The sequence below is a fragment of the Bradyrhizobium sp. YCK136 genome, assembly GCF_044570075.1.
GTDB classification, from domain to species: domain Bacteria; phylum Pseudomonadota; class Alphaproteobacteria; order Rhizobiales; family Xanthobacteraceae; genus Bradyrhizobium; species Bradyrhizobium diazoefficiens.
In genome coordinates this window covers 4,973,421-5,193,937 of record NZ_CP172424.1, presented here as the reverse complement: position 1 = coordinate 5,193,937, position 220,517 = coordinate 4,973,421, and the positions used below count along the sequence as shown (strand labels likewise).

The window sequence follows — 220,517 nt, the reverse complement described above, 5'->3', positions numbered from 1 at the left end:
TCCTATCACTTCGATTTCATGCTGGAGGCGATCCGCGAGGCGGCGGCCTCGATCGCGCAGGGCGGCCTGCCGATCGGCGCCGTGCTGACGCGCGACAACCAGATCATCGCCCGCGGTCACAACAACCGCGTGCAGGAGAACAACGTGATCCTGCACGGCGAGATGAGCTGCCTGCGCGAGGCCGGCGCGATCACATTCCACGACACCGTCATGTACACCACGCTGTCGCCATGCTCGATGTGTGCCGGCGCGCTCGCATTGTTCAAGGTGAAGCTGGTGGTGATCGGGGAATCCGTCACCTTTCCGGGCTCCAAGGACATCCTCGACAAGTTCGGCATCCCCTGGATCGACCTTGCCGACGACCGCTCCATCACCATGATGAAGAATTGGCGTTCTATCCCGGCCAATGAGCGCCTCTGGCAGGGCGACATCGGCAACTAAACCTGGTCTGTTCGTCTTCGCTGTCGGGGACGACGTTTTGAAAAGTTCTTCTTGAGGTCAGCATGCCCATCAACATCCTGATGCCCGCTCTCTCGCCGACGATGGAGAAGGGCAACCTCGCCAAGTGGCTGAAGAAGGAAGGCGACAAGGTCAAATCCGGCGATGTCATCGCCGAGATCGAGACCGACAAGGCGACCATGGAGGTCGAGGCCATCGACGAGGGCACGATCGCCAAGATCCTGGTGCCCGAAGGCACGCAGGACGTCCCGGTCAACGACGTCATCGCCGTGCTGGCCGGCGAGGGCGAGGATGTGAAGGCCGCTGGTGCCGCCAAGCCCAGCGCTTCCGCCGCGCCGCCGAAAGCCACGGATGCTCCCGCTGCTGCGCCAGCTCCCGCGCCAGCACCTGCTGCGCCCAAGGCTGCACCGCCGCCCGCCGCCGCACCCGCGCCGCAGGCTGCCGCACCGGCTGCTCAGAGCAACGGCCATGGCGGCCGCGTGTTCTCATCGCCGCTGGCGCGGCGTCTGGCCAAGGACGCCGGCATCGACGTGTCGATGGTGACAGGCACCGGCCCGCACGGCCGCGTCGTCGCCCGCGACGTCGAGCAGGCCAAGTCCGGCAAGGGCCTCAAGGCGCCCGCCGCGGCGCCGTCATCCGCGCCCTCGATCGCGCCGACCATGTCGGACAAGCAGATCCTGTCGCTGTTCGAGCCCGGCTCCTACGACATCGTCCCGCACGACGGCATGCGCCGCACGATCGCGCAGCGCCTGACTGCGTCGATCCAGAACGTCCCGCATTTCTACCTCACCATCGACTGCGACATCGGCAAGCTGCTCGCCGCGCGCGAGGAGATCAATGCGGCCGCTCCCAAGGACAAGGAGAAGAAGCCGCTCTACAAGATCTCGGTCAACGACTTCGTCATCAAGGCGATGGCGGTCGCGCTCCAGAAGATCCCGAACTGCAATGTGAGCTGGACCGAAAGCGGCATGGTCAAGCATCACCATTCCGACGTCGGCGTTGCCGTGGCGATGCCCGGCGGCCTGATCACGCCGATCATCCGGAAAGCGGAGACCAAGACGCTCTCCACCATCTCAAACGAGATGAAGGACTTTGCCGCGCGCGCCCGCTCGCGCAAGCTCAAGCCCGAGGAATACCAGGGCGGCACCACCGCCGTGTCCAACCTCGGCATGTACGGCATCAGCCACTTCACCGCCGTGATCAACCCGCCGCATGCCACCATCCTCGCGGTCGGCACCAGCGAAGAGCGGCCCGTGGTGCGGAATGGCAAGATCGAGATCGCGCACATGATGAGCGTGACCTTGTCGTGCGATCACCGCGCCATCGACGGCGCGCTCGGCGCCGAGCTGATCGGCGCGTTCAAGCAGCTCATCGAAAATCCGGTCATGATGATGGTCTGAGATGGCGCATGCGGACGCGCTGGCCCTGGATCTCAATGGTGATCTCGCTGGTGTTGACGCTCAGCCCGATCGGCCGCGACATCATTGAATCTGCCTTCTTTGCCGGAGAGAGACTGTCGCGCGACATCTGGAGACCCATTGCGCTGGTGATCATCGCCGTCATGGCGGCGGTCATCCTCGCGGAATGGCTGATCAGAACTTACATCCTCAATCGCCGCGCCCGCGGCGCAACGACCGCTTGAGTTGAACGGGAGCCGCCATGGCCGATACATCCTTCGACATCATCATCATCGGCTCCGGTCCCGGCGGCTATGTCACCGCGATCCGCGCCGCCCAGCTCGGCTTCAAGGTCGCGATCGTCGAAAAGTCCTACCTCGGCGGCATCTGCCTGAACTGGGGCTGCATCCCGACCAAGGCGCTGCTGCGCTCCGCCGAGATCTATCACTACATGCAGCACGCCAAGGATTACGGCCTGTCGGCCGAGAAGGTCTCGTTCGACCCGAAGGCTGTGGTGCAGCGTTCGCGTGGCGTCTCGAAGCGTCTGAATGACGGCGTCGGCTTCCTGATGAAGAAGAACAAGGTGAGCGTAATCTGGGGCGCTGCCTCGATCGACGCGCCCGGCAAGGTCACCGTGAAGAAGTCCGACGTCGAAGCGCCGAAGGGCGCGCTGGGCGAGGGGACCTACCAGGCCAAGCACATCATCGTCGCGACCGGCGCGCGGCCGCGCGTGCTGCCGGGGCTCGAGCCCGACAAGAAGCTGATCTGGACCTATTTCGAGGCGATGGTGCCGGAGCGGATGCCGAAGTCGCTGCTGGTCGTCGGCTCCGGCGCGATCGGCATCGAATTCGCCTCGTTCTTCCACACCATGGGCTCTGACGTCACCGTGGTCGAGGTGCTGCCGCAGATCCTGCCGGTCGAGGACGCCGAGATCGCCGGCCTTGCGCGCAAGCGTTTCGAAAAGCAGGGCATCAAGATCCTGTCCTCGACCAAGGTGACGAAGCTCGAGAAGAAGGCCGACAGCGTCGTCGCCACCATCGACGACGGCAAGGGCAAGCCTGTGACCACCGAGTTCGAGCGCGTGATCTCGGCGGTCGGCGTCGTTGGCAACATCGAGAGCCTCGGCCTCGAAAAGCTCGGTGTCAAAACCGATCGCGGCTGCATCGTGATCGACGGTTACGGCAAGACCAACGTCCCCGGCATCTACGCCATTGGCGACGTCGCGGGCCCCCCGATGCTGGCGCACAAGGCCGAGCATGAAGGCGTGATCTGCGTCGAGGCGATCAAGGGCCTGCATCCGCATCCCATGGACAAGAACCTGATCCCGGGCTGCACCTATTGCCAGCCGCAGGTCGCCTCGGTCGGCCTCACCGAAGCCAAGGCCAAGGAGAACGGCCGCGAGATCCGCGTCGGCCGCTTCCCCTTCGTCGGCAACGGCAAGGCGATTGCGCTGGGCGAGGACCAGGGCCTGGTCAAGGTGATCTTCGACAAGAAGACCGGTCAGCTCCTCGGCGCCCACATGGTCGGCGCGGAGGTCACCGAGCTGATCCAGGGCTATGTCGTCGCCATGAATCTGGAGACGACGGAAGAAGAGCTGATGCACACCGTGTTCCCGCATCCGACGCTGTCGGAGATGATGAAGGAAGCCGTGCTGGATGCTTATGGGCGAGTGTTGAATATTTGAGGGAAGGGGGACTGCGGCGTCGGGGGCGCTCTGAGCAGTCCCGTCATCCTGAGGTGTGAGGCCGGCGGTGCGGAGCACCGTTGGCCGAGCCTCGAAGGATGAGCGGCCGAGATGCAGCCGGTCTCGTCGCCCTTCGAGGCTCACCATACGGCGCGATGCGCCGCATGGCTCGCGCCTCAAGGTGACGGATCACGTAATGAACGGAACAGAACAAGAAGAGGGCCAACCCATGCACGACAACGACAACCTCACCATCGAACGCCCGACCTTCGTCACCCATCTCGAATGCGCGATGGAAGGCGATCACTACGCGGCCGACCAGGTCCACAACCTCTCGAAAGCCGGCAAGCCGCTGCTGGTGCGCTACGACCTCGCGGGCGTGAAGAAGGCGCTGACCAAGGATGCGCTCAAGGAACGCCCCGCTGACATGTGGCGCTATCGCGAGCTGCTGCCGGTGCGCAAATGCAAGGACATCGTCTCGCTCGGCGAGGTGACGACGCCGCTGATCCGGCTGCCGAAGCTCGGAAAAAAGCTGGGCGGCGGTGAGATCATCGTGAAGGATGAGGGACGCCTGCCGACCGGCTCGTTCAAGGCGCGCGGTCTGGTGATGGCGGTGTCGATGGGCAAGGCGCTCGGCATCAAGCACATGGCGATGCCGACCAACGGCAATGCCGGTGCGGCGCTCGCGGCTTACGCGACCTCCTGCGGCATCAAGACCACGATCTTCTGCCCGGCCGATACGCCGGAAGTGAACGTCAGCGAGATCGAGCTCCAGGGTGCGACCGTCTACCGCGTCAACGGCTATATCGACGATTGCGGCAAGATCGTCGGCGAGGGCAAGGCGAAGGTCGGCTGGTTCGACACCTCCACGCTGAAGGAGCCGTACCGCATCGAAGGCAAGAAGACGATGGGCCTCGAACTCGCCGAGCAGCTCGGCTGGGACGTGCCCGACGTGATCTTCTATCCGACTGGCGGCGGCACTGGCCTGATCGGCATGTGGAAGGCCTTTGACGAGCTCGAGAAGATCGGCTTCATCGGTTCGAAGCGCCCGCGCATGGTCGCGGTGCAAGCCTCCGGGTGCGCGCCGATGGTGCGCGCCTTCGATGCCGGCACCGAGCATGCGACGCGCTGGGAGGACGCCCACACCATCGCGTCCGGCATCCGCGTGCCGCAGGCGATCGGCGATTTCCTGATCCTGCGCGCGGTGCGCGAGAGCAAGGGCTTTGCCATCGCGGTCGACGACGACAAGATCTCGGCGGCGCTGAACGAGGTCGCGCGCGAGGAGGGGCTTTTGCTGTGCCCCGAGGGCGCCGCGACCTACGCCGCTTACAAGGAAAGCCTGGCCGACGGCCGCGTCAGCAAGACCGACCGCGTGATGTTGTTCAACTGCGCGACCGGCCTGAAATACCCGCTGCCGCCGGTCACCCGCACGCTCGATCGTCACAAGCCGATCGACTTCTCGCAGTTCTAGAAATCTCTCCCTCTCCCCGTTCTTACGGGGGCGCGACGAGCTTCGCTCGCGCTGGGAGGGTTGGGGTGAGAGGCCTGCTTCCGCGCGAACACGGTGGCAGATGGGCTCGCGGAGGCTCCCGCTGACCCATTTGCTTCGCAATTCGACCTCTCCCCGCAAGCGGGGCGAGGTAAAGAAAAACAACAATGACATTGCTGGGGAGAACACAATGACGAAGGCCGTCTGGGCCGGGCTGATCGGTATTCTCGCTCTCACCGGCGCTGCGCGCGCCGACGACTATCCCTCGCATCCTATCACCATCATCGTTCCCTTCGCGGCCGGCGGCCCGTCGGATGCGATGGCGCGCGTGCTCGCCGAACGGATGCGGACGACGCTCGGCCAGCCCCTGGTGATCGAGAACGTCACCGGCGCCGGCGGTTCGATCGGCGTCGGTCGCGCCGTGCATTCGCCGGCAGACGGCTACACCATCTCGTTTGGCCATCTCGGCACCCATGTGGCCAACGGCGCCGTCTACAAGCTCAACTACGATCTCGTCGCCGATCTCGAACCGGTGGTGTTGTTGCCGAGTAACCCCATGATCGTCGTCAGCAAGAACGCGGTCCCGGCGACGTCGCTGAAAGAGCTTTTGGACTGGCTCAAGTCGCGGCCGTCGGCGGCAACCGCCGGCACGGCCGGTGCGGGCTCCGGCAGCCACATCGCCGGGGTCTATTTCGAGAGTGTCAGCGGCATCAAGCTGCAATACGTGCCGTATCGCGGCACTGCGCCCGCGCTGAACGATCTCATCGCGGGCCAGATCGACGTCATCGTCGACCAGACCTCCAACTCCATCAACCAGGTCCGCGCCGGCACCATCCGTGCCTACGCCGTCACCGACGACAAGCGCCTGTCCTCGGCGCCGGACATCCCGACCGCGGAGGAGGCGGGCCTGAAAGGCTTCCACATGACGCTGTGGTCGGGGATGTGGGTGCCGAAGGGCACGCCGAAGGAGATCGTGACCAAGCTCAACGCCGCCGCCGTGGAGGCCCTGAACGATCCCGCCGTGAAGAAGCAGCTCGAAAGCCAGGGCCTGGAGATGACGCCGCAGGATCAGCTCACCCCTGAAGCCCTCGGCACCCGCCAGAAGGCGGAGATCGCAAAATGGTGGCCAATCATCAAGGCGGCGAATATCAAGGTGGATTAGAGCACCTTGCCGCTTCGTATGTCGCCACGACGACGAGTAGCCGCGGCCTGAGGGGCAGGCGCGGCCGCGTTACAACTTGGCTTCATCCGCCCCCGTCAGGGCCGCCTCCAGACATTGAAGCAGCTTCGGCGTGGAAAACGGCTTCGCGAGAAAGCAGGTCGCGCCGGCCTTCAGCGCGCGGTCGCGCACGGCCTCGTCGGGAAAAGCCGTCATGAAGATGAAGGGCGTGATGCGCCCGAGGCTGCGCATATGCGTCAACAGCTCGACACCGCTCATGGCCAACATCTGCACGTCGGCGATTACGCAGGAGGTCGTGTCCAGTTCGGCGGATTGAAGAAATTCGTGAGCGGAACCAAAGGTGTGGACCGTGTATCCGCGCGACGTCAGGAGGTTGTTCGTCGCAAGGCGAACGGAGGGATCATCATCAATGACGGAAATGATCGAGGGCACTGACAATATGATCGCTCCTGAACGGGGAGCCGCCGGGCACGGTTCAGCCGCTTACGGAAAGTGGGCCCCCGGAGCGGGATTGGAAAGCATACTTAGGTTTGCAGGTGACCCCTGTTGCGCGGGATTCCGAGCGCGTCGGTCATTCTGACGAGATCGGCCAATGACTTCGCCCCCATTTTCCGCATGATCTGCCCGCGATAGATCTTCACGGTGATCTCGGCCAATCCAAGTTCGGCGGCGACCTGTTTGTTCATCAGGCCGGATGCAACCAGGGCGAGCACGTCGCGCTCGCGCGCTGTCAGCCCCTCGAAACGGGATCGCACGCCCGAGATCGACTTCTCGGCATCGCGCCGCCTGCGATCCCGTTCGATCGCTGCCTGCACCGCATCCAGCATGTCCTGGTCGCGCACCGGCTTGGTCAGAAAATCGACGGCACCGCTCTTCATGGCTCTCACGGTCATGGGAATATCGCCATGACCGGTGATGAAGATAATGGGCGTGTGAATATTGGCCTTGGCGAGGTCCGCCTGGAGGTCGAGGCCGCTCGATCCTGGCAGACGGATGTCGAGCACGAGGCAACTGGGGACCGCAGGCGGTTGGGCTTCCATGATCTCCGCCGCCGAACTGAAGGCCTCGACCTTAAGGCCGACCGATTGAAAGAGATTGGTCAGCGCGCGGCGCATCGACGGATCATCATCGACGATCCGGACGATCGGGTCACCTGCGCTCGCCTGGGCCTGCTTGGCATTGTCGGTCACGACGTGTCCTTGTGCGGCAAGGGCAGGGCGATCTGGAATGTTGCACCGCTCCCCTCATTTTGAAAGGCCGAAAGCCGGCCCGCGTGAGCCTCGATGATCGATCGGCAGATCGAGAGTCCCATCCCCAGACCGCCCGACTTCGTCGTGAAGAAGGGGGTGAAGATGCGCTCCTTTACGTCTTTGCCGAGGCCGACACCGCGATCCGTCACGGTGAGGAGCAGGCGGTCGTCATCGTCGTCGTCGTTCGTCAGGCTCGAGCGGATCGCCAGTTCGCGCGGGTGGTCGACATTGGCTTGCATGGCTTCGATGCCGTTCATCACCAGGTTGATCAGCACCTGCTGGAGCTGGATCCGGTCGCCGCAAATCCTCGGCAGGTCGGACGCCAACTCCATCCGCACCGACACCCCATGGGTCGCGAGCTCGCGCCGAACGAGCGCCACCGCCTCCCGGACGACTTGGTTGATGTCGAGTGAAACCACTTCGATCTCGGTTTTCTTCGCGAGCGCCCTGATCCGGCGGATCACCTCGCTGGCCCGATTGGCGTCCTCGACAATCCATTCTGCGGAACGGCGCGCGGCCTTCAAGTCGGCGGGTTCGCGATCGAGCCAAGCGATGCAGGCGTCCGCATTGGAGATCACGGCGGCAAGAGGCTGGGTGATTTCGTGGGCAATCGAGGCGGTAAGTTCGCCAAGCGTCGTGACGCGCGTGACATGGGCGAGCTCGGCTTGAGCCTTGCGCAGCGCATCTTCAGCCTGCTCCGCGCGGATCGCCGCCGTTACATCGCTGCTGACGCCTCGATAGCCGAGAAAATGACCGTCCGCGTCATGCAAGGGCTTGCCGCTGGTGCGCACGTAAATTGGAGAGCCGTTGCGATCCCTGCCGCGGTAAACCAGATCGCGGAACGGGAGGTGGGCGTCGAGCGTCGCGCGATGCTGCTCCCACTTTCCGGGCTCGAGCTCGGCATCGGGCGGAATGTCCCACCGCGTCAGGCCGATCAAGGCCGTCGGCGCAGCACTGGCCGGATCGGAGTGTTCCGATATCTTCGTGATACGGTGATCCGGCCCGGTCTCCCAAAACCAGTCCGATGCGGTTTCAGCATAGTCGCGGAATCGCTGCTCGGATGCCTTGAGCTCGTCAAATGCCCTTTGAAGTGCTTCTTTTGCGGCGACCTGCTCGGTGACGTCCACGTGGGTACCGATAATTTCCGTCACTTCGCCGTCGCTGCCGACGACGGGATGTCCCTCGGTATGAACTCGTCGTATCGAGCCGTCCGGGCGCGCAATGCGAAAGTCAATTTCGAAGGGCTTCCTTCGCCGGAGGGCCTGACGTTCCACCTCGATGATCCGCTGGAAATCCTCGGGGAGGATGCGTTCCTGGAAAGCCCGTGCCGGTACATCGATCTGGTTCGGCTCAAATCCGAACAGGCGGTAGAGTTCAGCCGAACGGTATGCAAACTCCTGACGGCGCACATCCCAGGCCCAGCTGCTTGTATGGCTGAGCCGCTGGGCCTCGGCCAGATAGGCCTCGCTGCGACGCAGCCGCTGTTCGGCCTCCTTTGCAACCGTGACATCAGTGACGCCCCCGACAAGCTCGATGCACCCGGATCCGTGTCTCAGCGCGCGCGCCACGGAATGGAGATATTTGATTGATCCATCCGGCATCAGCAGGCGATACTCATGGTCGAAATCCTCTGCTCGTCGGGCGGCCCGATCGAGCGTCCTGCTGACCGCATCGCGATCTTCCGGATGGATGCGCTGGAAGACGAAATCCAAGGTCGGCTTCACCGCCGGGTCGCACTGGAAGATGCGAAAGGTTTGCCTTGACCAGACGATCGCGCCTGTCGCGACGTCCAGGCCGAAGCTGCCGGTGCGGCTCAATTCCTGCGCCTCTGCGAGGTAGGCTTCGCTCTGCCGCAGCGCATCCTCCGCTTCCTTGCGCTGGGTGATATTTTCGCAGGCGACCAGCACGATCGGCGTTCCGTCGCCGCGCAGCATCGCCTTGGCGTTCTCACGGACCCAAAGGACTGAGCCGTCCTTCCGGAACTTGCGAATCTCCCAGGTATGCGACTGGTCCAGGGTTTCCAGGCACAACGCTACGCATCGACGGACGGCGTCGTGGTCCTCCTCGAAGAAGACGTTGAGCACGGACTGGCCAATCAGCTCGGCCGGCGTGTAGCCCAGTTGTGCGGCGCCGAACGTATTGACGTTGAGCACTGTTCCGGCCGGATCGACCATGAAATACATGACCGGATTGTGCTCGAATACCTCACGCCACTGCTTCACGGCGTCGCGTAGATCGGCGGTGTCTTGCTGCGAGTCATCTGCGACCGCGGACGCGTCCTTCTCGCCGTTGCCGAACGATCGAAGCGCGGCAAGGCCGCCGAGCAGGAGTTGTGCTGCCGAATTCCCAAATTTCGCGATCTGGCCAGGCATCATCGCAGGCGTCCCGGCTCGCTGAGGCCAAGGCAAGTAGAGCACTTTGCAACAAGGGGAGCAATTCCTTCCGACTAAAGTGGAATCCGCCCACCGAAACTCGCGGTTGCCGTGCAGCCAGCTGGCTTTGCCTCGTCTAATTGAAGGGGAAGGGCCGGAAAACTACGGGACAAACCTACGTATAGCTCGCGCATTCCTAATCATAGCGCACATTTACCTCCGTACAATTGAGCGGTCCGTTGCGTGCGGACTAGTCTCACGACCAATCGAGGGGACGCGATGTGCAAGGCACAAGCCAGCGATTTGCGCGATGTGCTGCTCATAGAACCAAGCTCTGCGTCCGTTGCCCCGAGTTGCCGCATGATTGGCGGGTCGTGATTGAGAGGCCGCATTTTCAAAAAACGAGCGTGGATGGCCGTGCACCAGCGTACGAGCGCAGCCACGATCATGAGAGACAGGAGGAGAGCATGATGTGCGATAGGCCTGAACACTCCGAGCGCGGTCATGATGTAAAGGGCTGCGCTGTCTGCAACGGCAAGTTTGGCCTGATCCGATATTATTCCTGGCGAACGCCGCTGTGCTCCAGAAAGTGTCTCGATCGCTTCAGGGCGCGCCGCGAGCGCGACCGCCGATGGTTGTTTCGATTTCAGGCGGCGTGAATTCCGCAATTCTGAACGGGAGGCTGTGTGCTGAACCGTGCTTGCAAGCTCCTCTTGACGATCGCGCTGTCGCTTCCGTCGATGACCGGCGTGGAGGCCGAGGAGTTTGGACAGGGTGGTGCGCATCGTCATCATCCGCCCCAGGATCAGCTCCTGCACGAGAAGTTCTATTCGAACTGGCACATGTCCGACAATCCGGTGCTGAGTTGCTGCAACAGCGCGGATTGCTATCCGACAGAGGTACGGTACGTCGAAGGCAGGATCTACGCACGGCGCCGGGAAGACGGGAAGTACATCCTCATTCCGTCCCAGAAGGTGGAACGAAACAGGGATAATCCCGACGGCCGCAACCATCTTTGCGCCCCGCCGCCGTCCGCGTCGCTGGTCGACACGGTCTACTGCTTCGCGCTCGGAGGTGCCACGTGAGGTTCATACTGGTGAACGGCCGAACCCCTTTCCGCAAGACGTTCTGCCTATGGTGCTGCGAGGAGATCAGCGGCAGCTACTTGCGCGATGTCAGGACGCTGCTGCCCTACTGCGGCTACGAATGCTACGCGCTTCAGCATGAAAGGGCACCGTTGATCGAGGAACGTACGCGCGCGGCGTCTTGAGCAGACAGGCGAACGAGACGCATCGGCGGGTACGCCTGCCGGCAGGAGAGGACACGGCATTGCGATTCATGCTCGTCAATCAGGAACGTCCCTGCCACGGCGCCGTCTGCAGCGCGTGCGCCCGGCCGCTGGGTTCGAGCTACGTCCGGCACGTGTCCAAGCAAGAGCGTTATTGCGACCAGGATTGCTACCGTCGAGATCAGCAGACCGCCATGGAACTGCTGTGGCCCTACCGCAGCTCGCTCGAAGTGATCGCGGTGCTGGCGGCGATCTCGAGCTGGAGCTGGATGATGCAGATGGGCGCGCTCTCGCGCTCGCTGACCGAGGCATATCTGCGCGCCCACGACCTTCTGACCACGGAAGGAGGTGACGGCTAGCTGAACGACGCAGGCCGCGCAGAGTCGTCGGCCGCAGTCACCGCGTCAAGCCCCGCGCCGCGTCCAGCCCCGGCGGTCGCGAGGCTAGGGCGAGGGGGCTGCGGCCGATACCGTTGGTGCCGCGCTCACTTCCTGCGTCGTGACGCGCTGCTCGGATTTCGCGGCGACCATGCCGCTGCTCTCGAACCGCGCGCGGTAGACCAGCACGTTCTCGATCACACGCTGGACGTAATTGCGCGTCTCCGACAGCGGGATGCGCTCGACCCAGTCGACCGGATCGACCTTGGGATCCCTGGGGTCGCCGCGCGCCTGCACCCATTCGCGCACGCGGCCGCGGCCGGCATTGTAGCCGGCGAACGTCATGATCTGGTTGCCGCGATATTCCGACAGCAGCGCGCTGAGCTCGGCCGCCCCCATCTGCGTGTTGTAGACGGGATCGGAGACCATCCTGTCCCAGTCATAGGTCAGGCCGAAGCGCTTTGCGGTGTCGCGGCCCGCTTCCGGCGTTACCTGCATCAGCCCGACCGCGTTGGCAGCCGACCTGTCGCGCTGGTCGAACGAGCTTTCGGTGCGCGCCACCGAATAGATCACGCTGGTCTCGATCGCGGGTGCGACCTGCTTGTGCTCGGGAATGCCGATGGTCGGGAAGGCGTAATGGTCGAGCGCGAGCCCGCGCGCCAGCGCCGACTTGCCCACCTCCAGCATCACGCGGGCATCGTTGCGCTGTCCGGCCAGCTCGCCGAGGCCTTCGAGCGCGGCGACGTCGGTGCTCTCCTTGGCAAGATCCTCGGCGTAGTAGAACACCGTGTCGCGCTCGCCGATGCCATAGAGCATGTCGGCCGCGCGCACGCGCTCGTCCAGGGCTTGCGGGTCGGCTGCGGCCAGCACGGGCGAGGGCGGGCGCAGCTCGATGCGGTCGAGGCCGAGCTTGGCGCGGGCGAGCTGACCGTAATAGGCGGTCGGGTAGCGCGCCGCCGCTTGATAGCTCTGGCGCGCATCGGCCGGCGCCCCCATCGCTTCCGCGGCACGGCCGCGCCAGTAATGGGCGCGCGACAGCGCGAGTGGATTGGCCGAGCCTTCGTCGATCGCGGCGAAGTGCATCATCGCCGTCCTGGGATCGTCGAGATAGCGCAGCGCGATCCAGCCGCACATGAAGTGGTAGTCGACGCGGTAGACCTCCATCGCCGGCACGGCCGCCGCTCGCACCACGTCGTAAGCGGTCTTGAACTTGCCCTGGTCGAGCAGTTTTCGCGCGAGCAAACGGCGCTCGCGCCACCAGGCGTCGGTGTCCTGCGCCGCCATGGCGTCGGGTGCGGCGGCCAAAATCACCTCGGCCGCATCGTCGATGCGGTCCTTCTGGAGATGCCATTGCGCGCGGCACAGCACATAGCCGAGATCGCGGCGCGCCTCGGTCGAAACGTCATCGAGATAGTCCTTGGCCTTGTTGGCCTTGCCGGTGACGGCGGCGCAGGCCTTGACGATCGCGAGCGCATCCTCGCCGAGCCGTTTTGCCGCGCGCCTTGCGCCGGCATAGTCCTTGGCGCCGAGCCGCTTGTCCATGCGGGCGCGGTGGTCGTCCGCGGTGAGGAGATCGCGGAACGCCTCGTAGGAATCTTCCTCGCTGCGCTCCGACAATTCGTCCGTGCGCCAGGCCTCGCGGACGAGCCGCGCGGCCCTGTCGCTGTCGCCTTCAGTGAGCAGCACGCGGGCGAGCGCGAACTTGCCCTTGGCGCTGCTCGGGCGGTCCATGGTGAATTTGTGCACGGTGGCCGCGTCGGTCTTCTCCTGCCACAGCCGCGCCTCGGCGCGCCGGCGCAAAAGCGCGCTGCTCGGCCAGTCAGGATTGGCGGCGAGGAAGGCGGCATAGCGCTTGAAATTCGCGGTACTCTCGGAATGGCGCAGCATGAACCAGTCGGCGAGCTTCTGCCCGGCGGGATCAGCGATGCGGTCGCGCGCCGCGCTCGCGTCATCGGTCTTGCCCTTGCGCGCGAGATCGATCGCGTCCTTCAGCGCGGCGAGGTCGCCGGTCAGCGGCGGCGCTGCCGGCTTGTCTGACGGCTCGTCGTCCTGCTTCTTCGGCTTGCGCTTCGCCTCGGCGTGCTTGCCATGGCGCGATTTCGCCGCGGCGTGGCGCTGCTTGCCGGCTTTCGCCTCATGCGTCTTCTTCGACGCGGACGGTTTGTGACTGCTTTTCGCCGCCAGCTCCGTCGGAAGGAGAGCCAAGGCGGCCACGGCAACGACACACGCGAGCGAGCGTAGGCACTGGTTCATTCCGTGGTCCCCCCTGCGAAACCAGTACAAACCAAAGTCCGCGACGACATGCGGCTCGAGAATCAAAGTGACGCCGAAAACGATGCCACGGCATCGTTTCGCATTTGTCACGCTGTCGCAACAATGCGGCAAAATACGGATGGAAGGCGGGAACTCTTGCAACGGGGAATAGAATAGGCCCTTTAACCTTTGTTAACGAATAAGGCTCCGGCGACGGTTGCGCACGGTCCAGGGCGCCGTGAAGGGCCAGATTGCGCGTATTCCCGGGCTGAAATCCGGTGTATTGAGTTCCCTGACCCGTCCTTTCAGCCTTTGCCCCGCACCTATGCCGATTTTCAACCAGTCGATCCGACGCAAGATCGTCGGCATCGCCCTCGGATTGATCGTCCTGATGCTGGTCACCTCGATCCTGTCGATGGTGATGTCGAGCCAGGTCGGCGTCCTCCTGGACGAGCTGACCAACCGCTACATCCCGGCCTATGGCGATCTGGCGCGCGCCAATATCCGCTCGCTGGAGCGGTCGGTGGCGCTGCGGCGCATGGTCATGATGAAGATGCAGGCGTCCTCGGACGAGGAGGCCTATGCGGCGCGCCTGCGCGAGTTCGAGGAAGCGGACCGCAAGATCGAGGAGGAGGCCGAGGGCGCACGCAAGCTCATCAACGCGATCATCGACGACCCGAGGACGCCGTCCGACAATGCCGCGCTGGCGCGGATCGAGATCCGCATCGAGACTGCCGTCACCGAGCTGCGCCGCGACCTGAACGAGGACCACGCAAAGCTGCTCAAGCAGGTCGACGCCAAGCAGATGGCAGAAGCCCGCGGCACGCTGGAACATATCGACGCCATCCGCGACCAGTTCAATCGGAAGTTCGATGCGATCCGCGCCGACATGCTGACACAGGTCTTCGCTTCGACATCGCAGGTGATGAGCCACCAGCGCCAGGCCATCATCGTGTCGGGCATCGTGACCCTGCTCGCCGCGATCGTCGGATTTGCCTTCGCTCTGCTGGTGTCCGGCGGCATCACGCGGCCGGTGCGGTTGTTGCTGGCCGGCACCCGCGAGGTCGAGGCCGGGCGGTTCGACAAGACCATCGCCGTCTCGACCCAGGACGAGATCGGCGAGCTCGCGGCCGCCTTCAACCGCATGATCGAGCAGTTGCGCCACAACGAGCGCATCCGCGAGACGTTTGGCCGCTACATCGATCCCAAGGTGGTGCAGGGCCTGATCGAACGGCCCGAGGTCGCCATCGACGGCCAGCGCCGGGTGATGACCATCATGTTCTGCGACATGAGCGGCTTCACCTCGATGAGTGAGGGCATGACCCCGCGCGGCCTCGTCAAGGTGATGAACCACTATTTTACGGTGATGTCGGCCCCGATCAGGAGCAATCGCGGCGTCATCGACAAATATATCGGCGATGCCATCATGGCCTATTGGGGCCCGCCCTTCATCGAGGAGGATGAGCCGGCACTCCTTGCCGGCTGTGCCGCCATCGACATGGCCGACCAGGTGCCCGCGCTGCAGAAGCAATTGCCCGATCTGCTCGGCATCCGCGCCATGCCCGTGCCCTGCGACCTGCGCATCGGCATCGCCACCGGCGAGGTCCTCACCGGCAGCATCGGCTCCGAGCTGATGATGAGCTTCACCGTGATGGGCGATGCCGTGAACCTCGCTTCGCGGCTCGAGGCCGTCAACAAGGTCTACGGCACCCGTATCCTGATCTCGCAGGCGACGGCGGATGCGGTCGGTGAGCGCCTCGAATTGCGCGAGATCGATCGTCTCGCGGTCGCCGGCCAGAGCGCGCCCCAGGCGATCTTCGAGGTGATGGCGAGGGCCGGCGTGCTCACCGCCGCGCAGGACAGCTTGCGCACGCACTATGCCGAAGGTCTTGCCGCCTATCGCGCCCGCCGCTTCGACGAGGCCCGCGCCGCCTTCAACGCGGCGCTCGAAGCCGTCCCCGGCGACGGTCCCTCGCGCGCGCTGCTCGCCCGCATCGCGCAGTTCGAGGTCAATCCGCCGGACGAGAGGTGGGACGGTGCCTGGCGGCTGGAGCAGAAGTAAGCCGCCGCGGGAAAAATTGTTTCTACTCGATAACGATGTTCGCCGTGACCTATTTCCCAGGCTTAGGTTGATCGTCCTTGAGGCGTTTGATGGGGACACGCCGATGACAGAACTTGAGGACAGGCTGGAACGGTTCGAGACGCTCACGGCCGAATGCGAGCTGATCGCCAAGCTCGCCACCGACAGCACCAAGCGCGAATTCTATCTCAAGCTCGCCGAGCACTATTATCAGCTTGCGCGCGAGACGCGGGCTGCGGTCGCGACCAGCGCTGCGGCCTGAAGGCGGCTGCAATCCGTTCTTAACATTTGGCACGCATCCTTTGACGGGAGCGAGCGTCGCGATTCGCGATGGCTCGCAGTGGGAATGCCGGGACTCGCTGCAATGCAGCGTGTCTCGCTGATGTTGCTTTGCCGGTGCTTTTTCGGGGCAATCCCATGCGTCTGCTTGCGGTCCTCATCCTCGCGCTCATGACAGCGGCCTGCAACCAGGAACAGGACATCACCGGCTCGACCGCAGCCTGCCCGGTGCGGAACTACAGCTCCTACAACCCCCGCGACATGAACCAGTGCGTGGCCGCCTGCAAGGCGTGCGACCATGGCAACACGGTCACCTGCACCACGTCCTGCACGCTCAAGGGCGCGCACTGATCGGCCAGCGGTTTGCAAAAGCCTGAGGGCCGGATCGCCGGGCCCCTTGGGCATTGAGGGGTTGACGGTGTCGGGGCACCGGAACGATTCACCTGACATAATCATTGGTAGGAGCAGGCAGGACGCGGAGTCGGATGGAATGGGTATGCTCGATCCCGGCCGGTTTCTGGTGTCGTGCTCGCAGTGCGACGCGTGGCCGATGGCGGCCAACGTCAAACGCTCGAGCTGGTCGACGTCCCCGAGCGAGGTCCGCTTCGTGTGTCCGCGCTGTCGCCGCGAGGAGACCGCGATCATCTCCGCCTCGGGCGAATTGACGCCGATCCGGCGCATCGACATCCCGCCGCGCGACGTCACGGTGGCCTGGGCTCAGGCACAGCGCCAGAGAGGGCGGGCGTAGGCGGCCGCTCTATTGCGCGATCCCGTGTCGGAACCCGGGCGATCGTCGGACGTTTCCGCCCCAACATCACGTATCGAGGCCAGGCGAATGATCAGCGCGCATTTCGACACCCGTACACGGATCAACATGAAGCTGGCGCTGGATCGGATTTGCCGCAATCGGCCCAGGGGCGAGGATCATGGGTTCCGCAGGTCGGTCGCCGAGAACATCGTCCGCTGCGCGCTCGCGGGCCGAACCGGCATCGGCCAGCTTGTCGATGCCGGAGAGCGGGCGGTGGTCACGACGCGCGCGGTGCGGAAGCCTGACTGATTGTGTTTGCCTCGCGTTTGCAGCTCATCGTTCAACCGGTCGATTGACTCTCCGTACGGCCGCCTCGTAGATTGATCGGTGACGGTTCTCCGCACGGAGATCAAAAGGGAACGTGGTGCGAGATTGTCCCAACGCCGGGATTGTCCCAACGCCACGGCTGCCCCCGCAACTGTAAGCGGTGAATCTTTCGTCATATGCCACTGGGAATCTCGGTCCTGGGAAGGCGACGTAAGGTAACGACCCGCGAGCCAGGAGACCTGCCGTCAGCCGTGGTCACACGCGAAGATGTCGGTCGGGGAGTACAGGCATTAGCTTCACCGGAGCAATCGATTGCTCCGCCGTAAAGCCTCGTTCGCTGTGACGTGCCACTGACGTCATGCCGAGGTTACAACTGTGTCCCGTATTGTCTCTGCCGCCAGGCGCCTTCGCGCCGGTATCGTTGCTGCCGTTTTCCTCCATGCGATCGATCTCCCCGCAGCTTTCGCGCAGCAAGCCGCCGCCGAGCAGCTGCCGCCGGTCGAAGTGACCAGGCCCGACGATCAGAACCGCACGCGCGCCAGGGCGATCGGCGACGGCGACACGACGAGGCGGCGAGCCCCGAGTGGAGCGCCGGCAGGCAATGGCGCCGGCTCGTCCGGCTCCGGCGGCGAGGCGGTCGCCAGCAACGGAGGCATCGTCGGGGCCGCCACGACCGTCATCACGGCCGCGGATATCGCACATGCGCCCTCGCAGACGCTTGCCGAGATCATCGCGACGCAAGTCCCGGGTGCCCAGATCACGACGCTCTATGGCGGCCAGATCGGCGCGAAGACCAGCGTCGACCTGCGCGGCTTCGGCGCGTTTGCCACTGCCAATTCGCTGGTGCTGATCAACGGGCGGCGGCTGAACGACATCGACATCGCGCAGGTGGACCTCTCCACTGTCCCGCTCAATTCCATTGAGCGTATCGAGATCACGCGCGGCAATGCCGGCGCGGTGCTCTATGGGGACAATGCGGTCGGCGGCGTGATCAACATCGTCACCAGGAACGGCGTCGGCGGGCCGCCCGTTGCCGCGCGCATCGAGGCCGGCTTCGGCTCGTTCGACACCAGGCTTGGCAATGTCTCGACGTCGCTCAATTCCGGTCCGTGGTCGACCTCGTTCTACGGCAATGCCGTCAAGACAGACGGCTACCGCGACAACAATCGCCTTGTCCAGGAGAATGGCGTCGGCAACCTGAACTACACGACATCAGACCTGACTGCTTTCGTCACCGTTACCGGCGACAATCAGGAGCTGCGATTGCCGGGCGGCCGCACCGTCGATCCGTCCATCGGCGTCGACGAGCTCGCGACCAACCGACGGGGCACCAGCACACCCTTCAACTACGCCAACCAGCAGGGCTTCAGCGCGACAGCCGGCTTCACGAAGACCCTGGCCAACGGCATCGATCTGATCGTGGACGGCGGCGTGCGCGACAAGAAGCAGCAGGGCGCGTTCTTCTCCGGCCCGGCGCCGGTTCCCGCGTTGTTCACGTCCACCTATGTCGATGCCGATCTGACGACATGGTCGATCACGCCGCGGCTCAGCGTGAAGGGCTTGCTGCTGGGGATGCCGTCGCAACTGCTGACCGGCCTCGATTATTACGATGCGAGCTTTCAGCAGAACCGCGGCGCCGGCCAGGGGCTCGCGCCCTGGCACAATTACGATCTCAGGCAGCAGACGGTTGCGGGCTATTTTCAGCACGCATTGGGTGTGGCGCCGGCGACTGACGTCTCCTATGGCGTGCGGGCAGAGCGTCAGTCTCTCGGCGCGAGACAATTTTGACGTCGCCGCTCCGTTCAACACCGACATCGGCGCGCTCCCGCTCAGGAGCGACGAGACCCAATACGCGCTGCACCTCGGGGTCGAGCATCGCCTCAATGACATCGTCTCGCTGTTCGGCCGCGCTGCGCGCGCATTCCGCACGCCGGATGTCGATGAGCGTGTGTCGTCGGGCCCTTCATTCGACCCCTTCTTCAATCCGCTGCCGCAGACCTTCCGGCTCAAGACCCAGACCTCGCAGGATGTCGAGGGCGGGCTGCGCATCAAGGGAGGCGGGCTGCAATTGCAGAGCAGCCTCTATCTGATGGACCTCGCCAACGAGATCCACTTCAGTCCGATCCTGTTCTACAACACCAACCTCGATCCGACCCGCCGTTACGGCTCGGAGACCAGTCTGTCCTATCGCGTCAACGACTCTCTGCTCCTGCGCTCCGGCATGGCCTATACAAGGGCCGTGTTTCGCGAGGGCGTCTGGGCCGGCAACGACGTGCCGCTGGTGTCGCGCTACACCGCGAGTGCAGGCGTCACTTGGAACATCTGGCAGAACTATGTGGTGCTCGACGCCACCGCGCGCTTCTGGAGCGAGCGGCGCATGGACAATGACCAGGCGGGAACACAGCGGCCGATCCCAGCCAATGGCACGATCGACCTCAAGCTCAGCGGTCAGTACGAGCGCTACTTCTGGTCTTTGAGCGTCAACAACGTGCTGAACGCGCTCTACTACGACTATGCGATCGCAAGCACCTTCACGGACGGCCGCTTCAGTGCCTATCCGCTGCCGGGCCGCACCTATCTGCTCAAGGCCGGCGCCAAATTCTGATCAAGGCTCTGATCGCGACGGGGGCTGTCATAGGCTCCCGAATGGACTAGAATTCGAAAAGAAGGAGATTACTCATGGCTCTCAGCACCCTGCCGCCTCACGCCGACCGTTTCCGGCTCCATCCGGTCGCGCCGCGCCTTGCATCGATGTTCTGCTTTGCGCTGCTGGCGGTGTCATGCGCGCTCGCAAGTCTTGCGCTCGCCTGCGCAACGCCCTTTGCGGCCTTCGCGGTCGTCGCGGCCGCGATGTTGCCGCTGCGGCCGGCACTGCTCGTCGTCAGCGGCGCGTGGCTCGTGAACCAGAGCATCGGCTTCGGCGTGCTGCACTATCCCGTTGCCGGCAGCACGATCGCCTGGGGCTTTGTCATTGGCGCTGCTGCACTCGTCGCGACCGCGGCCTCGTCCGCCGCGCTCCGTGCGCTGGCGCATGGCCGCACGCCCCTGATGCTGGCGATCACATTCGTCCTCGCCTACGCGGCCTATGAGCTCGTGCTGCTCGCTGCGACGCCGGTCCTCGGCGGAGAGGGCGCCTTCACCGCGGCCATCGTGGCGCGGATTGGACTGACCGGCGCCGTCTGGCTCGCCGGCCTCGTCGCCGCCTGCGAGATCGTCCGCCTGGTCGATCCGTTCGGGCGCAGGGGCGCGATGTCGGCCTGAGCGGCCCTCTGAAAGCCCCGGATGGGAGCGCAGTGAAATCCGGGCTACGAGATCTTGCGTTGCCCGACGGGCAAAACACCCCCGCGGTCGGTCAATCCGCTTGCGCAAAAATATTCCACTTTGCCGAAATTCGGAAATGGCGTACGTCTCGCCCATCCCGGCTCATCCTTGAGGGGCGATCTTGTGTCGTCACGTTTCGCGAGCCGGGCTTGCGGTGGACGCGGCAGCGTCGGGCGCGAGAGTTAAGGGCAGGGCGGATTGCTCTCCGTGAGCCCAGGACTTCGTGCTGGATGAGCGACGCTGTCAGGTTCGTCTCGCCTGTAAGTTTCCGGCTCCGTCGACAGGGCTGGGAAAACTGCGGCGAAATGGCGGGCCGTGCGTACGGCAAAACCGTGTGGTCCTTTCCGCAAGGCCTTTTTCCGGCCTCTTGAAGGCGGTGAAAGTACCTGAAACTAAAGGCATATTTCGGTTGTTGCCCGGCTAACGAACGAGCCGACCGAACCTGCCGGGCCCTATTAGGCCCTAGTACCCATTTTTCTTGGAACGTGAGTCGTGATTCAAGGTCGGGATGATACCCGAAGCAAGAGAAGTCCACCTTTCGAGGAAAGATCGCAAGGTGCTTGAGGCGTGCTGTCGCTCACCGGTGACGTTGCAGCGCGATTTGAAGCGGGCGCGGATAGTTCTGTTGGCGGCGGATGGGCGCAGCACCCGGTCGATCGCCAAGGAAGTTGGGGTCCAGCCGCGGATTGTCAGCCTTTGGCGGCATCGCTATGCCGACCATGGCCTTGAAGGGCTGCAAGACAAGCCGCGGCCTGGCAAGCAGCCGATCTATACGAAGACGACCGACAAGCGGATTCTGAAGCTGCTGGATAAGCCGCCACCGCAAGGGTTTGCGCGCTGGACCGGCCCCCTGCTGGCCGAGGCGCTGGGCGATGTCGATGTCCAATATGTCTGGCGGTTCCTGCGCAGCCACAAGATTGACCTGGTGGCTCGCAAGTCCTGGTGCGAGAGCAACGACCCGAACTTTACGGCCAAAGCCGCCGATGTTGTCGGCCTCTATGTCGCGCCGCCGGCGAAGGCCATTGTGCTGTGCGTGGACGAGAAGCCCTCGATCCAGGCTTTGGAGCGAGCGCAGGGTTATCTGAAGTTGCCCAATGGCCGCGCCTTGACCGGCCAAAGCCACGATTACAAGCGGCATGGCACCACAACATTGTTTGCGGCGCTCGAAGTCGCCACCGGAAAGATCATCGCGACCCATTCAAAACGCCGGCGCCGCGTCGAGTTTCTCGATTTCATGAACAGCGTCACCGCGGCTTTTCCGAACCGCAAGCTTCACGTCATCCTCGACAACCTCAACACCCATAAAAAGAACGAGGACTGGCTCAAGGCCCACCCCAACGTGCAATTTCATTTCACGCCGACAAGTGCGTCATGGCTCAATCAGGTCGAAGTATGGTTTTCCATCTTGCAGGGGCAGTCGCTCAGCGGCACCTCCTTCACGAGCCTCAAGCAGCTTCAGGAACACATCGATGCCTACGTCAACGCATACAACGACAGAGCCGAGCCCTTCGTCTGGACCAAGAAAAAGGTCCGTCAACGCCGTTTCAAAGGCCGCCGTATCACTCAGCTCTGATTCCGGGTACTAGTTTCACACCTGTCCGCTGGCGCGGCCCTGCTGTTGCGGCGCGCTGTGCGGCCTTCCTGCGGGCTCGACGCTGTCGCCTGCCGGTCGCGATCTAATGGATGCGGTCAGCGATGATGCCGAGCATAACAACTACGGCTGCGAGCAGCCACATCACCCCTCTGATATCCTGCCGCGTATGTCGGATGTAGTCGTCGGTGCCGCCAGTGTCCTTGCGCTGCTCTCTGTTCGCGAGGAAGACCACTACGACTATCATGCCAATGCCGATCAGCGTGAACATGGTACTTCCTTCACTTGAGCCTGCCCGTCCAGGCGGCGAGCATCGAGCAGAGCCTTGCAGCGATGAGCAATAGACGGATGCGGTTATCCCCCGCCTTCGGGCCGTTCGGCGCGGCGGCTTCGGCCGGTTAGCTTGAAGCGGGCAACGCTCGTTGCTGCCCGCCCCAATCGCTTACTTGAAAACGCCGTTTGGCCAAATGGAGCCAACGAGGACGGCTAAGGCGATGAACAACTCGGATAGAGCATGCACCGAGGCGGGTTCGAGCGCGTGCATCGCGTTCACCCTTCATCAATGGATGATTGTTTTGCGATGCATGTTGGACGAGACATGCCCAGTGCGCTTGCGAGACACCGATTGCGACCGAAAACGCGCAAGCTCCTGAATGATAGCGCCTGAACCCCTAAAACTTCACTAAATCCGCGACGCCCGGCGATGTTTCGCGCAATTCGGTAGCGCGCGGTGAAGTGACCAGCCGCACGCCAAGCAGCGCGAGCGGCGAGATGTCGGCACGATGCTCGACCGGGGAGCAGACGTTGCTGCGCAGCCACACCAGTGCCGCCTCATCGCGCTCAACCCCCAGCAGATCGCCCTGCACCTCGGCTTCGCGCTGTTGCCGCGTTTCATGCGACAGCGCCGCCTCGTCATCGGCTTCGGTGTCTATTTCCGCAGCAAGCCGTTTGATGATGGCCTCGGAATGCAGCCACACGAGCAGAAGGGTCGCTGCGTCTATTTCTGCGAATGCAAGCGATGGCGCACCGGTGTTGTAGACCTGCGACTGCAAGCGCTGCATCGGCCCGACGATCTTGCGATCGTGCTCGATCAGGTCCGAGACATCCGGCGCGCCCTGCATCGCCGAGGGCCGCCGTGGGCCGGACAAACCCCAATCATCAGCACGGGTTCACAATCGTGCGCGCGCGCCTTCCTTTGCCCCGCCCCCGACGCGGATCGAATTCGTCAACCGCGTTCTGCCAAGCGATGATCTCGTCCTCAAACCAGACGCGCCGGTTCGGGCTGATGTAGGTTGATTTGGGGAAGCGGCCGGACTTCTCCATGCGGTAAAGCGTGGTGCGCCCGACCGGGATGATCTCCAAAACCTGCTTTTCGTTGAGCATGCGTCGAGGACCGAATCTTGTGGGTTCTTCCTCCTCCAATTGGGCTCCGTGTCGATTTCCTGCTACCATCCGAATCTCAGGTGTTCCCGCGGCATCGCGCCACTGCCTCGTCATGACAATGTCTGCGCTCACACGGAACCAAATGGAGCAACGGGCATTCGGGTGGAAGATTTAACTAGCCGAAATTGCACCCCTCAACCCAATGCCTCATGGTTCGGACTGGCCGACAGCAACAAGGATCACGGATGATCCAGAGCAAGCACGCGCTTATCTAGCGACTGTGCTGAAGGCATTCGGCCCAGTCGGGGCGATAGTCGATTACGTGGGGCCGGATTGGGGAACTGTGTCCGAACCTGATCTATTTGAGCGCCCGACACGCACCGACGAGGTGGCTCGCCACGTTGAGCACAAGCTCCGGGCGGCCGGGCGCCTATACTGGAGAGTGTCGCGGTTCCGTTCCGTTGCGGAGACTCGTGAGTTGCTTGACGATCTCCAGATGAAACTGAGCGTCGTCTACCGCCGGATGCAGCAGCTACCGAATGTCCGCAGAGCATTTAACGCTGGACGGGACAGGGATGTGCCCGACAGCGGATGGTACCAAGATCCGCCCGACAATCCATGGTATCCACATGTGTTCGACACCAGCGTTGCTGAAGAAGAAGTTCCCGAGCACGAAAAATGGGGGCGGCTCCTGCTGGCAATCGAGGACGGCTGGAGCAGAGTTGGGTACTTATTGAGGCCCGATGTGGATTTGGGTGAATTGTTGGAACAGCCGCCAACCAACCAAAAGAACCCGGAACGCGTGCTCTGGGAAGCGATCTTCGCGCTGCTGCGGGAGTGTGGCATTGAGCCGCTGGAGAGGTATCAGCCCCTGATATACACGCTCAGAGCTGCGCACCTGCTGTTCGGAATTGAGGAGCCGCCGAACCCTAACAGCGTCGGCTACGTGAAATTTGAATTCCTGAAGCAGCAGGCAAGCAGCGGCAAACAGCAAGGCATTGGGTGAGGGGGACTAATAATCCCTAGCTAAATATTCACGGCAGGACTGCCTTCCGGCTCAATGAGCCCCGCGGGTCACTTCAAATTCCTCCGGGTGTGGTCAGTCAAATTCCTCCACCCGCGAGGCAGGACAAGGGACTGTTAGTTTGAGTTTGTTTCCCGGGCAAGAGCTTCAGCGGCTTCTTTGAGCCGATAGCTGCGTCCGTCGAACTCAAGCAGATGGCAATGATGCATAAGGCGATCGAGGATCGTCGTGCTCATAGTGTTGTCCCCAAGGTATGCCCCCCAATCCTGCACGACGCGATTGGAGGTGACGATGACGCTGCGGCGCAGTTTGTAACGCTGATGGATCAGGGTCTGCAGCAAAGTGCCGGCGTCGTCGGGGATGGCGCGTGCGAGGAATAGATCGTCCAGCACGAGGAGATCGCAGTCGATGATGGTTCGCAGCCGGACCTCGCGTTGTGCCGGAGAGTTCAGGGCGTAGCGGTGAAAGAAGTCGTCGGTCTCAAGATACTGGACCTTGTGGCTTTGCAGGATCGCCTGATAGGCAATCGCCTTGGCGATGTGCGACTTCCCGGTGCCAGGTTTGCCAACAAGCAGAGCGTTCTCGCCAGCGGCAATGAACGCCAGGGTGTGGAGCTGGAAGCAGGTCTGACGTGGCAGTTTGGGATTGAAGGACCAGTCGAACTCGGCGAGCGTCAGCTTTTCGTCGAGCCCGGATTGCTGGTATCGCCGCTCGATAAGACGGGACTGACGACGGTCCAGTTCATCCTGCAGGATAAGGGAGAAGGTCTCGAGGAAGGGCTGGTTGGCGCCCTGCGCCTGGAGCACGCGCGTCTGCAGCGTGTCGCGGACACCCGACAGGCGCAGCTGTCGTAGGCAACGCTCAATTTCCGGCATGGTCATCATGTGGCTAGGTCTCCAGTTTAAGGTGAGAAGGTGCAGCGGGAGCGCTCGTGGCGCCGGAGTTGGCCGGGGTTGCGCAGGCGACACGAGCGCGGATTGCCGTGGCGTGATCGTCGTGAGCCTCGGCCTGCCGACCATTGTCGTCGGCGTCGCGCCGCACAGCGCGGCTGAAGAGGTCGCCGTATTCCGCGGGGGTACGGATCAGCGGATGATCCTGGGTGAGCGGCGATGCCGGCTGTGGCGTCACTCCAACCTGCTCGATCGCCTGTTCGAACAACCGCTCGACGGTCGCACGCACGTGCTTGTAGCGGTAGATGCGGTTGTCGATGGCGTGCGCGCAGGCCTGCTCGACCAGCCGCGCCGGATACTTCCGGCCCAGCCCGACAATGCCCCACATCGCGCGCTGTCCGGGGCGCCCTTCGGTGTCGAACACCTGCTGGCACAAGGCCCTGGTCTGCGGTCCGATGCGCTCGGCGCTCGCCAGCAGCACGGCGGTTTGCCGCGACGGGTTGAACGGCCGTTCGCTGGTCGGCAGGACGACAGAACCGGGGTGCGCCATCCGGGAATGAACACGCAGCAGCGCACGGGTGTGGCGATCACGGATCTCGATCGTGGTGGTGTAGATGCGCACGACGACCTGGCTGCCGATCGGCGCGGGCCGCGCGGCGTAATAGCTGTTGTCGACGCGTACGGTGGTGTCGTCGCAGACAGTCCGGACGACTTCGGTGAAGATGCGGAAGGGAGCGACAGGCAGCGGCCGCAGGTGCGGCTTCTCTTCCTGGAACATCGCCTCGACCTGACGGCGCGTGCTGCCGTGGATGCGTTTGGAAGCCCAGTTCTCCTCCCAGTGCCTCAAGAACTCGTTTTGCGCCTCCAGCGTCTCGAAGCGCCGTCCGGCCAGCGCAGTGCCCTGGGTATGTTGAATCGCATTCTCGACGCATCCTTTCCGATTTGGATCGGCCACGCGCGCGGGATCGGCGACCACGGCGTAATGAGCCAGCATCGCGCTGTAAATCGGGTTGAGCTGGGGCTCGTACAAATCCGGCTTGAGGACGCCTTCCTTCAGGTTGTCGAGCACGACATAGCTGGGGACCCCGCCAAAATACCGGAACGCCTCTTCGTGGAGCTGCGCCCAGACTTGTTGGCTGGACTTCCAGACTACCCGCCGGAAGCTGCGCCGCGAGTAGCGTAGCGTCATCACGAACAGGCGGGGACGACGGTACCGCCCGCTCTTCGGATCAACCGTCGGCGCGCCCTCGCCATAGTCGACCTGAGCTTCCTCGCCGGGGAGGAACTCAAGACGATCAAACTGCTCAGGATCAGCGTGCCGCAACCGGCGCACAAACCGCTTGACACTCTGGTAGCTGGACGGAAAGCCAAATTGATCAACCAGGTCCTGGTAAATCGCCTGCGCGTTCCGCTTCAGCCGGACCTGTTCTTCGATCCACGTCCGATGCGCTTCGCAAGCCGAACGGGCCAGGCTGCTGGTGACCGTCGCTTCCGATGTCCCAAAAGCCGGTGGTCGGGGTGGAGGAATTTGGCCGTCCGCGCTCACCGAGCCGGTGGTCACTTCCCCGGGGGAATTTGCCTCCGCACCGGCCCGCAGCGCCTGATAACGCCGGATCGTCTTGCGATCGACACCCGTCAGCCGGTGAATCTCGCGCTGGCTGGTGTTGCGATCAAGTAATGTAAGTACGGTGCTTTGCAGATGTCGCTTCAAGACGTTCAACTCCCCGGCCCCTTGCTGGCTAAAGGGGTCGAACATAAACGTCCTGCCTGACCGGCTACTGCTGTTCAGCGGCGCTGACGGCGATCATCAGGTGGGGGAGTTTCAAGTGACCATACCCGGGGGATTTTGACCGACCCACGGGGCAATGAGAAACCTCGTCGACTCAGCGCGGCGAGGTTTTTTCTATCTGAAACCGGGGTCGCATCCGGTCCTGACTTGGTCACCCGCGAGCGGTGATGATGCAGGGTTGACGACCCCCTAAGAGCCGAGGTCTCCATCTCATGGGTTTCACCGTCGTCCCGCGCGGCCGCAAGCCGAAGCCGCCGATCCCGTTGCATCGCTTCGTGCGCAGTGCCTGTCGCGACATTGAGCGCATCACCAGTATGGCGCTGACCTGTGCGCCGACGGACAGCTGGTCGCAAACATTCTTCACCAACCTCATCCGCGCGCTGCGTAATGCGGGGGATGTGCTGGAGCGTGCTGTCGAACTGCGCGTTGCCGAAGATCGCGCGGTTCACCAGGAGAAGCTCGCCGCGATCCGTGAACGCGAAACTGACGCGCGTTTGCACAAGTAGTCGCGGAGCGACAATGAGCACTCCTGACTCTGTTCCGCAGTCAGCTGACGACGTCACGCAAAGCGACGACGACGTCGCCGGTCAGACCAACTTGGCCGGCGCACAACTGACCTTGATCACGAAAATGGACGAACCGTCGCTGATGTCGAAGCGGCTGTCGTTGAATGACGACGGCTCGTTGAACAGCGACGGCTCGAAATGCTGGATGAGCAAGGGTATGGCTACGCGCGCATTCGCCGCCACCGCGGCTATGCTTGCGCGCATCATCGTCGCTTGTCGTCCCAATCAAGCGATTGCGCTCGGCTCGCTGGCGAAGAACATCGCCGATCCCGTCCACATCGTCACGAAAGACCGAGTCAACGAGAGCCCTGGTTGCATTGCCCGGACCCGCGACTTCATCGACTATCGGTCGGGCGTGCCCTCTTGGCTTTTGATTGATTTTGATACCAAGGGCATGCCTCCGGAAGTCAAAGCCAAGATCGCTTCCAACAGCGGTATGTGGGAGTGCCTGCTCACGGTGGCTCCCGACCTCGCGCGTGCCGCCCGCGTGAGCCGCGCCAGCACGAGCGCGGGGCTGTCTCGTGCGGACACCGGTGATTTGATCCCCGGCTCGGATGGTGAGCATCACTACTTGCTCGTCGCTGACGGCGGCGACATCGAGCGCTTCTTGCGCGATCTGCACGATAAATGCTGGCTGAATGGATACGGCTGGTACATGATCGGCCGCGCCGGCCAATTGCTCGAACGGAGCATCGTGGATCGCATGGTGGGCTTTGGCGAGCGCTTGTGCTTCGAGGGTACTCCCTTGCTCGTCCCGCCGCTGGTCCAGAACTCTTCGAAGCGAGAGCCTCGCGTCTTTGACGGCCAGGCGATTGACTCCAGCCGCGTCGTGCCGCCGCCGACCGAGTACGACCGGCACCGGATCAGCCTGGCCAAGGCTGACAGCAAGCGAGCTTTGAGCAAAGCCGCTGCCGAGGTCGCGAACAAGCGCGACCAAGATCTCGCCAAGGCCATCTCAGCTCGGTCAGGCACGCCGATCGCTACCGCGTTGCGTTTGATCAAAGCGCGGCACCAGGGCGTGCTCTATCCCGACATTGAGTTGGAGTTCGATCGCCTTGGTAGCGTCACCGTCGGCGCCGTGCTGGCGACGCCGGAGCGTTACGTGAATGAAACGCTTGCCGATCCGCTGGAGGGCGTGTCGTACGGTCGCGGCAAAGCCATGGTGTTGGGAGGAGGCGAGGGCGATCTCGTGATCCACTCATTTGCGCATGGTCGTTCGCTCTATTACCTGCGTTACGATCTGGCATCAGCAAAGGCGATCGTCACCGCCGGACCCGCCGCCGGCATGGTAGATCACGCGATGGCGATTCTTGCTCAAGCCAGGCTCGAGCTGGACGAGCTCGACGACTTTGCTGCGTCGGTAGCAAAGGCGGCTGGCGCGAGCGTGCGTACAATCAAGGCGCGAATGAAGAACGAGCTCGCTGCGCGAAAGAGCCAGGCGCGGGAAGTTTTTGCGGAGGCGACGACCGATGGCCGTATCGTTCGTCCGCTTCCGTATGCAAATGAGGAATTGCTGCCGACGGTCACCTTCATCGACGATGTTCTCGCAAAAGACGACAGCCCCGAGCCCCCGATGCGCAACGCAAACGGTGTTCCTGTTCGGATCGACGAAAAGGAGCCATGGGCTCTCCATCTTTTGACGTCCGGTTCGGCAAACGCGACCGCTCGCCCCGATGAGCTGATGAAGGCGCCGACCCAGCCGGTGATCACCGAGTTGACGGCGAGCAGCCTGCAGATGCTGATCGAGAAGTATCTCCGCTGGGAGAAGGTCTGCGAAGATGGACCTAACTATTTCGCGGCAACGCCATTGCCGTTCATCAAAGCGTTCTTTGACTATGCAGACAGCGAGATGCCCGTTGTTCGCGGGATCAATCAGGCGCCGCTCGTGACTGCAACCGGACGAGTGATCGACGGAAACGGCCTCGACCGGGCTCTCGGTGTTGTGCATCGCATCGATCCCGCCCTGCGAGCGTGCTTGCCTGCCGGCAAGCCGACGGACGACGAGGCTCGCGTGGCGCTGGAATTTCTGATGCGTGAATGGCTCGTTGATGTGGCTCTCGATGATGCCGGCAAATGTGTCGTCATTGTTCTCGCAATCACCCTGCTGCAGCGCGCGCTGCTTCCCGAGCGTCCGGCGTTCTTCGTCACGGCGGGCCAGCGCGGTGGCGGCAAAACGACGTTGATTCAGATGATCGTCGCGGCAATTCTTGGCCGACCTGCTGCGGCGGCGGCCTGGTCGGATAACGCGGAGGAGCGGAAAAAAGCGCTGTTTTCGTATCTGCGTCAAGCTGTCGGTGTGTTGATCTGGGATAACATCAGTCGTGGATCCACGATCAGCTGTCCCCATATCGAGGCCGCGCTCACTGCGCCCGAGATCTCAGATCGCGTGCTGGGCGTTTCCCTTTTCGAGACCGTGCCGGCGTCGACCATCCAGGTCTTCACCGGCAACTCGATCGCGCCTCGTGGCGACATGGCAAGCCGGTCATTCGTCCTGTCGTTGAACGTCGATCGGCCCGATCCTGAGAATCGCGATTTCAAGCACAGCGATCCCGTGGGCTGGACGCAGGCGAACCGCGCGCGTGTTCTTCGGGCGCTCTATTTGATTCTGGTTGCCGGCATTCAGAACCGGCCGAGTGATCAACAGGCGAAAACGCGCTTCAAGAGCTGGTGGAACTTGGCCGGGTGGCCGGTTGAATACGCGGCAGCTTTGGTCGGCATTGACTTCGATTGCGGCAAACTCCTCTTAGCCGGCGAGGCCCAGGACGAGGAAGCGAGCACGACGTCGCGCGTCCTGACCGCCCTTTGGACGCGGTTTGGTGAGGAGCAGTTCACCGCGCGGTCAGTGGCCTCGCTTTTGTCGGACTACAATCTGGCGACCGACGAGGATGCCGCTGAGCTTGCGGACGGTTTGGCGGAGTTGGCACAGAAAGCGGTCGATAAGGCGACGGCACAGGGCATCGGCAAGCTCTTCCAGAAGCATTTGACCGGCCGTCCAACATGAATCGAAGACCGCGTCGCGTTCCTGCGCCGCGTCCCTGGTCATCAGCAGAATCTATATCGGATCGAGATCCGGCGGGCGGCTGACGATCGGCGGTCGCCTGCGAAGTCCGGCGATTGTGACGATGATCCTTTTTCGGATCCGAACTGACGCGAGATGTCGAAGGGGAAAGAGGGGAAAGAGGGGAAAGAGGGGAAAGTTTACAGCCTCGTCGCAGGGAAATGCGCGAATTTTGGGAGTGAGTTCTCGCTGGTTCGAGAATTTTTCATAGCAGCGGGGCTCTAACATTCCCCACATTCCCCCTTTCCCCAAGCAAGCGTTTTCGGAACAGGTGCGGCGGATTCCCCGCTGCGCTCGGTATGACGATGGGACGCGTCATGGCCGCTCGACAGAGTCCCGATGAGAAGAGGGTCAAATGAACACGTACAACGTCGTCACAATGAAGGGCGATCGGCTGAAAATGCCGCCCGTCAAGAATTTTCACGTCTTGATGGAGTTTCCTTGGCTCCCCGACTTCGCGAAGTGGCTGCTGAAGGTAGTGGAGGCAGAGGAACTCTGGTTCGAGGTGCGTCAGGCTGAATTGTTTGCGCAGAACTTTCCTCACCTGGTAACGTTCCCGGATCCGCAGCTTCATGATTGCGCGCTGGCAGTCGTGAGCGCGCTTCAAGATCAAGAAATGATGGACGGTGAAGCAGACGATGCCTTCGTGTACGCCATCGACTTCAGCTTCTGCAAAGCCCGTGGCTTCGAAACGGAATTCATTCTCTTAAAAGAGCTGGGTTTCTTCACCGTCTTCGAGAATTTCTACCGGACGGCGATTCCGAAGTCGATCGATCGTTGCTTAGTGAAAATTGTCTTCCACCGCGTCGCCTATCATCACCTGGACGAGGAGGGCAAACTGTCAGCGAACTCACCGGGCATTCTCTACATGCCGAAAGCGGAGGCCGAGGCCAAGGCCGAGTGGTGGCGCGCACAATAAGTTACACACCAATCGTCTTCCCGGTCTGGAACTCCAGATCGGGACCTATCGAACGGCGCGGGTCCCTGTCGGACCCGGGCACATGCGGGTCGCACTTGCGCGCACGATATTTGTACTGTATGGTACAAAATTAGGGGTCAGTAGGAAAATGGCGACGATAGCTCAGGCGGCAGCTCATATTTGCTGCTCGCGCTCACAGTTTGATTCTTACCTCGCCGAGGGCGTGATCACCCGGCAGCCTTCCGGGAAGTATGATCTCGATCAGGTCCGTCGAGAGGTTTTGGCGCATCTGCGGTCCGTCGCCGCCGGTCGCGGCGGTGCTGCCGGTAGCAGGCTAACCGAGGAGCGCACGCGCCTTGTGGCCGCGAAACGTCGCCGCGAGGAACGCCAGGACGCTTTCGAAGCAGGCCAACTTGTGCAGCTTGAATCCGTCTGCCGTTGTCTGGAGCAAAGTCTCGTCGGCATGCGCAATCGACTGCTCAACTTACCTGGCGAGACCGCCTATTTGCTCGCTATGCGTCGGCAGGAAGAATGTTTCAAGGTTGTGGATGATGCTGTTCGCGCAGCCCTCGAAGAAATTGCCGATCCGGCCTGGACTGCTGCGCGTATGACGGCTGCGGGCCTTGTGAGCCAGATCGACGAAACCCATAAAGGCGATCATGATGACAAAGAAGACCCGGACGTCGCTTGAAAGTGAGTCGCGCGTTGGCTTTCGTATTCATTCGAATGGCGAAGTGGAAATGCTGACCGAGGCCGAGACCCTCGCGCTCATCTTGCGAGCCTTCCGCGAGGGCATGCGGCGCGCCGGCTGGTCACGGCTGGCACCAACCTTTCACTGAAATGACTTGCCACAGTTTGCGGGTGAGTGGCGCTTGTGTTGGAGATTGGGTAGGCGAGGCTGGCGGCGGGCAAGGTACCGGTGCTGCGAACGCGCTGACGTGGACGTCGCCTTCTACGCATGGGCCACTAGCACGATGTGCGGAATTTTGCTGAAATCGTGACCGCGATCCGTGGCGACCGCAACCACATTTCCCTCCAGCGAGCCATCGTGCGCTGGCGACATTAGGCCGCCCGGGCGAGCGAGCGCCGCTTCTGGCGGAGGTAGCGCGTGATCTCCGGAAGCGTCATCGCGTTCAGGACACGGTCGGCGGGAATGCCGCCCTTCCGGGCCATCTCGACGCCCCAGTGCATGTGGTCGAGCTCCGGGATCGAGTGCGCGTCCGGATTGATGCTGAGCATGCAGCCGAAGTCGAGGGCGGCCTGGTGCCAGCGCCAATCCAGATCGAGGCGCCATGGGTGGGCGTTGATGCTGCACCGCAGCGGTCTCGACGATTGCCGACCATCCGTATTTGATGTCAAATTGATCCTTGTTCTGGGTCGAGCTTTTTTGATGTCCATTTTCAGGGAGGAATTGCGATGCTGCGGGCCTGCTTCTCATGCCTCTTCGTTGCGATCGTTTCGCTGTCAGCAATGGCCGCTGACGGTGATCCGAAGCAGAAGGTCGAAGCGATCGCTTCGGAATATGCTGCAAGCTTCAACAAGCAGGACGGTGCGGGAATTGCCGCCCTGTTCGCGGCGGGCGGGATCCACGTCAATCCGGCCGGTCCGCGTTCCGACATCGCGGAATTCTACCAAGGCGCGTTCAAGGCTGGGTTCGACCACGAGGAGATCACGGTCGACCAGGCATGGCCGCTGGGGTCGGACATGGCGCTTGCCATAGGGGCGTACCGCCTCGCAGGCAAAAATCAGAACGGCGCGCCCATCGAGACGGGAGGTATCTGGACGGCGACCTACGTGACCGAGGGCGGCAAGCTCAAGATTCGTTTGCTGTCGGCGATGCCCAAGCCGCCGCCTCCGAAGTAGGAGGTCGCCTAATGTTCGACGCGCCTACCACAGCACTCTTGCGTGCGGTCCTCGATGAAGTCTGCAAGAGCATCTCGGGGTGCGAGATCGGGATGCGCGCGCACCTCGCTTCGAAGATTTTGGAAGCCGCAACGAAGGGCGAAATCTCCACGAACGATTGAGGCGAGCCGGGCGCAAAGCCCTGGGCGCCAACCATATGGCGCTGAGCGCAGGGGGCGGGGATGAATTTTCAGGTCACGGTCCTGAAAATCCTGGTGAGCTATCCGGACGGCTTCGCCGTCATGGCCGACCTCAAGCGCGACATGGCGATTCTGGCGACCAGCGGACGTGACTGGGCCGAACGCACCAAGCGGCTGGCTGCGCGCGTGCCCGAGCTGGACATCTTCTCGCAAGGTCTCGTCGAGAGGCTCGACGGCGGCTGGCGTATCACCGAGAAAGGCCGCGCCGTTCTCGAGATCATGGAGGCGCGGCCGGTTGCCGTGCCGGCTACCGAGCAGCCTCCCATCCGGGCGACCGATGCCTCGACGCCTGCGGCGACACCGGCGGCATCCCCCGTCGCGACGGGCCGACGCAAGCGGGACCAGAAGCGGCGTCGACGCGATCTGGTCGCAGCGCGGGCAAGGGCCAAGGCTTCGTAACGGAGCCCATCTCAGGCCAGCGTAAGAAGGCGTCGTCCGTCACCGATTTGCCGTCAGCTTCCCGCAACGCCCTCCCGGGCGACGGCCTCCGCCTCGCCCAGATTGGCATGGCCGTTCGCGGCCCGCAGGAGCGCTTGGACAACGTATTTGCGGGTTTCTTGATCGACGCCGCGGGGAGCTTCCGGCAAATGGTCTCCAGCGCCTCAAACCGTAGGAGCAACAGCTTATTCCAGCTCAATTTGCGTTTGAACGGACCTGACGACCCGTTCGAAGGCAGCTTTAGCCAGCCGATCATCAGTGAGCCATTCCATTGTCCAATTCGGTCGACCCTCCAGTTCCCTGAACGTGGCGACTTCGTAAGCGCCTCCGGTGCGCGACAGTGACGCCCCGAGCGTTGGATGGTCACGCACCAGGGACCAAACCCTTGCTTCGATGTCGCGTCGGCTCGCCCTAACCGGATGCAGTTCGTATTTAGCCTGCAGGTCACTGGCAATCTGGTCGAGGCGCGCATAACAGGCCACGGATACCTTGTTGTCCTTTCCGGCGATCCCAAAGCCCCAATTTGCATCGGGGCGCGGCGTAGGACCAAATATGAAAAGATCCTCCAACTCGCCGCACTCTTCGTGCTTGCGAGCGGCCGCCAGCATCATCTGGCGCAGTTCTTCTTCACTCTTGCGATCCTTGACCACCTACATCTCCCCCGAGTACTCATGCCGTACTGCTTTGAAAACCCGTCGCCGCGCCATTCGTTATCATTGATCGGCCGTGCGTCTCACGGGCACAGCTTTTGCTGGACCCACCTCGACGCTCGCGCTGCGAGCAGCGCCATTGCGTTCGAACCGAAGCTCGACGCGGCTACCGACTGGGGTAAGGCCAATCAAATTGCGAAGCTGGGACGCGCTCCGGATCGGCGTGCCATCGACAGCCTTCACGATGTCGCCCTTTTGCAGCCCCGCTTGCTCCGCCGGCGAACCACTGGCAATCTCCGCGATCAGCGCCCCTTGATAGCTCTCCTTGGCCGCAAGATCGACTCCAAGATCGCGGATGGATATGCCGATCTGGCCGCGACGAACTTCGCCGTATTGAACAAGCTGCTCCATGACGCGGCGGGCCATGTTGATCGGCACAGCGAATCCGATTCCGACGTTACCCCCGCCCGGAGAAATGATCGCCGTATTGATCCCGACAAGTTGTCCCCTCAGGTTAATCAGGGCGCCGCCCGAATTTCCGGGATTAATGGATGCGTCGGTCTGGATGAAGTCCTCATACCCTTGCTTGCCAAGGCCGGTTCGGCCGAGGGCGCTGACAATTCCCGAAGTTACGGTCTGACCCAAGCCGAAGGGGTTCCCGATCGCGATCACGAAATCACCGACCTCGATCCGATCGCTGTCACCCAACGGGATGGCCTTGAGGTTACCTCTTAGTCCTTGCAGTTGAAGAACGGCAACGTCGGTTGCAGGGTCACGCCCAACCAATTTTGCGTCGAACTTTCGTCCGTCTTTGGTCGTGACTTGGGCCTTAGAGATCTGCGCAACGACGTGATTGGCGGTGAGTACATAGCCGCGTTCGGCGTCGACGATTACGCCCGAGCCGGTTGCCTGGACTTCCTTTTCAAGCTGCTTGGGAAGATCAAAAAACTCTCGAAAGACGGGATCGCGGTAGAGCGGATTGTCCTCCTTGACCCGGGCGTGCACCGAAATGTTGACGACCGAAGGGGTGGTTTCCCTTACCACAGGCGCAAGGGTCGGGATTTGGCCGCCCCTGATGTCCGGAACCTGTGCGAGCACGGGCGACCACGCGATAGAGGCGCAAAGGAGCAAGACTGCGGCGAACCGTCGATCCTTTATTACTGATGAGTTCTTCGACATGGTGAGTAAACGAGTTTTGTAGAGGGGGAATTCCAACGTCCCGACGATCGCACGCCCGGACGTTGGAAAGTGTCAGCCATTGCGATTGATCGCGATGCGGCGGACATTTTTGGCTTCGGCGGATTTCGGCACGGTTATGGTCAGGACGCCGTTCTTGAACGCGGCCGAGACTTTGTCCTCGTCGATGCCCTCCAGCGGGATACGCCGTTCGAATCGGCCGTAGTATCGTTCGCTGAAACGACGTGCCTTGTCTTCCGATTCGGATTTTTTCTCGCCGGAGATCGAAAGAACTCCATTCGCGATTTCGAGACTGACGTCCTTCTCCTCCAGGCCGGGCAGCTCAGCGGTGATGCGCACCTCCTTGTCCGTTTCATCGATGTCGATCTGGGGCCAGCCGAGCCCGCTCAGTCCCCGGCTCGATCCGAACGGCGCAAGATCAAAGCCGCGGAATACCTCGTCGAACATCCGGTTCATCTCGCGATGCAATGTAAGAAACGGATTCACATCGGCTCCGCGGTGAATGCCGACCTCTCGTCCGCCGTTATTCCACGGAATGAGGTCCTTGATACCCATGGTGTGTTCTCCTCAATTCAGGCGACTTCCGCCGCGAATCGCCGCGGAAGTCTGTTCTTCGCTGATGTGCGCGTTGCGTGGCGGTCAGGCCGCCTTGCCGTCGATCTGCCGGACGTTCGAAGCGGACGAACCGCTGATCGAAATCCGGCGCGGCTTCATGGCCTCGGGGATCTCGCGCACCAGTTCGATCTGCAGCAAGCCGTTGTCGAACGAGGCTCCCTTGACCTGGACATAGTCCGCCAGATTGAACTGCCGCTTAAAGGGCCGAGACGAAATTCCCTGGTACAGGAACTCGCGCTGCTGTTTTTCCGACTTCCGGCCTTCGACCGTCAACACGCTTTGTTCTGCGGTGATCGCGATTTCATCGGCCGAGAAGCCAGCCACCGCCAGCGAAATCTGGTAGCGGTCTTCGCTCAGTCGCTCGACGTTGCATGGGGGATAGTTATCCTCCGTGCCGGCCTGTTGCGCGGCGTCCACAAGATCGAACAGACGGTCAAAGCCGATGGTCGACCGCCAAAGGGGAGCGAAATCGTAGGTGGTCCTCATAGCCAAATCCTCCACTGAGCAAGATGGGTACGAGCAGGCGTCGGACACCTCCGGCGCCCGTCTCCGCCGGGCCCCCGAAGGGCGCCCGGACCGCTTGTCGCGGCACGCTAAAAATTAGAAAAAGCCGATTCGATTTCAAGTGGGCGATCAACGATTTTCAGCGACCGGGGAATCCGCCGATATGGTTTTGCTCGCGGTCGCCCGGATTCTCGCGAAGAGCGATCACTTTCCGGCTCACCAAGTCATAACTACCGCGTGTCTGGCTTTCGACGTCCGCGAATTGGAGAGGATACGGGATCCGCCTCTCATGCTGCGCCCGCAATCCCACCTGTTGTCAAGACAAGTCGGTGTTGGCGATGCCGGCTCCCTCCACCGTCAACGCCGGCGAGCCGCACAACCTGTCTCGAACATCGCGGCCTGCAAGGCGACAACGACTGCTCCAGTCGCTGCGGCTGTGTTTGCCATCACGAGAAGAATGACCAACGGAGTAAACATGGCGATCGGTCCAGTGATCTTTTTGCGGGCTTAGGCCCGCGCCACCCCCTGCTTCATTTCTTTCGCGCGGGAAGACGGCGGGCCATTGGCCTCATGTCGACTTGTCAGCATCGCAGCCTTTACCTTTTGAAACGCTCGCTCCTCGATCTGGCGAACCCGTTCGCGGGATACTCCATATTCCGCGGCAAGTTCTTCAAGGGTCGTCGACTCCTCGTTCAGCCAGCGCGCGGTGAAGATGTTGCGTTCGCGAGCGTTGAGGTTGGCGAGGGCGTTAGCGAGGGCCAGACGACGCTGCTTGGCCTCCTGCTCCTCGGCCAACGTGATTTCACAAGTCGGCGCGGGATCGACAAGCCAATCCAACGTTTGTCCGCCCTCATCCTCGTCGTGGATCGGTACATTCAAGGAAGCGTCTCCACGCAGGCGGCGGTCCATGGCGACAACGTCTCGTTCAGCCACCTTGAGACGCTCAGCAATTAGCCTGACCTGCTCCGGACGCAAATCGCCGTCCTGTAGCGCAGAGATCGCGCTTTTGGCCCTCCGCAGTTTGAAGAAAAGCTTTTTCTGGCTGGCGCTCGCGGCGATCTTGACCAGCGACCAGGACCGCAGGATGTACTCCTGGATGGAGGCCCTGATCCACCACATCGCATAGGTGGCAAGGCGAACGCCCCGATCCGGATCAAACCGCCTCACAGCCTGCATCAAGCCAATGTTTCCTTCCGAGACAATTTCCGCGATCGGGAGGCCGTAACCGCGATAGCGCATCGCTATCTTGGCGACGAGCCTGAGATGACTGGTCACCAGGTGGTACGCTGCGTCGCGATCCCGGTGCTCGCGCCAGCGCCTTGCGTAGGCGAGCTCCTGCTCGGGCGTGAGCAAGGGAAACTTACGGATCTCGACTAGATATTTCGACAGCCCAGCGTCGACAGACGGGGCAGGTAGAGCGGCATTGTTAAACATCTTGCAAACCCCATTAGAGCTAAGGAATTGGACTCGTTTCATCGGGCCTCAATCGACCGGCTCGATCTCGCTTGATCGAGGGGCACGCGCACGGACACGCCGGCACAGGTGCGGCGGCCGGTAAGCGGCTCGGCCTTGTGGTGAGCCCGTCGAACAACCAAGCCGTCAGGCCGCTTCGCGCTCGATCTGCTGGACGTCGGATGCGGCCAGATTGTCAATCGGGATCCGGCGAGGCTTCATGGCGTCCGGAATCTCGCGAACCAACTCGATCTGCAGCAGGCCGTTGTCGAACCGTGCTCCCTCGACCCGGACGTGGGCAGCCAGACCGAACTGCCGCTTGAAAGGTCGCGACGAGATGCCTCGATAGACGAAGTCCCGCCGTCCTTTTTCGCCCTTGCGACCTTCGATGGTGAGCACGCTCTGTTCGGCCGTCACGGTGATTTCATCGGGGGAGAAACCGGCCAAAGCCAGCGAAATCCGATACCGGTCGTCAGACAGGCGTTCTACATTGCAGGGTGGGTAGTTGGCTTCGCCGGCGGTGTGCCGGGCCGCGTCGACCAGATCGAACACGCGGTCGAAGCCGATAGTTGATCGCCACAGGGGGCTGATGTTGTAAGTCCTCATAGCCAAATCCTCCAAGGAGCAAGATGGGTACGAGCAGGCGTCGGACACCTCCGGCGCCCGTCTCCGCCGGGCCCCTAGGGCGCCCGGACCGCTTGTCGCGGCGAGCAGAAAACTAGCAAATCGCCTTTCGGTTTCAAGTAGAGAGCGGAGAATTTTTGTCCGAAAACTAACCCAATGTTACCGAGCCACGGAGCACGTCTTCAAAATTAGGCAAAGCCATCGAGGGGTCTTCAGGGGCCTTACCAGACGCCCCTGCGTCGGTAAGCGATGCGGCAATATCGTACTGAGTTCGATCGTCAGGCGTGTAAACGCTGCAATTCCGCTTCGGCCAGTTCGACCAACCGGGTGAGCCTTTGGCGATGTTCTGCAGCGAGATCCTGTGCTTTGAGAAGTCGCCGCAATGCTCGATTGCTCTGCGTTGGCCCTCAACCACGAAGGATCGGACCCTGGCGGCCCGCTCAAATACGAGCGTCTCAGGCGGAAACCGGACGCTGGTCAGTACGTCCGACATGATCGAATAGCGAGGGGGGAGCCGGCCGGGGGATGCGATCAGCGCAATCGGTCGAGATCGCATCCCGGTGAGTGAATGAAACTAGCCGATCGCTGGTCTCTCCCTATTGCGGTCTTCCGGCATAAGCTTGATTCCCGATGGGTCCAGGATCGGTGAAAGGAGCATGTCGACCTTCAACGTGTTCACGCCGGCGCCCCACGTCAACCAGGGCATCGAATCCAGATACGGGATCGGCGGCAGCGCGATCGTCCCGAAAACCTGCCCCGACTCCGGCTTGCTGCGCGGGCCATCCACCCCCCAAGCCGCCAGCGACGGCAGGACCAGGACCGCTGTCATCGAGGCCGTGAGAATCCCGCGGACCACGCGCTGTCCGAAGGCTTGTTTGCGGTTCTCCGCATGAGCGGAGACAATGGCTTGATCTCTGATCATCTCATCCTCCAATCGGTCGAAAACTGATCCAGGCGATCGTGAGAAGGCTGAGGGCGAACATGAGCCAATGCATTACAGTCGCCCCGCTCTTGCGCGATCGAGATTGCATGCGTGTGCTCATCTGGGTCTCCTTGTGCTTTGCGTTCCTTTCTCTTTTGGTTAGTGGTTGAGCCCGGCCGGTGGCGGCCGGGCTCGATCTTGACTAGAAGTCCATCGGCGGCGCTGCGGGCGCCGGCTCGGACTTCTTCGGCTTCTCGGCGATCAGCGCTTCCGTCGTGATCAGCAGCGCGGCGACGGAAGCCGCATCCTGCAACGCGGTGCGAACGACCTTGGCGGGATCGATCACGCCTGCCTTCGCCAGGTCCTGGTATTCGCCGCTGGCGGCATTGAAGCCCCAATTGTAGCTGGAGTTCTCCAGCAGCTTACCGACCACCAGCGAGCCGTCTTCGCAGCGTTCTGCACAATCTGCCGCGCCGGCACCTGGATCGCGCGGCGCACGATGTCGACGCCGGCCTTCTGGTCGGCATTCACGGTCTTGATGGCATCGAGCGCCTTCAGGCCGCGCAGCAGCGCGACGCCGCCGCCGGGCAGGATGCCTTCCTCGACTGCCGCCCTGGTCGCGTGCATCGCGTCATCGACGCGATCCTTGCGTTCCTTGACCTCGACTTCGGTCGCGCCACCAACGCGGATCACCGCGACGCCGCCGGCGAGCTTCGCAAGCCGCTCCTGCAACTTCTCGCGATCGTAGTCGGAGGTAGTCTCCTCGATCTGCATCTTGATCTGGGTGACGCGGGCCTCGATGTCCTTCTTGGACCCCGCACCGTTGACGATGGTCGTGTTCTCCTTGTCGATGACGACCTTCTTGGCGCGGCCGAGCATCTTGAGCGTGACGTTCTCGAGCTTGATGCCGAGATCCTCCGAGATCGCCTGGCCACCCGTCAGGATCGCGATGTCCTCCAGCATGGCCTTGCGGCGATCGCCGAAGCCGGGCGCCTTCACGGCCGCGACCTTCAACCCGCCGCGCAGCCGGTTGACGACGAGGGTCGCGAGCGCTTCACCTTCGACATCCTCGGCAACGACGAGCAGCGGCTTGCCGGACTGCACGACGGCTTCGAGCAGCGGCAGCATGGACTGCAGGGTCGACAGCTTCTTCTCATGGATGAGGATGTAGGGGTCTTCGAACTCGACCCGCATCTTCTCGGCATTGGTGACGAAGTAGGGTGACGCATAGCCGCGATCGAACTGCATGCCTTCGACCACCTCGAGCTCGGTATCGAGGCTCTTGGCCTCCTCGACGGTGATGACCCCGTCGTTACCGACCTTCTGCATGGCGTCGGCGAGAAAGCGGCCGATCTCAATATCGCCATTGGCCGAGATGGTCGCGATCTGGGCGATCTCCTCGTTGGTGGTGACTTTTTTGGCGTGCGCCTTCAAATCATTGACGATGGCTTCTACGGCCAGATCGATGCCGCGCTTGAGGTCCATCGGGTTCATGCCGGCGGCGACGGATTTCGCGCCTTCCTTGACGATGGCCTGGGCCAGTACGGTCGCGGTGGTCGTCCCGTCGCCTGCGAGGTCACTCGTCTTGGAGGCGACCTCCCGCACCATCTGCGCGCCCATGTTCTCGAACTTGTCCTCCAGTTCGATCTCCTTGGCGACGGTCACGCCATCCTTGGTGATGCGCGGCGCACCGAAGGATTTCTCGATCACGACATTCCGCCCCTTGGGGCCGAGCGTGACCTTGACCGCATTCGCCAGCGTATCCACTCCCCGCAACACCCGGTCACGGGCGTCTGTGGAGAATTTCACTTCCTTGGCAGCCATGTTCGTTGCTCCTCTCTCCTCAATGACTGTCGGCTTCGCAAGTTGTGCTCAGGCGGCCTTCTTGACCGAGCCGGTCTTGTCGACCACGCCCAGAAGATCGCTCTCCTTCATGATCAAGTAGTCCTGGCCGTCGATCTTCACTTCAGTACCCGACCATTTGCCGAACAAAACGCGGTCTCCCGGCTTGACATCGATCGGGATCAACTGGCCTTGCTCGTTTCTGCCACCGGAGCCCGCGGCGATGATCTCGCCTTCCTGCGGCTTCTCCTTTGCGGTGTCGGGAATGATGATGCCGCCGGCGGTCTTTTCCTCGGCATCAATGCGGCGCACAAGCACGCGGTCGTGCAGCGGGCGGAAATGCATACACATCCTCCATGTCAGTTCAGCGATGTCCAAAAACCGGGTCCGGGCAACCGGCCCCCGGGCGAAAACGACCTAGTACCCGGAATCAGAGCTGAGTGATACGGCGGCCTTTGAAACGGCGTTGACGGACCTTTTTCTTGGTCCAGACGAAGGGCTCGGCTCTGTCGTTGTATGCGTTGACGTAGGCATCGATGTGTTCCTGAAGCTGCTTGAGGCTCGTGAAGGAGGTGCCGCTGAGCGACTGCCCCTGCAAGATGGAAAACCATACTTCGACCTGATTGAGCCATGACGCACTTGTCGGCGTGAAATGAAATTGCACGTTGGGGTGGGCCTTGAGCCAGTCCTCGTTCTTTTTATGGGTGTTGAGGTTGTCGAGGATGACGTGAAGCTTGCGGTTCGGAAAAGCCGCGGTGACGCTGTTCATGAAATCGAGAAACTCGACGCGGCGCCGGCGTTTTGAATGGGTCGCGATGATCTTTCCGGTGGCGACTTCGAGCGCCGCAAACAATGTTGTGGTGCCATGCCGCTTGTAATCGTGGCTTTGGCCGGTCAAGGCGCGGCCATTGGGCAACTTCAGATAACCCTGCGCTCGCTCCAAAGCCTGGATCGAGGGCTTCTCGTCCACGCACAGCACAATGGCCTTCGCCGGCGGCGCGACATAGAGGCCGACAACATCGGCGGCTTTGGCCGTAAAGTTCGGGTCGTTGCTCTCGCACCAGGACTTGCGAGCCACCAGGTCAATCTTGTGGCTGCGCAGGAACCGCCAGACATATTGGACATCGACATCGCCCAGCGCCTCGGCCAGCAGGGGGCCGGTCCAGCGCGCAAACCCTTGCGGTGGCGGCTTATCCAGCAGCTTCAGAATCCGCTTGTCGGTCGTCTTCGTATAGATCGGCTGCTTGCCAGGCCGCGGCTTGTCTTGCAGCCCTTCAAGGCCATGGTCGGCATAGCGATGCCGCCAAAGGCTGACAATCCGCGGCTGGACCCCAACTTCCTTGGCGATCGACCGGGTGCTGCGCCCATCCGCCGCCAACAGAACTATCCGCGCCCGCTTCAAATCGCGCTGCAACGTCACCGGTGAGCGACAGCACGCCTCAAGCACCTTGCGATCTTTCCTCGAAAGGTGGACTTCTCTTGCTTCGGGTATCATCCCGACCTTGAATCACGACTCACGTTCCAAGAAAAGTGGGTACTAGGATCCGAAAAACGGCCGTTCAAGAGGTCTTTTAAAAATTTTTGTCACTCCGGCCGTCTGACTGCCAACCGCGGTCTTGAACGGCGGATTTGGCTCGACCAGTTAATTGGAAAGAGATCTTCCATTCATCGCCCTCGCTCCGGAGCTGACTGCGGATTGAGGCGTCAGCGAATGTAGAACCCGCCAAGAACGACGAACATGGACGACTATCGCGACGTGGTGACTGCTGGTCTGGCGGTGCTGTGCGCAGGTCTCATGTTGGTCGCCGGCCTCCTGTACATTCTGGGTTCGTCCGACGGGTCAAAACCGGCGGAGATTGAGCCGCCAAGCCCGCAAGTCGCTGCATCGAGTCCTTTGGAGATGGCGCCGGCGAAGCACCATTCGATCGCCAATTTCAGATGAAGGCAAACTGAGGCGCGGTGCCAGAAGCACCGGCGAGGTGCACGCATGGCCAGACCAAGCTCCGCTTGGGCTGCGCTCTTCAGCGGTTCAGGACCCAATAGACCAGGCTGAGCACTGCGCTCAAAAGCAAACATGTCATCAAAGGGAAATAGAACGTCATACTCTCCCGTTCGATCACGACGTCGCCGGGCAACCGACCCAGACCGATCCGGCTGAGATAAGGCCACAGCAGGCCGGCCATTAGACTTACAATGCCGAGAGTAATCAGAAAGCGCGCCATTGTTGCCGATCCTGCGGCTTGAAGATCAAAGGCCAATTTCAGATGCCTGGGTCGTCGTCGCTTCTTTTCCTGCTTTCGCTTAGCCTTCAACACGTCCGCTTGAGTGCGATAGGCCTTTGCCAAGTTAGGCGCCCCGCCGTGAGCGGGCCGACCACCTGCGCTCGAAGTCAGCTTGCCTTTCTGTCGACATGCTCGAAGGATGCTTCCGTAATCTGCGGCTCCTCGAGATCGAGTAGCGCGTCGATCACCTCCTGGAGATGGGAAGGCGTCGCCAGCAAGTTGCCTTTCGAGTGCTCCGTCTCAATCTGAGAGGCATGAAGAGCCCAGCGCCGCAGGATGTCGCGCTTTCGCGTTGGCGACAGATTGCTGTCCAGCAGCACCTGGTGCGGATCCGCGTAGCTCTCGGCAGGTTCAGCCCCAGGCCCGAACCCGTGGCGGATCACCTCCCGCCCAAGGGTCCGCTCAATCCATTCCAGCCGCCGGCGGCGCTGCTGGCTGGCGGCTGGGCCCTCAACGTCGGGATTGTCCGAAATCAGGCGCGGCTTCGCCCCCTGCGCCGGCAAGCCCTCCACTGAGTATTGCAGACCTTGGCGGCGCGCATATGCGATGGCGGCTTCGGCGGACGGGAACGAAAGTTCGACCTGCGAGAGGGGATCGTCGTCGCCGGTCCAACCCATCAGGGGTTCGATGTACGGGGCCGAGCGGCGCTCGAAACGCAGCGTCCAGCGCTGGGCGCGCGCACGTCCCGAAGTCATCGGCGAGGGGGTAGGCTTGTAGATCACGGCCTGCGCATCCGCCGGAAATACCGACTTCGTCACCACCGGCTCCGGGACGGGCCGGCGCGCCGTAAAGTCCGAATGTGCCGATAAAGGCGTGACGTTCATGAACGCCTCCTTCGAGCCGGGCGGGCGGGAGCTGGGCTCCCGTCCGCTTCGTCTTACTTTCCGTTGATTGCGATCCTTTTCACCTTCCGCTGTTCCGTAGGCGACTTCGGCAGCGTGACGGTGAGGATCCCGTCCTTGAAGGACGCGGCGACTTTATCCTGGTCGACGTCGTCGACGGGAATGCGCCGCTCGAAACGTCCGTAGTAGCGCTCGCTGAAGCGACGCTCCTTGTCTTTCGTTTCGCTCTTCTTCTCGCCGCTGATCGTCAGCACGCCGTCGGCAAGTTCGACCTCGACGTCTTTCTGTTCGATGCCGGGAAGCTCGGCGATAACTTTCACTTCCTTGTCGGTCTCGTTGAACTCGACGCTCGGCCACCCCATTGTCGCCGGCGGGGCGAACTGGCCGATATCGACGCCGCGAAACACGTCGTCGAACAGCCGATTCATCTCGCGATGCAGCGAGAGAAACGGGTTGTCTACCTCGGTGCGTCGCGCAGGCAGATTGCGGGAGCCGTTGTTCCACGGAATGAGTTCGCGTAGTGCCATTGTGGTCCTCCTTTCTTGGGTTTGGTCGTCAGCAGTCCGCAGCGCGGACCTAGCCGCGCAGCGGTTCGATGGGCAGCAGCCAGTGTCAGGCCGCCTGCGTCCGATCGCTCCTCTGGTGGTCGTTGCCGGCAACGTCGATCGCGATTTGACGCGGCTTCAGCGCCTCCGGCATTTCCCGAGTCAGGGCAATCCTGAGCAGGCCGTCTTCGAACGTCGCGTCCTTGACCTGGACGTAGTCGGCCAGGTTGAATACGCGCCGGAAGGGCCGGACGGAGATTCCACGATACAGGTAGTCGCGTTCATCCTCGTCGGTCTTGCGGCCTTCGACCGTGAGCGTCGAGCGCTCTGCGGTGATCGCCACGTCGTCCGGGGTGAAGCCGACCAGCGCCAGCGAAATCCGGTACTGGTCCTCGCTGGTGCGCTCGATATCATACGGCGGGTAAGTGTCGCCGTTGTCTACCGTATCGTTCACCAGATTTAAGAGGCGGTCGAACCCGATGGTCGAACGCCAGAAGGGTGATAGATCGTAGGTTCTCATAACCACATCCTCCTCTGAGCAATATGGATAGGAGCAACATCGGATTCTGCCCGATGGCGTCTGCCGGACCCGAGAGGCATCCGGCGCCACGCTCCCGCGTGGCTGCACAAAAACTAGGATGGGGCGATTTTGTTTCAAGAGGAGTGTAGGACAGAGAAGCGACCGGCCGAACGACCGGTCATGCCACACGAAGGCTCCTGGAAAGTCGAACATCGCCGCGTCGGCCGACGACGGGCAAAGACTCGGAGCGGGCCTCATGTAGCCCCGCCCTGGTGGCACTGCGGAAGCCCGTTATCTAGACGGCCCCGGATGGCTGAAAATTTTCCGGCCCTCCCTTGAAACCAAACTCGGTTTCTCTAATTTTCGAGTCGCCGCCGCAGGGCGGCTCTCCGGGCGCCTGACGGGCTCGGCGAATCCAGAGACGGGCACCGGTCGTGTCCGGTGCCGCTCGTAACCATTTTGCTCCGTGGAGGATCTGGCTATGCGCAGTTACGACTTCTCACCGCTCTGGCGTTCGACCATCGGTTTCGACCGCCTTTTCGACCTCGCTGAATCCGCCCAGCGCGCGACCGAGGACAATTACCCGCCCTACAACATCGAACGGCTCGGCGACGATCGCTACCAGATTTCGCTCGCGGTGGCCGGCTTCTCTCCCGACGAAATCTCGGTGACGGCCGAGCAGAACGTCGTGACGATCGAGGGCAACAAGACGGACAAGACTGAACGCAAATTTATGTACCGCGGCATCTCGACCCGCGCGTTCAAGCGCCAGTTCAACCTGGCCGACTACGTTCAGGTCAAGAACGCGTCCTTCGACAACGGTCTGCTCAAGATCGAACTCGTCCGGGAGATTCCCGAGGCCATGAAGCCGCGACGGATCGCCATCAATGGAGCGACGCCGGACAACCTGCACAAGCTCGAATCCAGGGCGGCTTGAACCAGTACGTATTGCGGCGGCCCGGTCTACGGGCCGTCCATCCACTCGTCTTCGAAGGGAGGAAAACATGCGGCCGACGACCGCCACCGACAACGTCTTCGACTTCCAAGCGCTCCTGCACCCCGGCACCGTCTTCGAGCATCCCAAGGACGTGGTTAGGCATCCGTCGCTTTCGCTGGCCGAGAAGCGGGCGATCCTCGCCTCCTGGGCTTCCGACGCTTCGGCGATTGCGTCATGTCCGGGGCTTCGTGCGCCCCATGGACTGAAGGCGCCTGTCAGCATCGATGCCATCCTGGATGCATTATGCGATCTGGATGGCGGCCCACGCAATCCGCGAAATCCGCCCGGCGGAAAGCCAAAGCGACGGTTTTCCACGTCGCGGGTGCTGGCGGCGTGAGGAGGATCCCATGGAAGATATCCGTCTACCCCGTTACGTAATCGACCGTCTGGAGCAGCGCTGGACGAGCCGGTTGCAACAGGATGCGAAGACCTGGAGCATCGACAGAAAGAAGCCCGTGCAGGCGCGCCACGTCCAGACCGACGGCTCGCGGGTCATCCCCGCGCTCGGGGCCACTGAACTGGCGTCGGCCTTTAACGGGTGTGACTGGCTGTACGGGAGGAATGAATGAGGATCGCGCAGATTGCGCCGCTCTTCGAGAGCGTCCCGCCACGGCTGTATGGCGGAACGGAGCGGGTCGTTTCATATTTGACCGAGGAGCTGATCAGGCAAGGTCATCAGGTCACGCTTTTCGCCAGCGGCGATTCCATCACCTCCGCCGAACTCGTTCCGTGCGTGCCCCGGGCGTTGCGCCTCGATCCGGACGCCCGCGACCCGATCCCGCATCACGCGCTGATGCTCGACAAGGTGCGGGAGCGCGCTGACGATTTCGACATCCTGCACTTTCACGTCGACTACTTGCACTTTCCTCTGTTCCGATCGGAGTCCGGACGGACAGTGACGACGCTGCATGGCCGGCAGGACCTTGCCGATCACATGCCGTTCTATCGCTGGTTTTCGGAGATGCCGCTGATCTCCATCTCCAACGCGCAACGGGCGCCATTGCCCAGCGCGAAATTCGTCGGAACCGTATATCACGGCATCCCGGTCGATCTTCACAAGTCGACCTGGACGTCGGCGGGCGGCTACCTTGCGTTTCTTGGTCGCATCTCGCCCGAGAAACGGCCCGACCGCGCCATTGCCATTGCGCGGGCTGCGGGCGTGCCGCTTAAGATTGCGGCGAAGGTTGATAAGGTCGACGAGGCCTACTTCCAGCAGGTCATCGCGCCACTCTTGAACGGGACGGACGTCGAGTTCGTTGGCGAGATCAACGAGAGCGCCAAGACCGAGTTTCTCGGCCGGGCGGCCGGATTGCTTTTCCCCATCGATTGGCCCGAGCCGTTCGGGCTGGTCATGATCGAGGCCATGGCCTGCGGAACGCCGGTGCTTGCCTTCCGCTGCGGATCGGTCCCGGAGATCGTCGAGGACGGGCTGACCGGGCGCATCGTCTCAAGCCTCGATGAGGCGGTGCAGGCCATTCCAGAGCTGTTGGCGTTGGACCGGAAAGCGATCCGGATGCGCTTCGAGGAGCGGTTCTCCTCCCGTCGCATGGCATCGGACTACGTGAAAATTTACCACTCCATTCTCCGTAGCCACGCTGCGCGGCAGACCAAGATTTCGGCCGTTGCCGCCTTATCCGCGAAGGCCGCGCGTAGTTTGGAAGGGTCGCCCGCGATAGGTCGGCTGGATGCGCTTGAACAGGTCATCATGCGACCCGAAGAAGGTCGTCGGAAGGGCGCAGCGGGGGCGAAGCAAAAACGAACTTCAGGATGTGGCGCGAGCCTGGGGCTGGAGGCCTGAATTCCGTCGGCGTCCTTGTCCGGCGATCGCCATCACAGGGCGCTAAGATCCGCACTCCCCGTGGCTGGTCCTGAGGCGTGTGCGGCCTAGTGCCGTGCAAGCTCCGACGATGCCGCCCCAGCCTTGCCTCCGTTCCACCCTTTTGATCACCGGCCGATGCCCTTCAGGACCTGCTGCATCTGCCGATCTACGTTTACGCGGTAGCCGCCGCTCGGCCCGCGTCAGTGATCCGGTATTCGATATCGCCAGATGGAAGCGGCTCGGTTTCCACGAGACCCAGCTCCACCAGCCGTGCCACGATCTCATGGTCGAACATCGGCGGGCTGACCCAGGATTCGCCGAGCAGCTTCCTCAAAAATTCGCGCTCCAGCTCGGCCAGCTCCATCCTCGAACTCCGCTCATCCAGAACAAGGCCACCGACGCTTTCAGCCAGGAACGGGGCCATCGTCCTCCCGTTGACTCCAGAAGACAACATCCGGGAGGTCAACATGACCATGGAAGATCGCGAGACCTTCAGCCTGATCGGAAGCGACAAGGTCGAGGGCACGAATGTCTACGGGGTCGACGGCGAAAAGGTCGGCTACGTCGAGCGCGTCATGATCGACAAGATCAGCGGCAAGGTGTCGTACGCGGTGCTGAGCTTCGGCGGCCTGCTCGGCATCGGCGACGATCACTATCCGCTGCCCTGGCAGGCGCTGAAGTACGACACCAACCTCGGCGGCTATGTCACCGGCATCACCCAGTATGCCGACGAGAGCAGTTGGAATTGGAGCGACCCCGCCACCACGCGCTCCGTGAACGCCTACTACGGCGTGCCGGTGGCTTGAGGCGGCACGAGCTGTCCGATGCCGGGTCTGCCGCGAACGCGGCGCGCGGCCGTAAGGCGAGGGAAAGGAGATTTGGAAGTGGGCGATCCCGTTCGCGTGCTGGTCGTAGAGGATGAAGCTCCGATCTGCAGTTTCATCGAGGACGCCCTATCGGACGGCGGCTTCCAGGCCTGCATGGTCCATTCGGGAGAGGCGGCCCTGTCCACCTTTCGCGATGGCCGGGAGCGGTGTCGCGCGCTGCTGACCGACGTCAATCCGGGTGACGGCATCAGCGGATGGGAGCTGGCCCGGCAGATCAGGGAAATCACGCCTGACTTTCCCGTGGTCTACATGACGGGCGCCAACGCGCGAGAGTGGGAATCGCAGGGTGTTGCGGACAGCGTGCTGATCGAGAAGCCGTTCGTGCCGGCGCAATTGGCTGCCGCGGTGTGTCGCAGCTACTCGACACGCCTATCTGAACTGGGATCGTGCTAAGGCTCTCGAACCTTTTCGATCGGGCCTTCGGCAGTGGACGGCGGATCAGGGGAAGCTGCGCACGAGGTCGTCAGTTAGGGTGGCGATCCCTTCGCCGCGCGAGCGGCCGCTACCGCCATCCAATCTCGCAGCAGGCCTCTGTCCTCCTTCGAAAAAGACGCGCGCCGCTTGAGATCCTCCAGGGTCTCGCCTGGATGACATCGCTCGAAATCCTGGCGGATCAAGGACTCGAGGTAGGTCCGGTCCCAAGCGCCGCCTGAATCGAAATGCTGGCGTGAATCGGCCTTCATGATTGTCTCTCGGCGCACTCGGTCGAAGGCGCCCGGATGCGGACAACGGCAAGAGCGATTGTTTGGTTCACGACGGGTTTGCTCATGTCGACTATGATGAACGGCGTCAAGACCGCCGATCGGGCCAAGTGAGAGGCGCTCTAGCCGCCAAGGGCGGGGGGGGAGAGGTCCCTCAAGCCTCGCCCGATCCGGGTAGGGCCGTGGCCTGCGAGACGATGCGCAGCGGCGGCAACGGTGCTCGTCGGACCGGGACGCTGGAGAAGGCTTGCCGCCTTTGGCTTCGTATTGCTTCGCCAGCGCCAGCTCCCAACTCGCTCATGAAAGCAATGAGCGGAACGGCCCACGTCGCCGAAGCATGCCCCAGCAGAACCATCGTCACGACAGCCTGCGTGAGCATCATGCGGAGCTCCGCTGCGCGGCGGCCCAGGGCCGCCGCAGCCGCATCGGCACGCCCCCGGGGGGCGGCGGATCGTCCTCGCCGTCGAGCCGCCGCAGAGCCGCGAGGATGTCGGCGAGCCGGATTGTGTGGCCCATGCCGGGAATCTCGCGAAGCGCGGGACAGGATTCGACGGCGAACATGTCGGACGCCCAAGACGACAGGATGATCCGCTTCTCCGGCGCGGAGAGCTCGCTATCGTTCAGGACATCCTCCGGAGACGCATAGTGTGCGGCCGGATGGAAGAATGGATTGAGATTGCCGTTGTTCGTGTTGGTGTCGCTCATCGGTTGGTCTCCCTTTACGCTCCTTTCTTAGGGAAGGTGTCGCTCGTCTGACGGGCGGACGGCGGCGCGGCCGCCCCCGTCGTCGTTACTGCGCGTTGATCGCGATCCGCTTGACGCCGGCCCGCGGGTTCTCGGACTTCGGCAGCGAGATCGTCAGGACGCCGTTCTTGAACGAGGCCTGGGCCTTGTCCTCCGCGACGTCCTCGAGCGCGATCTGCCGCTGGAACGAGCCGTAGTAGCGCTCGGTGAAGTATCTGCCTTCGTCCTTGCGCTCGCTCTTCTTCTCGCCGCGGATGGTCAGCACCCCGTTCGCGATTTCGATCTGGACGTCCTTCTCCGTCATGCCGGGAAGCTCGGCCGAGATCGTCAGCGTCTTGTCGGTCTCGCTGAGCTCGATCTTGGGCCAGCCGAATTGCCCTTCCATGGGCGGCGACAGGGCCGCCCTGCCGAAGCCGCGGAAGACATCGTCGAACAGTCGGTTCATTTCGCGATGCAGCGTCATGAACGGATCGTGGCTGCCGCGCGCCGGCGCGAGCTCCTGGTTTCTGGACCAGGGAATGAGATCACGAACTGCCATGGTTTTTCTCCTTCGTTGCATGGGCCAGGGAGCGCGGCCGCGCTTGCGCGCGCCGCGTTCCGCTGTCGAACCTCGATCAGGCGTCAGGCTGCCTTCTTCTGCTCGATCTGCGAGGCGGGAGAGGCGCCGCTTCCGATCTGGACCCGGCGCGGCTTCATGGCTTCCGGCACCTCGCGGACGAGATCGATGATCAGCAGTCCGTCGCGGAAGGAGGCCTCCTTCACCTGAACGTAGTCGGCGAGGTTGAACACGCGCCGGAAAGGACGCGCGGCGATGCCCCGGTACAGGTATTCGCCGGCCGCTTCCTCGGGCTTCCTGCCCTCGATAGTGAGCGCATTCTGCTCGGCCGTCACGGCGATGTCGTCGGCTCCGAAGCCGGCGACGGCGACCGAGATCCGGTAGTGATCCTCGCTGGTGCGTTCGATGTTGTACGGGGGATAGTGGTCTTCGCTCGCCTGGCGGAGCGTGCTGTCGACGAGGTCGGCCAGGTGGTCGAAGCCGATAGTGGAGCGCCACAGGGGCGCGAAGTCAAAGGTGGTCCTCATAACCAAGTCCTCCAAAGAGCAAGATGGATACAAGGAGCGCAAGGCTGGAGTCAGAGCGGGTCTGGTACCCGGCCGGGCGCCCGTGCCGGACCCGTGAAGGCGCCCGGCACACCGCTGTCGCGGCGAAAAATCAATTAGAAAAACGAGAAGTGGTTTCAAGGGGCGGATCGAAAAAAATGATGTGGCGCTCGGTCGCGGTGCAGAGCCGCGGCCATTGCGGCACCGCAAACGCCGCTTGGTGATCTGGCCGAGGGTTTGGATGTTCGGCGACCGCCGGACACTTGACTCCGGTATCGCCCCGAATATTTTTGCGCCGGGAAATTCTCTTTCCCGGTTTTCTAAACACAGAAGGACCGTGACGACCGTCAGGAGTGACGACGATGCTCGACGAAGATCTGGCGCGCATTCGTGCGCACCGCAACAACATCCACCGCTATCGACGTCTGCTTCGGACTAGGCTATCGGAGCTGGAACGTCAGTTCATCGAACGGCGGCTCGCCGAGGAGCAGACCGCGCTCGATGCTCTGGCCGCCGAATTCCCCGTCGCTTTCACGCTTCCGGAAGGTCAGGATCCACAAGGATGGGGGTTGGGCGATGAGCGACGTCCATGAGCTCCTCATCCGCGGCAGCGAAAGGGGCATCGGACACTATCGCCTCCTGCTGGCGCGTGCCAAAACCGAAAGCGAGCGCCAACTCTATCGGAGCCGGATCGCGTTAGCAGCGGCTGCTGGACCAGCTCCACGGCGGTTCACCGGATCGGTTCGCAGCGTGAGCGGGATGTTCTTCTATTGGCCGGTGTGGGATGGCGTTCCGCTCTCGTCCGACGGTCCCTGAAGACGTGCCGTCACCGTGGCGGGGTTTTGCCTATGCTTCAGGCTGAGCGCATCACCACCCGATGGAGCTCAGCGGGGGTGGTTAGCCCACTTTCGAGCGCCTTGTCCGCCCATCGCCAAAAGCGGAAGGCATCCATCACAGGTCCTCCCGCAGTTCCTTTGAAGAAGGGGTTCCGGACCTTGCCCTCTGCCGACTTCGCCCGGTACTCGATCTCCGCCAGAAGCTTCGGCTCGACCCAGATACCTCTGGGATGCGTTTGGTGTAGGGTTGCGTCCTTCGGATGAGAGGCTTCAGTCGCTTCTGCAGGTCAGCGCCGGGACGCAGCGGAAGACTGCGTAGGAACGAGCCGTCGGGAGATCGGTTGCTCTGACACCATCATAGGAGGGCCGCATGGATATGAAAGAAATGTCGGCAATGACGGAAGCTTCCGGGCTGACGAATAATGACGGCGGCATAGAGCAGGCCTCCTTATCGAGGCCGAGCCGCCAAGCGGACGCGAGCCGTCGCCCGTCGCATTCGCAGGATCCCGCGATGCGCTGGGCCGAACAGTTGCGCGAGATGACTTTGAAGGCGCCGCTGCAATCCCTGTTTGTGGCGTTTCTGCTTGGGATCTGGGTCGCGCGTCGGCGCTAGGCGCCCCCTTCCTTGGGACCGGGAAACCTCGCGATGCCCCAAGCCGCCATCTTCGATCTCGACGGGACCTTACTGGACTCGGTCGACCTGCACGCGCTCGCCTGGCAGGAGGCGATGGTCGAATTCGGCCACGACGTCACGTTCGAGCAGGCGCGAAGCCAGATCGGGAAAGGCGGAGACAAGCTCATTCCTGTGTTTCTCTCTGAGGCCGCGCAACGGGACCATGGCAAGACACTCGATGAGTGGCGCGGCAAGCGCTTCAAGTCGGCGTATCTACCGCTCGTCCGTCCTTTCTCGGCTGTTCCGGACCTTTTGCGGCGCGCGCGAGGCGCAGGACTTCGCATCGCCATCGCTTCCTCCGCTAAGAAGGACGAGCTGGAGAAGTACCTTACCATTGCTGGAATCGTCGATCTGGTGGACGTCGCGACCTCGTCCGAAGACGTCGACGAGTCCAAGCCGGCACCGGACATCTTCGAAATCGTGCTGGAGAAGCTCGGCATCGAGGGCGGCGCAGCGGTCGCAATCGGCGACACGCCGTACGACTCCATCGCGGCTGGCAAGGCAGGTATCCCGACCATCGGCGTCCTCTGCGGCGGCTTTACGGAAAGCTCGCTGCGGGATGCCGGTTGCGTCGATGTGTACCCCGGGCCTGCCACCCTTTATGCACGCTTCGATGACACGCCGCTCGCGGATAAGACGACGGCGGGCTCCGTGGCTATTCCTGCAGCGGCGGCCCGTTGGAGGCGAGGCTCAGTAAGAAAAAAATTGTAAGCCAGAGCGTCAAGTATCGCCGAGCAGAGTGAGATCCAAGCCGAAGCCGAACGCCAGCGATGATAACCGGGATGACAAATAACAAGGACACATTCGGAATGGACACCACCTACCGTCACAGTCGTCGCCACGCGGTCATCGCAATTGAAGCAAGAGAGTGCATCCACTCCGATGCCATGGGATCGGCATTCGGCGTCTGAATGACGTACGACTGCAGTTTCGATTCAAAATCAACTACCGTTTCGACTCCCATTGGCACTTGAGTTTGCGTTTGCTCGAGCGGCTTGCAGCGACAGGGTTATGGATCGACGCCGACGGGCTGATGCTGACGGTCAGAGGGCGACCTGGTAGTGGTCGAGACGGGGCGCCACTCCTGAGCAACGGCCCGTGCGAAACATGATTCATCTCGCCGGAAGTCCGGCCGCGGACAGCGTGGCCCTTCCCGGCATTGAAAGAGTGTGGATCGTTGAGACTGCGGAAAAAGTGCTTTTCCGGATGCTGGCTGACCCGATGGAGGCGCGCAGTTCGGCGAAGGCCACACATCCATCGCCCGGTGCCCAAAAGGGCAAACTGAATTAGCGGATAGCGCACCAACCTCTCAGCAGGTTTGGTGCTGGCTTGGATCCATCACAAATCGGGGAACTCCGAACTGTCGGGCGAGTTACAGAACCGCCGAGGGGATGAAGGATGAGCGATCGTGTGCGCAGTAGCGCACGGCGTTTCTCTTGATCGCACTCGTCCTCCATTCGGCAGTACAAAATGGAGAGGCGACAATGAAAGCACCACTTCTTCTTGCTGGCGCATTAATCATCGGATGCGCCGCCCCAGCATTAGCAGATGAGTACTACGTCGTACAAGGTCCGAGCCATCAATGCACGATTACCACCACACGTCCGGCGGACAAGGAAGTCGTGACGCAGATCGGTCCGATGGCCTTCAAGACCCGCGTGGAAGCTGAAGACCGCATCAAGCAGACCAAAGTCTGCGAGGAAGGCACTGTTGGTAGCAGCAGCACGACCGTTATCAAAGAGAAGTAACCGACGGCCTTGGCGAATTCGAGAAGGGTCGCGCCTATTCCTCTCGGCGCGACTTTTTGTTTGCAGGCCACCTAGCTGGAGCAGCGGTTCTGAGGCTTGAGCCAACCGCTCCTGCGGCTGTGACGTATTGCGAATGTTGGTGACTGGCGGGCCACCTGTGCGCGGCGGTGGTGGCATTCCCTCGTGCATCAGCGTCATCTCGCTTCCGGCTTCCGTGTTTCGGATCATAGGCGCTGGATAGGGCATCGGCGGCGAGTTGTCGACGTAAGGGTTGACTACTTCGAAGAGCGCGAGGACACGTGCGGTCACTAGAAACCAAGATGCCCAGGGGGCAATTGCTTCGCTACGACCACAGGGAGGACGCGCATGGACATGAGGGAGCCTCTGCAATGACGGAAGCCTCTGTCCTCGTGAACGATCAGGGCGGTATTGAGCTCGGTTTCGAAGCGATGCGGCGAGAGGGATGTGGTAGGGACGCCAGGCCGACGCGAGCCGGATTCCCAACAGACAGCACTGCGGTTGTCCGACCGTTTGCGCAAGATGGCCGTGGAGGCGCCGCTGCAATCGCTCTTGCTGGCGTTCTTATTGGGAGTATTGGTAGCCCGTCGGCGTTAGCGGAGGGCGAATGATGGAGCTGCGCAGGGAGACGGGCGACCCGACGCGGTCGCCGTGGCCATGGCAAAGCCGGGCGTGGCCCTAAAGCGCTCCGCAGGATCGAGGTGCGCTTCGCCGAATAGTCTGACCTGCCGACTGACCTACGTCGGCGACAGGCGTTCGCGATGAAAATCTTCTTCTCTGGAAATAGCTTCGGCTGGATACTGGATCAGGTCCTTGGCCATCAGCATTCCGAGGAGGACGATCATGGCAATCCAGATCATGATGGACCGTACCGGCGACAGGTGAGGCGGTCTTCGGCGATCAGCACGTCGAGAGGGAGCGCGAGGGCAGCCAAGCTGTCCGGCGTAGACGTTCCTACACTGGAGCACGAAGCAATGCCGCAGGCAGAACCGAATACTGTTCACGTTGGTCCATAGTGCATTGGCGCGGCTTTTTGTCAGGACGCCACCGGATGATCGTGGTGCCGTGGCGAAATCGTCCGGCGGTGAAGTGGTCATAGGAAACTTCAACAACGAATTTCGGTTTCACCGACTGCCATTCCGTCGATCGTTTGGTCGACCACCGGCTGCGGCCGCCGGGCGCGTTTCCGGTGAAGCTGTGGTCGCTCACGATGGTCTCAAGCTGATCCGTCAAAGCCGCCTTCGCTGCAGACTTGAGCCCGGACGTGAACCCGACATGGTTCAATTGGCCCTTTTCATCATAGAGGCCCAACAAGAGAGAGCCTACGACTTTGCGCCCGGCAGTACGCCTCTCTCCGTAGCGAAAACCCCCAATCACGCAGTCCGCGGAGCGGATGCGTTTGATCTTTCGCATGCCTTCGCGATTGCCGGTCTGGTAGGGAAGATCGATGCGTTTGGCGATGACACCATCGCTACCACCACCGGCCCGAGCGAGCCACCGTTCGGCATCGGTATGATTTCGACTTGCCGGAGAGAGGACAAAGATCTCGCTGCGCTTGAAATGCCGTTTGGCGAACCGTTCCAGCGCAGGGCGCCGTTTCGTGAGCGGGAGCCCCGCAATGTCGTCGGTCCCGCAGCCAAGAAGATCAAACGCGAGAAATACGGCCGGCGTTTCCGTGGCAAGCCGTTTGACGCGGCTTGCCGCTGGGTGGATGCGCTGCAGCAGATCATCGAACGAAAAGCGCTTGCCGATTGGAATGACTAACTCGCCGTCCAGCGCAAATTGTGTTTCGGCAAGGTTCAGGGCCGCGACTGCCACTTCCGGAAAGTAACGAGCAAGCTCTCGCCCCGATTTGGACTGCATCCGAAGGCGCGATCCGCTTCGGATCAAAAGGCGGCGAAAGTCGTCCCACTTCGGCTCATATTGCCACTCGGCCCCCCTCGGCAGGCGATCAACCGACCGGGCCTCAAGCACACTTGAAGGTGGAGTAACCGGAACGGCGGCTTTCCGTTCCAGGAAAGTGAAGGATGCTCTTGCAAGAGATTCCTCGCTCGCATTCCGAGCGTGACCTCACGAAGACCAACTAGCCGTACCAAGCGCGTCGCCTTAGACGACCAAGCTTTCCGGTCATGGCAAAAGCGGATGTCGCGGTCGGATGTTCCATCGTCCGCAACACTGCGCCAGCTCCGGTGGAAGTAGCCCGCGCTTTGACTTTGGGGGTCGACGAGAACGTCTTCTGATCCTTGCGGTGGTTTGCTGGCTTGCTGTCGCGCGGCCGCATACATTTTCCAATGTGCCGGATTCTGGAGGATCCGGTAGGGCCGCTTCGTCAAGAAGGACGGCGAGGTGACCGCAGCACGATAATGCCAGCGCGTAGCGTCCGCCAATGACCCGCGCTCATCGCGAGCCCTCCTGCCGCCCCGCCAGGACAAAGACCGGCACCGAGGCAAGTTGAGCGACGATGGAGAATGCGATCAGCGCGGCCCGCGAGTTTTCGTACAGCAGACCCGCCACGATGCTGCCGACAAGCCAGCCTACGCCGTAGCCCGCATAGTACAGTCCGAATGCGAAATTGCGCTTTCCGTCCGGCAGCACTTCAGCGACGATCGCCTTGAGTAGCGTGTCTTGGATCGCGTAGCCGACGCCCCAGAGCAGCATGCCGAACAGCACAAGCCAGAAACCGCCGAGAAACACGAAGGGCGAGAACGCCGCCGAAACGCTCACTGCGGCGATCACGACCGGAAGCCCGATGCGATCGTAGGCCTTTCCGAAGGCCAGATTCGCCAGCACGCCGAAGCCGGTCGAGATCGCGAGCATCACCGGGATCCACTGCTCGGAAGTGATCTTCGCCTTGGTCAGGTGATAGGAGATCAGTTCGAAGCTCATCAGCCCAGCGGCGAACAAGGCGCCGGCCAGCATATACAGCCAATAGGCCTTGCCGAAGTCCTTGGCCGGCGCCGTATCGCCCTGCCCAAGGCGCGACGGCAATGGGAAGCTCACCCTGGCGACCACCAACGCCACGAGCGCCATCACGGCCGAGATCGTCAGGAAGGCGTACCCGGTCCGGAAGTCCCCCTTCAGCAGGAGCACCAGCGCGATGATGAGCGGACCCAGGGTCGCACCGATCTCGTCGAGCGAGGTGTTCAGCGCGTACACCCAACCCTTGCCGAGTTCGCCCGTCGTGTAGGAGAGCATCGCCTCCACCGTGGGCTTGCGCAGCGCGCGCCCTATCCGCTCGGCGAGGACAAGCGCGGCCGCGACCTGCCAGCTTCCAGCGAGCGCCATGGCCGGCACCGCGAAGAGGTTGATGACGTAGCCGATGAACGTGATTAGCCAGTAGCGCCCAGTCCGGTCCGCCGCGTAGCCGGCGGGCAAACGCAGAGCGTAGCCGAGAAACTCGCCGAGCCCCGCCGTGACTGACGATGGCGGCGCCGGCGCCTAGCGTCGCCATGAACGGTCCGTTGATGCTGGCGCCGCCTTAGTAGGTGATGTCGGCCGAACAGGTTGACGACGCCCGTGGTCATCACGAAGAGGAACGCCGGCGAGGTTAAGCTGCCTACCTTTCGGGATTGCGACATCCGCTATTCTCCGCTTGCCTGATGGAGGCACGGCGTTCTGCAGTTACCGCGGCGTAAATTGGTTCAGGTCGTGAATGCCCATCTGCTGTTCCAGTTGGGCTACGCGGGCTGCCATCTTCTCGAAGCCGTCCTCTCGCTCGCCGGCGGACGACCATGCCGCTCATTGAAGATCTGAAGGAATACGCAGAGCGCGCCACAGGACTACGACGTCCGGGTATGCGCTTCCATCAGGTCGCGTAGAAGACGCGCTGGCCATACGGCATGGATGCGCGACGAGCCTCGCTGCGGGAACACTTATCTAGCGCATCAGGCGAGGAGCTTGTCGAGCGTGATCGGGAAGCGGCGGATGCGCTTTCCGGTGGCATGATAGACGGCGTTCGCAATTGCTGCGGGAACGCCGACGATGCCGATTTCGCCGAGACCCTTGACGCCCAGCCGGTTGATGCGATCGTCGCGCTCTTGGACGAAGATCACATCGATGTCGTGAATGTCGGCATTCACGGGGAAGTGGTACTCGGCGATATTCGCGTTCATAATCCGGCCGAACCGGTGATCCATCACCGTCTCCTCGTGCAGGGCCATCCCGATTCCCCAGACCACGCCGCCCATGATCTGGCTGCGGCCGGTCTTGGTGTTGAGAATCCGCCCGGCTGCGACGGCGCTCACGACTCGCGTGACGCGGATGACGCCGAGCTGCTCGTCGATCTTCACCTCTGCGAATACGGCTGAATGCGTGTTGCGGGCGTGCGACTTGTCCTCCGCGAAGTGGTTGAGCTTGTGCTTCTCGATCCGTTCGAGCTTGCCGTAGCGCATCGCATCCGTGATCGGGACCGCACGGCTCTTCTCGCCGTTGCTGGCGATGGTGCCGTCGACGAGGATGACTTCGGCCGCATCGATACCGGCGAGGGGCGAAGAGGGCATTGCACTGGCGAGGCGCGCGAGCTCCTGGCGAATGTCTTCGGCTGCTCCCAGTACCGCATGCGCGCTCGATGCAGCCATCCAGGAACCGCCCTCGACGGGAGCTTGCGGCAGGGTCGAGTCGGCGAGCTTGACGCTAATGTTCTCGATCGGCAGCCCGAGTGCATCGGCCGCCACCTGCGCCACGATGGTGTAGGTGCCGGTGCCGATGTCGGACGCCGCGCAGGATACCTCGGCATGGCCATTGGCGCTCAGCACGATGCGGACCGCGACCGGCATCTGCAGCGCCTCCCACACGCCTGTCGCCATACCCCAGCCGACCAGCTCCTTGTCATCACGCATCGAGCGTGCGGCGGGATTGCGCTTGCTCCAGCCGAAGGCCTCCGCGCCGCGGGCGTAGCATTCGCGCAGCTGCTTGCTGGTGTAGGGCAGGTCTTCGCTCTGGTCGCGATCCGAGTAGCATTTCAGCCGCAGTTCGATGGGATCGAGGTTGAGCGCGAGGGCCAGCTCGTCCATGGCGCATTCGAGCGCGCAGACGCCCGAAGCTGCGCCGGGCGCGCGCATGTCGCAGGGGGTGGAGACGTCGAGGCGCGCGAGCTTGTGGGAATAGTGGCTGTTCCGGCTCTTGTAGAGCTGTTCCGCCCAGCCGCTGTCGTTGCGCGCGAAATCCTCGTACCGCGAGGTGATGGCCGTGGCCTCGTGCGTGACCGCCTCGAGCGTGCCGTCAGGCTTGGCGCCGATCCCGACGCGCTCGATCGTCGCCGGCCGGTGACCGAGCCCGTACATTTGCTGTCGCGTCAGCACCACGCGAACGGAGCGCTTCAGAGCGAGCGCGGCAAGCGTTGCCAGCACCACCTGATATTGCGGCCTCAAGCCGGAGCCGAAGGCCCCACCGACATAGGGCGAGAGCACGCGGATTTCATCGGGCTTTTTGCCGAATACGCTGCAGAGATATTTGTGGACGTTCAGGACGCCTTGCGTCTTGTCGTAGACCGTGAGCCTGCCGTTGCCGTCCCAGACGACCGTGGTTGCATAGAGCTCCATCGGATTGTGATGCTCGGTCGGAATGAAGTAGTCCGCCTCGTGCCGCACAGCCGATCCTGCGAGCGCGCCTGCGGCATCGCCCCGCGGCTCGTGCGGCTTTTTCACCTCAGTCGCCTTGTTGCGCCCGGCTTCGAGATCGGTCGCAAACGCCTGTTCCTGCTGATATTCGACACGCACCAGCGTCGCGGCGAATTTCGCGGTTTCCCACTCCTCCGCCACGACCAGCGCGATCGGCTGACCGTTGAATTTGATGCTGTCGTCGTAGAGCGGACGGAACGGCGAACCTTCGTCCGGCGCCACCTCGTCCTTCCAGGCCTCGTCCTTGTCGGCGAGCGGCGGGCGATGCGCATGGGTGAGCACGTCGAGGACGCCCGTGACCTTCAGCGCCTCGCTGGTGTCGAGGCGGGCAATGCGTCCGCGTGGAATTGTGGCCTCGACGACGAAACCGTGGACGAGTCCGTCGGCGGTGAATTCGCCGGCATATTTGGCGGCCCCGGTGACCTTGGCCCGACCGTCGACGCGAGACGTTGCTGTTCCGACATAGGCGTTCATCGGTCCCTCACGCGATCTTCTTGTGAGCTTGCGATTGCGGCGTGGCGCTTGCGGCCTGCATCAGCGTCCGCACGATGGCGCGGCGTGCCAGCTCGACCTTGAAGCCGTTATGGGCAGAGGCCCTCGCGCCCTGCAGCAGGAGATCGGCAGCGTGCGAGAAATGCTCCACTGTTGCCGCTTGGCCGCGTAGCGCCGCTTCGGCCTCAAAGCTGCGCCAGGGCTTGTGGGCCACGCCGCCGAGCGCCACGCGTGCCTCGCTGATCGGGTTGCCCTCGAGTTCGAGCGCGGCCGCGACCGAGACGAGGGCGAAGGCATAAGACAGGCGGTCGCGGACTTTCAGATAGCTGTAGTTATGGGCAAAGCCGCGTCGCGGCAGTTCGATTGCCGTGATGATCTCGGCGGTATCGAGATTGGTATCGATGTGAGGCGTGTCGCCAGGCAGCCGATGGAAATCGGTCAATGCCATCGTCCGCTCACCGGATGGGCCTGCGATGTGCACGAGCGCGCCGAGCGCAGCCAGCGCCACGCTCATGTCGGACGGATTGGTCGCGATACAGGCGGCGCTCGTGCCGAGGATCGCATGATTGCGGTTGAGGCCGTCGATCGCCGAGCAACCGCTGCCGGGAGTTCGCTTGTTGCAGGGCGTTGCCGTATCATAAAAATAGGCGCAACGCGTTCGCTGCATCAGATTACCGCCAACGGAGGCCATGTTGCGCAATTGCGCCGAAGCTCCGGCGAGGATGGCGCTGGCGACCAGCGGGTAGCGCTGCTCGATGAGCGGATGGTAGGCAAGATCGGAGTTCGGCAGCAAGGCGCCGATGCGCAGGCCTCCGTCAGCCGTTTCCTCGATCTTGCGGAGCGGCAGGCGAGAGATGTCGATCAGCCAGGACGGCTGCTCGACGTTCTTCTTCATCAGGTCGATCAAATTGGTGCCGCCGGCGATGAGCTTGGCACCGGGATGGGCGGTGAGCAGGAGGATCGCATCGGCGACGTCGGCGGCGCGGGAGTACTGGAAGTTGATCATGGCCGCCCCACTGCCTGCTGGATGGCGGCGACGATGTTGGGATAGGCGCCGCAGCGGCAGAGATTTCCGCTCATCAGCTCCCGGATCTCGTCAGGATCCCCGGCGCGACCTTCGGCGAGCAAACCGGCCGCCGAACAAATCTGTCCCGGCGTGCAATAGCCGCATTGGAAGGCGTCGTGGTCGATGAAGGCCTGCTGCAATGGATGCAGCGCGCCATCCCTGGCAAGACCTTCGATGGTCGTGATCTCCGCGCCGTCCGTCATGACGGCGAGCGTCAGGCAGGAATTGACCCGCCGACCATCGACCAGCACCGTACAGGCGCCGCATTGACCGTGATCGCAGCCTTTTTTGGTGCCGGTCAGCGCAAGATGGTCACGCAATGCGTCGAGCAGCGTGGTCCAGGGCACGAGGTCCAGCGTGCGCCTGACGCCATTGACGACGAGGTTGGTTGGGATGCGATTGGCAACTTGATTTGCGACATCAGCCATGTCGTTTTCCCTGCGGTGGAGGCCGAGCTGAGAAGTCAAACCTGCTGGCGCGAGTGCGCCAATTTCCGCTCGCCATTCGCGCCCAACGGTCGGCCAATCGCTTGGTTCCATGCGGCTGCTCGGAACGGAACCTGGGCCCTCACGATCTCATTCGAATCCCGGGTGGGGCAAGTGGTGCATCGACGAGGGACAGCGAGTCGGAAATCCCCGACATCCGGGATGCGGTTCACCTCTGCATTGACATGCAGAACATCTTCGCCCCTGGCGGCCTCTGGGAAACTCCCTGGATGGACCGGGTTTTACCTGCGATCGCGGACATAGCATCACGCTACCAGGTGCGAACCGTATTCTCTCGCTATTTCCGTTTTCGGCTGAACCTACGCTCGACGGGTGCCGAAAGCAGAATGTCGGGGCGGGGAAGCGGCTTCTGGCGCTAGGCGGCCATTGAGCAAGCGAACGGGCTAACGGGCGCGTTTGAGCGACGGCGAGCCAATCGATAAGCTGCCGAGAGCCTATTCGGCGACAGTCGCAGCAATGACGCACGGCAATCGCAGCGAATAGCGCTAGCGTGTTGCATGGCATCATTAGCATCCGACAGGAACCTTCCGAGCCAAGTGCAATTATCAGGCCGGAGCGGAACTGGAGGACTGAAATGAACCAGCTGATCTATCTGATCGGGCTGATCGTCGTGATAATGGCCATCCTTTCGTTCTTCGGTCTGCGCTGAGGACTTCGATCATGACCATCGAAGCTCCCACGCTCATCGAAGACGAAGCGCTGACAATTCCCGATCAGGGGCGACATTTGCGATGGACGTCCATCGTCGCAGGCGCGTTCGTCGCGACGGCATTTACCTTTATTCTGGTGACCTTTGGCGTCGCCATCGGTCTCGGTGTCAGCTCAACCTCACCAACCTGGCGAGACGCGTCTCCCGCGCTGTCGCTACTCTCTGGGCTCTATTTGATCTTGCAGGCGATCGTCAGTTTTGGTCTGGGCGGCTACATTGCAGGGCGAGTTCGCGGCGGCATCGATGCGACGAGCGGTGCCGAAAGGGAGATGCGCGACGGACTTCATGGGCTGGCGGCATGGGCGCTCGCGGTTCTACTTGGCGCTGTCCTGGCAGGCATTGTTGGCGCGGCCGCGGTCAATCGCGCGTCTTCATCGACGACATTGGCCAACAATACGGTTGCCGAGCCGCTCCTGAGCTACGAACTCGATCGGCTGTTGCGCTCCCCGCGTCGGCCTGCGAATGCCGAGATCAGCGCCGAACGCGCCGAGGCGGGCCGGATTCTCATGACCTCGTCGAGCCACAACGGTGTGAACGGAGATGACCGGACCTATCTGATCCAGCAGATCCAGGCACTGACGGGCCTTTCGGCCGGCGACTCCGAGCGGCGGGTCGATCAGGCCATAGCGAGCTCGAAAACAGCAATCGCTCATGTGCGTCGCAGCACGATCGTTCTCGCGTTCTCCTTGGCCGCGGCCACACTGCTCGGGGCTGTGAGCGCTTGGGCGGCGGCAGTTGCCGGCGGTCGGCACCGCGACGGCGCGCCGCTCCCGGAGTGGATCGCCTTTGCCGGATTAGAGCCAAAGAGAACGGCCGTGCCATAGGCTCCAGTCCGTGGGCAGACCGGCGTGCCAGCCCATTCGATCGTGGCGGTGCCGCCGGACGCCAGGGCAGCGATTGCGGCCTTTCGGGCCAGATAATCGTGCGGCACATCATCAGAGAATTCCGGATCAGAGAATTCCGGCGAAATGGCTGAAGACTCTATTCGCGTCCGCTTGCGATGCCGACCAGCTGTTGGCGTTGCAGCCGTCCGTATTGCGAGCGCGGCAGGCGCTGAAATTGCGATGATGAGCGCCGATTGCGGCGATCCTTTGCACCATCTCCACCGATATCCGGCTCGTGAGGGCGACGGCGCCAGCGCGTCCCGACACTCCCTCCGCCGCGAGGGCGCCGGCAAGCTTGTCGAGCGCATTGTGGCCGCCATCAAAGCAAGGTTTTTCTTGAACGGCTTCTTGCCTCGTCCGGGTGACTCGCCCGAGAAAACTATCCTGACTGCACTGTTGGACTTACCCCGTAGGGAACATGAAGCTTCCTCAGCCTGACCAGTTCCGTCTGGTGCTGCGGTCAGGAACGTTCCCAGTACCGTCTCGTTGTCCGAACAGAAAGTCGGATTGCACTTCGCGCCGCGTCGTAGCGCGCGATGGATTTCAAGTTTTGTGAATCCGAAAGTGCCGATCGAAGACACTGCGAGCAATGAATATTGGAGGAGATGCAGATGAGCATGAGAAAGAGTAGGTTCCTGTTGTCCACAGCAGTGCTGCTCGCTGGCGTCAGCCTGGCGGCGGCGCAAGGCATGCGTGAAGGTGGAGGCGGCGGAATGGGTGCCGGCGGCGCCGCGGAGCACGACAAGTCCGGAGGCGGAACGTCGCAAGGTCCGGGCGGTGCATCGCGCGGTGAAGGCATGACGCAGGGCCGGGCCGCGGAGCCACGCGGAGGCCGGGCGGAAAGCCCTGCGGGCGGTCAGTCACGCACCGAGCGTGGCGAAGGTATGAGAGAGGGCGGCCGCGTTACGGAGAGAGGCCAGGCCGGTAAGGATCAGCAGGGGCAAAAGGACCAAACCATCGGCCGGCGTCGTGGCGATCGCGACCAAACTCGTCAATCCGAGCAAAAGTCGCAAGACAAGGCTCAGTCCTCGGGCAAGCAAAACAGTCAGACCGTCGGACAGGGGCGCGGCGAGCGCGACCAGACGCGACAGTCCGAGCAAAAGGCGCCACAGGGCCAGAAGGACCAGAGCACGACAACCGGCGCCAACACCAGACCGAGCAATGCTCCTGCCCCGGGTCAGGCCACGCAGGGTCAGACGACGCAGGGTCAGATCTCGCAGCAGAACCAGGGCGCAGCGACCGGCACCCAAGCCACTGCGCCGGCGCAAAACCAGAGTACGACGACCCAGAGCATGTCGGGCCGCGTGTCGGTCAATGCGCAACAGCAGACAACGCTGCAGCAGTCGGTGCTCAGCTCGCGCAACGTGGCGCGGGTTAACGCCAGCTCGATCAACTTCCAGGTCAATACCGGCGTGGTGGTGCCGAGAAGCATCAACGTGGTGTCCGTCTCGGCCTTTCCGGCGCTGATCGATGTGTTCCCGGCCTTCCGCGACGACAGCTTCTTCGTCGTCGACGACGAGATCGTGGTCCTCGATCGCAGCCGCCGGATTGTAGATGTTGTTCCGGCCGGGCCGCGGACGCGGTTCAGCCACGCCGGCAGGATCGGCGGTGGAGGTGGCGGTGTCAGCGGCGGCAGCGCCGCTGCGCTTAATCTGAGCCCCGAGGAAATTCGTGTCGTGCAGCAGGTGCTGATCGAGCGCAGATTGCTGACCGGTGAGGCGGATGGCGTGCTCGGCCCGCGGACGCGCGAGGCGTTGATCACCTTCCAGCGGCAGCAAGGCATCCAGGCCAGCGGCTCGATCGATATCAGCACGGTCTCGGCGCTTGGCGTTTCCAACAAGATCAGTGCCACCCAGAGCCAGACCACGACTGGTCAGGGACAGACGAGCCAACAGCCGGCGCAACAGGGCACGACCGGACAGAACACCGGTCAGGCCAATGCTCCGGCGCAGCAGGACCAACCGACAACGGGCCAAGCGCAGCAGAACCCGCCCACGACAACCGGGCAGGCTCAGCAGAACCAACCGGCAACGACCGGACAGGCCCAGCAAAACCAGCCGGCAACGACGGGACAGAGCGGGACGCAACAGCCTTCCGGTCAGACGACCGGACAAGCGGCGCCTCCGCCCCAAGGCAACAATCCGCCGGCCGCCAACCAGAATATGCCGTCCGGGCAGCCCAACCAGAGCAATCCTCCGGCATCGAGCCAGCCGGCCGACAATTCTCAAGGCAAGAAGTATTGAGGACGTGATGCTGAGCCCCGCTTCGGCGGGGCTCTTTTTGTGCCGCGGTACCGCGGAGCGTTAATCGCGTCCGCACGATCCACTGCGGCCGCGGCCGAAGCTGTCCGTGGCGAGAAGGTCATTCGAGTGACAGTTCGCGTTCGACCGCCACGAGTTGCTTCCCGACAACGAATATGGAGGCTCATGAGGGCTTTGTACGCCAGTTGGCGGCAGCGCCAGGCGGGGATTGGACGCTTCTCGCGACTCTGATCTCTGATCGGCTCAGAAGAACCCGGAACCGGGCGTGCCACCTCCTATGTGCGCATCCTCTGACCGGCCTCGGACGCGAGAAGGCATTCTTCTTTCCGCAAATGCTAAAGCTGCACCATGACAGTCCATTCGGGCCTCGTCGGCACATATGGGCTCGAACGCGGAGGCCTCTGTTCAAAGGAACGGTTGCGCTTTGCCCTTCGTTTGTATTCCGGAGGACAAACGCCATGAACGTGCTGGATGAAGATACCAAGTCGCTTTGGATGGAGACGTTCATCCCGGCGGCTTCGCGCTTTTCGGGGCAGGCACGTGCCGACGTCGGCGTGATCGGCGCCGGCATCGCCGGTCTGTCGGTGGCCTATGAACTGGCCGCGCGCGGGCGCTCGGTCATCGTGCTCGACCGCGGCAGAATTGGCAGCGGAATGACGGCGCGCACCACCGCCCATTTGGCAACGGCCCTGGACGACGACTACAAGGAATTGATCAGGGTTCGGGGTGAGGATTGCGCCCGGTTGTACTACCAGAGCGTCGCCGCCGCGATCGACCGCGCGCAGGCGATCCAGTCTGCCGAGGGCATTGACTGCGATTTCCGCCGCGTCGGTGGCTATTGGGTGTTGGCGCCGGAGACGTTGCCATCGCATCTGGATGAGGAATTCGAAAGCTGCAGGAAGCTGGGAATCCCCGTCGAGCTTTGCAGCGATCCGACACCAATCCATCACGGCGGTTTTGCGCGCTCGCTTCGTTTTCCCCGACAAGCGCGCTTTCATCCGACCAAATACCTTGCCGGATTGGCGAAAGCGCTGCATCGGCGCGGCGCCAGGCTTTACGGTGACACCTGCGTCGAGACGATCGAGCACGGCCGCGGAGAAATCGTTCTGAGGACGTCAGGCGGCGAGGTGCGGGTCACGGACGTCGTCGTTGCGACGAACTCGCCCGTCAGTCTGCGCGTCGCGATCCATACCAAACAGGCGCCCTATCGCACCTATGTGATTGCGGCCAAAGTCCCGGCGGGCTCGCTGCTGGATGCACTGTATTGGGACACGCTCGATCCCTATCACTATGTCCGCCTGCAGCCGAGCTCGGCGGATGAGGACATCGTGATCGTCGGTGGTGAAGACCACAAGTCCGGCGAAGCCGACGATGGTCAGGCGCGCTTTTCCGCGCTCGAACAATGGACGCGCGCGCGGTTGCCGATGATCGGCAAGATCACCCATCGCTGGTCGGGCCAAGTGCTCGAACCCACGGACTTCACCGGCTTCGTCGGACGCAGCCCGGACGAAGAGCATGTGTTCCTCGTCAGCGGCGATTCCGGGCAAGGCATGACGAACGGCCTGGTGGCAGGTCTCTTGATTGCGGACCTGATTACAATCGGCGGCAATAACTGGGAGGCCGTCTATTTACCCGAGCGCAAGGTCTTCAAGAATATCACGACGTTCATCAGCGAGAACATCACGCCACTCAAGAACTTTGCCGAATATCTCAGCGCCGATGCACTCGCCTCGGTGGAGCGGCTCCGCCTGGGAGAGGGCCGGCTCGTTCGCAGCGGATTGAAGAAGATTGCCGCCTGCCGCGACCGCGATGGCAAATTGCACCTTTTGTCGGCGAGCTGCACCCATCTTGGTTGTGTCGTGCATTGGAATTCGCTGGAGCAGTGTTGGGATTGCCCCTGCCACGGTTCTCAATTCGCGCCGGACGGTACCGCGCTCAATGGGCCCGCCGTATCTCCGCTCGCGCCGGTGGAAAGTTCACCGAGTGTCCAGGCAGCGGAATAGCGACAGGTGACAGCCGCGGAGGAAGAGGCCTGCCACATCGTCTACTTCGGCGGACTCCCCATTCACGCGGCATGACATCGGCTCGCGTCCGACGGATCCTCGGGGAGTTCGATGTGATCTACCCGAAATGGGTAGCAAGGGCTGTTCCGAGCGTTCGCTTGCGTTGGGCGAGAATCATACGGCGGAAGGCTGATTGTCGATGACAAGCAGCGGAGCGCGATCAGAGGTCTTTATGGAGCGAAGTTGATCGCTTGAGCCATGTTCAAAATTGCTAGAGTTTCAGCAAGTCGCCTTAGAGGGCCAAGCTTTCCGGTCACTGTCCGGCCGACCAGAGCGGATGTCGTGGCCGCACGCTTCATCGCCCGTAACACTGCGCCGGCTCCAGAGATGGTAGCCCGCGCCCTGACTTGGGGCGCCGACGAGAAGGTCCTTCTGGTCCTCGCGGCGGCTGGTTGGCTTGCGTCGCGGGGGCGAGGCGAGCCGCTGCGGCGCGCCGGCAACCATGCTCTGCTGGTCACGGTCGCGGCGTCGCTGCTGCCCCATGGTTTGAAGCTTCTGTTCGACCAGACCCGACCGGACCGCAGGACAGTGATCGGACACCTCCACGGCGTCCCATTTTCCGGGAAAAGTGAGGACGCCTTTCCCTCCGGCCACGCACTGCACATGGGAGCCTTGGCATCGGCGGCCGGTGCGATGCCGGCCGGCCCCCGTCGGGCGATCCGCGCCATTGCGGTCGGCATCTCGCTGACGCGCTTAGTCGTCCTGGCGCACTGGGCGAGCGATGTCGTCGCAGGTTTCGCATTGGGAGCGGCTCTTGAACGGTTCCTGCGGCTGTGCACCGGCTACCCGCTCGATGCATCAACGGAGAACGATCATGCCGACCCTTGAGTCTCTAAAGCGGTATGCGGAACGCGCCACCGGTTTGCGGCGCCCCGGTAAGCGGAAAGCTATGGACTTCGCGCAAGCGCGAAACCCGCACACTGTCCGCTTCAAGGATGACGGTCTCATCCCCAATCATCCGCGATGGCCCCTAGTCATTTATCGCCGGGCAGTCAATCTCGATGAACGCTACGACCCCGCGGCGGAGATCGAAGACCTGTTCGAGGCGAACGGATGGGGCGATACTTGGCGCAACACCATCTACGACTACGTTCATTACCACTCCCGGATCCATGAGGTGCTCGGCATCGCGCGCGGCAAGGGGCGCGTTCGATTTGGCGGAAAAAAGAAGGGTAGAATATTCACGTTGAAGGCCGGCGATGTCGCCGTCCTGCCCGCCGGCACAGGGCACCAGTGCCTGGGGGCAGACGATGACTTCCTCGTCATCGGAGCCTACCCGCCGGCGGGGACTTACGACGAATGCACGACGGTGGAGGACCGTCCACGCGCCCTGAAGAGCATTCCGAAGGTGCCGCCGCCGCGCAAGGATCCGGTCTACGGGGCCGGCGGGCCGCTCGGGAGACTCTGGAAGACGACAAAATGACCGAATACATCGTCCGCTTTCTCGTTGGGGGCGCCGTTGTATCAGCTTTCGCGATGCTGGGAGATCTTCTACGTCCTAAGAGCTTCGCCGGTCTCTTCGCGGCCGCACCCTCGGTCGCGCTCGCAACGCTCGGGATTGCGGTACACCAGCACGGGGCGCACTATGCGACCCTGCAAGCTCAGGCGATGCTCGCGGGGTCGATCGCGCTCGCCGTCTACAGCGTCGTCGTTTGTCAAATCCTCGTTCGCGCCCGACTGCGAGCGTTGCCCGCCACTTTGCTATCTCTCGTCGTCTGGCTGATCGTAGCCTTCGGCGTGCTGACCCTTGCCGGGGGACAGACATGATGCCGATCCGCTTTTCGCCGTCATCTCTCAAGGAAGGCCGCTGGTACGAATACCTGATCCGATTCGCGCTCGGCGGCACCGCGACAGTCTTCGCCGGCCTCGTCAGCAGTCGCTATGGAGCCTCTATCGGCGGGCTTTTCCTCGCCCTTCCGGCGATCTTCTGCGCCAGCGCCACGCTGATCGAGAAGCATGAAATCCGCCGGAAGCGGGAGGCGGGCCTCGCCGGCGAGCGCCGCGGGCGAACGGCGGCCGCGGTCGACTCCGCTGGCGCCGCGCTCGGCGCGCTCGGCATGCTGGCCTTTGCGATGGTCTTTTCGTTGACGGCGGAAACCAGCATCGCAGCCGCCTTCATAGGTGCATCGCTTGCTTGGCTGGTCATCTCGATGGTGGCCTGGTACGTGCGGCGCAAGACGCGATCAGTGCGGAGAGGGCGGACGGAACAAAAAGGCGGCGGCTCCGCGATTGGGCGAAGCCGCTGAGGTCGATCCACGCTCGCGCTCGACGCCTTCCTGTTCACACCCTTGCGCAGCGCAACCGTATTGAGTTTGGTGTTCGCCGCCTTCTGACTAATGATTAGATCAACGTGATACTCTTTGGTGTCCGAAAAAACCGAAGTTAAGGCGTTCGATGTTTGGGCGTGCAGTCCGCTTCACAGTTGTCCCCGTGGAAGGGCCTGGCTAAGCTCGAGATTCGAACGGTGCATGAACCACCGGTTCTGCTCTTGCTTAGGTTCCGCGAAGGCCTGCTGTACTTCGTGCTCCATTGGTTGGATTGCCCAGCTACGCTCGGAAAGTGAACCATTCCAGCGCTCGCGACGTTTTCCACAACTGGAGGACGTGAGGACGTATAATGAGGGCCAGAAAGACATGCGGGTACTGATCGTCGACGACCATCCCGTTGTGGTAACGGGCTGCCGGGCTTTGTTCACGTCGGACCCTTCCGTCGAGATCCTGGAGGCCTTCAATGCAAAGGAGGGCCACCGCGCGTACCTGCAGAAGCATCCCGACGTCACGGTGGTTGACGTGAGGCTTCCGCAAAGCCAGGCGATCTGCCGATCGAATTTCCAACGTCGGTCTGGCTTGCAGCCAATACCCGCGCGGATAAATCGCTTGGTATCAGCCTTTCACCGAGCTTGCTCGCACGCGCGGATGAAGTGATCGAATAGATCATGCTATCCACCGTCAACGAAGCCAAGCGTTTCGTGAAAAGCAATCCGGCGCTGCTTGACATCGCGCAGAACCTGCGCAGCAGGTTGCAGAGTGCAAAAACATTCCAAACAACTTCTCTGGTTTTCTTACTTCAAACCTGCTGCAGTCAGTTGGGGCTTTAGCCAGGTCCGCGGCTGGTTGGCGGCGACGGTCCTTGCGAGACCAGCGACCCGGGCACCCGATCGAACGCTCCACTCTCAATCAAGTGAAACAGGAGGTGCAGGTGCGCGTCACCCATGGGGCGCTCTTCGGATTTTGCTGCCCTCGGCTTCCGACCTCCGGAATAGGTAATGCAAAAAACGTATCCCTTTCGCCACGCCTGCCATGGCAAGGCGTATCCAAATCACGATGAAGGGAAAGGGATCACTCCGTCTGAACCAGGCGAATTCCCGGGCGCCTTTGAGTGATCGCCACCAATCTCTGACCGAGAGCTGGCGGCCCAAGAGGTCGTGTACGCTGGCTAGGCAGTCATAGGGCTCGACCACAAATACTCGGCCATCGATCTGTGGCGATCGCCGCACGCACTGACCCGTGAGATCGCGATAAAGCGCTCTCGCAACGTCAATTCTGTCGCTATCCTCGAACAATCGAAACTGTGCGCCGATACGCGGGTTGAAGTCGAGGAGCTTGTATTGACCGTCTCGTTTATCGAACCGATAGTCGATGTCCATTATACCTGCATAGGAAACCGCTTTGACGAGAGCCTCGGCCTGTTGGAGGAGCGCGGGGTTGGTGACAGATCTGCCCAATGTTGCAGAACCGAAGCGGGACGGATAAGAGCGCAGCTTTCTGCCAGTGAAGCCGGCCAGGCACTTCGAGTCCGCGTCGCAATATCCATCAAAGAGCCAATCCTCGCCATCACGAATGTATTCCTGGATCAGCAGGTTATGAGGAACCTGTGCTTCCGATCGGCGGTAGAGATCTAGGAGTGCCCGAGGGGAGGAAACGATGGAGGGTTTGATCTTAGGATTGAGCCATGGCTTCGATGGCTTCACCACAACCGGGAAAGCTGCGGTCTCAATAAACTCGTAGACCTCTGAAATCGTGCCGGGTGATATTGCCTGAGGGCATGGTACCCCGAGTTGCTTGCACAGTGTGTGCAGCTGAGATTTGTCGGCTAAGCTCCGTGGAATGTCTGATCGCAGCTTCGGAAACAAGAACCACTGCCGCAATGTGACAGCCTCTTCGGCAATCAGGATCGCGCCGACGTCGTCCGTTGGAATGAGGATGGTCGGCAGTTTCAGCTGTCGTCCAATCCTTTTCAGTCCTTCGAGCAGCCGCGATCTTGGCAAGTCGCGGGTGTCCCAAACGAATTTTCCCGTCAGATATTTGGAAAGGCCGGCCGGTGCGAAGCGATCCTCGATGACTGTAAATACTGGAACATCGAGCATTCCCAAGGTTCGAATGATACCGAGGCCGCCATGATGCAGGGCATAGCGGCCCGTTTTCAGGATGAGAACCGGGAAGGGCGGCAAGCCTTCGTTCGCACTCGCCATTTGCTTCATCAAGCGGTTCGATTGCGTGTGGAAGCAATTTCGACAGAAACTGACGACGGAGAGCGACGTTGCTCACGGCCAATGGCGCTGGAGATGCGCTCGGCTGCATACTGAGTGCCGCATAAGAACCGCATCACCGGTCCGAAATTGTATGCACTGGCTATGCCGGTGAAATAAAGGCCCGGGATCGAGGACTCGAAACTGGGCGACAGCGACGGAGCATCTTGCACGCAGCGCAACTCGGATATCAGCCTCTGACTTAGGAATGGGAGTGATCCAACATTGAAGCGATAGCCGGTCGCGGCAATGACGTGGTCAGCGATCAGTTGGCGGGACGTCCCTTCTGGGCCATCGACGTGCAGAACCACTTTGCTGCCTTTCGCTTCGGCTTCTCGCACGCCCTGACCGAGCAGTATCGGGACACGGCCCACGACCCGCTCTTTAAGCCACCAGGAACCCGATGGGCCAAGCACCTCTAGAGACGTCCCGCGACGTTGCCCGTACGTCCGCACCACATCGACGCGTATTTGCTCGGGCAGATGATAGAACGCCAGCGGAGCGGCGGCGCAGAGCCATAATTTAAGCCCATTTCCCATCGGCGACTCGGGCCGGCGCAGCCGTTGCCATAACGATCGTGGCCCAGGTTTGGGGATATCATGCCACTCGATTGACGAACGCCGCACCAGCAGCGTTACCGTCGCTTGCGCCTCGTTCAAGAGAGCCGCCGTCTCGAGCGCGGATTGACCGCCGCCGATGACGACTACTTCGCGCCCCTTGAATTTGTCCAAATCGTGATGGTTGCTGCTGTGCGACAGCAACTCTGCAGGCAATTTCGCCAGTTTAGCGGGGATGTATTCGGCATGCGACAGACCAGTTGCGACAACCACCTTTTTGGCCCTTACTTCTTCACCCGTGGCCAGTCGCAATTGAAACCTGTTGGTCTGTCGATCCAGCATGGTGACTGATACATCTTCAACCATTGGAACGAGCCGCTGCTGAAACGCTACGGCGTATCGGGAAAATGTTTCACGTGATACGGGTATACCCTCGTAGGGCAGCGCTTCCTCTTCACAGAACTGCTGCAGAGTGCGACGGCCGGCCGGATCCGCGAGGTTGGAAGCGAATCCTTCAGACTTGAGGAGCATGCCCGCCGGCATTTGCGTCCGCCAGCGATGCATTGGTGAGCCAAATATACGGAACTCCACGCCGCGAGACCGCAAGTAAGCCGCGGTTGAGACGCCAAACGGCCCCGCACCGATGACAGCTACCGGAAGATCGACGTCGCTCATAACTTCCTCTCCTGTTACGGTCTTGGGACGTGCCGAAGTCACTTTGAGCAAGTTTACGCAAAAGGATTTGAGATAAGAACCGTCGATCGAGTCTCGTCGGAGACTGAGCGGCGGCAAATTGTGAGTACTCCGCAAGGTGATCCTGGAGACCGATTGCAACGTTTCATGCCCATCGGCGCTCTGTCGGTTGCACGCACATTTGAGCACGCTTGCTGATGAGGTAGAGCTGGCAATGAAGTCTAAGCAGGCTGGCTAAGGCCGCTCGACCGACGCGGCCTTATGTTTTGCCGCCTGGATTACAGGCGCAAGTCCGCTCTCTTGAGGAGAGGCTGGCCGAGCAGAGACTGGCACGCATCTAAGCGATTGGTTGACCTCGCCCGGGCTCCGGCCGGCCAAGCTAACGTGACCATTCGTCTGAAGCGACAGCGATCGTCCCATCCGAGATGGGCGATATGAAGTCTCTGTGCAGGCAAGTTGGTCTTCGCGCACCGTCGAACAGAACGATGAGGCCCGTGGTCCGGCGGCCCACTTCGACGACGATGCCACTCCGATCAGCCAGCCCCGGACATCGAGCGGCACCAAGCTTGCTCATTCTGAAACGCGTACCGACGGCAATCGGGTCGTTCTTAGCCTGCGTCTGTCCTGGCATCACGTGGCACCCAGCAGCGGCAGCGCGAGCTGCACGTCGAAGCGGGAAGTGGCGTTGGCGGCGATAAATTCCTGCAGCGCTGGCGGGATATCGACGTCGTTATCAGTTGCCCGCTGTGCCAGCGCGTCAGCGACATCGGAGGTGGCGTCCCGTGACCAGCCTTCGCCCGGATTGAAGCACGCAATCCGAACCGGATGGGCGTACTGGCCTGACAGGAGATGCCTGAGGATAGTCTCGAGATCAGTATCGGTTTCGTCGGTCTCGCGCCAGGCGCAGCCGGCGCGGACGCCGAAGTCCTGGATGACCAGATAGATGTCGCGGTCGAGGCGGTCGGCCGGCACGATCGAGGGCGAGGAACGCATACGCAAACTCCAACACAGACCGTGGCGGAGAGACGGCCCCGGCTTCAGGGGGGCGTTTGGGGTAGGCCGGGGCCGCTCCGCCAGCTCGGACAGCGAGCCGGCGAGATTCAAATACCGCGCGCCCGCGTGGTTCCTGCAAGGAATGTCAACCCGTAAATTTCCCACGCGATGGCAGCGCCTCCGGTGCGGCCTGCCGCTCCGGTCGGCGCGAACGCGGTGGGCCCTGCCATCAGCGCTTGAGCAGATCTTCGCCCTGCGGAAGCAACTTCACAAAGGTGCCGCTCTCATGCAGCTCGAGCCAGCCTTTCTCGACCGCGTAGCGAATGCCGGCGCCGAACTCCGCGCCGGTCGCCTTGCAGCCGTTCTTGGAGAGGAACCGCGCGTTGATCTTCTCGATGTGAATGCGGCCGTTGATTGGTTCGAAACCGGCGGCAAGCTCGAGGAGCTTGCGCGCGGCAACCTGCGGATCTGCGAAGGGGCGGGTCTCGATGTGCATGAAAGAGGCCGCCAATTGAGGCGGCAAAAAAGGCCCCAGCTCGCGGGGGGGGCGTTGGAGCTGGGGCCACTCAGGGTGCCCTTGGGGAAGGGCACCGGGAAAACTTGGCAGGCGCCTTGTCGTTCCTCAAAAACAAGGGCCGCCGACTTGCCGTCAGCGGCCCCGTCCGGGTTTCAATAGTTCCGAGATCAAATGGCCTAGCCAGCCCCGGATTGCCGATTTTTCCCGATCCTCAAGGTTCTCGCAACCACATATGTGAATCGCCTAGTTGATTTTTTCGCTGCCCCCTCTGTGCGGTTGCGGCCGCCGATGTAGCCGTCGCCGTCGGTCTTTGATTTAGCTCAATGACCCCGCTTGGTCCCGCCCGCTCGCTGGGGCCATGAACCAATCCGACAAGTCGGATTCAGCTAAGCCGCAACCTCCTCGACCGACGCGCTTGGATGAGGTGCGGCAGGCCGTTGAAGAGTACGCTGCTGAACTCCGGGAGATCATCAGGAAGCTCCGTCAGAGGCTGCTGCATTGAGGCCGCCTCAGTTGGCGGCTTCTTCATTGATCCCGCTTCAGCTTGCGTCGTCCCCAATGCGGTTCCTTGCCCTTGGGATTGAGCTCCGGGACGTAATGTCTGTTCAGCGCCCGCATAACCCCGATGGGGGCGAACATCGTCGGGCCACCTCGCTCGACCACCAGGAGCAAGGCTTCCATCGCCGCGCGCCACTCGGGCGCGTCATGCTCGGCAGCAGAGCGATGTACTCGCCGGCCTCGCGCAGCGTGGCTAGGCTGCGACCATCGACCTCGATCGGCTCCTCGAAAGGGCGCCCCCAGCCTTTGATCATTGCATGTTTCGGTACCCCATGATTGCAAACTGCGGGTTGCCCCGCTCGAAGTCCGGCCGAACGTCGGCACCGCGAGATCCGCAGCCCTGGCAGACAAATCGCGGCTCGAGATCCGATAGCCTTACATTGTCAGGCCAACGGTCGGCATCCCAGGCAACGTGATGGCCGCAATGGCAATAGACCAGGACGCCACGCAAGCCCATTTCGCGCATCTCGCCGAAGGTGATCTTGACGGGACGGCCGTCAACATGCGCGGGCGTGTGGAGTCGAACAGGACGAGGCATGCCGAGATCAAAGCGCCGTCGTGAGCACCTTGCAAATTATCGATTCCTAGCGGCTCGGGAAGCGCGCGAGCTACTGCCGGTCGTGGGTGTGGAAAACGCGCGCACCTCGAGTCGAAAAAGGAGGCTTTCGATATACCGAAATTCCGCTTGCTCTGTCGGGCAAAACAGTGGTTCATAAGGCGCTGGCTCTAACTGTCGTGATAGGAACCAGCGCCATGGCGACTGAAGTCGAGACTTCTTCCGAGCTGTCCAAGATTGCGAAGCTCAATGGAGACTTCAGGAAGAACTACGGCACATTGCTTGGCGCAGTCCTGTATCTAAGATCTATCAATGCAGTCCGTGGGCGTTCTTGGCTGTGGGCCGGCCTGTTTTCTCTCGTCTGCTCGGCCGTGTTAGGATGGCTGGGCAAACACGGCTTTTCATTGCTTTGGTGAGGACGAGCGGATTGCTATTCATGAGGCCGGTCACGCCGTGGCCGCTTGCTTGCTTGGCAAACCGCTCGGCGGAGCGACAATCAATCCTGATCCGACCGGCCAGTACGGCGGATTGGTGTGGGGGCCGCGTCACAGCGTCGCCTTCGGTAGCGATGACGACGGCGATGATGTGCCAGAGTTGTGCGACAATTTGCAGGATTTGATGCCGCAGGAGGGCGAAGATCGCAGCGATGCCGCAGACGTGTACTTGCGCGTGCTTGACCGCTGCATCGAACTGGCTGCGGCATCCGTCGCAGAGCGCATGCTTCTGCCAGGAGAGCCCGTGCCGTCTGTTAGTGACGTTGAGCAAGCGGTCGCGCTCGCGTCATTGGTCTGCAAGTCGGCGGAGGCGGTCGAGCGTTTCCTGGCATTCTGCGAGCAGCAAGCCCACGACCTCTTGCCGCCCCATGGTCCGATCATCATGGCCTTGAGCATTGTGCTGAAAATTCGTCGTACCTTGACGGGAGCGGAGATCGACGACGTGATCGCAACTACGGTCGCGGGTCTACAGTTGGCGGCCGAGCGCCGGCGGCGAGCCGAGTGGCGCAAGGCGGAGCTGGTCGCCGAGCGCTTTCGCGCCGCATGTGATCACGCTGATACCGCAGCCTTGCCACGGTCTGCGCCAGATCGCGTGCGGTAATCGACGACATCAAGGATCGTAAGGCACGGCGGATGTAACCGGCCTGATGATCCTGAAGGGCCCCGACGTGCAACATCGTTGGGGCCATTGCTTTGGGCGCATCCGTGCTGGATGCTAGCCCGTCCTATTCGTGAGAGTGCGGCTTTTGGGCCCGATTGATGCGGCCGCACATCTTGTCTGACGAGGCGCACAGGATTGCCTTCGGCTTTTCGCCGCCTGACGACCGGTACTTTGCAACGCGCTTGAGGGATGGGTTGGGCGAACGGGGGCGGACGCCCCGCCGGTCAAGGACCGAGCGGCAGCAGCGCGCCGGGCAAGCCGCAGATCAGGTCGGCTTCGGGACATGCCGCGGCAAACGCAAGGCGAATGCGGCTCGAGGTCTCGACCACACGGGCGGCGAGCTTCAAGAGCCGAAGACGCAGCGTCGCGAACTCGGCAGCGGCCAATTCCCGGACTTTGGGAATGGCCTCGCGCACGGTCAGCATCAGCCAATAAGCGGCCGTATGGAGCACGAGACGGACCTGGTTGGCGAGCGCCGAACGGCAGCTGGTGCGGTCGGAGGCGAGCTGTGTCTTATGCAGCTTGATCAGATTCTCTGCTTGGCCGCGCGCGCAATACAGGCTGTCGTAGATCCACTCGGCCGAGCCGACATCGAGGCTGGTGACGACGAAACGGATGTCGAGGCCGAGCATCGTCGCCTCAATACGGGCGACGGTGCGCCGTTCGCGATCCCAGGACTTTGCCTTGTGGCGCGTCTCGGTATAGCCACGCAGAACCGGCAGGTTCTCGATGGCGCGTCGGGTGCGGATGTCGTCGGCGACCTCGTCGACTTTTCTGGCGAGAGGCTTGGTGCCGGACAGACCGAAGATGTAGTCGATGCCGTTGGTCTCGCACCACGCCATGGCCTCCGGCCGGGCATAGTGCCCGTCGCCACGGAACGTAATTCGCGTGTTGTGCCACCGCGTCCGGATATGCCGTACCAGGCGGCGCAGAAGGGCACGCACCTCGACGCCGCCCGGCGTCTTGCCGGGCCTCAGCACGACCGCCACGGGACGGCTCTTCTCCGTGTCGTAGACGTGGATCGGCAGGAAGCAGCGTTCGTCATAATGAGCGTTGAACAGCGAGAGCTGCTGATGGCCGTGGACGACATCGCAGGCATCATCGATGTCGAGCGTGACGGATGCCGGCTCGCGCGGGTAGCTATCCATCCATGCGTCGACCAAAATGTAGGTCAGTCGGATCACGTCGCGCAGGCGCGGAGCATTCTCCAGCCGCGACAGCGTCGGTTGGGAACACAGATCGCGGCCCGTGTCCGGCAGCCGTCCGCAGGCCAGCTTGAATGCGGGATCGGACCGCAGATGATCGAGGTCGTCGGCGTCCTCGTAGCCGCAGCAGATCGCGAACATGCGCGCGCGGAACATATCGACAAGGCTGTGCACGACCCGCGTCGGATCGCGCCGATCCGGGAACACCCGGGCCAGATTGTCGGCCAAGCCGAGACGCCGCTCGGCCATCGCCAGAAGCATCACGCCCCCGTTCGAGGTTAGGCGCCCACCATCGAAGGCAGCTGTGACTTTCTTGGCGTGAATGGCTGGAAACGAGAAGGGCAGAATCGTATCATCGGTCATGGCGGGCGTGGCGTTCGCGGTTGAAGGTGATGGGGTGGCTTCGCAACCGAATCCTACGCCGCATCAGCGCTTTACACCACGCTCGCCAGCCCTCAGGCGCACTCTTACGAATAAGACGGGCTAGAACAGGCCGGTGCAACGCCTTCCATGCGTGTGCGCTCTTTGGTCGCGTTACAAGGACAACGGAAGGTCCTATGTTGGCTAGGACATGATCCACGTCCTCGACATCGACCCGCGCGTTGCGCGGCGTTGCTTGCATGCCGGACGGCTCCAAGCAGGAGCTTAGCCGGACGGCAGTTGGTGCCGTCCGGATTTACCCCCTTCCTTCATCAATCAGATTTGGTGTGTGGCTCTCCCGGGAGGGAAGCCAACAAGGAGGCATGTCGTGAACAACCCGCTTTTCCCGAACGTCACTCTTCCGGCGTCTGACCATCGCCGCTTGGAAAGGCTCGCGCACGTGGGAGCAAATCAAGGCCACGTGGACGCACGTTTTCTGTTGAGTGAGATCAACCGTGCGGAAGTCGTCCCTGATCGCGCAGCCAGATTGGATAGCGTCGTCACCATGGGTTCGTGGGTGACGTTCTGGATCAACTGGGGTTTCCCGCGTGAGACGAGGCAACTGGTGTATCCCGAAGACTACACGTCCGAGTGAACCCAAATCCCCGTGATGTCACCGTTGGGCGCAGCATTGGTGGGGCTGAAGGTCGGAAGTGAAATTCCCTTCTTTGCCTTCGGGCGCACCAACGTCGTCAGGATCGAACGCGTCAGTCGAGGTGATCCGAATGATGTTGTCGGGGTTCTGTTTAGCAATCACACGTTCCCGGACAGAACGCTTTTCGATGACGATGATCCGGGACCATCAGCCGCCTAAAGAAGGGAGAGAAGTGATGAGCAAGACTACTTACAAGGACAAGCCTGAAATCGTGTTGCCGCCCGTCACAGTGTTGGAGGATGAGGCCAGGCGTTTAAGCGCTCTGGCCAGTTCGAGCGCGGTACTCTTTCCGCGCGTGGCCCATTTCCTTGCGCGGGAGATAGAGCGTGCAAGCGTGGTGGCGAACAATTCCGAACTGCGAGGGGTGGTCCGCATGGGCTCGCAGGTCCGGTACTGCGATGAGAAGACCGGTGAAGTCCGGGACGTGGTGTTGGTGTATCCGCATGAAGCGGACATAACATTAAAACGCGTCTCGGTTCTTACGCCCGTCGGCGCTGCGTTGATCGGCCTGTCGGTTGGTCAAGCCATCGAGTTTCAAACGCCGGGCCACAACAAGCGCTCCTTGACGGTGCTAGGGGTGTCCAACTGACGGAGGCTTTGATATGCGCGACGTTTCAACCAATCAGGCCGCCTTGACAGCCATCGGTATCACCGTTGTTCTGGCTGTCGTGTTTTCTCTTGCGACCTTCTTCAAGGCTTAAGGGTTCCAAGGGTCACGGTATGATCCTAGGAAGGCCCCGGCGAGTGAAGCACGCCGGGGCCTTTCGCTTAACGCTGATGGCCTAGCCCAAGTCCAAGGCTGAGAGCCTTCTGACGCAACGAGCCCTCGGATCGTTTCATCAGCTTTGAGAGCTTCGCCACCGGGGTGCGGGCCTTGGAATGTGCCTTGAGCTGTTTGACGTCGTCCTTGGTGTACTCTTTGCGCTTGCTCTTAGTCTTTTTTGCCACTTGATCGTCTCCGGCGTGATTTGGGTTCTCGCCTTAAGGTCATCATGCGAATGCGTCAAGCACTCGCTCCATCGCCGGGTGACTACGGTTTCTCACTTTGACCCAATACTTGCTGCGCCCGGCCTGATACGGCCGGTCGCGGCGTTTCGATACTAATCCTTCAAGGCCGATCTTGCAGGCAGCGCGAAACAGTTCAGGCCCAAGCTCGCCCCGCTCAAACGGATTGACGAACACGCCTTCAGGACGCCGCGCCAGCAAGCGCTCCAAATTCGCCTTTCGCATCGACAGCGGAAGCATGCGGAGGTCGTCGCCACTTTCGGCGAGAATATCGAAGGCGCAAAACTGAACCTCATCATCGTGCTTGCGCGAGTGAAGCGCGTTGAAATCTGAGGTACCATCGACGCCCAGCACTACCGCTTCGCCATCGAGCACGAAGTGCTTCTGGCGGACCTTGCGCGCGGCCTCCGTGATCCAAGGATATCGGTCGGCCCAGTTGTAACCGCCGCGCGTGATCAGGCGCACGCGGTCGCCATCGCGCTCCAGACGGAGGCGATAGCCGTCGTACTTCACCTCATGGAGCCAATCGGGGCCGGCCGGGACCGAAATGCCCTTGCTCGGCAGGCAAAACTCAAATGAACGCATGTGGGAAAAATAGGCATTCGATGCCCGATTACGAGATGGAGCTTAAGGCGACCCGGTCAAGCGGCGCCACATTATTGCGGCCTGGGCGGCAGATCAGGAGCGATGTCGCTGCCCGTGCTCTCACCGATAGCCTGCTCCACTGCGGATGCGAGCACTGCAAGGTGTTCAGCCTGGCCGACCTTATGCCTGGCAGGCCTGGGGCCACCTTGAACACAGCGTCCGCACCGGCGAGAACGCCTTTCGGCACCTCAACGGTCAGAGCGTCTGGGAGTATCGTAGCACCCGTTCAGATGAGAACGCGATTTTCAACCGTGCCATGACGGCCAATTCTCGCGGCGCCATCGAGGCTACCATCGCCGCCTACGACTTCAGCCGCTTTCGTCACGTCGCGGACATCGGGGGTGGTCAAGGCCAACTGCTGGCGGGAATTCTCGCCGCAAACAAGAGCCTGCGCGGAACGCTGTTCGATCAGCCGCACGTAGTAGTCAAGGCGGCCGAAGTTCTGAAGCGACATGGTGTCGCCGACAGATGCGAAGTGGTTGATGGCAGTTTCTTTGAAACCATCCCGGAGGGTGCTGACGCCTACGTGATGCGGGCGGTCATCCACGATTGGGATGACGAGGAAGCAATTTCCATTCTGAAGACCTGCCGTCGTGCCATGACGGCTGATGCCAGATTGCTGCTCGTTGAACGTGTCGTGGAGCCGCCGAACGAGGGGCTAATCTCGAAATTCAGTGATCTCAATATGCTCGTCATGCTCGGTGCGCTAGAACGGACCTACGACGAGTATTCCGCGCTGTGTCGAATGGCCGGATTCGAAACGCGCAGCACGACTCGCGCGGGCTCGCACTTCAAGGTTATCGAGGCAGTTCCCACTTAGGCCGACCTGGTGTGGAAGGCTTTGCTTCGCGGCCGCAGGGGGCACGCCCTACGTTGATTGAGGTCTGGTTGTGGCCCATAGCGGACCGCCAAAATCGATGCCGTCAAATCAGCTGCTGGATCCTAAGCGGACATCCAGCTGGCCACAAAAAGACCCACAGTGTTTTCAACACTGCGGGCCTTTTAATGGGTTGGCTGGCTCATGCGCTGCCTAGCGTATTAAGCCACCTCGCGACTCCCAGTAACTAGGTGTCCCGTAGTACTGGTGGGTCCGCGTTTCCCAGTCTCGATCCTGCCACGAGTCATCACTGAACTCAGGCGCGTCCTTCAGCTGTTGTTCGGTGATATTGGTTCGAAAACCACTAAGCGACGTATCGTATGTTAGAGCTCCCCAAGGAATGGGGTAATGGCTGTGGCCCAACCCAACAAATCCGCCAAAGCTCATGACGGCATAGGCCACACGACCTGACACCTTGTCGATAATGAGGTGATCAATCTCACCGATGTTCTTTCCATCTGCTCCATAAACTTCGGTCCCTTGAATGTCTTCGCTTGAGATGCATTGATGATCCGGATGGGCTGTTGCGCGGGCCATGGCTTCGTCTCCCTCACAGGTAGGTTTTTGGCTTAACTTGGCCGCTCCAGGGGGGTTCCTAGCTTCGGAGAACATGTCGCACGTCAATCATCAATCTATCGTCGTCGACATCGATTCAAACAACCTCCAGCTCCGATCCCATGGCGAAAACCTGTATCGAAAGGCGAAGTGGGCAAAAGACGAGGATAATGAGGCCGCCAACTGAGCGGCCTTACTTTAGGTAGGCGATTTTACCCCGGTGAACTCAGCCACTCGCCAATGTTGGCTCTCTCGCGAGTCGGGAACGAAAGGCGCCATCCTTTTGTTCAATCGTCCAGAGAGTTTAAAGGAGAAGGGCTTATGATCGCTAACAGACTTATGATCTTAGGTGCGGTGCTCGCCTTCAGCGCCAACTCCGTTTATGCCGGTCCCTGCACCACGGTGAGCCGCGATGCAGGATCAGGGAATGTCCCGGGCTATACGGGACAAACCACTGGTTCCACAGCAACTGATTCCAGGCAGCAACCGCCGACATCTTCGATGAGCAAAGGCTCGGAGAATACCGCAACGTCGTCGGAAGATGCGCAGCGCCAGATGCAGAGCCAGCCCACCGCTGCCGAACAATCAAAGGCTACCCACCCCGCACCCTCTGCGCAGTCACCGGATCGGACGGCAGGCACCGTCGAGCAGACCCGTCCCGCGCCCACTGAACAATCAAAGAAGGCAACGGCAGGCACGGCCGAGCCTGCACCGTCCCAGAAAAAGGTTACGGCGGCCGACCAGGACTGCGAGTAAGCGCGCGGGTCAATGGCTTCAAGACCCAGGCTGGCGGGAAAGCGAGACAGTCTATGTTGCGGCTAAGGGCGTGCCGATTGTCGACGCTCGCGCACCTAGCCTACGTCGGCTTGTGATGCTGTGGACGGCTCCTCCACGGGCACGAGAGTGCCAAGGAGTGGGCGCCGTTTGAGGCTCCCACGATTCGGAGGAGCAAGCTATGCAGTCAATTTCGACAATCGGTCTGGATATCGCGAAGTCGGTCTTTCAAGTGCATGGCGTTGATACAGCCGGCCAGGTGGTCATACGCCGTCAGTTGAGGCGTCGGCACGTCCTGGCGTTCTTCCAGAAGCTGCCCCATGCCTCGTCGGGATCGAGGCTTGCGCGTCGTCACACTATTGGTCCCGCGAGCTGCAGGCGTTGGGGCATTCGGTGCGATTGATGCCTCCGGCTTATGTGAGACCCTACGTCAAGCGGCAGAAGAACGATGCCACGGACGCGGAAGCGATTTGTGAGGCGGTTACGAGACCCAACATGCGGTTCGTGCCGACCAAGACGGTCGAGCAACAGAGCTGTCTGATGCTTCACCGGGCGCGCCATCTCTTCATTCGCCAGCAGACAGCCGTGATCAACTCGATCCGCGCCTATCTTGCCGAGTTCGGGATCGTCGCCCCTGTCGGACGCAGGGGTGTCGAGCAGCTGCTGGAAGTCGTCGCCGATACAGCCGACCGCCGGCTTCCAGAGGTCGGCCGTGCATGTCTTGCTGCTCTCGGCAGTCAGTTGCGAGCACTGAAGGCTCAGATACTGGAGTTCGACAGACGCATCATCGCCTGGCATCGATCAAATGCGACGAGCAAGCGGCTGGATGCGATCCCCGGCGTCGGGCCGGCGCTGGCCACGGCCCTTGTCGCCAGCATTGCTGACCCAGAAGCCTTCCGATCAGGGAGGGATTTCTCGGCCTGGGTCGGGCTTGTGCCGAAGCAGAACTCGAGCGGGGGTAAGGACAAGCTTGGCAGTATCAGCAAGCAAGGCGATCGCTATTTGCGCAGCCTGTTCACGGCAGGCGCACTCGCCGTGATCCGCTATGCCAAGATCCACGGCACCCAGCATCGGCCCTGGCTCACCGCGCTGTTGGCGCGCCGACCAACCAAGGTCGCCGCAATTGCGCTCGCCAACAAACTCGCGAGGATGGCATGGGCGATGATGGCGAGGAATGAAGGCTACAAGGAACCCGCCGCTCTTGCGGCGTAAACGAAATCACACCGGACAGCCCAGTGTGACGTAACGGTTGGGAGGGCGAACAGCACGTAATGCAGTGCCGGTCGATCCGGCGATCAGGACAACCCACATGGGCCACAGCATCATCGAATGCGTGCTTTTGACCGGGATCTGATCCGCGGAGGGCATTATGGCCAGCGGTCATGGGTACCGCGCGAACAGGCCGAACACATGGCTGCTCCGACCAATGCTGCAAAGTGAAGATTCTCCTTGCCAACCCGGAGCCGTCCACACATGGCCCATCGCGTCAGTTAGTCCGATGCAGCGGCTTGTCTGGAGTTGGGGGCAAAGCTGACCTGCCGGCTGAGCGCCCGGACTTCCCAGTTTGACCCATGGCCTGCTTGCGGAAGACGTCGAGCGGATTGACGCGGCGCTCCGTCCCGCCCAGATAGCCGGCTACGCTGATCCGTCCTCCGGAACGAATCGCCTTGCGGCCGACTTTCGGATATCATCCCCAATCTGCCCTTTTTGTATCCCAGAGGAATCTAAGATGGCAGGAATGCGATCCGGGCTTGTTATATTGACAGCGCTGCTTTGGTCAGGCTCTGCCGCCGTGGCACAGCAAGCGGGCAAGCCCTGCGCCAACGATATCAAGACACTGTGCGCCGGCATTCAGCCCGGCGAAGGCAGGATCAAGTCCTGCATAAAGTCGCATTTGACCGACCTGTCACCAGCCTGCGAGGAACGCTTGCTCACGGTTGCCGTGGCCGGAAAGGTGTGCAAGGCCGACGTTGCGAAGCTGTGCGCCGGTATTGTGCCGGGCACCGGCGGTATCAGGGCCTGCATAAAATTGCACATGGCTGAGTTGAGAGATCCCTGCAAGGATGCGATGTCCCAGACCGCGGCGGGCAGGAAAATCCTAAGAGGGGATCTCTAGAAATCCTTCCGCGAGCGCGCCCCACCAGCGGCGATCAACGGAGCCTTTGCTACAATGGGGACAAATTGCGGCAGGCCTGTATCGAAGAACAGAGCTATCCAAGAAACACGGAAGCTAAAGACAAACGCCTGATTGACAAAATGCGGCCGGAGTAAAATGGTTTGACGTCTGCAACTGGCCCTTAGCCGAAGGTCATTGAGCGCGTGTCACGTCGGTTGTCAGGGGCAAACCGGGCGCCGATCCAACTTGGCGTCCACCGCTGCTTTCGATCCAACTCGGACATCCCACGATGTCTGCTTTTGCGCCGCCTGGGAAACGTGTGGCTTGCGCCGCTAAACCACGCAGCGGCGAGTTGAAGTCGAGTTCCATTACCTCTTTTTCCCGACTGAGGTAGCTCATGCCATGCGTGTTCGCCGACCCCGGCGTGCAGGAATTCATCCGCAGCGCCTGCATGACAAAGCTAGCCGAGATCTCGCGATCCTCGACATCAATTTGCAGGGGATCAACGTGCATCCAGTTGCCGAGGTAGTAAAGAGCCGAGGGCTGCCTCTCTTCTTCTTGAGTGGTTACGGCAGCGCAGGCGTGCCCGACGGATTTGAAGGAATGCCTGTCCTCATCAAACCCTGTTCGCTGGATGCGCTGAAGCGCATAATTGATGCTGTCCTACCGAATGGAGAGCCCGAAAAACCGCAAGATAAGCCGTGATCTGTTGTTTTGAAAATTGAACAGGGATGCAAACGTCGCGCCCGGTTGGGGCAATGAGAGTAGCCGATTGTTTCAATAATATCCCGTCGGCGCTGTTCCGCGAAGGAACACTGATCGCGTTGCACAGGGCGACGGTTGGCCTACAAAGTTAATCTAGGGCACCATACATTTGTTAGGGCCAGCGATGAATCGAGGGGCGGAGAATGTCGGCGGCGCCCAGCCTTGAGCCGGTGCGTCGTGGCGGTCCCGGCGTCTCGCCTCCAGCCCCGAAGGCGCTTGGGGCCGCTCACAAGGCATTTCAGTGCCGCCAGCCGTCCTTGTCGACCTCCACCCGAAAGCCTTCGGCATCCGCGGCACTTTACCTTCGTCGGTAACGCTGCAGGCCGGGCAGGGCGCGCCAGCGCCGCCACAGGTGCATGCGCGCGGGTCGTCCCAGGGACGGTCCTGATGGTTCTCGCAAACCCAGCCGCGATCGTCACAGTTGGCGCACGTCGTGGCCATTGCACCGGCGGCCAGGGGCTTTTCCTCGTTGGACATCAGGCCGACCCCGCCAGGGCAGCGCTAGCTGCATGTCGAAGCGCTTTGTGGCGTTAGCGGCGATGAAGGCTTGTAGCGCAGACGAGATCTCGGCGCCGGAGTCGGCTGCGATGGGACGGCTGGACGTCGGACTGAGGGCTCTCCGCTTGGCGGGCCGGACCACCAGATCGGCGGGGAAGCTGTCACATTACTTTGACAGACAGGTGCCGGTTTGGCAGGTGCTGGGATTTCAGAGCCCAGACCGGAATACGCGGCGAACTCTGCCGAGCGAATATACTCCGATTGTGCAGCGTTCAGCATCCTCTCAATTTCGGGAGTTAGGTGTGTTTAATGCTGAAATGACTGCGCCGCTCAGGGCGGTGCTCGGTAAGCGACGTTCGCGTCCCATTCGCAAAGGTTTGGCGTGGGGATTGCAGTCTGTTGATCAACGTGTTTGCAAATCGTTGGCGGGGGGTATGGAGGCGGCAACGACGGAGAATTACGAGGTGCGGCCGAACGACCAGGGCAGGAGCTCGTCGATCCGGGACTGCGGGTGACCGGTTGCGATCGCTTTGAGCGTCGCTTTCATCCAGACGTAGGGCTCCACGCTGTTGATTTTGCAGGTGGCGATGAGCGAAGCTATGCGCGCCCATGAACGACCACCTTCGTCGTGACCAGCAAATAAACTATTTTTACGCGTCAGAGTCAGCGGCCTGATTTGATTTTCGACGGGATTGGTGTCCATCTCAACGCAACCATCGTCGAGAAACAAGGTGAGGCCATCCCAATGGTTCAGGAGATAGGCGTAAGCGCTCCTTTCTACGCACCTATGCAGTTGAGCGCGGGGATGGGATGAGGTGTCCACCATGAACGAGGTGGACACCATCGATGATCACTCCAGAAGAACTTTTGAGACTTGAGACGGTCGGCGTGTTGCGCAATGGGCGGCGTCGCTATGATCCGGCCAGCAAACAGCGGCTGGTCGAGGCCTGTCTGCAGCCTGGCGTGTCGCTGGCGGGGCTGGCGTTGCAACACGGCGTGAACGCGAACCTGCTGCGCAAATGGGTGGCCAAGCGACAACGTCAGAACGGGGATGGCCAGCCGGAGGCGCCGATTGCGCCAGCCTTTGTTCCGGTTCGCGCGCCGTCGCCGTCGCCAACTCGATCTGCTGGCGCGATCGCGGTTTGCGCGACGGAGCGATCCTGTGCAGGGCGGCTGACGGCATCGATGCCCAACGGCGTGACGCTTTCGCTGGAAGGCGGCGACGCGCAGTTGCTGTCGGCGGTGATTGAAGCGCTGGGGCGTTGCGATGTTCCGGCTGGCGTCTGATCTTCGGGTCTACCTTCACCGCGAACCGATTGACTTCCGGGCGGGCATCAACAGCCTGGCGATCGTGGTCGAGCAGTCGATGGGGCTGGATCCGTTCCAGCGCGCGGTGTTCGCGTTCTGCAATCGTCGCCGCGACCGGATCAAGCTGCTGATTTATGACCGGTCAGGATTTTGGATGCTGCTGAAGCGGCTGGAGGCCGACAGATTCCACTGGCCCCGAAGTCAGGAGGCGGTGCTGACGCTGACGACGGAGGAGCTGCACTGGCTGCTTGACGGCATCAACATCGCGGCGGTGCGTCGTCATCCGGTGCGGCAATATCACAGCGTGGGCTGAGCGTGTTCGATGCGGGCGGCGTCATCAGCGCTATCGGATGACGCCGGCCACCGCATGGAACTCGGTTGACGCGGCGGCATGACTTCGATTCAAGACTACGATGAGTCGCAGGCCCACGACGCACGAGCTGGAAGCCTTGATCGCGGCGCACGCGGCCGAGCTCGCGGCGCTGAAGGCGGAGAACGAGAAACTCGCGCAACGCGTCCTGCATCTTGAGGAGCAGTTGCGCCTGGAGCGCTTGCGCCGCTACGCGCCGAAGAGCGAAAAGCTCAAGGAGCGCATCTTCAACGAAGCCGAGCAGGCCGCCGCTGAAAGCCGGGACGACGACGATGTCGAGGCGGTCGCCGTGCCGGACACGGGATTGCCGGAGGCTCCAAAGCCGGCACCGAAGACACGCGGCCGCAAGCCGCTGCCTGACGATCTGCCGCGCCAACGCGTCGAACATGATCTGGGTGAGGATCAAAAGGACTGTCCGTGCTGCCGCAATCGGATGCATCGGATGGGCGAGACCGTCACCGAGCAGTTGCACGTCGAGGTGAAGGCGTCAGTGCTGCAACATGTGCGGTTCAAATATGCCTGCCGTCACTGCGAGCGCACCGCGCTGAACACCCCGATCGTGACCGCGCCGATGCCGGCGCAGCCGCTGCCGGGTAGCGTCGCCACGCCATCGACGCTGGCGCTGGTGCTCGCCAACAAATACGTCGACGGCACGCCGCTGTACCGTGTGGCGGACGCGCTGGGGCGCGCCGACGTCAGCATCAGCCGCGGGACGCTGGGCAACTGGGTGATCCGGGCGAGCGAGTTGCATCTGCATCGGGTCTATGACGCGCTACAGCAAAAGCTCAGGTCGCAGCCCCTGGTCCACGGCGACGAAACCTGGGTCCAGGTTCTGAAAGAGGACGGCCGGGATGCGCAGGCCAAATCCTTCATGTGGGCCTATCGCAGCGGCCAGGACTGCGCGCAGCCGGTCGTGCTGTTCGATTACCAGCCCGGTCGCGGCCAGGAACATCCTCAGGCCTTCCTGGCCGGCTATCGTGGCTTGTTGATGAGCGACGGCTATGACGCCTGGGGCACGCTGACAGGCGCGACCCATCTTGGCTGTATGGCGCATGCGCGCAGGAAATTTACCGATGCGCTCAAGGCCAGGAAGACGCCCGGCGGTCCGCCATTGCAGGCGCTCAAGTTCTTCGAGGCGTTGTATGAGGTCGAGAGGGTGGCGCGCCAGACGCCGCCCGACGACGAAACGCGCGCCGCATACACCTTGCGGCTGCGCCAGCAGCATAGCCTGCCGGTATTGGCCGCCTTCCGGACCTGGCTCGACGACCAGGCGCCGAAGGTCCTCCCCGAAAGCTTGACCGGCAAGGCGATCGCCTATGCGCGCAACCAATGGGATTATCTGACCCGTTACACCAGTGACGGTCTCGCCCCGATCGATAACAATGTTCTGGAGCGCGACATCAGGCCGTTTTGCACCGGACGAAAAAGTTGGCTGTTCAGCGACACCGTTGCCGGCGCCAAGGCAAGCGCCGTGATCTACAGTTTGGTGCTGACATGCCGGGCATGCGGCGTCGATCCCTATGCATGGCTACGTCACGCGCTCACCGAATTGCCCCAGCGCGCGCCAGACGCCGATATCGAAGATCTGTTGCCGTTCAACTGCACCGCTCAAAAAAACCTGCCAGCTGAGAATAGCGGCTGACGTTCGAACGCTCAGGTCAACCAAGCCGTTCCGATGACACTGCTGGGGCCCGGCGTCACGCGACGCCGCGGCCAGCCGCGCGCGTAGCCTGTGCGGTAAAATACGCGCTTACAGATAGGCGATCGCCTTGCCCATCTCGCTGCCCGGCGACAGGCGAGCGGCTTGCTCGCGCAGAAACCTCTCGAGTTCAGCGACGAGCGGCCGTGATCGCTCGTTACGGGTCGTTTGCCGAGCCGGGGCGTCGGCGCCACGGATCTCCTTCTCGATCGCATAGAGTGCGGCGATGCGCGCGAGAACGGCTTCGGCGATGGGTGAGCCGGCTTTCGGAGTCGCTGCGATGATCTTGCGCCTTGAGTGGGACCAACATGCGGCCAGCCGCAGCGGCACGCCGCCTTTGCGCTTGGGCCGTGCGAGCCGATGATAGCCCTGGTATCCGTCGACCTGAAGGATGCCGTCGAAGCCCTCGAGGATGCGCTCAGCATGGTCACCACCGCGTCCTGGCGCGTAGTGGTAGACCACGATTGGTGGATCAGCGCCGCCGTGGCCGCGATCGTCGCGCAGGACAGCCCACAGATAGCCGGTCTTCGTTCGGCCCCGGCCCGGATCGAGCACAGGCGCCCTGGTCTCGTCTATGAACAAGCGGCCCGATTGCTTCATCACGACGCTCATGCGCTCGACCAGCGGCGCGAGGTGGAAGGCGACCGTTCCCATCCAGTCTGCCAGAACGGCGCGATCGATGAAGATGCCATGCCGAGCCAGAACCTGCGACTGACGATAGAGTGGCATGTGCTCGCTGAACTTGGCGACCGCCACCTGCGCCAGCAGCGCCTCGGTGGGGATGCCACCCTCCACGAGATGGGCGGGCGCCGGCGCCTGAGCAACACCGGTGCAGCCCTTTGCGCAGGCGTAGCGCGGTCGCACCGTCTCGATCACACGATACTGGGCGGCCATGACATCGAGACGGCGGGAGCGATCCTCGCCGATCTGGACCATCCGGCCGCAGCCGCAGGGACACTCGAGGTTCTCGGGTTCGATCACCTGCTCGATGCGCGGCAGGTGCGCGGGAAAGGCACGGGCAGCGCGCCTGGTCCGGCGGCTGGACGGCGCCGTGCCGGCGCGGCGCGCACGATCGTCCTGGCGTTCCTGGACTTCGGCGATGGCAATCTCGATGTCCTCGAGAACCAGTTGCATCTGATCGGGATTGAACTTTTCCGAGCGTTTACCGAAACGTGCGCGCTCGTACTCCTTCACGAGCAGTTCGAGGCGTTCGACGCTCTCTTTGGACGCAGCCAGTTCACTCTCGACATGAAGGCGCGCCGAGCATTCATCGTCTGCGCGACGACGCTCGGCTTCAATCATCGCTTCCTGCGCGCGGAAGAGCGCGCGCAAATCGGCGGGCAGCGCTGCAAGACGGGCGGGATCAAAGGGGGACGGCGGCACATCCGCAAGCTATCATCCCAAAGCCCCGCGCGAAACAGGTTGTCGGGTCTGAGTCAGTTCGCCGCAGCTGGCGTCGCGACAATCCGTTCGCCCACTCGCTTCCAGTTCTTGAGGAATGTCCCTGATAGTGAGTCTGACGAATCATTTCCGGAGGTGGTCGAGGTTCGGGACCCCCACCATCCTTTGTGGGGGCGCTCATATCGAGTGATTAGGAAGATCGGTCAGCGAGGCCGAGGCATTCCCGCTTCGTATGAAGTTGAGTATCGCGCAGGAAGCAGTCTTCTGATTCAAGCAACCGCAATCGAATATTATGAGCAAGAGGCAAATCAGATTAAGCTGAGTATGGAGGCTCTACTCGAGCTTTTATCGACAGCGGATTGTCCCGACGCACATGAGCATGGATCCAGCCGATCTTTGGTCGACGCTGACGCCCGCGCTCCGACGCCAGATCGTCGAAGACGTCGCCGCAATTTTGGCGGAGATCCCTCATGAAGTCCGAGCTGGTCACACCAAGCCACTTGGCGCGCAAAGCCGTAGTCTACATCCGGCAGTCGACGCCCCATCAGGTCGTAAGCAATCAGGAGAGCCTGCGCCTTCAATACGCGCTTCGCCAGCGCGCCCGCGAACTCGGATGGCGTGAGGCGGCCATCGACGTGATTGATGCCGATCTCGGGTTGAGCGGCGCGTCTATAGCACAGCGTAACGGCTTCAAGGAACTCGTTGGCCGTGTTGGCCTGAGTGAAGTGGGACTCATCCTGTCGATCGACGTGACCCGCTTGGCGCGTAATTGTACCGACTGGTATCCGCTCCTGGATATCTGTGGTCTACGTGGCTGCCTGATCGCCGACCGCGATGGTGTCTATGATCCGGGCACTCCCAACGGACGGTTGCTTCTCGGGCTGAAGGGTTCGATCTCCGAGCTTGAGCTACATACGATCCGCAGCCGGCTGACCGCCGGCCTGCTGGCCAAAGCCGAACGCGGCGAACTTGCGGTTATGCTGCCAATCGGGCTGATGCGGGACCCGAGCGGTGTGGTCGTTAAGGATCCCGACATGGCCGTGCAAGGGCGGCTCGGTCTCGTCTTCCAGTTATTCCTGCAGCTGCGCAGCGTTGCCAAGGTCATGCGAGCGTTGAACGAGCGTGACCTGGAACTGCCGCGTCGTGATCGATATGGCGATTTGTGCTGGACGCGCGCGACGCTGGCTGCCGTCGCGGCGATCTTGAAGAACCCCGCATACGCGGGCGCCTTTGTCTATGGACGAACCCGCTTCCGGCCGCCGAAGCGGGAGGGGGCCCTGCCACAAAAGGCTCCGCGGCCGATGGAGGAGTGGCGGATCGTCGTTAAAGATCGATATCCAGCCTATATCGACTGGCCAATTTATGAAAAAATCCGATCCGTCATCAGAGATAACCGAGCCGAATACATGCGCATCAAAACCCGCGGCGCGCCTCGCAATGGCGAGCTCCTGCTCCACGGCATTGCCTGGTGCGCACGATGTGGCCATAAGATGTACGTCCGCTACAAGGGCGGCGGCGAATATGTATGCAATCACCTGCGTACCCAGGAAGGTCAGCCAACCTGCCAACACATCCGCGCCGCCCATATCGATGCAGCCGTTGGCGACGCATTCCTAACCGCACTAGCGCCGGCCGAACTCGATGCCTTGTCGCGCTCCCGCCGGGTGCAGCAGCAGACGAACAATGCGCTACGCTCCAGTGCAGAACGAGAGCTCGAGCGCAAGCGATACACGGCGGCGCTCGCCGAACGGCAGTTCAACCGAGCTGATCCAGATAATCGGTTGGTCGCCTCGGAACTCGAGCGTCGATGGGAAGCGGCGCTAAACGACGTGCGCGCCGCCGAAGAGGCGCTTGCCCGACAGACGCCGCCCAAAGCCATCACACAAGTGGCCATAAGCAAGGAGCTCAACGACAAGGTCATCAGCCTCACCGGCCGCCTCCCGCAGATATGGGGTGACGAGACTATCTCGGATGCGCATCGCAAGGCGTTGTTGCGATGTCTCATCGAAAAGGTCGTTCTCGACCGCGGTGAGCGCGACTTGGCCCTGGCTAGGATCGTCTGGCGGGGAGGCGCCGTGACGGAGCTCGAAGTGAAGATGAGCGTCAACTCCGTCACCAGATTGACGCGAGGCACAGAGATGCGGGAACGCCTTCTGACGCTCGCTCGCGACGGCGTCCCAGACGACAAGATCGCCACAATCCTTACTCGGGAAGGTCACCGCTCTCCCCGTTGCGCCGATAAGGTGCTGCCTATCACCGTTGGGCGGCTCCGTCGTGCCGCCGCCATCAAGGTAACTGCCCAGCGCAGCCGATGGGAGCATGACGACTCATACCTCAGCCCGCCCGAACTGGCCCGAAGGCTCGAGATTCCAGTAAACTGGCTCTATGTTCAGATCCGAACCAAGCGTTTGCTAATTGATCGCCAGCCCAGCGGCGCCTATCTCTTCCCGAATACACCATCCGTTCTTCACGCCATCGGAGACCTTCGAAACCACGTCATCGCGCAACTTGATCTAAGAATCTGTCAGCCTAACAAGGAGGGGCATCTTCGAACTGCACGCGCGTCAGATGCATGACGCCGTCGCTGATCTGCGGCCACTCGAAACGACCATCGCGGCCAAGGCGCTTGTAGACCAAAACGAGGCCCGTGCCGTCCCATAGCAAAATCTTCAGCCGGTCGGCGCGCTTCGAACGAAAAACCACGATCAGGCCCGAATGCGGATCGAGCCCAAGCGTGTTTTGCACAAGACCGGCCAGCGCGTCGTGCCCGCACCGGAAGTCAACAGGACGCACAGCAAGCACAATCCGCAGTCCCTGCGCCGGAATGATCATGCGCCGCGCTCGATCGCAGTCACGATCTCCGCGATCCGCACCGCCGACACGTCCGCATCCAGGCGGACCGAAACCTTGCCAATCGTAATCTCGACGGGCCCCTCGCTCTTGCCTGACGCCACTGGATCGCTCAGCTCGATCGACACGAAATCCGCCGCGTCGTCCGTGACCAATGCGAGCCGGCCAGCACGCGCCAATCTGCGCCACCTCGTCAACTGCTGGGCCTTCACACCATAACGCCGTGCGACATCACATACCCGGGCGTCGGGCTTCATGCTCTCGAAAACAGCGCGCCCCTTGATCTCCGCAGACCATAACCGGCCTCCAGAACGCGTCCGGCGCGTAAGCTTCCCCACAAAGCCATCAGCTTCGGCTTCCTCCCCCGATTGTTCCATCGCCTTCAGTCTCCTCTTGGCTCTCTGACCAGCCAAGAATCGCAGAGCGAAAGCCGAAGCGAAACCAATCAATCAAATGGGAGAAAAGCTCCGCTTACGGTGCTCGAGGAAGTTTGCGAAAATATTCCTGTAAGCGAGACGGGCGCCAGAGCGTACGTTGCCTCGAAGCTGCTCGATGCTGCGGCACATGGACAGCTCTCAACCGACGCGTTGAAAGCGGCGGGTCTCAAGGCCTTGAACCCACCAACGATGTAACGGTGATGTGCCGCACGGCCTTCAGCGAAAGTTCGAATCGCCAGGCTCATGCCCGCCGGTTACGCTGGCGGGCCCAATTGGCGTACAATTTTGGATTGTGCGACCAAGTTGCAGGTGCTATTTTTTCCCGGCCATGTGGAGCGAGATACTAGTTCGTATCGCCATTATCTGTTTAGGGCTCACGCCTGTGGTGGCGCTAGCAGTGCTGACGTTCTGGAAGTAAGGCCGCCTCAGGTGGTGGTCGGTTTCAAGCTGGCGGGCCTACTCTTGGGCGCGATAGCCCTGGACGGCGAGTAGCTCTCTGATCCGCGCCACCTTCTTTTTGGCGCTGCTCGGTCCCTCTATGGTCTTCCGGATGTCCTCGACCAGACCCTCTAATCTCAGTCGATGCGCGCGGTCAGCTTCGCGGCGGCTGGCATCTGCAATCTCATCGAGAGCAACCATACGGCGAGTATTGCCGATTTTTCCCGATGCGTCAAAGCGCCGTTGGTGGGCCCTGACCCTGATCTGCCTCCTCGAAAGGCCGCCCCCAGCCCGCCTTCATCAGGTCCTCTTCACGCTTTCCGCGATTGCGCGTTCAACTTCTGCGGCGAGAACCGTCAGGTGATCAGCCAGCTTCGTAAAAAGCTCTCGTTTCTTCGGGTCGGTCGCCAAGTCACGGATGAGGGCGCACTCGGCGGCATCTGTGCGGAGCTTTTCCAATTGAGCCTGCATGTCTTTCATTGCAGCTATTCCGTTCCCTGAGGGGAACTGTACTGCCAAGGTTTGAAAGCGAACAGAGCTGAATGCCGAATTTTCCTAGGCTCGGGTCGCTGGATCGACGCAGTCCAGCACCTCCAGCGGCCCCGGCCTTCCACACCTCAAAAGCCCCCCACGGCCGGGGCCGTCTTTCAAGTGGCATCAATTAGCCCAAGCCACCGACAGGCGCTTTGGCGTTCCAGTCGAAGTCCGGCCGAACGTCGGCACCGCGAGACCCACAGCCCTGGCAGACAAATCGCGGCTCGAGATCCGATAGCCTTACCTTGTCAAGCCAATGGTCGGCATCCAGAGCAACGTGATGGCCGCAATGGCAGTAGACCAGGACGCCACGCAAGCCCATTTCGCGCATCTCGCCGAAGGTGATCTTGACGGGGCGGCCGTGAACGTGTGCAGGCGTGTGGCGTCGAACAGGACGAGGCATGCCGAGATCAAAGTGCCGTCGTGAGCACCTTGCAAATTATCGATTCCTAGCGGCTCGGGAAGCGCGCGAGCTACTGCCGGTCGTGGGTACGACCAACTCAATTGAAGGTATGAAACCTCAGCTTTAACGAACCATCCGCTTGGCGTTCGAAGACGTGCATGGCAAGTCCACTGAAGGGAGCCGGTTTGCCCTCCTTGTCCTTGCCCGTGGCGCTCCACTTAGCTGTGCCGACGACGACCTTGTCGTCTCCGCCCGCGTCGATAACCTCCAGCTTGTGGCCGGTCACACCATTCGCGAAAAACCCGGCAAAGAACTTTTCGATCTCCGCCGGGCCTGACGCGACTTCGTGCGTCGGCGGCAGCACCTTGGCGGTTGGGACATAGTTGGCAGCGACGGCCTTCGCGTCCTGTTTGTTGAATGCAGCATCAAAGGTGACGTAGGCTTTCTCGACGTCGGCCTTGGCGTCAGCGGCGAGCGTTATCGCCGGAGCGGCGATGAGCAGACAAAAGGCTAATGCTGATGCTTGAATAATGCGCATGGAAACCTCCCATCTTGGGTTTGGCGCATACAATATCGAGGGATGCACCCTCAATTTCTGACTCCTCGGCTGGGTGCTTCCGGCGCCGAGGGGATTGTCGATCAGTGGCGTATGAATAATTGGTCATGTCAGGAAGCTCTCAAGCAACGGGCCTTCGATCATCTCGACCGAGGTGATCTTAAGAACGCGGTCGCCTCGTTTGTCGGCAATATGAACGCGCGTCCCGATTGCGAATTGCCACAGCACTTGGCAACGCTTGGCGCTTCGCTGCTGACGGCGAACGATGCGCTCGGCTGGAGGACGCTCATTGAAGAATTGAGGTGATCGTCCGATGATCAACACGCGGGATCGGAAATGAAGGAGCGCGACAAGGCGTCTCCTCCATCCAGGTTCTTGGTTCGCCAGGGGTCCAAGGAGCTATGGCGGAATCTGGGTGATGACGGTGTGAGGAAGGCGGCGTATCGAGGCGGGTGACGAGCCTGCCAGAACCTCTCGAGGAGAGCGATACGCCATGACCGAGACTACCAATGTTCTTGCTTTCCGTCAGCCGTCCGCGGTTGATGATCCACTGACCGATATCGTTCGAGCCGGCGCGCGGGACCTGCTTGCCAGGGCGATCGAGATCGAGGTTGGCGCGTTTCTGGCCAGCACGGCCAATCTGACGCTGCCCGACGGTCGAGCGCGCCTGGTCCGACATGGGCACGGTCCGGTGCGCGAGATTGCGACCGGCATCGGTCCGGTGGAGGTCGCTCGTCCCAAGGTCCGCGACCGCGGAGCGAGCGGGCCAGGCGACCGCCTCCGCTTCAGTTCGGCAATCCTGCCGCTATGGGCGCGGCGGACGAAGAGCCTGGATGCCTTGATCCCGGTCCTCTATTTGCGCGGCATCTCGACCGGCGACTTCCAGGAGGCGCTCTCGGCGCTGCTCGGCAAGGATGCGCCGAACCTGTCGCCTTCGGTGATCGCCGGCCTGAAGGCCGATTGGCAGGTCGAGTACGAACGCTGGCAGAGACGCGATCTGTCGGCGCGTCGCTATGTCTACATCTGGGCCGATGGCGTGTACCTGCAGGCCCGCATGGAAGATCACAGCGAATGCATGCTGGTGCTGATTGGCACCACGCCGGAAGGCAAGAAGGAGCTGATCGGCTTCCAGGTCGGCGTGCGCGAGAGCGCGCAGAGCTGGCGCGAACTCCTGATCGACCTGCGGCAACGCGGGTTACGGATTGCCCCGCAACTCGCCATCGGCGACGGCGCCCTCGGCTTCTGGAAGGCACTGGACGAGGCCTTTCCCGGCACGCGGCACCAACGATGCTGGTGCCATAAAGTGAGCAACGTACTCGACAAGGTCGCCAAATCCGTGCAGGGCCCCATGAAGAACGACCTGCGGAACATCTATCTGGCCCCACACCGGGCCGAAGCTGAAACCGCGATCGACGTCTTCGTCGAGAAATACCACGTCAAATACGGACGTGCGGTGGAGTGCCTGATCAAGGATCGCCATGCGCTGCTCGCCTTCTTCGACTTCCCTGCTGAGCACTGGATCCACCTACGCAGCTCGAACCCGATCGAGAGCGTCTTCGCCACGGTGCGCCACCGAACGGTGCGGACCAAGGGATCGCTGTCGCAACAAACTGCGAAGCTGATGGTGTTCAAGCTCATCGACGCCGCATCGAAGACCTGGCGGCGATTGAAGAGCACGAACCAGTTGCCGAAAGTCATCGCCGGTGTAAAGTTCATCGACGGAATCGAAGTCATTCCGAACACTGAAAGCCACGCCGCCTGATCAGGCCGCGTCACCCAAAATCAGCCATAGCTCGGTCCAAGGGCTGGATGGTTTATGATCGGCAACGTGCCTGTGACGCGGCGCACGTATCAGGGCGTTTGTTTGAATGCCTCGAAAGAAACCCGCGCCTGTGCCAAGGCTTTCGTCATGCGAGCGCGGTGCTCTTCGGTGAAATGAATATTTGGACGGACTTGGGTCGTCGTGAGAAATTCGAAGAAGTTTAGCGCAATCGGCATGATGTTCAGCATGTATTTGAGTTCAATCCCCCAACCAGTCGGATGGAAGTGGGCGAACTGACGTCGCAGGTTGTCGTTCAGTCGTTGAAGGTTCCGATAATCCTCCGCCGACAGCTCGGGCACGGGCCCTTCCATCAGTTCAGGTTTTCCGATCCGCTCAAGTAAAACATTGTAATCGGCCATTATCGTTCGTGGTCGATCCGAGGTAGGGTTGTCCAGCCACACCCGATTCTGTCGTCTAGATTTATCGGTGAGCGCGCCACAACCGTCTGTGCCGCTGAGTGCGATCACCATCGCACCCTGTACGGCGTTTTGCATGGCAGTGATAACCCACTTCCACTGCGACGGCCGTCTCTGAAGGTCGATAGATTGTGAGGCAACCAGCTCGATGGCGGCTACCGCATCTTCATACTCGTCGAAGTGGATGAACTCGTTTCCTTCTGACGCGTCATCCAGCAACCAATCGTCGCCGCCGCCGCAATCGCTTTCATCTTCACTCATCGGTCGTTCCCCATTCGCGCGTCGAAAAACATCGACCGGACATGGCACCGCAGAGCGAGAGCGACATCACAGTCAGGTTTCATAGATCGCTCGCCCTGTGTTCATGATGAGCGGGTCTTCCACGGCCTCGATTGCGCGACGCGCAATCGTGAAGATCGCGCCAACATCAGCTTCAGTGAACTGATCGGCGTGCAGTGTTGCATCCGTCAGCCAGTCGTCGCGATAAAGGCCAATCTGCTTGGCCTTGTCGAGGGCACCGACGTGAACATTAGACATGAACTGTCCTTCGCGGCTCAGCCTGAAGGCCTCAGCGACGCGATGGACAAGCTCTTCATTATCGACTTCGGCGCTAAACTCTCGGACCGCGACTGAAGCAAGCAGCAGTGAACTGACGGCAGCCTGCTTTCGGATGTGCGCGCTACGCCGAGCAACGGGCTTTGAGAGCGGCGCAGCGCTCCCCCAAATATCGAGGATCACCTTTCCGATTTCTTCGACGCCCAGCACGGCAAGCGCAAAGGCGCTGGCAAAGCGGGTGTGGTCGAACAACAGTTTTGAATCCTGCAAGAGCCGCGCAGCATTTGCGATGACCGCAGTGCGTTCATTTGGGTCCATGCTGCAATATCGCAGCACACCGGGCAGCCCCGCCACGCGAACCCAATCAGTCCGGGGTCTTTTCCACCGCCCGGTTTTCCACCGGGCTCCATCATGCTCCACAGAAATTCATGCGTAGCGCCTTTGCTGATAAGCCAGCCGGATCGCGACACAAATACGAAACACCATTCCCATCGCATTGATTTCTATACGGTTCTTGTCCGAACACACTCCCTGCGCAGGGAAAAGCGGCCCGCGGGAGCTGTGACCTGGCTCAGAATCGGTCGGCATATGCAATCAGGCGGCGAGCCGTGGCCCCTTCCTGCGCCAGGGCCTTAGCGACAGGCCCGGCGACGATCCGCCTCAGTTCGGCCGCGACGCCGTCCAGCACCGCGCGTTTCTCCTTCATCCGCTTGGAGTGGTTGTAGACCTTGCCGGTAACGGTCGGCACGATCTGTTCTGATTTTTTGCTGGCGACGTGGTCGAGGCACTTCGCGATCGAAGCATCGTCGAAGCCGAGGTCGCCGGCTAATGTCGCTGCCGTCCGGCGCAAGTCGTGCGGCGTGAATGGCTTGAGGCCCAATAGCTCGCAGAGCCCAGGCGTTTTGGTCTTGTCCTTGTTCTTCTCAAGCTTGGTGCCGCGCAGCGCGTCGGCCATCGCCTTGCGGTGAACCGGCTGGCCCTTGTACATGGGGCTCTCGAACACAAACTGCTGATCATCCGAGGCCAGCGCTTCCTTAATGATCTCGACTGCCAGATCGGACAACGGCTGCTGGATCACCCGCCGCTTCTTGACCCGCTTGAGGGGGACGTCGAAGCGCGGATGCTCGCCGTCGAGGTCAAACAGCTCATCCCGATGTGCACCGAGCAATTCACGTGAGCGCAGCATGGTGACCAATTCGAGCTTGAGCGCGAGCCGAGTTCGGCGGTCATAGGGAAGGTCGTTGCGGTCGAGGCCATGCCAGAAGATCCTGATCTCGTCCGCGGAGAGGACGCGGGTGCGGGGATGCTCCGGGTCGAGCTTCGGCAGGTTAACACAGGGGCTGGCGGTCACGTAGTCGCGCCCGGCTTCGGCCGCCCAGTTGAACAGGCCAGAGGCCGCCTTGCGCATGTGGCGCGCGTTGCTGACCGATGGCTTGCCGAACTTACCCGCGACGATATCGTTCGACAGCGTCGCGATGTCGTGCTTGGTGACCTCCATGGCCAGCTTCTTGCCGAGGCGGGGGCGGATGAGGCGGTTGAGGTGGCTTGCCGTGTTCTCCCAGCTCTCCAGCCGCGGGCGCATCTCGCCGTCCGGCTTTTTGACCGGCACCTTCATCCACTTGATGCGCTCGTCGATGATCTCGGTGACGGTCTTGCCGCGTTTCACGTTCATAGCCTTCTGGTCGCGGAAGGTCTCGGCCACGGCCTCGCCCCCCATGGCCTTGAGGCCATAGACCTTGCTGCGGGCGTCCTCGACCGTGAAGGTCTCAGGATTGTAGATGCCGAGCCATCCGGTGCGCTGCTTGCCGGTCTGCCGGTCGGTGAACTTGAAAGAAAAGGTCGCGACGCCCGCCGCGGTGATGCTGACGTAAAGGCCAGGGCACTTGCGGTCGTAGAACTTGGTCCTTTGGGCGACCCGCTTCTCGCACAGGCGATCGGTGAGGATCACGCTGCTATTACGGCCCCGCTTGCCGGCGGGGGAGGGGACAATGCTACTATTCATGTGGTTTCGGCTCCTAAGGCTTGAGACCAAAGGGCTCGGCTTCTTGGACTTTCAGTTTGTCGTGCGGACGCTGAAAGGCTTAGGGCCGGGCCCTTATTTTGGTGAAGCCCGTTGAAACAGCTTGCATCAGGCTATTCGAAAAGCGCTTCTTTTAAAGAGATTTCTTAGTTTCGGCGTGTTTCACCGAATGCCAAAATATAGACGTGTGGTCCTGGCCGTCGTTGCTACGGTCAAGCTCTTGCGGATGCGGCAGTCGCGTCAACCGGCGCGATGTCGGCGACTTTCGCGAGAGTGAGGGAGGCCAGAACGAACTCGGCTCCCGGGAGAGCACGGCATAAGCCGTCCAACCACTGCGCAGGGAAGGCCGAGTGATTGGCTACACCTGTATGCTGCTGTGCGGTTTCTCTGCGTGTGCTTTCGCGCAGCAGACCGCGGGTGCCGTCGGGCACCCGGCCTTCCCTGCGCCCTCTCGATTGAGAGGGTGGAGCGATCAAGCAAAGCTCGGGCGAAATCCGCCGCGAGGATGCGAAGGCGTGTCTGCGATTTACGATGCGAGTTGGAGGATGACGCCGATGCATCTCGCTCCGTCATTGCGAGCGCAGCGAGGCAATCCAGAATCCGTCAGCGGAAAGACTCTGGACTGCTTCGCTGCGCTCGCCACGACCATGTGGAGAGTGCGTGTCCACTGCCGGGGATGGCGGGGCTTGGTGATGTCGACAGCGACTCACTCCAAGGTGTGGTGCGTGATCGGGCGCGTCATACCCGCCTGGAAATCTCAGGTTGTGGATTGTCATCTTCGCGGGGGTATCCCAGTAGGCCGATCCGTGTCTTCCCGGTAACGAATGTGCCATCCACGCAACACTCCTTCCGGATTAAGCCCTCATCGTCAGCCGTTCGCATCACCGCCGCTTTTTAGCCACACCCGAACATGAATAAAATTGCTCGAATGTTTTAGGGGCAGCGGCGGTCCTCGAGGCGAACGGGAAATCCCAAGGTCGATTCAAATCTTGGGTCTGATTTTTCGGGTCTGAAAGGGTTGGCCGGGGAAACTGGTTTGCGATGAACGCAAAGACCAACATCAAGCAGAGGCTGCCGAGCCGTCACGTGACGGAAGGTCCTGCGCGCGCGCCCCATCGGTCCTACTTCTACGCCATGGGTCTGACGACGGAGCAGATCCACCAGCCCTTCGTCGGCGTCGCCTCCTGCTGGAACGAGGCCGCGCCCTGCAACATCGCTTTGATGCGCCAGGCGCAGGCGGTGAAGAAGGGCGTCGCGCATGCCGGCGGCACACCCCGCGAATTCTGCACCATCACCGTGACCGACGGCATCGCCATGGGCCATGACGGCATGCGCTCCTCGCTGCCGTCGCGCGAATGCATCGCCGATTCCGTCGAGCTAACCGTCCGCGGCCATGCCTATGACGCCCTCGTCGGCCTTGCCGGCTGCGACAAGTCGCTGCCGGGCATGATGATGGCGATGGTTCGCCTCAACGTGCCCTCGATCTTCATCTATGGCGGCTCGATCCTGCCCGGCAATTTCCGCGGCCAGCAGGTCACCGTGCAGGACATGTTCGAGGCCGTCGGCAAGCACTCGGTCGGCGCCATGTCGGACGAGGATCTCGACGAGATCGAGCGCGTGGCGTGCCCCTCGGCGGGTGCCTGCGGCGCGCAGTTCACGGCCAACACCATGGCGACCGTCTCGGAAGCCATCGGCCTTGCGCTGCCTTACTCGGCCGGTGCTCCGGCACCGTATGAAATCCGCGACGCCTTCTGCATGACCGCGGGCGAGAAGGTGATGGAGCTGATCGACCAGAACATCCGGCCGCGCGACATCGTCACCCGCAAGGCGCTGGAGAATGCGGCCGCCGTTGTCGCGGCCTCCGGCGGCTCGACCAATGCTGCGCTGCACCTGCCGGCGATCGCGCACGAGTGCGGCATCAAGTTTGACTTATTCGACGTCGCCGAAATCTTCAAAAAGACACCATATGTCGCGGATTTGAAGCCGGGCGGCCGTTATGTCGCCAAAGACATGTTTGAAGTAGGTGGCATCCCGCTTCTGATGAAGACGCTGCTCGACAACGGATTTCTCCACGGCGACTGCATTACGGTCACCGGTCGAACGATCGCCGAAAACCTCAAGAGCGTGAAGTGGAATCCGCACCAGGATGTGGTGCACCCGGCAGACAAGCCGATCACCGTCACCGGTGGTGTGGTGGGTCTGAAGGGCAATTTGGCGCCAGAAGGTGCGATCGTGAAAGTCGCGGGAATGTCCAACCTGAGGTTTACCGGTCCGGCACGCTGCTTCGACCGGGAAGAGGACGCCTTCGAGGCCGTCCAGAACCGCACATACCGCGAAGGCGAAGTCATCGTGATCCGCTACGAGGGCCCAAAGGGCGGCCCCGGTATGCGGGAAATGCTCCAGACCACCGCGGCGCTGACCGGGCAGGGCATGGGCGGCAAGATCGCGCTCATCACTGACGGCCGCTTCTCCGGCGCCACCCGCGGCTTCTGCATCGGCCATGTCGGGCCGGAAGCCGCCATCGGCGGCCCGATCGGGCTGCTCGAGGATGGCGACATCATCGAGATCGACGCGGTCGCCGGCACCCTTAACGTAAAATTGAGCGACCAGGAGCTTGCCCAGCGCAAGACCAAATGGAGCGCTCGCGCGACTAACCACACGACGGGCGCGCTCTGGAAATATGCTCAGCAGGTTGGACCAGCGGTCGGGGGGGCGGTCACCCATCCGGGCGGTGCGCACGAGAAACAGTGCTATGCGGACATCTAGGCGTGCCATTGTTGCGTTTGTGTTAGGGGCCAGTGCGCTGGCCGTGCCGGCGCTCGCCTTCGACGGCGCGCCGGTCAACCAGAAGGACGCGACCATCCCTGTCGTGACCACCTTGCCGGGGGCCGCGGGTGCGGTGCGCAGCAAGGTGCCGCCGGCGACCCAGGAAACCTCGCTCAGCGCCCTGCAATATGCCGCCGAGGGCGGCCATCCGATCGCGCAGTGGAAGCTCGGCCGCATGTACGCCAATGGCGACGGCGTGGCCCAGGACGACGTGCGCGCATTCGAATATTTCAGCCGGATCGCCAACGCGCATGCGGAGGACAGTCCCTCGGCGCCTCAGGCGCAGATCGTGGCCAATGCCTTCGTCGCGCTCGGCCGCTACTATCTCAGCGGCATCCCGAATTCGAAGATCAAGCCGGACCAGGACCGGGCGCGGGAGATGTTCTCCTATGCGGCCTCCTATTTCGGCAATGCGGACGCGCAGTACGATCTCGCCCGACTGTATCTGAAGACGCCGGACGCCTCGCGCGAGGATTTCCGCTATGGCGCGCGCTGGCTCGGGCTCGCCGCGCAGAAGGGCCAGCATGAGGCCCAGGCGCTGCTCGGCCAGATGCTGTTCAACGGCGATCGCCTGCCGCGGCAGGCCGCCCGCGGCCTGATGTGGCTGACGCTGGCGCGCGACAGCACCGGCAGCGAAGAGACCTGGATCAAGGAAAGCTACAATCGCGCCTTCGCGAAAGCCTCGGACGACGACCGCGCCATGTGCCTGCAAATGCTGGAACAGTGGGTGCAGGGCCGCCGGGAGTAATCACTGTACGCAGTCATTCCGGGGCGATGCGAGGCATCGAACCCGGAATCTCGAGATTCCCCGGTGCGCAATTGCGCACCTGAGGTTCGGCTCTTCGAGCCGCCCCGGAATGACGACGATGATGGCTTACGCCGCCTCGAGATCCAGATCCGCCCATACCGGCACGTGGTCCGACGGCTTCTCCCAAGCCCGCACATAGCTGTCGATGCCGACATTGGCGAGCCGGTCGCTGGCCTGCGGCGACAGCAGCAGGTGGTCGATGCGCAGGCCATGGTTCTTCTGCCAGGCGCCGGCCTGGTAGTCCCAGAAGGTGTAGAGGCCCGGCTCGTCGGTGACGGCCCGCAAGGCATCGGTCAGGCCGAGGCCGAGCAGGGACTGAAAGCTCTCCCGCGTCTCCGTCTTGAACAGGGCGTCCTCGGTCCATGCCGCCGGATTGTGGACGTCGCGGGCATGCGGGATGACGTTGAAGTCGCCTGCGAGGATGAGCGGCTCCTCGGTCTTGAGGCGCTCCTTCGAATATTCAAGAAGTCGCGACATCCATTTGAGCTTATAGGGATATTTCTCGGTCCCGACCGGGTTGCCGTTGGGCAGATAGAGGCAGGCGATCCGCAGCACCCCGTGCTTGAGCGTCACCACGCCCTCGAGGAAGCGGGCATGGCTGTCCTCGTCGTCGCCGGCCAGCCCCGACTTGGTCTCGTCGAACCGGAGCTTCGAGAGCAGGGCGACGCCGTTGAAGGTCTTCTGCCCATGCGTGACCACGTTGTAGCCGAGCGCCTCGATCTCCAGGCGCGGGAAGGCCTCATCGACGCATTTGATCTCCTGGAGGCAGACGATGTCCGGCTGGCACTCCTTCAGCCATGTCAGGAGCAGGTCGATCCGCTGCCGGACCGAGTTGACGTTCCAGGTGGCTACTCTGATGGGCATTTCGACGGCTCCGGGCAGGGGCAGCCGTTAGAACAAAATGCAAACGCCTCCGTCAAGGACGCCGCAAAATCTCCCACAAAATTAACCCGGCTTAAGCGGACCGCAGGCCATTGATACGGAAAAGGTTCCACGGATGGGATGGCGGGTCGAAACTTCACAACAGGCTGAGCCGCGCGACGGACTGGTCGGCGCGTTCCTGTATTGGCTGGGCGGCTTCGAGATCGAGGACGGCCTGACCGCCGATCTCAGCGAGGGCGAGCTGGGCCGGATCCGCGCCAAGCAGATCGACGCGGTGACGCGGCTGATCCCGGTGACGATGGCCGTCGCCATGCTCAACGTCGCCATTGTGCTGATCCTGTTCTGGGGCAGGGGCTGGAACGACTTCCTCGCGATCTGGGGCCTGACGCTCGCCGCCACCGCCTCGCTCGCGGTACGTTCGTGGCGGCGGTCGCATCGGAACCCGCCGCAGGAGGCTTCGCCCCGCGCCGCACGGCACATGCTGCGGCAGGCCTTCTTCCTCGCCGCGATCTGGGGCACGCTGCCACTCGCGGTGTTCAGCCACATCGAGCCGACCAGTCAGCTGATCCTGGCCTGCCTGATGGTCGGCGTGATGTCCGGCGGCGCCTTCACGCTCTCGACCTTCCCGCGCGCCGGCCTCGTCTATCTCGCCACCATGACGGTCGGCTGCGCCGGCGCGCTGCTTTTGTGCGGCGCCGGGCCGTATCTGGTGACCGCGGGGTTCCTGCTGCTGTTCGCGTTCTTCATGGCGCGCAACATCGTCTCGCAAGGCAACCTGTTCCTCGGCAATCTCAAGGCCCAGCTCGAGCTCGAGCGTCAGACCGAGATCATCTCGCTGCTGCTGAAGGATTTCCAGGAGAACGCCAGCGACTGGCTGTGGCAGACCGACGCCGAGGGACACCTGGTTGACGTGCCCGAGCGCTTCGCCGATGTGGCGCAGCTGCCGCTTCCGCTGCTGAAGGGCTCGCATTTCGCTGACGTGCTCGACATGCTTTGCCCCGAGGACAAGAGCGCGGCCTACAACATCGTCGGCCTGATGGAACATGCCGAGCCGCTGCACGAAATGAACCTCAAGGTCGTTGCCGGCGGCGAGGCGCGGCTGTGGTCGTTGACGGCGAAGCCGGCCTACGACCGCGACGGCCAGTTCCTCGGCTATCGCGGCTTCGGCCGCGACGTGACCGAGCGCTGGCGCGCGGAAAAGGCCGAGGCCGAGAGCCGCGCCAAGTCCGACTTCCTCGCCGTGATGAGCCATGAGATCCGTACGCCCATGAACGGCGTGCTCGGGCTCGCCAGCATGCTGCTCGAGACCAAGCTCGATCCGGAGCAGCGCGAGGCCGTCGCCACGATCCGCGAGTCCGGCGACAACCTGCAGCGCATCCTCAACGACATCCTCGATCTGTCCAAGCTCGAGGCCGGCCGCTTCGCATTCGAGGCGATCGACTTCGCACCGCAGGCGCTGGTCGAGACGGTCGCGACCGTCGTGCGCGCGAGCGCCAAGAGCAAGGGGCTCACGGTCAAGGTCGAGCTCGATCCGAACCTGCCGCCGACGCTGCGCGGCGACGTCGCGCGCATCCGCCAGGTGCTGCTCAACCTCGCGTCGAACGCGGTGAAGTTCACCGACGACGGCGAGGTGACGATCTCGGCCACCTGCCAGACGCGGCGGGACCTGCTGGCGACCGTCGAATGGACCGTCAAGGACAGCGGCATCGGCATCGCGCCCGAAAAACTCGGCCTGCTCTTCAGCGATTTCGCCCAGGCCGACGCCTCGATCAGCCGCCGCTTCGGCGGCACCGGGCTGGGGCTCGCGATCTCCCGGCGCATCATCGAGCAGATGGGCGGCACGATCGGCGTCACCTCGACGCCGGGCGAGGGCTCGACCTTCCGCTTCACGCTGGTGCTGCCCTGGAGCCAGGCGCCGGCATCCGACCAGGCGGCCGGCCGCGACGAGGCCGACGAGCTCAAGGCGCATATCGCCGAGCTCGACCGGCCACTGAAGGTGCTGGTCGCCGAGGACGATGCCGTCAACCGCCTGGTCGTGAGCAAGATGCTCGGTGCCTTCGATGTCGAGCTGCGCGTCGTCACCGACGGCGTCGAGGCCGTCGCGGCGGCCTCGGAGGGGGACTACGATGTCGTTCTGATGGACGTGCGCATGCCCGACATGGACGGCCTTGCCGCAACCCGGGCGATTCGCGCGCAAGGCGGCCGCTTCGAGGCCCTGCCGATCATCGCGCTCACCGCCAACGCCTTCCCCGAAGACGTCAAGATCTGCCACGAGGCGGGCATGTCGGACTTTTTGGCAAAGCCGCTGCGCAAGCCCGCGCTGGTCGCGGCGTTGCTGCGGGCGCTGAACCACGTGGCATCGGACGACGCGCCGCTTCAGCCGGAGCTGATGCCGGTCGAGGTCGAGTGGACAGAGGAAGAAAGGCAGATCACCGGCGCGTAAGCGCTCAGATCGAGAAGCTGGTCCCGCAGCCGCAGGACGCCGTCGCGTTGGGATTGTTGACGCGGAACGAGGCGCCGATCAGGTCGTCCACGAAATCGACCTGCGATCCCGCCAGGAAAGGCTGGGAGGCGGAATCGACCAGCACCACCGCATTGTCCTGCTCGATCACGAGATCGTCGTCGGTGCGGTCGCGGTCGATGTCGAACTTGTACTGAAAGCCGGAACAGCCGCCGCCCTCGACCGAGATGCGCAGCATCGCGCCTGACCCTTCACCCTTGAGGATCTCCCCAATCCGGCGTGCGGCCCGGTCACTGATGGTCACGGCAGTCGTCATTTCAGGTCTCCGATCGTCGGCGGCGTCATACCAAGGTTACTTGCCCAATTCATTTGGTATCCCGCGTCCGGCATAGTTAAGTGCCACCATACGCAGAATCAAATGGATAGGGACTAAATTCGCCGTGTCCGTCGGAATGGCAGCCTCCCACGCGCCCTATGCCTGCGACCCCGATCGCAGCCGCGGCCGGCTGGTCGCCGAGCCGCCGAGCCGGACCCGCAGCCCGTTCCGCCGGGATTGCGACCGGGTGATCCACTCAACCGCGTTCCGCCGCCTGAAGTACAAGACCCAGGTGTTCGTGTTCCACGAGGGCGACCACTACCGCACCCGGCTGACCCATTCGCTGGAGGTGGCGCAGATCGCTCGCGCGCTGGCCCGGCAGCTCGGGCTCGACGAGGACCTCACGGAAACCCTGGCGCTCGCACACGATCTCGGCCATCCGCCGTTCGGGCACGCCGGCGAGCGGGCGCTGGATGCCTGCCTGAAGGAATTCGGCGGCTTCGACCACAATGCCCAGGCCTTGCGCGTCGTCGCGGCGCTGGAGCACCGCTATCCCGAATTCGACGGGCTCAACCTGACCTGGGAATCGCTGGAGGGCATCGTCAAGCACAACGGCCCTCTGACCGATCGCAGCGGTGCGCCGGTCGGACACTATCGCGAGCATGGCATTCCCGTCGGCATCGCCGACTACATCAAGGTCTACGATCTCGAATTGTGGAGCTTCGCCTCGCTGGAGGCGCAGGTCGCCGCGATCGCCGACGACATCGCCTATGACGCCCACGACATCGACGACGGCCTGCGTGCCGGCCTGTTCGACCTCGACGATCTCAAGGCGATGCCGCTCACAGCTGCGATCATCGCCGAAACCTCAGCGCATTATCCCGATCTCGAAGATGTCAGGCGCGGCGCCGAACTGGTGCGCGAGCTGATCTCGCATCTGATCGGTGCGGTGTTTGCGGAGGCGCAGAAGAACCTTGCCGCCACCAAGCCGCAATCGGCCCAGGACGTGCGCCAGCAGAGCCGGGCGCTGATCGCGTTTCCCGCTGACGTCGCTGAGGAGGAGGCCGCCATCAAGCGCTTCCTCTACCAGCACATGTACCGTCACAAGCGGGTGATGCGGGTGATGGGGGAGGCCGAACAGATCCTGTTCGACCTGTTCGCGAAATACCTGAAATCGCCGGCCGAGCTGCCGCCGGAATGGCTCACGGGGGCGGAGGCGGACAATGAGGGCGACCGGGCCCGGCGGATCGGCAATTTCATTGCCGGAATGACCGACCGTTTCGCCCTGACCGAGCACCAGCGGCTCTTTGACTCGACCCCGGATTTGCGTTAGGCGGCGGCCATGCCCGACACATCCTCATCCCTGCACCTGTTCGCTGACGTGCTCGCACGCGTACACGCCGCCTGCCGCGCGCTCGCGGCGGATGCCAGCTGGCCCGAGGGCATCGATTTCTCGCGCGTGGTGGTCGAGCCGCCGCGCGATGCCTCCCATGGCGACATGGCGACCAACGCCGCCATGGTGCTTGCGAAAGAGGCAAAGGCGAAGCCCCGCGATCTCGCCGAGCAGATCGCCGAGCGGCTGCGCGCTGACGCGCTGATCGCCAAGGTCGATGTCGCCGGCCCCGGCTTCATCAACCTGACGCTGAAGCCTGCCGCCTGGGCAGAAGCGCTGCGGACGGTGCTGCGCGAGGGCGCCGATTACGGCCGCGTCCGCGGCGGCTCGAAGGTCAACGTCGAATACGTCTCGGCCAATCCGACCGGACCGATGCATGTCGGTCATTGCCGCGGCGCCGTGTTCGGCGACGCGCTGGCAAGCCTGCTCCAGTTCGGCGGCCACGACGTCACGCGCGAATATTACATCAACGATGCCGGCGCGCAGGTCGACGTGCTCGCGCGCTCCGCGTTCCTGAGGTATCGCGAGGCGCTCGGCGAGGACATCGGCGCGATTCCGGAGGGCCTCTATCCGGGCGACTATCTGAAGCCCGTGGGGCAGGCGCTGGCGAAGGAGCATGGCGACAAGTTGCGTGCGATGACGGAAGCCGAATGGCTTCCGACCGTGCGCGCCAAGGCGATCGCGATGATGATGGACGAGATCAAGGACGATCTCGCCGCCCTCAACATCCGCCACGACGTGTTCTTCTCGGAGCGCTCGCTGATCGAGAGCGGCAACAACAAGGTCGCCGAGACCATCGATTTCCTGAAGGCCAAGGGCGACATCTACGAAGGCCGCCTGCCACCGCCGAAGGGGGCGCCGGTCGAGGATTGGGAAGATCGCGAGCAGTTGCTGTTCAAGGCGACCGCCTATGGCGACGACGTCGATCGTCCGCTGATCAAGTCGGACAATTCCTATACCTACTTCGCCTCCGACATCGCCTACCACAAGAACAAGTTCGACCGTGGTTTTGCGGAGATGATCGACGTCTGGGGCGCCGACCATGGTGGCTACATCAAGCGCATGCAGGCGGCAGTGAAGGCGACGACCTCGGGCAAGGGCGCGCTCGACGTCAAGATCGTCCAGCTCGTGAAGCTTCTGCGCAACGGCGAGCCGGTGAAAATGTCGAAGCGGAGCGGGGACTTCGTGACCTTGCGTGAGGTGGTGGATGAAGTCGGCCAGGATGCCGTCCGCTTCATGATGCTCTATCGCAAGAACGACGCGGTGCTCGACTTCGACCTCGCCAAGGTCATGGAACAGTCGCGCGACAACCCGGTGTTCTACGTCCAGTACGGCCACGCCCGCGGTCACTCGATCTTCCGCAACGCACGGGCTGAGGTGTTCCCGGACCTGCCGGATGATACCGCCAATCGCATCGCCTGGCTCAGTGAGTCGGCGGTGGAGCGGCTGTCGGACCCGGTGGAGCTCGACCTTCTCAAGCGTCTCGCAATTTATCCGCGGATGCTGGAAGCCGCCGCCGCGGCCCATGAGCCGCACCGGATTGCCTTTTATCTCTATGACTTAGCGAGCGAATTTCACGCGCTTTGGACGAAGGGGCGCGATTTGCCCTATTTACGCTTCATTATCAATAATGATGCAGATCTTACAAAGGCGCGACTGGCCATGGTCCAGGGCGTCGTCTCGGTCCTGGCATCGGGCCTCGCCATCCTCGGCGTCCATGCCCCGGACGAGATGCGGTAGTTTGGGGCGAACTACTTAAGGGGAATTCGGGGGTAACCGGCAGAAGCCGGACCGCTTAGACTTGGTTGAAAGCCTTGTGGGTCGAAAGCCGTGCCTTGGTCGAGGGGCGCGCGGCTTTCCCGAAGGGACGCATCATCACGATGGCCGAACGATATCAGGACAGACCGTTTCCTTCCGATGACTATGGTCGCGGCGGCGATCAGCATGGGAAGGCGGAAAATGATCCCTTGGCCGAGCTCGCCCGTCTGATCGGACAGACCGATCCGTTTGCAGCGCAGGGACGGCCCGCCGCGCGCCCGCCGGCCGCACCGGCGTCCGCCCAGAGCTACCAGGAAGACGACTACCGCCAGGACGATGACCAGCAGCACTTTGCCGAGCAGGCCCCGTCGGCTCCGCCCGGGCCGCCCTCATGGATGCGGCGTGCCAACGTGCAGCCGCAGCCGGCACCCGCGCCCGAGCCTGACTACCCCGTCTCCGTGAACCCGGTTCATCCGTTGCATCGCTATTCAGCCCAGCCGACCGCGCCCGAGTCTGATTTCCATCAGCCGCAGGCCTTTCAGGACCACGCTTATCAAGATCAGCCTTATCAGGCTCAGGCTTATCAGCAGGATCAAGCCTATCAGCAGGAGCAGGCCTACCAGGAGCCATACGCGCAGCCCGATCCGTCGCGCTATGACGATGCGCTCTACGGCAAGCTGGAGGCGGGTGAGCAGGACTATCAGCGCGATCCGGCCTATCCGGACGATCCCTACGCATTCCAGAGCGATTATCCCGAGGCCGATCTCGACGAGCCGAAGAAGCAGCGCGGCGGGATGATGACGGTTGCGGCGATCCTGGCGCTTGCCGTGGTCGGCACTGGCGCGGCCTTCGCCTACAAGACCTATGTCGGCTCGCCCCGCAGCGGCGAGCCGCCGATCATCAAAGCCGACAACACGCCGACCAAGATCGTGCCCGCGCCGACGGATTCCTCCGCCAAGGTGCCCGATCGCATGGTCAGCGGCGATGGCACTGAGAAGATCGTGCCGCGCGAGGAAGCGCCTGTTGACGTCAACGCCAAGGCGGGCGGTCCCCGCGTGGTGTTCCCGCCACTGAACCCGAATGCGAACCCGCCGCCGGTGGCGAGCGTGTCGCCGTCCACGATCCCGCCGCCGAGCGCGGGTCCGATTCCGAGCAACGGTACGCTGCCGAACAATTCGCCGCGCACGATCCGGACCGTGGCCGTGAGGGGCGATCAGACCGATAGCGCCACGCCGCAATCGGCCGCTGCCGCCAAGCCGGCAACTCCGCCGAAGCCGGTCGCTGCGCCGCCCGGGCCGCGCACGCCGCCGACCTCGGCCAATGCCAGCGCCAACCAGCCGCTCTCGCTGGCACCGCAATCGGCGCCCGCAGCCGAGCCGCCGCAGCGGATGGCTGCGACCAATCCGACGCAGGTCGCGCCCGCCAGCAGTGGCGGCAGCGGCTACATTGTGCAGGTCTCCTCGCAGCAGAGCGAGGACAGCGCCGCCGCGTCGTACCGGGTGCTTCAGAGCAAGTACGGCAGCGTGCTCGGATCGCGCTCGCCGGTGATCAAGCGGGTGGATCTCACTGACAAGGGCAAGGGCATCGTCTATCGCGCCTTCGCGGGGCCCTATGGCTCAGCCGAGGAGGCGACGCAGGCTTGCAACAGCCTGAAGTCCGCAGGCTTGTCGGCCTGCTTCGTCCAGAGGAATTAACGGCCGTTTCCTTGACCCCCTCGCGGGGCAGGGTTAATCGGCCCTTATGAGCACGCGGGCCTTCATTACCGGCGTATCCGGAACGGAACTGACCGCCGCCGAGCGGGAGTTTATCCGTGCCGAGCGCCCATGGGGCTTCATCCTCTTCAAGCGCAATATCGCCACGCCGGCTCAAGTTGCTGCATTGGTTGCAGAATTGCGCGCGGTTGCGAACGCGCCCGACGCCCCCGTCCTGATCGATCAGGAGGGCGGACGGGTACAGCGCCTGGGCCCGCCGCACTGGCCGGTCTATCCGCCGGGCGCCGTATTCGCGAATCTGTACGACAGTGATTCGGCGCTCGGGCTCACCGCGGCACGCCTCAGCGCGCGGCTGATCGCGGCCGATCTCGCCGATCTCGGCATTACCGTGGATTGCTTGCCGCTGGCTGACGTGCCGGTTCAGGGCGCGGATGCCGTCATCGGGAACCGGGCCTATGGCACCGAACCTGGCAAGGTCGCGGCGATCGCGCGCGCGGTGACCGAGGGCCTGGAGCAGGGTGGCGTGCTGCCGGTCCTCAAGCACATTCCCGGCCACGGCCGCGCCACCGCCGATACCCATTTCCAGCTGCCGACCGTCGACACGCCGAGGGACGAGCTGGAGCGGACCGACTTCGCGGCGTTCAAGCCGCTGGCGGACCTGCCGATGGCCATGACTGCACATGTTGTGTTTAGCGCGGTCGACCCCGCCCATCCGGCGACGACATCTGCGACAATGATTGCTCAGGTGATTCGCGGCGCAATCGGGTTCCAGGGTTTGTTAATGAGTGATGACGTGTCGATGAACGCGCTGGAGGGAAGCATCGCCGATCGGACCCGCGCCATCTTCGCGGCCGGCTGCGACATGGCTCTGCATTGCAACAGCAACATCGAGGAGATGCGCGAGGTCGCCGGCCAGACGCCTGAACTGTCCGGCATGGCGCTGGAGCGGGCGACAGCCGCGCTCGCGGCGCGCAAGGCGCCGCAGCCATTCGACCGGGCGGCCGCACGCGCCGAACTGGACGCATTGATCGCACGGGCAAACACGGCATCCGCATGACCGCAGAAATCCTATCGTTTGAAACCGGGCGGCCCGCAGAGCTCGCCGAGGGTGAGCCGGCGTTGGTGGTGGACGTCGAGGGCTATGAAGGCCCGCTCGACCTCCTGCTCGCGTTGGCGCGGCAGCAGAAGGTGGATCTCGCCAAGATCTCGATCCTGGCGCTGGCCGACCAGTATCTCCACTTCATCGAAGCCGCGCGAAAGATCCGGCTCGAGCTCGCCGCCGACTACCTCGTCATGGCCGCGTGGCTCGCCTTCCTGAAGTCGCGCCTGCTGCTGCCGGAGCCGCCGAGCGCGGAAGGGCCGAGCGCCGAAGAGATGGCGACCGCGCTTGCCAACCGCCTGCGCCGGCTGGAAGCCATTCGTGAAGCCGCCAACCGGCTGATGAACCGGCCGCAATTGCAGCGCGATATCTTCCCGCGCGGCGAGCCCGAGCAGATCGCAGAGATCAGGCATCCGAAATACACCGCGACGCTGTACGACCTGCTCACCGCCTATGCCTCGCAGCGCCAGTCGCGCGTGCTGGCGAGCGTGCATCTGGCCAAGCGTACGGTGTGGTCGCTCGCCGAGGCGCGCGCCACGCTGGAGCGGCTGGTCGGCAGCATCAGCGAACAGGATGACTGGGGCGTGCTCGACGACTTCCTGATCCGGCACGTCGCCGATCCGACGCAGCGTGCCACGGTGTTCGCCTCGAGCTTCGCCGCCGCGCTGGAGCTGGTGCGCGAAGGTCAACTCGAGCTGAACCAGAAAGAGGCGTTTGCGCCGATCTATTTCCGGAAGGGGCGCCCCAAACCGGTCCCCGACGCAGCTCCCGCGCCCGATGCGCCGGTCGCTTAAGTGCAAGAAGGAGAATCTGCCATGGCAAGCCTGGCTGAAGTGCGGGTAGACGAGGCCGAGCCGATGGAGAACGAATCCCAGGCACGTCCTGAAGAATTGCGGCTGCTGGAAGCGCTGCTGTTTGCGTCGAGCGAGCCGCTGGATACCGCGACGCTGGCCAAGCGCATGCCCGATGGCGTGGACGTCAAGGCCGCGCTCGAGCAGTTGCAGGCTGATTATGCCTCGCGTGGCGTGAACCTCGTGCGCGTCGCCAACAAATGGACCTTCCGCACCGCCGGCGATCTCGCCTGGCTGATGACGCGGGAGAGCACCGAGACCCGCCGCCTGTCGCGCGCGGCGATCGAGGTGCTGGCGATCATCGCCTATCACCAGCCTGTGACGCGCGCCGAGATCGAGGAGATCCGCGGCGTCGTCACCTCGAAGGGCACGCTCGACGTGCTGCTGGAGACCGGCTGGATCAAGCCGCGCGGCCGGCGCAAGACGCCGGGCCGTCCCTTGACCTTCGGAACCACCGAGGACTTCCTGTCGCAGTTCACCCTGGAACAGCTGGGCGATCTGCCGGGCCTGGAAGAGCTGAAGGGCACGGGCCTGCTGGATTCGCGCCTGCCGACCGGATTCAGCGTGCCGACGCCGTCCGATGACCCGCAACTGCGCGAAGACGAGGATCCGCTGGAACCGGGCGAGGACCTCGATCTCGCGCTGGCACCTGCGGTTGAGCCCGAGAGCCCGCCGGAAGGTGGCAATGAGGGCGGCGAGGGCGGCAGCGAGGACTAACCTCCCGGCCAATTACGGGCCCCCTGCGACCGGTTAACACTAGCAAGATTACGTAGCGCCAACAGCGAATTGGCGCCGGCTGGTCCTTGTTTTTGAGGCCTGCGGAGCCTACGTTCCGGTGAAGATCGGCCGGGTCCCCGGCCATGCGCGTTTGGAGGGTTGCAGGATGGGTTCACTCAGCATTTGGCACTGGATCTTGGTGATCGCAGTGGTCCTGTTGCTGTTCGGCCGCGGGAAGATTTCGGATCTGATGGGCGACGTGGCGCAGGGCATCAAGGCGTTCAAGAAGGGCATGCAGGACGACGACAAGCCCGCTGACAAGCCTGAGCCGGCCAAGTCCATCGAGCACAATGCCGCGCCGACCGCGGCACGCTCCGACGTCGGCAGCAAGGCCGTCTGAGCCAGAGAGCACGCGAGACGCGGGTAGCGGCCCCGATCCTGCGCGCGAGGGATTGGGCCGGCTTGTTGCTGGCGTGAACGGAAGACCTCATGTTCGACATCGGGTGGAGTGAACTGGTCCTGATCGGGGTCGTGGCCTTGATCGCCATCGGCCCGAAAGAGCTGCCGGGCGTTCTGCGCATGGTCGGGCAGTGGATGGGCAAGGCCCGCAAGATGGCCGCCGAATTCCAGGGCCAATTCCAGGAGGCGATGCGCGAGGCCGAGATGGCCGACCTCAAGAAGAGCTTCGACGAGGTCAAGGAAGCCGCCTCCGGCTTTGCCGGCAACAATCTGATGACCTCGCTCCAGAAGGACGTCAGCGACGCGCTCCGCGTCGATGCGCTCGACAAGCCAGCCGAGACGTCCTCAACGACTGCCATCGAAGCGCCGGCGACCTCAAGTGAGGCGCTCACGACTCCAACAACCCCGGAAGCCCCAACGCCGGAAACCTTCGTGGAAGCGGAAGCCCATGGCGCGGTGAACGAGCCGCTCGCCGTCACCCGTGAGGTCGAGCAGGCGCCGGTCGTTGCGCAAGACACCGCGCCATCCGAAGCGATCAAGGACGCCAAAGCGTCATGAGCGACGCCGATATCGAGGCCAGCAAAGCCCCGCTGATGGACCATTTGATCGAGCTGCGCTCGCGGCTGATCAAGGCGCTGCTCGGCTTTGGCGTGGCCTTCATCTTCTGCTTCTTCTTCGCCAAGCAGATCTACAACGTGCTGGTCTGGCCCTTCGTGTGGGTCGCCGGTCCCGAGAACTCGAAATTCATCTACACGGCGCTGTTGGAATATTTCATCACGCAGCTCAAGCTCGCGCTGTTCGGCGCCGGCTTCATCTCGTTCCCGATCGTGGCAACGCAGATCTACAAGTTCGTCGCGCCCGGGCTCTACAAGCACGAGAAGCAGGCCTTCTTGCCCTATCTGGTCGCGACCCCGTTCTTCTTCGTGCTGGGTGCGGCGCTGGTTTATTTCGTCGTGCTGCCGATGCTGGTCCGCTTCTCGCTTGGCATGCAGCAGGCCGGCAGCGACGAGACCGCCCAGATCCAGCTCCTGCCCAAGGTCGGCGAATATCTGTCGCTGATGATGTCGCTGATCTTCGCGTTCGGCATCGCCTTCCAGCTTCCGGTGATCCTGACGCTGCTCGGTCGCATCGGCATCGTCACCTCGAAGATGCTGCGCGAGAAGCGCCGCTATTTCATCGTGATCGCCTTCGTGATCGCGGCCGTGCTGACCCCGCCGGACGTGCTGAGCCAGTGCTCGCTCGCGATCCCCTTGCTGGCGCTCTACGAGGGCTCGATCATCGCGGTGGCGATGGTGGAGAAGAAGGCGGCGGCCGCGCAGGCCGCGACCAGCACCGACGTGTCGACGCCGGCCAATCCGGCAGAGTAGGGATGCGGTGTCATTCCCCGCCTTGTGCGCAATTGCGCACTGGAGCGGGGAATCCAGTACGCCGCGGCCTCTCGAGGAATCACGGTCGGCTCTGGAATACTGGATCGCCCGCTTTCGCGGGCGATGACAGCTGTGCTAGGGGGAAGCGCGCCAATGCAAACTTGCAACGTTTGCCGTTGTAGGTTTACGCGCTGATCCAGGACCACGGCCATGCACGACATCAAATCGATCCGCGACAATCCGCAAGCCTTCGACGCCGGTCTCGCCCGGCGTGGCCTGAAGCCGTTGTCGGCCGCGCTGCTCGCGATCGACGAGAGGCGGCGCGCAGCGATCCTGGCCTCCGAGCAGGCGCAGGCACGGCGCAATGCGGCCTCCAAGGAAATCGGCGACGCCAAGAAGGCCAAGGACGAGGCGCGTGCGGCCACGCTGATGGCCGAAGTCGCCGAGCTCAAGACCACGATGCCGCAGCTCGAGGCGGCCGCGAAGGCCGCCGACGAAGAATTGACGAAAGAGCTGTCCGCGATCCCGAACATTCCGTTCGATGAAGTGCCTGACGGTGTCGACGAGCACGGCAACGTGCAGCACCATGTGTTCGGCAACAAGCGCAACTACGGCTTCGCCCCGAAGCTGCATGACGATCTCGGCACCGCGCTCGGCTACATGGATTTCGAGGCGGCGGCAAAGCTCTCCGGCGCGCGCTTCGTCGTGCTGAAGAAGGGACTGGCGCGGCTCGAGCGCGCGATCGGCCAGTTCATGCTCGACCTGCACACGACCGAGCACGGCTACACCGAGATCAACCCGCCGCTGCTGGTGCGCAACGAGGTGATGTTCGGCACCGGACAGCTGCCGAAGTTCGAGGACGACCAGTTCTGGGCGATCAAGGGCGAACTGCTCGCCTCACCCGACCATGAGCGGCTGAAGACAGAGCGCCTCGGTCTCATCCCGACGGCGGAAGTCTCGCTGACCAACCTCGCGCGCGAATCCATCCTCGACGAGAAGCAATTGCCGATGCGGCTCACCGCGCTGACGCCGTGCTTCCGTGCCGAGGCGGGCGCTGCCGGGCGCGACACTCGCGGCATGATCCGCCAGCATCAGTTCACCAAGGTCGAGCTGGTTTCGATCACGACGCCGGAAGCGAGCAAGGACGAGCTGGAGCGGATGCTGTCCTGCGCCGAGCAGGTGTTGCAGAAGCTCGACCTGCATTATCGCGTGATGACGCTCTGCGCAGGAGACATGGGCTTTTCGTCGCAAAAAACCTATGACATCGAGGTCTGGATGCCCGGGCAGGGCGACGGCGGCATGTTCCGCGAGATCTCGAGCTGCTCGGTCTGCGGCGACTTCCAGGCGCGCCGCATGGACGCGCGCTCGCGCGGGCCGGACGGCAAGCCGCGCTTCGTGCATACGCTGAACGGCTCCGGCACTGCGGTCGGCCGCGCGCTGATCGCCGTGATGGAGACTTATCAGCAGGAGGACGGCTCGATTGCGGTCCCCAGCGTGCTCCAGCCGTACATGGGTGGATTGAAGGTGATCTCGCGCGACTGAGGCGTATTGCTCGCTGAAACGCAGAAACGTTTGGTTGCGAAGCTCAGGCGGGCGGTTATCCTGACGGCCACCCGTCAATGCGAACCCACCGTTCATGGCCTTGCACCGCGACATCTTCTGGGTTGGCAGACAATGGGCGGTGACGGGTTGCGGCATCCAGGCCGTCGATCAGCGCCTGCGCGGTGTGCTCGACATCGAGATCGCGCGGCTCTGGGACGAGGATCTCGTGCAGAGCCGGCGAGCCAAGCCCGGCGTCAATGCTGCGGATTTCGACAAGGCGCTGACAGTGGCACGCGAGCGTTTTCCGCAGACGCCGGCGCCGGGTACGATCGTTGCAGAGCTGGAGACGCTCGGCGTGATCGAGACTCCGGTTGTCAGTCCGGTCGTACCGGCGATGAAGCTGTATGCCGAAGGCAGGCTCGCACGCTTCCTGCCGCAATGGCGCATCCGCCGCTAGCCTAGCACGGGCACCGGGCTCGAACAGGTGGGCGGCATCCGGAAGCAAGCGTCGGGAACCGAAGCCGGCCGCGTGCTGCGCTGCGGCAATAAGCGGGATCACAGATGAGATCTGCGCGGTGGCCGGTTTGCCTGATCGGTCCCAGCCGGATAAGACGGCTCAGACCCCTTCAGGAATCGACCTTTCGCATGCGCATTCTCTGTACCAATGACGACGGCATTCACGCTCCCGGCCTCAAGGTCGTGGAGGAGATCGCGCGGGCATTGTCCGACGACGTCTGGGTGGTGGCGCCCGAGCTCGACCAGTCCGGCGTGTCGCATTCGCTGTCGCTGAACGATCCCTTGCGCCTGCGCGAGGTCGGGCCGCGGCACTTCGCCGTGCGCGGCATGCCGACTGACTGCGTCATCATGGGCGCGCGCCATATGGGCACCAAGCCGCCCGATCTCGTGCTGTCGGGTGTCAACAAGGGCCGCAACGTCGCCGAGGACGTGGTCTATTCCGGCACCATCGCCGGCGCGCTGGAGGGCACCATCCTGGGGCTGCCGTCGTTCGCGCTGTCGCAGGAGTTCAGCGTTGAGACCCGCGAGCGGCCGCCGTGGGACACCGCGCGCACGTTCGGCCCCGACATCCTGCGCAAGGTGATGGCCGCCGGCATCCCGAAGGAGACCGTCATCAACGTCAACTTCCCGTCCTGCGCGCCTGAGGATGTGCTCGGCATTCGCGTCACCCGCCAGGGCAAGCGCAATCTCGGCTTCCTCAGGATCGACGAGCGCAGGGACGGCCGCAACAATCCCTATTTCTGGATCGGCTTCGAGCGCGCGGCGATGATGGATACGCCCGCCGAGGGCACTGATCTGGCGGCGCTGCGCGAGCGCTATGTCTCGGTCACGCCGCTCAGGCTCGACCGCACCAACGAAGCGTTTTCCGAAGCACTGGGGGCGGCCCTGAAGTAGCGGCTAGTCGCCGCGAAGGGCGGCCTCGATGGTCCTGCCGAGCGCATCGAGCTGGAACGGCTTCTGGAGCGCGGGCCGGTCGCGATACTGCTCGGGCAGGCCGGAGGAGCCGTAGCCGGTGGCGAAGATGAACGGGCAGCCCTTCGCCTTGATCAGGTCGGCGACCGGGGAGATCACCTTGCCGTTGACGTTGACGTCGAGGATAGCGATGTCGAACTGGGTAGCTTCGGCGAGCCGCATTGCTTCGGGGATATCGCCGGCTTCAGCTGCGACCTTGTAGCCGAGCTCTTCCAGCATGTCCGCGACCATCATCCTGATCATCACCTCGTCTTCGACGAGAAATACAGAGCGGCCGGAAAGCCCTGTCGCGGTCATTGTCGGTGAGTCCTTGCCCAATCAAGAAAACGTTCGCAGATAACGCGAATCGACGCAATGCGCGTTTCGGCCAACGGACACCTGAAAATGGCCTTCGTAGCCAGTCCGCTGCAAGCCAATTTGTGGTCAAATGCCTCGGCGAAAGGCTATCATGAGTTCCTGAGCCGGAACAGGATTCTTGCCCCAGCCCTTGAGCTCCGCAAGCGATGATCCGGACCCTGACGAGACAACACTGGCAGCAATGACCTCCCATCAGCACCCGCCGGAAAAGATGATGTTTCAGCTCACGCTGAGGCGTCGGGGTATCAGCGATCAGGCGGTGCTGCGAACCATGGAGGAGGTGCCGCGCGAGCTGTTCGTCGACGAGGCCGATCGCGACGTGGCCTATCGCGATAGCGCGCTGCCGATCGCGTGCGGGCAGACCATCAGCCAGCCCTTCGTCGTCGCCTACATGACCGAGCAGCTCCAGCTCCAGAAGCAGCACCGCGTGCTCGAGATCGGCACGGGCTCCGGCTATCAGGCCGCCGTGCTGTCGCGGCTTGCAGGCCAGGTGCTGACGGTCGAGCGCTACCGCAAACTCGCGGACGCAGCACGCGCCAGGCTTGAGAAGCTCGACTATCACAATGTCGAGGTGATGCTGGGCGACGGTCTCAACCTGCCTGCCAATATCGGCCCGTTCGACCGCATCATCGTCACTGCCGCCATGGAGCAGATTCCGGAGAACCTAGTCGATCGGCTCGAGGTGGGCGGCATCCTGATCGCGCCCGTCGGCCCGCATCAGGGGGTGCAGACGCTGATCCGTCTGACCCGCAGCGCGACCGGGATCGACCGCAAGGAACTCGTCGAGGTCCGTTTCGTGCCGGCACTGCCCGGCGTGGCGCGGGAGCTGTAGATTTCCGGATTGGCTGTGCGGCCAACATCTTATTGGGAGGGTTAAGCCGTTATTTACTCGGCGCGTGTTTACTTAAAAGACCAGTTCTGTTGCGTACGAGTGAGTAACCATGTCTGTCGTCGCCGAGTTGCTTTACTCGCGCCGCGTACCGCAGGTCGCGGTGCTGGCGCTGATCTCCTTCAGCTTCGCTGGGTGCAGCGCCGACATGTCGTCGCGGCTGTCCCAGTCGAACTTCTCCAATCCTTTTGCCTCCGATCAGACCGGTTCGGTGCAGCAGGCACCGCCGCCGCAGCGTGAGTTGCCGCAATATTCGCGGCCGCAGACGCAGCCCGGTTATTACCAGTCGCAGCCCTTGCCGCCGCCGGCGGTGTCCGCGCCGCAATCCTATCCGGTTGCGGCAGGCGGCGGGATGTCTGGTGGCGGGCGGGGCGTCGGCTCCTACGCGCCCCCGGCGCAGCCGCATCTGGAGACCACGGCCACCGTGCCGTCGCGCTCGGTCGCGGCCGCCCAGCCGGCCGGCGGGACCAAGATCATCGTCGGCACCAGCGACACGCTCGACGTGCTGGCCAAGCGTTATCACGTCACGCCGCAGGCGATCCTCGCCGCCAATGGCTACAAGGGGCCGCGTGCGCTCTCGCCCGGCCAGCAGCTGATCATCCCGCATCCGGGCGCGACCGCGGCTGCACCTGCGCCGGCGATGGCTCCCGTCGCCGCGGCTCCGGCGATGGCGCCGGCGGCGAAGCCGGTTGCGGCCGTCGCCGCGCCGCCGAGCATGCACTTCGTCAACCGCGGCGACACGCTCGCCAGCATCGCCCGCAAGAATCACATCTCGGCGGCTGAACTGGCCCGCGCCAACGGCCTCGATCCGTCGGCGAAGCTCAAGCTCGGCACCAAGCTGACCGTTCCCGGCGCGAAGACCGCCGCCGCTGCACCTGTTGCTGCGGCTCCAGTCGGGGCAGCCCCCGTCGCCGGTACACTCCAGCCGGTTGCGGCCGCTCCGGCGCCTGCCACCAAGATGGCCGCTGTCGCCGCGCCGGTGCAGAGCGCGCGCCTGGCCCAGGCCACCGCCAATGTCGAAGAGAAGGCTGTCGAGGCACCTGCGAAAGCTGCGGAGACCACCAGCGCGCTGCCGACTTTCCGCTGGCCGGTGCGCGGCAAGGTGGTCACGACCTACGGCGCCAAGACCAACGGCAAGTCCAACGACGGCATCAATCTCGCTGTGCCCGAGGGGACGCCGGTCAAGGCGGCTGAAGACGGCGTCGTCGCCTATTCCGGCAACGAGCTGAAAGGTTACGGCAATCTGGTCCTGGTTCGGCACTCCAACGGCTACGTCACCGCATATGCCCATGCGAGTGAGCTGTTGGTGAAGCGCGGCGATACCATCAAGCGCGGTCAGGTCATTGCCAAGTCGGGTCAATCCGGAGAGGTGGCGTCGCCGCAGCTCCACTTCGAGATCCGCAAGGGATCGAGTCCGGTTGACCCGCTTCAATTCCTGAACGGGGCGTGACGCGTAGGGCCTGAGGAGTAGGGCAGGCCATCGCCACAAGGAAACTGCCATCGCCCGCGAAAGCGGGCGATCCAGTATTGCATAGACAGCAGTCGCTAGGCCGAGACGCTGCCGTGAACTGTGGCGTAGATCAGCACGCAGAAAAATTCGGATTAATAAAAGTTTGGCGAATGCCGGAAGCAGATCGCGTTCATGCGATTTCGCTCCGGCGGAATGTTTGTGCTTGCTCCTTCTTTTCCGGCAAGCTCTCTGAATCCCGAACCATTCAAAATCGCTGAGTTCGTCGCGTATGATTCGAGGGTCCGGTGTCGGAGCCTGGAACGCGTTGGTCGCGAGGCCGCTAAAGAGAATGAGATCAGGTTCGGCCTGAGGCTTTTGTGACCGGACGATCAAATTATCGAAGAACAACCCCAAACAAAGTAGCCGATGGCTGCCGGTGCGATGTCCTAATGTTCTGAATCTGCTTCGGTTTTGATGGCGCAGCGGACATGGCAGGGCTTGCTGGCGATCCAGCGCCGTCGTGAATGACCCGACCGGGCCCCTTTGATCTAGATCAACCTGGAAGTCGGGCGTTCCCCCTCCGTAGCAGCGCAGGCCAATGACGCACGGGTCCGGAGACCGGCATGAAGCTGGCTGATACGAAATCGTCGCGTGATTACGGACAATCGTTCCAGCATCCAGCAGGTGAGGGCATGCTGTACGTGCCGGGCGGCACGTTTCGCATGGGTTCGGATCGGCACTATCCGGAGGAAGCGCCGGTCCACCGCGTCACCGTGGATGCGTTCTGGATGGATTGCCATCCAGTGACGAACCGGCAATTCAAGGCGTTCGCCAAGGCTACCGGCCACGTCACCGTTGCCGAGATCACGCCCGATCCAAAGGACTATCCCGGAATGCTCCCGCATATGATCTACGCGGGCTCGCTAATGTTCTCTCCGCCCGCGCACCCGGTCAGTCTCCGGGACTTCAGCCAGTGGTGGACCTTCGCCAAGGGCGCGGACTGGCGACATCCCTACGGGCCGGGCGGCGACATCCGTGGGCTGGACGATCATCCCGTGGTGCATGTGGCCTTCAGCGATGCGCTCGCCTACGCAAGATGGGCTGGCAAGGATTTGCCGACCGAAGCGGAATGGGAATTTGCGGCGCGCGGCGGGCTGGATGGCGCCGAGTTCGCGTGGGGAGATGTTTTTGCGCCGGACGGCCGCCACATGGCCAACACCTGGCAGGGTGAATTTCCGCGCCAAAACACCAGGGACGATGGATACGAACGGACTTCGCCGGTCACCGCATTCCCGCCGAACGGATACGGGCTGCACGATATGATCGGCAACGTCTGGGAGTGGACGTCCGACTGGTACTCGCCTCGGCATGAAGCCGACGCTGCAAAAGCCTGTTGCATTCCAGAGAACCCGCGCGGCGGCCGTGAGGCCGATAGCTACGACCCCAGAACGACCAACGTCAAGATTCCACGAAAGGTCATCAAAGGCGGCTCGCATTTGTGCGCGCCGAATTACTGCCGACGCTACCGGCCGGCTGCGCGGCATGCGGAGCCGATCGATACTTCCACGAGTCATCTCGGCTTTCGGTGCGTCAGGCGAGGAGCCGCTGACGCATATTAAACAGGAGAGCGTAACCATGTTGAGTACTATATTGCCCGACAAGTCACGCAAGACACCTGGTTGGCACAAGCGGTCCTGCGCATCGCTGCTTGGCGCGACGATGTTGATGTCGCTGTCCGGGCCGACCAGCACGCCGGCAACCGCACAGCCGGCACAGAAACCCAATATCCTCTTCATCATGGGCGACGACATCGGCTGGATGCAGCCGAGCATCTACCACCGCGGCCTGATGGTCGGGGAAACGCCCAACATCGATCGCATCGGCAACGAAGGCGCGATCTTCATGCACTATTACGCCGAGCAGAGCTGCACGGCCGGCCGCAATGCCTTTTTCACCGGCATGAATCCGCTGCGCACCGGGATGATACCTCCGCAACTGCCCGGCAGCCCGTCCTATCTGCGGCCCGGCACCCCGTCCCTCGCGAAATTCCTGCTCGATCTCGGCTACAACACCGGCGAGTTCGGCAAGAACCATCTCGGCGACCACACCGACGCGCTGCCGACCGCGCATGGCTTCCAGGAATACTGGGGCTACCTATATCACCTCGATGCGATGCAGGGCGTGAGCTTCCCGGACATCAACAAGTCCCCGACCCAGCAGACGGTTGCCCCGCCATGCAAGAATACGCCGATCCCCGGTATCCCGGAAGTACCGGGCGCGGTCGATCCGCTAACGACGGTTTGCCTGACGCCTCCGCGCAACGTCCTGTCGTGCAAGTCGGATGGTACATCCAGGACTCAGCAGTGCATCGACCAGGGCCCGCTGACGCTCGAGCGATCGAAGGGTGTCGACGAGGAAATCTCGGCCAAGGTCATCGACTTCATCGATCGCAACGACCCGAAGACGACGGGCAAGCCTTTCTTCGTCTGGTACAACCCGGCGCGCATGCATGTGACGACCGTGCTTAACGACAAGTACATGGCAATGGTCGGCGAACCGGGTGGCAAGGACTGGGGCGTCAACGAAGCCGGCATGAAGCAGATGGATGACAACATTGGCTACGTGCTGAAGAAGCTCCAGGACATGGGCCAACTCGACAATACGATCGTCGTGTTCACCACCGACAACGGCGCCGAGACGTTCACCTACCCGGACGGCGGCACGACCCCGTTCAAGGGCTCGAAGATGAACACCTGGGAAGGCGGCATGCGCGCTCCGTGTGTCATTCGCTGGCCGGGTGTCATCAAACCTGGAACGGTCAAGAACGACATCTTCGCGTCGCTCGACTGGCTGCCCACGCTTGTCAATATCGCCGGCGGAGCCAAGGGCGATGCGCTGAACAAGCGGATCATGGCCGGCGCCTATCCGGGCATCGTCAAGACCAGGCTCGATGGCTTCGACCAGACCGAGTACCTCTCGGGACGTTCGGAGAAGTCGGCGCGCGATACCTTCTTCTACTATTCCAGCAGCCACCCGTCGGCGGTGCGCTACAAGAATTGGAAGATGTATTTCGCGATCGCGCCCGAAACCGCGACGGGCTTCCTCTCGCCGGGAGTCCAGACCCAGTTCGCAGCCGGCATGGTTAACCTCAAGCGCGATCCATTCGAGACGTCGTGGGGCGATGAGAAAAAGGCGAGTTTCTGGTTCAGCGGCGCGCTCGCCGGGCCGGTCACGGCTTACATATACGACTGGAACCTGCTGCCCATCGGGCAGGTGCTGTGGCTGAAGGAGCTGGAATCTTACAAGGAGTTCCCACCCCTTCAGGATCCCGCGAGCTACAACCTGGATCAGGTCATGGAACAACTCAAGAAGGGTCAGGGGCACCCGAGCCAGTAGCTCGGATGCTTGATGCGGGCGCCCGACATAGGGCGCCCGCCAACGGAATCGCGAGCAAAGTGATCAAGGAGGCCGCGCCGGACCGGTCGGCACCTCCACAAGCCACGTCCGCTTCCGATGCATCAAGCGAACAGAGCCAATTGCATAACAACAGGAGGAGCACGTCATGAGTAACAAGCGTCCGCCAGAAGAATCCCACGACGTTCCGCCGTAATCGGACGGCGGAATGAAACGCCGCGATCTGCTGCTGAGCGGAAGTTCGCTTGTGGCCGCTTCAATGTTGGCCAGTAGGGACCGCACGATCGAAACGGATCGACAATGAAACAGATCACGCGATCACGCCTTGACCGGCGCGCACTGCTCTCGTCTCTGGCGATGCTTCCGTTTCTATCTGTCGCTCTGCGTTCCACGTCCGCCATGGCCCAGACGCAAGCCGGTCCTCTGCCGTCCTGGAACGAGGGCCCGACGAAAGCCTCGATCGTCGACTTCGTCGCACGGGTCGCGGAGAACGGTGGACCCTATTTCGTGCCCCCCGATCAACGCATCGCAACCTTCGACAACGACGGCACGCTTTGGATCGAACAGCCGATGTATGTACAACTGGCGTTTGCGCTGGATCGCGTGAAGGTCCTTGCGCCTATGCATCCGGAATGGAAGGACAAGCAGCGACTTGAAGGCGCTCGCAGCTTTCGGGGAGAAGGGCGTGGCCGAGCTGCTGGCGGTAACTCACGCCGGCATGACGACGGCGGAGTTTGAGAAGATCGTCACAGACTGGCTTGCGACCGCGCGTGATGGCCGTTTCAAGCGTCCGTATACCGAACTTGTCTATCAGCCTATGCTCGAACTGCTCGCTTACCTCCGCACCAACGGCTTCAAGACCTTCATCGTGTCAGGTGGCGGCGTCGAATTCATGCGACCATGGACCGAGGCGATTTATGGCGTGCCTCCCGAGCAGGTCGTCGGATCGTCAATCAAGACCCGGTATGAGATGCGCGACAGCACGCCGGTTCTATTTCGCTTGCCGGATATCGATTTCATCGACGACAAGGCCGGCAAACCGATCGGGATCAATAGCCACATCGGCCGGCGTCCGATCGCCGCCTTCGGCAACTCCGATGGCGACCTCGAAATGCTGCAATGGGCGACGCTCGGTACCAGTGGCGCGCGGTTCGGCCTGATCGTCCACCATACCGATGCGGAACGCGAATATGCCTACGATCGCCAATCACATTTCGGCAAGCTCGATGTCGCTCTCGATGCTGCAGCGCTGAACAGGTGGACCGTTGTGGACATGAAGAACGACTGGAAGAGTATCTTTTCGTTTGATTAGAGGTGAAATCGTAAGACCCACGGCTGCGCGAATGCAGTGCGCAGCCAGCCATTAAGCTCAATGCACGCCGTTGGCATAGCACCCGACTATATTTTTAGATGTGGCCAATTCACAACGGACATCGGGTCCGGAGCATGCCTTACTTACAGCCCGTAGACGAAACTCCGATTCCTTCGGTCTCGAGATAGGCTTAGGCCTGATGACGGGACCAGGTCTTAAAACGGAAGGTGGGTTCGCGACCGCCAAATCTCGATGCATCCGTCGAACCGCTAGGAGATTGCAGATGAAGCCCACATTGGAATTTGCGGGTGCCTCTCAACCGACCCTGCTCAGCGCGGTTGTGGTTGCAGCTCTCACGTTTTCGCCGCAAATCGCGAGCGCCGACGAGAGCGGCATCTCGTTCTGGGTCCCGGGGCTGTTCGGCAGTCTGGCAGCGGCACCCACCGCCCCAGGCTGGTCCCTCGGGACGATCTATTACCACACCAGTGTGTCCGCCTCCGGTGCTGCCGCAGCGGCCCGAGAAGTTCAGATTGGCCGCTTCTCTCCGAACGTCAATGTCAACTTGAACGTAAATCTCAAAGCGCCGCCAGACCTGCTGTTTCTGGCTCCGACGTATACGTTCGCGACGCCGGTCCTCGGCGGGCAATTGTCCGTCGGTGTCATGGGCGTTTACGGCCGAAACAGCACGACCCTTGATGGCACGCTGACGACCGGGTTCGGTCCGATTTCGGCGACCCGCACGGGAAGCATATCGGACTCGCTCACCGGGTTCGGCGACCTCTATCCCATGGTCTCGATGAAGTGGCACGACGGCGTCCACAACTACATGACCTATGTGACCGGCGACATTCCAGTCGGCGCCTATGAACCCAGCCGCCTCTCCAACATCGGTATCGGTCATGGCGCCATCGACGCAGGCGGGGGTTACACTTACCTCAACCCGATGACGGGATATGAATTCTCCGGCGTCGGCGGCTTCACATACAACTTCAAGAACCCGGACACGCTGGTTCAGAGCGGCGTCGATTTCCACTTCGATTGGGGCGCGTCGAAATTTCTCTCAAAGCAGGCCTTCGTAGGTCTGGTCGGCTATGCCTATCAGCAGGTCTCCAACGATACCGGCGGACTGCCGGCCCTTGGCGGATTCAGGTCGCGAGTTTTCGGCATCGGTCCGCAGTTCGGCTATCTTTTTCCGATCGGCGGCATGCAGGGATATCTGAACATAAAGGGATATGGCGAATTCGAGGCGGCGAACCGGCCGTCGGGCTGGAATACCTGGCTGACCTTTGCGATTTCGCCCGCCGCACCTGAAAGCACCGTTGCGCCGACCCGGCACAGGGTGACGAAGTAGGGGATCAACTGGAGAAAGGCACAAACCGGCAACCCGCTCTAGCGGCACGTAGGGAATTGGTGCCGAGCTTGGTCGGAAGGTGGCCTATTGATCTGAGGGCAAAAAATGCTGAAGAGCAAAACCATCTGGCTCGGTTCGTTGGCATCAGTGGCCGCCATAGCGATTGCGAGCGCGCCTGCCGCAGCGCAGCAACCTAAGAATCCCAATATTGTCCTCATCCTCGCGGATAATCTGGGCTACGGCGAGTTGGGCGTATATGGCGGCGGTATCCTCCGCGGCGCGCCCACGCCACGTATTGACGCGCTCGCCGGTGAGGGCACCCGCCTCCTCAACTTCAATGTTGAAGCGCAGTGTACGCCGTCCCGATCGGCCCTGCTTACAGGACGCTTTGCCATCCGCTCCGGAACGTACGAAGTTCCGATCGGCGGCATCCCCGACGGATTAACACAGTGGGAGATCACGACCGCGGAGCTGTTGTCGGGGCAGGGCTACGCGACCGGGATGTGGGGCAAATGGCATCTCGGCAGCGCCGAAGACCGGATGCCTACCAATCAGGGCTTCGACGAGTGGTATGGCATCCCGCGCACGTATGACGAGGCGATGTGGCCGTCCCTGGACGAGACACGAAGCATGTGGCCGTCGGTCGGAAACAGGCAGGGTTGGAATGCGAAAGTCGTTCACCCTCAACATATCTATGAAGCACGCAAGGGCGATAAACCTCGACAGGTCGCCGTGCTGGATGTGGATTACCGCCGCACCATGGACGCGGAAATCACCAGCCGCGCAGTGGAGTTCATCAAGCGCAACGCGAGCTCAGGCAAGCCATTCTATGCCTACGTCCCGTTCGCGCACGTTCACATGCCGACGCTTCCAAATCTTGAGTTCGCGGGTAGAACCGGCAACGGCGATTGGGCCGATTGCCTGGCCGAAATGGACTACCGCACCGGGCAAATCCTCGATGCCATCAAGCAAGCAGGAATCGAAAACGACACGCTTGTGATATTCGCCAGCGACAATGGCCCGGAGGCAACCAACCCCTGGGAGGGTGACAACGGACCTTGGCGCGGAACTTACTTCACGGCGATGGAAGGTTCACTGCGGGCACCGTTCATCATTCGCTGGCCCGGCAAGGTGCCGGCGGGCCGCATCAGCAACGAAATCGTTCACATCGTCGACCTCTTCACGACGCTTGCGCGGGTCGGGGGCGCAGAGGTCCCTACGGATCGCGCGATTGACGGCGTGGATCAGCTAGATTTCTTTTTGGGCAAGCAGGAGGCCTCTAACCGCGAAGGGTTCCCCGCCTACGTGGCCGACCGGCTGTCAGCCGTCAAATGGCGAAACTGGAAAGTCCATTTGATCTGGCAGGAAAGTATGTACGCCACGCCGCAGAAATTGCCCTTGCCGAGAATCATCAATCTACTGACCGACCGGAAGGAGGAGCGCGATGTTGCCGCGCAAAACTCCTGGGTCGCCGATCCCGCAGTGAGAATCATCGGAGAACTGGAAGCGAGCTTCAAGAAGTACCCTCCGATCAAACTTGGCACCCCAGATCCCTACACACCGCCAGAACCGGTTTTGATGCGCACGCGCCCTTGATTCCCCGCCTTCCGGGAAAGACAGCCGCAACTGTAACTGGGTTGCGGTCCGACCGCTACTTTGCCGTCAGCTTCACGCCGAGCCGCCCCGCGAGCTCTTGGACGAACTGCCAGGCAACGCGGCCCGAGCGCGAGCCGCGCGTGGTCGACCATTCCAGCGCCTCGCGCTCCAGCGCGTCATCGTCGACGTTGATGCCGAAATGGCTGCAATAGCCACGCACCATCGCGAGATATTCGTCCTGGCTGCAACGGTGGAATCCGAGCCAGAGGCCGAAGCGATCCGACAGCGACACCTTCTCCTCGACCGCTTCGCCGGGATTGATCGCGGTCGAGCGCTCATTCTCGATCATCTCGCGCGCCAGCAGATGGCGGCGGTTCGAGGTGGCGTAGAGGATGACGTTCTCGGGCCGGCCCTCGATGCCGCCTTCGAGCACGGCCTTGAGCGACTTGTACGAGGCGTCATTGCCGTCGAAGGAGAGGTCGTCGCAGAACACGATGAAGCGGAAGGACGAGGCGCGCAGCTGCTCCATCAGCGCGGGCAAAGTCTCGATGTCCTCGCGGTGGATCTCGATCAGCTTCAGCTTGTCGGCCGGCTTGCGGTCCGCATTGATGCTGGCATGCGCGGCCTTGACCAGCGACGACTTGCCCATGCCGCGCGCGCCCCAGAGCAGGGCGTTGTTGGCGGGTAGGCCGCCTGCGAAGCGCTCGGTGTTCTCCATCAGGATGTCGCGCATCCGGTCGACGCCCTTGAGGAGGAACAGCTCGACGCGGCTGACCCGCGGCACCGCCGAGAGGCGGCCGTCCGGATGCCAGACATAGGCATCCGCCCGGCCGAACGACTCGGGCGCGGCGGCCGGCTTTCCCTGGGCGGAGAGGTGCGCCGCAATGGTCTCGAGGGCGAGGACGATCCGCTCCTGGTTGAGGTCAGGGGCTGCCTTGGAGATCGCCTTGGAGACTGCCTTGGAGGCTGCCGTGGGGCGTTTTGCCGCGACGCGGGCAGGCTTCCTGGCAGGGGTACGGGGGCCTTTGCCGGCCGGGCTTTTGCTTGGTTTTTTGGGCATGTCCGAAGTTCCTGAGAATGCAGCCTTATCGGGCCTGACGGCGCGCCGCAAGGTGACCAAAAGGGTGGTCTGGCAGCGTTGCAATTGGGGCGGTGGCCGCTATAGTCCGCGCGAATTTGACCGAGCCGGTCGCCTTTGAGGGCCTGACCGGCTTTCCCCCGTTGTCACGAGGATCGTCCGAATGCTGATTACCCCTGCGTATGCCCAGGCCGCGGGCGCCGGCGACACCAACAGCATGTTGATGTCGCTGCTGCCGTTCGCCCTGATCTTCGTGATCATGTACTTCCTGATTCTGCGTCCGCAGCAGAAGAAGGTCCGTGACCACGCCGACCTCGTGAAGAACATCCGTCGCGGCGACACCGTCGTGACCTCGGGCGGCCTCGTCGGCAAGGTCACCAAGGTCGTCGACGACGACCAGATCGAGTTCGAGATTTCCGACGGCGTCCGCGTCCGGCAGATGCGCCAGATGATCTCCGGCGTGCGCGCCAAGGGCGAGCCGGCGAAGGAATCCAAGGATAGCGCGAAGGAAACCGCCAAGGACGACGCCGCGTCGAAGTGAACGCTTCCGCGAGCATCTCAAGTCTCCTGATCTGACAGGTCCAGTCGATGTTGTATTTCACGCGGTGGAGGGCGCTGGGGGTTATCCTGACGGCGCTGATCGTGTGCCTCTGCGCGGTCCCGAACTTCTTCCCCGAGGCACAGGTCAAGACCTGGCCCGCCTGGGCGCAGCGCCGGCTCGTGCTCGGCCTCGACCTCCAGGGCGGCTCCTATCTGCTGCTTGAGGTCGATTCCAACTATGTGAAGAAGGAGAGGCTGGACCAGGTCCGCGACGACGTTCGCCGGACGCTGCGCGATGCCAAGATCGGCTTCACCGGCGGCGTCACCGTGCGCAACGACGCGGCCGAGGTTCGCATCACCAAGGAAACCGATGTGCAGCCGGCGCTCGCCAAGCTGCGCGAATTGGCCCAGCCGCTCGGCGGTCTGATGGGCTCCAGCGGTCAACGCGACCTTGAAGTGACCGATGCCGGTGGCGGCGTGATCCGCCTGAGCATCCCGCAGGCCGCGATGCTCGATCGCATGCGCAAGACCATCGAGCAATCGATCCAGATCGTCGAGCGCCGCGTCAACGAGCTCGGCACCGTCGAGCCCGTCATCCAGCGCCAGGGCAACGACCGCATCCTGGTGCAGGTCCCCGGTCTTCAGGACCCGACCCGCCTGAAGGAACTGCTGGGCAAGACCGCGAAGATGGAATTCCGCATGGTCGACACCTCCGTGCCGCCGGATCAGGCGCAGCAGGGCAGGTTGCCGCCGGAATCCGATCTGCTGATGAGCGCCTCGCCACCGCCCACACCTTACGTGGTCAAGAAGCAGGTGCTGGTCGCCGGCGGCGACCTGACCGATGCCCAGGCGAGCTTCGACCAGCGCACGGGTGAGCCGGTCGTCAGCTTCAAGTTCAACACGTCGGGCGCGCGCAAGTTCTCGCAGGCCACGCAGGAAAACGTGGGGCTGCCGTTTGCGATCGTCCTCGACAACAAGGTGATCTCGGCGCCCGTCATCCGCGAGCCGATCACCGGCGGTCAGGGCCAGATCTCCGGCAATTTCACCGTGCAATCGGCCAACGATCTCGCGATCCTCCTGCGCGCCGGCGCGCTGCCGGCGCCGCTCACCGTGGTCGAGGAGCGCACCGTCGGTCCGGGCCTTGGCCAGGACTCGATCGAGAAGGGCGAGCTTGCGGCTTACGTCGGCTCGATCCTGGTCATCATCTTCATGCTCGTGACCTATCGGCTGTTCGGGGTGTTCGCCAACATCGCGGTGGCCATCAACGTCGCCATGATCTTCGGCCTGCTGTCGCTGCTCAACGCCACGCTGACGCTGCCCGGCATCGCCGGCATCGTACTCACCGTCGGCATCGCCGTGGACTCCAACGTGCTGATCTACGAGCGCATCCGCGAGGAGCTGCGCGGCGGCCGTAACGCGATCTCGGCGATCGACGCCGGCTTCAAGCGGGCGCTCGCGACCATCCTCGATTCCAACATCACCACCTTCATTGCCGCCGCGGTGCTGTTCTACATCGGCACCGGCCCGGTGCGCGGCTTCGCCGTGACGCTCGGTATCGGCATCATCACCACGGTGTTCACCGCCTTCACCCTGACCCGGCTGATCGTCGCCGGGTGGGTGCGGTGGAAGCGGCCGCAGAGCGTGCCGATCTAGGAGCCTGATTGTGAATCACACCGTTCTCATCGGGCTCGGCGTCCTCATCACTATTCTCACCGTGGTCGCGGCCCTCGGCTTGCTGCCGTCGTTGCGCATTGTCCCGGACAACACGCATTTCGACTTCACGCGATTCCGCCGCATCAGCTTCCCGATCTCGGCGGCGCTGTCGATCGTCGCCATCACGCTGTTCTTCACCCACGGCCTGAACCTCGGTATCGACTTCAAGGGCGGCACGTTGCTGGAGGTGCGGGCCAAGTCCGGCGCCGCCGACATCGCGGCGATGCGCACGACGCTGGATGGCTTGCGTCTGGGCGAAGTCCAGCTCCAGCAGTTCGGCGGGCCCGAGAACGTCCTGATCCGCGTTGCGGAGCAGCCGGGCGGCGATACCGCCCAGCAGGAGGCCGTGCAGAAGGTCCGTACCGCGCTCGGCGATTCCATCGAGTACCGCCGCGTCGAGGTGCTCGGTCCGCGCGTCGCCGGTGAGCTCTTGGCCTACGGCATGCTCGGCCTGATGCTCGCGATCGTCGCGATCCTGATCTATCTCTGGTTCCGCTTCGAATGGCAGTTCGCGCTGGGCGCCATGATCGCCAACGTGCACGACATCGTGCTGACGATCGGCTTCATGTCGATCAGTCAGGTCGATTTCGACCTGACCAGCATCGCCGCGCTTCTGACCATTCTGGGCTATTCGCTCAACGACACGGTCGTCATCTACGACCGTATCCGTGAAATGCTGCGGCGCTACAAGAAGATGCCGATGCCGCAGCTGCTCAACGAGTCCATCAACTCGACGCTGTCGCGCTCGATCATCACCCACGTCACGGTGACGCTGGCGCTGCTCGCGCTGCTGCTGTTCGGCGGTCACGCCATCCACAGCTTCACCGCGGTGATGATGTTCGGCGTGGTGCTGGTCGGCACCTACACCTCGATCTTCATCGCGGCGCCGATCCTGATCTATCTCGGCGTCGGCGAGCATCGCGAAGATGCGCCGGATACGGCTACGCCGGCGAAGAAAAACAAGGCATGATCCGAACCGCACGCCCTCGCACGCGTTTGCGAGGGCAGTAAGCCCATTCGGACGAACCTCATGGCCGGCGATCCCAACGCACCGCATTTCCCGCGCTCGGCGCCGATCGAGGCCTATGGCAAGGGGGGCTTCGCCTTTGCCGGCATGTCGCATCGGGGATCGCTGCTCTGTCTGCCTGACGCGATCTGGGCCTGGGATGTGACGGACCCCGCGAAGATCGACCGCTATTCGCTGGATCGGGTCTTCGCGGCCGCCAACAGCATCGATACGCTCCTGATTGGCACCGGAACCGGGGTCTGGCTGCCGCCGCCGGCGCTGCGGCAGGCCCTGAAGGCGGTGAGGGTGGTGCTGGACACGATGCAGACCGGCCCGGCCGTGCGCACCTACAACATCATGATCGGCGAACGGCGCCGCGTTGCGGCCGCGCTGATCGCCGTGCCATGAGCAGCGCTGCACCTTCGCCCGATTCCGTCGCCTTCTGCGCCGATCTCGTGCGCAGCCACGATTTTCCGCGCTATGTCGCGACCGTGTTCGCGCCCGCCGCCGAGCGCCGTGCGCTGCTCGCGCTCTATGCCTTCAATGTCGAGATCGTCCGGGTCCGCGACCAGGTGAGCCAGCCCTTGCCCGGCGAGATCCGCCTGCAATGGTGGACCGACATGCTTGCCGGCCATGTCCATGGCAGCGCCGAGGGCAATCCGGTCGCGGCCGAGCTGCTGCGCGCGATCCGCGATTTCGACCTGCCGGTCGAGCCGTTGTCGCTGCTCGCCGACGAGCATCAGTTCGATCTCTACAACGATCCGATGCCGACCATGGCGGCGCTGGAAGGTTATCTGGCCGCGACTTCATCGGCGCTGTTCATGCTCGCGGCACGGATCATGGGGCCGCCGTCGGAGGCGGTCGAGCATCTTGCCCGTCATGCCGGGCTGGCGCAGGGCATCGTGCAGGTCATCGTCAACCTGCCGCGCGATGCCGCACACCGGCAATTGTTCCTGCCGCAGCAGGTGCTGGCGAGCCACAATTGCAACATGGAGGATGTGTTCGCCAGCAGGGAGACGCCCAACCTCCATGCGGTGCTCGAGCAGCTTGCGGGTGAAGCCCGGCAGCATGTGACGACGGCCTCGTCGCTGCTGGCGCAGGTGCCGTCGGCGGTGCGGCCGGCGTTCCTGCCGCTGAGCCAGGCGCAGGCCGACCTCAAGCGCCTGGCGCGTCCGGGACGCAATCCGTTCACGCCGCAGCCTTCGTCGCGGCTGCGCACGCTGTGGACGCTATGGCGGGCTTCACGTTCCGGGGAATTTACCAAATAGCGGTTGGCTTGTCGCCCGAGCCGGGCAAATGCTCTATGCTGTCCCATGGCTGACTTGTCCCAAACCACGTCCTCCGATCTCAGCGGCCTTCCGGTCGCGCCTGGTGACATTCACGCAGCCGCCGAGACTATCCGGGGTGCCGTCGTTGAGACGCCCTGTAGCTACAGCCGCACGCTGAGCAACATCTGCGGCTGTGACATCTGGCTCAAATTCGAGAACCTCCAGTTCACCTCCTCGTTCAAGGAGCGCGGCGCGCTCAACCGCCTCACCGCGCTGACGCCGGAGGAGCGTACGCGCGGCGTCATCGCCATGTCGGCGGGTAACCACGCGCAGGGCGTCGCCTATCACGCCAGGCGGCTCGGCATTCCCGCCACCATCGTGATGCCGGTCGGCACGCCCATGGTGAAGGTCGAGAACACGAAGCACCACGGCGCGGAGGTGGTGGTGACGGGCGCGACGCTGGAGGAGGCGGCCGCGTTTGCGCGCAGCCACGGTGAAGCTCGCGGCATGATCTTCGTCCACCCCTACGACGATCCGCTTGTGATCGCGGGGCAGGGCACCGTCGGGCTGGAGATGTTGAAGGCGGTGCCGGAGCTCGACACGCTGGTTGTCCCGATCGGCGGTGGCGGCCTGATTAGCGGGATCGGCATTGCCGCGAAATCGATCAAGCCATCGCTGCGGATTCTTGGCGTCGAGGCCTGGCTCTATCCCTCGATGTACAACGCCATCCATGACGGCAATCTGCCGGCGCGCGGCGATACGCTCGCCGAGGGCATCGCGGTGAAGTCGCCCGGCAAGATCACGACTGAAATCGTCCGGCGCCTCGTCGACGACATCGCGCTGGTCAACGAGGCCGAGCTCGAGCGCGCGGTCGCGACCCTGATCTCGATCGAGAAGACGGTCGTCGAGGGCGCCGGCGCCGCCGGCCTTGCCGCGCTGATGTCCGACCCGTCCCGCTTTGCCGGCCAGAAGGTCGGCCTGGTGCTGAGCGGCGGCAATATCGACACGCGGTTGATCGCTTCCGTCCTGACCCGCGAACTGGCGCGCGAGGGACGGCTGACCCAGTTGTCCCTCGACATTCCTGACCGGCCCGGGCAGCTGGCGGCGGTGGCTGCGCTGCTGGCCGAGGCTGGCGCCAACATCATCGAGGTATCGCATCAGCGGACCTTCTCCGACCTGCCGGCCAAGGCGACGCTGCTGCAACTCGTGATCGAGACCCGCGACAGCGCCCATCTCGACGAGGTCATGGCGAGGCTTAGTGCATCCGGATTGAGCGCGCGCTGTACCTGAGCGGCGCGGCCGTCCCGCTATCGCGGCGTCAGGCCTGCGAGGTGGCCGATCAGCCGGTCGATCTCGGCTTCGGTGTTGTAGTAATGCGGGGAGGCGCGCACGAGCGGTGGCAACGCCCGGATCTCGGCGTCGATGCGGGTGCTCGACGGATGTGAAGCACCGATGGTGATGCCGGCGGCAGCGGCACCACTGACAATCGCGTCCGCCTCATACCCGTCCATCGTGAAGCTGACGATGGCGCCTGGTGTGCGTCCGAGGTCGCGAATGGTGATGCCGCGAACGGAAGCGAGGCCGCCCCGAAGGCGGTCCGCTAGCAGGCGGCAGCGCTGCTCGATAGGACCCATGCCGATAGCGAGCGCGTAATCGACGGCAGCGCCGAGCCCGAGCCGCGCTGCGTAGTTGTTCTCCCAGGTCTCGAAACGGCGCGCATCGTCACGGAGCCGATATTCATCGCGCGAGACCCAGGGCGCCGCGAAGTGATCGATCATCGGCGGCTCGAGCCGTTGCAGCAGAGCTCGGCGAACGTAGAGAAACCCGGTGCCGCGCGGGCCACGCAGGAATTTGCGGCCCGTGGCCGACAGCATGTCACAGCCGATGGCTTCGACGTCGACGGCCATCTGGCCGACCGCCTGGCAGGCGTCGAGCAGATAAGGAATGCCGTGCGCCCGTGCGATCTTGCCGACGGCCGCTGCGGGATTGACCGGAATCCAGGTGATGGCGATGAGCTTCACGCGCTCGTCGATCATGCGTTCGAGCGCGTGGATGTCGAGCTCGCCGCTGGCATTGCTCGGCACGACCTCGATAACCGCGCCCGTTCTCCTGGCGACCTGAAGAAACGCGACATAGTTGGCGGCGTATTCGGCCTCGGCGGTCAGGATGCGATCGCCCTTGCGAAACGCAAGCGCATAGAACGCCATCTGCCAGGCGACCGTCGCGTTCTCCAGAAGCGCGATCTCATCGGGCGCGGCATTCAGCAGGCGGCCTACCGAGCCGTAGACTGAGTAAAGCCGGCTCGCCTCGCGGTCGGCGGCGGCATAGCCCCCGATCTCGCTCTCGAGGTCGATATGCTCCTTCATCGCCGCGACGACGGGCGTCGGCATGAGCGCCGCGCCTGCGTTGTGCAGATAGGCGATCCGCTCAGCGGCCGGTGTGTCGATGCGTATTTGGTCGATGTCGATCAAACGGGGCTCTCGCGCTTTGGCCGCGTCAATGCGGCATCTGTTCGAACTGCGGCAGGTGGAGCGGGGTATTCCACGACAGGCGACGTTTGGTGAACATCTCGAGCTTCGGTGCGACCAGGTCGGGCCGGTCGAGGCTTCCCAACTGAACGAAGACCGTTTTGGGGAAGCTGTCGAGGTTCGAGGTGAACACCCGCGAGCCGCATTCGGGGCAGAAGTTGCGGTCGAGGCCTTTGCCGGAGTTCGCGACGTAGTGAAAGGCCTTCGGCTTGCCGCTGAGCAGCGTGAAGTCATCCTCCGGCACGGCAAAGAAAGTTGCCATCTCGCCGCCCGAGGCGCGCTTGCAGTCGTTGCAATGACAATTGGCGATGAAGGACGGATCGGTGTCGAATTCGAACTTGATGGCGCCACAGGCGCATTGAGCGGTGTATTTTTTGGCCATTGATCGCCTCGAATTGGTCCAAGACAGCGGCATGGCATATTGGCCGGCCGGAGGAGCGCACGCAACAGTGGTTGCCGCGCAGCGTGTCGTCTCAGATGCAGAGGCTGAGCAGCTTGATGTGGCACTCGCTGGATTTTGGCTTCTTCGCGGGCGCGGCCTCGCGCTTCACGGCAACCAGAGGCTCCCCGTCCTTCTTGCCTTTGCCTTTGCCCTTGCCCTTCGGCTCGTAGTCGCCTGCGATCACCATGGCCCAATAGGTTCGCTTGCCGCTGGCATTCTTGGCGCTGGCGATGCCGACGCGGGAGGCGTTGTGCAGCAACAGGTTCTTACGGTGTCCGGACGAGTCGATCCACTGTCCGAGCGTCTTCTCGAAATTGTCGTAGCCATAGGCGATGTTCTCGGCGGCGCGCCCCGCGCCGGCCGGTGCGACGCGGCGGTTGAACGGTCCGAGAGCGTCGTGGCTGAGGTCGTCCTTCGCCGCCATCGCGCGCGCCTGGTCCATGGCGATGCGGTCGAGGGTTGAATCGCGGACGACGCGAGCTTCACCGTGCTTGAGGCGGAAGCTGGAGATCAGCTCGGCCGGGGTTTCGGCCATTGCGGGCGTCGCTGCCAACAGCAGAAGGCCGGCGATCATGCCGCCGACCACGCGATGCCTCATCGTCCCCCGAGTGCTCATGACCCCGCCACGCCTGCGTTATCCGACTGCTTCTCTATCGCCAATGTGGACGCTTCAAGGCGCATTGCTTCCGTCAGCCCGCGGGCAGGTCCGCCTCGAAATTGAAGCGGTCGCGCAGGTTTTTGCGCTGCTCCAGAATGTCCTTGAGGAAAGCGCGGTCCTGGTCGTTCTTCATCATCGGCTCGATCAGGTCGAGCTGGTTCATGGCGACCAGTTGCAGGATCTCGGTGCGCGGCTGGCCACTGGTGTCGCGCGGCAGTGCATGCACCACCTGGATGTGTTCCGGCGGTTTCGGACCCTTGGCGGCCGTGAGCTCGTTGCGGATCTGGCCTTCGAGCGTGGCCTGATCGGCTTCGACGAAGGCATAGAGCCCGACGCCGGAGCGGCGGTCGGCAAAGGCGACGATGGCGGTGTCGCGCACGGCGGGATTCTTGCGGATCAGCTCCGCCAGCACCGGCGCGTCGTTGACGAGGCGGCGCCCACCGCCCTCGCGATCGGTGAAATTGAACAGGCCGCGCGTGATCGCCCGGTAGACTTTCTTGCCGGTGGCGAGCCACAGGCTTGCGGCGAACGACTTCTTCGCCAGGATCTTGCGCTCGCGCGGTGTCAGCGCTTCGGGCGCGTAGGAGCGCTTGTGCTTGAGCAGGTGCCGGAGGTCTTCATAAGCGAGGATGCGATAGAGCCGGCCGCGGCGCGCAAAGCAGGCGGCGAGCTGGAAGTCGGTCACATAGGCGCGGCCGTCGCGGCCGACCAGCCAGTTCTGCTCCTTGGCAAGATCGTTGTGGCAGATGCCGGCGCGGCGCAGCCGGCGCAGTGCCGCCTTGGCCGAGCGGAAATAGGCGAGGTCGCCATGCGGTTTTGCCAGATGCAGTGCGACTCCGTCGACGAAGCCGCGCGCCAGCGCCCGGCGTCCGGCCCACAGCAGTTCGGGACCGACGTTCAGGCCCTTGGCGAGGGCGAGCGCATGCTTCTCGCGCGCGAACAGATGACGGGCCAGCAGGAACGACCACCACGGCACCTCGTCGAGCCGGCGCAGCACGGCATCGACCTCGCCGGTGTCGGCACGAAAGCGGCCGCGCTCGACGGTCGAGAACACGTCGCGCTTGAGCAGCACGCCCTCGGTCCAGCGCGCCGAGAGCGTCGCGGCGTCGTCTTTGGGGAGGCTCATCGACAACTCACGCTGCTGCGGCGATGCGCAGGTGATCGGCGATCCAGCGATCGAGATCGGCAAGCGCCAGTGCGCTCATCGCCTGCTTCTTGGCCACCGTCTTCTCGTTGCCGCGCAGGCGCGTGCCGTCGGGCTTTTTCGTCGGAGCGCTTGCAAGCGGCGGGAACAGGCCGAAATTGATGTTCATCGGCTGGAAGGAGCGCGTGCCGGGCTCGATGGTCTCGATATGGCCGCCAGTGATGTGGCCGAGCAGCGATCCCAGCGCGGTCGTAGCAGGCGGGCTCGCCAGCGTCTCGCCGCGGGCATCGGCTGCTGCGTAAAGGCCGGCGATCAGGCCGACGCTGGCCGACTCCACATAGCCCTCGCAGCCCGTCATCTGGCCGGCAAAGCGCAGCCGCGGCTGCGCGCGCAGCCGCAACTGGCCGTCGAGCAGCTTTGGCGAGTTGAGGAAGGTGTTGCGATGCAGGCCGCCGAGGCGGGCGAACTCGGCCTTCTCCAGCCCGGGAATGGTGCGGAAGATGCGCTGCTGTTCGCCGTATTTCAGCTTCGTCTGGAAGCCGACGATGTTGTAGAGCGTGCCGAGCTTGTTGTCCTGGCGCAGCTGCACGATCGCGTAGGCCTTCGTTGTCGGATCGTGCGGATTGGTGAGGCCGACCGGCTTCATCGGGCCATGGCGCAGCGTCTCGGGGCCGCGTTCCGCCATCACCTCGATCGGCAGGCAGCCGTCGAAATAGGGCGTGTTGGTCTCCCACTCCTTGAACTCGGTCTTCTCGCCGGCGATCAGCGCCGCGACGAAGCCGTCATACTGCTCCTTGGTCATCGGGCAGTTGATGTAGTCGGCGCCGTTGCCGCCGGGGCCGACCTTGTCATAGCGCGACTGGAACCAGGCCACCGACATGTCGATGGATTCGCGGTGCACGATCGGCGCGATCGCGTCGAAGAAGGCGAGCGCGTTCTCGTCGGTCAGTTCGCGGATGGCATCGGCCAGCGGTGCGGAGGTGAGGGGCCCGGTCGCAACGATGACGTTGCCCCAGTCGGCCGGCGGAAGGCCTGCGATCTCGCCACGGGCGATCTCGATCAGGGGGTGGTCGTTCAGCGCCTTGGTGACGGCCGCCGAAAAACCGTCGCGATCGACCGCCAGCGCACCGCCGGCGGGAACCTGGTTGGCATCGGCCGCGCGCATGATCAGCGAACCGAGGCGGCGCATCTCCGCATGGAGCAGGCCGACGGCGTTGTTGGCGGCGTCGTCCGAGCGGAACGAATTGGAGCAGACGAGCTCGGCGAGCCCGTCGGTGCGGTGCGCCTCGGTCATGCGGTCCGGCCGCATCTCGTGCAGCATCACGGGCACGCCGGCTTTGGCGACCTGCCAGGCTGCCTCCGAGCCGGCAAGGCCCGCGCCGATCACATGCGCAATATTGGAATGGGGTCCTGTCATGGGGCGGACAGGTAGCGCTTTTCGGCGGTCAGTGGAATCGCCGAGATCGAGTTTTCTGCCATCAGAAACGACAACGCCCGCACGAGGCGGGCGCTATCGGTTCGTCCGGTGAAGGGCTGAAGGATATCAGCCCTGATACTGGCCGGCGGCAACGCGCGGGATGTCCGAGCGATCAAGGCCGATGTCGGCCAGTTCGCGATCGCTGAGCTGGGACAGCTCGGCAACATTGCGCTGATAGTCCCGGAAGGCCTGGATCATGCGGATGAGCGAGAGCAGCATTGGTAGTCTCCTGTAGTTCGATTCAGCCCTTGCCCGGGCGTCATCGTTGAAATGAATATAGGTGAGAGTGGTGCACTGCGAAAGTTCCGATGTTGCGATGCAGCTAAGCGAAGGACGCATGGCATCGGTAAGGGGCGATTAACCTCTTGGCAGTCCCGCCCAAGAGCTGGGCGCCAGCCGTTGTAGATTGCAATAAATCTCCGTGAGATCAGGGGTTTATGCCGACCCCTGCGGTTCCCGTGATGATCGAAATATGTTGCATTCCCGTGACCAGCAAGGCGATGCGGCAGCTTGTAAGCCCAAGTCCCGCATGCGCGAATCGCATGAAGCGAGATGATGTAGAAATGAATAAATATTCATATCATCTGTGGATTACGCCGGCCTGACGGAGTCCGCCGACGCCGGGGGATGGGAGCGGCGATTCGCTCGATCCTGCCCCACTGGAGCCGCCGAACGGCTTGCGGCGAAGCCGGATATCGAGCGCCGGTCGCCCGGGAGCCGAGCGCGTTCGTCGTTGATGCGGTGCACACACGCCAAGGGTGTGTGCGCTTGATTACAAGGTTGTAGTGAAAATCAGAATTTCCGCATGCGGCTCTGCGCGGCGCGCAACATCACGCAATTCTCGCGGGGAATTTATTGCGGCAAGTTGCCGCGTCGGCAGCAAAGTCGTGTCGCAGATTCCGGCAATGTCGCTGGGTCTGTCCCAAGAAGAAGAGAAGGAAAGTAACATCATGACGAAGTTACTCGGGGTTATCGCCATTGCCGCCGTCGCATTCGCCGTCGCGCCGGCCCAGGCCGCCAAGCACGCCATGGGCGGCTGCAGCGGATCCAATCTGGAGAAGACGGAGACCGCGATCGAGAACATGGCCGACGGCGACAGCAAGTTCGTCGCGCAGAAGGAGATCGCGGCGGCGCAGGACTCGCTGCTCAACGGAAAAATGGGTGCGTGCGGCGCGCATCTGAACAAGGCGATGCACGCCACCATGGGCAAGTAAACGGCTTCAAGAGAGGGCCGGTCGCCGGGCGATCGGCCCTACGCTTTCATGCAGGGGACCTTAAGGGGCGCGCGCGAGCTGGGTGGCGAAATAGGCGACGGTCTTGGAATAGACCTCGCTCTTGTTCCACTGCTGTAGCACCGCGAAATTCGGGCTTCCCGGCTGCCAGTCCTTGCCACGCTGCCAGCCATAGCCGGCGAGATAATTGGCGGTGGAGGCGAGCACGTCGGGCGCGCTGTGCAGGAGATCGCGCTTGCCGTTGCCGTCGAAATCGACGGCGTATTTCATCCAGGACGAGGGCATGAACTGGGTCTGGCCGAGTTCGCCCGCCCAGGCGCCCTTCATGTCGGCGGGTGCAAGATCGCCGCGCTGGACGATGCGCAGCGCATCCATCAGCTCGCCGCGGAACTGCTCGGCGCGCCGGCAGTCATAAGCCAGCGTCGCCAGCGAGCGGATGGTTGCGAACTTGCCGGTGTTGACGCCGAAATCGGTCTCCAGACCCCAGATCGCGACCAGCACCTCTCCTGGCACGCCGTAGGTCTGCTCGATGCGGGACAGCACCGAGCCGTACTGCTTCATCATGTTGGAACCGCGCGTCATGCGCGGCGGCACCATGCGGCCGGAAAACTCCTCGAAGGTCTGGGTGAAGACCTTTTGCGAGCGGTCGCGGTTGAGCACGCTCTGATCGAGCGTCACGCCGGCGAGCCCGGCGGCAATGGCCTGCTGTGAGATGCCTTTGGCCGCGGCGTCGGTCTTGAAGTCAGCAAGCCATGCGTCGAAATTGCCCGAGCCGCAGGCAACGGCGGCGAGCGCTGGCTGGGCGGAGAGGATTGACGTGGTGAGGGCTAAGGCTGCGAGAGCGAGACGAGAAATCGTCGGGGTCATCAGATGAAATGGATTCCGTGAAGTGATCTGACTGGCGAGGTGCAATCTCGGTCGGAACCGCGGCCAAAGCAAGGCGCATGACGGGGGCCGGTCCCGCCCGGAGCCGGGCAGGACCGGATGTCACGAGATCGTTAGGCGTCTGTCCGATTCCGCCACGGGAAGAGGTTGGCGGGGAAGTCGGCGGCGGGCTTGCGCGGACGATGCGGCGGAGGCGGCACAGGCCGGGCACCGGGATCGGAAACGATCACCTTGCGGTAGAGATGCCAGGTGGCATGGCCGAGCAGGGGGATCACCACGGCGAGGCCGAGGAACGCCGGGATCGTGCCGAGCGCCAGCAGCACCGCCACGATCAGGCCCCAGGCCGCCATCGGCACCGGGTTCCTGGCGACAACGCGCAGCGAGGTGACCATGGCATCGAACGCGCCGGCATGGCGGTCGAGCATCAGGGGGAACGACACGGCGCTGATGCAGAGCGCGGCGAGCGCGAACAGGAAGCCGGTGCCGCAGCCGACCACGATCAGCCACCAGCCCTGCCGGGTCGTCAGCACGCGCGTAATGAAGTCCGAGATCCCGGTCACGCCCTCATAGCCGAAGGCTGCGACATAAATCGCCTGTGCGGTTGCAACCCAGTTCACGAACAGGGCGAGCAGCAATGTGCCAAGACCGAGCATGGCCCCGAACGAAGGCGAGCGCAGCACCTCCATGGCATCCCAGGCGCTGGCCTCTTCATGGCGTTCGCGCCGGCTCGAGAGCTCGTAGAGACCCAAGGCAGCGAACGGCCCGATCAACGCGAAGCCCGCAGCTAGCGGAAACAACAGCGGCAGCACCGAATAGCCCATCACCACGCGGGCGAGCACGAGGCCCAGCACCGGGTAGATCACGCAGAGAATAATGGCGTGGCTCGGAACCGCCTTGAAATCCTCCCAGCCGCGCCTCAGCGCGTCATGCAGGTCGGACAGTTGGATCGTCCGGATGATTGGTCCCGCCGCATCAGCGGGCGGGGCCATTGTGGGGACATTGCCCTGGTAAAGTGTGGCCATGGTCGCTAGCTCCCTTGCCATGCGGCCGCATCCGGCGCCGGCAAACGGCGCAAGCGGCCGCTCTTCTTGGATGATCGCGATCCCAACCAGGCGCGAATTCCGGAAGGCATCGCGAGCTGAACAGAAACCGTACTCTCAATTCCGAGTCCTGTCCCTCACGCTTGGGTGAGATTCGATGCCGCACCGCAACCTCGACGATGTCATTCGGCCGTCATTTCGCCGCAGATAAGCTGATGCTGGTTGTCGGTTCGCATGATCCGCGGGCGCAACGCAGAAACTTCGTCTATAAGTGCCACTCAAGGCCCTTCCAACGGACACTTTTCGGGGAGAAGACATGAGCATTTTCGGGAAAATCATGAGCGCGATCTTCGGTAGCCAACCGGCTTCCGCCGCGCCTGCCGGTGGCGCAGCGCCGGCCGGTGCCCCCGCAGGGGCCGCGCCGGGCGCATCGGCGCCGGCAGCCGCGCCCATGGCGTCCGTCGACGTCGCCGCCATCGTCGACAAGGCGGTCGCCGCGCACAAGGGCGAGAAGCTGGAATGGCGCACCTCGATCGTCGATCTCATGAAGGCGCTCGACATCGACTCGAGCCTCGCCGCGCGCAAGGATCTCGCCCGGGAGCTCGGCTACAGCGGCGACACCAACGATTCCGCGAGCATGAACGTCTGGCTGCACAAGCAGGTGATGTCCAAGCTCGCTGCCAATGGCGGCAAGCTGCCGCCTGAGATCAAGCACTGACCGATCGCTCGGACGCAGCCAAGGGCCCGCGAGATCGCGGGCTCATTTGCGTTCAGGCAACGAGGTCCGCGTCCTCCGGATGCTTGTCGAGATAGTCGACGACGAAGCCGCAGCCGGCGATCACCTTCCTGCCGTCGCGGCGGATCAGATCCAGCGCGCCCTTGACCAGCTCGGAGGCTATGCCGCGGCCGCGCAGCGCGCGCGGCGTCTCGGTATGGGTGATGATCACCGCCGACGGCGTCAGCCGGTAATTGGCGAAGGCGATGTCACTGCCGACATCGAGCTCGAAGCGGCTCCTGTCTTTGTTGTCGCGTACCGATGCCGCCATGCGTAATCCTTCCGAAGCGATGTCTGCGCTCTGATCTAGGCGCCTGAACCCGCCCTTGCCAAGGTGCGACCAAGGGAGGTTGCCGCAGGGGAGATACCCGGAAAATGCGCGTCCCGCTCAGCATCATGGCGTTGCTCGCTGCGCTCGCCTCGACGGCGCCAGCGCCGGCGTCGGCCGAAGGCGGTCCGGCCTGGGACGCCTGCGTCGGATTGACGAGCACGCCGGACGAACGGGTCGCGGCCTGCTCGAGCGTCATTGACACGAAGAGCGAGACCGGCCGCAGGCTCGCCGGCGCCTATTGCAACCGCGGCCATGGCCTCACCGAGAAACGCGAGCTCGATGCCGCGCTGTCCGATCTCGACGAGGCGGTCAGGCTCGATCCGGCCTACGCCTGCGCCTACAACAACCGCGGCCGCGTCTACAGCTTCAAGCGCGACTATGATCGCGCCATCGCCGATTACGACGAGGCTATCAAGCTCGATCCGTCGCTGGCGCTCGCCTACAGCAATCGCGGCGAGTCGCGCTTCAACAAGGGCGACCTCGACGGTGCCATTGCGGATTTTGACGCGGCGATCAAGCGCGATCCCAACTATGCCACCGCCTACGCCAATCGGGGCTTCGTCTACGCCCGCAAGCACGACACGGCGCATGCGCTCGCCGACTACACCATGCGGATCAAGCTTGCGCCCGATCTGCTCGCCTATATCGACCGCGGCAACGTGTATCGCGACAACGAGCAGCTCGACCGCGCCGCCGCCGACTATGGCGAGGCGATCCGCATCGCTCCGACAGATGCGCGCGGCTGGCGCAATCGCGGCATGATCCGTCTCTTCCAGGGCGACAACAAGGGCGGCCTCGCCGACTACGACAAGGCGCTGCAATACGATCCGTCCGACGTGTTCTCATGGAGCAACCGCGGGCAGGCCCGCTTGCGGCTCGGCGACAAGCAGGGCGCGATTGCAGATTTCCGGAAGGCGCTGGAGTTGCGGCCCGGACTGCCCGTCGCGCATGATGCACTGCGAAAGCTTGGGGCGCTGTAGCCGGTGTGAATTCTTGACCCGTTGGACGTCACGTGGCGACCGCAAAAAATCCTCAGTGTCGCTCTTGCAAGTTCCACCGCGGTTCCCACGTCCTTGAGAGGACATACGCCCGAATGCGGCCGGCACGGTCGCTAGACATTCGGAGTGTCGTGATCGCCAGCCGCAGACGTATGCCTCTTTTGCAGGAGGTTACGATGTCGGACTTTGGTTTCTTGAATACTCATCGAACATGGGAAGACTGGTGCGGGATGCTGCTCGGTGCGCTGATCGCTGCGTCGCCGTGGTTCCCAATCCAGGATAGCTCGGGGATTGCCGGACACGACACGATGGTCCTGAACACGGTCGCAGTCGGCCTCGTCGTATTTGGCCTCAGCCAGCTCGAATATGTCGCCTTGCAGCGCTGGCAGGAGGTGGCGACCATCCTGGTCGGGCTGTGGCTCATTGTCTCGCCCCTGGTGCTTGGCTATTCCGGCGAAGGTTTTCTCCGGATCTACCACACCAGTCTGGGCGCAGTGGCGGTGATCCTCGGCGTACTCCAGTTGTGGCAGGACTGGGACATGAGTGACCAGGATTTGCTGAAGCATGGGCAATAGGCTGCGGATTTCGGCAGGCCCGCCGCGCGATCGGTGGGCCTGCGCTCGCTCATCTCTTCACCAGATCCGCATAGTCCGGGTGCTTCTCGATCCACGCCTTCACGAACGGGCATTGCGGGATCAGCTTCAAGCCGGCGGCGCGGACCTGATCGAGCGCGCCTTGCACTAGTTTTGAGCCGACGCCCTTGCCGCCCAGCTCCTTCGGTACGTCCGTGTGCTCGAACGTGATGACGTTGCCGTCGAGCTTGTAATGTTCGGTCGCAAGATATCCCTCCACCTCCAGCTCGAAACGGTGATGGGCCTTGTTGTCGATGACGTCGCTCATGTCGTCTCCGGTCAGCTCTTCAGCGAGTCTGTCAGCATCTTGCGGATCGACCAGGCTTCGCCGTCGGAGGAGCCCTTGATGTCGTCGATCCGCCAGCTCCCAACCTCGCGCACGAAGTCGTAACGCACGATCAGGTCGGCGGGTTTGCGGTCGTTGCGGTGTCCGGTGATGGTCACCGCAAGTATCGCCTTGTCGGCCTCCATCTTCTCGGCGTCAACCTTGAACGACTTCACGTCCGGTTCCTGCGAGTTGGTGACGGGATCGAAATCGACCGGTCCGACGTCGCCCTTGCGCGTATGCGCATCGGCCTTGGCCCACAGCGCGACCAGGGCCTTGGAGAGATATTTGGCCTTGGCCGCCTTGTTCTCGATGATGAAGGCACCGCCGCCATCGCCCTTGCCCTTGGCGGCGCGGGTGTAGATCGCAGTCAGAATAGCGAGCGGTTCACTGGTTGCGGGAGCCTGGGCGAGGGCGGGGCCGACGCCGGCGAGGAGGACAGTAGCGATGAGGCTGCGACGGGTGAGCATGGAGTGTCCTGGTTGGGGTGCGCACGTCAGTAGAGCTTGATTGCGCCCGGCAGGTTCAAACGCGAAGGCCGATCAGAGCGGCTCTGATCGGCCTCGGCCATGCGTGCACGGGGTCGGCGGACCCAGGGCGTCTTGATCAGTATTTGGCGACGACGGGGCCGGCCGAGAAATGATAGTTGACGCCGACCCGGGCGATCTGCTCGCGGAACGGGGTCGATGTCGTGAACACGATGGCCGGAACGGTCGAGGAGGCGACGTTCAGCGTCCGCCGGCCAAGGTCGACGTAGAGGTACTCGGCCTTGAAGCTCCAGTTCGGCGCGAACATCACTTCGGTGCCGGCGCCGGCGGTCCAGCCGGTGCTCGTCCCCGAGGAGGCGCCGCTGGCGCAGATGGTCGCGCCCACGATGCATCCGCCGGTCACGTCGGTGGTGCTGAACGAGGATTTGGTGCGGCCATAGGCGAAGCCGCCGGTGCCGTAGAGCAGCCATTGCGGCGCTACCAGCACGCCGACCCGGCCACGCACGGTGCCGAACCAGTCGATGCCCTTGCTGACCGTCGTCGAGGTGGCATCGAAGCCGACCGGTGCGAGCGCCTGGGTGGTCGTGCCCTTGACGTCCGCGCCCTCGAAGTCGGCCTCGAGGCCGACCAGCCATTGCGGGGCGACCTGCCAATTGTAGCCGGCCTGGACGCCGCCGATCACGCCTTTCGCCGACGGCGACAGCGCGGTCGGAAATGAACCGGCCGCAACCAGCGCGGCGAGCGGGGCCGCCAGTGCCGGATCGGTCGACAGGACGGAAATACCCGTGGAGCCCGTGCTCCAGTCGTAGCCGACATTGCCGCCGACATAGAAGCCATTCCAGGTCTGAACCGGGGCGATCGCCTTCACCGGCATTTTATAGGTCGGGGCAAGATCCGCGGCATGTGCCGTCCCCCAAGCCGCCCCGACAGCCACGACGCCCGCAAGCACAAGTTTCTCGAAATTTTTCATTGGCCCAATTCCCCGATTCCGACGTGGTTTTACGCTACATGGCGGCTGAACGCTGTGACCAATTGGCAACTCCGGGTCGGGATCGGAGCGCCTTCAGGCTGGATCGCACTCAAACCAGATGGAAATTGGCCGAGGACAGGCTTGCCAACGCGGTGTTGGTGATGGTGACCACGTGAGTAGCGTCGAGCGTGAGCACGGTGTCCGCCCCAACCTGATGCAGGTCCGCGAAGACGTTGGCGAGACTTCCGAACTGCGATGCCTGCAGCTGAATGTCGTCCAGGGCCGTATGGAACTTGTTGATGGTGTTGTGACCGAAATCGCCGGCGAACACGAACGTATCCCGGCCGTAATTGCCGGCAATCAGCGTGTCGCCGGGGCCGCCGATCAGGATCTCGTGGGCGTTGAAGGTCGAGGCGGCCGTGATGGTGGCGCCGCCGGCGCTGCCGTCGAGGACGGTATTGCCATAACCGGTGGTGGCGGATCCGCCGGCGGGAACGAACACGAAGTTCTGGTTGCCGCCGATCACCTGGACGGTCAGCGTCGATGTCGAGGGCGCCGCATGGCCGTTGCTCGCGGTGTAGGTGAAGTTGTCGTAGGCGACGCCGGTGACGCCGCCGCTGGCAGCGTAGGAATAGCTGCCGTCGGCATGCACCGTGAGGCTGCCATAGGCGCCTGCGATGCTGTGATCGACGGCGCCGGCGAGCCCGTTGACGGCGCTGACCACGACGTGATCGGCGGGGTTGGTGTCGGTGTCGTTGGCGAGCAGGCCGTGCGCGGCATCGGCGGTGACGGTCTGGCCGGCGACGACACGGTTGCTGTCTGCGTGCGCCGTGACGAGTGAATCGATCACGGCAAGTCCGGTGAATGTCGTGGCGATATTGCCGAGATTGGCGGCGTTGCCGGCGAGGTCGCCGATCGCTCCGCCGTGCAGATCTATGCCCGTGACCGCCAGCGCAGATGTGAGCGTGTCGCCGGCTCCCACCGTGTAGTTGAACACGAGCTTGCTGGAATCATGCAAGGCCGCGGTCGCAGCCGCATCGAAGGTGGCGATGCCGTTATCGTTGAGCGAGAGGGTGGGCGCACCGCCCGACAAGGTCACGGCTTCGGCGAGGGCGACCGTGATCGTGACAGACTGGCCGGCTCCGACCGCGCCGCTCGCGGGCGATGCGCTGACGGCGACGATATCCGGCGCGTGCGTGTCGATCTGCAAGATCCCGGCGGGGTTGACGGTGCCGCCCGGCAAGGTGAGATCGTTTCCGGCGAGGTCGCGGATGGTCCCTGCATTGAGCAGGATCTGGTTGACCGAAAGATCGCTCGTGTTCTCACCCGCAGCCACGAGATAGCTGAAGGTCAGCACGCTGCTGCCGCTGCCGCCCGCATAGGTCGCGACGCCGCCATCGTTGAGCTGCATGGTCGGCGTGCCGCCGGTCAGATCGACGTTGACCGCTTCGCTGAGATTGAGCGTCAGGATGACGCTATGGCCGGCGTTGAGATCGCCGCTGCCTGCGACGATGCCCGCGCCCGAGGTCGCGATCGAGATCACCGTCGGCGCGATCGAATCCACCCGAACGCCGGCGGTCGAGCCGACATTGTTCAGCGTGAGCACGGCGGCGTTGCCGACCGCGTCCTTGATCGTGCCGCCATTGAGAACGGTCGCACTGCCGAGCGCGACGCCATTGGCATCGCTCTCGCCGGCAGCCACCGTGTAGCGGAAGGTCAGCGAGGAGGCGCTGCCTTGGCCGACATATTGGGCTTCGACGAGGCCACCGGTGTCGAGCATGATCGCGACTTCCGGGGTGCCCGTCACCGACACCGCCTCGCTGAAATTGACCGTGAAGTCGAGATTCTGACCGGCGACGTAGGTACCGTTCGCGGGCACGCTCACCGACGTCACGGCCGGGGCCGTATGCTGAACGGTGTAGACGTCGCCGCCGGTGAATCCGTTCGCCACGGCGTTGCCGGCGGCATCGGCAATGCCGGTGCCTGAAGCGTTCAGGTCGAGGCGCAGCGTGCCGTCGCCGGTCACGCCGTTGACGGTCACGGTATAGACGTTGCCGCTGACGGGCGTCACGACGATGCCGGTGTCGGTGACACTGCCGGTGCGGGTCGCCGTGAAGTCGCTCGCATCGACGCCGGTGACGTCTTCCGAGAACGTCACCGTGAACTGATCGCTTCCGGCATTGTTCGGGTTCGAGCCGTTCGCGACGATCGACGAAACGCTCGGAGCGGTATGTCGAATGGTGTAGACGTCGCCGCTCGAGAAGCCCGCGCTGGCGCCATTGCCGGCAGTGTCGGTGACGCCGCTCGAGCCGCTCTTGAAATCGAGGCGCACGGTGCCGTCGCCGGTGACGCCGCCGACAGTCACCGTGTAGGTCTTCCCGTCGGCGGAGGTGATCTGGCTGATGCCGGTGGTGGAGAGGGCGATACCACCCGGTGTGTTGGTCGTGGTCAGGGTGAAATCGGCGGCGGTCAGGCCGCTGACGCTCTCCGAGAAGGTCACCGTGAACTGTTCGGTGCCGGCGTTGTTCGGGCTGGCGCCCGACGCGGCAATCGACGTCACGGCCGGAGCGGTGTGATCGATCGTGTAGGTCTGTCCGGTGAAGCCGGCAAATATGGCATTGCCGGCGCGATCGGCGATGCCGGTGCCGGACGCGTTGAGCTTGAGGCCGAGCGTGCCATCGCCCGTGACGCCGGTGACCGTCACCGTATAGACGCTGCCGCTGAAGGGCAGCACGACCATCCCGCCATATGAGACGGACCCGCCGGTGACGATAGTGAAGTCACTCGCGTCGACCGCGCTCACGATTTCGGAGAAGGTGACGGTGAAGGTATCGCTGGTCGCGTTGCTCGGATTGCTGCCGGCGGTATTGATCGACGAGACCACAGGTGCGGCGGTGTCGATCGTCAGGTGCAGGTCGGTGGCTGTGCCGGCCAGCACGGCATCGTTGCCCGAGCCGTCCTTGATGGTGCCGCCGTTCAGGAGAAGGTTCTGCACCTGCAGATCACTGCTGCTGTTGCCGGCCTGCACCGTGTAGCTGAACGTCAGCGCGGTGCCGCCGCTGCCGCCTTGATAGGTCGCGATCACATTGTCGCTGAGCTGGAGCTCTGGCGCGCCGGTGACATTCACCGGGTCGGTGAAGGCCACCGTAATGGTGACGACCTTGCCGGCATTGAGATCGGTCGCATTGCCCGTCGTCGCCGCCGTGACCGAGCTGACGAGCGGAACGTGGAGCAGATTGACCGTGCTGGTCGCGGTGTTGCTGGTCCCGTTGCTGGAGGAGCCGTCGGTCACGGTCCATTCGATGGTCCGGGAGCCGGGCGCGGTCGATCCGGGGGCGCTGAACGCGATCGATTCCAGCACGGTCTGGTAATGATCGAGCGTGTCGGTGCCGCTCAGCGTGAGCAGGCCGGTAGCGGCGTTGTAACTGCCGGTGATGTTGTTCTGGCTGATGAAGCTCAACGCATCGCCGCTGACGAAGCCGCTGGCAATCTTGATGGTCGCGCCGGTCAGATTGCCGCCACTGTCGGGGTCGGCGACGATCAACGTACTGTCGAGCAGGGCTGCCGCACTGCCGACCGGATAGTTCAGGCTGGCACCTGCGGTGACGGTCGGCGCGGTATGGACGATGCCGAGCACGCTCGCCGTCAGAGGCACCTCGCTCGAGATGAGCGTTGTGGAGGCGGTGCCGTATTGCCCGCCGAGCTCGACCTGATTGCCCTGGGAGTTCGTGCCCACGCTCGCGACGGCGCGACCGGTCAGGTCCGGGAGGGCGAAGGTGGACTGGCCGTCGCCGCCATAGGTCGTTCCGATGAGCGCAAACAGGACCTGGTTCTGTGAGATCGACAGTAGCTGGCCCTGGCACTCGGCCCAGCCGTGCGCCAGCATATAGTCGAGGTCCGTGCCGTTTCCGGCGTAGGAAATGATCTCGCCGACCCATGGAGCGGAGTCCGAGTACGAGCCGCTCTGGGAGGGAAATATTCCTTCGAGAGAGATCAGATAGTGCAGAGCGATGGAAGGCTGGTAGTTGCTGAAGTCGGCTGAAGCCCCGACTGGATGGGGCAGGTTCGACGTCGAGAGCGTGGTCGTGTCCTGGCCGATGACCGTGCCAAGTTGGAAATCGCCGATCGAGTTCGTTCCGACCCCGATGATGGTGCGGCCGGTGAGGTCCGGCAGCGCGAACGTCGTGACACCATCGCCGCCATACGTCGTGCCGATGGCGTTATAGAGGTTCGGATAGTCGGCGATGTTCAGCACCTGGCCAGCCGCCAGCAGATATCCTGCCGGCGCAAAATTGCTGAGAAACGGGACAATTTCGCCGGCTACGTCGAGCCAGTTCGAGGCTGAGCTCGCGCCCGGTCCGCCGGTGTTGATGAGATAGTTGATGGTCAGCGAAGGCTGGTCGTTGGTGAAAGCCTGCCCCGCGCCGAAGCCCGAGGGCAAATTCTGGTCCCCAGCGTGACCGTGTCCGTGCCGTAATTGGTTCCGAGCGAAAAATTCGCGCTGTTCTCGGAGCCGACCGTGAGCTTGGCCTGGAGGTTGGGTAGCTCGAAGGTCGTCTGTCCGTTGCCGCCATAGGTCGTGCCGAACAGCGAGAACAGGGCGGTGTTCTGGGCGATCGACAGCAGCTGCCCGCTGGCAAGCGCCGTGTGGTTGGGAGCAAGGCTTCCGGCGAAGGTCCTGATGGACCCGAGATCGATGGTGCCGGGATCGGACGTGCCGTCTCCATGCGAGGGATAGGTGCCTTGAAGCGGGATCAGCTGGGTCAGCCCGAGTGAGGGCTGATCGTTGTTGATCGGGGATGCCGTGATGTTCGTGTTCGTCCCGTCCGACACCTGCCAGGTAATATCGCGAACCTGGTGCGTGCCGCCGCCGGTCGGATCGCCGTTCCCCGAAAAACTGTAGGTGATCGAGCGCAGCGCATCCTGATAGTCGGCGACCGTATCGCTCCCGCTCAGGGTGAGGATGCCGTGCGCGGCGTCGTAGCTGCCGTGAATGTTGTTCTGGTCCGTGAAGTTCAGCGTGTCGCCCGCGACGAAGCCGACGAGACTCACCACGGCCGATGAGAGTGTTGAGGAGGCGCTGTCCGTTACGATCAGGTTCGGTGCGATGGACACGGCGGCGCCACCGCCGTGGAACGTCGCTGACGTGCCGGGGGTCAGGCCGATGATGCCGAGCGTCGTGCTGAAATTTGCAAGCGCCTGCTCCGCGAACGGCGCGCTAACGGCAGCCGCTGCCGGGGTGGTCGAGACGTCGAGCGTCCAGCTTGCGGGATCGGCATTGCCGATCACATGCGTCGCCGCGTCGACGGTGACGCCGCCGGCATAGGCGGAGAGGTCGGAGATGAACTGGCTTCCGGTCGCGCCCGCGGCCGTGTCGCAGGCATAGAGGGCGAGAGCTCCGTCGGATGCGAGCGAGGCGCCGATCGCGGAGAGTGCGGCGGCATCGTTCGCGAGGTCCGCGTCGTGGATGACGGATGAGCCGATCTCAATCTCGCCCGGAGCGCCGTGACCGACGATCGAGATCGACGCGAGCCCGGTCAGGCCGTTGTTCTTGAGGATGGTTGCGATCTGGGCGAAGCCGTCGCTGGCGCCGTTGAGGACAAAGGCCTGTTCGTCCGGGGCCAGCCCGTCCAGCAAGGCATCGATGTCGGAAACGCGGGAATCAATGAAAACAACTCTTCCCATACTCACCACATTCCACGCCGAAACGGCGCATATCCACCCGGGAGCCAGCCGCCGGGCCAGCCAAACAAATGCATTAAGCAGCGATTAACTGGCGTGAAGCTTGCGCCGGAACAAGCCTGCGCGCGGCACATGCAACCGGAGCGCGACCGCCGTCCTGCGAGGCAAATGTCGCGTTTTTTCGGCGTTTTTTGGCGATAGTTGTTTGAAAACGAGACATCGCGCAGGGCGCAGCGCTTCGCCGTTCATCAATGGCGGTTGATCTTCGCGCATGATCGCGCCGACCTGCGCCGGTACGCGTGACCAGCCCGCTGCGCACTGGCTCCGGTGCGGCGGCTTCCCGGCGGCTTCAAACCGATGTCTGTCAGTCCGCGGCCTTGGCCACGCGCGTATCTTCGCTCGGCTGTTGGCGGACGCAGCCCTGGCAGATGACGAGGGCGCGGTTGACCCTGGCGTCCTGCTCGGCCTCGATACCGTCCTGCGCCTGCCACCATTCCTTCGAATAGGGCTGAAGTCCGGCTTGCGAACTGTTGCGCTCGGATACCGCGGCGGATCGCGTTGTTCGCGATGGCCCCGAGGCGGGGCGCTGCTCATTGGGATCTTCGCCCGCACCATCCCAGGCAAAGCGGGCAGGCCTGAAGGCCGGATCGGAAGCGAGATGCGCCTGCGGCGCGACGGCACATCCGGCAAGCGCCAGCGACAACAGGAGGAAGGCGGGCGCTTTGACCATGATGCGGCACTCTGTACGCGAGAACTGGCTGAGGTTGCGCCGATCATGTTTAAAAATCCCTGAACGACTGCGGCATCGCCGACGACCAATGCGCATGCGCTGTTTCTTCCTCCTGCTCGCTCTGCTCGTCACCGCTGCGCGCGCCGACGACGCAAGACCATTCAACCCGGCCGACTATCCAGCCGGTGTGCAGAAGGCGCTGCGCTACGCCAACGAGGAGTGCGACGGCCAGGACGGTGGCGCGGTAACCTTTGCGCCGGACACGGTGCGCCGGATCGACCTGACCGGTGACGGCCGCGACGACTACATAGTCGATTTCCGCGACACAAAATGCGGGGAGCGCGAGACCACTTATTGCGGAACCGGCGGCTGCGTCATGGACATCCTGGTGACGCTGCCGGATGGCAGCGTGCGCCCCGTGTTCGACGGCTATGTCCGCAGCTACAAGATCGTGACGTCGCCGGTGAAGCGCGGCGCCGCGCGCACCATCCGGTTCGATCTGCATGGCAGCTATTGCGGCGGTTTTGGCGCGCAGGCCTGTTTCAAGGAGAAGACGATCACGGCGACGCCGTTCGCGTTCAAGCACCGTAGAGCAGGTGCGGGGCCGGCGGCCTTGCGGGGGTGCGGGCGTTGGCGATAAATGGGCAGCAAGGAGCGGGCGGCTTGCGCGCCGTCCGCAGTCGAAGAGGAAGCCCCATGCAGCCCCTGCGCATGTCCCGCCGCGTCATGAATCTCGCTCACATGCTGACCCAGAATGCGCGGCGGCATGGATCGCGTCCCGGTTTCGTCTGGGGTGACAGGTCCTGGACCTGGCGCGAGATCGACGCCCAGGTCTCGGCACTGGCGGCGGCGCTCGCCGCGCGCGGCATCGCGAAGCGCGACCGCATCCTCGTCCATTCCAAGAATGGCGATGAGATGTTCTTCTCGATGTTCGCAGCGTTTAGGCTCGGTGCGGTCTGGGTGCCCACCAATTTCCGCCTGATGCCGGACGAGGTCTCCTACCTCGCCCAGGCCTCCGGCGCGAAGGCGTTTCTGTGCCACGTCGATTTTCCCGAGCACGCGGCGGCCGTGAGCGGCGGTGCGCTCGCGTTCACCTGGAGCATTGACGGCAAGGGCGCGTTCGGCGAGGCGTCGGTTGCAGATGCCATCGCATCGCATGCGGGGCACGTGGTCGAGAACGTCGCTGTCGAGCACGACGATCCCTGCTGGTTCTTCTTCACCTCCGGCACCACGGGCCGCTCCAAGGCCGCGGTGCTGACCCACGGCCAGATGGGCTTTGTCGTCACCAACCATCTCGCCGACCTGACGCCTGGGGTCACCGAGGACGACGCCTCACTGGTGGTGGCGCCGCTCTCGCATGGCGCCGGCGTGCATCAGCTGGTGCAGACCGCGCGCGGTGTACGCACCGTGCTGCTGCCGACAGAGAAATTCGACATCGACGAGGCGTTCCGCCTGATCGAAAAGCATCGGGTCAGCAATCTCTTCACCGTTCCAACCATTCTGAAGATGATGGTCGAGCATCCCGCCGCCGACAAATACGATCACTCCTCTCTGCGCCACGTGATCTACGCCGGCGCGCCGATGTATCGCGAGGACCAGAAGGCCGCGCTGAAGAAGCTCGGCAAGGTTATCGTGCAGTATTTTGGATTGGGCGAGGTCACCGGCAACATCACCGTGCTGCCGGCGGCGCTGCACGACCCCGAGGACGGCCCGCATGCGAAGATCGGCACTTGCGGCTTCGAGCGCACCGGTATGCAGGTCTCGATCCAGGACGACGAGGGCCGCGAGCTCGGGGCGAACCAGAGCGGCGAGATCTGCGTAATCGGTCCTGCGGTGCTCGCCGGCTATTACGACAACCCCGAGGCCAATGCGAAGGCGTTCCGCAACGGCTGGTTCCGCACCGGCGATCTCGGCCACATGGACGAGGAGGGGTTCGTCTACATCACCGGCCGTGCTTCCGACATGTACATCTCCGGCGGCTCCAACATCTATCCGCGCGAGATCGAGGAGAAGATATTGACGCATCCCGCGGTCGGCGAGGTTGCCGTGCTCGGCGTGCCCGATGCGACCTGGGGCGAGGTCGGCGTCGCCGTCTGTGTGGCGCGCGAGGGGGCGAAGGCTGTGAGTGAAGCGGAGATGGCGGCATTCCTGTCGCCAAAAGTGCCGCGCTACAAGATGCCGAAGCGGTTCTTCTTCTGGGAGGCGCTGCCGAAGTCCGGCTATGGCAAGGTGCCGAAGCGCATGGTGCGTGACGAGCTCGAGGCGCGCGGATTGCTCGACCTCGACAAGACGAAAACAGGCTGAGCGGGGGGGCATGCGCAGCATCAAGCAGCCGGGCGCACCTGGCGCAGAACGCATCCAATGGGTGGAGGCGAGGGGACGCGCTTTCACGTTCATGCTTGAGGCAGGCGTGCCGCTGCTGGAAGCCGCACGCCGCGGCTTTGCGGGGGAGGGTTTTGCCGGCGGCGTGCTGAACTTCGGCCGCGGCACGCTCGGGCCGTTTGCCTATGTGATGCCGGCGCTGTCGAAGACCGGCGAGAACGCCGCGTTCTACAGCGAGACGTTCCGGCCCGAGGGCGTGACGCGCACGAAGCTCGGCCGCATGACGCTCGGCACGCGGGACGGCGCGCCGTTCTTTCATTGCCATGGGCTGTGGACCGAGGCAGACGGCAAGGCAAGTGGCGGCCATATGCTGCCGGACGAGACGATCGTGACTGAGCCGTTCGAGGTCGAGGCCTTCGGCCTCGACGGCGCGATGTTCACGGCCGAGCCCGATCCCGAAACCAATTTCAAGCTGTTCGGACCGGTTGCGGCTGCGAGCACTGGTGCGCGCGCGACGAGTCGCGCCTTCGCGCTGCGGCTGCGCCCCAACCAGGACTTCGCTTTCTGCCTCGAAGGCTTTTGCCGCGAGCACGGCATTGCGCGCGCGAAGATTCATGGCGGCGTCGGCTCGACCGTCGGCGCGCGCTTCACCCATGGCGGCGTGATCGAGCCGTTCGCGACGGAGCTTGCGGTGACCGCGGGTGCGATCGCGCCGGGCGCTTCCGGTGCGCTCGAGGCCGCTCTCGACGTTGCCCTGATCGACTACACCGGCGGCATCGCGGAGGGGCGTCTGATCCGTGGCGACAATCCCGTGTTGATGACCATGGAATTGGTGCTCGAGGTGTTGAGCTAATCTCGGCGAGCGATCGTCAGTGAGAACGTAGCTTGGCAATGGCCAAGTACGTAGAGTCACTTAGCCCCGAGCCGGATCCCTGAAAGAGATTGAGCAAGGGGGATTGTCCCTGACCGATGCTCTGGCCGTTTTTGACGTCATACATGGCGGAGAAACGGCCCAGCAGCTTTTCGACCTTCGCGGGATCGGAAAGATCTTTGATCTTCATGAATTTGTCCACGAACTTGGCCTGCTGGTCGATTGGCATCGCCGCCATCGAGTCAGGCAAATTGAAGGTGGTCCTGAACACCTCCGAAAGAGCCTTGTCGGCAAGGATGTCGTATGCGGACGTGATCTCCCCCGCCTTTCGCTGGAAATAGAGCGCCAGGCGCACGCCGGGATTCGTATCGCCCTGCTGCTGCTCGAGGCTTTGCTGGAGATAGTTCGCCTGGGTTTCCCGCAGCTGGACTTGCTTCTGAGGACCAACCATCGCAAGGCGCGCGACATTGCCCTTGCTGTCGAAATTGAACGACGCCGCGATCTCGGCAAAGCGATGATCGCTCTCGGTGTTCGCGAAGCTCTTTGGATTATTCAGATCGGACGCGAATATCTTCTTCAGATATTCGGTGCTGACCTTCTTGGGGTCCAGGCCCTTGGCGACGAGAATGAAATCGACCATCTTCCGGTTCGCAAGCAGCTCAGAAACGCTGTCGATGCCTGCGATGGCCTCCTGATAGGACGTCGCGTCTTTCTGGGCCTGTTCCCGAACCGCTTTGTGCTGCTCAGGGCTTGCCTGTTTCAGCACTGCAATGACGTAGTCCTTCGCGGTCTGGAGGACTTTTGCCGAGTCCTGAGCCACCAAGGGGGTCGTCAGATTGCCCTTTGCGTCGAAGTTGAAGGCGCGCGCGAGCTCGACGTATCGGTTGTCCTTGAGCGTATAGACGAAGCTCTTGGGATCGCTGAGATCGCTTTCGAGGGCCGCCTTGACGGTGGCCTGCGAGACCTCTGCAGGATCGAGGCCGACGGCGCCCAGCGCAAAATCATACACGGCTGGAGTCGATACGAACGCCTGGACTGAATCGATCTTGCCGATCGCGTTTCTGAATTGAACGGTTGCGAAGGCCTCATTCAGGGGACTTGCCGCCGCATAGACGTCGGACTTGCTGTCGTCGAACCGCTTTGTCGTGAGCGTGACGTTTGCAGCAGTCTGCGCGGGCACACCCGACGGCAGCGACCCGTCAGCCGAAAACTCGAACGCGCCGGCCAGGTCTACAAAGCCACCTATCGTCGCGATCTGGTCGTTGAGGCTGGAAATGCTCTTCGTGTACGACTCCAGGTGATATTTTTCGACCAGGATCTGGACGTTCAACTGAGCCACGTCGGCGCCCGGTTGCGAGAGTTGGGCCGTGTAGTCGGCGATCTTCGTATTGGTGGCGCTCACGTCCGATTTGGCTTGAGCGAGCTGGGCGTTGAGGCCGGTCAACTGAGACGCGAAGGCGGTGTTGACATAGCTGTTCGGATCGGATGGGTCGCTGCGCAGGACCTGGCTTATCGTGTCGGGCGGCCACTTGCTTTGATCGATCCCGAATGCCGAATAGACATAGTTGCGGAGACGATCGTTGTTCAGCAGCTGATCAGCACTGCTGATGCTGCCGATCTGGGCGCTGTAGTATTTCGTATCGTCCGCAAGTGCGTCGACCTGGCTCTTCTTGGTTGCCGTGTACAGACCGATCGTCTCGTCGGTCTGGTTCTCCGATTGCGCAACCGGCGTCGCAGTGCCGTTGAAGGAAAATGCCGCGGCAAACTCCCGGTAACGCTTGTCGACCAGCTTGTTGACAAAGCTCTTTGCGTCGGAGAGGTCGCTCTCCAGCACCTTTCTCATGAAAGCCTTGGCGTAGGCCATGTCTTCCAGGCCATACGCCTTCAGTGCGTAATGATACAGGCGATAATCCTTCATGAGATCATCGACGGTCTTCACCTTGCCGATGTTGGCTTTGTAATAGGCGGCCTCTCGCGCGACGTCGGTCTGCTGTTCGACCCGCGTCAGGGATTGCTTGAGATGGTGCGAAATGTAGTTGTAGCTGAAATACGTTGATACCATCGCGCATTCCTCGCGGCTTCTTACGGTCCTGGACGTCCGTCAATCATTGCCGGGTCGCGAGGTAGGGGCTGGCCTCATGCCAACAGATTGTCTCACAGCAACGTCTTCTTAAGGCGATTCTAGAGTACAATCTTAAGTTTTAGTTTGCGTCCAAGTGACGCGTGCCGAGTTTTGTTGCTGTATGTTTCTCAGATGCAGCTTTCGCGAAGATTGTGTTCCTGATATGTTCCGGCCGAAATATCGACCGGAGTGGGTTGGAAGCCGGACATGAGCCGAAGAAGCAATCGCACGATCAACCTGCCGGCGCCGTATCTGAAGCGGATCTGGCTCGATCCGTCGCAGGTTCACGATCGCGAGGCTTATCCGTTTTGCCTGCCCATCTTCCCGGATGATTTCGAGCTTAGCTTCGACGCCGCCATCACGATCATCGTCGGAGAGAATGGCACCGGGAAGTCGACGATCCTCGAGGGTATCGCGGCGCTTGCCGGCTACGACGATGCTGGTGGCGGCAAGGGCTACATGCCGGTCGATCATTCCGACGCGCGGGAGAAGATGGGTGGCCAGCTTTCCAAGGCGTTGCGCGCAAGCTGGCTGCCGAAGATCACCAACGGCTGGTTTTTCCGCGCCGAGAGTTTTTTCTCGGTGGCGCGATATCTCGACAAGGCCGCACGTGATGCCGGCCAGGTCGGACCCGATTTTCTGTCGCATTCCCATGGCGAAGGTTTTCTGCGCTTCTTCGAAGAGCGCTGCCAGCGCCAGGGCATCTTCATCTTCGACGAGCCGGAATCGGCGCTGTCGCCGACGCGTCAGATCGAATTCCTGAAGCTCTTGCGACGCATGGACGACTCCCGCATCTGCCAGGTCATCATGGCGACCCATTCGCCGATGCTGATGGCCTATCCCAATGCGAAGCTGCTGCGGCTCGGGAAATACGGGCTGGTGCCGGTGACGGTGGAGGAGACCGACCATTACCGGCTGATGCGGGAGTTTTGTGACGACCCGCGGGGCTTCGTGGAGGCGACGCTGGCGGAATGATTGGGGGACGTCTGCCGCTTCAATGAGGCACGCGCATTGTTTTTCCACTCGCATCTGAATCGCGAACACACCTTCGCGGCCCCGCGGCATGAACTGCCCGAGCCTTGCTGTCGTCACCGCCCTCGAAAGTGCCGAGGGCGCAGGGAAGGCCGGGTGCCGGCTGGCACCCGCGGTCCGCTGTGCGCGAAATGCGCTGGAAGCAGATGCACAGCGGCATACAGGTGAAGCCGAACATCCGGCCTTCCCTGCGCAGTGGTTTTACGGCTTATGTCGTGATCTCCCCGGGGAGCGATGCACTATTGCCCCCGTCGCCTTGCGGATGGCTGACGCGCCCGCCCGGTCGGGCAGCACGCGTCACCGCAAGACTTGGCACACGGACCCCGGATGCCAGGACCACACGATTTTGCCGTACGCAGGCTGCACCGGTCGTGTGCGCGCGGGTCGTTGCTCACGGCGCGAGCCACCCTGCAAACCACCTTCGCGCCGACGCCGCCTGCGTCCACCACGTCCCATCCCGCGTGTCGTGACGATCGCGATACGCCCCTCGGACCGGGCTGGGATGGCCGAAACATGCGACATTTCCGAATTCGCGTAAAGCGAATTGTTTTGATCGGAACGGATTGACCCCGGCCTTGTGTGTTTTGCCCGTCGGGCAACGCAAGGGATGGCGTGGATGCGGGAGCGATCCCCGCCACAGCCGTGCCACGAACCGGTCTCCCCACGGCCCGAAAATGCGCTACGATGATCGCAGCGCGCCTCAAGTCGCGCAGCTCCAGGAGTGAGGAAACGGTATGAGGATGAGAAGCGGAACGGCGGTCGCCGGGGTGGCGGCGCTGGCGGTGGCGGGGATGGCTCTGACGGCCGCATTTGAGCCGGTTTGGGCACACGGGCCGACCCGGCAGAAGGTGCGCGAATCCATCGAGATCAACGCAGCCCGGCCAAGGTGTGGGCGGTGATCGGCAATTTCCAGGACATGAGCTGGCTCCCGCCCGTCACCAAGACCGAGGGCGAGAAGGGCAACGAGATCGGCGCGACGCGGCGGCTGACCCTGACCGGCGGGGCGACCGTGGACGAGGAGCTCTACAAGTTCGACGCGGCCGCCATGACCTATTCCTACCGGATCACCGCCGTGGACGTGAAGGTGCTTCCGGTTACCAACTATTCCTCGACGCTGACGGTGACGCCGAGCGCCGACGGCAAGGGCGCGACGCTGGAATGGGCCGGCGCGTTCTACCGCGGCTTTCCCAACAACGATCCGCCGCCGGAGCTGAGCGACGAGGCCGCCAAGACTGCGGTGAGCGGGCTCTACAAGGCCGGCCTCGAGGCACTGAAGAAGAAGATCGAGAGCGGAAGCTGACCGTGCGCGTGCTGGTCCTGGCGGCGCTCGCCGCCAGCCTTGCCTGCCTCGGCAGCGCGTCCGCTGAGGAGGCCTTCGTCACCAACCAGCTCAGCGACGATCTGATGGTCGTGGACCTTGCCACCGCACGTGCGGTGGCAACCATCCCGATCGGTGGCAAGCCGGCGGGTATCGCCGTCAGCGCCGACGGCCGCTTTGCCTATGTCACCAGCCCGGATGCCAAGGCGGTGACGGTGGTGGACGCGGTAACGCGGCAGGTTGCGGGGCGGATTGAGGTCGGCGGCGGCCCGCTCGGCATTGCCGTGGCGCCCGACGGCCGGACCGTCTATGTCGCCGACTGGTACGCCGCGGCGGTGCGGGTGATCGACGCGGCGAGCCGCAGCGTCACGGCCAGCATCGCGGTCGGCGCCTCGCCGTCGGGCCTCGCGGTGACGCCTGACGGCAAGCTGCTGCTCTCGGCGGACCGCGACGACGACAGCGTCTCGGTGGTGGACACGGCGACGCGCGCGCGCAAGGCGGTCATCAAGGTCGGCACGCGCCCGTTCGGCGTCACCATCGATACCGATGGAAAACGCGCCTACACCGCCAATGTCGGCTCCAACGACATCTCCGTGATCGACATCGCCACCGGGGCCGAGATCGGCCGCGTGCCGGTCGGGATGCGGCCCTATGCGGTGGCGCTGGCGCAGGGGCGCGGCTTCGTCACGGACCAGTATGGCGGCACCGTCAGCGTGTTCGATCTGGCGACGCTGAAGCCGGTGAAGCGCATCAATGTCGGCGACTACCCCGAAGGCATCAATGCAACGGCCGACGGCAAGCGTATCATCGTGGCCTGCTGGGAGAGCAACACGCTCGATATCATCGACACCACCGAACTGAAGGTGATCGGCGAGGTCAAGACCGGCGACGGCCCGCGCGCGTTCGGGGCGTTCCTGCGGAGGACGGAGTAGGGCGGGCAGAGGCGCGGCGGACAAGTCGCTTTGCCCACCCTACGGCACTTTCGACGCGGTGAAATCCCGCAGCTTCAGGAAGAAGTCCTTCAGGATCGGGTTGCGATCCACGTAGGTCACGTAGCGGATCGGATGCCGCCTGCGGTCGATGCTCCACGTCATCTGGTCCGTGAGGACCGGAGCGGGGATGATCACGCTCGGCGCCCACATGGGGTTCAGCAGCCAGCCGACCGGCGCCATGTCCCAGATCTCCTTGGCCCAGCCCATGTGGTCGGACGAATACTCCTTGAACCGCATCGCGAGGAATGCGCCGATGCTGCCATGCGGTTCGACGTAGCGCTCGATCTCCGGCACCGTGCTGTGGAGGCGCGAGGTGACGCCCTTGCACGGCACCAGCACGAGCGGCACGCCGCTGTCGAGCAGCACCTGCGCACCGCCGACATCCTGCTTGAGGTTGAATTCGATGGTGTCGGGCCATTCCAGCGCATGGCCGCCGAGCCAGACCACGACGATACGGTCGATGATGTCGGGTGCCTTCAGAAGGGCGGAGGCGACGTTGCTGATAGCGCCGATGGCGATGACGTAGAGCGGATTGTCCTGCGTGCCCGCGCGTGCCCGGGCGATGAGGTCGTCCACGGCGGGTGCCGTCCGCGCCGTCTTGCCTGGGCCGACATAGTCGGTGACGCCGCGATGAACCAGGCCTTCCGACGCGACGCTCAGACGCTCCAGCAGGCGGAGGATTTCCTGGTAGCTCAGCTCCATGCCGTGGCCGGGACTGTCCGCGCGCGCATTGAAGAACGGTGCGGCGTAGATCGCCTCGACCTCGAAGCGCTCCGGTGACAGCAGCATCTGCACGAGCGCGAACTGGTCATCGATCTCGTTATAGGTGTCGGTGTCGAGCACGACACGCAACCGGCCGACCGGCGGTTCCAGGAGCTTGAGGCGCACTGCGTCCGTGAGTGTCATTGCCGTCTCCCTGGGCCGTGCGTGGCGATTGCGGATCAGGCTCTCTGCGGAATCCGGCAGACCACTTCGGCAATGTCCTCCATCTGCGCGAACATGTGATCCGGCGCAAGCGCCCGCAACGCCGCTGGGGCCGCATAGCCCCAGCTGACCGCGCCGCAGGCGATGCCGACCGCGCGCGCCGCCTCGATGTCGCGCACCTCGTCGCCGATCGCGATGACACGGTCGAGCTCCACGCTGGCGCGCCGGATGACGCGGCGGAATTTCGCGGGCTTGCCGAATATCGACGCAGAGCAATCGAAATGCGCAAACAGCGCCGCGGCCTCGCCGAGCTTCTCGCGGGCATTGGCTTCGCTGTCGGAAGTCACCAGCGCGAGCTGCACGCCGTTCTCGGCCAGCGTCTGCAGCATCGTCTCGACGCCGGCAAACAGCGAGATCTCGCCAGCTGCCTCGGCCTTCAGCCGCCGCGCATGCCGCGCGATCGCCGGCAGCTTCCACAGCGGCACCTCAAGCCGGCTGAGGATCTCGCGCGACGAGGCATGCCGCAGCCCCTCGATGTCCTCATCGGCGACACGCCGAAAGCCGAAGCGGTCGGCGACGTCGTTGATGGTGCGCAGGAACCAGGGGAAGCTGTCGGCTAGCGTGCCGTCGAGGTCGAAGATGGCGAGGGAGTAGGGCATTTGGCAAAAAAAACTGAAGAATGTACGATGCTATGTCCGAAAAACTACTTGCCGCCGATACGCTTCATAATCAGATTGATCTCTCGGATCATCGCGGAGACGTCTTCATGGCTGGACTTGTTCTTGGTTGTCCACTCCTGAGCTTTCTTGAGCAAAGTTGAGCATCCGCCTGCGAACGATTGTTGTTCAGTAGTCGACCAATGATCATAGTGCTTGGCGGCAAGGCCAGCTAGTGCTCGGCCGGCTTTAAACGGGTAGTGGCGATTATCGTCCTTGAAAATTTGCTTGAGGAGAAGATTGAACCCGGATTTGAACAGCCGAAATGCCTGATCGGCCCCATCGATCCACGCTGCATGCTCCAGCTGAAACCTAGCGTAATAGTTATCAATCCTTATTGTATTTGGGCGGCTTTTCGAATTCTCGCGCGCGTAGGCGTTCTTGAACGCGGTTTCGGCGTCTGAAAACTTCGACGCAATTGTGGACGCAATTCCAAGCTTCCCTCGTGAACTATGTCGCGCGAACTCGATCGCGTTGTCGTAGTTCGTGGTATAAATACGCCGCCAAGGTAGCTTATAAAAATCAACAAGCTCTTTTGACATCGAATGAACGGTGAGAGCGTTCAAGAGATATTCGTAGAGGCGGGCGGACCCAAATTTCTTTACATAGAAGCTTGATATCTTTTCTAAGGGGAAGACCTTCTTAGTGCCGGTTTCAGTATGAAGTTGCTTGAGAAGTTCGCCATTGGGCAGTGTGGTTCCATTCTTGTTCTTGCTAAGGAACGAAAGGCCCGCACCGACGAAAAGAATGGCGCTACCTTCTAAAATGGCGTTCGTGAACGATGGCCGAATATGCGCTTGGTCCAAAGCAACTACTCCAAGCATATGAAATTGAGCAATTGATCAAATGAAGCGTTCTTCTGAGTGGTTGTCAACCAGGGATAGAATTTTGCCAAATAGGTAAGAAGAGAACTACTCCGCCGCCTCGCTCGTGCTCCGCCGCTTCGGCTTCCGCGCCTTCTTCAGCACCGGCTCCAGGAACTTGCCCGTATAGCTCCGCGGCGCTTTCGCGATGTCCTCCGGCGGGCCCCAGGCGACGATCTCGCCGCCGCCGTCGCCGCCTTCGGGGCCGAGGTCGATGACCCAGTCGGCGGTCTTGATGACTTCGAGATTGTGCTCGATGACGACGACCGTGTTGCCCTGCGCGACCAGCTCGTGCAGCACCTCCAGGAGCTTCTTGACGTCGTGGAAGTGCAGGCCGGTGGTGGGCTCGTCCAGGATGTAGAGCGTGCGGCCGGTGGCGCGCTTGGACAGTTCCTTGGCGAGCTTGACGCGCTGCGCCTCACCGCCAGACAGGGTCGTCGCTTGCTGGCCGACATGGATGTAATCGAGGCCGACGCGGTGCAGGGTCTGGAAGGTCTCGCGCACGCGCGGGACCGCCTTGAAGAAGTCGGCGGCTTCCTCGACGGTCATGTCGAGCACATCGGCGATGCTCTTGCCCTTGAACAGGACCTCCAGCGTTTCGCGGTTGTAGCGCTTGCCCTTGCAGACGTCGCAGGTGACGTAGACATCCGGCAGGAAGTGCATCTCGATCTTGATGACGCCGTCGCCCTGGCAGGCCTCGCAGCGGCCGCCCTTGACGTTGAAGGAGAACCGGCCGGGCTCGTAGCCGCGCGCCTTGGCTTCGGGCAGGCCGGCGAACCATTCGCGGATCGGCGTGAAGGCGCCGGTATAGGTCGCGGGGTTCGAGCGCGGGGTACGGCCGATCGGCGACTGGTCGATGTCGATGATCTTGTCGATGTGCTCGAGGCCCTCGATGCGGTCGTGCGGGGCGGCGCCTTCGCTGGCATTGTTCAGCTTGCGGGCGATGGCGCGGTAGAGCGTGTCGATCAGCAGCGTCGACTTGCCGCCGCCGGAAACACCGGTGACGCAGGTGAACAGGCCGAGCGGAATCTCGGCGGTGACGTTCTTGAGGTTATTGCCGCGCGCGTTGACCACCTTGATGGTGCGGCGATGGTTCGGCGGACGCCGCTCCGGCACCTCGACCTCGAGCTCGCCGGTGAGATATTTGCCGGTCAGCGATTTCGGATTGCGCATGATCTCGGCGGGCGTGCCTTCGGCGACGATGTGGCCGCCATGCATGCCGGCGCCGGGGCCGATGTCGAGCACGTAGTCGGCGAGACGAATGGCGTCCTCGTCATGCTCGACCACGACCACGGTGTTGCCGAGGTCGCGCAGGCGCTTGAGCGTGTCGAGCAGGCGCGCGTTGTCGCGCTGGTGCAGGCCGATCGACGGCTCGTCCAGGACGTAGAGCACGCCGGTCAGTCCCGAGCCGATCTGCGAGGCCAGGCGGATGCGCTGGCTCTCGCCGCCCGACAGCGTGCCGGAGGAGCGGGAGAGGGTGAGGTAGTTGAGGCCGACGTCGAGCAGGAAGGTGAGGCGCTCGCGGATCTCCTTGAGGATGCGGCCGGCGATCTCGTTCTGCTGCTTGTTCAGCGCCTCCGGCACGGTCTCGAACCACTCGCCGGCCTTCTTGACCGACAGTTCGGAGATCTCGCCGATGTGCTTGGTGCCGACCTTGACGCAGAGCGCCTCGGGCTTGAGCCGAAAACCGTTGCAGGCGCCGCAGGGCACGTCGTGGAAATACTTCGCCAGCTCCTCGCGCGCCCACTCGCTCTCGGTCTCGCGATAGCGGCGGTTGATGTTGGTGATGACGCCCTCGAACGGTTTCTTGGTGTCGTAGGAGCGCACCCCGTCCTCATAGGAGAACTTGATCTCGTCCTCGCCGGAGCCATGGAGGATCGCGTCTCTCGTCTTCTTGGGCAGATCCTTCCACTTGGTGGTCAGCGTGAACTTGTAGTGCTTGCCGAGCGCCGTCAGCGTCTGCACGTAATAGGGTGATGACGATTTCGCCCAGGGCGCGATCGCGCCCTTGCCGATGGCGAGCTCCTTGTCGGGGATGACGAGGTCCTCGTCGACATGCTGCTCGACGCCGAGGCCCCCGCAAGCGGGGCAGGCGCCATAGGGATTGTTGAACGAGAACAGGCGGGGCTCGATCTCGGGAATCGTGAAGCCGGAGACGGGGCAGGCGAACTTTTCCGAGAACAGGATGCGCTCGGGTCCGCTCTTGTCGTGGATCTTCGCGGTCTTCTTCTTTTCCTCGGCCGGCGCGGCTGCGGGCGCATCGGCGAATTCGACGACGGCAAGGCCCTCGGCGAGCTTCAGCGCGGTCTCGAAGCTTTCGGCGAGACGCTGGCCGATGTCGGCGCGCACCACGATGCGGTCGACGACGACGTCGATGTCGTGCGGAAACTTCTTGTCCAGCGTCGGCGCTTCCGCAAGCTCGTGGAACGTGCCGTCGATCTTGACGCGCTGAAAGCCCTTCTTGAGCCATTCGGCGAGCTCCTTGCGGTACTCGCCCTTGCGGCCGCGCACGACCGGCGCGAGCAGATAGAGGCGGGTGCCCTCGGGCAGCGCCAGCACGCGGTCCACCATCTGCGAGACGGTCTGGCTTTCGATCGGCAGGCCGGTGGCGGGCGAATAGGGCACGCCGACGCGCGCCCACAACAGGCGCATATAGTCGTAGATCTCGGTGACGGTGCCGACGGTGGAGCGCGGGTTCTTCGAGGTCGTCTTCTGCTCGATCGAGATCGCCGGCGACAGGCCGTCGATCTGGTCCACGTCGGGCTTCTGCATCATCTCCAGGAACTGGCGCGCATAGGCCGACAGCGATTCGACGTAGCGGCGCTGGCCCTCGGCATAGATGGTGTCGAAGGCGAGCGAGGATTTGCCGGAGCCGGAGAGGCCGGTGAACACCACGAGCTTGTCGCGGGGAATCTCGACGTCGATGTTCTTGAGGTTATGCTCGCGCGCGCCACGGATCGTAATTGCGCGCAGGCTCGAGCCCGCGTTCTGTTGTTGGCGCTTCGCCTTGATCACTTCATCCATCCCGGTGTCCTCAGGGAATCCCAAAGACGCGCGGCCGCGCCAATGGTGAAGGCGCGCTTTGCCCGGAACCGGGATCGGCGCCGATGGGGTTGTCAGCGAACGTAGGAAGAACAGCGGCGGATTTCCAGTGGGACTTGCGAATCGTCAACGGATTGTTGGCGTGCTGGCGGCATCTGGCAGCAGCGGAGCACCGGAACGGCCTCTCGCCCCACGATTCCCTGACGGCTCGGCTGTCCGCGAAAACAAAAAGGCCGGCACAAGGCCGGCCTTTCGTAACGCGATCCCGTTGGAGGCGAAGCTCAGTACTTCGCGACGACGGGGCCGCCGAAGGTGTAGTTGAGGCGGACGGTGCCCATGTCGACGTCCTGCTTGATGCTGTCGCTGCGGGTGGCCACGCCGAGGAAGGTGAAAGTGTCGGTGTGCTTGCCCATGAACAAGTGGTTGTATTCGACCGCGACCGACCAGTTCGGAGCGAAGCCGAATTCGATGCCGGTGCCGACGGTCCCGCCCCAGCGCGTTTCGTTCGCGGTGTCGAGCGTAATGCCAGCCAGAGTGCCGCTGAACTTGTTGTGGGTGACGGCCGCGCCGCCCTTCACGTACCAGAGCACGTTGTTCCAGGCATAGCCGACTTGGCCGGTGAAGAGGCCGATGGCGTCGATCTTGGTATTGTTCACCAGCGGGAAGAGAGCGGCGGGAGCGCTGACGTTCGAGCCCTTCAGGTCAGCCCAATCGCCCTGGGCTTCAAGGCCGAACACCCAGCTGCTGGACTGCCAGCGATAGCCGATTTGGCCGCCGACGAGAGCGCCGGTCGCATTGTGACAGCCTTCAGCCGTGACCGGAATTGCGGCGACTCCGACGGCGGTGAGATCCCAGCAATTATGGCTCGAGCCGCCACCGGCGTTGCCGCCGATGTAGAACCCGCTCCAGTTGTAGATCGAGGCCACGGCCACGGGCGCCTTGGTGTAAGGGCGGGCCGGCAGGTCAGCCGCCGAGGCAGGAGCCAACGCGCTGAGCACGAGCAGACTGGCCGAAGCCAGCACAATTCTCTTCATTTCAAATTCCCCAGTTTCGTTTCTCTTCGTCGGCGAAAAGCAGCGGACCCAACGACCCGACTGATGTCATTGCTATACATTATTAAAGCCAAAGGTTGTGTCACCGAGGTGCCACACCTCTCCGAAAACGCTAGCGAGCGGCTGGATTGGATACTTGGGCGCGAACAACAAAAAGGCCGGCGCGAGGCCGGCCTTTCGTGACGATGTGCGTCGGTGGCGAAGATCAGTACTTCGCGAGGATCGGACCGCCAAAGTGATAGTTCACGCCGACCTGCACGGTGTGGAAGTTGAGCGTGCCGGTGGGCAGGGCGCCCGAGAAGTAGGTCTCGCCGCCGAGGCTGCGATAGAGGTACTCGCCCTTGACCGACCACTGCGGCGCGAAGAACGCTTCGACGCCCGCGCCGACGGTCCAGCCGGAGTGGAACTTGCTGTCCGAGACGGACACGCCGAGTGCGGAGAGGGTGATCTTGTTGTCGATCCAGGCGTAGCCGCCCGTGCCGTAGAACAGGACGTTGTTGACGGCGTAGCCGATGCGGCCGCGCACGGTGCCCATCGCGTCGGTCTTCGAGCTCACGGTCGCGGTCGCAACGCCGAAGCCGGGGACAACGGTCGCGCCGGTCGCCGAGGCGCTGACGTCAGCCCAGGTGCCATCGGCTTCGACACCGAACACGACGTTGCCGGTCTGCCAGTTGTAGCCGGCGGTGCCGCCGACGAAGCCACCCTTCATCTTCGGGTCGCCCGAGCCGTTTTCCCAGGCGCCGCCACCGACGATACCGAGGTAGAAGCCGGTCCAGTTGTAGACCGAGGCCACGGCCACCGGAGCCTTCGTGTACGGGCGAGCCGCGAGATCAGCAGCCGACGCGGGGGCCGCAAAAGCGAACAAACAGGCCGAAGCCAACAAAACCTTCTTCATTTTCAACCTAAATCCCAGTCCCAGTTTCTGTTGTGCCTTCCACGATCGGGAAGGGCATCGGACGCTGTGGTCCAACTGACGTCGTGCTTACACCAGCAAAGCCGCAAGTTGTGTCTCTCAAAAGCCACAACAGTCACAAAACGTAATGGTTGCTGACTTATAGCCGCCGGCATGTCGCACAAAAAAAGGCCGGCACGGGGCCGGCCTTCAATCTTCAAGTGATATCAAAGAGATATCAGTACTTCGCGATGACCGGGCCACCCCAGCGATAGTTCACGCGGACCAGGCCGATATCGACGTCCTGACCGATGCGTTCCGAGCGTGTGAAAGCGCCGGCCGGAGCCACAATGAAGTTGCCGGAGCCGGCGAAGCCGATGGTGCGATTGCCCATGAAGATGTGATCGTACTCGACGCCGACCGTCCAGTTTGGCGCGAATCCGAACTCGAGGCCGGCACCCACGGTGCCGCCCCAGCGGGTCTCGTTGGCCCGATCGAATTCGAGGCCGGTGATGACATCGTAGCCGCGGTAGCGATCGCTGACGACGGCGCCGCCGCCCTTCACGTAGAACAGCACGTTATTCCAGGCATAGCCGACTTGGCCTGTGAACAAACCGAACGCGTTGATCTTGGAGCGGTCGCGAAGACCCGTGCCGATGAACGTCGTGCTGACGTTGTCTCCGGAGAAGTCGGCCCAGTTGCCCTGGCCTTCGAGCCCGAACACCCAGTTGGCCGACTGCCAGCGATAGCCGACCTGGCCGCCGACCGTGCCTCCGGTCGCGTTGTGACAACCTTCGCCAATCAGAACGCCGGTGACGGGAGTTACAAAATCCCAGCATTTGTGGGCCGAGCCGCCGCCGCCGTTGATGCCGATGTAGAAGCCGCTCCAGTCGTAGATGGCCGCGACCATTGGCGGCGGAGCCTTCGTGTAGGGACGCGCCGCCAGATCCGCCGCGCTTGCAGGAGCCGACAGGCTCAACGCCACTGCACCGATTGCACCAATCAAAATCTTACTCATTGCAGTCTCCCCAATTTCCGCCGCTTCTTGAAATCCCCGAAGCGGCCAAGCAGGCGCGACGCCCATATGAAATCAATTCCGAGGCAAACGTAGCCTAACGGGTGGGCAGAGTCCGTCGCCGAAATACAACAGTCGCGCGATAAGTGCGGCGTATGTAACTTAATGAATGTTAAGTGCTTTTCGTCGTTCACGGGAACCTGAAAAGGTTCCATCCGGCGCCGGCCATTTGAGCAGTGCGCGGGCACCGCCCGGGCCATATATTTCGCACTCGCTCGAACAGGAACAAATCTGGAACGAGCCGGCGGCCGATGCTATATGTGGGGATAACCTGAGGGCTGGTGGGCTGATCGGTCCGCGCAAGCGTATAGGATCGCCTCAATAGGTTGCAGAGGACCGCGGGGCGCGGTCGGGCCTTATCAATTCAGTGGCATTCGGAGTGGAGAGCGGCGATGGCGGGAAGCGTCAACAAGGTCATTTTGGTTGGAAATCTCGGCAAGGATCCTGAAATCCGCCGTACCCAGGACGGGCGGCCGATCGCGAATTTGAGCATCGCGACCTCGGAGACCTGGCGCGACAAGAACAGCGGCGAGCGCAAGGAAAAGACCGAGTGGCATCGCGTGGTGATCTTCAATGAAGGCCTCTGCAAGGTCGCCGAGCAGTACCTGAAGAAGGGCGCCAAGGTTTATATCGAGGGCGCGCTCCAGACCCGCAAATGGACCGACCAGAGCGGCGTTGAGAAGTACTCCACCGAAGTCGTGCTCCAGGGGTTCAACTCGACGCTGACGATGCTCGACGGCCGCGGCGGCGGGGGAGGCGGCAGCTTCGGCGAGGAGCCGGGCGGCGATTTCGGCTCCTCCGGTCCCGTCAGCAGCGCGCCGCGCCGCGCCGTCGCCGCCGGTGGCCGCAACAGCGACATGGACGACGACATCCCGTTCTGAGGCGGGCGGGCGCTTCGCCCCGAATTTTGTCGTGCTCGCGTAGAGCCGCAGGAATTCTTACCAATTGGCGGGCAGGGCTCGGTTTTTCCGAGCTTGCCTCATGTGCTGCTTCAAGCCTTTGACGGGGCATCATGTGAATGGTATTAACTTGATGTTAATCCTATTCACATGGATCACCCGCCGATCGGAGGAAGCCCCGCATGAGCCTCGCGCCGCTGCTTACGGCTGCTCCGGCGATCCCGCTGCATGCCTTTGCCGCCATGGCCGCCTTCGTGCTCGGCCTGGTCCAGTTTGCCGCTCCCAAAGGCACGCTGCCACACCGGACGATCGGCTGGATCTGGGTGGTGCTGATGGTGGTCGTGGCCGCCTCCTCGTTCTGGATCCACCAGAGCCGCCTGATCGGGCCGTTCAGCCCGATCCATGTCCTGTCGATCTTCACGCTGGTGGTGCTGCCGCTCGCGGTATGGCGGGCGCACGCCCATCGCGTCGCCGATCACCGGCTGATGATGATCTTCATCTTCGCCGGCGCGCTGGTGGTGGCGGGCCTGTTTACACTGCTGCCCGGGCGCATCATGCACCGCGTGGTTTTCGGGGCCTAAGGGGCGGTTTCGGGCGGCTCGTCCGGGCCCCGCCCAGGGCGGTGCCGGGGAGGGCGTAAGTCTCTGGAAAAACAGTCGGAAAAAGCGCTTCCTTTACCCCGGCAAGGGTGGTTATCAGGGGCTCGATGCGCTATATGATTCCCAGATAAACCTCACCGGATTTCCCCTTGGCTGACGACGACGACAAGCCCGGCGACCAGCCGGCGCAACCCTCGGATATTCGCCCCGTCTCCATCTTCGAGGAGATGAAGAAGTCCTATCTCGACTACGCCATGAGCGTGATCGTGGCGCGGGCGCTGCCCGATGCGCGCGACGGTCTGAAGCCGGTGCATCGCCGCATCCTGTACTCGATGAACGAGCAGGGGCACACACCCGACAAGAAATACGTCAAGTCCGCCCGCGTGGTCGGTGACGTCATCGGTAAGTATCATCCGCACGGCGACCAGTCGATCTACGACGCCATGGTCCGCATGGCGCAGGACTTCTCGATGCGCGTGCCGCTGATCGACGGCCAGGGCAATTTCGGCTCGGTCGACGGCGATCCCCCGGCCGCCTATCGCTACACCGAAGCGCGCCTGACGAAGGCGGCGCTGGCTCTGCTGGCCGACATCGACAAGGATACCGTCGACTTCCAGCCGAACTACGACAACAACGAGACCGAGCCGTCGGTCCTGCCGGCCAAGTTCCCGAACCTTCTCGTCAACGGCACCGGCGGCATCGCGGTCGGCATGGCGACCAACATCCCGCCGCACAATCTCGGCGAGGTCATCGACGCCTGCGTCGCGCTGATCGACAACCCAGCGCTCACCATCGACGAGCTCATCAACATCGTGCCGGGACCTGATTTCCCGACCGGCGGCGTCATTCTCGGGCGCGCGGGCATCCGCGCCGCCTATCATCTCGGCCGCGGCTCGATCGTCATGCGCGGCAAGGTCGCGATCGAGACCATCCGCAAGGAGCGCGAGGCGCTCATCATCACCGAGATCCCCTACCAGGTGAACAAGGCGACGATGGTCGAGCGCATCGCCGAGCTGGTCAAGGAAAAGAAGATCGAGGGCATCGGCGACCTGCGCGATGAATCCGACCGCGACGGCTATCGCGTCGTCATCGAATTGAAGCGCGACGCCGTGGCGGACGTGGTGCTGAATCAGCTCTACAGATTCACGCCGCTGCAGACGAGCTTCGGCGTCAACATGGTGGCGCTCGACAGCGGCCGTCCGCGGATCATGCATCTGAAGGACCTGCTGGCCATCTTCGTCGACTTCCGTGAGCGGGTCGTCACGCGGCGCACCAAGTTCCTGCTCGCCAAGGCGCGCGATCGCGCGCATATCCTGGTTGGTCTCGCGATCGCGGTCGCCAATATCGACGAGATGATCCGCGTCATCCGGACCTCGCCCGACCCGACCACCGCCCGCGACACCCTGATGTCGCGCGACTGGCCGGCCCGGGACGTCGAGGACATGCTGACGCTGATCGACGATCCGCGTCACCGCATCAGCCCGGACGGCACGATCCGGCTGTCGATGGAACAGGCGAGGGCGATTCTCGACCTGCGCCTGCAACGCCTCACCGCGCTCGGCCGCGACGAAATCCGCGACGAGCTCGACAAGCTCGCCGGCGAGATTGCCGATTATCTCGACATCCTGCGCTCGCGCGAGCGCGTGCTGGGCATCATCAAGACCGAGCTCGCCGAGGTGAAGGCCGAGTTCGCCACCCCGCGCCGCACCGTGATCATGGAGCAGGAGGGCGAGGTCGAGGACGAGGACCTGATTCAGCGCGAGGACATGGTCGTCACCGTCTCGCACGCCGGCTATGTCAAGCGGGTGCCGCTGTCGGCCTACCGGGCGCAGCGCCGCGGCGGCAAGGGCCGCGCCGGCATGCAGACCCGCGACGAGGATTTTGTCTCGCGCCTGTTCGTCGCCTCCACGCACACGCCGGTGCTGTTCTTCTCGTCACGCGGCCAGGTCTACAAGGAGAAGGTCTGGCGCCTGCCCATGGCCGCGCCGAACGCGCGCGGCAAGGCGCTGATCAACATCCTGCCGCTGGAGCAGGGCGAGCGCATCACCACCATCATGCCGCTGCCGGAGGATGAATCGACCTGGGGCAACCTCGACGTGATGTTCGCGACCACCGGCGGCAACGTCCGGCGCAACAAGCTGTCCGACTTCGTCGATGTCCGCCGCTCCGGCATCATCGCCATGAAGCTCGACGAGAATGAAGCGATCGTCGACGTGCAGATCTGCACCGAGCGCGATGACGTGCTGCTCACCGGCGCCGGCGGCCAGTGCATCCGCTTCCCCGTCACCGATGTGCGCGTGTTCACCGGGCGTACTTCGATGGGCGTGCGCGGCATTGCGCTTGGTGAGGGCGACAAGGTGATCTCGCTCGCGATCCTGCGCCACGTCGAGACCACGTCCGACGAACGCTCGGCCTATTTGAAGATGCGCCGCGCGGTGGCCGGCGAAGCCACGACCGAGGAGCCGGCAGTGGACGCCGAAGCCGAGGAGACTTCCGGCAGCTTCCAGCTCGCCCAGGAACGCTATGTCGAGATGTCGGCGGCCGAGCAGGTCGTGCTCACCGTCTCCGTCAACGGCTATGGCAAGCGGACCTCGTCCTACGAGTACCGCACCACCGGCCGCGGCGGCAAAGGCATCGTCGCCATGAGCGTCAACAACCGCAACGGCAATCTGGTTGCGTCCTTCCCGGTGGAAGACGCGGATCAAATCATGCTGGTCACCGACAAGGGCCAGCTGATTCGCTGCCCGGTCGAAGGCATCCGCATTGCCGGCCGCTCGACGCAGGGCGTGATCGTGTTCGACACCGCCGAGGACGAGCATGTCGTCTCGGTCGAGCACATCACGGAAGAGGCCGAGAGCGGGAATGGCGCGAACGGGGAATAACGCGTAGCCCGGATGGCGCAGGAGGTCGGTGCGAAGCGCCGACCGACGGCGCAATCCGGGACCTCTGTGCGCCTGGCAAGAATCCCGGATTACGCTTGCGCTCCATCCGGGCTACGAACTTCCCTAGATCTCCAGCTCCGTGCCGAACTCCACGACCTGCTTGGTCGGTACGCCGAAGAATGCGGCGGAGCGTTCGGCGTTGCGCTGGAGGAAGGCGAACAGGCCTTCGCGCCAGACCCACATGCCCGGGACGTCCTCGCGCGGGATGATGGTCTCGCGGCCGACGTAATAGGTGATGTCGGAGAGGTCGATGCCGGGCAGCTTGCCCTGCCGGCAAGTCAGCGTCAGCCCGTCATAGATCGTCGGGTTCTGCATGAAGCCGTAATGCAGGATCACGCGGGTGATGCCGGGAATGATCTCGATCACCTCCGCGCGTTCCTCGTCGGGAATATGCGGGGATTCCTCGATCAGTACGGTGACCAGCAGCACGCGTTCGTGCAGCACGCGGTTGTGCTTGACGAACTGGGTCAGCGCGAGCGGCACGCCGCGCGGAGCGGACGCCAGGAACACGGCGGTCCCGGGCAGTCTGGCGCTGCACTTGTTGACGGCGGTCTCGATCAGGTCCTCCTCGGGCTGGCGCAGCTTCGCGCGCGCCGCCTCGACCAGCTTCACGCCGCTGCGCCACGTCAGCATCATGAAGGCGACGAGGGCTGCGAGCAGCAGCGGAAACCAGCCGCCCTCGAACAGCTTGATCGAATTGGCCGAGAAGAAGATCACGTCGATGACGAAGAAGGCGCCGTTCACGGCGACCACGAGCCAGGGCGAATAACCCCACTGGATCGCAACCAGCGCAGCCAGCAGCGTCGTGATCGCCATCAGCAGCGACACTGCGATGCCATAGGCGCCTGCGAGCGCGTCCGAGCTGCCGAAGCTCAGGACCGCCCCGAGCGTTGCGGCGGCGAGCAGCCAGTTCACCAGCGGCACATAGATCTGGCCGATCGCGTCGCTGGTGGTGTGGCGGATCTGCATGCGCGGCAAAAAGCCGAGCTGGATCGACTGCTGGGTCAGCGAGAACACGCCGGAGATGATCGCCTGCGAGGCGATCACGGTCGCGACCGCCGAGAAGGCGACCAGCGGATAGTGCAGGGCGTCGGGGCAGAGCTGGAAGAACGGGTTCTCGATCATCGCGGGATCGGTGATCAGCAGCGCGGCCTGGCCGAAATAGTTCAGCACCAGCGCGGGCAGGCAGATCGCGAACCAGGCGAGCCGGATCGGCAGGCGGCCGAAATGGCCCATGTCGGCATACATGGCTTCGCCCCCGGTGACCGCGAGGAAGGCTGCGCCGAGGATCGCGAAGGAGACGTGAAAATCCTGGTGGATCAGGAATTCGACGGCGTAGAGCGGGCTGAGCGCCGCCAGCACGGCCGGCGCCTTGACGATGCCGTGGATGCCGAGCGCGGCGAGCACGGCGAACCAGGCCAGCATCACCGGTCCGAAGATGCGGCCGATGAAGCCGGTGCCCTGTTTCTGCATCATGAACAGGCCGACCAGGATGACGACGGTGACGGGCACGACGGCTGGCGCGAGCGAGGGCGCGTCCACCTTGAGGCCTTCGATGGCGCTCAGCACGGAGATCGCCGGCGTGATCGCGCCGTCACCGTAGAGCAGGGCGGCGCCGACGAGGCCGACCACCAGCAGATGCGAGCGCCAGGTGCCGGGCTGGGCGTTGCGGGCGTGGAGCAGGGCCAACAGGGCGACGATGCCGCCTTCGCCGCGGTTGTCCGCGCGCAGGATCAAGAGCGCATATTTCAGCGAGATGATCAGCAGCAGCGCCCAGAGGATCAGCGAGGCAACCCCCAGGACAGCGTCGGGGGTCACTGTCGCGCCGTGGGCGGCCGCCTTGGCGGCTTCCTTCAGGGCGTAGAGCGGGCTGGTGCCGATATCGCCATAGACCACCCCGAGGGCGCCCATGGTCATTGCAAGCGGCAGTGGATCAGGATGATGGCCGGAAGCGACTGCGGGCGTACTGGACAATGGCGACCCTCGATGGGTTCGCGCCCGGCGGGGCATTCCGACGGGCGCGAGCATCACGCAGTCTGCGACGAGACGTCGCAAATATCCATGGGTTTATCTTTGGGGTTTATCTTGTCGTCGATCTCGAAGGCTTACCTGACGCGAAGCTGACAGACCGGGCTACGGGGTGCGGTCGGCCGTCACGAGGCGAGCGACGCGGACGTCGGCCTTGGTGCCGGCACGGCGCAGGCACGACGCCTCAAAGTTCGGCCAGGCCTGCTGCGAGCAGTCGCGGCCGATGCTGCGGATATCGAGCCGGTCGCTCTTGGCCAGCGGCTGCGGCACGCTGGCTTCGACGGTCGGGGCAAAGCCGGGCAGGAGGGTGAGGGCCGCGGCAACACACGCAGAGATAGCGATCGCTGAAAGAGCCTTGATCATTGACTGTCCCCTGTGATGCGGCCGCCTACACCCAGTGTGCGGCCCGTCATTCGTTGGCTGGATTAGTAACCATGGCCAGTTTCCGGACGTCTTCGCGGACGCGGGAAATGGTTTCGTTCGCGCTCCGTTTTGTTTCGTGGCCGTCCCGAGGACGAAACAAAGCGGCCGTCGCCGACACGAAAGGGGGACATTTTCCGGGAAACGGCGGGGAACCAGCCCGGCTTGCCGGGCCGGGCCGGGCGCGGTAGGACGGGGCCATGCCGCGCATTGCCTTCTACCCAGGTTCCTTCGACCCCATCACCAACGGCCATCTGGACGTGGTCCGGCATGCCGTTCCGCTGTGCGACCGGCTGGTGGTCGCGATCGGCGTCCATCCCGGCAAGAAGCCGCTGTTCTCCACCGAGGAGCGTCTAAAGATGCTCGAGGACGTCTGCGGGCCGGTGGCAGCCCAGGCCGGCTGCGTGCTCGAAGCCGTGACGTTTGACGATCTGTCGGTGACCGCCGCGCGCAAGCACGGCGCGACCATCATGATTCGCGGTCTGCGCGACGGCACCGACCTCGACTACGAAATGCAGCTTGCCGGGATGAACGAGGCCATGGCGCCGGAGGTCCATACGGTGTTTCTGCCGGCCTCTCCCATGGTCCGCCCGATCACCGCCACTTTGGTGCGCCAGATCGCGGGCATGGGCGGAGATGTTTCGACCTTCGTGCCGCCGCTCGTAGCCAGTCTGCTCAAGGCCAAATTCGCCGGATAACGGCGCGCTTCTTCATCTCACCTGATCCGGAGTTTTCATGATCCGTCGTCTCGCAATTCTTGCCACGATCTTTGCCGCGCTCGTTGGCGCGGTCCCGGCGGGCGCACAGACCCTGCCGGCCGGCCTCGACAAGGCCAACGCGGTCGTCATCGACACCACCAAGGGCCGCATCGTCATCAAGCTGCGGACCGATCTTGCGCCCCAGCACGCCGAGCGCATCAAGCAGCTCGCGCGCGAGGGCTTCTACAACAACGTGCCGTTCCACCGCGTGATGGACGGCTTCATGGCGCAGACCGGCGACGGCCAGAATTTCAACGGCACGGGCGGCTCGAAATATCCGAACCTGAAGCAGGAATTCTCCAAGGTGCACTTCGCACGCGGCATCGTCGGCATGGCCCGGCGCGGCGACAGCGTCGACACCGCCAACTCGCAGTTCTTCATCATGTTCGCCGACGGCGGCAGCCTCGACAACAATTACACCGTGATCGGCGAGGTCGTGCAGGGCATGGACGTCGTCGACAAGCTGAAGAAGGCACCGGCCGGTTCGCCGAGCGGCACCGTTACCGATCCCGACAAGATGGTGAAGGTGCAGGTCGCCTCCGACATCAAATAGGAGAGGCGATGGCGCGCTGCGGCGACAAGCTTCTGCTGGCTGCCGCGGTGCTGCTTGCCGGCATCTGCGGCGCGGCCGCCGAGGACGCGCAGGTCAACACCATCCAGGACGTCTTCCGGCATCTGCGCACCTGCTGGAAACCACCTCCGGCTGCCAAGGCTCGCCCACTCGACATCACCGTCGTCGTGAGCTTTAACCGGTCCGGAAACATTCTGGGCCATCCGAGGATTACCTATGAATCCGCGGATGCCTCCGACGATGACCGGCTGCAATACCGGATCGCGGTGATGGAGGCGTTGCAACGCTGCACGCCGATGCCATTTACCGATGCAATGGCCGGCGCCGCCGCGGGGCGTCCATTCGCGATCCAGTTCCGCAGCCGGAAGACTTCACCTCCAACGCAAGAGAGACGAGCATGAGCGTCACCGAAAACACATTGATCCTCGAGACCACACAGGGCCCCGTCACCATCGAGATGCGGCCCGACCTCGCACCCGGCCATGTCGCGCGCATCAAGGAGCTGGTCCGCGAAGGCTTTTACGACGGCATCGTGTTCCACCGCGTGATCGAGGGCTTCATGGCCCAGACCGGCTGCCCGCAGGGCACCGGCACCGGCGGCTCCGGCAAGAAGCTGAAGGCCGAGTTCAACAAGGAGCCGCATGTGCGCGGCACCACCTCGATGGCGCGCGCAGCAAGCCCCGATTCCGGCGACAGCCAGTTCTTCATCTGCTTCGACGACGCCCGCTTCCTCGACAACCAGTACACGGTGTGGGGCAAGGTCACCGAGGGCATGGAGAACGTCGACAAGATCAAGCGCGGCGAGCCGGTGCAGAACCCGGACAAGATCGTCAAGGCGCGGATGGCGGCGGACAAGGAATGACCGCTACGCGGTCATTCCGGGGCGCGCGTTAGCGCGAACCCGGAATCTCGAGATTCCGGGTTCGATGCTGCGCATCGCCCCGGAATGACACGAACTAAGGCGCAACGGCGCTCATGCGCACCGACCTCTTCGATTTCGACCTGCCCGCCGAGCGCATCGCGTTGCGCCCGGCGAGCCCGCGCGACTCCGCGAAGATGCTGGTCGTGGAGGGCGGCGCGCTGCGCGACCGCACCATCTCCGAGCTGCCGCAATGGCTGAAGCGCGGCGACCAACTCGTCGTCAACGACACCAAGGTGATCGCGGCGCAGCTCAAGGGTCGCCGCATCGGCCGCGAGACCGAGCCGAAGATCGAGGCGACGCTGATCAAGCGACTCGATGGCTCGCGCTGGCAGGCGCTGGTGAAGCCTGCCAAGAAGCTCATTGCCGGCGATCGCATCCGTTTTGGCAACGAGGGCAAGGTCTGCCTGCTCGGCCATCTCGATGCCGAGGTCGAGGCCAAGGGCAGCGAAGGCGAGGTGACGCTGTCGTTCTCGTTCCACGGCCCGGCGCTGGACCAGGCGATCGCCGATCTCGGCAGCCCGCCGCTGCCGCCCTACATCGCCTCCAAGCGCACGCCTGACGATCAGGACTTCGCCGACTACCAGACGATGTTCGCGGCCAACGAGGGCGCGGTCGCAGCGCCCACCGCAGGGCTGCATTTCACGCCCGCGCTGGAGCAGGCGCTGCGCGAGCGCGGCATCGGCCTCAACCGCGTCACGCTGCATGTCGGGGCAGGGACGTTCCTGCCGGTGAAGGTAGAGGACACCGCAGGCCACAAGATGCATGCCGAGTGGGGCACGATCTCGGCCGAGACGGCGGAGCGACTGAACATTGCGCGGCACAACGGCGGGCGCATCATCGCGGTCGGCACCACGTCGCTGCGGCTGCTTGAAAGCGCCGCGAGCGAGGACGGCACCATCCAGCCGTTTGCGGCCGAGACGTCGATCTTCATCACGCCCGGCTATCGCTTCCGCGCCGTCGATATCCTGCTGACCAATTTCCACTTGCCGAAGTCGACGCTGTTCATGCTGGTGTCGGCATTCTCAGGGCTGGAGACGATGCGGCGGGCCTATGCGCACGGGATTGCGCAGGGCTATCGGTTCTATTCATACGGCGACGCCTGCCTGCTGTTTCGCGCAGGGGAGACCGAAGTCCGCAACCCGTCGTCGCTGTAGCGCGGACAAAGCGAGGCGGGCCCATTGGTCGGCACGGCGTTTGCACACCGTTTCCCCCGGGAATCTCGATCCATCTTTGCTGTTTCGCAAGCAATTGAGCCTACCGTCATGCCGTTTGATGAGCGGTGGAGGCGCCTGCCCCTGCGCGGGGAGGGCCCGCCAATCGACGGCGTCGATCAGTTGAGGAACCGTAAACTTGCCGACCCCGGCAGCGCGCACCGAAACGGCCCTGTTCACGGAACGAACGTTCGTTGCGCTTGACGGACTGCGAGGTGTCGCGGCGATCATGGTTGCGCTGCGACATGCTCCTTTCCTCTGGGAAGGCCCGGCTGCGTCGACCGGGTGGATGGGGAATAGCTACCTGGCTGTCGACCTGTTCTTCGTTCTGTCGGGCTTCGTGCTGGAGCACGCCTATCGAAGACGCTTCCGCCAGGGATTGTCGGTTCGCTCCTTCATGCTCGCGAGACTCCAGCGGCTATACCCGTTGTACGCCCTGGCATTCATCCTCTCATTGCCGTTTCTCCTCGGGCAGCTTGCCGCTGGAGCGCCGGACCGGGCGCAAACGATCCTCAGCCTCCTTTGCAGCGCGCTGATGCTGCCGACCCCTAATCCCGCCCATCTCGATGCCGATCTGTACCCGTTCAACTTCGCCGCCTGGTCGCTGTTCTTTGAAGTTGCGGCAAATCTGCTATTTGCGGCTCTCGGAAAGCGGCTCGATACGAAATCCGTGATCTGGCTCGTCGGCGCCTTCGCGCTCGCGCTCGTGGTCTGCGCCACGATGGGGTGGCTTGGGTTCGGCATCGAAGCCGATAAGCGAGGTGTCCTGGGGGGCGGACCGACCTGGGAAACTTTCGGCGCCGGCGTGATCCGGGTCGGGTTTTCGTTCTTTGCGGGCGTCCTGGTCTACCGCTTCTACGAAACGGCCCGATTGCCGGCGGCACGCCCCGGATTCGCGATCAGCGCGTTTGCTCTCCGCCATCCTTGCGCTGGATTTTCCGAGTAGTCTCGATCTCGCGCTGAGCCTGTTCTCCGTCATCGTCGTATTTCCGCTGGCCATCACGATCTGCGCGCGTTTCGATCCGCCGCGGGGCGCATTGGCAAACACGATGCAGACCCTCGGACTGCTTTCCTACGGGATCTATGTTCTCCAGGTCGTGATGTTCCACGCCGTGGAGGCCTGCGCGCAGCATCTTGAGGTTCAATCCGCCCTTGTCGGGCTTGTCGCAATACCGGTTGTTGCAGCGGCGGCGTACGCGGCCACCGTCTTCGTCGATGTTCCTGTCAGGCTTACGATGAAACAGGCGTTGAAGGGGCTGGCGTAAGAGATGCGAGACAGGCGGACGCTTGACGCCGCCTGTCCCGCTGGTCGGCTTACGCCATCACCCGCTGCGGCAGGAGCTCGGCGATCTGCACCGCGTTCAGCGCGGCACCCTTGAGCAGCTGATCCGCCGCGACGAGCATCGAGATCGAATGCCCCGTGGGATCGCTGAGATCCTTGCGGATTCGGCCGACCAGGACGTCATCCTGGCCCGAGGCGTCGATCGGCATCGGGAAGTGGTTCTTCACGCGGTCGTCGACGATCTTCACGCCGGGCGCCTGCGCCATGATGGCGCGGACCTGGTCCTCGCTGATCGGCTTCTCGCATTCGAACGTGATGGCCTCGCAATGGGCGCGCAGCACCGGCACGCGGACGCAGGTGACGCCGACGGCGATGGTCTCGTCCTCGAAGATCTTGCGGGTCTCCTTGATGACCTTGGTCTCTTCGTCGTTGTAGCCGGTCTCAGGGTCAACCGCGGTGTTGTGGTTGAACAGATTGAAGGCGTAGGGGTGCGGCATCACCTTGGGCGTATATACCTGCCCGTTGAGATTGGCGCGGGTCGACTCGACGAGCTCCTCCATGGCGGCGGCGCCGGCGCCGGAGGCCGCCTGGTAGGTCGAGATGATCACGCGCTTGATACGGTTCTTCTGGTGGATCGGCCAGAGCGGCACCAGCGCGGTGATCGCGGCGCAGTTCGGGTTGGCGATGATGCCCTTGTGGTCGCGGATGCGGTTCGCGTTGATCTCGGGGATCACCAGCGGCACGTTCGGATCCATCCGGAAGGCGGAGGAGTTGTCGACCACGACCGCGCCGGCCTTGACCGCGAGCGGCGCATACTTCTTCGAGATGCTGCCGCCGGCCGAGAACAGGGCGATATCGACACCCTCGAAGGCGCGCTCGGTCAGTTCCTCGATGACGACGTTTTGCCCGCGGAACGACACCGTCTTGCCGGCCGAGCGGGCGCTGGCCAGCGCCTTGAGCTTGCCGACGCGGAAACCACGCTTGTCCATGGTGGCGATGAATTCGGCGCCCACCGCACCGGTGACGCCGACAATCGCGACGACGGGATCGTTACTCACATTCTCCTCCATTCAAGTTGAGCATGATCTCGTCGGAAAACCGGATTCCACTTTTCCGGATCATGCTGTGAGTTTTAGACAACAAAAAAGCCCCGGACCATCGAGGGCGGGGCTTCGGTAGAGCTGATGCGTTTCAGTCGACGACTACGCGCGCACGCCTCCCCGGGCCCCGAAGGCCGTGGTGGTTTTGGTCGTGCGTTTGGTGGTCGTGAACATGGCGGCGACTTATGGGGGAGAGTCTTGCGTCCGTCAATGGCTTTTCGGCGGGATTGTGGCCGCCGGCCGGGAGCCGTCTCTACTTCGTTCGGGCACCCGGCGGCTCGAGGATGACCTCCTTGAGGTCGTCGCCGCTGATCACGACGATCGCGAAATTGAGCCGGCCACGTTCGCGCACGAGGCCGCCGCTGATCGCCTTGCCCGACGCTGCCTGCTCGGCGACGCGCACGGCATCCGCAAGGCGGTGCCGGATCGCGCCGAGTGCTGCGAGGTTGCTGCGATCGTCGCGGTCGAGCTCGGCAAGGGGCAGGGCGGCCTCTCCGCCGACGAACTCGCCGGTCGCGGCATTGATGGTGTGGCGCCAGATCCGGTCGTTGTGCAGCGTCTTCACCCGGTAGACCGGCACGCCGGAGGCGCCATCGAAACTCACGTCCGCCGTGGTGGCGCCGGCGTGGCGGGACTCTGCGAGAGCCATGGCCTGGCTGATCGAGATCGACGAACCGCGGAAGCGCTCGATCTCGCGGCTGACCGCTTGGCGGTCCGCCTCAGCGTCACCATCTGTGTCGCTGTGAAGCGCGGTCGGTGTGCCTGCGGTCACGATTGCCCGCGCGGGCGCTGCGAGGAGCAGCGCGGGCAGGGCGATCGCAAGCAGTCGTGAGGTCCATCGTTTGGCTGTCGTCATGCTCGAAACCCTCGGCCAGCGAGTGTGCCGGATGATCGTAAAGAATTCGCGGCCGGCCTTGGGCATCGGCCGGCCGCGGAGCGCCGCGGCGAGCTGTACTCGCCGCGGCGATCGAAGCGGTACGGACCTCTTTTGGGGCTGGTGAAAAAAGCGGCCCGTACCGACTTAACTAAACCATACCGTATCGTTTTATTTTGGTCAACGGCGTAGCGGCGGCCCCGTTGGGGATAGATCGCAACCTCACGGAATTGTCAGCGGGATGGGCGTCGCCGCGGCGTGCCCTTGGTGGCGTCCTGGACGCGGTCGGCCGGACCCAGCGCACCGGCCAGGAACAGCTTGATCGCGGTACGCATCCGCTTTTCCGCGGACTTCAACTCCAGTGCCGTTCCGAATGTCGCCATGCGGTGGGTATGACCGACGACGACGTCGAGAAACACTTCCGCTGCGATGGTGGTGTCGTCGAGGTCGAGCGCGCCTTGCGCCACCAGATGGTCGAAGAAGCGCGCCGTGGTGGCGACAGCCTTGAGCCAGCCTTCCTCCATGCCGAGCTTGGCGACATCGGGGAAGTTGATGGCCTGTGACGTCATCATGCGGCTGAAGGCGACGGCATCGGGCCCGCAGGTGAAGCTCAGCATCTCGCGCCCGATCTCGACCAGCCGCTGCTCGACGGGGATGTCCGAGGCGCTGCTGAGTTGCGTCTCGGCGGCCGCCGACAGCGGCGCCAGCCAGCGCGCGATCTCGCGCCTCAGCACGGCGGCGAACAGGCCACGCTTGTCGCCGTAACGGGAATAGACGGTCGGCTTGCTCACCCGTGCCGCTTCCGCAACCGCATCGAGCGAGGTGGCGTCGAAGCCGCGATCCAGGAACAGGCGGGTGGCGACCTCGATCAGCCGCTGATCGCGCTCGATCGCGGCGGTCTTCGTCGGCCGGCCGCCGCGCGATTTCGGCACCTCGCGCCGTGCTGCTGCCGGTCTTGTCTTGGTCGCAGTCAATCCCATGCCCAATGATTCCTGCGCGGTCGTCACTGCTCTATAACGCGCAGCAACCGGGGCGTCATCGCGAATCTGGCCGAATTGGCCGTATCGTCAACGGTCTCGATACGACCTCGTTCCGGCACGGAGGTCTCATGGGAGCGCCGAAGTCCAGGCCTGGCCCGCGGCCGCCTTCTCATATCCGTACTGATACAGCGCCCGCATATAGGCGGTGTCGAATCCTTCCGAGGGCGGTGCGGGGTAGTCGCGCGCGATGTAGGAGAGATGGAAGCCCAGGTGGTTGCGCCTGGCGAAATCATAGGTCGAGAAGATGATCGAGCGCGTCTGCGACTGCGTGATCGCCGACAGGCTGCGTGAGGCGACGTCGACGGTGCTGTTGGACACGAGCTCGAAGTTGCGTTCGATCTTCTTGTTGACGAGGATGTAGATGTCCATCTTCGCACTGCCCGGCAGGCGGCTGCCCTGGAAGAGCAAGGCTTCCGGTAGCGTCAGCACCGGGGCCGTCACGCCGCCGTCGACGTGCATCTCCTGAAACCTGCGGCCCTGGCCTTCGGCGTCGATCATGATCGGTGGAAACACCAGGGGAATGCTGGCGGAGGCCGCCATCACGTCGCGAAACAGTTTGAGCGCCTCGGGCGTGCCGATCTCGGCGATCTTGCCCATGTTCCAGATCGCGGTGCGCTGGGTGTCCAGGTCGGTCGTCACGATCAGCAGCCGTCGGCCCCTGGCGTTTTCGCGCGCGACTTGCACCATGATCTCTGGCCCAACATAGCGGGCGACGAGCTCGCGCAGGCGCGTATTGCCGAACAGGCCGGATCCGAACAGCACGCGTATGATGCTGGGATCGTTCAGGAGGCTCTCCGCGATGCCGCTGGTGTAGACCTCCTTCAACGTGTCGTCATATTGCGGGCCGAGAAACGCAAAGGGCGCGATCAGGCCGCCGGTGCTCACGCCGGAGACGACCGAGAAGGTGGGGCGGGTTCTGGCCGCGGTCCAGCCGTTGAGCACGCCGACGCCGTAGGCACCGTCCGCACCGCCCCCGGAGAGCGCCAGATAGGACTTTGACGCGTTGCTGTTGTCCTTCTCGAAGCTGAACTTCGTGACGGGGTCGTCGGCGTAGCGCCTGAGGCCATCGATATCGAGCACGCGTGAGGTGCTGGCCTCGGCGGCGGTGTAGGGCGCGCGGGGCAGGGAGGTGCAGGCGCCGAGCGCCAGGCTGCACGCCAGGACCAGGAACCCGATCAGGCGGGCGCCTGTCTGCCTGTCCCGGCCATGTGAAGGGACGGGCACGTCAGTCGAATGTGAAGCGAAGGGCATCGTCGGTGGCTGGCGATCACGCATCTACCGCCGCCGGCAAACTCGCCGCGGCTTTTCGTCCAGCCCCCACCGTAAAACTACACGGTATCGTTTTGTTTAACAAGGTGGCGGGGACCATATCCGGGGCCATTTGTGTCCCAGTCTGAGGCACGGGGTGGCCGAAGTGCAGTCCCGCGGGTTGATCGGCCTTCTCCGACACGCAATAAGCACCGCCATGAATCGTCCTGACGCAGCTCCCCCCAATCACTTCGAACTGCTCGCCACCGATGGCGCCGCGCGCACCGGGCGCCTGACCACCCCGCATGGCGTGGTGCGGACGCCGGCCTTCATGCCGGTCGGAACCGCCGGGGCCATGAAGGGCATGCACTGGCGCGAGGTGCGCGATGCCGGCGCCGACATCGTGCTCGGCAACACCTATCATCTGATGCTGCGCCCCGGCGCCGAGCGGATTGCGGCGCTCGGCGGCTTGCAGCGGTTCACCGGCTGGAATGGGCCGATGCTGACGGATTCCGGCGGCTTCCAGGTGATGTCGCTTGCTGACCTGCGCAAGGTCAGCGAGCACGCCGTCACCTTCCGTTCGCATATCGACGGCGCCAAAGTCGAGCTGTCGCCGGAGCGCTCGATCGAGGTGCAGCGTTTCCTCGGCTCCGACATCGCCATGCAGATGGACGAATGCGTGCGGCTGCCCGCCGAGCACGCCGATATCGAGCGCGCGATGCAATTGTCGCTGCGCTGGGCCGAGCGCAGCAAGCGCGCCTTCGAGAGCGCGCCGGACGGTTACATGCTGTTCGGCATCGTGCAGGGCGGCGATGTGCCCCAGCTTCGTCATGCGAGCGCGGAAGGGCTCGTCGCGATCGGCTTCCACGGCTATGCGATCGGCGGCCTCGCGGTCGGCGAACCGCAGGCGGTGATGCTGGCGATGATCGACGAGACCGCACCGATGCTGCCGAAAGAGCGGCCGCGCTATCTGATGGGTGTCGGCACGCCCGACGACATGCTCGAAGCCGTGAAGCGCGGCATCGACATGTTCGATTGCGTGATGCCGACACGCAATGGCCGCCACGGCGTCGCGTTCACCCGCTTCGGTCAGGTGAATCTGCGCAACGCGCGTCATGCGGACGATCCGCGTCCGCTCGACGAAGAAAGCACATGGCCGTCGACGCGCAGCTACGCGCGCGCCTACCTGCATCATCTCGTCAAGGCGGGCGAGACGCTGGGGGCAATGCTGCTGTCCGAGATCAATATCGCATACTATCAGTCCCTGATGCAGGGCATCAGGGACGCGATCGCACACGGAACGTTCGACGAGTTCTACCAGCGTACACGCGAGGACTGGGCGAGGGGCGACATCGCCCCGCGCCAGGGCGACTGAGGGTCAGTTGCACACGATCCGCTGCCTGACGGCATGCTTGGTCACGAAGCCGTAACCGCAATTGTCGCAGGTCCAGAGATAGCTGATCATGTGGTCCGAGACGTAGGCGGATGCTTCGGCGGCGACCATGGAGTCGGCGCAGACCGGACAGGTGGGCAACTCGCTACAACGCGGATCGCGGTTCAGCGCGACGGTCGACAACACTTCAGCAACTGCTGACATCGTGGTGACCTCCCTGCTTTAAGACGTAAGTCTAACATAAGCAGAATCACTTGACGAGGTCGCAACACAAAAGCGTTGGTTTTCTGATATTTGTAGCTCACGTGATTTTGCGATGCAGCGTATTTAACATGTGCCGCATTGTCGCTTGCGTGTCGCCGCAAGCTGTCTGTAACTGCGCAAGAGCCACGGCAGAAGCGCAAATTGTCGCTACAGGGAGTTCATCATGGACGCATCGTCCGCCACGCGTGCAGCGCATCAACCCGGCCGCGGCCGGATCTATGACTCGATTGTCGAAGCTTTTGGCGACACGCCGATCGTGCGATTGCGACGGCTGCCGGGCATGCACGGCGTGAACGCGACGATTTTGGCAAAACTTGAATATTTCAATCCGGCCGCGAGCGTGAAGGACCGCATCGGCGCGGCCATGATCATCGCCATGGAGAAGGCCGGTATCGTCAAGCCGGATACCGTGCTGATCGAACCGACCTCCGGCAATACCGGCATCGCACTCGCCTTCGTCGCCGCCTCGCGCGGCTACCGGCTCAAGCTCGTGATGCCGGAATCGATGTCGATCGAACGGCGCAAGATGCTGGCCTTTCTCGGCGCGGAGCTGGTGCTGACGCCGGCCGCACAAGGCATGAAGGGCGCGATCGCCGCCGCCGAGGAGCTGGTGACGACGACGCCGAACTCGGTGATGCCGCAGCAGTTCAAGAACCTCGCCAATCCCGAGGTGCACCGCCGCACCACCGCGGAGGAGATCTGGAACGACACCGACGGCAACATCGATTTCTTCGTTGCAGGCGTCGGCACCGGCGGCACGATCACCGGCGTCGGCCAGGTGCTCAAGCCGCGCAAGGCCTCGTTGCGGGTGGTGGCGGTCGAGCCGGAGGAGAGCCCGGTGCTATCAGGGGGACAGCATACGCCGCACAAGATCCAGGGCATCGGCGCGGGCTTCGTCCCTGATATCCTCGATCGCTCCGTGATCGACGAGATCGTCAAAATCAACTCGACCACGGCGATCGAGACCTCGCGCGCATTGGCGCGGCACGAGGGCATTCCGGGCGGTATCTCCTCGGGTGCTGCGATCGCCGCGGCGCTCCAGATCGGCAAGCGGCCGGAAGCTGCGGGAAAAACCATCCTGGCGGTGGTACCGTCCCTCTCCGAGCGGTATCTTTCGACGGCTCTGTTTGAGGGAATCTAGGACATGGCGGATCTACCGAGGCGGCCGCGCACGCTTGGCGATGCCAGGACCGAGGCCGAGGCGGCGTTCAAGAAGGTGACGGCCAAGGTCGCCGCGGCGCCGCCGAAGCAGAACGTGGCGCCTGGGATCAAGGAGCAGGTTACGCTGCGCATCGACCAGGACGTGCTGGAGTTCTTCCAGGAGGGCGGTCCCGGCTGGCAGGATCGCATCAACGAGGCGCTGCGGAAGGCGACGGGGAAGTAGCGCGTAGTCTTTCCAGGTCGCCCAACGAAAAAGCCCGGCGCGAGCCGGGCTTTTGTATTTGGGGTTTGATCTGGCCTCAGCGGCGGAACATGCCGCCCATCATGCCGCCGACGACGCCGCCGACGAAGGCCGCGCCGGCCGCATCGCCGGGGTTGCTGCGTTGGGGAGCCGGCGCCGGTGCGCTGCTGGCCGCGGGGGCGCTGGCGCGCCGGGCCGCCTTCTGGCTGTTGTCGCTCGCAGTCGGCGGAGCGGCCACGACCTCCGAGAGCAGCGCCTTGTGCTGGAGCTTGTTGAGGTAACCTGACGAAGGATAGCCGCGCGCGGCCTGCCAGCGCTTGAGCACGGTCCGGGTCTCGTCGCTGAACACGCCAGTCTGCTTGGTGTCGAAGCCGAGGCCGGTGAGGCGACGCTGCACGTCGCGGCGCTGGTTCTTGTCGAGGCCGATCTGGTCCTCGGTAATCTGAGTGGCCTCATCGGTGAAGGTCGCAGGATCGACGCCGGCGTTGAGGGTGCGCGTCGCGGTCGAGGGGCCGCTCTTGATCGCGGCAAGCCGCGCCAGCGCCAGGGCCTTGAACTGGCCGTTCGGATAGGCCGAGAGGTAGGCGTTGAGCTCTTCCGGCTTGTTGGACTCCTTCACCGAGCGCCAGTATTCGAGTTCGACGCCGTCCGAGCCGCCAGTCGCCGCCGGCACGCTGCCAGCCGCCGTCGGCGCCGCGTTGGCAACCTGGGTGGTCGGGGCCTGGTTGAGATAGACGGCGCCGATCAGGTTGGTGTGGCCCCAGGGAAGCTGGCCCTTGTGGGTCTCTTCGTTGACCTGGGCGCGCACCGACGTCATCGCCTGCTGGATCTCGATGCCGGGCTTGGTGATGTTGTCGATCAGCGCGCGGGTGAACGGGCTGTTGTTGCCCTCCTGGCCGTCGAGCGCGGTCTGGCCGGGGCCGGTTGCGAACGCGATCAGCGTGCCTTCGCCGGACTTCATCTCGGCAAGGCCGCTCTGCACGTTGACGCTGCGGGTCGCGGAGTTCGACTTGATCTTGGCGGCGAACGGATTGTCGCGGCAGGCATCGAGGAAGACGAGCTTGACCTTGGCATCGCCCATGGTCTGCTCGAGTGTCAGGTCGATGTTGATGGCAGCGCCCAGCTTGACATCCATCTCCGACTTGATGTCGGCGTCAACCGGCAGCAGGTAGTTGGTGCCGCCGACGGCGATGCCGTGACCGGCATAGTAGAACAATGCGATGTCGGAGCCCTGCGCCTTGCGGCCGAAGTCGAGCAGCTTTTCCGTCATCTGGTCGCGGCTGAGATTGGACCCTTCGATCACGTCGAAGCCGACATTGCGCAGCGTCGCCGCCATCGCCTTGGCGTCGATCGGCGGGTTCGGCAATTGCGCGACGTTCTTGTAGGAACCGTTGCCGACGACGAAAGCAACACGGCGGTCCGCCTTCGCGGCACTGACCGACAGTGCCATGCACATCAGCGAGGCGATGAGGGTGAGATAGCGCATCTGAAATCCCCAGAATCGAATTGCAGGCAGCAACAAATTGGCGACGAACCTACACGAAAACGCCCGGCTTCGCGCTCGAAACGACGGTTCGCCCAACCCACTGCTTCGCGGCCGAATGTGCACGATGGAATGCCCCTTCCAACGTGATCCAGATCACGTTCGACCACTTTGTTTTTGTCGCGCGAGGCCGCGCGCCGGTTCACTGCGCGCGGGCCGGAATCGGGGCCGCCGGCTTCAGATTCAGGAGGTTGCCGAACAGGATCAGCGCCGCCCCGAGCACGGTCCAGCCGTCAAGCCGTTCTGAATACAGCAGCCAGCCGGCCGTCGCGGTGAGAGGAACCCGCACGAAGTCCATCGGAACCACCACCGTCGCGTCCGCGTAGCGCATGGCGCTGGCGAGGCAATAATGCGCGAACGTGCCGCAGACCGAGATCACCGCCACCCAACCCCAGACATAAGTCGGCGGCGAGGCCCAGACATAGAGCGCCGGCAGGAAGCCTGCGACCGACTGCACGACCAGCATCCAGAACAGGACCGCCAGCGCGCTCTCGGTCCGGGTGAGCGATTTCACCAACGCCATGGACACGCCGAACCCGACCGCGGCGCCGAGCGCGATCAACTGGCCCTGATTGATCTCGCCGGTCGCGGGCCGCACGATGACGATCACGCCGACGAGGCCGAGCACGATCGCAGCGATCTTCCACGAGGTCATGCGCTCCGACAGAAAGCTCGCGGCGAGGATCGCCGTCCAGATCGGCATCGTGAACTCGATTGCCACCACCTGGCCGATCGGAATCAGCGTCAGCGCGAAGAACCAGCCGAGCTGCGAGACGTAGTGGATCAGATTGCGCGCGATGTGCTGCGGCAGGCGCCTCGTCCTCAGCGTCCCGAATCCGCCGGCGCGCCGGATCATCGGATACAGCATGCAGAGGCCGAGCAGCGAGCGAACCTCCATCACCTGGAAGACGTTCATCTCGCGCACGGCCTCGCGTCCCGCGACCGCCATCACCAGGGTCAGCGACAGCCACCCGGCCATCCACAATGCAGCCATCGTTTTGGACGGAGGAGTGGTCATTGGCGCGCGATGCGGAAGGAAAGGGCGTTGGAGGGCAGGCTGGTATCCGCGACATCAATACGGTTTGCAACGGCCAAAACTGCGGATGCAGCGATGCACGGGTGCGTGCTAAGGGAAGGCCAACGAGCGAAATGGGAGAAACAGCTCATGCGTATCCTGCAGCCGGCCGAGTGGAAGAAACCGCGCGGCTTTTCCCATGGCGTCGTGGTCGAGGGGCCGGGCCGCTGGGTGGTGCTTGCCGGGCAGACCGGCGGCGACGAGGCGGGCGAATACGCCCCTGACATGGCGGGCCAGGTCGCAACCGCGCTGAAGCGGATCATCAAGCTGCTGGGCGAGGCCGGCGCCGGCCCCGAGCACATCGTCCGCCTAACCTGGTACCTGACCAGCCGCAGCGAATATGAGGCCGCAGGCGCCGGCATCGGCGCGGCCTGGAAGGAGACGCTGGGCCGCAATTTCCCGCCTTCGACGCTGCTCTACATCGGAGGCCTCGTCGACGACCGGGCCAAGGTCGAGATCGAGGTGACGGCGTTCGTTCCCAGCGCATAAAAAAATCGATCCGGCGCGCGCGCCGGATCGATTGTCGTGTCGTCGTACTGGCTTAGCGCGACATCGAGATGTTGGCGCCGCGGAACTGGCTGTCCGCGCGCATCGTGACCGTCTGCTTGTTGCCGGAGGTCCGCAGCGAGATGTTTGCGTTGAAACCAGCGGCGCTGGCGACCACCTCGAAACTTCCACCGCCACCGCGGCCCTGGAGCGAGCCGCTGATGTTACGGCTGGCCTCGCTCCAACCGCCGGTAATGGCGCTGCCTTCGGACCGGACGTTGGCGGCGAGGTTGAACTTGTAGGCGTCGCTGGCACAGGTCAGCGACATCTCCATGGTGGGCCCGATCGGAGCATATTTGGCCCGGCAACGGATGCGTTCGGTGGAGCCGTCATCCAGGGTGACGATCCCGCCGCCGCTCCAGCTGCCCGCGAGCGGGGCAAACGGGCCGGACTGGGCCTTGCTTTCAGTGTTCGCGAACGCTGCCGCAAGCAAAACGGCGGCCGCGATCAGCAGCCGCCGGCCTCCGGCGCGAGTCTCGATTGGTTTATTGGCGCGATGCTTCCCACCGCCCGCTGCACGGTATGCCTGCAGATGCTCCATTCCACTTCCCCGATCCGGCGTTGCCGCTGAGTTGACCGTTGGCATATGCACCATTGATCGAAACTTTCACAAGTCCCCCGCTGCCGATGGTGCCGGAAACGTTAGCGCCGGGCGCGGTGATCTTGCCGTCGGCGACTGTCAGCATGGAGCTTGCGGTCGGCTCGCAGGAACCGGACTTGGTCACGATGGTGACCTGCCAGTTGCCGTCATAGGGGGTCTGGGCGAAGGCGGTGGCGGCGAGGGTGCCGGCGAAAACTGAAGCGGCACAGAACGCCGCGATGCGACCAAAACGCATGAATTCCGTCCTTGAATGTGTCTGATATCCTGACGCTTATTCGGACGAAATGTGACGGAAATTTGTTGCAATGCCAAATCGAAAATTGTTCCTGTGGAAACAATGGTTTATTGTGTTTTTGGCTCCGATTTTTCAAGCAGAATCAATGCGGCTTCACGTTAAGGGTAAACGTCAGGACAGACTCGGCGCGGAAGTCGCGAACTGCTCGTCCTGAACCTTGGCCGGCAGTGCCTTGTGGACTTTGACGTAATCGATCACGTCGGCCAGCAATTTGAGCCCGAGCGGGGCGAGCGCGCGCTCCCAGAGTTCGCGGGCGGCCTCGCCCTTCTTGACGAAGCACCAGTCCTGCGCGGCGATGGCGCCGGCATCCATACGGTCGGCGAGATGATAGATCGTGCCGCCGGCGATCGGATCGCCTTCCTTGATGGTCCATTCCACGGCGGCCTTGCCGCGGTGGCGCGGCAGCAGCGAGGGGTGATAGCCGATCCCGCCGAACCGGGCCGCGGCGAGCGCGTCCTTTCCGATCCGGGCATGGCTGTGCGCGGTGATGATCAAATCGGTGTCGGGCGCGATCTCGGAGGCAACCACCAGCTTCGGATTGGCCTGCACCACCACCTCGATGCCGGCCGCCCTGGCGGTCGCAGCAAGGCGGTCCTCGGCATCGGCCACCACGACCCGCGCGATCGACACGCTGTGCTCCCGGAGCATGTTCAGGGTGGTCACGCCGAAATGGCGGGAGCCGACGAGGGTAATGCGCATGTGTGTCCGATCCGTCTCGCAACTGCGTCATACCCCCGATAACACGTCCGGGCGCCGTGTCACCATCTGCGGGCCGTTTCTGCCGGTTATCAACAATGCGCCGGGCGCAGGAGACGGTGAATTCCGCGATTGCGCGGCCGACCGTTCCGGTGCTTGCATGCGCGCCATTGCACCGGCTCGGAGCGAGCGCATGCGCAGCGCCTGGTTCATCGTTCTTGCGACACTGATTGCGGCCACCCCGGGCCATGCCGGCGGGCCGTACCCGGCGGTCCCGCCCGAGATCGGCGTCGCGCCGTTCATCGGGCCGACCTGGGACGCTTATCGTTGCGCGGGGGGACCGGTCTATAATTTCTATGATGGCGCCTATTACGGCGAGGAGCCGCCGGCGCTCTATCGCGGCTACGCCTACCGGCCGCATTATCGCTACAGCGCCTATCGCCGACTGCCGCGGACGTACTTCTGCGTCACCGACTAGCGTTGCCGCACGGCCACGGTCGAGCGGCAAATGATGATGTGACGGTTCCTGTGTTTCATTTCGAACAGAAGGAATCCATCCCGCGGTTAGAATGGCGATACCGGGGCTGGCGACATTTGATCCGGATCCATTTTCGAACCCGGCTTTGGCCGCTGGCCTGATCGCCAGCGGCCTTTTCATGCCGCGCGTCGCAAAATCATCTGACGGTAACGCGTTCTCAACCTGCCTGGCGTATCGACGAATCCGTCGCGGATTTGTAATGCGTACCGCGACACCGAAAATGTCCCGCCGGCGTGGGTGCGCCGCGCGGGCTTTTTCGCCGGGACCGATTTCATGCCGAGCGCGATTGAGCAGATCGTCGACATCTATGTCCGACTGAAGAACAGGCGCGGCCTCGACGAGCTGATGATGCACAGGCAGCGCCTCGCGGTCGATCTGAAGAGCAGGTCGGGCTATGATTTCAGCCTGCCGATCGGTCAGATCGACGAGGAGATCGCGATCATCGAGGCAGGTCTCAGCCGGCTGAAGGCTGGCTCCAACGATGCCGATACGACAGGTTTGATCTGACGCGCTCAGTCGCGCCGGCCGCCGTCGATGACGGTGAACAATGGCCGCGCCGGGGTCGGCTCCGCCAGCAATTCCTCCACGAGTGCGGTGGCCGCATCGACATATTTTCGCGTCGGCTTGTCGAGCTCCCGCTTCGCCTCGTCGTCGAGCGCGACCTTGGCCGCCTCGACCAGCTTGCGCATCCGCGCCGCATGATCGTCGCCGGCCGTCAGGGTTGCGCGCGCCAGCGAGCGCAGCACGAACAGCTCACCCTCGAGGCGGAGCAGACGATCGTTGAGCCTGGTGAGGACGGCGTTGAGGTCGGCCATTTCCGCGGTTCGTCGCTGTGGATTCGTCCTGATCTAGCGGCGATCGGTGAACGGAGTGCAAACGGCATCGGCGCAATTGGGCCGATCGTCCGCATGTCGCGGTGCCGCCGTTGTGACCGGTCGTGACGTCGCTTATGCGTGGGCACAGCATGGTTCCCGCACCACATGTCAGCCCGGGTGGACGTTTGGAGCCCATGCGATGCGGTTTATCCCGGTTGTGATCCTCTTGATGTCGGCATGTGCGGCTGCCGCCGCCGCGCCGGCGCGCCACGCCCGCCCGCACCACCCCGTGGTCGTCCGTCCGGCCGAGGACGCGCCGGTGCCGCCCGGCTGGTACAAATTTCCCGGGTGGCCGCCGATCCCGCCGTCGGAGAACAGGAATCTCGATCCCTCCAATTTCGGCGGAGGCTGATCGCAGCTACGCAGCGCGTCGCGCCAGATAGTCGCGCGCGAAGGCGAGATACCAGTCGAGGCAGCCGGGATTGGCCATCGCCTCCTTGTTGATGACCTTCTCGACGGGCTGGCCGAGCAGCAGCTTCTTGATCGGCAGCTCCTGCTTCTTGCCCGACAGCGTGCGTGGGATCTCGGCGACGGCGAAGATCTCGTTCGGCAGGAAGCGCCGGGAGAGACCGGCCTCGATCGCCTTGTTGATCTTCTCCTGCATCGCGGCGTCGAGCGCGACGCCTTCGCGAAGCACCACGAACAGCGGCATGTAGCTGTCGCGCCCGAGATATTCGAGGTCGACGACGAGGGAGTCCAGCACCTCCGGCAAGGTTTCGATCGCGGAATAGAGTTCGCTCGTGCCCATGCGCAGGCCGTGCCGGTTGATGGTGGCATCGCTGCGGCCGTAGATGATGCAGGAGCCGTCCGGATTGACCTTGAGCCAGTCGCCGTGCCGCCACACGGGGCCGCGGCCGCTGCCGTCGAAATTGTCCGGATAGGTCTCGAAATAGCTGGAGCGGTAACGCACGCCGTCCTTGTCGTTCCAGAAGTAGAGCGGCATCGACGGCATCGGCTCGGTGCAGACGAGCTCGCCGACCTCGTCCGTGACGGCGCGGCCCTGTTCGCTGAAGGCTTCGACGGCGGCGCCGAGCAGGCGACACTGCATCGCGCCGGGCGTTTGTGGCAATTGGCGGTTGCCGCCGATGAAGGCACCGGCGAAATCGGTGCCGCCGGAAATGTTCGCCCACCAGATGTCGGCCTGCGCCTTGCTGCCATTGGTCTTCGACAGTGCGGCGAAGCGGTCGTTGAACCAGGCTTGCGTGTCGGCGCTGAGCGGCGATCCGGTCGAGCCGAGGCAGCGCAGCCGCGACAGATCGCCCGCGGCGGCAAGATCGATTTCGGCCTTGGCGCAGTTGGCGAAGAACGCCGCGCCCGCGCCGAAGAAGGTCGCTTTCGATTGCGCCACGAAGCGCCATAGCGTGGTCCAGTCCGGCTTGTCCTTGGCGCCGCCGGGGCTGCCGTCGAAGATGCAGCAGGTGGTGCCGCCGAGCAGGCCGCCGACTTGCGAATTCCACATGATCCAGCCGGTCGAAGAGTACCAGTGATAGCGCTCGCCGAAAGAGTTTTGGTGATAGGAGCAGCCGATGTCGTTGTGCAGGCCGAGCAGCGCCAGCACCACGATGACGATGCCGCCATGGCCGTGCACGATCGGCTTGGGCAGGCCGGTGGTGCCGCTGGAATAGACGATCCAGAGCGGATGATCGAACGGCAGCCAGGCCGGCTCGAACGCGTCAATCGCGGCGCTTGTCCCGGCGACAATATCGGAGAGCAGGGCATCCGGCGCGGCAGGCGCACCGGCCTCGCTGTGCAGGATGACATGCGCGACCGTGGGCAGCGATCGCCGCAGTTCGGCGACGACGTCGCGCCGGTCGTGCCGCCGGCCGGCATAGGTGACGGCGTCGCAGGCGATCAGCACTTTAGGTTCGATCTGCTTGAAGCGGTCGATCACGGCGGGCGCGGCCATATCGGGTGCGCAGACGCTCCAGACCGCGCCGATGCTGGCGGTCGCGAGGAACGCGATGATGGTCTCGGGAATGTTGGGCAGATAGGCCGCGACGCGGTCGCCGGGCTTGATACCGTTATCCTTCAGATGCAGCGAGAGCGCGGCCGCCTTGCGCCGCAGCTCCGGCCAGCTCGTTTCCCTCAGCCTGCCATCCTCGCCGCCGCTGACGATCGCGGGCAGGCCGGCGGCGTCGGCGGCTTCGACATGCCGGAATACCTGACGCGCGTAGTTCACCTGCGCGCCGGGAAACCAGACCGCGCCGGGCATCTTGCGCTCGGTGATCACGGCAGCGAACGGCGTCGGCGATTGCAGATCATAATAGTCCCAGATGCTGCGCCAGAAGCCGTCGAGATCGCGCACCGACCATTGCCGCATGTCTTCGTAGCTGCCGAAGGTGAGGCCACGCTGCTCGGCGAGCCAGTTGCGATAGAGGGCGATCTGGGGAACGAAAGGTGCGGTCATTGCGTGTCGGCTTCAGTTGCGGGGAAGGGGAGTTTAAGCCGTCTCGCAGCTTAGCAGAAGCCGCGGTACTAGAAGGCGGCTTTGACCGGGCTAACGGGGGCCGGCCTTCGCCAGCGCGACGTGGCAGAGATCGCAACCGTCGCTTCAACAGATTCGTCATTGCGAGCGCAGCGAAACAATCCAGGCAGTCACGCGCGGAAAGATTCTGGATTGCTTCGCTGCGCTCGCAATGACGGAGGTGTGGGGGAACGCAATCTTGGTCTGTCAGCGTGGCGGAGCCATGCTGTCGGGGGCAAAGTCGGTCGGCAGGCCGTCGATGCTCTTCATGTTCTTCAGGCCCCAGTATTTTCGCAGATTGTTGACGCCCTGCGCCGTCCAGTAGCGCACGAGGTTGCCACGCTCTTGCTTGTAGTCGAACAGCGGCACGCCCAGACCGCACGACGTCTGCACGAGGTCAATCGAGAGGCGTACGATTTGGCGGGCGCCTGCAACTTCCTCGAACTTCGGAACGAGATCGGCGTACTCCGGCGTGCCGCGCATCAGCGATCGACCCTGACCATAGAGCCGCAGGATCATCGGATCGCCATCGAAGGCGCAAAACATGATGGTCAGCCGCTTGTCGTTCGAGGCGACCAGGTGCGCGCGGGTCTCGCTGCCGCTGCCAGTGCAATCGAGGTAGGCGACGTCAGTTTCTCCGAGCACCCGGAATGAGGACAGGCCCTTGGGCGAGACGTTGATGCGTCCCTTCGGCGGGGCGCTGGCGACGAAGAAGATCTTCTGCCGCTCGATGAAAGCCCTGTGCTCTGGCTCGATCCTTGCGAATTGCTTGCCCATTCCCGTCCGTCCTTTGCGTAGCGACGAAGCCGAGGCCGAAACTAACACGTCAAATGTACCGGTTTAAGGATACACGTTATCCTGGTATAAAGACCACCATGAAAGGACAGGATCCGATTGCTCCGGCACTCTCGCTCAGCGCGTTCTTGCGGGCGCTCCGGGAGCGCCAGTCTCCGGCGGAATTCGGTCTCGCCGCCGGACCACGACGGCGCACGCCCGGCCTCCGGCGCGAGGAGGTCGCTCAGCTCTGCGGATTGAGCGCCACCTGGTACACATGGATCGAGCAGGGGCGCGATGTGTCCGTCTCTGCTTCGACACTTGCGCGCCTCGCACGCGGATTGCGCCTGTCACGAGCCGAGCGCGGCTATCTGTTTGAGCTCGCGGGCAAGCGCGATCCCGAACGGCCGGGCAAAAGGGATGATCCACCTGAGGGGGTGCTGGCCTGCGTCGATGCGATCGATGGTCCCGCCTACATCCTCGATCGCACATGGAGCGCGCGTCGTTGGAACGCGAAAGCGTCCCGACTGTTTGCAGGATGGCTCGATGCTGACGGCGAAAAAAACCTCCTGCGCTACATCTTCCTCAGGCCTGAGGCGCGAACTCTGATCCTGGACTGGACGTCCCGTGCGCATCGCGTCGTCGCAGAGTTCCGCGCCGCGGTGACAGGCTACGCCGACGATCCGGATATTCGCCGCCTCGTAGACGAACTGAGAATTGGAAGCTCCGACTTCGAGCGCTGCTGGCAGACGCAGGGGGTTTTGGCACGCGAAGGGGGCGAACGTGCGTTCGATCATCCGATCATGGGACTGCTGCACTATCAGCAGGTGTCGCTGTCTCTCGCGGGCTGGCCCGACTATTGACTGACGATGCTTCTCTCTGCGCCAACCATACGCAATCGATGACCGGTATCGCGGCCAAACCCGCCGCGCGGCCCGCTCGCTCGTCGGCGTCCCTCTACCAACCCACGCCCGCCCAGCGCCGGCCGAATACCGGCGGCTTCGTCTTCACGGCTTGCCAGCCGAAGAAGTGATGCTTGCCGGACCATGCGTGCACCACGCCGCTGCAGATTTTGCATTTGAAGCTGCCGGAATGCGCTTCGCTGTGCTCTTCCCTGGTCGCGGTGTAGTTCATGCTCCAACCGGTGCAGGTGAATTCTTCGATCGTCCAGATGCTGTTGGCCATTTGCACGGAATGTTTTCTTGGGACCTCGGTGCACGGTAGGAGCGGGTCTTTGCATCGGCGTAAACTGGGGCAACGAAATCCGGTTAATCGCCGTTAGCCAAACCGGGCTCCGCTCCGAGCCAGTGCAGGATGTTCCGGGTGTTCGGAGCGCCGGTCAGTCCAAATCGCGCCGCCGACAGGTCCAAGCGCGCGCCTGGTCCGGCAGCTAGATTTCACCCCGTCGCCTCGGTCGGGAGGCGCGCAAGCGGGGGTGAGATGATGGGGACAAAGCTCGTTTTGACGGCCGCGCTGCTGTCGCTGGCAACGCCGGCATTCGCTGCGGATATCATCGCGCCTGCGCCGGTGAAGGCGCCGGTGCGGGCTGCGATCTTCACCTGGACCGGCTTCTATATCGGCGCCCACGGCGGCGGCGCCTGGAGCAAGTGGACAGGCATCGACCCGACCGATCCGACCGCGGTCTGGACCTCCGTCACCGCCAGCGGCGGCATCGTCGGCGGCCAGATCGGCGGCAACTACCAGATCGGCAATGTCGTGGTGGGCCTCGAGGGCACCGGCGCCTGGTCCAGCGTCGCGCTGAACGCCGGCGGTCCGTTCGGCAGCGGCGCCGGCTTCACCTTGTCGCTCAAGAACGACTACATCGCCACGGTCGCCGGCCGGTTCGGCGTCGCCTTCGACCGCGTGCTGCTCTACGCCAAGGGCGGTGCGGCCTTCACCCGCGACAAGTACAATGCCAATAATGGCCTTGCCGGCGCGCTCGCCGGTTCTGCCTCGGGCAGCTTCAACCGCACCGGCTGGCTCGCCGGCGGCGGCGTCGAATGGATGTTCATGCCGAACTGGTCGGTGAGGGCCGAGTACAACTACATGGGCTTCGCCGCGATCACCGAGCAGCCGGTGACATCAGGCAACCTGGCGGCCACGCCGGCCAATGTGAAGCTGAACATCCAGACCGGAACGGTCGGCGTGAACTACCACTTCTAGCCGCGCAGGCGTTGCCGCAGGATCAGCCCTCGGTCCGGTCAAGCCGGAGCGGGAGCCCGCCTCGTCTTGACGCCGGATGCGGGGCTGGCAATAACGGCTTGCCCGTGCATGTGCCGGAACCAGCGTCGATGCCGCAAAGAAAGTCGTGCCCGTGAAAAGCCTCCGTCAGCTCCTGACGGGAGAGGACATCATCCAGCTCGTGATCCGGCTCGGCCTGCTCGCCCTGCTGATCATCTGGACCTTCCTGATCATCCGCCCGTTCGTGCCGATCCTGGCCTGGAGCGGCGTGCTCGCGGTCGCGTTCTATCCGGCCTTCAGCTGGGTCGCCAAGATCCTCGGCGGTCGGCCCAAGACCGCCGCGGCGATCCTCACCTTGATCACGCTCGGCATCGTCATCGGCCCTGCAACCTGGCTCGGTATCAGCGCGGTGGACGGCGTGCGCGAGCTGGCGCACCAGCTCGGCACCGGCGATCTCGCGCTCCAGTCGGCGCCGGAGCAGCTCAAGTCGTGGCCGCTCGTCGGCCCGTGGCTCTACGACCTCTGGGACCAGGCCTACACCAACATCCGCGCGGTGCTGCGCGAAGTGGCGCCCTATCTCCAGCCGCTGGCAGGACCGCTGCTGTCGTTCGCGGGCGATGCCGGCGTCGGCACGCTCCAGTTTCTGGTCTCGGTGTTCGTCGCCGGCTTCCTGTTCCCGCATGGGCCGCGGTTGGTTGCGGCCAGCCGCGGCTTCCTGTTTCGCATCGTGCCCGAGCAGAGCGAGCATTTCCTGGGGCTCGCCGGCGCGACCATCCGCGCCGTGGCGCAAGGGGTGATCGGCGTCGCGATCGTGCAGGCACTGCTCGCCGGCATCGGCTTCAAGCTCGCAGCCGTTCCGAGCGCCGGCCTTCTCGCCTTCATCGTGCTGCTGCTCTCGATCGTGCAGATCGGCGCCTTCCTCGTGCTGCTGCCGGTGATCATCTGGATCTGGACCGCCAAGGACGTCACCACGGCGCTGCTGCTCACGGTGTTTCTCGTCCTGGTCGGTTTCATCGACACCATGCTGAAGCCGCTCGTGATGGGGCGCGGCCTGACCACGCCGACCATCGTGATCTTCGTCGGCGTGATCGGCGGCACGCTCGCCCATGGCATCGTCGGCCTGTTCATCGGGCCGATCATCCTGTCGGTGGCCTGGGAGATGATGATGGCCTGGATCAGGACGGAGGACCGGGCGGGCGCGAAGGCGAGCGAAGGCTGATCTTGCGTCCTCGAACGGCGCGATCTGAACGCCGTGTCGCAGCTGGCCCGAAGGCCCGCGGCCTGTGATCAAGGCGCGTCCCGAACTTGTCTATCCGACTAGACAAGTTACGATTGGGACGATTCTATTTTCGATTACGGCAGCAATGGCGAAGTCTTCCAAGCTGGTTGCCGCCAAGCGCGGCAAGGTATTGTTGGTCAGACGCCGGTCGGACGGCCTGTGGATGTTCCCGGGCGGCCGCAAGCGCGCGCGCGAGTCCGAGAAGGACTGCCTGCGGCGCGAGATCAAGGAGGAGCTGCCCAAGCTGAAGCTCGGCCGGATCAGCCTCTGGAAGGAAGTGAAGGCCAGGAACAAGCGCTCCGGTCGCAAGATGAGCGATGCGATCTTCATCGCCAAGGGCGCCAAGGGCAGGCTCGCGATCGGCGACAAGAAGGAGATCGACCGCGCCGCCTGGCAGAAGCCGCGCGGCATCCGCCTGACCCCGACCTCGCGCTATATCCGCGACCGCCTGTTTCCGAGGAAGCCGCGGCGGCGCGGCTGAGTTCGCGTTCTCGCGAAGTGGATACCGGTTGGCGTCAAGACAACGCGTCAAAATAGGAATCCAGGGCCCCGTTCCGATTCTATCGGAACGGACAACGGCTCTAGTCTTCCCGATCCACCGATCGGTCCCGCCCGGCGAATGACCGCGAGCGCGCCGCGCGCGGCTCCGGCGCGACGCGCCTTGCCGCCTCGGCCTCGCGCTGTTCCTTGCGCGCCTTGCGCGCGTTGCGCATCGCGCGCTTGACGAAGGGGTGCTGCGAATCCTCGGCGAAAAACAGCACCACCTCGCAACTCGGACATTGCCTGGAATAGCCGTCCTGCAACCGCCCGGCGCGATCGCGGAACACGGACTTGCAGCGCGTGCACTGAATCTGGACGAAACTCATGCGCGACCGACAATGACCGATGGGAATGGATCGTCAGGTGATCCCAAATGTCTGAAGAAAGCCTGAAGGCCTTGGTGAATTCACCGGAGGTCTTGTCGCAGCCGATGTCGTGCGCACGACGGCGATGCTCGCAAGATGCGGCCGGGCGTCATCGGCCCGCCGCGACTGGCGGCAGGCAGAGGTCGTCAACAGGCTCAGGTCGTTTGAGCTGCCCGACCAGCCGCTATTGCCTGGCTGCGAGCATGTCGAGGCAATGGTTCAGATACGCGGTGCGATCCCTGGGCAGCACCTTGTCGAGATCGGCCTTCAGCGCGCATTCACGCTGCCGCAACTGCTCGGCCCGGCGCTTCTCGGCCGCCTCGCGGAATTCGGGAGCAACCTTGTTGGGATCGACCAGCGGCTGCGAGCGGGCGGGGGACGCCGCAAGGAGTGCAATGGCGGCGATGAAAATGAATGGTTTCAAATGAGCCTCCGTAAAAGAAGGCATCCTAGCCCGCGGCGCGCGCAGGCTCAAACCGGAGGTGCGGTACCCCGTTCCGGCATGATCGGGCCGCGCCAACAACCAACAGCGCGTGTGAACCAGTTCACAAGCACGCGACACATTCGCTGCTATGAAAGCGTATTGCTTGACCATTTCATTTTGAACGAAACGCCCCAGCGTCCAAGCGCTGGGGTTTTTCGTGCTGGACATGCGAGCAGCGCGTCCTCGATCGCAGCAGCCCGTGCATCCAGAGAAGCAGGTCCCACGCCGCGTTGAATGCTTCGGAAGCGGCGAGTTCCGATCCACAGCCAAAGATTTCGGGAGCGCAATGGCGCTCCGAACGTTGCCACGAGGCGTGCGTTGGCAGGGCAAATCCCATATGGATGGCGGCGAACCGCCGAATCGACAATGAGGCGGCTCGCGTTCGGTGGGTGACAGTTTACGACCAGAGACGGATTCAAGTGAGGCTTTCCAAAAAGGCGAAGGCGACCAAGACATCGCCAAAGAAGGGCAAAGGATCGCAGCGCGCCACGATCTCGTCTTCATCGCCCCTCGGTTCGATGGCTCTGCATCTGCTTGCACAATGGAAGCAGTCCGGACGCAGCGGCATCGTTTTTCTCGCCGAGAGCGAGAACAGGGCGGAGCGGCTCGGTAGCGTCATTCACGCGCTCGATCCCGCCTGCGAGGTCCTGGTGTTTCCGCGATTGAACACTTTGCCGTTCGATCAGCTCGAGCCGTCGCACGAACTGGCAGGGCGCAGAGCCTCGGTGCTGCGACGCCTCGCGAAATCCAGGAAGCCGCTCTTTCTGGTCTCGACGGCGGAAGCCGTGATGGAGCGCCTGCCGCCGCCTGCGAGCCTGTCGCGCCTGAGCGTGGGCCTGAAGGTGGGCGGCGCGTTTTCCGAGCGGGACCTGCGCGGGCGCCTCGAAGAGCTGGGATACGATCTCGAGGACGAGCCGGATTATCCGGGCGGAGCCCTGTTTCACGGACAGACCTTCGAGATATTTCCCGCGGGCGCGCTGGGGCCGTTCCGGATCGAGCATTCAGGCCGCGCCATCAGCCGGATCGTGGCGTTCGATCCGAAAGAGCACGACATCATCTTCGAGACCAGCGAGCTTCTCGTCGATCCCATGTCGGAGCGGCTGGCCTTCGCCGGCAAACGCGGCAAGCGCGCGACGCTGTTCGACTATTGCGGGCGCGCCAAATGGATCGCCGATGCAGGGGTCCCGTTGCATGTCGACGGCTGGCTCAGCACGATCGAGGAGGCCGCGCCTCGCGCGGAGAGAGAACGCGAATACATCGGACGGCGCGACTGGAAGCAGCTCTCCAGGGGCATGAAGGTGTTGCCGCGGACAGCGTCGTTCCAGCCCATCCCGGAGTTTTCGAAGCTGACCTCCTCCAGGAAGGTGCTGCGTGCCTTTGTCGAGGAGACGCGCCGGGCCGGCTCGCGGCTGATCCTGGTCGCGGCGCAGGAGGACGACCTGCGCGTGATGGAGCGGATGGGCGGCGTCAAGGCGCAGCGCTGCGAGAATTGGGACGAGGCGGTGCGCGGGCGGAGCGGCGAGGCGGCGCTTCTGGCCGATCTCGATGCGGGCTTCGTCGTCCCGGGGAAAAAGTCGCTCGTTGTCGTGACGGCGCCCGACGTGCTCGGCAGCCGGGCGCATCATGCGCAGCCGATGGCGCGGGCCTGGAGCGCGGCCTTCGACCATGCCGACGTGCCCGAGCAGGGCACGGTGGTCGTGCATCTCCAGCGCGGCCTTGCCGTGCTCGATGGCCTGCAGACCTTGAACACGGGCGGCGGCGCACTGCGCGAGATGATCCGCCTGGTGTTCGCAGGCGACAATGCGGTTCTCGTGCCGCCGCCCGATCTGGCGCTGATGTGGCCTTACGCAACCGAGCCCGGCAAGCTTGCGCTCGACAAGGCGGACGGCAGCTCATGGTGGGCCCGCCGCACCGAGGCCGAGCGCGAAATCCAGATCGCCGGCAAGGTGCTGGCCAAGCACATCAGTCAGCGCCGCAGGCGGCGCGCCGACAAGCTCGTTCCGCCGGGATCGGCCTATGAGAAATTCGTCGCGCGCTTTCCTTATTTCACGACGGTCGACCAGGCGAAGGCGATCCGCGACGTGCTGGAGGATCTCGCATCCGGCCATCCGATGGACCGGGTGATCTGTGGCGACGTGGGATTTGGCAAGACCGAGGTGGCGCTGCGGGCGGCTGCCGCTGTGGTGCTGTCGGGCAAGCAGGTGGCGATCGCGGTACCGACGACGGTGCTGGCACGGCAGCATGTCGCAACGTTCCAGAAGCGCTTCGCCCCGTTCGACATCGAGGTGGGGAACCTGTCGCGGGCGACATCCGGCGCCGAGCTGCGGGCGACCAGGGAGGGACTGCGCAGCGGCCGGATCAAGGTCGTGGTCGGAACGCAGGCACTCGGCGGCAAGGACGTGAAGTTCGACGATCTCGGCCTCGTCATCATCGACGAGGAGCAGCATTTTGGCGCGGCGGAGAAGGCCAGGCTTTCCAGTCTCGCCAAAAATGTCCATGTGCTGATGATGAGCGCCACGCCGATCCCGCGCACGCTCGCCGCCGGCCTTGCCGGATTCCGCGACCTCAGCGTGATCGCCTCGCCGCCGGTTCACCGGCTTCCGGTCGCAACCAGGATTGCGCCGCTGTCGGATGCGGCCATTGCGTCGGCGTTGCTGCGCGAGCAGCGGCGCCATGGCCAGAGTTTTCTGATCTGTCCGCGCATCCAGGATCTGGATCCGATGCTGGCGCGGGTGCAGGCGGTGGCCGGTGATCTTCGCATCGTGTGCCTGCACGGCAGATTGGCTGCCGACGAGATCGACGACCGGATGATGAGCTTCGTCGAGGGCAGGGCCGACGTCCTGCTCGCGACCAACATCGTGGAGAGCGGCCTCGACATTCCGCGTGCGAACACCATCGTGGTCTGCTGGCCCGAAAAGTTCGGCCTTGCCCAGTTGCATCAGCTGCGCGGACGGGTCGGACGCAGCGGCATCCGCGCGTTCGCCCATCTGCTGACCGAGACGAATTCCGGGCAGTCGGAGAAGCGGCTGGCCGTGCTCGAGGAGTTCAGCCGGCCGGGCGCCGGCTTTGCCATCAGCGAGCGCGATCTCGATCTCAGAGGTGCGGGCGACCTGTTTTCGGAGCAGCAATCCGGCCATGTCCAGGTGTTCGGGCCCGTGCTCTACAGCCACCTGCTGAAAATGGCTTCGGAGAAGGTCGACGAGGAACGGGCCGCGGTGTGGGTGCCCGACCTGAACCTGCCGGTCGCGGACATGCTGCCCGAGACCTATGTGCATTCCGAGCCCGTGCGGCTCGAACTCTATGCGCGCGCCGCAAGATGCAGCAGCGAGGACGACCTCGTCGACCTCGAGGAGGAAACCTCCCGCCGCTTCGGCCCGCTGCCGAAAGTCGCGCGCGACTTCTTTGCCGCCGCGAAGCTCAGGCTCGAATGCAAGCGAAGGGGCATCATCCGGCTCGACGTCGGCCTCGGGGCGGTGGCCGCAACGTTCCTGCCCGGACGGTTGCGGAAGTCGAGAGGGAAGTCACTGCAGCGCGACGGCGATCGCGTCGTCTATCACAGCCAGATGCGCGACGCGCCGTTCGAGCGGGTTGAAGAGTTGTTCGAGGTGCTGGACGAGGGGTGAGGACGGATGCGCCGATCTGGCGCCGTCTTCATCCAGCCGGGTCAATCAGACAGGTGACATCAGTCACTTCGAAGCGTGGTCGATCTTGTGCCCCAAATGCCCGGTGTCGTGATCGCGGCGCAACTGGCTCAGCGACGTCTCGTTCAGCTGAGCCAGGACCTCGCTGAGCTGGGTCGCATCGGGGTAGCCGGCCGCAAAACCCTTTCCGTAGATCTTGCGCAACGTGCCAACCAGCGTGTTGCCGTGCTTCTTGCTGATCCCGCCATCCTTGTCCCGATGGCGGCCATCCAGGCCCGATTCCTTCATGTGTCTCTCCCTGTGTGGCGTCTTGAGCGCCTGGAGAGAGCGTGCTCCCAAATGAGTTGATTGGCAACGGCGCGGCGCGCGGGCGTTGAGCGGCGGTTCGTGCCACCGCAAGGGCGTTGCGCTCGCGTGTCTATCGCTTAGCTGTGATGCCGCGTCAGATTGCGGCGGGACGGTTGGCGCATCACATCAGCCCGAGAGGTTGCTCGATTGGAACCGATACGATGCGCTCTGTTCTGGCCATGGGTCTGTTGATCGTCCTGTGCACCGCCGCAAACGTGGCGACGGCGCAACGCTTCCGCGCGCATCATCCGCGCTCTCCCGCGGTCGATCGTAAGCGGAGCTTTTCTCCCATTTGATTGACTGGTTTCGCTTCGGCTTTCGCTCTGCGATCCTTGGCTTGTCAGAGAGCCGAGAGGAGACTGAAGGCGATGGAACAATCGGGGGAGGAAGCCGAAGCTGATGGCTTTGTGGGGAAGCTTACGCGCCGGACGCGTTCTGGAGGCCGGTTATGGTCTGCGGAGATCAAGGGGCGCGCTGTTTTCGAGAGCATGAAGCCCGACGCCCGGGTATGTGATGTCGCACGGCGTTACGGTGTGAAGGCCCAGCAGTTGACGACGTGGCGCAGATTGGCGCGTGCTGGCCGGCTCGCATTGGTCACGGACGACGCGGCGGATTTCGTGTCGATCGAGCTGAGCGATCCAGTGGCGTCAGGCAAGAGCGAGGGGCCCGTCGAGATTACGATTGGCAAGGTTTCGGTCCGCCTGGATGCGGACGTGTCGGCGGTGCGGATCGCGGAGATCGTGACTGCGATCGAGCGCGGCGCATGATCATTCCGGCGCAGGGACTGCGGATTGTGCTTGCTGTGCGTCCTGTTGACTTCCGGTGCGGGCACGACGCGCTGGCCGGTCTTGTGCAAAACACGCTTGGGCTCGATCCGCATTCGGGCCTGATCGTGGTTTTTCGTTCGAAGCGCGCCGACCGGCTGAAGATTTTGCTATGGGACGGCACGGGCCTCGTTTTGGTCTACAAGCGCCTTGGCCGCGATGGTCGTTTCGAGTGGCCGCAGATCAGCGACGGCGTCATGCATCTGACGCGCGTTGGGCTGAACTGGAAGCGAGTGGGCGAACGGATTGTCGCGACGCCAGCTGCGGCGAACTGACTCAGACCCGACAACCTGTTTCGCGCGGGGCTTTGGGATGATAGCTTGCGGATGTGCCGCCGTCCCCCATTGATCCCGCCCGTCTTGCAGCGCTGCCCGCCGATTTGCGCGCGCTCTTCCGCGCGCAGGAAGCGATGATTGAAGCCGAGCGTCGTCGCGCAGACGATGAATGCTCGGCGCGCCTTCATGTCGAGAGTGAACTGGCTGCGTCCAAAGAGAGCGTCGAACGCCTCGAACTGCTCGTGAAGGAGTACGAGCGCGCACGTTTCGGTAAACGCTCGGAAAAGTTCAATCCCGATCAGATGCAACTGGTTCTCGAGGACATCGAGATTGCCATCGCCGAAGTCCAGGAACGCCAGGACGATCGTGCGCGCCGCGCCGGCACGGCGCCGTCCAGCCGCCGGACCAGGCGCGCTGCCCGTGCCTTTCCCGCGCACCTGCCGCGCATCGAGCAGGTGATCGAACCCGAGAACCTCGAGTGTCCCTGCGGCTGCGGCCGGATGGTCCAGATCGGCGAGGATCGCTCCCGCCGTCTCGATGTCATGGCCGCCCAGTATCGTGTGATCGAGACGGTGCGACCGCGCTACGCCTGCGCAAAGGGCTGCACCGGTGTTGCTCAGGCGCCGGCGCCCGCCCATCTCGTGGAGGGTGGCATCCCCACCGAGGCGCTGCTGGCGCAGGTGGCGGTCGCCAAGTTCAGCGAGCACATGCCACTCTATCGTCAGTCGCAGGTTCTGGCTCGGCATGGCATCTTCATCGATCGCGCCGTTCTGGCAGACTGGATGGGAACGGTCGCCTTCCACCTCGCGCCGCTGGTCGAGCGCATGAGCGTCGTGATGAAGCAATCGGGCCGCTTGTTCATAGACGAGACCAGGGCGCCTGTGCTCGATCCGGGCCGGGGCCGAACGAAGACCGGCTATCTGTGGGCTGTCCTGCGCGACGATCGCGGCCACGGCGGCGCTGATCCACCAATCGTGGTCTACCACTACGCGCCAGGACGCGGTGGTGACCATGCTGAGCGCATCCTCGAGGGCTTCGACGGCATCCTTCAGGTCGACGGATACCAGGGCTATCATCGGCTCGCACGGCCCAAGCGCAAAGGCGGCGTGCCGCTGCGGCTGGCCGCATGTTGGTCCCACTCAAGGCGCAAGATCATCGCAGCGACTCCGAAAGCCGGCTCACCCATCGCCGAAGCCGTTCTCGCGCGCATCGCCGCACTCTATGCGATCGAGAAGGAGATCCGTGGCGCCGACGCCCCGGCTCGGCAAACGACCCGTAACGAGCGATCACGGCCGCTCGTCGCTGAACTCGAGAGGTTTCTGCGCGAGCAAGCCGCTCGCCTGTCGCCGGGCAGCGAGATGGGCAAGGCGATCGCCTATCTCCTGAACCATTGGGATGGCCTCACCTTGTTTCTCGACGATGGTTGCGTTGAGATGGACACCAATCCCGTCGAAAATCAAATCAGGCCGCTGACTCTGACGCGTAAAAATAGTTTATTTGCTGGTCACGACGAAGGTGGTCGTTCATGGGCGCGCATAGCTTCGCTCATCGCCACCTGCAAAATCAACAGCGTGGAGCCCTACGTCTGGATGAAAGCGACGCTCAAAGCGATCGCAACCGGTCACCCGCAGTCCCGGATCGACGAGCTCCTGCCCTGGTCGTTCGGCCGCACCTCGTAATTCTCCGTCGTTGCCGCCTCCATACCCCCCGCCAACGATTTGCAAACACGTTGATCAACAGACTGCAATCCCCACGCCAAACCTTTGCGAATGGGACGCGAACGTCGCTTACTAACGGACGCCGCCAAGCGATAATACTCCGCTTGCGCGGCGTTGCGCTTTTCAGACGTCAGCATTTTCAGACGTCATGCTCTTCAGAATCGGCCAATCAGCTCGAGGCGTGCCAGCCGGGCGGAAACGGCACGAACGGCCAGACCATCTGGTTGTCGTTGGCGGCCCTTGGCGGTTCGTGAGCCGACGTCCTGACGGCCGGGACAGGCGGCGTCGATCGCACCGCCAAGCGCAGACATGCACACTGCAAATTCATTGTGGTCGCCCCAGCCAGTATGTCTTTTTTCAAAACGTCCGAGTCTTAAACCTTCAAGTCTTCAAAACTTCCGAGTCTTCCTCAAAATCCAAGTCGTCTTTAAATTCCAAGCTCTTTAAAAAAAGCGACGTCAGTTCAAATTCAATCGCGCGTCCCGAAAACGGCGCACTCACTCTCAAATCACGCATGCATTGTAGAAAAACCGGCGCCGGCTTTCAACCAGCCTGGCCACCTGTCCGCGACAGGTAAGGTTGATGGGTTAGGTTAAGAGCGAGCGGTTGTTGCGGCCACTTTGGCGATCGTTATCAGATCGGTGCCGGCTCGCGATGGGCTGCCTGGAATTCGTGCTCACACAAGATCACAGTTCGTCGCGGCGCGCGTATCCTGTGAGTTCTGTGTCATGTCTTTCGATCGCAACTTAAAAACGGCCAGCCCGCAGTCGAGCTGGACCGAAATCTGGCACCTCTGGACCGTGATCGTGCCGCGCCGCTCGATCAACGGGCAGCTCGTTTACGGCAAGGTCTGGCGCCGGCACGACGGCCGCGACTGGATCTACAAGAAATTCACCGAGTTCGACGGCGAAGAAGCGGCCTGAAGCGATGCGATCGTGAATCGTCATCCCGCTTTCAGGTTGGTGCCTGCACGCGCGGCAGCGGCAATTTGAAGTGACGTTTCGCGTAAGCGACGATCTCGTTGTCGGAAGGATGGTCGGCCGTTTCCACTGCGGCAATCCGCTTGGCGACATCTGGCGCGTTGGCGCGGATGTGGCTGGCGAGCTCGGTCTTCGCGTTGGCCGGGCCGATGATCAGGACTTCGCCGGCATCGGCGAGGGCTTTGGTCACCTCAGCGTAGAACGTCTTGTCAGGCGCGGCATGGCCGCTGCCGATCTCATTGGCCTTGTGATGAAGATGACGCGTTGCCAGATGCGGATGCAGCGTGATTTCGTCGGAGCCGCTCAGGCCGAGATGGAAGATCCGGGCCTGCGTGTGGTCGATCCATACGATGGCGTGAAAATGAGAGGGCATGTGCTTGGCCTTGTCCGGGAGGAAGCGCCGACGTCGGTGCGGCGGCGCGAGTCGCGGCGAGACTAGGTCGGCCGACGCCGGCCCTGGTTGACGCAGGTCAATCCAATCCCGGACGAACCACCGACAGCGGCGTCGGAACGGCGGACGTCCCGGCTCAGGCGGCCTTTGCCGCGGCCGCCGGCTTGGGCGGCGGGCGCTTCAGCGGCTTGTCCTGCCGCTTCGACCACGAGATGTAATACGCCACCGTCGTCATGATCGCGATGCCGGCGATGCTGACGAAGAGCTGCGCGAACAGCGAGCCCGAGCTCATCGACAGCTCGAAATGGCCGACGAAGGACAGGAACACGCCGACGCAGAACACCGCGAGCGATTGCTGGCCGCAGACGATCAAGGGATCGAACACCTTCCATTCCAGGCCCGGCCAGTCCTTCGGCACGAAGCGGATCACCAGGATCACGATCACGACGAAATGGATGAAGCGGTAAGGCGCAAGGTTGGTCTTGTCGTTGGGGTTGAAGGCCGAGAACAGCCATTCCGGGAACATGCCGCCGATGGCGGGGAAGCGGCCGGCCATGGTCATGACCAGCGCGAACAGGAGATAGCCGAGGCAGAGCCACAGCGTGATCGGCGAATTGATCAGCGTCATCGAGCGCCGCGCCCCGCCCATCGCGCACCAGGCGCCGAACACGAACAGCACCTGCCAGGCATATGGATTGAAGTACCACTGGCCGGCCGGATAGGCGGTGAGGTTCAGGCCGTAGTGGCGCGCGGCGAGCCACAGGACGATCGACAGCACCATCGTCAAATCGGGCTTGCGCAGCATGAACCACAGCACCGGCGGAAACAGTCCCATCAGCACGATGTAGAGCGGCAGCACGTCGAGATTGAGCGGCTTGAAGCGCAGGAACAGGCCCTGGCGCAGCGTCTCGGTGGCGTTGTCGACGAGGCCGGCGACGTTGAACTCGTTGATCATATCTGAATCGCCGAAGCGCAGCGCCAGATAGCTGATCGAGGCGATGTAGATCACGAACAGGATGATGTGGGCGACGTAGAGCTGCCAGACCCGCTTGGTCAGGCGCGTGGCGCCGACGATGAAGCCGCGCTCCAGCATCATGCGCGCATAGACGAAGGAGGCAGTGTAGCCGGAGATGAAGACGAACAGGTCGGCCGCGTCGGAAAAGCCGTAATTGCGCGTCGTGATCCAGTTCACGACGTTGTCAGGGATGTGGTCGAGGAAGATCGCCCAGTTGGCGACGCCGCGAAACAGGTCGAGCCGTAGGTCACGGCCTTTTTCAGGGAGCGTGGCGTTGATGTTCAGGAAGGCCATGCGACGGGAGCTCTCGGAGGGGATAGATGCGCTGATGTCGGCGAGGCAGTGCGGCCGGGCTGAATCCCGGCGCGGAAGGCGGGTACGGAATTGTCACGGTGCAGCATAATGACTATACCGTCGGTAAGGGTGACCGGGGGGCCGGAATCACCGATCAGTTCCCGATCGGTGTCTCTATACTATCCCTGAGGTTTCCACCAACTGCCACCCTGACGCATCGAAATCGAACGAAAAGACGAAAAGGCTCGGACCACCCCATGACCGCACGCATTTTCAAGCCCGCCAAGAACGCGATGCAATCCGGCCGGTCCAAGACCCGGGAATGGCAGCTCGACTACGAGCCGGAGCAGCCGCGTGCGGTCGAGCCGCTGATGGGCTGGACCTCGTCCGGCGACATGAAGCAGCAGATCACGCTGCGCTTCGACAGCAAGGAAGAGGCGGTCGCCTATTGCGAGCGCAAGGGCATCGCCTACCAGGTCATCGAGCCCCAGGATTCGATCCGCCGGCCGGTCGCCTATGCCGACAATTTCTCGTTCCGGCGGGGCGAGCCCTGGACGCATTGAGGGGGCAGGTGGCTGCTCCGACTTCATACGACGTGACGTACTCGTCATGCCCGGGCTTGTCCCGGGCATCCACGTTTTGGGCCGCGTGAAAGAGCGTGGATGGCCGGGACATAGGCGAGCGGAAGCGACGCCGTCCTTCAGACGGCTATGCCCGGCCATGACGGTGGGGCGGTATTCCCCCGAACTCGATAGCGCCGCGCCCTTGGCTCTTGGCACCAATTCCGCCTCATGCTTCGCTGGTCCCGGCATCACGGGATCAGGGCGAGGTGGGGGATGGCCGGGCGTGACCAGCTCGACGGCGTCGATCTGAAGATCTTATCCGAGCTGCAGCAGGACGGGCGGGTGCGCAACAACGAGCTGGCGCTGCGCGTCGGCGTGTCCGCGCCCAACTGCCTGCGGCGGTTGAAATCGCTGTTCAGCCGCGGCGTGATCCGGGCGGTGCGCGCCGTCATCGACGAGCGGCTGCTCGGCTATGAGGTGGTGTCGTTCGTCTCGATCCAGCTCGGCAGCCAGGCCCAGCCGGTGCTGGAGGCGTTCGAGGGCTCGATCGCTGCGATCCCGCGCATCCAGCAGTGCTGGCGGATTTCGGGCGAGACCGATTATCTCTTGAAATGCGTCGCGCCGAGCGTCGAGAGCATGCGCCAGCAGCTGCTGCATTTCGCCGCGATGCCCGACGTGAAGAACGTCCGCAGCTTTCCGGTGCTGGGCGTCGCGAAGGACGTGCCGCTGCCGTTGCAGGAGGTTGCGGCGGCGGCGGCGGGATAGGAGATCGCTCCGCCGGTGTG

The 220,517-nt window shown here is 63.2% G+C and carries 225 protein-coding genes, 9 pseudogenes and 1 riboswitch (1 of these 235 only partly in view); of the genes and pseudogenes, 128 read left to right on the top strand and 106 right to left on the bottom strand.

Translation table 11 applies throughout. The annotated features are described in order from the left end of the window. From ACFLEY_RS25480 to ACFLEY_RS25455, 6 genes are all read left to right on the top strand, one after another. Positions 1–441 carry the 3' portion of a nucleoside deaminase gene (locus ACFLEY_RS25480; RefSeq protein WP_060912352.1) on the top strand. The gene continues 12 nt to the left of window position 1, outside the view, so the window shows 441 of its 453 coding nt (coding positions 13–453); the start codon falls outside the window, past its left edge; the stop codon is at positions 439–441. 62 nt (positions 442–503) lie between these two features. Next, positions 504–1,859 carry a pyruvate dehydrogenase complex dihydrolipoamide acetyltransferase gene (locus ACFLEY_RS25475; RefSeq protein ID WP_060912351.1) on the top strand — a complete coding sequence of 452 codons (1,356 nt, stop codon included), beginning with the start codon at positions 504–506 and terminating at the stop codon, positions 1,857–1,859. 8 nt (positions 1,860–1,867) lie between these two features. After that, positions 1,868–2,101: a hypothetical protein gene (locus ACFLEY_RS25470; RefSeq protein ID WP_028171820.1), complete on the top strand. Its 234-nt coding sequence runs from the start codon at positions 1,868–1,870 to the stop codon at positions 2,099–2,101. A gap of 17 nt (positions 2,102–2,118) precedes the next feature. Then, positions 2,119–3,540, top strand: a complete 1,422-nt coding sequence (gene lpdA, locus ACFLEY_RS25465) for a dihydrolipoyl dehydrogenase (protein WP_060912350.1) — start codon at positions 2,119–2,121, stop codon at positions 3,538–3,540. Between the two features lie 229 nt (positions 3,541–3,769). Continuing rightward, positions 3,770–5,011, top strand: coding sequence for a threonine synthase (locus ACFLEY_RS25460; protein ID WP_028171821.1), 1,242 nt, complete (start codon positions 3,770–3,772; stop codon positions 5,009–5,011). A 208-nt stretch (positions 5,012–5,219) separates the two neighbouring features. Beyond that, positions 5,220–6,191: a tripartite tricarboxylate transporter substrate binding protein BugD gene (locus tag ACFLEY_RS25455; protein ID WP_038967237.1), complete on the top strand. Its 972-nt coding sequence runs from the start codon at positions 5,220–5,222 to the stop codon at positions 6,189–6,191. Between the two features lie 69 nt (positions 6,192–6,260). On the opposite strand, the gene ACFLEY_RS25450 is transcribed toward ACFLEY_RS25455, so the two are convergent. The 3 genes from ACFLEY_RS25450 to ACFLEY_RS25440 form a co-directional block, all read right to left on the bottom strand. Continuing rightward, positions 6,261–6,647 (bottom strand): response regulator transcription factor, encoded by a 387-nt coding sequence (locus ACFLEY_RS25450; protein ID WP_028171823.1) that lies wholly within the window; start codon positions 6,645–6,647, stop codon positions 6,261–6,263. Positions 6,648–6,733: 86 nt separating this feature from the next. Then, entirely contained in the window at positions 6,734–7,399 is a 666-nt protein-coding gene (locus tag ACFLEY_RS25445; RefSeq protein ID WP_011087542.1) for a response regulator transcription factor, read from the bottom strand. Further along, positions 7,396–9,834 carry a PAS domain S-box protein gene (locus ACFLEY_RS25440; protein ID WP_060912349.1) on the bottom strand — a complete coding sequence of 813 codons (2,439 nt, stop codon included), beginning with the start codon at positions 9,832–9,834 and terminating at the stop codon, positions 7,396–7,398. The genes ACFLEY_RS25445 and ACFLEY_RS25440 overlap by 4 nt, the downstream gene beginning before the upstream one ends. A 710-nt stretch (positions 9,835–10,544) precedes the next feature. Here ACFLEY_RS25440 and ACFLEY_RS25435 point away from each other — a divergent pair. Genes ACFLEY_RS25435 through ACFLEY_RS25425 form a run of 3 tightly spaced genes read left to right on the top strand, consistent with a single transcriptional unit; the run spans position 10,545 to position 11,478 of the window. After that, positions 10,545–10,916: a hypothetical protein gene (locus ACFLEY_RS25435; RefSeq protein WP_249162916.1), complete on the top strand. Its 372-nt coding sequence runs from the start codon at positions 10,545–10,547 to the stop codon at positions 10,914–10,916. Beyond that, positions 10,913–11,101 (top strand): hypothetical protein, encoded by a 189-nt coding sequence (locus ACFLEY_RS25430; RefSeq protein WP_060912348.1) that lies wholly within the window; start codon positions 10,913–10,915, stop codon positions 11,099–11,101. The genes ACFLEY_RS25435 and ACFLEY_RS25430 overlap by 4 nt, the downstream gene beginning before the upstream one ends. A gap of 59 nt (positions 11,102–11,160) precedes the next feature. After that, positions 11,161–11,478: a hypothetical protein gene (locus tag ACFLEY_RS25425; RefSeq protein ID WP_249162915.1), complete on the top strand. Its 318-nt coding sequence runs from the start codon at positions 11,161–11,163 to the stop codon at positions 11,476–11,478. 84 nt (positions 11,479–11,562) lie between these two features. Here the strand turns inward: ACFLEY_RS25425 and ACFLEY_RS25420 are convergent, their stop codons facing one another. Further along, positions 11,563–13,749 carry a lytic transglycosylase domain-containing protein gene (locus ACFLEY_RS25420; protein ID WP_038967239.1) on the bottom strand — a complete coding sequence of 729 codons (2,187 nt, stop codon included), beginning with the start codon at positions 13,747–13,749 and terminating at the stop codon, positions 11,563–11,565. A gap of 325 nt (positions 13,750–14,074) precedes the next feature. Here ACFLEY_RS25420 and ACFLEY_RS25415 point away from each other — a divergent pair, with 325 nt between their 5' ends. The 8 genes and pseudogenes from ACFLEY_RS25415 (at position 14,075) to ACFLEY_RS25380 (ending at position 22,077) form a co-directional block, all read left to right on the top strand. Next, a complete protein-coding gene (locus ACFLEY_RS25415; protein ID WP_211433605.1) occupies positions 14,075–15,811 on the top strand; it encodes an adenylate/guanylate cyclase domain-containing protein in 1,737 nt (578 codons plus the stop codon). A 103-nt stretch (positions 15,812–15,914) separates the two neighbouring features. After that, positions 15,915–16,091, top strand: a complete 177-nt coding sequence (locus ACFLEY_RS25410; protein WP_166466009.1) for a hypothetical protein — start codon at positions 15,915–15,917, stop codon at positions 16,089–16,091. Between the two features lie 155 nt (positions 16,092–16,246). Next, entirely contained in the window at positions 16,247–16,459 is a 213-nt protein-coding gene (locus ACFLEY_RS25405) for a hypothetical protein (RefSeq protein ID WP_027548279.1), read from the top strand. Between the two features lie 139 nt (positions 16,460–16,598). Beyond that, on the top strand, positions 16,599–16,856 hold the full coding sequence (locus ACFLEY_RS25400; protein ID WP_028171829.1) for a hypothetical protein: 258 nt from the start codon (positions 16,599–16,601) through the stop codon (positions 16,854–16,856). 87 nt (positions 16,857–16,943) lie between these two features. Beyond that, entirely contained in the window at positions 16,944–17,165 is a 222-nt protein-coding gene (locus ACFLEY_RS25395; RefSeq protein ID WP_011087535.1) for a hypothetical protein, read from the top strand. Between the two features lie 65 nt (positions 17,166–17,230). Continuing rightward, positions 17,231–17,445: riboswitch (cobalamin riboswitch) on the top strand. 113 nt (positions 17,446–17,558) lie between these two features. Beyond that, positions 17,559–19,788 (top strand): annotated as a pseudogene (locus ACFLEY_RS25390) (TonB-dependent receptor). A 74-nt stretch (positions 19,789–19,862) separates the two neighbouring features. Further along, positions 19,863–20,444: a hypothetical protein gene (locus ACFLEY_RS25385; protein WP_060912344.1), complete on the top strand. Its 582-nt coding sequence runs from the start codon at positions 19,863–19,865 to the stop codon at positions 20,442–20,444. A 568-nt stretch (positions 20,445–21,012) separates the two neighbouring features. Next, positions 21,013–22,077: an IS630-like element ISRj1 family transposase gene (locus ACFLEY_RS25380; RefSeq protein ID WP_026192128.1), complete on the top strand. Its 1,065-nt coding sequence runs from the start codon at positions 21,013–21,015 to the stop codon at positions 22,075–22,077. Positions 22,078–22,180: 103 nt separating this feature from the next. On the opposite strand, the gene ACFLEY_RS25375 is transcribed toward ACFLEY_RS25380, so the two are convergent. The 3 genes from ACFLEY_RS25375 to ACFLEY_RS25365 all read right to left on the bottom strand — a co-directional run bounded on the left by ACFLEY_RS25375 (position 22,181) and on the right by ACFLEY_RS25365 (position 23,478). Further along, the gene (locus tag ACFLEY_RS25375; RefSeq protein ID WP_028171483.1) at positions 22,181–22,366 is read right to left on the bottom strand and encodes a hypothetical protein; all 186 of its coding nucleotides are present in this window, start codon (positions 22,364–22,366) and stop codon (positions 22,181–22,183) included. A gap of 400 nt (positions 22,367–22,766) precedes the next feature. Beyond that, positions 22,767–23,216 carry a hypothetical protein gene (locus ACFLEY_RS25370; RefSeq protein ID WP_028171484.1) on the bottom strand — a complete coding sequence of 150 codons (450 nt, stop codon included), beginning with the start codon at positions 23,214–23,216 and terminating at the stop codon, positions 22,767–22,769. A gap of 37 nt (positions 23,217–23,253) precedes the next feature. Further along, positions 23,254–23,478, bottom strand: coding sequence for an AlpA family transcriptional regulator (locus ACFLEY_RS25365; protein WP_038967980.1), 225 nt, complete (start codon positions 23,476–23,478; stop codon positions 23,254–23,256). Between the two features lie 478 nt (positions 23,479–23,956). Between ACFLEY_RS25365 and ACFLEY_RS25360 the strand changes: the two genes are divergently transcribed. Beyond that, a complete protein-coding gene (locus ACFLEY_RS25360; protein WP_162185845.1) occupies positions 23,957–24,484 on the top strand; it encodes a hypothetical protein in 528 nt (175 codons plus the stop codon). Positions 24,485–24,618: 134 nt separating this feature from the next. Here the strand turns inward: ACFLEY_RS25360 and istB are convergent, their stop codons facing one another. Together istB and istA are read right to left on the bottom strand one after the other, a co-directional pair. Beyond that, a complete protein-coding gene (istB, locus tag ACFLEY_RS25355; RefSeq protein WP_038952109.1) occupies positions 24,619–25,386 on the bottom strand; it encodes an IS21-like element IS1631 family helper ATPase IstB in 768 nt (255 codons plus the stop codon). 4 nt (positions 25,387–25,390) lie between these two features. Next, positions 25,391–27,148: an IS21-like element IS1631 family transposase gene (istA, locus tag ACFLEY_RS25350; protein WP_100214066.1), complete on the bottom strand. Its 1,758-nt coding sequence runs from the start codon at positions 27,146–27,148 to the stop codon at positions 25,391–25,393. Between the two features lie 245 nt (positions 27,149–27,393). Between istA and ACFLEY_RS25345 the strand changes: the two genes are divergently transcribed. From ACFLEY_RS25345 to ACFLEY_RS25325, 5 genes are all read left to right on the top strand, one after another. Continuing rightward, a complete protein-coding gene (locus ACFLEY_RS25345) occupies positions 27,394–27,687 on the top strand; it encodes a hypothetical protein (protein ID WP_011087999.1) in 294 nt (97 codons plus the stop codon). A gap of 13 nt (positions 27,688–27,700) precedes the next feature. Beyond that, positions 27,701–30,748, top strand: coding sequence for a hypothetical protein (locus ACFLEY_RS25340; RefSeq protein ID WP_171901288.1), 3,048 nt, complete (start codon positions 27,701–27,703; stop codon positions 30,746–30,748). Positions 30,749–31,160: 412 nt separating this feature from the next. Next, entirely contained in the window at positions 31,161–31,724 is a 564-nt protein-coding gene (locus ACFLEY_RS25335) for a hypothetical protein (protein ID WP_011087997.1), read from the top strand. Between the two features lie 82 nt (positions 31,725–31,806). Further along, on the top strand, positions 31,807–32,415 hold the full coding sequence (locus ACFLEY_RS25330) for a hypothetical protein (protein ID WP_011087996.1): 609 nt from the start codon (positions 31,807–31,809) through the stop codon (positions 32,413–32,415). Continuing rightward, positions 32,384–32,563, top strand: coding sequence for a hypothetical protein (locus tag ACFLEY_RS25325; RefSeq protein ID WP_038967984.1), 180 nt, complete (start codon positions 32,384–32,386; stop codon positions 32,561–32,563). The genes ACFLEY_RS25330 and ACFLEY_RS25325 overlap by 32 nt, the downstream gene beginning before the upstream one ends. Positions 32,564–32,786: 223 nt before the next feature. On the opposite strand, the pseudogene ACFLEY_RS25320 reads toward ACFLEY_RS25325, so the two are convergent. Next, positions 32,787–33,032: pseudogene (locus ACFLEY_RS25320) on the bottom strand (DNA polymerase/3'-5' exonuclease PolX); the annotation flags it as partial. 108 nt (positions 33,033–33,140) lie between these two features. Between ACFLEY_RS25320 and ACFLEY_RS25315 the strand changes: the two are divergent. From ACFLEY_RS25315 to ACFLEY_RS25305, 3 genes are read left to right on the top strand one after another with little or no spacing between them, the layout of a single operon-like run. Next, complete coding sequence (locus ACFLEY_RS25315; RefSeq protein WP_011087994.1) at positions 33,141–33,587, top strand: DUF4440 domain-containing protein; 447 nt, start codon at positions 33,141–33,143, stop codon at positions 33,585–33,587. Positions 33,588–33,598: 11 nt separating this feature from the next. After that, the gene (locus tag ACFLEY_RS25310) at positions 33,599–33,748 is read left to right on the top strand and encodes a hypothetical protein (protein WP_085966847.1); all 150 of its coding nucleotides are present in this window, start codon (positions 33,599–33,601) and stop codon (positions 33,746–33,748) included. Positions 33,749–33,808: 60 nt separating this feature from the next. Beyond that, a complete protein-coding gene (locus ACFLEY_RS25305) occupies positions 33,809–34,225 on the top strand; it encodes a hypothetical protein (protein WP_011087993.1) in 417 nt (138 codons plus the stop codon). Between the two features lie 224 nt (positions 34,226–34,449). On the opposite strand, the gene ACFLEY_RS25300 is transcribed toward ACFLEY_RS25305, so the two are convergent. The 10 genes and pseudogenes from ACFLEY_RS25300 to ACFLEY_RS25255 form a co-directional block, all read right to left on the bottom strand. Continuing rightward, positions 34,450–34,914 carry a hypothetical protein gene (locus ACFLEY_RS25300; protein ID WP_011087992.1) on the bottom strand — a complete coding sequence of 155 codons (465 nt, stop codon included), beginning with the start codon at positions 34,912–34,914 and terminating at the stop codon, positions 34,450–34,452. Between the two features lie 63 nt (positions 34,915–34,977). Further along, on the bottom strand, positions 34,978–36,093 hold the full coding sequence (locus tag ACFLEY_RS25295) for a trypsin-like peptidase domain-containing protein (protein ID WP_011087991.1): 1,116 nt from the start codon (positions 36,091–36,093) through the stop codon (positions 34,978–34,980). Positions 36,094–36,165: 72 nt separating this feature from the next. Beyond that, on the bottom strand, positions 36,166–36,666 hold the full coding sequence (locus ACFLEY_RS25290; protein WP_011087990.1) for an Hsp20/alpha crystallin family protein: 501 nt from the start codon (positions 36,664–36,666) through the stop codon (positions 36,166–36,168). A gap of 84 nt (positions 36,667–36,750) precedes the next feature. After that, positions 36,751–37,212 (bottom strand): small heat shock protein HspB, encoded by a 462-nt coding sequence (hspB, locus tag ACFLEY_RS25285; RefSeq protein WP_011087989.1) that lies wholly within the window; start codon positions 37,210–37,212, stop codon positions 36,751–36,753. Positions 37,213–37,737: 525 nt separating this feature from the next. Further along, positions 37,738–38,664, bottom strand: a complete 927-nt coding sequence (rpoH, locus tag ACFLEY_RS25280; RefSeq protein WP_011087987.1) for an RNA polymerase sigma factor RpoH — start codon at positions 38,662–38,664, stop codon at positions 37,738–37,740. A gap of 165 nt (positions 38,665–38,829) precedes the next feature. Then, entirely contained in the window at positions 38,830–39,288 is a 459-nt protein-coding gene (gene hspA, locus ACFLEY_RS25275) for a small heat shock protein HspA (protein ID WP_011087986.1), read from the bottom strand. Between the two features lie 592 nt (positions 39,289–39,880). Further along, positions 39,881–40,228, bottom strand: coding sequence for a hypothetical protein (locus tag ACFLEY_RS25270; protein WP_011087984.1), 348 nt, complete (start codon positions 40,226–40,228; stop codon positions 39,881–39,883). A gap of 202 nt (positions 40,229–40,430) precedes the next feature. After that, positions 40,431–42,052: pseudogene (gene groL / locus ACFLEY_RS25265) on the bottom strand (chaperonin GroEL). Positions 42,053–42,100: 48 nt separating this feature from the next. Continuing rightward, positions 42,101–42,415, bottom strand: coding sequence for a co-chaperone GroES (groES, locus tag ACFLEY_RS25260; RefSeq protein ID WP_028171493.1), 315 nt, complete (start codon positions 42,413–42,415; stop codon positions 42,101–42,103). Between the two features lie 85 nt (positions 42,416–42,500). After that, entirely contained in the window at positions 42,501–43,565 is a 1,065-nt protein-coding gene (locus tag ACFLEY_RS25255; protein WP_026192128.1) for an IS630-like element ISRj1 family transposase, read from the bottom strand. Between the two features lie 243 nt (positions 43,566–43,808). On the opposite strand from ACFLEY_RS25255, the gene ACFLEY_RS25250 reads away from it, so the two are divergent. Continuing rightward, positions 43,809–44,012 carry a hypothetical protein gene (locus tag ACFLEY_RS25250; RefSeq protein ID WP_011087980.1) on the top strand — a complete coding sequence of 68 codons (204 nt, stop codon included), beginning with the start codon at positions 43,809–43,811 and terminating at the stop codon, positions 44,010–44,012. A 79-nt stretch (positions 44,013–44,091) separates the two neighbouring features. Here the strand turns inward: ACFLEY_RS25250 and ACFLEY_RS25245 are convergent, their stop codons facing one another. The 4 genes from ACFLEY_RS25245 to hspE form a co-directional block, all read right to left on the bottom strand. After that, positions 44,092–44,415 (bottom strand): DUF2905 domain-containing protein, encoded by a 324-nt coding sequence (locus ACFLEY_RS25245; protein WP_231166505.1) that lies wholly within the window; start codon positions 44,413–44,415, stop codon positions 44,092–44,094. 44 nt (positions 44,416–44,459) lie between these two features. Continuing rightward, the gene (locus tag ACFLEY_RS25240; RefSeq protein WP_011087978.1) at positions 44,460–45,176 is read right to left on the bottom strand and encodes an ETC complex I subunit; all 717 of its coding nucleotides are present in this window, start codon (positions 45,174–45,176) and stop codon (positions 44,460–44,462) included. Between the two features lie 53 nt (positions 45,177–45,229). Beyond that, positions 45,230–45,721: an Hsp20/alpha crystallin family protein gene (locus ACFLEY_RS25235; protein ID WP_011087977.1), complete on the bottom strand. Its 492-nt coding sequence runs from the start codon at positions 45,719–45,721 to the stop codon at positions 45,230–45,232. Positions 45,722–45,806: 85 nt separating this feature from the next. Then, positions 45,807–46,259 carry a small heat shock protein HspE gene (hspE, locus tag ACFLEY_RS25230; RefSeq protein WP_028160471.1) on the bottom strand — a complete coding sequence of 151 codons (453 nt, stop codon included), beginning with the start codon at positions 46,257–46,259 and terminating at the stop codon, positions 45,807–45,809. 481 nt (positions 46,260–46,740) lie between these two features. Here hspE and hspD point away from each other — a divergent pair, with 481 nt between their 5' ends. The 4 genes from hspD (at position 46,741) to ACFLEY_RS25210 (ending at position 49,054) form a co-directional block, all read left to right on the top strand. Then, positions 46,741–47,196: a small heat shock protein HspD gene (gene hspD / locus ACFLEY_RS25225; RefSeq protein WP_060912339.1), complete on the top strand. Its 456-nt coding sequence runs from the start codon at positions 46,741–46,743 to the stop codon at positions 47,194–47,196. A 67-nt stretch (positions 47,197–47,263) separates the two neighbouring features. Beyond that, complete coding sequence (locus ACFLEY_RS25220) at positions 47,264–47,593, top strand: hypothetical protein (RefSeq protein ID WP_011087974.1); 330 nt, start codon at positions 47,264–47,266, stop codon at positions 47,591–47,593. 10 nt (positions 47,594–47,603) lie between these two features. Then, complete coding sequence (locus ACFLEY_RS25215) at positions 47,604–47,825, top strand: hypothetical protein (RefSeq protein WP_028160473.1); 222 nt, start codon at positions 47,604–47,606, stop codon at positions 47,823–47,825. Continuing rightward, positions 47,822–49,054: a glycosyltransferase family 4 protein gene (locus ACFLEY_RS25210; RefSeq protein WP_011087973.1), complete on the top strand. Its 1,233-nt coding sequence runs from the start codon at positions 47,822–47,824 to the stop codon at positions 49,052–49,054. The genes ACFLEY_RS25215 and ACFLEY_RS25210 overlap by 4 nt, the downstream gene beginning before the upstream one ends. 193 nt (positions 49,055–49,247) lie before the next feature. Here the strand turns inward: ACFLEY_RS25210 and ACFLEY_RS25205 are convergent, their stop codons facing one another. Next, positions 49,248–49,499, bottom strand: a complete 252-nt coding sequence (locus ACFLEY_RS25205) for a hypothetical protein (protein ID WP_231166504.1) — start codon at positions 49,497–49,499, stop codon at positions 49,248–49,250. A 43-nt stretch (positions 49,500–49,542) separates the two neighbouring features. On the opposite strand from ACFLEY_RS25205, the gene ACFLEY_RS25200 reads away from it, so the two are divergent. Continuing rightward, positions 49,543–49,881 (top strand): PRC-barrel domain-containing protein, encoded by a 339-nt coding sequence (locus ACFLEY_RS25200; RefSeq protein WP_028171497.1) that lies wholly within the window; start codon positions 49,543–49,545, stop codon positions 49,879–49,881. A gap of 78 nt (positions 49,882–49,959) precedes the next feature. After that, positions 49,960–50,355, top strand: coding sequence for a response regulator (locus ACFLEY_RS25195; RefSeq protein WP_039184693.1), 396 nt, complete (start codon positions 49,960–49,962; stop codon positions 50,353–50,355). Between the two features lie 74 nt (positions 50,356–50,429). On the opposite strand, the gene ACFLEY_RS25190 is transcribed toward ACFLEY_RS25195, so the two are convergent. From ACFLEY_RS25190 to ACFLEY_RS25175, 4 genes are all read right to left on the bottom strand, one after another. After that, the gene (locus ACFLEY_RS25190) at positions 50,430–50,645 is read right to left on the bottom strand and encodes a hypothetical protein (protein ID WP_028171498.1); all 216 of its coding nucleotides are present in this window, start codon (positions 50,643–50,645) and stop codon (positions 50,430–50,432) included. Positions 50,646–51,041: 396 nt separating this feature from the next. Then, entirely contained in the window at positions 51,042–51,368 is a 327-nt protein-coding gene (locus ACFLEY_RS25185) for a hypothetical protein (protein ID WP_028171499.1), read from the bottom strand. Between the two features lie 85 nt (positions 51,369–51,453). Next, positions 51,454–51,945, bottom strand: coding sequence for an Hsp20/alpha crystallin family protein (locus ACFLEY_RS25180; protein WP_028171500.1), 492 nt, complete (start codon positions 51,943–51,945; stop codon positions 51,454–51,456). An 83-nt stretch (positions 51,946–52,028) separates the two neighbouring features. Continuing rightward, positions 52,029–52,490, bottom strand: a complete 462-nt coding sequence (locus tag ACFLEY_RS25175; protein WP_060912337.1) for an Hsp20 family protein — start codon at positions 52,488–52,490, stop codon at positions 52,029–52,031. 380 nt (positions 52,491–52,870) lie between these two features. Here ACFLEY_RS25175 and ACFLEY_RS25170 point away from each other — a divergent pair, with 380 nt between their 5' ends. Then, entirely contained in the window at positions 52,871–53,101 is a 231-nt protein-coding gene (locus ACFLEY_RS25170) for a hypothetical protein (RefSeq protein ID WP_074077688.1), read from the top strand. Between the two features lie 358 nt (positions 53,102–53,459). On the opposite strand, the pseudogene ACFLEY_RS25165 reads toward ACFLEY_RS25170, so the two are convergent. After that, a pseudogene (locus ACFLEY_RS25165) lies at positions 53,460–53,636 on the bottom strand (DNA ligase); the annotation flags it as partial. Positions 53,637–53,714: 78 nt separating this feature from the next. Here ACFLEY_RS25165 and ACFLEY_RS25160 point away from each other — a divergent pair. From ACFLEY_RS25160 to ACFLEY_RS25145, 4 genes are all read left to right on the top strand, one after another. Continuing rightward, complete coding sequence (locus ACFLEY_RS25160; protein WP_028171501.1) at positions 53,715–53,957, top strand: hypothetical protein; 243 nt, start codon at positions 53,715–53,717, stop codon at positions 53,955–53,957. Between the two features lie 33 nt (positions 53,958–53,990). Beyond that, positions 53,991–54,728, top strand: a complete 738-nt coding sequence (locus ACFLEY_RS25155) for an HAD family hydrolase (protein ID WP_080668022.1) — start codon at positions 53,991–53,993, stop codon at positions 54,726–54,728. A gap of 396 nt (positions 54,729–55,124) precedes the next feature. Next, a complete protein-coding gene (locus tag ACFLEY_RS25150; protein WP_162185844.1) occupies positions 55,125–55,307 on the top strand; it encodes a hypothetical protein in 183 nt (60 codons plus the stop codon). Between the two features lie 194 nt (positions 55,308–55,501). Then, the gene (locus tag ACFLEY_RS25145) at positions 55,502–55,765 is read left to right on the top strand and encodes a hypothetical protein (protein WP_028171502.1); all 264 of its coding nucleotides are present in this window, start codon (positions 55,502–55,504) and stop codon (positions 55,763–55,765) included. 755 nt (positions 55,766–56,520) lie between these two features. Here ACFLEY_RS25145 and ACFLEY_RS25140 read toward each other — a convergent pair. From ACFLEY_RS25140 to ACFLEY_RS25115, 6 genes are all read right to left on the bottom strand, one after another. Then, a complete protein-coding gene (locus ACFLEY_RS25140; RefSeq protein ID WP_257784482.1) occupies positions 56,521–56,643 on the bottom strand; it encodes a hypothetical protein in 123 nt (40 codons plus the stop codon). Between the two features lie 94 nt (positions 56,644–56,737). Further along, the gene (locus tag ACFLEY_RS25135; protein ID WP_028171503.1) at positions 56,738–57,757 is read right to left on the bottom strand and encodes an ATP-dependent DNA ligase; all 1,020 of its coding nucleotides are present in this window, start codon (positions 57,755–57,757) and stop codon (positions 56,738–56,740) included. Between the two features lie 423 nt (positions 57,758–58,180). Further along, positions 58,181–59,158, bottom strand: coding sequence for an MFS transporter (locus ACFLEY_RS25130; RefSeq protein ID WP_162494122.1), 978 nt, complete (start codon positions 59,156–59,158; stop codon positions 58,181–58,183). A 509-nt stretch (positions 59,159–59,667) separates the two neighbouring features. Next, positions 59,668–61,875, bottom strand: a complete 2,208-nt coding sequence (locus ACFLEY_RS25125) for a xanthine dehydrogenase family protein molybdopterin-binding subunit (protein ID WP_028171504.1) — start codon at positions 61,873–61,875, stop codon at positions 59,668–59,670. 7 nt (positions 61,876–61,882) lie between these two features. Beyond that, positions 61,883–62,899 carry a xanthine dehydrogenase family protein subunit M gene (locus ACFLEY_RS25120; protein WP_060912336.1) on the bottom strand — a complete coding sequence of 339 codons (1,017 nt, stop codon included), beginning with the start codon at positions 62,897–62,899 and terminating at the stop codon, positions 61,883–61,885. After that, on the bottom strand, positions 62,896–63,387 hold the full coding sequence (locus tag ACFLEY_RS25115) for a (2Fe-2S)-binding protein (RefSeq protein WP_028171505.1): 492 nt from the start codon (positions 63,385–63,387) through the stop codon (positions 62,896–62,898). Before ACFLEY_RS25115 ends, ACFLEY_RS25120 begins: the two co-directional genes overlap by 4 nt. Before the next feature lie 242 nt (positions 63,388–63,629). Between ACFLEY_RS25115 and ACFLEY_RS25110 the strand changes: the two are divergent. Continuing rightward, positions 63,630–63,746: pseudogene (locus ACFLEY_RS25110) on the top strand (cysteine hydrolase); the annotation flags it as partial. A gap of 379 nt (positions 63,747–64,125) precedes the next feature. Continuing rightward, on the top strand, positions 64,126–64,998 hold the full coding sequence (locus ACFLEY_RS25105) for a hypothetical protein (RefSeq protein WP_028171506.1): 873 nt from the start codon (positions 64,126–64,128) through the stop codon (positions 64,996–64,998). A gap of 200 nt (positions 64,999–65,198) precedes the next feature. Here the strand turns inward: ACFLEY_RS25105 and ACFLEY_RS25100 are convergent. Beyond that, positions 65,199–65,376 (bottom strand): annotated as a pseudogene (locus ACFLEY_RS25100) (formate dehydrogenase accessory sulfurtransferase FdhD); the annotation flags it as partial. A gap of 293 nt (positions 65,377–65,669) precedes the next feature. Here ACFLEY_RS25100 and ACFLEY_RS25095 point away from each other — a divergent pair. The 7 genes from ACFLEY_RS25095 to ACFLEY_RS25065 all read left to right on the top strand — a co-directional run bounded on the left by ACFLEY_RS25095 (position 65,670) and on the right by ACFLEY_RS25065 (position 72,306). Next, entirely contained in the window at positions 65,670–67,301 is a 1,632-nt protein-coding gene (locus ACFLEY_RS25095; protein ID WP_249163094.1) for a peptidoglycan-binding protein, read from the top strand. Positions 67,302–67,777: 476 nt separating this feature from the next. Next, positions 67,778–69,322 carry an FAD-dependent oxidoreductase gene (locus tag ACFLEY_RS25090; RefSeq protein WP_028171508.1) on the top strand — a complete coding sequence of 515 codons (1,545 nt, stop codon included), beginning with the start codon at positions 67,778–67,780 and terminating at the stop codon, positions 69,320–69,322. 258 nt (positions 69,323–69,580) lie between these two features. Continuing rightward, positions 69,581–70,210: a phosphatase PAP2 family protein gene (locus ACFLEY_RS25085; protein WP_011087959.1), complete on the top strand. Its 630-nt coding sequence runs from the start codon at positions 69,581–69,583 to the stop codon at positions 70,208–70,210. Continuing rightward, complete coding sequence (locus tag ACFLEY_RS25080) at positions 70,197–70,805, top strand: cupin domain-containing protein (protein WP_028171509.1); 609 nt, start codon at positions 70,197–70,199, stop codon at positions 70,803–70,805. The genes ACFLEY_RS25085 and ACFLEY_RS25080 overlap by 14 nt, the downstream gene beginning before the upstream one ends. Further along, positions 70,802–71,149 (top strand): DUF3147 family protein, encoded by a 348-nt coding sequence (locus tag ACFLEY_RS25075; protein WP_028171510.1) that lies wholly within the window; start codon positions 70,802–70,804, stop codon positions 71,147–71,149. The genes ACFLEY_RS25080 and ACFLEY_RS25075 overlap by 4 nt, the downstream gene beginning before the upstream one ends. Then, positions 71,146–71,628 carry a DUF3147 family protein gene (locus ACFLEY_RS25070; protein ID WP_011087956.1) on the top strand — a complete coding sequence of 161 codons (483 nt, stop codon included), beginning with the start codon at positions 71,146–71,148 and terminating at the stop codon, positions 71,626–71,628. Before ACFLEY_RS25075 ends, ACFLEY_RS25070 begins: the two co-directional genes overlap by 4 nt. Positions 71,629–71,850: 222 nt before the next feature. Further along, positions 71,851–72,306: a response regulator transcription factor gene (locus ACFLEY_RS25065; protein WP_370198462.1), complete on the top strand. Its 456-nt coding sequence runs from the start codon at positions 71,851–71,853 to the stop codon at positions 72,304–72,306. 281 nt (positions 72,307–72,587) lie between these two features. On the opposite strand, the gene ACFLEY_RS25060 is transcribed toward ACFLEY_RS25065, so the two are convergent. From ACFLEY_RS25060 to ACFLEY_RS25035, 6 genes are all read right to left on the bottom strand, one after another. Further along, positions 72,588–73,865, bottom strand: coding sequence for a hypothetical protein (locus ACFLEY_RS25060; protein WP_060912334.1), 1,278 nt, complete (start codon positions 73,863–73,865; stop codon positions 72,588–72,590). Further along, a complete protein-coding gene (locus tag ACFLEY_RS25055) occupies positions 73,862–75,142 on the bottom strand; it encodes an NAD(P)-binding domain-containing protein (RefSeq protein ID WP_049832394.1) in 1,281 nt (426 codons plus the stop codon). The genes ACFLEY_RS25060 and ACFLEY_RS25055 overlap by 4 nt, the downstream gene beginning before the upstream one ends. 648 nt (positions 75,143–75,790) lie before the next feature. Continuing rightward, the gene (locus tag ACFLEY_RS25050; protein ID WP_028171512.1) at positions 75,791–76,153 is read right to left on the bottom strand and encodes a hypothetical protein; all 363 of its coding nucleotides are present in this window, start codon (positions 76,151–76,153) and stop codon (positions 75,791–75,793) included. A 229-nt stretch (positions 76,154–76,382) separates the two neighbouring features. After that, complete coding sequence (locus ACFLEY_RS25045; protein WP_028171513.1) at positions 76,383–76,649, bottom strand: hypothetical protein; 267 nt, start codon at positions 76,647–76,649, stop codon at positions 76,383–76,385. 546 nt (positions 76,650–77,195) lie between these two features. Further along, positions 77,196–77,351, bottom strand: a complete 156-nt coding sequence (locus ACFLEY_RS25040; protein WP_171901287.1) for a hypothetical protein — start codon at positions 77,349–77,351, stop codon at positions 77,196–77,198. A gap of 127 nt (positions 77,352–77,478) precedes the next feature. Further along, positions 77,479–77,766, bottom strand: coding sequence for a hypothetical protein (locus ACFLEY_RS25035; protein WP_053815130.1), 288 nt, complete (start codon positions 77,764–77,766; stop codon positions 77,479–77,481). Positions 77,767–77,981: 215 nt separating this feature from the next. On the opposite strand from ACFLEY_RS25035, the gene ACFLEY_RS25030 reads away from it, so the two are divergent. Continuing rightward, a complete protein-coding gene (locus ACFLEY_RS25030; protein ID WP_129557625.1) occupies positions 77,982–78,200 on the top strand; it encodes a hypothetical protein in 219 nt (72 codons plus the stop codon). Between the two features lie 49 nt (positions 78,201–78,249). Beyond that, positions 78,250–78,879 carry a hypothetical protein gene (locus ACFLEY_RS25025; protein WP_162185843.1) on the top strand — a complete coding sequence of 210 codons (630 nt, stop codon included), beginning with the start codon at positions 78,250–78,252 and terminating at the stop codon, positions 78,877–78,879. Positions 78,880–79,163: 284 nt separating this feature from the next. Here ACFLEY_RS25025 and ACFLEY_RS25020 read toward each other — a convergent pair whose 3' ends face one another. Beyond that, positions 79,164–80,507, bottom strand: a complete 1,344-nt coding sequence (locus ACFLEY_RS25020) for an IS1380 family transposase (protein WP_060912331.1) — start codon at positions 80,505–80,507, stop codon at positions 79,164–79,166. Positions 80,508–80,892: 385 nt separating this feature from the next. Here ACFLEY_RS25020 and ACFLEY_RS25015 point away from each other — a divergent pair, with 385 nt between their 5' ends. The 3 genes from ACFLEY_RS25015 to rnk are packed head-to-tail and all read left to right on the top strand — an operon-like array spanning position 80,893 to position 81,808. Further along, on the top strand, positions 80,893–81,159 hold the full coding sequence (locus tag ACFLEY_RS25015; RefSeq protein ID WP_157862135.1) for a hypothetical protein: 267 nt from the start codon (positions 80,893–80,895) through the stop codon (positions 81,157–81,159). Between the two features lie 12 nt (positions 81,160–81,171). Further along, a complete protein-coding gene (locus tag ACFLEY_RS25010; protein WP_396604238.1) occupies positions 81,172–81,378 on the top strand; it encodes a hypothetical protein in 207 nt (68 codons plus the stop codon). Positions 81,379–81,394: 16 nt separating this feature from the next. Then, the gene (gene rnk / locus ACFLEY_RS25005) at positions 81,395–81,808 is read left to right on the top strand and encodes a nucleoside diphosphate kinase regulator (RefSeq protein ID WP_039185241.1); all 414 of its coding nucleotides are present in this window, start codon (positions 81,395–81,397) and stop codon (positions 81,806–81,808) included. Between the two features lie 179 nt (positions 81,809–81,987). On the opposite strand, the gene ACFLEY_RS25000 is transcribed toward rnk, so the two are convergent. Together ACFLEY_RS25000 and ACFLEY_RS24995 are read right to left on the bottom strand one after the other, a co-directional pair. Continuing rightward, positions 81,988–82,167, bottom strand: coding sequence for a hypothetical protein (locus tag ACFLEY_RS25000; RefSeq protein WP_028171517.1), 180 nt, complete (start codon positions 82,165–82,167; stop codon positions 81,988–81,990). Positions 82,168–82,209: 42 nt separating this feature from the next. Continuing rightward, complete coding sequence (locus tag ACFLEY_RS24995) at positions 82,210–82,809, bottom strand: RNA ligase family protein (protein WP_060912330.1); 600 nt, start codon at positions 82,807–82,809, stop codon at positions 82,210–82,212. A gap of 145 nt (positions 82,810–82,954) precedes the next feature. On the opposite strand from ACFLEY_RS24995, the gene ACFLEY_RS24990 reads away from it, so the two are divergent. Beyond that, the gene (locus ACFLEY_RS24990; RefSeq protein ID WP_249163557.1) at positions 82,955–83,689 is read left to right on the top strand and encodes a methyltransferase; all 735 of its coding nucleotides are present in this window, start codon (positions 82,955–82,957) and stop codon (positions 83,687–83,689) included. 210 nt (positions 83,690–83,899) lie between these two features. Here ACFLEY_RS24990 and ACFLEY_RS24985 read toward each other — a convergent pair whose 3' ends face one another. Beyond that, on the bottom strand, positions 83,900–84,283 hold the full coding sequence (locus ACFLEY_RS24985) for a PRC-barrel domain-containing protein (RefSeq protein WP_074077689.1): 384 nt from the start codon (positions 84,281–84,283) through the stop codon (positions 83,900–83,902). A gap of 339 nt (positions 84,284–84,622) precedes the next feature. On the opposite strand from ACFLEY_RS24985, the gene ACFLEY_RS24980 reads away from it, so the two are divergent. The 3 genes and pseudogenes from ACFLEY_RS24980 (at position 84,623) to ACFLEY_RS24970 (ending at position 87,191) form a co-directional block, all read left to right on the top strand. Continuing rightward, positions 84,623–85,057 (top strand): hypothetical protein, encoded by a 435-nt coding sequence (locus ACFLEY_RS24980; protein WP_271552112.1) that lies wholly within the window; start codon positions 84,623–84,625, stop codon positions 85,055–85,057. 199 nt (positions 85,058–85,256) lie between these two features. Continuing rightward, positions 85,257–86,287 (top strand): annotated as a pseudogene (locus tag ACFLEY_RS24975) (IS110 family transposase). 517 nt (positions 86,288–86,804) lie between these two features. Continuing rightward, entirely contained in the window at positions 86,805–87,191 is a 387-nt protein-coding gene (locus ACFLEY_RS24970; RefSeq protein ID WP_129557623.1) for a cysteine rich repeat-containing protein, read from the top strand. Between the two features lie 192 nt (positions 87,192–87,383). On the opposite strand, the gene ACFLEY_RS24965 is transcribed toward ACFLEY_RS24970, so the two are convergent. Both ACFLEY_RS24965 and ACFLEY_RS24960 read right to left on the bottom strand, forming a co-directional pair. After that, positions 87,384–87,704 (bottom strand): hypothetical protein, encoded by a 321-nt coding sequence (locus ACFLEY_RS24965; protein WP_162185842.1) that lies wholly within the window; start codon positions 87,702–87,704, stop codon positions 87,384–87,386. Positions 87,705–88,911: 1,207 nt separating this feature from the next. Further along, positions 88,912–89,298 (bottom strand): transposase, encoded by a 387-nt coding sequence (locus ACFLEY_RS24960; protein ID WP_396604237.1) that lies wholly within the window; start codon positions 89,296–89,298, stop codon positions 88,912–88,914. 2 nt (positions 89,299–89,300) lie between these two features. On the opposite strand from ACFLEY_RS24960, the gene tnpA reads away from it, so the two are divergent. From tnpA to tnpC (ACFLEY_RS24945), 3 genes are all read left to right on the top strand, one after another. Beyond that, positions 89,301–89,741, top strand: a complete 441-nt coding sequence (gene tnpA / locus ACFLEY_RS24955) for an IS66-like element accessory protein TnpA (protein ID WP_035693717.1) — start codon at positions 89,301–89,303, stop codon at positions 89,739–89,741. Continuing rightward, positions 89,722–90,075: an IS66 family insertion sequence element accessory protein TnpB gene (gene tnpB, locus ACFLEY_RS24950; RefSeq protein WP_018270214.1), complete on the top strand. Its 354-nt coding sequence runs from the start codon at positions 89,722–89,724 to the stop codon at positions 90,073–90,075. The genes tnpA and tnpB (ACFLEY_RS24950) overlap by 20 nt, the downstream gene beginning before the upstream one ends. Positions 90,076–90,175: 100 nt before the next feature. Beyond that, positions 90,176–91,774, top strand: coding sequence for an IS66 family transposase (gene tnpC / locus ACFLEY_RS24945; protein ID WP_018270215.1), 1,599 nt, complete (start codon positions 90,176–90,178; stop codon positions 91,772–91,774). Positions 91,775–91,882: 108 nt separating this feature from the next. On the opposite strand, the gene tnpC (ACFLEY_RS24940) is transcribed toward tnpC (ACFLEY_RS24945), so the two are convergent. After that, the gene (gene tnpC / locus ACFLEY_RS24940) at positions 91,883–93,214 is read right to left on the bottom strand and encodes an IS66 family transposase (RefSeq protein ID WP_396604236.1); all 1,332 of its coding nucleotides are present in this window, start codon (positions 93,212–93,214) and stop codon (positions 91,883–91,885) included. 488 nt (positions 93,215–93,702) lie between these two features. Here tnpC (ACFLEY_RS24940) and ACFLEY_RS24935 point away from each other — a divergent pair, with 488 nt between their 5' ends. Continuing rightward, entirely contained in the window at positions 93,703–95,808 is a 2,106-nt protein-coding gene (locus ACFLEY_RS24935; protein WP_060909278.1) for a recombinase family protein, read from the top strand. Here ACFLEY_RS24935 and tnpB (ACFLEY_RS24930) read toward each other — a convergent pair. From tnpB (ACFLEY_RS24930) to ACFLEY_RS24910, 5 genes are all read right to left on the bottom strand, one after another. After that, positions 95,762–96,064, bottom strand: coding sequence for an IS66 family insertion sequence element accessory protein TnpB (gene tnpB / locus ACFLEY_RS24930; protein WP_060909277.1), 303 nt, complete (start codon positions 96,062–96,064; stop codon positions 95,762–95,764). The two genes, ACFLEY_RS24935 and tnpB (ACFLEY_RS24930), sit on opposite strands and share 47 nt — an antisense overlap. Next, complete coding sequence (locus ACFLEY_RS24925) at positions 96,061–96,459, bottom strand: transposase (RefSeq protein WP_026193420.1); 399 nt, start codon at positions 96,457–96,459, stop codon at positions 96,061–96,063. Before ACFLEY_RS24925 ends, tnpB (ACFLEY_RS24930) begins: the two co-directional genes overlap by 4 nt. A gap of 798 nt (positions 96,460–97,257) precedes the next feature. Further along, positions 97,258–97,437 (bottom strand): hypothetical protein, encoded by a 180-nt coding sequence (locus ACFLEY_RS24920; protein ID WP_039184683.1) that lies wholly within the window; start codon positions 97,435–97,437, stop codon positions 97,258–97,260. Between the two features lie 181 nt (positions 97,438–97,618). Beyond that, positions 97,619–97,894 (bottom strand): hypothetical protein, encoded by a 276-nt coding sequence (locus ACFLEY_RS24915; protein ID WP_082757009.1) that lies wholly within the window; start codon positions 97,892–97,894, stop codon positions 97,619–97,621. A gap of 97 nt (positions 97,895–97,991) precedes the next feature. Next, positions 97,992–98,432, bottom strand: a complete 441-nt coding sequence (locus tag ACFLEY_RS24910; protein WP_028171523.1) for a nuclear transport factor 2 family protein — start codon at positions 98,430–98,432, stop codon at positions 97,992–97,994. A 42-nt stretch (positions 98,433–98,474) separates the two neighbouring features. On the opposite strand from ACFLEY_RS24910, the gene ACFLEY_RS24905 reads away from it, so the two are divergent. Next, a complete protein-coding gene (locus tag ACFLEY_RS24905; RefSeq protein WP_249162980.1) occupies positions 98,475–98,756 on the top strand; it encodes a hypothetical protein in 282 nt (93 codons plus the stop codon). A gap of 187 nt (positions 98,757–98,943) precedes the next feature. After that, positions 98,944–100,212, top strand: coding sequence for an IS256 family transposase (locus tag ACFLEY_RS24900; protein ID WP_038952271.1), 1,269 nt, complete (start codon positions 98,944–98,946; stop codon positions 100,210–100,212). Positions 100,213–100,301: 89 nt separating this feature from the next. On the opposite strand, the gene ACFLEY_RS24895 is transcribed toward ACFLEY_RS24900, so the two are convergent. The 3 genes from ACFLEY_RS24895 to ACFLEY_RS24885 all read right to left on the bottom strand — a co-directional run bounded on the left by ACFLEY_RS24895 (position 100,302) and on the right by ACFLEY_RS24885 (position 103,191). After that, positions 100,302–100,949, bottom strand: coding sequence for a hypothetical protein (locus ACFLEY_RS24895; RefSeq protein WP_028171528.1), 648 nt, complete (start codon positions 100,947–100,949; stop codon positions 100,302–100,304). A 72-nt stretch (positions 100,950–101,021) separates the two neighbouring features. Beyond that, complete coding sequence (locus tag ACFLEY_RS24890; RefSeq protein WP_060912326.1) at positions 101,022–101,561, bottom strand: AbiV family abortive infection protein; 540 nt, start codon at positions 101,559–101,561, stop codon at positions 101,022–101,024. 253 nt (positions 101,562–101,814) lie between these two features. After that, positions 101,815–103,191: a tyrosine-type recombinase/integrase gene (locus ACFLEY_RS24885; RefSeq protein ID WP_396604235.1), complete on the bottom strand. Its 1,377-nt coding sequence runs from the start codon at positions 103,189–103,191 to the stop codon at positions 101,815–101,817. Between the two features lie 1,113 nt (positions 103,192–104,304). On the opposite strand from ACFLEY_RS24885, the gene ilvD reads away from it, so the two are divergent. Further along, positions 104,305–106,029, top strand: coding sequence for a dihydroxy-acid dehydratase (gene ilvD, locus ACFLEY_RS24880; RefSeq protein WP_011087531.1), 1,725 nt, complete (start codon positions 104,305–104,307; stop codon positions 106,027–106,029). Then, positions 106,016–106,837, top strand: coding sequence for a tetratricopeptide repeat protein (locus ACFLEY_RS24875; protein ID WP_082757007.1), 822 nt, complete (start codon positions 106,016–106,018; stop codon positions 106,835–106,837). Before ilvD ends, ACFLEY_RS24875 begins: the two co-directional genes overlap by 14 nt. A 126-nt stretch (positions 106,838–106,963) precedes the next feature. Here ACFLEY_RS24875 and xth read toward each other — a convergent pair whose 3' ends face one another. Further along, entirely contained in the window at positions 106,964–107,761 is a 798-nt protein-coding gene (xth, locus tag ACFLEY_RS24870) for an exodeoxyribonuclease III (protein WP_039185184.1), read from the bottom strand. A gap of 133 nt (positions 107,762–107,894) precedes the next feature. On the opposite strand from xth, the gene ACFLEY_RS24865 reads away from it, so the two are divergent. Further along, entirely contained in the window at positions 107,895–110,222 is a 2,328-nt protein-coding gene (locus tag ACFLEY_RS24865; RefSeq protein ID WP_396604234.1) for an ATP-binding protein, read from the top strand. Between the two features lie 4 nt (positions 110,223–110,226). Here ACFLEY_RS24865 and erpA read toward each other — a convergent pair whose 3' ends face one another. Further along, positions 110,227–110,556: an iron-sulfur cluster insertion protein ErpA gene (erpA, locus tag ACFLEY_RS24860; protein WP_011087527.1), complete on the bottom strand. Its 330-nt coding sequence runs from the start codon at positions 110,554–110,556 to the stop codon at positions 110,227–110,229. A gap of 124 nt (positions 110,557–110,680) precedes the next feature. On the opposite strand from erpA, the gene ACFLEY_RS24855 reads away from it, so the two are divergent. From ACFLEY_RS24855 to surE, 12 genes are all read left to right on the top strand, one after another. Further along, on the top strand, positions 110,681–111,889 hold the full coding sequence (locus ACFLEY_RS24855; protein ID WP_082757006.1) for a deoxyguanosinetriphosphate triphosphohydrolase: 1,209 nt from the start codon (positions 110,681–110,683) through the stop codon (positions 111,887–111,889). 9 nt (positions 111,890–111,898) lie between these two features. Then, positions 111,899–113,689, top strand: coding sequence for an arginine--tRNA ligase (gene argS, locus ACFLEY_RS24850; protein WP_060912322.1), 1,791 nt, complete (start codon positions 111,899–111,901; stop codon positions 113,687–113,689). Positions 113,690–113,829: 140 nt separating this feature from the next. Then, the gene (locus ACFLEY_RS24845; RefSeq protein ID WP_060913106.1) at positions 113,830–115,401 is read left to right on the top strand and encodes an SPOR domain-containing protein; all 1,572 of its coding nucleotides are present in this window, start codon (positions 113,830–113,832) and stop codon (positions 115,399–115,401) included. A 46-nt stretch (positions 115,402–115,447) separates the two neighbouring features. After that, positions 115,448–116,476, top strand: coding sequence for a beta-N-acetylhexosaminidase (gene nagZ / locus ACFLEY_RS24840; RefSeq protein WP_060912321.1), 1,029 nt, complete (start codon positions 115,448–115,450; stop codon positions 116,474–116,476). Further along, positions 116,473–117,312, top strand: coding sequence for a ScpA family protein (locus ACFLEY_RS24835; protein WP_060912320.1), 840 nt, complete (start codon positions 116,473–116,475; stop codon positions 117,310–117,312). The genes nagZ and ACFLEY_RS24835 overlap by 4 nt, the downstream gene beginning before the upstream one ends. A gap of 21 nt (positions 117,313–117,333) precedes the next feature. Then, on the top strand, positions 117,334–118,086 hold the full coding sequence (gene scpB / locus ACFLEY_RS24830; RefSeq protein WP_028171841.1) for an SMC-Scp complex subunit ScpB: 753 nt from the start codon (positions 117,334–117,336) through the stop codon (positions 118,084–118,086). 166 nt (positions 118,087–118,252) lie between these two features. After that, a complete protein-coding gene (locus tag ACFLEY_RS24825; RefSeq protein ID WP_011087519.1) occupies positions 118,253–118,486 on the top strand; it encodes a twin-arginine translocase TatA/TatE family subunit in 234 nt (77 codons plus the stop codon). An 89-nt stretch (positions 118,487–118,575) separates the two neighbouring features. Next, a complete protein-coding gene (tatB, locus tag ACFLEY_RS24820) occupies positions 118,576–119,103 on the top strand; it encodes a Sec-independent protein translocase protein TatB (RefSeq protein ID WP_060912319.1) in 528 nt (175 codons plus the stop codon). Next, a complete protein-coding gene (gene tatC / locus ACFLEY_RS24815) occupies positions 119,100–119,912 on the top strand; it encodes a twin-arginine translocase subunit TatC (protein ID WP_060912318.1) in 813 nt (270 codons plus the stop codon). Before tatB ends, tatC begins: the two co-directional genes overlap by 4 nt. A 210-nt stretch (positions 119,913–120,122) precedes the next feature. Continuing rightward, entirely contained in the window at positions 120,123–121,454 is a 1,332-nt protein-coding gene (gene serS, locus ACFLEY_RS24810; RefSeq protein ID WP_060912317.1) for a serine--tRNA ligase, read from the top strand. A gap of 94 nt (positions 121,455–121,548) precedes the next feature. Further along, positions 121,549–121,911, top strand: coding sequence for a hypothetical protein (locus ACFLEY_RS24805; RefSeq protein WP_396604233.1), 363 nt, complete (start codon positions 121,549–121,551; stop codon positions 121,909–121,911). A 188-nt stretch (positions 121,912–122,099) separates the two neighbouring features. After that, complete coding sequence (surE, locus tag ACFLEY_RS24800; RefSeq protein WP_396604232.1) at positions 122,100–122,864, top strand: 5'/3'-nucleotidase SurE; 765 nt, start codon at positions 122,100–122,102, stop codon at positions 122,862–122,864. A gap of 3 nt (positions 122,865–122,867) precedes the next feature. Here surE and ACFLEY_RS24795 read toward each other — a convergent pair whose 3' ends face one another. Continuing rightward, positions 122,868–123,239: a response regulator gene (locus ACFLEY_RS24795; RefSeq protein WP_011087513.1), complete on the bottom strand. Its 372-nt coding sequence runs from the start codon at positions 123,237–123,239 to the stop codon at positions 122,868–122,870. A gap of 241 nt (positions 123,240–123,480) precedes the next feature. Between ACFLEY_RS24795 and ACFLEY_RS24790 the strand changes: the two genes are divergently transcribed. The 7 genes and pseudogenes from ACFLEY_RS24790 (at position 123,481) to ACFLEY_RS24760 (ending at position 133,311) form a co-directional block, all read left to right on the top strand. Then, entirely contained in the window at positions 123,481–124,131 is a 651-nt protein-coding gene (locus ACFLEY_RS24790; protein ID WP_011087512.1) for a protein-L-isoaspartate(D-aspartate) O-methyltransferase, read from the top strand. A gap of 109 nt (positions 124,132–124,240) precedes the next feature. Next, entirely contained in the window at positions 124,241–125,638 is a 1,398-nt protein-coding gene (locus ACFLEY_RS24785) for a LysM peptidoglycan-binding domain-containing M23 family metallopeptidase (RefSeq protein WP_211433793.1), read from the top strand. 623 nt (positions 125,639–126,261) lie between these two features. Next, positions 126,262–127,257: a formylglycine-generating enzyme family protein gene (locus tag ACFLEY_RS24780; RefSeq protein ID WP_060912314.1), complete on the top strand. Its 996-nt coding sequence runs from the start codon at positions 126,262–126,264 to the stop codon at positions 127,255–127,257. 100 nt (positions 127,258–127,357) lie between these two features. Continuing rightward, on the top strand, positions 127,358–129,034 hold the full coding sequence (locus ACFLEY_RS24775; protein ID WP_060913105.1) for an arylsulfatase: 1,677 nt from the start codon (positions 127,358–127,360) through the stop codon (positions 129,032–129,034). A gap of 318 nt (positions 129,035–129,352) precedes the next feature. Further along, positions 129,353–130,364: pseudogene (locus ACFLEY_RS24770) on the top strand (HAD family hydrolase). A gap of 283 nt (positions 130,365–130,647) precedes the next feature. Continuing rightward, positions 130,648–131,715, top strand: coding sequence for a transporter (locus ACFLEY_RS24765; protein ID WP_162494106.1), 1,068 nt, complete (start codon positions 130,648–130,650; stop codon positions 131,713–131,715). Positions 131,716–131,820: 105 nt separating this feature from the next. Next, a complete protein-coding gene (locus tag ACFLEY_RS24760; RefSeq protein WP_082757003.1) occupies positions 131,821–133,311 on the top strand; it encodes an arylsulfatase in 1,491 nt (496 codons plus the stop codon). A gap of 55 nt (positions 133,312–133,366) precedes the next feature. Here ACFLEY_RS24760 and ACFLEY_RS24755 read toward each other — a convergent pair whose 3' ends face one another. Then, complete coding sequence (locus tag ACFLEY_RS24755; RefSeq protein WP_211433792.1) at positions 133,367–134,371, bottom strand: ATP-binding protein; 1,005 nt, start codon at positions 134,369–134,371, stop codon at positions 133,367–133,369. Positions 134,372–134,552: 181 nt separating this feature from the next. Between ACFLEY_RS24755 and yajC the strand changes: the two genes are divergently transcribed. From yajC to ACFLEY_RS24725, 6 genes are read left to right on the top strand one after another with little or no spacing between them, the layout of a single operon-like run. Then, a complete protein-coding gene (gene yajC, locus ACFLEY_RS24750; protein ID WP_028171851.1) occupies positions 134,553–134,930 on the top strand; it encodes a preprotein translocase subunit YajC in 378 nt (125 codons plus the stop codon). 47 nt (positions 134,931–134,977) lie between these two features. Next, on the top strand, positions 134,978–136,582 hold the full coding sequence (secD, locus tag ACFLEY_RS24745; RefSeq protein WP_060912313.1) for a protein translocase subunit SecD: 1,605 nt from the start codon (positions 134,978–134,980) through the stop codon (positions 136,580–136,582). A 10-nt stretch (positions 136,583–136,592) separates the two neighbouring features. Next, a complete protein-coding gene (secF, locus tag ACFLEY_RS24740; protein ID WP_011087502.1) occupies positions 136,593–137,612 on the top strand; it encodes a protein translocase subunit SecF in 1,020 nt (339 codons plus the stop codon). 60 nt (positions 137,613–137,672) lie between these two features. Then, on the top strand, positions 137,673–138,056 hold the full coding sequence (locus ACFLEY_RS24735; protein ID WP_011087501.1) for an Mth938-like domain-containing protein: 384 nt from the start codon (positions 137,673–137,675) through the stop codon (positions 138,054–138,056). Then, positions 138,053–138,916 carry a phytoene/squalene synthase family protein gene (locus tag ACFLEY_RS24730; RefSeq protein WP_060912312.1) on the top strand — a complete coding sequence of 288 codons (864 nt, stop codon included), beginning with the start codon at positions 138,053–138,055 and terminating at the stop codon, positions 138,914–138,916. Before ACFLEY_RS24735 ends, ACFLEY_RS24730 begins: the two co-directional genes overlap by 4 nt. Before the next feature lie 45 nt (positions 138,917–138,961). After that, the gene (locus ACFLEY_RS24725) at positions 138,962–140,206 is read left to right on the top strand and encodes a threonine ammonia-lyase (RefSeq protein WP_060912311.1); all 1,245 of its coding nucleotides are present in this window, start codon (positions 138,962–138,964) and stop codon (positions 140,204–140,206) included. 17 nt (positions 140,207–140,223) lie between these two features. Here ACFLEY_RS24725 and ACFLEY_RS24720 read toward each other — a convergent pair whose 3' ends face one another. The 6 genes from ACFLEY_RS24720 to ACFLEY_RS24695 all read right to left on the bottom strand — a co-directional run bounded on the left by ACFLEY_RS24720 (position 140,224) and on the right by ACFLEY_RS24695 (position 145,384). Continuing rightward, on the bottom strand, positions 140,224–141,387 hold the full coding sequence (locus ACFLEY_RS24720) for an aminotransferase class V-fold PLP-dependent enzyme (RefSeq protein ID WP_060912310.1): 1,164 nt from the start codon (positions 141,385–141,387) through the stop codon (positions 140,224–140,226). A gap of 25 nt (positions 141,388–141,412) precedes the next feature. After that, on the bottom strand, positions 141,413–141,826 hold the full coding sequence (locus ACFLEY_RS24715; protein ID WP_060912309.1) for a GFA family protein: 414 nt from the start codon (positions 141,824–141,826) through the stop codon (positions 141,413–141,415). A gap of 91 nt (positions 141,827–141,917) precedes the next feature. Next, entirely contained in the window at positions 141,918–142,502 is a 585-nt protein-coding gene (locus ACFLEY_RS24710; protein WP_060912308.1) for a CAP domain-containing protein, read from the bottom strand. A 73-nt stretch (positions 142,503–142,575) separates the two neighbouring features. Further along, complete coding sequence (locus tag ACFLEY_RS24705; RefSeq protein ID WP_060913103.1) at positions 142,576–143,670, bottom strand: serine/threonine protein kinase; 1,095 nt, start codon at positions 143,668–143,670, stop codon at positions 142,576–142,578. 7 nt (positions 143,671–143,677) lie between these two features. Beyond that, positions 143,678–145,105, bottom strand: coding sequence for a methylenetetrahydrofolate--tRNA-(uracil(54)-C(5))-methyltransferase (FADH(2)-oxidizing) TrmFO (gene trmFO, locus ACFLEY_RS24700; protein ID WP_060912307.1), 1,428 nt, complete (start codon positions 145,103–145,105; stop codon positions 143,678–143,680). 126 nt (positions 145,106–145,231) lie between these two features. Then, positions 145,232–145,384, bottom strand: coding sequence for a DUF1127 domain-containing protein (locus tag ACFLEY_RS24695; protein ID WP_007590701.1), 153 nt, complete (start codon positions 145,382–145,384; stop codon positions 145,232–145,234). Positions 145,385–146,052: 668 nt separating this feature from the next. Here ACFLEY_RS24695 and ACFLEY_RS24690 point away from each other — a divergent pair. Beyond that, positions 146,053–146,379 (top strand): hypothetical protein, encoded by a 327-nt coding sequence (locus tag ACFLEY_RS24690; RefSeq protein WP_028171858.1) that lies wholly within the window; start codon positions 146,053–146,055, stop codon positions 146,377–146,379. Between the two features lie 60 nt (positions 146,380–146,439). Here ACFLEY_RS24690 and ACFLEY_RS24685 read toward each other — a convergent pair whose 3' ends face one another. After that, positions 146,440–147,264: a lytic murein transglycosylase gene (locus tag ACFLEY_RS24685; protein ID WP_396604231.1), complete on the bottom strand. Its 825-nt coding sequence runs from the start codon at positions 147,262–147,264 to the stop codon at positions 146,440–146,442. 131 nt (positions 147,265–147,395) lie between these two features. Next, positions 147,396–148,304, bottom strand: coding sequence for a DUF2189 domain-containing protein (locus ACFLEY_RS24680; protein ID WP_396604230.1), 909 nt, complete (start codon positions 148,302–148,304; stop codon positions 147,396–147,398). A gap of 334 nt (positions 148,305–148,638) precedes the next feature. On the opposite strand from ACFLEY_RS24680, the gene ACFLEY_RS24675 reads away from it, so the two are divergent. Continuing rightward, positions 148,639–149,040: a DUF3597 domain-containing protein gene (locus ACFLEY_RS24675; RefSeq protein WP_028171860.1), complete on the top strand. Its 402-nt coding sequence runs from the start codon at positions 148,639–148,641 to the stop codon at positions 149,038–149,040. 52 nt (positions 149,041–149,092) lie between these two features. On the opposite strand, the gene ACFLEY_RS24670 is transcribed toward ACFLEY_RS24675, so the two are convergent. Further along, a complete protein-coding gene (locus ACFLEY_RS24670) occupies positions 149,093–149,368 on the bottom strand; it encodes a GNAT family N-acetyltransferase (RefSeq protein WP_011087489.1) in 276 nt (91 codons plus the stop codon). Positions 149,369–149,472: 104 nt separating this feature from the next. Here ACFLEY_RS24670 and ACFLEY_RS24665 point away from each other — a divergent pair, with 104 nt between their 5' ends. Beyond that, a complete protein-coding gene (locus ACFLEY_RS24665; RefSeq protein WP_028171862.1) occupies positions 149,473–150,408 on the top strand; it encodes a tetratricopeptide repeat protein in 936 nt (311 codons plus the stop codon). 194 nt (positions 150,409–150,602) lie between these two features. Further along, complete coding sequence (locus ACFLEY_RS24660) at positions 150,603–151,001, top strand: SPW repeat protein (RefSeq protein ID WP_038967269.1); 399 nt, start codon at positions 150,603–150,605, stop codon at positions 150,999–151,001. Positions 151,002–151,050: 49 nt separating this feature from the next. Here the strand turns inward: ACFLEY_RS24660 and ACFLEY_RS24655 are convergent, their stop codons facing one another. The 6 genes from ACFLEY_RS24655 to ACFLEY_RS24630 all read right to left on the bottom strand — a co-directional run bounded on the left by ACFLEY_RS24655 (position 151,051) and on the right by ACFLEY_RS24630 (position 159,349). After that, complete coding sequence (locus tag ACFLEY_RS24655) at positions 151,051–151,326, bottom strand: GNAT family N-acetyltransferase (RefSeq protein ID WP_028171864.1); 276 nt, start codon at positions 151,324–151,326, stop codon at positions 151,051–151,053. Between the two features lie 11 nt (positions 151,327–151,337). Further along, the gene (locus tag ACFLEY_RS24650; RefSeq protein ID WP_060912306.1) at positions 151,338–151,853 is read right to left on the bottom strand and encodes a DUF3828 domain-containing protein; all 516 of its coding nucleotides are present in this window, start codon (positions 151,851–151,853) and stop codon (positions 151,338–151,340) included. Positions 151,854–151,989: 136 nt separating this feature from the next. Then, positions 151,990–152,841, bottom strand: coding sequence for an outer membrane protein (locus ACFLEY_RS24645; RefSeq protein ID WP_060912305.1), 852 nt, complete (start codon positions 152,839–152,841; stop codon positions 151,990–151,992). A gap of 109 nt (positions 152,842–152,950) precedes the next feature. Next, complete coding sequence (locus ACFLEY_RS24640; protein ID WP_249162978.1) at positions 152,951–157,282, bottom strand: tail fiber protein; 4,332 nt, start codon at positions 157,280–157,282, stop codon at positions 152,951–152,953. Continuing rightward, positions 157,228–158,526 (bottom strand): DUF4347 domain-containing protein, encoded by a 1,299-nt coding sequence (locus ACFLEY_RS24635; RefSeq protein ID WP_171901286.1) that lies wholly within the window; start codon positions 158,524–158,526, stop codon positions 157,228–157,230. Before ACFLEY_RS24635 ends, ACFLEY_RS24640 begins: the two co-directional genes overlap by 55 nt. Positions 158,527–158,887: 361 nt before the next feature. Continuing rightward, on the bottom strand, positions 158,888–159,349 hold the full coding sequence (locus tag ACFLEY_RS24630; RefSeq protein ID WP_249162977.1) for a hypothetical protein: 462 nt from the start codon (positions 159,347–159,349) through the stop codon (positions 158,888–158,890). On the opposite strand from ACFLEY_RS24630, the gene ACFLEY_RS24625 reads away from it, so the two are divergent. The 3 genes from ACFLEY_RS24625 to ACFLEY_RS24615 are packed head-to-tail and all read left to right on the top strand — an operon-like array spanning position 159,342 to position 162,428. Continuing rightward, the gene (locus ACFLEY_RS24625) at positions 159,342–159,893 is read left to right on the top strand and encodes a hypothetical protein (RefSeq protein ID WP_249162976.1); all 552 of its coding nucleotides are present in this window, start codon (positions 159,342–159,344) and stop codon (positions 159,891–159,893) included. The two genes, ACFLEY_RS24630 and ACFLEY_RS24625, sit on opposite strands and share 8 nt — an antisense overlap. A gap of 56 nt (positions 159,894–159,949) precedes the next feature. Next, entirely contained in the window at positions 159,950–161,557 is a 1,608-nt protein-coding gene (locus tag ACFLEY_RS24620) for an acyl-CoA synthetase (protein ID WP_060912300.1), read from the top strand. A 10-nt stretch (positions 161,558–161,567) separates the two neighbouring features. Next, complete coding sequence (locus ACFLEY_RS24615) at positions 161,568–162,428, top strand: PCC domain-containing protein (protein WP_060912299.1); 861 nt, start codon at positions 161,568–161,570, stop codon at positions 162,426–162,428. Positions 162,429–162,444: 16 nt separating this feature from the next. Here the strand turns inward: ACFLEY_RS24615 and ACFLEY_RS24610 are convergent, their stop codons facing one another. Then, positions 162,445–164,508, bottom strand: a complete 2,064-nt coding sequence (locus ACFLEY_RS24610) for a DUF1217 domain-containing protein (protein WP_060912298.1) — start codon at positions 164,506–164,508, stop codon at positions 162,445–162,447. 267 nt (positions 164,509–164,775) lie between these two features. On the opposite strand from ACFLEY_RS24610, the gene ACFLEY_RS24605 reads away from it, so the two are divergent. From ACFLEY_RS24605 to ACFLEY_RS24595, 3 genes and pseudogenes are all read left to right on the top strand, one after another. Next, positions 164,776–165,543, top strand: coding sequence for an AAA family ATPase (locus ACFLEY_RS24605; protein ID WP_028171872.1), 768 nt, complete (start codon positions 164,776–164,778; stop codon positions 165,541–165,543). A gap of 791 nt (positions 165,544–166,334) precedes the next feature. Continuing rightward, positions 166,335–166,900 (top strand): annotated as a pseudogene (locus tag ACFLEY_RS24600) (SRPBCC family protein). 2 nt (positions 166,901–166,902) lie between these two features. Beyond that, entirely contained in the window at positions 166,903–167,850 is a 948-nt protein-coding gene (locus ACFLEY_RS24595) for a cytochrome D1 domain-containing protein (RefSeq protein WP_060912116.1), read from the top strand. A gap of 39 nt (positions 167,851–167,889) precedes the next feature. Here the strand turns inward: ACFLEY_RS24595 and ACFLEY_RS24590 are convergent, their stop codons facing one another. From ACFLEY_RS24590 to ACFLEY_RS24560, 7 genes are all read right to left on the bottom strand, one after another. After that, on the bottom strand, positions 167,890–168,816 hold the full coding sequence (locus ACFLEY_RS24590) for a nucleoside hydrolase (protein ID WP_060912117.1): 927 nt from the start codon (positions 168,814–168,816) through the stop codon (positions 167,890–167,892). Between the two features lie 35 nt (positions 168,817–168,851). Then, complete coding sequence (locus tag ACFLEY_RS24585; RefSeq protein ID WP_060912118.1) at positions 168,852–169,493, bottom strand: HAD-IA family hydrolase; 642 nt, start codon at positions 169,491–169,493, stop codon at positions 168,852–168,854. Between the two features lie 44 nt (positions 169,494–169,537). After that, positions 169,538–170,356: a hypothetical protein gene (locus ACFLEY_RS24580; RefSeq protein WP_129557608.1), complete on the bottom strand. Its 819-nt coding sequence runs from the start codon at positions 170,354–170,356 to the stop codon at positions 169,538–169,540. Between the two features lie 105 nt (positions 170,357–170,461). After that, complete coding sequence (uvrA, locus tag ACFLEY_RS24575; RefSeq protein WP_011087470.1) at positions 170,462–173,437, bottom strand: excinuclease ABC subunit UvrA; 2,976 nt, start codon at positions 173,435–173,437, stop codon at positions 170,462–170,464. Between the two features lie 299 nt (positions 173,438–173,736). Continuing rightward, complete coding sequence (locus ACFLEY_RS24570) at positions 173,737–174,489, bottom strand: outer membrane protein (protein ID WP_060912120.1); 753 nt, start codon at positions 174,487–174,489, stop codon at positions 173,737–173,739. 223 nt (positions 174,490–174,712) lie between these two features. Next, positions 174,713–175,402 carry an outer membrane protein gene (locus ACFLEY_RS24565; RefSeq protein WP_060912121.1) on the bottom strand — a complete coding sequence of 230 codons (690 nt, stop codon included), beginning with the start codon at positions 175,400–175,402 and terminating at the stop codon, positions 174,713–174,715. Between the two features lie 235 nt (positions 175,403–175,637). Further along, positions 175,638–176,417 (bottom strand): outer membrane protein, encoded by a 780-nt coding sequence (locus tag ACFLEY_RS24560; RefSeq protein ID WP_060912122.1) that lies wholly within the window; start codon positions 176,415–176,417, stop codon positions 175,638–175,640. Between the two features lie 449 nt (positions 176,418–176,866). On the opposite strand from ACFLEY_RS24560, the gene ACFLEY_RS24555 reads away from it, so the two are divergent. The 3 genes from ACFLEY_RS24555 (at position 176,867) to gyrA (ending at position 180,854) form a co-directional block, all read left to right on the top strand. Then, positions 176,867–177,355, top strand: a complete 489-nt coding sequence (locus tag ACFLEY_RS24555) for a single-stranded DNA-binding protein (protein ID WP_060912123.1) — start codon at positions 176,867–176,869, stop codon at positions 177,353–177,355. Positions 177,356–177,555: 200 nt separating this feature from the next. After that, entirely contained in the window at positions 177,556–177,954 is a 399-nt protein-coding gene (locus ACFLEY_RS24550; protein WP_038967458.1) for a DUF2306 domain-containing protein, read from the top strand. Between the two features lie 167 nt (positions 177,955–178,121). After that, entirely contained in the window at positions 178,122–180,854 is a 2,733-nt protein-coding gene (gene gyrA / locus ACFLEY_RS24545) for a DNA gyrase subunit A (protein ID WP_060912124.1), read from the top strand. 123 nt (positions 180,855–180,977) lie between these two features. On the opposite strand, the gene ACFLEY_RS24540 is transcribed toward gyrA, so the two are convergent. Together ACFLEY_RS24540 and ACFLEY_RS24535 are read right to left on the bottom strand one after the other, a co-directional pair. Next, on the bottom strand, positions 180,978–182,831 hold the full coding sequence (locus tag ACFLEY_RS24540; RefSeq protein WP_060912125.1) for a potassium transporter Kup: 1,854 nt from the start codon (positions 182,829–182,831) through the stop codon (positions 180,978–180,980). Positions 182,832–183,047: 216 nt separating this feature from the next. Then, the gene (locus ACFLEY_RS24535) at positions 183,048–183,305 is read right to left on the bottom strand and encodes a hypothetical protein (protein WP_008131028.1); all 258 of its coding nucleotides are present in this window, start codon (positions 183,303–183,305) and stop codon (positions 183,048–183,050) included. Between the two features lie 257 nt (positions 183,306–183,562). Between ACFLEY_RS24535 and coaD the strand changes: the two genes are divergently transcribed. The 7 genes from coaD (at position 183,563) to ACFLEY_RS24500 (ending at position 188,089) form a co-directional block, all read left to right on the top strand. Continuing rightward, entirely contained in the window at positions 183,563–184,060 is a 498-nt protein-coding gene (gene coaD / locus ACFLEY_RS24530; RefSeq protein WP_060912126.1) for a pantetheine-phosphate adenylyltransferase, read from the top strand. A gap of 37 nt (positions 184,061–184,097) precedes the next feature. Further along, complete coding sequence (locus ACFLEY_RS24525) at positions 184,098–184,673, top strand: peptidylprolyl isomerase (protein ID WP_028171884.1); 576 nt, start codon at positions 184,098–184,100, stop codon at positions 184,671–184,673. Positions 184,674–184,681: 8 nt separating this feature from the next. Beyond that, entirely contained in the window at positions 184,682–185,092 is a 411-nt protein-coding gene (locus ACFLEY_RS24520) for a hypothetical protein (protein WP_011087460.1), read from the top strand. After that, positions 185,089–185,553: a peptidylprolyl isomerase gene (locus ACFLEY_RS24515; RefSeq protein WP_060912127.1), complete on the top strand. Its 465-nt coding sequence runs from the start codon at positions 185,089–185,091 to the stop codon at positions 185,551–185,553. Before ACFLEY_RS24520 ends, ACFLEY_RS24515 begins: the two co-directional genes overlap by 4 nt. A 113-nt stretch (positions 185,554–185,666) precedes the next feature. After that, a complete protein-coding gene (gene queA / locus ACFLEY_RS24510) occupies positions 185,667–186,767 on the top strand; it encodes a tRNA preQ1(34) S-adenosylmethionine ribosyltransferase-isomerase QueA (protein ID WP_060912128.1) in 1,101 nt (366 codons plus the stop codon). Positions 186,768–186,963: 196 nt separating this feature from the next. Continuing rightward, the gene (locus tag ACFLEY_RS24505; RefSeq protein ID WP_060912129.1) at positions 186,964–187,770 is read left to right on the top strand and encodes an acyltransferase; all 807 of its coding nucleotides are present in this window, start codon (positions 186,964–186,966) and stop codon (positions 187,768–187,770) included. Next, a complete protein-coding gene (locus ACFLEY_RS24500) occupies positions 187,733–188,089 on the top strand; it encodes a hypothetical protein (protein WP_060912130.1) in 357 nt (118 codons plus the stop codon). Before ACFLEY_RS24505 ends, ACFLEY_RS24500 begins: the two co-directional genes overlap by 38 nt. A 49-nt stretch (positions 188,090–188,138) precedes the next feature. Here ACFLEY_RS24500 and ACFLEY_RS24495 read toward each other — a convergent pair whose 3' ends face one another. From ACFLEY_RS24495 to ACFLEY_RS24480, 4 genes are all read right to left on the bottom strand, one after another. Then, entirely contained in the window at positions 188,139–189,176 is a 1,038-nt protein-coding gene (locus tag ACFLEY_RS24495; RefSeq protein WP_060912131.1) for an aspartate-semialdehyde dehydrogenase, read from the bottom strand. A 283-nt stretch (positions 189,177–189,459) separates the two neighbouring features. After that, positions 189,460–190,062, bottom strand: coding sequence for a PepSY domain-containing protein (locus ACFLEY_RS24490; RefSeq protein ID WP_028171890.1), 603 nt, complete (start codon positions 190,060–190,062; stop codon positions 189,460–189,462). A 251-nt stretch (positions 190,063–190,313) separates the two neighbouring features. Next, positions 190,314–191,060: a TetR/AcrR family transcriptional regulator gene (locus ACFLEY_RS24485; protein WP_060912132.1), complete on the bottom strand. Its 747-nt coding sequence runs from the start codon at positions 191,058–191,060 to the stop codon at positions 190,314–190,316. 126 nt (positions 191,061–191,186) lie between these two features. Beyond that, on the bottom strand, positions 191,187–192,395 hold the full coding sequence (locus ACFLEY_RS24480) for a patatin-like phospholipase family protein (RefSeq protein ID WP_211433950.1): 1,209 nt from the start codon (positions 192,393–192,395) through the stop codon (positions 191,187–191,189). 190 nt (positions 192,396–192,585) lie between these two features. Between ACFLEY_RS24480 and tgt the strand changes: the two genes are divergently transcribed. Next, the gene (gene tgt, locus ACFLEY_RS24475; protein ID WP_060912133.1) at positions 192,586–193,743 is read left to right on the top strand and encodes a tRNA guanosine(34) transglycosylase Tgt; all 1,158 of its coding nucleotides are present in this window, start codon (positions 192,586–192,588) and stop codon (positions 193,741–193,743) included. Positions 193,744–193,746: 3 nt separating this feature from the next. Here the strand turns inward: tgt and ACFLEY_RS24470 are convergent, their stop codons facing one another. Beyond that, the gene (locus tag ACFLEY_RS24470) at positions 193,747–193,965 is read right to left on the bottom strand and encodes a hypothetical protein (protein WP_028171894.1); all 219 of its coding nucleotides are present in this window, start codon (positions 193,963–193,965) and stop codon (positions 193,747–193,749) included. 223 nt (positions 193,966–194,188) lie between these two features. Here ACFLEY_RS24470 and cysK point away from each other — a divergent pair, with 223 nt between their 5' ends. Together cysK and ACFLEY_RS24460 are read left to right on the top strand one after the other, a co-directional pair. Further along, positions 194,189–195,166 (top strand): cysteine synthase A, encoded by a 978-nt coding sequence (cysK, locus tag ACFLEY_RS24465; RefSeq protein ID WP_060912134.1) that lies wholly within the window; start codon positions 194,189–194,191, stop codon positions 195,164–195,166. A gap of 3 nt (positions 195,167–195,169) precedes the next feature. After that, entirely contained in the window at positions 195,170–195,409 is a 240-nt protein-coding gene (locus tag ACFLEY_RS24460) for a BrnA antitoxin family protein (protein ID WP_028171896.1), read from the top strand. A gap of 76 nt (positions 195,410–195,485) precedes the next feature. On the opposite strand, the gene ACFLEY_RS24455 is transcribed toward ACFLEY_RS24460, so the two are convergent. Next, positions 195,486–196,913 (bottom strand): caspase family protein, encoded by a 1,428-nt coding sequence (locus ACFLEY_RS24455; RefSeq protein ID WP_028173937.1) that lies wholly within the window; start codon positions 196,911–196,913, stop codon positions 195,486–195,488. A 199-nt stretch (positions 196,914–197,112) separates the two neighbouring features. Then, positions 197,113–197,988: a DMT family transporter gene (locus tag ACFLEY_RS24450; protein ID WP_211433951.1), complete on the bottom strand. Its 876-nt coding sequence runs from the start codon at positions 197,986–197,988 to the stop codon at positions 197,113–197,115. A 147-nt stretch (positions 197,989–198,135) separates the two neighbouring features. Between ACFLEY_RS24450 and ACFLEY_RS24445 the strand changes: the two genes are divergently transcribed. Next, complete coding sequence (locus ACFLEY_RS24445) at positions 198,136–198,534, top strand: RidA family protein (protein ID WP_011087447.1); 399 nt, start codon at positions 198,136–198,138, stop codon at positions 198,532–198,534. Positions 198,535–198,586: 52 nt separating this feature from the next. Here the strand turns inward: ACFLEY_RS24445 and ACFLEY_RS24440 are convergent, their stop codons facing one another. The 3 genes from ACFLEY_RS24440 to ACFLEY_RS24430 all read right to left on the bottom strand — a co-directional run bounded on the left by ACFLEY_RS24440 (position 198,587) and on the right by ACFLEY_RS24430 (position 200,186). After that, complete coding sequence (locus ACFLEY_RS24440; RefSeq protein WP_028173939.1) at positions 198,587–199,132, bottom strand: hypothetical protein; 546 nt, start codon at positions 199,130–199,132, stop codon at positions 198,587–198,589. Further along, complete coding sequence (locus ACFLEY_RS24435; RefSeq protein ID WP_038967470.1) at positions 199,077–199,427, bottom strand: hypothetical protein; 351 nt, start codon at positions 199,425–199,427, stop codon at positions 199,077–199,079. Before ACFLEY_RS24435 ends, ACFLEY_RS24440 begins: the two co-directional genes overlap by 56 nt. Before the next feature lie 171 nt (positions 199,428–199,598). Continuing rightward, the gene (locus ACFLEY_RS24430; RefSeq protein WP_060912136.1) at positions 199,599–200,186 is read right to left on the bottom strand and encodes a formyltransferase family protein; all 588 of its coding nucleotides are present in this window, start codon (positions 200,184–200,186) and stop codon (positions 199,599–199,601) included. Positions 200,187–200,376: 190 nt separating this feature from the next. On the opposite strand from ACFLEY_RS24430, the gene ACFLEY_RS24425 reads away from it, so the two are divergent. Further along, positions 200,377–200,661 (top strand): hypothetical protein, encoded by a 285-nt coding sequence (locus tag ACFLEY_RS24425; RefSeq protein WP_038967471.1) that lies wholly within the window; start codon positions 200,377–200,379, stop codon positions 200,659–200,661. Positions 200,662–200,994: 333 nt separating this feature from the next. Further along, entirely contained in the window at positions 200,995–201,228 is a 234-nt protein-coding gene (locus tag ACFLEY_RS24420) for a hypothetical protein (protein ID WP_060913088.1), read from the top strand. A gap of 5 nt (positions 201,229–201,233) precedes the next feature. Here ACFLEY_RS24420 and ACFLEY_RS24415 read toward each other — a convergent pair whose 3' ends face one another. Further along, positions 201,234–201,536, bottom strand: a complete 303-nt coding sequence (locus ACFLEY_RS24415) for a hypothetical protein (RefSeq protein WP_028173942.1) — start codon at positions 201,534–201,536, stop codon at positions 201,234–201,236. Positions 201,537–201,735: 199 nt separating this feature from the next. Here ACFLEY_RS24415 and ACFLEY_RS24410 point away from each other — a divergent pair, with 199 nt between their 5' ends. Next, positions 201,736–201,948, top strand: a complete 213-nt coding sequence (locus tag ACFLEY_RS24410; RefSeq protein ID WP_060912137.1) for a hypothetical protein — start codon at positions 201,736–201,738, stop codon at positions 201,946–201,948. A 6-nt stretch (positions 201,949–201,954) separates the two neighbouring features. On the opposite strand, the gene ACFLEY_RS24405 is transcribed toward ACFLEY_RS24410, so the two are convergent. Then, entirely contained in the window at positions 201,955–204,003 is a 2,049-nt protein-coding gene (locus ACFLEY_RS24405; protein WP_060912138.1) for an acetoacetate--CoA ligase, read from the bottom strand. A gap of 264 nt (positions 204,004–204,267) precedes the next feature. Continuing rightward, positions 204,268–204,837, bottom strand: a complete 570-nt coding sequence (locus tag ACFLEY_RS24400; protein WP_028173945.1) for a pyridoxamine 5'-phosphate oxidase family protein — start codon at positions 204,835–204,837, stop codon at positions 204,268–204,270. Positions 204,838–204,935: 98 nt separating this feature from the next. On the opposite strand from ACFLEY_RS24400, the gene ACFLEY_RS24395 reads away from it, so the two are divergent. After that, positions 204,936–205,697: a helix-turn-helix transcriptional regulator gene (locus tag ACFLEY_RS24395; RefSeq protein ID WP_211433952.1), complete on the top strand. Its 762-nt coding sequence runs from the start codon at positions 204,936–204,938 to the stop codon at positions 205,695–205,697. 94 nt (positions 205,698–205,791) lie between these two features. Here ACFLEY_RS24395 and ACFLEY_RS24390 read toward each other — a convergent pair whose 3' ends face one another. Then, entirely contained in the window at positions 205,792–206,019 is a 228-nt protein-coding gene (locus ACFLEY_RS24390) for a hypothetical protein (protein WP_060912140.1), read from the bottom strand. A 255-nt stretch (positions 206,020–206,274) separates the two neighbouring features. Between ACFLEY_RS24390 and ACFLEY_RS24385 the strand changes: the two genes are divergently transcribed. The 3 genes from ACFLEY_RS24385 (at position 206,275) to ACFLEY_RS24375 (ending at position 208,775) form a co-directional block, all read left to right on the top strand. Further along, on the top strand, positions 206,275–206,997 hold the full coding sequence (locus ACFLEY_RS24385) for an outer membrane protein (RefSeq protein ID WP_249163498.1): 723 nt from the start codon (positions 206,275–206,277) through the stop codon (positions 206,995–206,997). A 145-nt stretch (positions 206,998–207,142) separates the two neighbouring features. Beyond that, positions 207,143–208,234 (top strand): AI-2E family transporter, encoded by a 1,092-nt coding sequence (locus tag ACFLEY_RS24380; RefSeq protein ID WP_060912142.1) that lies wholly within the window; start codon positions 207,143–207,145, stop codon positions 208,232–208,234. A gap of 145 nt (positions 208,235–208,379) precedes the next feature. Continuing rightward, the gene (locus ACFLEY_RS24375) at positions 208,380–208,775 is read left to right on the top strand and encodes an NUDIX hydrolase (RefSeq protein ID WP_028173949.1); all 396 of its coding nucleotides are present in this window, start codon (positions 208,380–208,382) and stop codon (positions 208,773–208,775) included. Between the two features lie 100 nt (positions 208,776–208,875). Here the strand turns inward: ACFLEY_RS24375 and ACFLEY_RS24370 are convergent, their stop codons facing one another. Continuing rightward, positions 208,876–209,160 (bottom strand): hypothetical protein, encoded by a 285-nt coding sequence (locus ACFLEY_RS24370; RefSeq protein WP_028173950.1) that lies wholly within the window; start codon positions 209,158–209,160, stop codon positions 208,876–208,878. Positions 209,161–209,383: 223 nt separating this feature from the next. After that, positions 209,384–209,623 carry a hypothetical protein gene (locus tag ACFLEY_RS24365; RefSeq protein WP_060912143.1) on the bottom strand — a complete coding sequence of 80 codons (240 nt, stop codon included), beginning with the start codon at positions 209,621–209,623 and terminating at the stop codon, positions 209,384–209,386. 578 nt (positions 209,624–210,201) lie between these two features. Here ACFLEY_RS24365 and ACFLEY_RS24360 point away from each other — a divergent pair. Continuing rightward, the gene (locus tag ACFLEY_RS24360) at positions 210,202–213,306 is read left to right on the top strand and encodes a DEAD/DEAH box helicase (protein ID WP_060913089.1); all 3,105 of its coding nucleotides are present in this window, start codon (positions 210,202–210,204) and stop codon (positions 213,304–213,306) included. Positions 213,307–213,369: 63 nt separating this feature from the next. Here ACFLEY_RS24360 and ACFLEY_RS24355 read toward each other — a convergent pair whose 3' ends face one another. Continuing rightward, positions 213,370–213,612: a hypothetical protein gene (locus ACFLEY_RS24355; protein ID WP_011087435.1), complete on the bottom strand. Its 243-nt coding sequence runs from the start codon at positions 213,610–213,612 to the stop codon at positions 213,370–213,372. 428 nt (positions 213,613–214,040) lie between these two features. Here ACFLEY_RS24355 and ACFLEY_RS24350 point away from each other — a divergent pair, with 428 nt between their 5' ends. From ACFLEY_RS24350 to ACFLEY_RS24335, 4 genes are all read left to right on the top strand, one after another. Beyond that, complete coding sequence (locus ACFLEY_RS24350) at positions 214,041–214,439, top strand: transposase (protein WP_026192391.1); 399 nt, start codon at positions 214,041–214,043, stop codon at positions 214,437–214,439. Further along, positions 214,436–214,771: an IS66 family insertion sequence element accessory protein TnpB gene (gene tnpB, locus ACFLEY_RS24345; RefSeq protein ID WP_396604229.1), complete on the top strand. Its 336-nt coding sequence runs from the start codon at positions 214,436–214,438 to the stop codon at positions 214,769–214,771. Before ACFLEY_RS24350 ends, tnpB (ACFLEY_RS24345) begins: the two co-directional genes overlap by 4 nt. Positions 214,772–214,905: 134 nt before the next feature. Next, positions 214,906–216,450, top strand: a complete 1,545-nt coding sequence (tnpC, locus tag ACFLEY_RS24340; RefSeq protein ID WP_224517700.1) for an IS66 family transposase — start codon at positions 214,906–214,908, stop codon at positions 216,448–216,450. Positions 216,451–217,217: 767 nt separating this feature from the next. Beyond that, positions 217,218–217,412, top strand: a complete 195-nt coding sequence (locus tag ACFLEY_RS24335; RefSeq protein WP_060912286.1) for a hypothetical protein — start codon at positions 217,218–217,220, stop codon at positions 217,410–217,412. A gap of 31 nt (positions 217,413–217,443) precedes the next feature. Here the strand turns inward: ACFLEY_RS24335 and ACFLEY_RS24330 are convergent, their stop codons facing one another. Both ACFLEY_RS24330 and ACFLEY_RS24325 read right to left on the bottom strand, forming a co-directional pair. Then, complete coding sequence (locus ACFLEY_RS24330; RefSeq protein WP_028171331.1) at positions 217,444–217,842, bottom strand: hypothetical protein; 399 nt, start codon at positions 217,840–217,842, stop codon at positions 217,444–217,446. 154 nt (positions 217,843–217,996) lie between these two features. Then, positions 217,997–219,169, bottom strand: coding sequence for an OpgC domain-containing protein (locus tag ACFLEY_RS24325; protein ID WP_060912285.1), 1,173 nt, complete (start codon positions 219,167–219,169; stop codon positions 217,997–217,999). Between the two features lie 257 nt (positions 219,170–219,426). On the opposite strand from ACFLEY_RS24325, the gene ACFLEY_RS24320 reads away from it, so the two are divergent. Both ACFLEY_RS24320 and ACFLEY_RS24315 read left to right on the top strand, forming a co-directional pair. Beyond that, positions 219,427–219,732, top strand: coding sequence for an ETC complex I subunit (locus ACFLEY_RS24320; protein ID WP_028171332.1), 306 nt, complete (start codon positions 219,427–219,429; stop codon positions 219,730–219,732). Positions 219,733–220,005: 273 nt separating this feature from the next. Further along, complete coding sequence (locus ACFLEY_RS24315) at positions 220,006–220,497, top strand: Lrp/AsnC family transcriptional regulator (protein WP_028171333.1); 492 nt, start codon at positions 220,006–220,008, stop codon at positions 220,495–220,497. Positions 220,498–220,517 lie beyond the last annotated feature (20 nt).

Bases quoted from the DNA above. Each gene is read 5' to 3' on its own strand.
- ACFLEY_RS25395 (WP_011087535.1), top strand. From the start codon at position 16,944: ATGATCAGCGCGCATTTCGACACCCGTACACGGATCAACATGAAGCTG.
- ACFLEY_RS24625 (WP_249162976.1), top strand. From the start codon at position 159,342: ATGCGCATGCGCTGTTTCTTCCTCCTGCTCGCTCTGCTCGTCACCGCT.
- ACFLEY_RS24490 (WP_028171890.1), bottom strand. From the start codon at position 190,062: ATGACGACAGCCAAACGATGGACCTCACGACTGCTTGCGATCGCCCTG.
- ACFLEY_RS24620 (WP_060912300.1), top strand. From the start codon at position 159,950: ATGCAGCCCCTGCGCATGTCCCGCCGCGTCATGAATCTCGCTCACATG.
- surE (WP_396604232.1), top strand. From the start codon at position 122,100: ATGCGCATTCTCTGTACCAATGACGACGGCATTCACGCTCCCGGCCTC.
- ACFLEY_RS25035 (WP_053815130.1), bottom strand. From the start codon at position 77,766: ATGCCTCGTCCTGTTCGACTCCACACGCCCGCGCATGTTGACGGCCGT.
- ACFLEY_RS24995 (WP_060912330.1), bottom strand. From the start codon at position 82,809: ATGCGTTCATTTGAGTTTTGCCTGCCGAGCAAGGGCATTTCGGTCCCG.
- hspA (WP_011087986.1), bottom strand. From the start codon at position 39,288: ATGAGGACTTACAACATCAGCCCCCTGTGGCGATCAACTATCGGCTTC.
- ACFLEY_RS25475 (WP_060912351.1), top strand. From the start codon at position 504: ATGCCCATCAACATCCTGATGCCCGCTCTCTCGCCGACGATGGAGAAG.
- ACFLEY_RS24590 (WP_060912117.1), bottom strand. From the start codon at position 168,816: ATGACACTCACGGACGCAGTGCGCCTCAAGCTCCTGGAACCGCCGGTC.
- ACFLEY_RS24540 (WP_060912125.1), bottom strand. From the start codon at position 182,831: ATGACCATGGGCGCCCTCGGGGTGGTCTATGGCGATATCGGCACCAGC.
- ACFLEY_RS24805 (WP_396604233.1), top strand. From the start codon at position 121,549: ATGGCCTTGCACCGCGACATCTTCTGGGTTGGCAGACAATGGGCGGTG.
- ACFLEY_RS25180 (WP_028171500.1), bottom strand. From the start codon at position 51,945: ATGGCAGTTCGTGATCTCATTCCCTGGTCCAGAAACCAGGAGCTCGCG.
- ACFLEY_RS25385 (WP_060912344.1), top strand. From the start codon at position 19,863: ATGGCTCTCAGCACCCTGCCGCCTCACGCCGACCGTTTCCGGCTCCAT.
- tgt (WP_060912133.1), top strand. From the start codon at position 192,586: ATGAATCGTCCTGACGCAGCTCCCCCCAATCACTTCGAACTGCTCGCC.
- istA (WP_100214066.1), bottom strand. From the start codon at position 27,148: ATGTTCGACCCCTTTAGCCAGCAAGGGGCCGGGGAGTTGAACGTCTTG.
- ACFLEY_RS24320 (WP_028171332.1), top strand. From the start codon at position 219,427: ATGACCGCACGCATTTTCAAGCCCGCCAAGAACGCGATGCAATCCGGC.
- ACFLEY_RS24795 (WP_011087513.1), bottom strand. From the start codon at position 123,239: ATGACCGCGACAGGGCTTTCCGGCCGCTCTGTATTTCTCGTCGAAGAC.
- ACFLEY_RS24775 (WP_060913105.1), top strand. From the start codon at position 127,358: ATGTTGATGTCGCTGTCCGGGCCGACCAGCACGCCGGCAACCGCACAG.
- rnk (WP_039185241.1), top strand. From the start codon at position 81,395: ATGAGCAAGACTACTTACAAGGACAAGCCTGAAATCGTGTTGCCGCCC.
- ACFLEY_RS24435 (WP_038967470.1), bottom strand. From the start codon at position 199,427: ATGCGTTTTGGTCGCATCGCGGCGTTCTGTGCCGCTTCAGTTTTCGCC.
- tnpB (WP_060909277.1), bottom strand. From the start codon at position 96,064: ATGATCATTCCGGCGCAGGGACTGCGGATTGTGCTTGCTGTGCGTCCT.
- ACFLEY_RS24835 (WP_060912320.1), top strand. From the start codon at position 116,473: ATGACCGCAGAAATCCTATCGTTTGAAACCGGGCGGCCCGCAGAGCTC.
- ACFLEY_RS25120 (WP_060912336.1), bottom strand. From the start codon at position 62,899: ATGATCAACTTCCAGTACTCCCGCGCCGCCGACGTCGCCGATGCGATC.
- ACFLEY_RS25220 (WP_011087974.1), top strand. From the start codon at position 47,264: ATGCGGCCGACGACCGCCACCGACAACGTCTTCGACTTCCAAGCGCTC.
- ACFLEY_RS24440 (WP_028173939.1), bottom strand. From the start codon at position 199,132: ATGGAGCATCTGCAGGCATACCGTGCAGCGGGCGGTGGGAAGCATCGC.
- ACFLEY_RS25315 (WP_011087994.1), top strand. From the start codon at position 33,141: ATGCTGCGGGCCTGCTTCTCATGCCTCTTCGTTGCGATCGTTTCGCTG.
- serS (WP_060912317.1), top strand. From the start codon at position 120,123: ATGCACGACATCAAATCGATCCGCGACAATCCGCAAGCCTTCGACGCC.
- ACFLEY_RS24555 (WP_060912123.1), top strand. From the start codon at position 176,867: ATGGCGGGAAGCGTCAACAAGGTCATTTTGGTTGGAAATCTCGGCAAG.
- ACFLEY_RS24645 (WP_060912305.1), bottom strand. From the start codon at position 152,841: ATGAAAAATTTCGAGAAACTTGTGCTTGCGGGCGTCGTGGCTGTCGGG.
- ACFLEY_RS24915 (WP_082757009.1), bottom strand. From the start codon at position 97,894: ATGCCTCGTCCTGTTCGACGCCACACGCCTGCACACGTTCACGGCCGC.
- ACFLEY_RS24525 (WP_028171884.1), top strand. From the start codon at position 184,098: ATGATCCGTCGTCTCGCAATTCTTGCCACGATCTTTGCCGCGCTCGTT.
- uvrA (WP_011087470.1), bottom strand. From the start codon at position 173,437: ATGGATGAAGTGATCAAGGCGAAGCGCCAACAACAGAACGCGGGCTCG.
- trmFO (WP_060912307.1), bottom strand. From the start codon at position 145,105: ATGACAGGACCCCATTCCAATATTGCGCATGTGATCGGCGCGGGCCTT.
- ACFLEY_RS24655 (WP_028171864.1), bottom strand. From the start codon at position 151,326: ATGAGCGACGTCATCGACAACAAGGCCCATCACCGTTTCGAGCTGGAG.
- ACFLEY_RS24790 (WP_011087512.1), top strand. From the start codon at position 123,481: ATGACCTCCCATCAGCACCCGCCGGAAAAGATGATGTTTCAGCTCACG.
- hspB (WP_011087989.1), bottom strand. From the start codon at position 37,212: ATGAGGACCACCTACGATTTCGCTCCCCTTTGGCGGTCGACCATCGGC.
- ACFLEY_RS25020 (WP_060912331.1), bottom strand. From the start codon at position 80,507: ATGACCGATGATACGATTCTGCCCTTCTCGTTTCCAGCCATTCACGCC.
- ACFLEY_RS24515 (WP_060912127.1), top strand. From the start codon at position 185,089: ATGAGCGTCACCGAAAACACATTGATCCTCGAGACCACACAGGGCCCC.
- ACFLEY_RS24730 (WP_060912312.1), top strand. From the start codon at position 138,053: ATGAGCAGCGCTGCACCTTCGCCCGATTCCGTCGCCTTCTGCGCCGAT.
- ACFLEY_RS25055 (WP_049832394.1), bottom strand. From the start codon at position 75,142: ATGAGCGACGTCGATCTTCCGGTAGCTGTCATCGGTGCGGGGCCGTTT.
- ACFLEY_RS24660 (WP_038967269.1), top strand. From the start codon at position 150,603: ATGTCGGACTTTGGTTTCTTGAATACTCATCGAACATGGGAAGACTGG.
- ACFLEY_RS24460 (WP_028171896.1), top strand. From the start codon at position 195,170: ATGGCGGATCTACCGAGGCGGCCGCGCACGCTTGGCGATGCCAGGACC.
- hspD (WP_060912339.1), top strand. From the start codon at position 46,741: ATGCGCAGTTACGACTTCTCACCGCTCTGGCGTTCGACCATCGGTTTC.
- tatC (WP_060912318.1), top strand. From the start codon at position 119,100: ATGAGCGACGCCGATATCGAGGCCAGCAAAGCCCCGCTGATGGACCAT.
- ACFLEY_RS25375 (WP_028171483.1), bottom strand. From the start codon at position 22,366: ATGTTCACGCTGATCGGCATTGGCATGATAGTCGTAGTGGTCTTCCTC.
- ACFLEY_RS25030 (WP_129557625.1), top strand. From the start codon at position 77,982: ATGGCGACTGAAGTCGAGACTTCTTCCGAGCTGTCCAAGATTGCGAAG.
- ACFLEY_RS25070 (WP_011087956.1), top strand. From the start codon at position 71,146: ATGATGCCGATCCGCTTTTCGCCGTCATCTCTCAAGGAAGGCCGCTGG.
- ACFLEY_RS24895 (WP_028171528.1), bottom strand. From the start codon at position 100,949: ATGAGTGAAGATGAAAGCGATTGCGGCGGCGGCGACGATTGGTTGCTG.
- nagZ (WP_060912321.1), top strand. From the start codon at position 115,448: ATGAGCACGCGGGCCTTCATTACCGGCGTATCCGGAACGGAACTGACC.
- ACFLEY_RS24680 (WP_396604230.1), bottom strand. From the start codon at position 148,304: ATGGCCACACTTTACCAGGGCAATGTCCCCACAATGGCCCCGCCCGCT.
- ACFLEY_RS25255 (WP_026192128.1), bottom strand. From the start codon at position 43,565: ATGATACCCGAAGCAAGAGAAGTCCACCTTTCGAGGAAAGATCGCAAG.
- ACFLEY_RS25215 (WP_028160473.1), top strand. From the start codon at position 47,604: ATGGAAGATATCCGTCTACCCCGTTACGTAATCGACCGTCTGGAGCAG.
- ACFLEY_RS24890 (WP_060912326.1), bottom strand. From the start codon at position 101,561: ATGGACCCAAATGAACGCACTGCGGTCATCGCAAATGCTGCGCGGCTC.
- ACFLEY_RS24605 (WP_028171872.1), top strand. From the start codon at position 164,776: ATGAGCCGAAGAAGCAATCGCACGATCAACCTGCCGGCGCCGTATCTG.
- ACFLEY_RS24780 (WP_060912314.1), top strand. From the start codon at position 126,262: ATGAAGCTGGCTGATACGAAATCGTCGCGTGATTACGGACAATCGTTC.
- ACFLEY_RS24825 (WP_011087519.1), top strand. From the start codon at position 118,253: ATGGGTTCACTCAGCATTTGGCACTGGATCTTGGTGATCGCAGTGGTC.
- ACFLEY_RS24650 (WP_060912306.1), bottom strand. From the start codon at position 151,853: ATGCTCACCCGTCGCAGCCTCATCGCTACTGTCCTCCTCGCCGGCGTC.
- ACFLEY_RS24390 (WP_060912140.1), bottom strand. From the start codon at position 206,019: ATGGCCAACAGCATCTGGACGATCGAAGAATTCACCTGCACCGGTTGG.
- ACFLEY_RS24395 (WP_211433952.1), top strand. From the start codon at position 204,936: ATGAAAGGACAGGATCCGATTGCTCCGGCACTCTCGCTCAGCGCGTTC.
- ACFLEY_RS24355 (WP_011087435.1), bottom strand. From the start codon at position 213,612: ATGAAGGAATCGGGCCTGGATGGCCGCCATCGGGACAAGGATGGCGGG.
- ACFLEY_RS24900 (WP_038952271.1), top strand. From the start codon at position 98,944: ATGACCGAGACTACCAATGTTCTTGCTTTCCGTCAGCCGTCCGCGGTT.
- tnpC (WP_224517700.1), top strand. From the start codon at position 214,906: ATGATTGAAGCCGAGCGTCGTCGCGCAGACGATGAATGCTCGGCGCGC.
- ACFLEY_RS24470 (WP_028171894.1), bottom strand. From the start codon at position 193,965: ATGTCAGCAGTTGCTGAAGTGTTGTCGACCGTCGCGCTGAACCGCGAT.
- ACFLEY_RS25050 (WP_028171512.1), bottom strand. From the start codon at position 76,153: ATGCGTTCCTCGCCCTCGATCGTGCCGGCCGACCGCCTCGACCGCGAC.
- ACFLEY_RS24670 (WP_011087489.1), bottom strand. From the start codon at position 149,368: ATGGCGGCATCGGTACGCGACAACAAAGACAGGAGCCGCTTCGAGCTC.
- ACFLEY_RS25305 (WP_011087993.1), top strand. From the start codon at position 33,809: ATGAATTTTCAGGTCACGGTCCTGAAAATCCTGGTGAGCTATCCGGAC.
- ACFLEY_RS24325 (WP_060912285.1), bottom strand. From the start codon at position 219,169: ATGGCCTTCCTGAACATCAACGCCACGCTCCCTGAAAAAGGCCGTGAC.
- ACFLEY_RS25095 (WP_249163094.1), top strand. From the start codon at position 65,670: ATGAGCATGAGAAAGAGTAGGTTCCTGTTGTCCACAGCAGTGCTGCTC.
- ACFLEY_RS24430 (WP_060912136.1), bottom strand. From the start codon at position 200,186: ATGCGCATTACCCTCGTCGGCTCCCGCCATTTCGGCGTGACCACCCTG.
- ACFLEY_RS24910 (WP_028171523.1), bottom strand. From the start codon at position 98,432: ATGCGCATTATTCAAGCATCAGCATTAGCCTTTTGTCTGCTCATCGCC.
- tnpC (WP_018270215.1), top strand. From the start codon at position 90,176: ATGAGTCGCAGGCCCACGACGCACGAGCTGGAAGCCTTGATCGCGGCG.
- ACFLEY_RS25080 (WP_028171509.1), top strand. From the start codon at position 70,197: ATGCCGACCCTTGAGTCTCTAAAGCGGTATGCGGAACGCGCCACCGGT.
- lpdA (WP_060912350.1), top strand. From the start codon at position 2,119: ATGGCCGATACATCCTTCGACATCATCATCATCGGCTCCGGTCCCGGC.
- ACFLEY_RS25295 (WP_011087991.1), bottom strand. From the start codon at position 36,093: ATGTCGAAGAACTCATCAGTAATAAAGGATCGACGGTTCGCCGCAGTC.
- ACFLEY_RS24375 (WP_028173949.1), top strand. From the start codon at position 208,380: ATGGCGAAGTCTTCCAAGCTGGTTGCCGCCAAGCGCGGCAAGGTATTG.
- ACFLEY_RS25040 (WP_171901287.1), bottom strand. From the start codon at position 77,351: ATGGAAGCCTTGCTCCTGGTGGTCGAGCGAGGTGGCCCGACGATGTTC.
- ACFLEY_RS24960 (WP_396604237.1), bottom strand. From the start codon at position 89,298: ATGGTGTCCACCTCGTTCATGGTGGACACCTCATCCCATCCCCGCGCT.
- queA (WP_060912128.1), top strand. From the start codon at position 185,667: ATGCGCACCGACCTCTTCGATTTCGACCTGCCCGCCGAGCGCATCGCG.
- ACFLEY_RS25250 (WP_011087980.1), top strand. From the start codon at position 43,809: ATGGACGACTATCGCGACGTGGTGACTGCTGGTCTGGCGGTGCTGTGC.
- ACFLEY_RS24370 (WP_028173950.1), bottom strand. From the start codon at position 209,160: ATGAGTTTCGTCCAGATTCAGTGCACGCGCTGCAAGTCCGTGTTCCGC.
- ACFLEY_RS25235 (WP_011087977.1), bottom strand. From the start codon at position 45,721: ATGGCACTACGCGAACTCATTCCGTGGAACAACGGCTCCCGCAATCTG.
- ACFLEY_RS25380 (WP_026192128.1), top strand. From the start codon at position 21,013: ATGATACCCGAAGCAAGAGAAGTCCACCTTTCGAGGAAAGATCGCAAG.
- ACFLEY_RS25290 (WP_011087990.1), bottom strand. From the start codon at position 36,666: ATGGGTATCAAGGACCTCATTCCGTGGAATAACGGCGGACGAGAGGTC.
- secD (WP_060912313.1), top strand. From the start codon at position 134,978: ATGTTGTATTTCACGCGGTGGAGGGCGCTGGGGGTTATCCTGACGGCG.
- tnpB (WP_018270214.1), top strand. From the start codon at position 89,722: ATGTTCCGGCTGGCGTCTGATCTTCGGGTCTACCTTCACCGCGAACCG.
- ACFLEY_RS24520 (WP_011087460.1), top strand. From the start codon at position 184,682: ATGGCGCGCTGCGGCGACAAGCTTCTGCTGGCTGCCGCGGTGCTGCTT.
- ACFLEY_RS25045 (WP_028171513.1), bottom strand. From the start codon at position 76,649: ATGCACATCGAGACCCGCCCCTTCGCAGATCCGCAGGTTGCCGCGCGC.
- ACFLEY_RS24630 (WP_249162977.1), bottom strand. From the start codon at position 159,349: ATGCGCATTGGTCGTCGGCGATGCCGCAGTCGTTCAGGGATTTTTAAA.
- ACFLEY_RS25075 (WP_028171510.1), top strand. From the start codon at position 70,802: ATGACCGAATACATCGTCCGCTTTCTCGTTGGGGGCGCCGTTGTATCA.
- ACFLEY_RS25410 (WP_166466009.1), top strand. From the start codon at position 15,915: ATGACAGAACTTGAGGACAGGCTGGAACGGTTCGAGACGCTCACGGCC.
- ACFLEY_RS24335 (WP_060912286.1), top strand. From the start codon at position 217,218: ATGTCTTTCGATCGCAACTTAAAAACGGCCAGCCCGCAGTCGAGCTGG.
- ACFLEY_RS25090 (WP_028171508.1), top strand. From the start codon at position 67,778: ATGAACGTGCTGGATGAAGATACCAAGTCGCTTTGGATGGAGACGTTC.
- ACFLEY_RS25200 (WP_028171497.1), top strand. From the start codon at position 49,543: ATGACCATGGAAGATCGCGAGACCTTCAGCCTGATCGGAAGCGACAAG.
- ACFLEY_RS24495 (WP_060912131.1), bottom strand. From the start codon at position 189,176: ATGGAGGAGAATGTGAGTAACGATCCCGTCGTCGCGATTGTCGGCGTC.
- cysK (WP_060912134.1), top strand. From the start codon at position 194,189: ATGGACGCATCGTCCGCCACGCGTGCAGCGCATCAACCCGGCCGCGGC.
- ACFLEY_RS24905 (WP_249162980.1), top strand. From the start codon at position 98,475: ATGCACCCTCAATTTCTGACTCCTCGGCTGGGTGCTTCCGGCGCCGAG.
- ACFLEY_RS25150 (WP_162185844.1), top strand. From the start codon at position 55,125: ATGATTCATCTCGCCGGAAGTCCGGCCGCGGACAGCGTGGCCCTTCCC.
- hspE (WP_028160471.1), bottom strand. From the start codon at position 46,259: ATGAGAACCTACGATCTATCACCCTTCTGGCGTTCGACCATCGGGTTC.
- ACFLEY_RS25420 (WP_038967239.1), bottom strand. From the start codon at position 13,749: ATGAACCAGTGCCTACGCTCGCTCGCGTGTGTCGTTGCCGTGGCCGCC.
- ACFLEY_RS25105 (WP_028171506.1), top strand. From the start codon at position 64,126: ATGACCATCGAAGCTCCCACGCTCATCGAAGACGAAGCGCTGACAATT.
- ACFLEY_RS25065 (WP_370198462.1), top strand. From the start codon at position 71,851: ATGAACCACCGGTTCTGCTCTTGCTTAGGTTCCGCGAAGGCCTGCTGT.
- ACFLEY_RS24765 (WP_162494106.1), top strand. From the start codon at position 130,648: ATGAAGCCCACATTGGAATTTGCGGGTGCCTCTCAACCGACCCTGCTC.
- ACFLEY_RS25160 (WP_028171501.1), top strand. From the start codon at position 53,715: ATGGATATGAAAGAAATGTCGGCAATGACGGAAGCTTCCGGGCTGACG.
- ACFLEY_RS24445 (WP_011087447.1), top strand. From the start codon at position 198,136: ATGCGTATCCTGCAGCCGGCCGAGTGGAAGAAACCGCGCGGCTTTTCC.
- ACFLEY_RS24350 (WP_026192391.1), top strand. From the start codon at position 214,041: ATGGAACAATCGGGGGAGGAAGCCGAAGCTGATGGCTTTGTGGGGAAG.
- ACFLEY_RS24565 (WP_060912121.1), bottom strand. From the start codon at position 175,402: ATGAAGAAGGTTTTGTTGGCTTCGGCCTGTTTGTTCGCTTTTGCGGCC.
- ACFLEY_RS24705 (WP_060913103.1), bottom strand. From the start codon at position 143,670: ATGAGCCTCCCCAAAGACGACGCCGCGACGCTCTCGGCGCGCTGGACC.
- tnpA (WP_035693717.1), top strand. From the start codon at position 89,301: ATGATCACTCCAGAAGAACTTTTGAGACTTGAGACGGTCGGCGTGTTG.
- ACFLEY_RS24755 (WP_211433792.1), bottom strand. From the start codon at position 134,371: ATGCCCAAAAAACCAAGCAAAAGCCCGGCCGGCAAAGGCCCCCGTACC.
- ACFLEY_RS24420 (WP_060913088.1), top strand. From the start codon at position 200,995: ATGCCGAGCGCGATTGAGCAGATCGTCGACATCTATGTCCGACTGAAG.
- ACFLEY_RS24865 (WP_396604234.1), top strand. From the start codon at position 107,895: ATGGGATGGCGGGTCGAAACTTCACAACAGGCTGAGCCGCGCGACGGA.
- ACFLEY_RS25310 (WP_085966847.1), top strand. From the start codon at position 33,599: ATGTTCGACGCGCCTACCACAGCACTCTTGCGTGCGGTCCTCGATGAA.
- ACFLEY_RS25365 (WP_038967980.1), bottom strand. From the start codon at position 23,478: ATGCTCAACGAAAAGCAGGTTTTGGAGATCATCCCGGTCGGGCGCACC.
- ACFLEY_RS25145 (WP_028171502.1), top strand. From the start codon at position 55,502: ATGAAAGCACCACTTCTTCTTGCTGGCGCATTAATCATCGGATGCGCC.
- ACFLEY_RS24455 (WP_028173937.1), bottom strand. From the start codon at position 196,913: ATGCGCTATCTCACCCTCATCGCCTCGCTGATGTGCATGGCACTGTCG.
- ACFLEY_RS24385 (WP_249163498.1), top strand. From the start codon at position 206,275: ATGATGGGGACAAAGCTCGTTTTGACGGCCGCGCTGCTGTCGCTGGCA.
- ACFLEY_RS24400 (WP_028173945.1), bottom strand. From the start codon at position 204,837: ATGGGCAAGCAATTCGCAAGGATCGAGCCAGAGCACAGGGCTTTCATC.
- ACFLEY_RS24585 (WP_060912118.1), bottom strand. From the start codon at position 169,493: ATGCCCTACTCCCTCGCCATCTTCGACCTCGACGGCACGCTAGCCGAC.
- ACFLEY_RS24695 (WP_007590701.1), bottom strand. From the start codon at position 145,384: ATGCTGCTCTCGCTCATCCGCATGATCCAGGCCTTCCGGGACTATCAG.
- ACFLEY_RS24875 (WP_082757007.1), top strand. From the start codon at position 106,016: ATGCGGACATCTAGGCGTGCCATTGTTGCGTTTGTGTTAGGGGCCAGT.
- ACFLEY_RS24925 (WP_026193420.1), bottom strand. From the start codon at position 96,459: ATGGAACAATCGGGGGAGGAAGCCGAAGCTGATGGCTTTGTGGGGAAG.
- ACFLEY_RS24965 (WP_162185842.1), bottom strand. From the start codon at position 87,704: ATGCACGTTGATCCCCTGCAAATTGATGTCGAGGATCGCGAGATCTCG.
- ACFLEY_RS25270 (WP_011087984.1), bottom strand. From the start codon at position 40,228: ATGATCAGAGATCAAGCCATTGTCTCCGCTCATGCGGAGAACCGCAAA.
- ACFLEY_RS24980 (WP_271552112.1), top strand. From the start codon at position 84,623: ATGATCGCTAACAGACTTATGATCTTAGGTGCGGTGCTCGCCTTCAGC.
- ACFLEY_RS25210 (WP_011087973.1), top strand. From the start codon at position 47,822: ATGAGGATCGCGCAGATTGCGCCGCTCTTCGAGAGCGTCCCGCCACGG.
- ACFLEY_RS24685 (WP_396604231.1), bottom strand. From the start codon at position 147,264: ATGACCCCGACGATTTCTCGTCTCGCTCTCGCAGCCTTAGCCCTCACC.
- ACFLEY_RS25115 (WP_028171505.1), bottom strand. From the start codon at position 63,387: ATGGCTGATGTCGCAAATCAAGTTGCCAATCGCATCCCAACCAACCTC.
- ACFLEY_RS25455 (WP_038967237.1), top strand. From the start codon at position 5,220: ATGACGAAGGCCGTCTGGGCCGGGCTGATCGGTATTCTCGCTCTCACC.
- ACFLEY_RS25335 (WP_011087997.1), top strand. From the start codon at position 31,161: ATGAACACGTACAACGTCGTCACAATGAAGGGCGATCGGCTGAAAATG.
- ACFLEY_RS24405 (WP_060912138.1), bottom strand. From the start codon at position 204,003: ATGACCGCACCTTTCGTTCCCCAGATCGCCCTCTATCGCAACTGGCTC.
- ACFLEY_RS24715 (WP_060912309.1), bottom strand. From the start codon at position 141,826: ATGGCCAAAAAATACACCGCTCAATGCGCCTGTGGCGCCATCAAGTTC.
- ACFLEY_RS24920 (WP_039184683.1), bottom strand. From the start codon at position 97,437: ATGAAAGACATGCAGGCTCAATTGGAAAAGCTCCGCACAGATGCCGCC.
- ACFLEY_RS25370 (WP_028171484.1), bottom strand. From the start codon at position 23,216: ATGCAGGGCGCGCCGGATGTCTCGGACCTGATCGAGCACGATCGCAAG.
- tatB (WP_060912319.1), top strand. From the start codon at position 118,576: ATGTTCGACATCGGGTGGAGTGAACTGGTCCTGATCGGGGTCGTGGCC.
- erpA (WP_011087527.1), bottom strand. From the start codon at position 110,556: ATGACGACTGCCGTGACCATCAGTGACCGGGCCGCACGCCGGATTGGG.
- ACFLEY_RS24425 (WP_038967471.1), top strand. From the start codon at position 200,377: ATGCGCAGCGCCTGGTTCATCGTTCTTGCGACACTGATTGCGGCCACC.
- ACFLEY_RS25205 (WP_231166504.1), bottom strand. From the start codon at position 49,499: ATGGCCCCGTTCCTGGCTGAAAGCGTCGGTGGCCTTGTTCTGGATGAG.
- istB (WP_038952109.1), bottom strand. From the start codon at position 25,386: ATGATGACCATGCCGGAAATTGAGCGTTGCCTACGACAGCTGCGCCTG.
- ACFLEY_RS24985 (WP_074077689.1), bottom strand. From the start codon at position 84,283: ATGGCCCGCGCAACAGCCCATCCGGATCATCAATGCATCTCAAGCGAA.
- rpoH (WP_011087987.1), bottom strand. From the start codon at position 38,664: ATGTTTAACAATGCCGCTCTACCTGCCCCGTCTGTCGACGCTGGGCTG.
- xth (WP_039185184.1), bottom strand. From the start codon at position 107,761: ATGCCCATCAGAGTAGCCACCTGGAACGTCAACTCGGTCCGGCAGCGG.
- ACFLEY_RS25140 (WP_257784482.1), bottom strand. From the start codon at position 56,643: ATGATCTGGATTGCCATGATCGTCCTCCTCGGAATGCTGATGGCCAAG.
- ACFLEY_RS25470 (WP_028171820.1), top strand. From the start codon at position 1,868: ATGCGGACGCGCTGGCCCTGGATCTCAATGGTGATCTCGCTGGTGTTG.
- ACFLEY_RS24410 (WP_060912137.1), top strand. From the start codon at position 201,736: ATGCGGTTTATCCCGGTTGTGATCCTCTTGATGTCGGCATGTGCGGCT.
- ACFLEY_RS25175 (WP_060912337.1), bottom strand. From the start codon at position 52,490: ATGAGGACCACCTTTGACTTCGCGCCCCTGTGGCGCTCCACTATCGGC.
- ACFLEY_RS25460 (WP_028171821.1), top strand. From the start codon at position 3,770: ATGCACGACAACGACAACCTCACCATCGAACGCCCGACCTTCGTCACC.
- ACFLEY_RS25330 (WP_011087996.1), top strand. From the start codon at position 31,807: ATGCGGGTCGCACTTGCGCGCACGATATTTGTACTGTATGGTACAAAA.
- ACFLEY_RS25440 (WP_060912349.1), bottom strand. From the start codon at position 9,834: ATGATGCCTGGCCAGATCGCGAAATTTGGGAATTCGGCAGCACAACTC.
- ACFLEY_RS25345 (WP_011087999.1), top strand. From the start codon at position 27,394: ATGGGTTTCACCGTCGTCCCGCGCGGCCGCAAGCCGAAGCCGCCGATC.
- ACFLEY_RS24665 (WP_028171862.1), top strand. From the start codon at position 149,473: ATGCGCGTCCCGCTCAGCATCATGGCGTTGCTCGCTGCGCTCGCCTCG.
- ACFLEY_RS25185 (WP_028171499.1), bottom strand. From the start codon at position 51,368: ATGAGCGACACCAACACGAACAACGGCAATCTCAATCCATTCTTCCAT.
- ACFLEY_RS24415 (WP_028173942.1), bottom strand. From the start codon at position 201,536: ATGGCCGACCTCAACGCCGTCCTCACCAGGCTCAACGATCGTCTGCTC.
- yajC (WP_028171851.1), top strand. From the start codon at position 134,553: ATGCTGATTACCCCTGCGTATGCCCAGGCCGCGGGCGCCGGCGACACC.
- ACFLEY_RS24610 (WP_060912298.1), bottom strand. From the start codon at position 164,508: ATGGTATCAACGTATTTCAGCTACAACTACATTTCGCACCATCTCAAG.
- ACFLEY_RS24450 (WP_211433951.1), bottom strand. From the start codon at position 197,988: ATGACCACTCCTCCGTCCAAAACGATGGCTGCATTGTGGATGGCCGGG.
- ACFLEY_RS24675 (WP_028171860.1), top strand. From the start codon at position 148,639: ATGAGCATTTTCGGGAAAATCATGAGCGCGATCTTCGGTAGCCAACCG.
- ACFLEY_RS25155 (WP_080668022.1), top strand. From the start codon at position 53,991: ATGCCCCAAGCCGCCATCTTCGATCTCGACGGGACCTTACTGGACTCG.
- ilvD (WP_011087531.1), top strand. From the start codon at position 104,305: ATGAACGCAAAGACCAACATCAAGCAGAGGCTGCCGAGCCGTCACGTG.
- ACFLEY_RS25170 (WP_074077688.1), top strand. From the start codon at position 52,871: ATGCTCGACGAAGATCTGGCGCGCATTCGTGCGCACCGCAACAACATC.
- ACFLEY_RS25400 (WP_028171829.1), top strand. From the start codon at position 16,599: ATGGGTATGCTCGATCCCGGCCGGTTTCTGGTGTCGTGCTCGCAGTGC.
- ACFLEY_RS24550 (WP_038967458.1), top strand. From the start codon at position 177,556: ATGAGCCTCGCGCCGCTGCTTACGGCTGCTCCGGCGATCCCGCTGCAT.
- ACFLEY_RS25325 (WP_038967984.1), top strand. From the start codon at position 32,384: ATGATGACAAAGAAGACCCGGACGTCGCTTGAAAGTGAGTCGCGCGTT.
- ACFLEY_RS24735 (WP_011087501.1), top strand. From the start codon at position 137,673: ATGGCCGGCGATCCCAACGCACCGCATTTCCCGCGCTCGGCGCCGATC.
- ACFLEY_RS24710 (WP_060912308.1), bottom strand. From the start codon at position 142,502: ATGAGCACTCGGGGGACGATGAGGCATCGCGTGGTCGGCGGCATGATC.
- ACFLEY_RS24760 (WP_082757003.1), top strand. From the start codon at position 131,821: ATGCTGAAGAGCAAAACCATCTGGCTCGGTTCGTTGGCATCAGTGGCC.
- ACFLEY_RS25085 (WP_011087959.1), top strand. From the start codon at position 69,581: ATGTTCAAAATTGCTAGAGTTTCAGCAAGTCGCCTTAGAGGGCCAAGC.
- ACFLEY_RS24330 (WP_028171331.1), bottom strand. From the start codon at position 217,842: ATGCCCTCTCATTTTCACGCCATCGTATGGATCGACCACACGCAGGCC.
- ACFLEY_RS24570 (WP_060912120.1), bottom strand. From the start codon at position 174,489: ATGAAGAGAATTGTGCTGGCTTCGGCCAGTCTGCTCGTGCTCAGCGCG.
- ACFLEY_RS24485 (WP_060912132.1), bottom strand. From the start codon at position 191,060: ATGGGATTGACTGCGACCAAGACAAGACCGGCAGCAGCACGGCGCGAG.
- ACFLEY_RS24560 (WP_060912122.1), bottom strand. From the start codon at position 176,417: ATGAGTAAGATTTTGATTGGTGCAATCGGTGCAGTGGCGTTGAGCCTG.
- ACFLEY_RS24845 (WP_060913106.1), top strand. From the start codon at position 113,830: ATGGCCGAACGATATCAGGACAGACCGTTTCCTTCCGATGACTATGGT.
- ACFLEY_RS24535 (WP_008131028.1), bottom strand. From the start codon at position 183,305: ATGATCAAGGCTCTTTCAGCGATCGCTATCTCTGCGTGTGTTGCCGCG.
- ACFLEY_RS25125 (WP_028171504.1), bottom strand. From the start codon at position 61,875: ATGAACGCCTATGTCGGAACAGCAACGTCTCGCGTCGACGGTCGGGCC.
- ACFLEY_RS24990 (WP_249163557.1), top strand. From the start codon at position 82,955: ATGCGAGCACTGCAAGGTGTTCAGCCTGGCCGACCTTATGCCTGGCAG.
- tnpB (WP_396604229.1), top strand. From the start codon at position 214,436: ATGATCATTCCGGCGCAGGGACTGCGGATTGTGCTTGCTGTGCGTCCT.
- ACFLEY_RS25340 (WP_171901288.1), top strand. From the start codon at position 27,701: ATGAGCACTCCTGACTCTGTTCCGCAGTCAGCTGACGACGTCACGCAA.
- ACFLEY_RS24315 (WP_028171333.1), top strand. From the start codon at position 220,006: ATGGCCGGGCGTGACCAGCTCGACGGCGTCGATCTGAAGATCTTATCC.
- groES (WP_028171493.1), bottom strand. From the start codon at position 42,415: ATGCATTTCCGCCCGCTGCACGACCGCGTGCTTGTGCGCCGCATTGAT.
- ACFLEY_RS24725 (WP_060912311.1), top strand. From the start codon at position 138,962: ATGGCTGACTTGTCCCAAACCACGTCCTCCGATCTCAGCGGCCTTCCG.
- ACFLEY_RS24635 (WP_171901286.1), bottom strand. From the start codon at position 158,526: ATGGGAAGAGTTGTTTTCATTGATTCCCGCGTTTCCGACATCGATGCC.
- ACFLEY_RS24935 (WP_060909278.1), top strand. From the start codon at position 93,703: ATGAAGTCCGAGCTGGTCACACCAAGCCACTTGGCGCGCAAAGCCGTA.
- ACFLEY_RS24970 (WP_129557623.1), top strand. From the start codon at position 86,805: ATGGCAGGAATGCGATCCGGGCTTGTTATATTGACAGCGCTGCTTTGG.
- coaD (WP_060912126.1), top strand. From the start codon at position 183,563: ATGCCGCGCATTGCCTTCTACCCAGGTTCCTTCGACCCCATCACCAAC.
- ACFLEY_RS24360 (WP_060913089.1), top strand. From the start codon at position 210,202: ATGGCTCTGCATCTGCTTGCACAATGGAAGCAGTCCGGACGCAGCGGC.
- scpB (WP_028171841.1), top strand. From the start codon at position 117,334: ATGGCAAGCCTGGCTGAAGTGCGGGTAGACGAGGCCGAGCCGATGGAG.
- ACFLEY_RS25240 (WP_011087978.1), bottom strand. From the start codon at position 45,176: ATGAACGTCACGCCTTTATCGGCACATTCGGACTTTACGGCGCGCCGG.
- ACFLEY_RS25415 (WP_211433605.1), top strand. From the start codon at position 14,075: ATGCCGATTTTCAACCAGTCGATCCGACGCAAGATCGTCGGCATCGCC.
- ACFLEY_RS24480 (WP_211433950.1), bottom strand. From the start codon at position 192,395: ATGCGTGATCGCCAGCCACCGACGATGCCCTTCGCTTCACATTCGACT.
- ACFLEY_RS24785 (WP_211433793.1), top strand. From the start codon at position 124,241: ATGTCTGTCGTCGCCGAGTTGCTTTACTCGCGCCGCGTACCGCAGGTC.
- ACFLEY_RS24615 (WP_060912299.1), top strand. From the start codon at position 161,568: ATGCGCAGCATCAAGCAGCCGGGCGCACCTGGCGCAGAACGCATCCAA.
- ACFLEY_RS25190 (WP_028171498.1), bottom strand. From the start codon at position 50,645: ATGAAGGCCGATTCACGCCAGCATTTCGATTCAGGCGGCGCTTGGGAC.
- ACFLEY_RS25405 (WP_027548279.1), top strand. From the start codon at position 16,247: ATGCGTCTGCTTGCGGTCCTCATCCTCGCGCTCATGACAGCGGCCTGC.
- argS (WP_060912322.1), top strand. From the start codon at position 111,899: ATGCCCGACACATCCTCATCCCTGCACCTGTTCGCTGACGTGCTCGCA.